The sequence below is a fragment of the Pseudoxanthomonas sp. 3HH-4 genome, assembly GCF_006716465.1.
Taxonomy (GTDB): Bacteria; Pseudomonadota; Gammaproteobacteria; order Xanthomonadales; family Xanthomonadaceae; genus Pseudoxanthomonas_A.
Genome location: NZ_VFPB01000006.1, coordinates 1 through 229569, shown reverse-complemented (window position 1 = coordinate 229569; position 229569 = coordinate 1). Strand labels below are relative to the sequence as shown.

The following is a 229569-nucleotide window of genomic DNA, read 5'->3' as shown; positions in this document are numbered from 1 at the left end:
CCACAGGATGCCGTAGTGGCGCGTGGAGACCAGGTAGGGAATCGCCTTGTCGATGTTGTGCTGGAGCAGCTCGACATCGCGCCCCTTGAGGTTCATCCAGCCCTGCTGGTGCAGGCCGGTGCCGTAGAAGGCTTCGTCATCCGGCGACTCGAAGCGCTGGCGGATGCTGTAGTAGTCCTTGCCCTCGAACGTTGCCGGAGAGAAGGTGCGCGCGCGCTCGGCGAGCAGCGGCTTGCTGGCGGCGTCGAAGAAACTGACCTGGCCCGTGCGGGCATCGACCTTCGCCGAAATGCCTTGCGTGCTGACCGTCACCTGCCCGCCGGCTTCGCCCACCTTCACCGCCGGCGGCGCACCGGTTTTCGCGCGCATCAGGCTGGGCGTGCGGGCGAAGTCGCCGTCGGGATCGGCCATCACGCGCAGGATGCCCGGCGCGACCGCTTCCACCTTCACGTCGGCGGCGGACGCGTCGGCGGGGCGCACGATCACGCCGTGGTCGATCTTCTCGACGGCCTCGTTGCCCGCGGCGTTGGCGCCCGCTGCAGCCAGGGCCAGCAGCGGCACCGTCAACGTCTTCAAGTAACCCATCGCTTGCTCCTCGTGGGCGCCCGCAGGCGTCCCGGTTCATGGACCGGCGGTACCGGCCCGTGGATCGTTCAGTAGGTCGCCAGCTTCACCCGCAGCAATTGCGGGACGCTGGAGAAATTGAGGCCGTAGTCGGTCTGGTCGCCATTCCAGCGACGGCGGAACACCCACTTGCCATCGACGTAGGTGCCCTCGTCGACGTAGTCGTAGATCTGCCGCGCGGCCAGCGCCGGATCGGCGGCGTGGATGTTGATGCGCGCATGCGCGCCGGTGACCAGGAATTCGTCCGGCCCCAGCTGCACCACCAGCGCGCGGCCGATGGGCTCCAGATTGCCGGGCGGCTCGCCCTGGAACCAGAACTGCGGCACGCCATACGTCACCACCATGTTCCAGCGGTCATCGATCTTCACCGTCTGCACCGCCTGCCCCGGCTGCTCGGCGGTACCACGCACCTTGCCCTCGAAGCTCGCCTGCGCGATGACGCGAGCCGCCGGCGTCACCATCGCGTAGTTCATCGCGAACGTGGCCAGCGTCTTCTCGTCCATGTGCTTGGCGCCGAGCGGCCAGTTGGAATAGCGCGAGTAGTCGATGCCGAACGGCGACCAGCCGATGGCCTGCTCGCCCAGTGCGGAGAAGAAGTAGCGCGCGTACTCCTCGCGGTTGCCGGTCTCGGAGACGAACAGCGGATTGTCCGCGCGCGCATAGCGGTCCAGCACCGTGGTGTAGTGCGTGTACTCCGGCATGTAGATGTCGGGCGTCAGCAGGTCGATGTGTGGCGCCGCGGCCTTGTACACATCCAGGACGTTGTCGGTCGGGCCACCACTGGCGTACTGGCCCGGCTGACCGGGATTGAATGGTCCGCGCAGCGCGGCGTTGATGTACATCGGCAGCGGATAGACCGCCTTGCCCGCCTCGGCCACCTGGTCGATGTAGTGCGCGATATGCCAAGCATGGAAGACCTCGTCCGCATCCGTGCCGAACACCTCGCGCCACGTGCCCGGCGCCTTGCCCAGTTTCTTCAGCAGGGCGTCGGGCACCGGTCCCTCGAACACCTTCTGCGCCAGCGGCGAGAAGTCGCGCACGCTGCCATAGGTGCCGGGCTCGTTCTGCGGCTGCACCAGGATGACGGTGCGCTGCGGATCCGCGGCCTTCAGGTGCGTCATCAGCGCGACGAAGGCTTTGCGGTCGGCGTCCAGCGTGGCCTGTGCGTGCGGCGACAGCGAGTTGAGCGTGCGCCCATCCGCCGTGATCACGCGCGGGAAGCGCGCATTGTCCAGCTTCACCCACGCCGGCGCGTAGTTAGGCCCGTTGTTCTTCCACGTCGCGAACCACAGCAGCACCAGCCGCACGTTCTTTTCGCGCGCCTGCTTGAGCAGCACGTCGACGAAGGAGAAGTCGAACGTCCCCTCCTTCGCTTCGACCTGTTCCCACGCCACCGGCACCATCACCGTGTTCGGCTTGACCACGTCGATCGCCGGCCACACATCGTCCAGTGCCTGCGGCCAGTTGCTGGAGTTGTTGACCTGCGCGCCCAGGATCAGGAACGGGGCGCCGTCGACCATCAGCGCATGGCGTCCGTCCTTGCTGACGATCTGCGGGATGGGGGCCTCGCCACCGTTGTGCGCATCCCCGGCCGGAGTGTCGCCGGTCCGCTTTGCCGCATCACCGGCACGCTCGCAGCCAGCGAGCAGCACACTGGCGACCAGCAGGCCGGCAAGCGCGGAAGAACGAAGCAGACGAGGCATCATCAACAAGACTCCAGGTTCACCAGGTGTCGCTGCGGAACGGCGAGGCCGGCAGCTGCTCGGTATTGATCAGGTCGGCGTCGACGGGGTTGTCAGACCACGCATAGCGCACGGCGACGGGGCGCGGGACCGCCGCACTGCGCACCACTACGCGTCCCTCCGCAAGCGAAGCCTCCGCCGGATGGAAGACCTGGTCCGTGCCGGCGAGCGCGAAGCCGTGCACGCGCGTGCCGCCACCGCGCACCGCCAGCCTGCCGCCCGCGCTGCCGAACTCGACATGTGCAGCACCGCCCTCGAAGCGGGTGTGCTGGGGCGTCGGGCCATGGAAGTCCACGGCTTCGCCGTACGCCACATGCCGTGCGGCCAGCGCCAGGCGCTTGCCGACGTCCTGCTTGTTGAGCGGATGGATGTCGTCGGGATTGCCGATATCGATCGCCACCGCCTGCGCGGTGCCCGGCATCCACAAGGTCATCGACTGCGACTCGCGCAACACAGCCCAGGGACTCTCGTCGCCCTTGTCGGTGCCGGAGGAGAAGTTGGCCAGCTGCACCCACAGGAACGGCAGGCTGGGCGCATCCCACTGCATGCGCCACTGCGCCCGCCACTGTTCGATCATCGCGGGGAACTGCCGGCGGTAGTGCAGTGCGTCCGCCACGGTGTTCGCGTTCGATTCGCCCTGGTACCAGATCACGCCGCGCAGCGCGTAGGGCTGCAGCGGATGGATCATCGCGTTGTACAGCAGGGTGGGATGCTGGTTCTTGTCGTCGACCAGGGCGACGCTGACGCGGGACGGCCGGAACGACCAGTCCGCCAACGTGCGCGGCGCAGCGCCCTGCGGCTGCACGAAGACCTCGGCCGCGTCGCCGTGGATGCCGCCCCCGCCGCCGAAGTCGGATACGCGCACGGCCACGTGATTGACGCCCGCATGCAGGGCCGATGCCGGCACAGTGTAACGGCGCGGCAGGTTGTACTGCATGTGCGTCTGGCCGACCTGGGTGCCATTGACCCAGGTGGTGTCGGAATCGTCGATGCGGCCCACGCCCACCGTCACGCCGGCGGCGGCCTCTTCGGCGGTCAGCGTGAACGTGGTGCGGTACCACGCTACGCCGTCCATGCCGTTCCAGCCTGCCGCTTCCCACAGCGCAGGCACCTTGATCGTGGTCCATGCGGACGCGTCGGTCCCGGCGGACTGCCAGCCTGCATCATCGGCGGGAAGATCCGGCCAGCGCGCGAGATTGCGGTGTGTCCGTGCCAGCGCCTGCTCGTCCTGCGCGCGCAGCGTGCTGGCCTGCTGGGCGAGCGCCTTTTCGTCCAGACCTTGCGATGGCGCGTCCATCCAGGCTTCGATGCGGCTGCCACCCCAGGTGCTGTCGATGATGCCGATCGGCACGCCGGTGACCTTGCGCAGTTCGCGCGCGAAGAAATGCGCCACCGCCGAGAACTTGCCTGCGGCCTGCGGCGACGAGGCGACCCATTCGCCACCTGCGAGCTGCGCCTGCGGCGTGCCGGCCCAGGACTTGGGGATCTTGAAATGGCGGATCTGCGGATCGGTCGCGCGCGCGATCTCCCCTTCCGGATCCGCCGACTGCGCGATCGGCCACTCCATGTTCGACTGCCCGCTGGCCAGCCACACGTCGCCCACCAGTACGTCCTGCAGCACGCGCGCGCCGGTGCCATCGTCGATACGCATCACGTGCGGTCCACCGGCGGGCAGCGCGGGCAGTTCCAGCGACCAGTGGCCACTGGCATCGGCCTGCGCCGCACCGTCGCGGCCGGCGAACGCCACCACGACGCGCGCGCCCGCGGCCGCCTGGCCCCAGACCTGCACCGGCTGGTCGCGCTGCACCACCATGCCATCGGCAAAAACGCGCGGCAGTTCGACGGCGTGTGCGGATGCACACACCAGCAAGCCGGCGAGCAGCATGCCGACACGGAAAGAAACAGTAACGATCACGGGGCGACTCCTTCCAGGTTGGGCATGGGCGCACGCGAGCGATAGAAATCCGCCACCACGTGCCACGCGAGTTTGCGCTCGCCGCTCTCCGATAGCAGCCCCTTGCGGTTGTACCCCTGTTGATGCGGGTGCATGCGCACCGGCGAACGGAAATCCGCCAGCACCCATGGCAAGGTCCCCTGCACGAACGGCAGCCGTTCGATCATGCGGAACTGCCTGCGGTAGAACTCGGCCTGGAATTCCTCGTTCCAGTCGCTGGCCAGGTCGGCCGCGCCATGGCGACCGTAGCGAGCTTCCGCGCCGAACTCTGAGACCAGCAGCGGCTTGCCCGGCGAGATCCATTCCACCTCTTCCGGCGCCACCGGCCACGGCACGTACCAGCCGTAGTAGATGTTGGCGCCGATCACGTCCAGCGCCGGAAACAATGGATCGCGCATTTCAAGCCGTGCGCCGTGGAAGCCGGGGCCGTAGAACGCCGCCGCGACCAGGCGGGTCGGGTCCTGCACACGCGCCTGCGCGGCAAGCGCGGACAGCGCGGCGTTGCGTGCATCGCCCGGTGCAGTCTCGTTGGCGATGCCCCACATGATCACCGCAGCGCGGTTGCGGTCGCGTCCGATCATCTCGGCCAGCATGTGCTGCATCCGCTGGCGCGTTCCGGCGTTGGCGAAGTCGATGCCCTGATAGACCGGGATCTCTTCCCACAGCAGGATGCCCATGCGGTCGGCCAGGCGCACGAACGTCTCGCCGAACGGATAATGCGCGGTGCGCACGAAGTTGGCGCCCAGCGCCTTCGCCTGCTCCAGCAGGCGCCGGTAGTCGTCCTCCGATGTCGCGCGCCGTCCGTCGATCTCCTCGTGCAGGTTGACGCCGCGCAGCTGCACGGGCTCGCCGTTGAGCAGGATCCTCTCGCCCTGCACCGCGATGCTGCGAAATCCAATCTCGTCCTCCACCGTGTCGCCGGCCCCGGACACGCGCACACGGTACAGCCTGGACCGCTCCGGCGACCACAATTGCAAGGGCGCTCGGAACGACACCGCGGCGCGACCATCGGCACCGGTGCGCGCGTCGAACGACACGCCCAGTTCCGGCACCTCGACCTTCACCGGCACGTCGGCACGCGCCGGTGCTAGCCACACCCAGCCGCTGACCTGCTGGGTGTCATCGGGCGAGAGTTGCAGGTGATAGTCGCGGATGTGGCGCGCAGGCACTTCCACCAGCCGCACGCTGCGGGTCAGGCCGCCGTAGTTGAACCAGTCGACCCCCATCGCGGGCACCGCATCGCGGCGGCGCCGGTTGTCGACATGCACCAGCAACCTGTTCCCACCCTGCTTCAGCTTGCCGGTGAGTTCGAACTGGAACGGCGTGAATCCGCCCTCGTGGCTGCCAATGGGTTCGCCGTTGAGGAACACGTCGGTGCGGTAGTTGGCGGCACCGAAATGCACGAAGACGCGGCGCCCATCGCGCCGCAACCGTTTGGCATCGAAGTCGAACTGCTTGCGGTACCAGACCGATCCCTCCAGCCAGTGCAGCGCCGGCTGCTGGGTATTGAAATCGCCGGGTACCTGCAGCGTCACCGCATCATCGAACCCGTATTCGAGGAACTCATCGCGTCGGGTTGGCGTGCGGTCGCGCCACGCGGCTTTCCAGTCGCCCATGCCCGCACCGTAGGCATCCACCATGGCCTGCCAGCGTCCATCCAGCGAGTGGGTCTGACGCCCGGCCACGTTGGCGATCAGCGACGGCATGTCGCCCTGCGCCCCCGGCTCCGCCGGCAGGGCATCCAGCACCGGCGCACCGGCGGACGGCAGGGGGCGATAGCCGTCCTGCGCCGCGGCTGCCGCGCCGATGCCCAGCCCCGCGGCCAGCAGCACGCTGGCGGACACCGCCAGCCTCACAGCGGATCTCCGTACCAGATGCCGCGTCCTTCGGTGCCGAAGTAGACGCGGCCATGCAGGCGGGGATCGCCTGTCACGTGACGGATGATGCCGCCAAACCGCAGTGCGTCGGTATCGATCCGCTGCCAGTGCCGGCCGTCGTCGCCGGAGCGATACAGGCCGCGCTGCCCCCCCACTTCGCCGAACACGAACAGCACCGGCGCATCGCCGTCCTTCGCCGGCTTGCCCAGGCCCACCGACATCACGTTGTCCACGCCCGGCACGCGTGACAGCTTGCCGGGGGAAAGATGCAGCAGCCCGCGCCAGGACGACGCGATCCACGCTTCGCCGGCACGTTGCGGATGCGGCCGGATCTCGGCCCGGTACCAGTCGCCGATTTCGCCCACCGGCGCGCGGACTTCCTCGAATGCAACGCCGCCGTTGCCGCTGACATACAGCTTGCCGCTGATCGCATCGAAGCCGTAATAGATGCCTTCATCGACGCGGTCGGCTTCCACCACCGCCGTCTTCGGCAGGCCTTTCACCTGCTGCCAGCGACCGCCCATGTCGGCGGTGATCCAGTGGTGTTCGCCGTTGCGGGGATGCCAGATGGCGCGCTTGCCGTCGGCCGCCAGCGTGATCTTCCCTGCGCCTTCGCCATCCGGCGGCTCGCTCGCGAAGGCGGTCCAGGTGCGCCCGCCGTCGTTCGACCATGCGCCACGCACCGCGCCTTCCGGCCGGTTGTGGAAATAGCCCGTGCGTACCATCACCTGCGGCATCTGTCCGGCGAAGGCCAGGCTTTCGGTGTTGGAGAAGCGAACGCCGGCAAAGCGCTGCTGCGACACATCGAGCGTGTCATGCACGAAGCCGTCCACATCGCCCAGGCCGCTGACCAGATGTGCGCCCTGCGGCGGACTGGCCAGCGCCAGCGGCACGGTTTCCTCGAAGCCCGCCTGCTCGAAGCGCCACTGCATGTCGGCGCCCTGGTCGAATGCACGCGCATTGGTCGACGCCCACACGCCGTAGCCGGTGACGAACAGGATGCGGTCGGGATCGTGCGGATCGATCTCGATGTCGGCCATCCAGTGCGGCTTCGCATCCGCGGTCCACGGCGCGGACGAATGATCGAAGCGGGAGCGCGGCAGCGTGGCCGTCCATGTGCGGCCGCCATCGACGCTGCGATAGAGGTCATCGTGCGGCTGGTAGCGTCGGAACGTGGTGGCGATGATCACGTCCGGATTGTCGGCCTGCACTGCGACCGCGCCCCAACCGAAGCCGCCCTCGCTGGCGACGCGCCGTACCGGCGTGATGTCTTCCCAGCGGTCGCCAGCGGGATCGAAACGCCACACGGCGCCATCGGCCATGTTGTTGGGGCCGGGCTCGTCACCGTAGCTGAGCAGCCAGCGCCCGCGTCCATCGCGCACCATGTGGCTGGGGCGCAGCCCCACCGGCTGCCCGGGCACGGGGTGCCATGTGGCACCGCCGTCGCGTGAGCGGTAGAGGCTGGTCTCGTTCGTCGAAACGCCCGCATAGATCGTTCTGGTCGGTGTGCCTATCGCACCATCGGCCGGATCGAACACGACGAAGGCGATGCCCACCGGGCGCAACTCGCGCCAGCCCATCGCCCAGGCCGACTGCGCCTTGGCGATGGCGGGAAAACCTGCGGCCTCGCGCCATGTCGCGCCGGCATCGTCGCTCCGCCACAAGCCGTTGGCACGTGTGCCGAACAGCAGCACGCGCCCATCGTTCGGATCCACCGCGAGCCGCTCGCCGTTGCCGCGACCCTGTTCGTTGCCGCCGAACTTGAATGGTAGCGTCGTCCGCCGGAACGTCGCCCCGCGATCAGTCGAGCGCAGGATCGCGCCGTCCTGTCCACGCTCATGCAGATAAGTGCCGACCGCCAGGTACAGGCGATCGGGATCGGACGGGTCCAGCGCCATGCTCTCCACGCCGAAGCGGCCGCTGTCCTCGTGCCCCATCCAGTCCATCAACGGCTGCCAGCGTTGTTCGCGCGGCTGCCAGCGGTACGCGCCGCCGATATCGGTACGGGCGTACAGCAGCCCCTTCTCATGCGGATGGAAGACCAGGCCGCTGACGAAGCCGCCGCCGCCGATGGCGACGTTGCGCCAGCGGTAGCTGGTCACGTCATCCTTCGCCGCCGCGCCGGGCACCAGCAGGAAAACGAACAGCGCGAGGGTCAGGCGAAGCGTGTGCACGGAATCTCCTGTCGGGGAACAGCGGTGCGCCGGCAGGAAGCACACCTCGGGCGCGGCACGAAGCGTGCGCCGGTCCATCGAAGGAACGGCCGGCGTACCGGCCGTTCCAAGGGGCTGTATCAGAACGTGAAGCGGAGTGTCGCGGCGTAGCGGCGGTCGTTGACGTACCAGGACGTGATGCGCTTGCCGGCACCGTTCTGGTCCATCAGCGTGCGCTGCTCGGCGTTGTTGAGGTTGTTCATCTCGAGGCCGAACTGCACATTGTCGGAGAAACGATAGAAAATCGATCCGTCGAGCTGGCCGAAGCTGTCGCTGTACACCGGCAGCTTCCACGGGATGCCGCCGTCGCCGCCGTTGTAACCGTTCGGGCCGATCGACAGCAGGTACTCGCTGCGCCAGTTGTAGGCCAGGCGGATCTGCCACGGGCCCTTCTCGTAGAACGCCGCGACGTTGTACGAATTCTTCGACAGTCCATCGGCCGGCAGGTCGCCGAACAGCGATCCGTCGGTGTCGACGGGTACCGCGTTGGAGGCGGCCGGGATGCTCGTCGAGCTGTCGATGTAGGTGTAGTTCGCCGACATGCCCAGACCATCGAACGGCGCCGGCAGGAAGTCGAAGAACTGGTTCCAGCCGATCTCGGCGCCCTGGATCTTCGCCTTGCCGACGTTCACCAGGCGGGACACGCGATAGTCGTAGTCGTTGCCGTCGATGCCCGGGTAGGCGACCAGCTCCGTCTGTTGGCGGAAATAGTCCTTGATGTCCTTGTAGAAGAAGTTCACCCAGGCCATGCCGCCGCTATCCGGTGCAAAGTACCACTCCAGCGACAGATCGAACTGGTTGGCCTCCATCGGCTTCAAGTACGGGTTGTCGGTGGAGCTGCCGGTGAGCTCCAGGTCCTCCGGGCCGAGTTGGTCGCCCGGCTCCGGATTGACGCCGTCGCGGACGGCCACGCTGAGCACCTGGTAGGCCTGCATGTCGCTGAAGGCCGGACGCGCGATGGCCTTGGACGCGGCGAAGCGGACGAGCCAGTTCTCCTTCGGCTCCCACTTCACGTTCGCGCTGGGCAGCACGTCGGTGTACGAGTTCTCCGCGGAAATCGGCTCCGACTGACCCGTGCCGAGGTACGGCGCGAACGCGTTGTTCGGATACACCAGGTAGCCCTCGGCGCTGTTTTCGGTGCGCACCACGCGCACGCCGACGTTGCCGTCGATGCGCGCTTCGTCCATCGCGAAGTTCAGCATCGCATAGGCCGCGTAGGTCTTCTCGTTCTGTACGTTGCCCCACTGCGGATCGGACAGGTTGCGTGGTGTGATCTGGCCGTAGCAGCAGGTGTAGTACGGAGTGGCTGCGCCGTGGATGTCGAGGTAGCTGTTCGGGAAGCCCAGCGCGGTGGCCAGCACCGGCGAGTAGAACGATCCCGGCGTGGACGCGCCGCCGCGATAGAAATTGTCGAAGGTGATCAGGTTGGTCAGGCTGGAATTGACCGTGCCATTGAGGTCGAGCCCCGGCAACGCGCCGCCGGGCAACGCCCATCCCTGCATCCACGGCTGGAACACCGGCTGCCAGTCGTAGCCGGTGTCGATGCTGTGCGCATCGCGGTCGGTGACGCGTACGCCGAATTTCACCGAATCGAAAACATTGCTGTCGAAGCTGTGCTTCAGGTCTGCGCGCCAGGCGACTTCGTCGGCGGTGTTGTCGTCCTGGTGGTCCATCGTGAACCCCCAGTAGTAGTTCGCGGGGTTGGCGGTGAACTGGTTGTCGACGCCGATCCGAGGCACGCCATGGCCCAGGTCGATGTCGATGTACGGCACGTTGAGGCCCAGCGATACGGTGGAATCCAGCGCCTCGGTGTTCGCCTTGATGTACTGCAGGTCGGTGGAGAACTCGGTGCGGTCGCTGAACAGCCACTTCAGGCCGAACGAGTAGTCGGTGGTGTCGGACTTGCGGTGCGAGGCGCGGATGTCCGTGCCCATCGGGATGTCGCCGTTCGAACGCAGCCGGCCCGAAACGAACACGTTGCCGTCGAATTCGTAGGGCTCGCTGGCATCGACGCGCACCTGTAGCGGATCGTTGGAAACGAAGATCGCGTCTTCGTACCACAGCTCGTCGTATCGGCTCTGGAAGGCAGTGGCGAACAGCTCCAGGGTGTCGCTGGGGCGCCACTGCAGGGCGACGTAGGCGCCCTGGCGCTCGCGCTCGTACTCCAGCGTGCGCCAGTCGGCGCCGCGGGGCAGCCACAGGTTCTCGTTGGTGCCGTCGTTGTCGAGGTCCGAGTTGGCCGTGTTGAAGAATGGCCGCACGAACATGCCATCGGTGCGTGTCGCCAGCTCGGAATGGGCCAGGTTGACCAGGATGCCGAACTCGCCCGCGTCGGTGTCCCAGCGGTTGCTGAAGAGGACGGAACCCGCGGGCTTGACCTGCTCGGCGAAATCACCGCGGTTGGCGCTGAACGACATGCCGAAGCGGCTGCCTTCGATGTCGAACGGCATGAACGTGCGCAGGTCGACGCTGCCGCCGAGACCACCCTCGATCATGTCGGCCTTCTGGTTCTTGTAGACGTCGACGCCGGCCATCAGCTCGGCGGGCACGTCCTGGAAACTCAGCGCGCGGCCGCCGGACGCGGAGAAGCTGTCGCGACCGTTCAACTCGGAACGGACCTGGGTCAGTCCGCGCACCTGCACGCCGCCGCCTTCGGCGGAGAAATGCTCCGGATCGCCGACCGTCAGGAAGCGGTCGATGGTCACGCCAGGAATGCGCGACAGCGTTTCCGTCACGCTGCGGTCGGGCAAGGCGCCGATGTCGAGCGCGGTGACCGAGTCGACGAAGGTGTCGGCGTCGCGCTTGATGTCCTGCGCGCGGTAGACGGAGCCGCGGATGCCGGTGACGACGACGGCATCGAGTTCGGTAGCGGCCTCTTCCTGCTGCGTGGCGGGCGCGGTGTCCTGCGCATACGCAGGCGCGGCCAGCATCATGGCGATGCCCAGCGCGAGGACGGTGGGTTGCAGCTTGCGGCCATCGGAGCGGACGGCACGGAAGGCCGCCGCAGGGCGGCGCTGGAGCGTTGACATGGATGTTCCCTCCCAGGACACATGACAAGCGATTGAGTTGTGGTCCCGATCCGCGGACGTCTTCGCGTCTTTCGGCCGGATGAAGCATGTGGCGGCTGCGGCTGCGGCCGTCGGTGGTGCGGATCCATCCGTGGCGGATGTCAGGGCGGTGAAAACCAGCTGGCCCGACCCGGACAATCAACCGGCGGCCGTGGGACCGCTCTTTGTGACTGCGGCGCGAGCATAGGCGGCGCTGACATGCCGTACCAATGAAATATTGATCGCCAGCTATATCAAACCCGAATAGCTGGCCCGGCTCAGCCCGGGGAACCCTCACCCGGCGGCGGTGCACCCGCAGGACGCGGCGGTTCCGGTTCGGCATACAGCCGGCGGGCGGTTGCCCGCAGCGCCTCCAGTACGCGTTCGGCGCCTGGCGACAGCAACTGGTCGCGGCGGCGCACGATGCCGAAGAACTCCATGCGCACCCCCAGCTCGATCGGCAGCACGCACATCTGACCGGTCTGCAGGTACGGGCCCACGGATTCGGCCGGCAGCGCGGTGAGCATGTCGCTGTGGCGCAGCAGGTGGATGATCACCGGCAGCGAGGCGGTTTCCACGATGTTCTGCGGCGGCGGCTGGCCGTGCTCCAGGAACACCGCATCCAGCCGCGAGCGCAGCACGCTGGCGGCCGGCGGCATGATCCAGCCGTAGTCGACCAGGTCGGCATGGGTGATGCGCGGGCGCCGGGTGAGCGGATGCCCGGCGCGCACGATGACGGCGTGCGGCTCGTCCGCCAGCGGCTCGAAGTCCAGCTCGCCCGCGCCTTCCGGGCCCATGATGCGACCGATGACGATGTCCAGCTGCCCATCCAGCAGCTTGGCGACCAGGGGCCGGCTGTAGTCCATCTCGACCTTGACGAGGATGTCGGGGAAGTCGCGCTTCACCGCCGCAACCGCCTGGGGAACCAGGGTGGTCCCCGGGTTCACCACCGTGCCGATGGACGCCTGGCCCATCCGCCCGCTGCGCAACGCGGCGATCTCGTCGTGGGCGCGCCCGATCTCCGACAGCGCGGAGCGCGCCCGGCGGATCAGCACCTGCCCGTACCAGGTCGGCTCCACCCCGCGTGCGTGACGGTCGAACAACGGCACGCCCAGCAGGTTTTCCATTTCCGCCAGCAGCTTGGACGCGGCGGGCTGGGTCATGTTGGCGGCCTCGGCGGCGCGCAGGACCGACCGCTGCTCGTACAGGTGCAGCAGCAGGGTGAGATGTCGGGTCTTGAGCCGGGTGGCGCCGAACCAGCCGGTGGTGGGTTGGACCATGGGAACCTCCGGGCGAATGACCTATTCGCACTGGGAATAGCCTATGACAAAAATTTCATTTGTCGTACATAGATGCCCACGCGAGGCTATGCCACGCTTCAAGGGCGGGCTGGCCGGGACATCGGGCCGCCCGCAACGGGGGCACCCACGGACGGCCGGCACAGGCACGCCGCACGGTGATCCCGCATCCGATCAACGCCGGGAGGAGGGCCCCATGGCGACATCGCAGTCCGACGGCACCTCGCGTGCCGGCGCCATCGTCGCGTCCACGCCACCCGCCGGTGCGCGCCCGTGAGCGCCCGACTGTCCGGCAAGATCGCCATCGTCACCGGCGCCGCCAGCGGCATCGGCGCGGCGACCGCGCGCCTGTTCGCCCGCGAGGGCGCCACCGTCATCGGGCTCGATCGGCAACCGGCGACCTCCACCGACGCGGGCGTCACCCACCTCCTCGCCGACATCACTGATGCCGCCGCCGTCGATGCCGTCGTGCAGTCCGTGCGCGATCGGCATGGCCGCATCGATGCGCTGGTGAACAACGCCGGCGCCGACGTGTTCTCCGAACCGCTGTCGCTGTCGGACGAAGACTGGGAACGCTGCCTGGCGCTGAACCTCAAGGGCGCATGGCACCTGTGCCGTGCGGTGCTGCCGGCCATGCTGGCGCAGGGCGCCGGCTCCATCGTCAACATCGCCTCGGTACACGGGCACAAGATCATCGCCGGCTGCTTCCCGTATCCGGTGGCCAAGCACGGCCTGATCGGCCTGACCCGTTCACTCGGCATCGAGTACGCCGCGCGCGGCATCCGGGTGAATTCGATCTCGCCCGGCCTGATCCTGGTGCCGCGCATCGAAGCCTGGTTCGAACGCGAGCCCGGCACGCGCGAGAAACAGACCGCGCTGCTGCCTCCGCAACGCATCGGCACGCCGGAGGAAGTGGCCTATACCGCGTTGTTCCTCGCCAGCGATGAAGCCCGCTTCATCAACGCCACCGACATTGCCATCGATGGCGGCCGTTCGCAGGTCTACCACGACTGAGCGCATGGACCGCCCCCCCTTCCCCTTCGCCCTGCCGCTGATCGCGATCCTGCGTGGCATCACGCCCGCCGAGGTGGCCGCACATGTCGGCGCGCTGGTGGAGGAAGGCTATGACGCGATCGAGATACCGACCAATTCGCCGGACTGGGAACACAGCGTACGCATCGCCGTGGACGCCTTCGGCCAGCGCGCGATGATCGGCGCCGGCACCGTGCTGACCACGGCGTCTGCCGATGCGCTGGTGGCGGCCGGCGGCCGCTTGATGGTGACGCCGAACACGCGTCCGGCGGTCATCCGCCACGCGGTGGAACACGGCCTGCAGGTGGCGGCCGGCTTCGCCACCGCGAGCGAAGCCTTCGACGCACTCGATGCCGGCGCGCAGATGCTCAAGCTTTTCCCGGCTTCCGTACACGGACCGGCGCTGGTGCGCGCACTGCGCAGCGTGCTGCCGCCCGTCCCCCTATTCGCCGTCGGTGGCGTCACGCCCGACACCCTCTCCGGCTACCTCTCAGCCGGCTGTCAGGGCGCCGGCATCGGCGGCGAACTTTACAAGCCCGGCCAACCGGTCGAGCGCACGCGCGAACACGCGCGGCGCTTCCGACAGGCCTACCTGGACCACGCCGCATGAAGATCGTCCGCCTCAGCACCTACCATGCCGCACCCCGCTGGCTGTTCCTCAAGGTGGAGACCGACGAGGGCGTGACCGGCTGGGGCGAGCCGGTCATCGAAGGTCGCGCGCACGCGGTGGAAGCAGCGGTGCACGAACTGTCCGACTATCTGGTTGGCCAGGATCCGGCGCGCATCAACGACCTGTGGCAGGTGCTGTATCGCGGTGGCTTCTACCGGGGCGGCGCGATCCTGATGAGCGCCATCGCGGGCATCGACCAGGCGTTGTGGGACATCAAGGGCAAGGCGCTTGGCGTGCCGGTGTACCAGTTGCTCGGTGGCCTGGTGCGTGACCGCATGAAGACCTACCGCTGGGTCGGTGGCGACCGTCCTTCCGACATCGTCGCGCAGATGCGGCAGTACCAGTCGCTGGGGTTCGACACGTTCAAGTTCAACGGCACCGAAGAACTGAAGCTGATCGACAGCCCGCGCGCGATCGACGCCGCGGTGGCCAAGGTCGCGGCGATCCGCGAAGCGATGGGCGACCGCGTGGACTTCGGCATCGACTTCCACGGCCGCGTCAGCGCACCGATGGCGCGCGTGCTGCTGCGCGAACTGGCGCCGTTCAAACCGTTGTTCGTCGAAGAGCCCGTGCTGCCCGAACAGTGGGAATACTACCGGCCGCTGTCGGATGCCACCTCGATTCCGCTGGCCGCGGGCGAGCGCATGTACTCGCGCGCCGAGTTCAAGCCGGTGCTCGCGGCCGGCGGCCTGGCGATCCTGCAGCCCGACCTGTCGCACGCCGGCGGCATTACCGAATGCGTGAAGATCGCGGCAATGGCCGAAGCACACGACGTGGCGCTGGCGCCGCACTGCCCGCTGGGCCCGGTGGCGCTGGCCGCGTGCCTGCAGGTGGATTTCGTCAGCCACAACGCGATGCTGCAGGAGCAGAGCATCGGCATCCACTACAACACGGGCGCGGACCTGCTGGACTACGTGCTCAACAAGGAGGATTTCCGCTGCGACGACACCGGCAGCATCGTCGCGTTGCCGAAACCGGGCCTGGGCGTGGAGATCGACGAAGCCCGCCTGGTCGAAGCGAGCCGGCAACCGCCGCGCTGGCGCAATCCGCTGTGGCGGCACGCCGATGGCAGCGTGGCCGAGTGGTGACGCCGTGACGACGGCGCTGGCGACCCTGGCCGTCGACAGCCGCTGCACGCTGGGCGAAGGCATCCTGTGGTGCGATCGCCGGCGCGTCCTGTACTGGACCGACATCCTCGCCGCCGAACTGTGGCGGCACGACCCCGACAGCGGGCACACGCATACCTGGTCGCTGCCCGCCCCGCTCGGCTGCCTGGCACTGGGCGAAGACGGACGCCTGCTGCTGGGCCTGGCCAAGGGCCTGTACGCGAGCGATGTCGAAGCGCAGCTGTCCAGCCGCGAGCTCTCCCTCGAGAAGCTGGCCGACGTCGAAGCCGACGACCCGATGACCCGCATCAATGACGGCCGCGCGGATCGCCACCGGGGCTTCGTGTTCGGCACGAAGAGCGGACACGCCGACCTGCGTCCGACCGGCCGCTTCCACCAGTACACGGCCGCGCATGGACTGCGTGAACTCGCGCTGCCGCGCGCCGCCATCCCGAATTCGATCTGCTTCGATGCCAGCGGCACGCGGATGTACTTCTGCGACTCGGTGACGCCGCGGATCCTGCATTGCCGGTACGACGCGGCCACCGCAAGCGTGTCCGACATCGCGGTGTTCGTCGACCTCGACCTGGCGGGCGCGGAGCCGGATGGCTCCATCGTCGATGCCGAAGGCGCGGTGTGGAATGCACAGTGGGGAGCGGGCCGCGTGGTGCGCTACCTGCCGGATGGCCGGATCGACCGCATCGTCCGGGTGCCGGCATCGCAACCGTCCTGCTGCACGCTGCGCGACGACCTGCTGTATGTCACCAGCGCGCGCGTAGGACTGGACGCTGCTGCGCTGGCGACGCATCCGTTGTCGGGAGGCGTGTTCGCCCATCGCAACGAACGTCGTCTCGCCCGCGATATCGACCGGGTGCGGCTGCCATGATCGCCGTCGACTGGGGCACGAGCACGCTGCGCCTGTACCGCATGGCCGAAGATGGCCAGGTCCGCGAGCGCCGTCGCAGCGATCACGGCGTGATGGCCTGCGGCGGACGCTTCGGCGACGTGCTGGCGCAGGAGATCGCAGGCTGGGACGACACCGATGTCCTGCTGTGCGGGATGGTCGGCGGTCGCGGCGGCTGGCACGAAATGCCTTACTTGCCCTGCCCTGCCGGCAACCATGCGCTGGCGCTGGGCATGCAGCGCTTCCAGCCTCCGGGCTTCGACGACCGGGCGCTGTGGCTGGTGCCGGGATTGCGCGACAACGATTCCGACACCGTGCCCGACGTGATGCGCGGCGAAGAGACGCAACTGGCGGCATTACTGGACGTGCTGCCCGGCGGCACGCACCTGGTCTGCCTGCCCGGGACGCACAGCAAGTGGGTCACGGTGCGCGATGGCAGGGTGCAGCGGATCGCGACCGCGATGACCGGCGAGCTTTATGCGGTCCTGCGCCAGCACAGCATCCTGGGGCGACTGATGCCGGTCGGCGACGTGCGCTTCGACGGCTATGCGTTCGATGCCGGCCTCAAGCGCAGCGCGGATGCGGGCGGCCTGCTGCACCATCTGTTCGGCGTACGCACCACCGGTCTGTTCCAGCAGCTCGCCGAGCCGGCGCTGCCGTCGTATCTGTCCGGCCTGCTGATCGGCCATGAGCTGCGCGCGTCGGGCCTGTTCTCGCATGCGCCGCGTCCTGCACAGGTGCATCTGGTCGGCAACGACCGCCTGCTGGCGTCGTACGCGCACGCGCTCACTACGCTGGGCATCGGCGTGCAGCGACACCCCGAAGACCTGGCCGCACGCGGCCTGCATGCGCTGTGGTCACGGCGCACGAGCGCCGCCACCACCACTTGAGGAAGCAGACCATGTTGACGCGTTGCGCACTGGCGGTGATGGGCATTCTTTCGATGGCGTCCGCATGGGCGGGGGACGCCGTCTTCCGCGAGGTCCGCTATGCCGGCGACGACGGTGGCCCCTCCGTCGATGCCACGCAGTTCCGCAACCCGGTGGTCGCCGGCTTCTATCCGGACCCGTCCGCCATCCGCGTCGGCGACGACTTCTATCTCGTCACCTCGACCTTCGGTTATTTCCCCGGCCTGCCGGTCTTCCACAGCACCGACCTGGTGTCGTGGACGCAGATCGGCAATGCGATCCATCGCCCGGACCAGATCCACTACGGCGACAAGGAGGAACTGACGCGCGGCCTGTTCGCCGCCACCCTCGCCCACCACGACGGCACCTTCTACATCGCCAACACCTGCTTCTACTGCGACCGCGGCAACTTCGTGGTGACGGCAGAAAATCCAGCCGGCCCGTGGTCCGACCCGATCTGGCTCGGCGTCAGCGGCATCGATCCCTCGCTGTTCTTCGATGACGATGGCAGCGCGTGGGTGGTTCACAACGACGTGCCCGATGGAAAGCTGCGCTATGACGGCCATCGCGCGGTCTGGCTGCAGCGCTTCGACTTCGACAAGCGCGAGCGCGTGGGCGGACGCATCCTGCTGGTGGATGGCGGGGCGGATCCGTCGACGAATCCCGAGCATATCGAAGGGCCGCACATCTTCAAGCACGACGGCTGGTATTACCTGACCGCCGCCGAGGGCGGCACCGGCGAGCAGCATGCGCAGATGGCCTGGCGCAGCCGCAAGCTGACGGGGCCGTACGAAGCGTTCCCCGGCAACCCGTCGTTGACCCAGCGTGATCTCGACCCGAAACGTCCCGATCCGGTGACGTCCACAGGCCACGCGCAGTTCGTGCAGCTGAAGGACGGCTCCTGGTGGGCGGTCTTCCTTGCCACGCGGCCGTACCGTGGCAACCAGTACAACCTGGGCCGCGAGACCTTCCTGCTGCCGGTCACGTGGAAGGACGGCTGGCCGGTGATCCTGCCGCGTGGCGAGCGCGTGCCGATGGTCGTGAAGCGCCCGGACCTGCCGCGCAATGCGCAGCCGCTACCGACCAGTGGGCCGATCGAATGGACGGAGCGCTTCGATGCGCCGGCGCTGCCGCTGTCGTGGATGACGCTGCATCCGCCGAAGACGAGGTGGTACACCCTCGGCGCACAGGGTCTGGCACTCTCGCCCGGCACGATGCCGCTCGGTGGATTCGGCGCCACCCCCGGCCAGCCGTCCTACGTCGCGCACCGCCTGCAACACCACAACGCCACACTGGAGACGACGATCACCTCGTTCGATCCCGCGCCCGGGGAGCTGGCCGGACTCGCGCTGATCCAGAACGAGTACGGCCACTACGTGCTCGGTGTCGAACGCGACGCGCGCGGCATGTCGGTGTCGCTGTACCGGCGCAGCAGCCGCGATGGCGCGACGGAAGGCGAACGGCTGGCACGCATGCCGCTGGATGCGAAAGCCATGCCGATCACGCTGCGCTTCCGCCTCGACGGCCCGCGCCTGGATGCCGACTACGCGCTGGCATCAGGCGAGTGGATATCCGTCGCGACCGACCTGGACGCAAGCCTGCTGAGTGCGGACAAGGCCGGCGGCTTCATCGGCAACACGTTCGGACCCTACGCCGTCCGTCGCTGACCGCGCCATCACGGGAGTTCGCATGTCGGGTACCTCGCGTCGCGGATTGTTCAAGGCCGGGTTCGCGGGACTGGTCGCCTGGCCGCTGTCCTCGCGTGTCAGTGTGGCGAGCGCATGCGGGGCAACGCTGCCACCGCACGCCACCGGCATCGAAGGCCAGCGCAAGGCCGATCTCGGCGACGGCACCTATCTCAATCCCATCGTCGCGGGCGACCGTCCGGATCCCACGATCCTCAAGGATGGCGACGACTACTACATGACGTTCTCGTCGTTCGATGCCTATCCCGGCCTGGTGATCTGGCATTCGACCGACCTGGTCAACTGGACACCGCTCGGGCCCGCATTGCACAAGCATGTCGGCACGGTCTGGGCCGTCGATCTCTGCAAGCACGGCGATCGCTATTTCATTTACCTGCCTTCCCTGGCGAAAGGCGGGGCCTGGAAGATCCACGTCACCTGGGCCAAGGACATCCGTGGCCCCTGGAGCGAACCGGTCGACCTGCATATCGATGGCTGCATCGATCCCGGCCACGCAGTCGGCGAAGACGGTCGGCGCTATCTTTTCGTCAACGGCATCCGCAAGGTGCGGCTCACCGACGATGGCCTGGCGACCGACGGGGCGCTGGAGCATGCGTACAGCCCGTGGCGTTACCCGGACGACTGGATCACCGAAAACTTCGCACCGGAAGGCCCCAAGCTGACGCGCCGCGGCGACTGGTTCTATCTCGTTACCGCCGTCGGCGGCACCGCCGGCCCGGTGACCGGCCACATGGTGATCGCCGCACGTTCGCGTTCGATCCACGGCCCATGGGAACACTGCCCGCACAACCCGCTGGTGCGCACGCAGGACGATGCCGAACCCTGGTGGTCGCGCGGACACGCGACGCTGGTCGACGGTCCTGCCGGCGACAGCTGGATGGTCTACCACGGGTACGAGAATGGGTACCGCACGCTCGGGCGGCAGACGCTGCTGGAGCCGATCGAGTGGACGGAAGACGGCTGGTTCCATGCGCGTGGCGGCGATCTGTCGAAACCGTTGCTTGCTCCAGGGGTTGGCAAAGTCGGCATTGCCGGTGTCGCGCTGTCCGATGATTTCTCGATCGACCGGCTCGGCACGCAATGGGCCTTCCACGCGCCTCGGCCTGAGGAGATGCAGCGCATCCGCTATGGGACGCAATCGCTCCGCCTCGCCGGCGCCGGCACTTCGCCTGCCGATGGCAGCCCGTTGGCCTGCATCGTCGGCGATCGCGCCTACCAGGCCGAGGTCACGGCGACGCTGATCGATGGCGGCGAAGGCGGCCTGCTGCTGTTCTACAACCCGAAGGCCTTCGTCGGGCTCGGCTTCACACCGACGGGATTGCGCGTGTTCCAGTACGCCGAAGAACAGACCTGGGCGCGACAATCGATGCCGACCCGGCGCGTACGCATCCGCTTGACGAGCGACGACCACGTGGTGACCTGGCACCACTCGCACGACGATGGCCGCACATGGACGCGACTGGACACGCGGATGGAAGTCTCCGGCCTGCACCACAACGTGTTCGGCGGTTTCCTCAGTCTCCGGCTGGCGCTCTACAGCGCCGGCAAGGGCGCGGTCGAGTTCAGCGACTTCCGCTACCGCGCGCTCGCCTGAGGCGCGTCACGTCGCGCCGCCGCCTTCGTTGGCGCGGTCGTTCTCGCGCATCTCGTACCACATGCCATTTAGGATGGCGAAGCTGGCCGCGAGGCTGACGCCGAGTATCCAGGAGAAGTACCACATGGTGCGTTCCTCAGTAGGCGTTGTGGTTCTGTTCCAGGCTTTCCGGGCTCACCTTGCCGCGCAGCACGCGGTAAACCCAGGCGGTGTACAGCAGCACCAGCGGCAGGAACACGACGGTAGCCACCAGCATCACGAACAGCGTCAGGTGGCTGGAAGACGCATCCCACAGCGTCAGGCTCGAGGCGGGATGGGAGGAGGACGGCAGCAGGAACGGGAACACCGCCAAGCCTTCGGTCAGGATGATGCCGGTGATGGCGAGCGCGGAGGCGAGGAACGCCGCCATGCCGCGCCCGGCGCGCAACAGCGCCGCCGCAGCCAATGACCCCGCCACGCCCAGTACCGGGAGGAGCCAGGTCCAGGGCATGGCCTGGTAGTTGGCCATCCAGCCGCCGCGCGCACTGGTTACCTGCTTGAACAACGGATTGGATGCGGCGTCGGTCACGGCGGCCCCGACCACGGCATAACCGTCCACGCCCTTCGCCACCCACACGCCAGCCAGCACGAACAACACCGCCGTCGCCACCGCCGACACCGCGCCGAAGCGGCGCGCACGCAGCGCCACCGGTCCGTCCGTCTTGATCACCAGCATGCTGGCGCCATGGGCCACCAGCATGGCGACGCTGACCAGGCCGCACAGCACCGCGAACGGCGACAGCAGACCGAAGAAGCCGCCGGAATAATGGATGCGCAGCGTGTCGTCGAAATGGAACGGCACGCCCAGCAACACGTTGCCCATCGCCACGCCGAACACCAGCGCCGGCACGAAGCCGCCGACGAACAATGCCCAGTCCCACACCGCCCGCCAGCGCCGGTCTTCGACCTTGCTGCGGAACTTGAAGCCGACCGGCCGCAGGATCAGTGCGAACAGGATCAGGAACATCGCCAGGTAGAAGCCCGAGAAGCTGACCGCGTACAACGCCGGGAACGCCGCGAAGATCGCGCCACCGCCCAGGATCAGCCACACCTGGTTGCCTTCCCATACCGGGCCCACCACGTTCAACACCAGCCGTCGCTCGGCATCGGTGCGCGCCACGGCCGGCAGCAACGTGCCGACGCCCAGGTCGAAACCGTCCATCACGGCGAAGCCGATCAGCAGGATGCCCAGCAGCAGCCACCAGATCAGGCGCAGGGTGGGGTAGTCGAGGGGAATCGTGTCCATGTCGTCCTCCTGTCAGGCCATGGTCGTGGACGCGGGTGCCAGCGGCGTACCGGCCTGGTCGGGTCGTCGTTCGCCACCGGGCACGTCATCCGGGCCTTTCAGGATCACTTTGCGCAGCAGGTATACGTCGATGACCGCCAGCGTGGTGTAGACCAGCACGAAACCGCTGAGCGAGATGACGACCTGGTGCAGTTGCAGTCCCGAGGCGGCCATGAAGGTCGGCAGCACGCCATCGATGGCCCAGGGCTGCCGTCCGTACTCGGCGATCAGCCAGCCGGCTTCGATCGCCAGCCACGGCAGCGGCAGGCTATAGAGCGCCAGCTTCAGGAACCACGGGTACCTGTCGAGCTTCTGCACCGTCGCCAGCCAGAACGCCAGCGCGAAGAACGCGATGAAGTAGAAGCCGATGCCCGCCATCAGGCGGAAACTCCAGAACAGCGGCGCCACGCGCGGGATGGTGTCGGCGGCGGCGCGCGTGATCTCCGCGTCGGTGGCGCTGCCGATATCCTCGCGGTAGCGCTTCAGCAGCAGCGCATAGCCCATGTCGCGCCAGTGCTGGTCGAACACCGCCTTCGCCTGCACATCCTCGCGGTTGGCGCGCAGCTGCTGCAGCGCCGCGTAGGCCAGTTGTCCGTTGCGGATGCGGCCCTCGGCGCGTTCTACCAGCTCCCCGATGCCGGGGATCTCGGTGTTGAACGAGCGCGTGCCGATCAGGCCCATCACCCACGGGATGTGCACGGCGTACCGGTTGGCGCGTGCTTCCTGGTCGGGAATCGCAAAGGCGGTGAATCCCGCCGGCGCCGGCTCGGTCTCCCACATCGCCTCGATGGCGGCCAGCTTCATCTTCTGGTTCTCGCCGGCCACGTAGCCGCTCTCGTCGCCCAGCACCACCACCGACAGCGCCGCAGCCAGGCCGAAGCTGGCCGCCACCGCCATCGAGCGTTTGGCGAGGTCCGCGTGGCGTCCACGCAGCAGGTAGAACGCGCTGATCGACATCACGAACACCGCGCCCAGCACGTAACCCGCGCTGACGGTGTGCACGAACTTGGCCTGCGCCACCGGATTGAACAGCACGGCCGCGAAGTCGGTGACTTCCATCCGCATGGTGACGGGATTGAATTCGGCGCCGACCGGGTACTGCATCCAGCCGTTGGCGATCAGGATCCACAGGGCCGAGAAGTTGGTGCCCAGCGCCACCAGCCAGGTCACCATCAGGTGCTTCACGCGCGACAGCTTGTCCCAGCCGAAGAAGAACAGGCCGATGAAGGTCGCTTCCAGGAAGAACGCCATCAGCCCTTCGATGGCCAGCGGTGCGCCGAAGATGTCGCCGACGTAGTGGCTGTAGTAGGACCAGTTCATGCCGAACTGGAACTCCATGACGATGCCGGTGGCCACGCCCATGGCGAAGTTGATGCCGAACAGCGTGCCCCAGAACATCGTCATCCGTCGCCAGATGTCGCGCCCGGTCATCACGTACACGCTCTCCATGATCGCGATCATGAAGGACAGCCCCAGCGTCAGCGGCACGAAAAGGAAGTGATACATCGCCGTCAGCGCGAATTGCAGACGGGACAGTTCGACAACGGTCATGTCCGGCATGGCGTAGCGGCTCCCGGGTGTCCGTGGTGGATTCTAGACCCCGCCCATCGGAAAGGGGGGTGACCTTCTGTCGCACCCCTCTTCACGCGGCCCTGCGGCATCCTGCGCGCCCCGCCACCTACCGGCTGTCGGGAAAGGGTTGATCCTGATCAATGCGGCCCCCCTGAATGGGCCCGAGAATCCACCGTACCAGAATAGGAGAGGCCGCATGCAAGGCGTCCAGGGGACTTACAACGACAAGGTGGTGCGGCAGTTCACGGTGATGACCGTGGTCTGGGGCATCGTGGGGATGCTGGTGGGGGTGCTGATCGCGGCCCAGCTGTACTGGCCGGCGCTGAACTTCGACCTGCCGTGGCTGAGCTACGGCAGGCTGCGCCCGCTGCACACCAACGCGGTGATCTTCGCATTCGGTGGCTGCGCCCTGTTCGCCACCAGCCTGCATGTGGTGCAGCGGACCAGCCACGTGCGGCTGCTCTCCGACAAGCTGGCGGCCTTCGTGTTCTGGGGCTGGCAGCTGGTGATCGTGTCGGCCGCCGTCTCGCTGCCACTGGGCCTGACCCAAGGCAAGGAATACGCCGAGCTGATCTGGCCGATCGACGTGCTGATCGCGGTGGTCTGGGTGTCGTACGCGGTGCTGTTCTTCGGCACCATCGCCAAGCGCGCGGTCAAGCACATCTACGTGGCCAACTGGTTCTTCGGCGCCTACATCATCGCGGTGGCGCTGCTGCACATCGTCAACAGCCTGGCACTGCCCAGCGGCCTGCTGCACTCCTACCCGGTCTACAGCGGCGCGGTCGATGCGATGGTGCAATGGTGGTACGGCCACAACGCGGTGGGCTTCTTCCTGACCGCCGGCTTCCTGGGGATGATGTACTACTTCGTGCCGAAGCAGGCCGGCCGCCCTGTCTACTCGTACCGCCTGTCGATCGTGCACTTCTGGGCGCTGATCGCCATCTACATGTGGGCCGGCCCGCACCACCTGCACTACACCGCGCTGCCGGACTGGGCGCAGAGCCTGGGCATGGTGTTCTCGCTGATCCTGCTGGCGCCCAGCTGGGGTGGCGCCATCAACGGCGTGATGACGCTGTCGGGCGTGTGGCACAAGCTGCGCACCGACCCGATCCTGAAGTTCCTGATCGTCTCGCTGTCGTTCTACATGATGTCGACCTTCGAAGGTCCGATGATGTCGATCAAGACGGTCAACTCGCTGAGCCACTACACCGACTGGACCATCGGCCACGTGCACGCCGGTGCGCTGGGCTGGGTGGCGATGATCACCATCGGCTCGGTCTACGCGATGCTGCCCAAGCTGCTGGGCCGCGAACAGATGTTCTCGATCAAGGCCATCGACACGCACTTCTGGCTGCACACGCTGGGCGTGGTGTTCTACATCGCCTCGATGTGGATCGCCGGCGTGATGCAGGGCCTGATGTGGCGCGCCACCAACGCCGACGGCACGCTGACCTACAGCTTTGTCGAAGCATTGAACGCCACCTATCCCTACTACCTGGTCCGCCTGGGCGGCGGCCTGCTGGTGTTCAGCGGCATGCTGCTGATGGCCTGGAACACCTGGAAGACCTTCCAGGCGGCCCGGTCCACCGCACCGCAGCCGATCCTGCCGCCCGATGCCAGCCAAGCGCGCGCCTGAGGAACCGACATGAGCAACGGAAATTCACACGAGAAAGTCGAGAAGAACGTCGGCCTGATGGCGGTGCTGATCGCGGTGGCGGTGTCCTTCGGCGGCCTGGCCGAGATCGTCCCGCTGATGTTCCAGGCCGAGGCCATCAAACCGCTGGAAGGCGTGAAGCCCTACCCGGCCCTGCAACTGGCCGGCCGCGACATCTACATCCGCGAGGGCTGCTACAACTGCCACTCGCAGATGGTGCGCACGCTGCGCTTCGAATCCGAGCGCTACGGCCATTATTCGCTGGCCGGCGAATCGGTCTACGACCGCCCGTTCCAGTGGGGCAGCAAGCGCACCGGGCCGGACCTGGCCCGGGTGGGCGGGCGTTACTCCGACGATTGGCATCGCGTGCACCTGATCAATCCGCGCGACGTGGTGCCGGAATCGAACATGCCGTCCTTCCCCTGGCTGGAAACCGCCAAGGTCGACGGCGCCGAAGTCGCCCAGCGCATGAAGACGCTGCAGCGCATCGGCGACCCGTACACCGACGAGGAAATCAACAGTGCCGCCACCGACGTGGAAGGCAGGACGGAACTGGACGCCGTGGTCGCCTACCTGCAAGGGCTGGGCAAGGCCGCGCCGAGGGGAGGCTGAGCCATGGTATCGGGGATCGTGACCGGGGCACTGATCGTGCTGTTCATCGCCGGCTGGGTGTGGGCGTGGAGCCCGCGCCGCAAGGCGGATTTCGAGGATGCGGCACGCATGCCGCTGGGTGAGGAAGGGGAGAACAACCCATGAGCGCAGGCTGGATCGGATTCATCGTCGCGTTGGTCGTACTGAACATCCTGGGCTGCGTGTGGCTGCTGTGGTGGACCGGCCGCCGCCGGCCCGGCGACCCCGCACCGGAAGACACCTCGCACGTGTGGGACGGCGACCTGACCGAGTACAACAAGCCGCTGCCCAAGTGGTGGATCAACCTGTTCTACATCACCATTTTCTTCAGCATCGGCTACATCGCCTGGTACGGCGGCCTGGGCATCATTCCGGGCTATGCCAAGTGGTCGTCCACCGGCGAACACGACCAGGTCAAGGCCGTGCAGGACAAGAAGCTGGAAGCGACCTTCGCGCCGTTCGCCAACCAGCCCATCGACCAGCTGGCCAAGGACCCGAAGGCACTGGCACTGGGCCGTTCGATCTTCAACAACACCTGCGCCACCTGCCACGGCTCCACCGGACAGGGCGCGATCGGCTATCCCAACCTGACCGATGGCATCTGGCATTGGGGTGGCACGCCCGATCTCGTGCTGCAGACCGTGCTGGATGGCCGCGAGGGCGTGATGCCGGAATGGGGTACGGCACTGACCAGCATGGGCGGCGACAACGCAGTCGACTACGTCATCGCCTACGTCAACGTCCTGAACGATCCGCGGGAAGGCATGAGCAACAACTTCATGGCCGCCCAGGGCAAGCCGCTGTACGATGGCCTTTGCGTCGCCTGCCACGGCGTGGACGGCAAGGGCAACCAGGAACTGGGCGCTCCCGACCTGACCGACGACTACTGGCTGTACGGCAACAGCAAGGACAGCATGCGCACGACGATCAACAAGGGCCGTCACGGCGTGATGCCGGCCCACCGCGAACTGCTGGGCGACACGCGGGCGCGCCTGGTGGCGTCCTATGTCTGGTCGCTCTCGCACAAGCAGGACCAGGCGACCGCCGGCGCGAAATGACCAATTTCACCGAGCCCCGCTTCGACCATCCGCCCCGGCCGCTCGCGCAGCGCGTCGGGGCAGTGCTCTGGCCGAGTTTCTTCGCCGCCGGCGTGGCCACGATGGTGTTCTTCGCCTTCGTCGACCCGCTGACGCTGCGCGACATGACCTTCCCCGACCTGGCGATAAGCCGCGAACTCGGCTACACGCTGGGCTTCTTCATGTTCTGGCTGGCGACATCGGCCAGCAGCCTGTTCACCTGGATCCTGCTGCGTCCGGCCAGCCGCTTCAATCGCGCGCTGCCGCCGGACTGAGCGTGGCCTGCGACAAACCGTCGCTCCCTCGCGTGCCGATGCGGCGCGAGCATGACGCCAGCCAAGACAGAGTCGCCCATGTCCACGCCAGCACCACCTCCCTCTCCCGCCCCTGACACCGCCAAGCGGCGCATTCCGCTGGACGTGGTGGATGCGCAGGGCAACTCCTTCTACGTCAGCGAACGCAAGGTGTATCCGCGCGACGTGGCCGGTGCGCTCAACCGCCTGCGCGTGGCCGCGGTTTGGTGGCTGCTGGGCATGTACTACGTGTTCCCGTGGCTGAAGTGGGACGACCGCCAGGCGGTGCTGTTCGACCTGCCCGCGCGCAAGTTCTACGTGTTCGGGCTGGTGTTCTGGCCGCAGGATTTCCTGCTGCTGGCGGTGCTGCTGATCATCGCGGCACTGTCGCTGTTCTTCTTCACCGCGCTGGCAGGCCGCCTGTGGTGCGGCTATGCGTGTCCGCAGACGGTGTGGACGGAAGTATTCCTGTGGATGGAGCGCTGGACCGAAGGCGACCGCAGCGCGCGCATCAAGCTGGATGCCGCGCCATGGAGCGCCAACAAGCTGATGCGCAAGGGCGGCAAGCATGTGCTGTGGGCGCTGTTCGCGCTGTGGACGGGCTTCACCTTCGTCGGCTTCTTCACGCCCATCCTCGATCTGGGCGCCCGCCTGTGGCCCTTCGCCTGGGGCGGCTGGGAAACGTTCTGGGTGTTCTTCTACGCACTGGCCACGTGGGGCTTTGCCGGCTTCCTGCGCGAGCAGGTCTGCAAGTACATGTGCCCGTACGCGCGTTTCCAGAGCGCCATGTTCGACCGCAACACCCTGATCATCGCCTACGACCCGATGCGCGGCGAGCCGCGCGGTCCGCGCAAGCGCGGCCTGGGCAGCGTGCTGGAGCGCGCGCGCGGCCTGCTCGACCAGATCACCGCCTACGACTACGTGGTGCGTGCCAACGCGCATCCCAGCGCCGCCGACCAGCGCCTCGGCGCGCATGGCACGATCACCTTCGCCGGTGCCGGCACCGTGATCGAACCGCTGCCGAAATTCGTCCCGGACCAGTTGGGCGACTGCATCGACTGCACGATCTGCGTGCAGGTCTGCCCGACCGGCATCGATATCCGCAACGGCCTGCAGTACGAGTGCATCGCCTGCGGCGCGTGCATCGACGCCTGTGACGACGTGATGGACAAGATGGGCTACCCGAAGGGGTTGATCCGCTACACCACCCAGAATGCCATCGACGGCAAACCGTCGAAGGTGCCGCGGCCGCGCATCTTCGTCTACGGCACCATCCTGCTGGCGCTGGTGGTCGCGTGGGCCTGGGGCGTGTTCAACCGCGACGTGTTGATCGCGGAAGTGCTGCGCGACCGCAATGCGCTGTACCGTGACGTGGCCGGTGGGCGGGTCGAGAACGACTACACGCTCAAGCTGGTCAACAAGGACCAGCAATCGCATCGCTACCTCGTGACGCTGACATCCGGCTCGGCTGGCATCGGCCTGCGCGACGGCGACCTGACGGTGCGCGCCGAACCCGAGGAAGTCCTGTCGCTGGCCGTCACCGCCACCGCACCCGCCACCCTCCGCGGCCGCCATGCCGTGACGTTCACCGTCCGCGACGTCGACACCGGCACCGAGAAGACCGTGGACAGCAGTTACTTCGGACCGATCCAATGACCACTAAACCCGATGTCTCCGCCGCCAACGCCCGCCCGTTCTGGAAAGAGCCGATGGTGTGGCTGGTGTGGGGCCTGCCATTGGCCTCGGTCGTTGCCGGTATCTGGCTGGTGGTAACCGCGGTGCGTGCCGGTGGCGCCGATCCTGTCATCGACGATGTGCAGCGGGTGTCGCAGATCCAGACCACCGACCTGGGACCCGACGAACGCGCCGCACAGCGCAAGCTGAGCGCCATCCTGCAGATCCGCCCGGACCATGTGGAACTGACCGCCGTGACCGGCGAGTTCGAACGCGAGACCTCGCTCGTTCTCATGCTGACCCATCCCACCGAGGCCGCGCAGGACCTGCGCCTGCCGCTGGCGCGCACGACCACCGGCTGGACCGCGCCCGCCGAGATCGACACGCGACACGACTGGAACCTGCAGCTCACGCCCGCGAACAGCGCATGGCGCATTCGCGGCCGCCTGCAGAAGGACACGCAGGCCTCACGCCTGGCCCCCTCGCTTGGAGGCGGCTGAGCCGCGCCATGGACGCGACCGCGGCGTCCTGCCATCACTGCGGCGAGCCGGTCGCCGGCGGGCAACCGGTCACTGCGGGTGACCATGCGTTCTGCTGCGAAGGCTGTGCTGCGGCCGCGACGTGGATCCAGGATGCCGACCTTGGCAGTTACTACCGCCTGCGCAGCGCGAACGCCAATCGCGTGCAGGCCGACCGGCTGGACCTGGAAAGCTGGGACCGCAGCGAGCTGCTGGACGAACACAGCCGCGCCGTCGACGGCGGCCGCGAGATCGTGCTGCTCACCGACGGCATGCGCTGCGCGGCCTGCGCCTGGCTGATCGATCGCGCCCTCGCCCGCGAAGCCGGCGTGCTCGACACCACGGCGAACGCGGTCACTGGCCGCATCCGCATCGCGTGGGATCCGGCACGCACGAAGCTCTCCGCGCTGCTGCACCGCCTGGCGATGCTCGGCTACCGGCCCTACCTGGCCACCGGCGATGCGCGCGAACAGGCGCGCATGTCCGAACGCCGCCGCTGGCTGCTGCGGCTCGGCGTGGCCGGCCTCGGTTCACTGCAGGCGATGATGCTGGCCGAGGCGTTGTATCTCGACGTCAACGCCACCATGCCGCTGCCGACACGGGACCTGTTCCGCTGGCTCACCTTCCTGGTCAGCACGCCGGTGGTGTTCTACAGCGGCTGGCCGTTCCTCGCCGGCATGGCGCGCGAACTGCGGGCGCGCCACGTGGGCATGGACACACTGATCGCCAGCTCCACCCTGCTCGCCTACTTCGCCAGCCTGGTCGAGACGATCCGCGGCGGCACGCATGTCTGGTACGACGCGGCGGTGATGTTCGTGTTCCTGCTGCTGGCGGCGCGCATGCTGGAACAGCGCGCGCGCAACGTCGCCACCGCGCAGGTGGATGCCTTGGCACGCGCACAGCCGGTGTTCGCGATCCGCGAGCGCGACGACGGCGAGCGCGAATCGGTGCCGCCATCGGCGCTGCGGGTCGCCGACGTGGTCTGCGTGTCTGCTGGCGACGGAGTGCCCGCCGATGGCGTGCTGCTGGATGCGGCCGCCGATTTCGAGGAAGCGCTGCTGACCGGCGAATCGCGACCGGTGCGCCGGCATGCAGGCGAAACCGTGTATGCCGGCACCACCTGCCGCGAGCGCCCGGCACGGCTGCGCGTCACCGCCACCGGCGCCGCTACGCGCCTGTCGCAGCTGGCCGAACTGGTTGACCGCGCTCAGGGACATCGCCCGCCGATGGCGCAACTCGCCGATCGCGTCGGCCGCCATTTCGTGGTCTCGCTGCTGGTGCTTGCCGTCTGCGTCTACGCGGGCTGGCGGATGTACCAACCCGACCGTGCCTTCGAAGTGACTCTCGCCCTGCTCGTCATCAGTTGCCCCTGCGCACTGTCGCTATCGGTGCCGGCGGTGCTGGCCGCCGCGCATGGCGCACTGGCGCGCTGCGGCGTGCTGGCCACGCGGCCCGAGGCGCTGGACACGCTGGCGCGCGCCACCGACGTGGTGTTCGACAAGACCGGCACGCTCAGCGACGGCCGTCCCTCACGCGTGGCCGTGGAGGTGTTCGACGGCCTGGACGCGGACGCCGCCACGCGCCTCGTGGCTGCGCTGGAAAAGGACAGCGGCCACCCGATCGCGACCGCGTTCGCGGATGTCGATGCACGTGCATTGGCGCGGGCCGTGGTCGCGCGTCCTGGCCAGGGCGTGGAAGGCGATGTCGACGGTCGCCATTGGCGGTTCGGGCGCGGGGAATGGGCCGCACGTCGGACGGATGACGGCGGCTTGTGGCTGGGCGATGGCAGGCATGGCGTCGCCCGCTTCACCTTGAACGAGCGTCCGCGCGAGGATGCCGCAGTCGCCATCCGGGCGTTGCGCGCGCAAGGACTGGACATCCACCTGGCCAGCGGGGACAGCGAAGGCGCGGTGCAGCGCCTGGCGCACTTTCTTGGCATCGTGTCGCCGCACGCCCGCCAGTCGCCGGAAGACAAGCTGGCACGCGTGCGCCAACTGCAATCGGAAGGTCGCATTGTGGCGATGGTCGGCGATGGCCTGAACGATGCGCCCGTGCTGGCCGGCGCGGACGTCTCGATCGCGATGGGCGAAGGCGCACCGCTGGCGCAGCAGGCCGCGGACCTCGTCGTCACCGGCCCGTCGCTGCTGCGCATCGCCGACGCCGTGCGCGTGGCGCGGTTGTCGCGGCGGCTGGTGAAGCAGAACCTGGCCTGGTCGGCCGGCTACAACCTGCTCGCCGTGCCACTGGCCGCCGCCGGCCTGGTCACGCCATGGATCGCGGCGCTGGGCATGGCGGTATCCTCGCTGGTGGTCACCCTCAATGCGCTGCGGCTGGCGCGCACCTCCACGGAGATGGCGGCATGAACATCCTGCTGATGCTGTTGCCGATCAGCCTGGTCCTGCTGGGCCTGGCCATCGCCGCGTTCGCGTGGGCCGTGCGCAAGGGCCAGTTCGACGATCTCGATACGCCGGCGCTGGACATCCTCGACGACGCACCGCCGAAACCGCGTCAGGACGCGCGCATGCGCGAAGGCGACGATGGCGCCTGACGTTCCGGTCCTGCTCGCCGCGCTGCTGGCCGGCCTGGTGGGCAGTACCCACTGCGCGGTGATGTGCGGCGGCATCGCCACCGGCTTTTCCGCGATCTCGTCCCGACAGGGCTGGGGGAGCGCGTTGCAGCTCAATCTGGGGCGCGTCGGCGGCTACGCGCTGGCGGGTGCGCTGGTCGGCGCGTTCGGCGGTGGTCTGTTGTCGCTGGCACGGCATGAGACCGCCGTACTTGCGATGCGCGTCGGCGTGGGGCTCGCGCTGGTGGTGCTGGCGCTGCGCCTGCTCGACCAGCGCGGCCGACTGGATTTCCTCGCACGCCCCGGCGCGATGGTATGGCAGGCGCTGCGCCCACTGCATGCCCGCGTGCTGCCGGCGGACACGTTACCGCGCCGCCTGGTGGCCGGCGCACTATGGGGATGGTTGCCATGCGGGCTCAGCGTCAGCCTGCTCACCGTCGCATGGCTGCAGGCCAATGCGCGCGATGCCGCCTTGACCATGGCCGCGTTCGGGCTCGGCACGCTGCCGATGATGGTCACCCTGACCTGGTCCGGCGCACGCCTGGGGCGTCGCTGGCAGCAACCGGCAGTGCGGCGCGTGGCCGCGACCTTCGTACTCGCGGCTGGCCTGCTGACCATCGCCTCGCCCTGGTTGATGCGACACCCGGCGCTGCACGGCGTGCTTGCGGCACTGGGCTGCCAGCCGCTGCCACCATGAGGGCGGATGCGACGCCGGAATCCGGAGCCGCGGACGCGAAGATGCGCCTGCAGACGCTGGGGCGCGTGGCGCGCGATCCCTTGCGAGCCGCCAGCGCGCTCGCCCTGCTCGCTGGCTGGCTGCTCGTGCCGCAGGCCGCGCTCATCGCGCTGTGCATGCAGCGCGCATTCGTCGCCCACGATCCGCCCATCGTCCTGCTGCCACTGCTTGGCGGCCTGTTGATCCTGTTGCTGCTGCGTGCAGGACTGGGCTGGGCGAGCCGGCGATGCGCCGACCATGCGGTCGAGCGCATCCGCGTTGACCTGCGCGGCAGCATCGCGCGCGCGCTGGTCGCGCGCGGTCCCGCCTGGGTACGCACCTGGCAGAGCGGCGCACTGGCCGAGCGCATGGGCGCGCACGTGGATGCGCTCGAAGGGTACTACGGCGGCTTCGTGCCCTTGCGTGTCGAAGTGGTGGGCGTACCGCTGGCGATCCTGCTGGCGGCGTTCTTCGTGGACCGCACGGTCGGCCTGATCCTGTTGCTGACGATGCCACTGGTACCGATGTTCATGATGCTGGTCGGCTGGAGCGCGCAGGCGGCCAGCCAACGGCAACTGCAGGCACTCGCGCGCATGGGCGGGCACTTCGCCGACCGCTTGCGCGGACTCGGCATGATCCGCTTGTACGGCCGCGGCCAGGCGGAACTGGAAGGCATCCGTTCCTCCGCCGAAGAACTTCGCGTGCGCAGCCTGCGCGTGCTGCGCATCGCGTTCCTGTCGTCGGCAGTACTGGAGTTCTTTGCCTCGCTGAGCGTGGCGATGATCGCGCTGTACCTCGGCCTGAGTTACCTCGGCATGATCGATCTGCGCGCGCAGCCGCTGACGCTGGGAACTGGCGTGTTCTGCCTGCTGCTGGCGCCGGAATTCTATGCACCACTGCGACGGTTGGCCACGCACTACCACGACCGCGCCGCGGCGCTGGCGGCGATGGACGAGCTCGCGCTGGTGCTGGACGATGCGCGCGCCGCCACGACCGCCCTTCCTCCAATCGCATCGCCAGCAGCCGCGCTTGTCAGCATGCGTGGCATCACGTTGCGTCATGCGGGCAGCTCGCGCGACGTGTTGCGGGACGCCGATGTGGACCTGTATCGCGACCAGCGCATCGCCCTCGTTGGGGCCAGCGGCGAGGGCAAGAGCGCACTGCTGGAAGCCCTGGCCGGCTGGATCCCGGCCACGACCGGGACGGTGGAGCGCGCGCCCGGCCTGCGCATCGGCTATGCGCCGCAGCGTCCGTTCCTGTTCGCCGGCAGCCTGCTCGACAACCTGCGCCTCGCAAAACCGGAGGCCAGCAACGACGAACTGCGGCGAGCGGCCGAAGCGGCACAGGTGTTGCGTTTCGCGGACCGCCTGCCTGACGGACTGGATACGGTGATCGGCGAACGCGGCTTCGGCCTGTCCGGCGGCGAAGCGCGACGCATCGCGCTGGCACGCGTGTTCCTGCGCGACCCCGACCTGCTCCTGCTCGACGAGCCTACCGCCTTCCTCGATCCGGACACGGAAGCCGCGGTGTTGCGGGCGATCCTGCACTTCGCGCGCGGACGCGGGCTGGTGATGGCCACGCACAGCGCCACCGTGCAGGCGGCGATGGCGCAGACCTGGCGTGTGCGTGGCGGGAAGCTGCACGCAGCCGCGGTAGCGCCTCGATGACCGACCGCAACGACACGCTGCCGGTGCGCCTGCGCGAGGTGGTTCTGCGCCACCGCAGGAGGATCGTGCTCGCCATCGCGCTGCTGTTGCTGACGCTGCTCGCAGGCACGGCACTGCTGGGCCTGTCCGGACACTTCCTCACCGCCGCGGCGCTGGCGGGCAGTACTGCGCTCGGCTTCAACTTTTTCGGCCCGTCGGCCGGCATCCGTGCGCTGACCTTCGTACGCATCCTGTCGCGCTACGCGGAGAAGCTGCTCGGCCACGACGCGACGCTGCGGCTGGCACGCGACCTGCGGGTGTGGTTCTTCCGCCGCGCGCTGCCGCTGGCGCCGCTGGGCCTGGGCCGCTTCCGCATCGGCGAACTGATGGCGCGGTTGATGGCGGACATCGAGGCGGTCGACGGCGTACTGGTCCGCGCGCTGGGCCCGCTGCTGGCAGTGCTGTCACTGTGCGCGCTGGCGACGCTGGTCGCGACACTCGCGGTGCCGGCAGCCGGCGCCCTGCTGCTCATCGCGCTAATGCTGATCGGTGCACTGGCGCCGTGGCTGGCCGCGCGCAGCGTGGCGGCGCTGGAAGGCGAGCGCGCCGAGGCCCGCATGCGCCTGCGCGCGTCGGTGCAGGAAGGCATCGAAGGCCAGCAGGACCTCGTCGCGATGGATGCCGCATCGGCCTGGCTGGCAGCGCTGGACGCCCGCAGCCGCGAGGTGGCGCATTGGGAAGACCTGCGCAAGCGCCGGCTTGCGCTTGCCAGTTTGGCGCACGCCCTGGCCACTGCGGCCACGCTGCCGGCGATGCTGTGGGTCCTGCTGTCAGCGGTGCACGCCGAACGCATCGGCGCCGCGGCCGCAGGCGGCCTGTTCTTCATGACGGTCGCCGTACTGGAAGCCTGCAGCGCCATCGCCCCGGCCTGGCAGGCGTGGCGCGCCGCCGCCACTGCAGCCGGACGGCTTGAAGAGGTGGTGGAGCCGAAGCACGAAGCGCCAAGCCGCGGGCGCATGGGTGCGCAACCGCCTGCGCCACGCGGTGCGCTGTGGTTCCGCGAGGTGGTGTTCGCCTGGCCCGGCAGCGCGCGACGCGTGCTTGATGGCGCCAGCCTGCGCATCGAAGCGGGCGAGCGCGTGTTGGTCTCGGGCGACAGCGGCGAAGGCAAATCCTCCTTGTTGGCGTTGGCGTTGGGACTGTGTACGCCGCAGGCAGGGGAAGTACGCTTCGCCGACGACGACCTGCGCACGCTGGACCCTGCGCTCTGGCACACCCGCATCGCCTGGCTGCCGCAGGACGCGCCGGTCTTTTCGGGCAGCGTGCGCGAGAACCTGCACCTCGGCGATCCCGATGCGGACGACGCGCGCCTGTGGCGGGCACTGGCGCAGGTGAAGCTGGACGCCCGGTTCCACGATGCGGGCGACGGCCTGGATACCTGGGTGGGCGAGAACGGCGCGACGTTGTCAGCAGGCCAGGCGCGCCGTCTGGCGCTGGCACGCGCCCTGCTGCGCGATGCGCCGTTGCTGCTGCTGGACGAGCCAACCGAAGGCCTGGACCAGGACACCGCCGATGCCCTGATGCGCGACATCGCGACCGCCAGCGAAGGACGCAGTGTGCTGATCATCAGCCATGCGACGTTGCCCGATGGCGTGGTGGATACGCGCTACCGGCTGCGCGATGGAAAGCTGATGCACGAAGACGGACCTGGCTCCCTGTAGGAGCGACGTGAGTCGCGACCGCACGAATGATCGACCGTTGCATCGTCGGGTGGAACAGCGCGGCGGAAACATCGACATGCACTGTCGCGCACCCACTGTTTCCGGGGCTCGCGGTCGCGACTCACGTCGCTCCTACAGAAAGCAGAGCCTCAGGCCCGCGCTTCAGCCAATGCGTCCAGGCGCTTGCGATCGAGCAGCCGCACGTGGTGCGGGTCGTCGGTGGCGATGCTGCCTTCCTGGCGCAGACGGGTGAAGCTGCGGCTGACGGTTTCCACGGTCAGGCCCAGGTAGTCGGCGATATCCGTGCGCGTCATCGGCAGGATCACCTCGGTGTCGTCCTGGCCTTGGCGACGGCGACGCTGCGCCATGTCGACGAGGAAACCCGCCAGCCGCTCCATCGGATTGAGCCGCGCAAGCGCCATCAGGTTGCCGCGGGTGGCGTCCAGCTCCACGCAGGCGCGCTCCAGCAGCTCGCGTTCAAGTTCCGGATGGTCATGGCACAGGCTACGCATGTCGGCCATGGAGAACTCGCACAGCGTGCTGTCGGTGATCGCTTCGATCGTGTGTTTGTAGTGCGAAGTGCCTGAAAAGCCGATGAAATCACCCGGCATCAGGAAACCGGCCACCAGCCGGCGACCATCCGGGAGCAGCCGGATGCGGCGCAGGGCGCCCTTGGTCACGGTGAACACGCCGCGCCTCGGCTCGCCCTCGCGAACCAGCGCCTCGCCCGCCTTCAGCCGCGCATCGTCCGCCAGCGCTTCCATGGCGTGTGCCTTCTCCACCGGCAAGGCCGCGCAGAAGGCCAAGTGACGGACCAGGCAGCCGCTGCAACCACGCGCGGCCTGGCACAGCACGCTCTCGACGAGCGCGCCAGCGACCGGGGCGTCGTTCTGGCGGAGGATGCGAAGGCTCATGGCGATGGCTGCGAGGGGCTTCCGGGCCATGATACGCCCGTAAGTCACTGATTTCCGGACTGCGACAATTGGTCGCAGACCGGGGTTTCAGCGCCCGTTCCCCCATTCAGGCCCGGATTCGGTTACAGTGCGCGCCGCTTGCCTGCGGCCGTTCGTTTCCCCGATGGTCCGCCGGCGCAGGGAATTCCCCGCGAGTTCCCGCGCCCGCCCCGCTCCGACTTCTTTCGTTGCGCAAGCTCGGTAGTGCCGCTTTGGCGCCTCCGCACCCCTTCTCGCAGCGCGGTTTCAGGGAACGCTTCGAGTCACGGTCTTGCCGCATTCCGCGCGTCTTACGTTGCCGCACATCGCTGTGCCGGTGTTGCGCGCGTGTCCGGCCGGCCGGCTTTGGAGCTTTGACAATGACGTTTGAAACCTTGGGCCTTGCGCCCGCCCTGCTGCGCGCCCTCGACGAACAGGGCTACACCCAGCCCACCCCCATCCAGGAACAGGCCATCCCGCTGGCCCTGGCTGGCCATGACCTGCTGGCCGGCGCCCAGACCGGTACCGGCAAGACGGCCGCGTTCGGCCTTCCCCTGATCCAGTACCTCGCCACCACGCCGCAGGAAGTCGCCACCCGCGGCCCGCGCAAGCCGCGCGCCCTGGTGCTGACCCCCACCCGCGAGCTGGCCGTGCAGGTGCACGACAGCCTGCGTGGTTACGGCAAGTACCTGCGCATCCCCAGCACCACCATCTACGGCGGCGTCGGCATGGGCAACCAGCTGGACGCGCTGCGCCGTGGCGTGGACATGGTGATCGCCTGCCCGGGCCGCCTGATCGACCACCTCGAGCGCCGCAGCGTCGACCTGTCCGGCATCGAGGTGCTGGTGCTGGATGAGGCCGACCGCATGCTCGACATGGGCTTCCTGCCCTCGATCAAGCGCATCCTGGCCAAGCTGCCCAAGCAGAACCGCCAGACCATGCTGTTCTCCGCCACGTTCGCCGAGCCGATCCGCGAACTGGCCATGGAGTTCATGCGCGATCCGAAGCAGATCCAGGTCACGCCCAAGAACACCGTGGCCGAGACCATCACCCACCGCGTCCACCCGGTTGATGGCAGTCGCAAGCGCGACCTGCTGCTGCACCTGCTGGCCAAGGACAGCCGCCTGCAGACGCTGGTGTTCGCCCGCACCAAGCACGGCAGCGACAAGCTGGCGATGTTCCTGGACAAGAGCGGCATCAAGACCGCGGCGATCCACGGCAACAAGTCGCAGGGTGCGCGCCAGCGCGCGCTCAGCGACTTCAAGGCCGGCCGCATCAACGTGCTGGTGGCCACCGACATCGCCGCGCGCGGCATCGACATCGACCAGCTGCCGCAGGTGATCAACTTCGACCTGCCGATGGTGGCCGAGGACTACGTGCACCGTATCGGCCGCACGGGCCGCAACGGTTCGACGGGCGAAGCGATCTCGCTGGTGGCTCAGGATGAAGCCAAGTACCTGCGCGCCATCGTGCGCATGCTGGGCCGCGACGTGGACCTGCGCGACGTGCCGGGCTTCGAGCCGCAGACGCCGATCCGCTGGGGCAACAGTGCGCCGGGCAAGGCCGAACAGCCCGCCGGCGAGCGCACCCCGCGGCGCAACGGCCCGCAGAAGCACGCGCGCCGTCCGCACAGCGAGGCCCCGCGCCACGCCCATGCGGGCCCCAAGAAGCACAGCAGCGGCCCGCGCCGCGACGGCGGCCGCACCGGCGGCGCCCGCCAGGGCCAGGGCCAGGCGCGTCCCGCCCGTTGAGTTGATCCACCCGCGCGGCACCTGACCGGTGCCGCGCGTTCCACCGCTTCCGGAACCGTCGCATGGACATCTTCAAGGTCTTCACCGTCGAAGCCGCTCACCGCCTGCCGAACGTGCCGGAAGGCCACAAGTGCGCGCGGCTGCACGGCCACTCGTTCCGCATCGAGCTGCACCTCTCCGGCCCGGTCGATCCGCAGGCTGGCTGGGTGATGGACTTCGCCGACGTGAAGGCGGCCTTCAAGCCGATCTACGAGCGGCTGGACCACCACTACCTCAACGACATCCCAGGCCTGGAGAACCCGACCAGCGAGCGCATCGCCGCCTGGATCTGGGAACAGGCCAAGCCCGTGCTGCCGCTGCTGAGCGCCATCGTGGTGCATGAAACCTGCACGTCCGGGTGCCGCTATACCGGCCCGTGAGGCATGAAACCGGTTTCATACCACCGCATACAAGCGTTTGATTTTTAACGGCTCCTGACCGTTCGTCGGATTTCCATACGCCACTTATTGCACTGCAACATGGATGTGTCTATGCTGCGTCGCAACAGATGGAAATCCCCTTTCAGGAGCACGCCATGACCACGCAATTCAACGAAAGCTTCAGCCAGTTCACGCAGCAGTTCGCCGCCGCAGCCTCGCGCGCCAACCGTCTGGCCCTGGAAAGCGCCGAGACCGTGTTCGGCGTGCAGCTGAAGACCTTCGAAAAGAACATCGATGCCACCACCGCCTTCTTCGGCGAGTTGGCTGAAACCCGCGACCTCGACGGCTACAAGACCCTGTGGCCGAAGGGCATGCAGGTGGCCAAGGACAACGCCGAGCGCGTCGTCGCCGCCAGCCAGGAAGTGTTCGGCCTGAGCCTGAAGACCGGTGAGGCCTTCGGCCAGCTGGTGAAGACCCAGTTCGAGACCGCGACCGACAACGTCCAAGCCTCCGTGGCCAAGGCGACCAAGGCCGCCAAGGGCAAGTAAGACCCGCCCCCAGGACCTACGCGTCCAACGCTTATTGCGCGGCTCCCCTCCCTCCGCGCAGCCGACCCGGCAGCCCCCACGCTGCCGGGTTTTTTATTGCCCGCGCACCCAAGCTTTCTGTAGGAGGGCCTTCAGGCCCGATGCTTTTTTCCGCAACGCCTGTCGGGCCTGAAGGCTTCCTACACGGAAACAGCGATGTGCCGACTCAGCTGTCTGGCGTCGATATCCGGCGCATACGGCAACCTCCCCCAGCACGGCACCGGCATGCGCGCGGACAGCAGGGCGAAATTCTCGTCCCGGCGCTCCATCTCCGGATCGACCTCGTTCGCTATCCAGCCCACCAACCGTGCCCCGTCGTCCTGGATGGCGCGCGCGCTGAGCCGTGCATGGTTGATGCAGCCCAGCCGCATCCCCACCACCAGCACAACCGGCAGGCGCAGTTCCTCGACGAGGTGCCGCTGATCGAGCGTCGCCGTCAGCGGCGCAGCCCAGCCGCCAACGCCTTCCACCAGCACCAGATCAGCCAGCGGATGCAGGCGCTCGAACGCTGAAACCAGCACCCCCAGTTGGACGTCCACACCCGCATCGCGGGCCGCGATCTCCGGTGCCAGCGGGGCGGGCAGCGCATACGGGTTGAGGTCTTCGTACGGCGGCACGGGATCGCTCGCCGCCTGCAAGGCCAGTGCATCGTCGTTGCGCCAGCCGGCCGGCGTGGGGGTACAGCCGCTGGCAACCGGCTTCATGCCGACCGCGCGCAACCCGCGTGCGCGGAATGCATGCAACAAGGCGGCGCTGGCGACGGTCTTGCCGACGCCGGTGTCGGTACCCGTGACGAACAGCCTATCCAATGCGCGGTCCATCAGGGTCCCGCCACGACACTGCCATCGCCCAGTCCTGACGCCGGCGCTTTGGGGTGATCCTCGTTCATGCCGACGATCATATCCGGCCCTTCCTGGACCCGCAGAGTAGAATCGACCCCATGTCATTCGCCTCGCACACGCTCACCGGCAGCAAGCCGGAACAATACGCACAGCTGGCCGCACAGGCCCGTGCCCTGCTGGCCGGCGAACCGGACCGGATCGCCAATGCCGCCAACCTGTCGGCACTGCTCTACCACGCCCTGCCCCACTTCAACTGGGCCGGCTTCTACTTCTTCGATGGCCGGGAATTGGTCGTTGGCCCGTTCCAAGGCTTACCAGCCTGCGTGCGGATCCCGTTGGACAAGGGGGTCTGCGGAGCCGCCGCACGCACCCGCCAGACCCAGCGCGTGGACGATGTAGAGGCCTTCTCGGGCCACATCGCCTGCGATTCGGCTTCACGCTCGGAGTTGGTGGTACCGCTGGTGAAAGGGGACGAACTGGTCGGCGTGCTCGACCTGGACAGCCCACGCCTGGCGCGCTTCGATGCCGACGACCAGGCGGGCATGGAATGCATCGCCGCCATCTTCGTGGATTCACTGACATGACAGGCACCAAGCTGCGCAACATCGGCCCCAAGTCCGCCGCCTGGCTGCGCCAGGTCGGCCTGCGCACGCAGGAGGATCTGGAGTCGGTAGGCGCGGTGGAAGCCTTCATCCGGGTCAAGCGCGCGGGGTTTCGCCCCAGCCTCAACCTGCTCTATGCGCTGGAAGGCGCCCTGCTGGACTGCCACTGGCAGCAGCTCCCCGAAGACCGCCGCAGCGAACTGCTGGTCGCGTACGACGCTGCGGCGGCGCTTCTGCCTCCTCCGCGCGGCCGCCCTGCTGCCGGCCCGGTGACGACCACGCATACCGAGCGCGAAGAAGACACGGGCCCATCGCTGAACCTGTTCGATTCGCGCGGCGACGACTGATCCCGCGCATCGCAGCCGACCCGCACCCAACATCGGCAGGAGCGCCCCATGGGCGCGATGTGCTTCGTCCCGCGTATACTGCGCGCGCTTTCAGGTGACCCGCGGCGTCCGCGTCCGGGTTGAAACGGGAAGCCGGTGACCCGCGCAGGCGGCATTCCGGCGCTGCCCCCGCAACGGTAGGCGAATAGAACCACGGCATCGGCCACTGTGCATTGCATGGGAAGGCGCCGCGGGGAGTGCCCTGCACTCGTTCGCAAGCCCGGAGACCGGCCTGGAAGTCCACTGGTTGCGATGCGGAGGGCGTCGCGGCGTGCCGCGCCGCTGCCTGTCTGCCGCGCTGTCCGCAACGCTCCCTTCCCCGTCGCAACTCCACGCCGATGAATGCGCGCGGGGCGCGCGATGGAGTTGAATCCGATGTACAGCCGTTTCCCCCTTTCCTACCTGGCCCTCGCGGTCGCGCTGGCACTGCCGTTCGCAGTGCAGGCGCAGGACCGCGACACGACCGACCTCGACGAGGTCGTGGTATCCGGGACCCGAACCGCCGTCGCGGTCGAAGACAGCCTGGTCCCCGCGCAGGTGATCAACCGCGAAGCGATCCTGCGCAGCCAGGCCCGTTCGTTGTCCGAACTGCTGCAAGGCCGCGCCGGCGTTTCGATTGCCAACCAGGGCGGGGCCGGCAAGATCACCACGCTCAACCTGCGCGGCACCGAATCGGACCATGTGCTGGTGCTGATCGACGGCGTCCGCATGGGCTCGGCAACCGCCGGCCTGCCGGCGCTGCAGGACCTGCCGATCGACCAGATCGATCGCGTCGAGATCGTGCGCGGCCCGCGTTCCAGTCTGTACGGCTCGGAAGCCATCGGCGGCGTGATCCAGGTGTTCACCCGTCGCAACACGGGCAAGGTGCGCCCGAACTTCCGCATCGGCATGGCCAGCGACAGCACCCGCGAAGCCAGTGCCGGCATCGGCGGTGGCAATGCGCGCGGCTGGTTCGGCGCCGACGTGGCGTATACGCGGACGGATGGCTTCAACGCCTGCCGCGGGCGCGGCCCGGATCCGAGCATCCCGTTCGACTTCGGCGCCGGTTGCTTCACTGACGAACCGGACCGCGATGGCTACCGCAACACGTCAGCCAACCTGCGCGGCGGTTACGCCTTCACCGATACGCTGACGATGGAAGCCAACGCGCTGCGCGCCGAGGGCAAGAGCGAGTTCGACGGAAGCTTCACCAACCGCTCCGAAACCGTGCAGCAGGTGATCGGTACCAAGCTGCGTTATGCGCCGAGCGAGAAGATCGGCCTGCAGCTGAGCCTGGGCCGCAACGACGACAAGTCCGACGATTTCCACGACGACGTGCAGTCCGGCTATTTCGAGACGCGCCGCTACGTGGCTTCGCTGCAGGGCGATTTCACGGTAGCCGCCAACCAGCTGCTGACTGCCGGCATCGACTGGCAGGACGATGAGGTCGAGAGCGCCACCGACTTCGACGTCACCCAGCGCGACAACCTGGCCGGCTTCGTCGAGTACCAGGGCCGCTTCGGCGCACACCAACTGCAGGCCAGCGTCCGCAACGACGACAACGAGCAGTTCGGCAACCACACCACCGGCAGCCTGGGCTACGGGTTCGGCTTCGGCAACGGCCTGAAGCTGACCGCCAGCCTGGCCACGGGCTTCAAGGCGCCGAGCTTCAACGACCTGTACTACCCGTTCTTCGGCAATCCCGACTTGGCGCCGGAAGAATCGGAGAGCATCAACCTCGGCATCGCGCAGTATCGCGACACCTGGAACTGGACCTTCAATGTCTACCAGAACAAGGTGGATCAGCTGATCTCCTATGACGCGGCGATCTTCCTGCCCAACAACATCGACGAAGCGCGCATCCGCGGCGCGGAGTTCACCGTCGATTTCACGCTCGCCGGCTTCGATATCGCCACCCAGCTGAGCCACACCGATCCGCGCAACCGTTCGGCCGGGCTCAACCACGACAACCTGCTGGCGCGTCGCCCGCGCAACACCGCGCGTATCGACGTGGACCGTGCATTCGGTGCATTCCGCGCCGGCATGACGTTCAACGCCGCAGGCGAGCGTTACGACAATCTGGCCAACACCGACCGCCTGGGCGGCTACAGCACGCTGGACCTGCGCCTGGAATACGCCATCGCGCCGGCCTGGACGTTGCAGGCGAAGGTGGGCAACGTGTTCGACCGCGACTACGAAACCGTCGCCTGGTACAACCAGGCCGGCCGCACCTACGGCCTGAGCCTGCGCTACCAGCCGACCGAGTAACTCGCAACGGAATGCCACAAGACGAAGCCCGGCATCGCCGGGCTTCTTCTTGCCCACGATTCAACCGGCAGCCCGCTCCACTTCGTCGAACAAGCCCGGTTGGGTCGCCATCTCATCGCGATCCCGGAAACCCGACAGCCCCACGCCCACCAGCCGGTAGCGCGTCGCACCCGGCAGGTCGACGCGCTCGCGCAGTGCCAAGGCGATATCGATGAACTCCCGCGCGGAGGATGGCGGTGATTCCGGCGTGAAGCTGCGGGTGAGGATGCGGAACTGGGAGGTCTTCAACTTCAGGACCACCGTACGACCCACGCGCTCGGTCTTGCGGCTGGCCTGCCACGCTTTATCCGCGATACGGACGATGTGCGGCTCCAGCTCTGACAGCAGCAGATCGGTGGCGAAGGTGTCTTCCGACGAGATCGACTGCACCGGCTGGTCCGGCTCTACCGGCCGTTCGTCGATGCCGCGCGCGCGGCGATACAGGCCGCCGCCGAAGCTGCCGTATCGTACTTCCAGTTCATGCTGCGAATACGCGCGCAGGTCGCCGACGGTGTGGATGCCGGCCGCATTCAATTTGCCCTGCATCACCTTGCCCACGCCTGGAATGCGTTCGACCGGTAACGGCGTCAGGAACGCCTCCACCTGGTGCGGACGTAGTACGAACTGCCCGTCGGGCTTGCGCCAGTCCGACGCGATCTTGGCGAGGAACTTGTTCGGTGCCACGCCGGCTGACGCGGTGAGCTGCGTTTCCTCGCGGATCTGCGCGCGGATCGTCTCGGCCACGGCGGTCGCCGTCGGCAAATCGGATTTCGGCGCGGTGACGTCGAGATAGGCCTCGTCCAGCGACAGCGGCTCGACCAGATCGGTGTGGCGCAGGAAGATCTCGCGCACCTGCCGCGACACCGCCTTGTAGCGGGTGAAGTCCGGCGGCACGAACACCGCCTGCGGGCACAGCCGCTCCGCGCGCACCGCCGGCATCGCCGAGCGCACGCCGAAGACGCGGGCTTCGTACGATGCCGCGCACACCACCGAGCGCTCGCCGCGCCACGCGACGACCACGGGCCGTCCACGCAGCGATGGATCGTCGCGCTGTTCCACCGACGCGTAGAAGGCGTCCATGTCGATGTGGATGATCTTGCGCATCACGCGATGATATCGGCCGCCGTACGCGATCGCATGGACGCAGGCGGGAACGATACGGTTGCGTTTGGACATGCGGACAGGGAGTGCGAAACCCTTGCCGCAATTACGCCTTGCCGATGGTACGCCGGCGTATGGAAAAAACCCGGTTGATTTGCATCAAGACAAGCGTATGCACATGTGTGCATTATTTGCGTCTTCGTAGAACGGACCATGCAATGACCGCCCCTGCTTCCTTCTCGCGCGAACAGCTGCTGGCCAGCGCGCGCGGCGAACTGTTCGGCCCTGACAGCGGCCGCTTGCCCAATGACCCGATGCTGATGTTCGACCGCATCACCGAGATCCGCGAGGACGGTGGTGCGCACGGCAAGGGCCTCATCCGCGCGGAACTGGATATCCACCCCGACCTGTGGTTCTTCCAGTGCCACTTCCTCGGCGACCCGGTGATGCCCGGTTGCCTGGGGCTGGATGCGATGTGGCAGCTCACCGGTTTCTTCCTGACCTGGATCGGCGCGCCCGGTCGGGGCCGCGCATTGGGATCGGGCGAAGTGAAGTTCACCGGCCAGGTGTTGCCGACCGCCAAGCGCGTCAGCTACGAGATCGACATCAGCCGCGTGATCAACCGCAAGCTGGTGCTGGCGGTGGCCGATGGCCGCATGCTGGTCGACGGCCGCGAGATCTATACGGCGCGCGATCTGCGCGTGGGCCTGTTCACCTCGACGGAGAGCTTCTGATGCGCCGCGTCGTCATCACTGGCCTGGGCATCACGTCATGCCTGGGCAACGATGCGGATACCGTGTCGGCCGCGCTGCGTGAAGGCCGTTCGGGCATCCGCCACATTCCGCAGTACGCCGAACTCGGTTTCCGCAGCCAGGTAGGCGGTGCGCCGGAGATCGATCTCGATGCGCAGATCGACCGCAAGCAGAAGCGCTTCATGGGCGACGCGGCCGCGTTCGCGCACATCGCACTGCGCGATGCGATCGCCGACGCCGGCCTGGACGACGCACTGGTCAGCCAGCCGCGCACCGGGCTGATCGCCGGCTCCGGCGGCGGTTCGGCCGAATGGCAGATCGAAGCCGCGGACCTGCTGCGCGCGCGCGGCATCCGCAAGGTGGGACCGTACATGGTGCCGCGCACGATGTGCTCGACGGTATCGGCGACGCTGGCCACCTCGTTCAAGATCAAGGGCGTGAGCTATTCGATCTCCGCCGCCTGCGCGACATCCGCGCACTGCATCGGGGCCGCGGCGGACATGATCCGCGCCGGTCGACAGGACATCATGTTCGCTGGTGGCGGCGAAGAGCTGCACTGGGCGCTGACCATGATGTTCGACGCGATGGGAGCGCTGTCGAGCAAGCACAACGATGACCCCACGCATGCTTCGCGCCCGTACGACGCGGACCGCGACGGTTTCGTCATCGCCGGTGGCGGCGGCATGCTGGTGCTGGAAGACTACGACCACGCGGTGAAGCGCGGCGCGCGCATCCACGCCGAACTGCTGGGTTACGGCGTGACCTCCGATGGCGCCGACATGGTCGCGCCGTCTGGTGAAGGCGCCGTGCGTTGCATGCAGATGGCGCTGGAAGGCATCACCGCACCGCTGGACTATCTCAACACGCATGGCACCTCGACGCCGCTGGGCGATGTGATCGAACTCGAGGCGATCCGCACCGCGCTGGGCGATACGCTGCCGCCGATCTCGTCGACCAAGGCGCTGTCCGGCCACTCGCTGGGCGCCGCCAGCGTGCATGAAGCGATCTACTGCCTGCTGATGATGCGCGATGGCTTCATCGCGGGCTCGGCCAACATCGAGACGCTGGACGAAGGCGCCAAGGATTTCCCCATCGTGCAGGCAAGCCGCGACGCGACCCTGACCACGGTCATGTCCAACAGCTTCGGCTTTGGCGGCACCAACGCCAGCCTGGTGTTCGGCCGGGTGTGAGGCCGATCAGCGGGCGTCCACCGCGCGACGCCCCAGCGCCGGATCGTCGGTGAAGAAGCCGCCGATCCCCAGTGCGAGGTAGGCGCGGATCTCGGTGAGGGATCCCGCCTCGCTGCGCGTGTGCGGATCGTCGCCTTCGCGCAGCGCCGGTGGCAGGAAATCGTTCTCGGGCCGGAAGGTATACGGCCACACGTCCAGGCCCGCTGCGCGAGCCCTCGTCATCAACGGCGTCGGCGCCGCCAACGTGCCGTCGTCCGCCACCGGGATCAGCAGGCGCGTCCACGGCCCGATGATATCGGCGTAGCTCGCGATGTCCTGCAGCCCCACGGGCGTCATCAGGTCCGCATAGCGTGTCGGCTTTCCCGCCGCCAGCGCATCGCTTGGTTGCGTGTTCGCCGTGCCCAGCAACTGCAGCAAGCGGATGTTCCCGTGCGACGGCCCAAGGCGTGCGCGTAATGCACGCAGGTTCGCCTGTTCGAACGACTGGATCACCACCGGCGCCTCGCGCGTGTATGCGTGCGCCGCCAGCGTCTCCAGCAGGCGCTCCTCCATCGGCAGGCCGATGCGCTGGAAGTGACCGGGATGCTTGATCTCGGGAATCAGGCCGATGGTGCGGCCGGTATGCACGGCGTGTTCCGACGCCAGCAGGATGATCTCGTCCAGTGTCGCGATGACGTACTGGCCATCGTGCGCAGTGCCGCGCAACTCGGGCAGTCGCTCACGTGCGCGCAGCGTCTTCAACTCGGCCAGCGTGAAGTCTTCGCTGAACCAGCCCTCGAACGCCTCCCCATCGATCACCTGTCGGCGCTTGCGGGCGGCGAATTCGGGCCGCTGCGCGACATCGGTGGTCCCACTGATCTCGTTCTCGTGGCGCGCCACCAGCACGCCGTCGCGGGTGGCGACCAGGTCAGGCTCGATGTAGTCGGCACCATCGGCGATCGCGCGTGCGTACGCCGCCAGTGTGTGCTCCGGCAGCAGTGCACTGGCGCCGCGGTGGGCGATGACGAGCGGCTTGCCCGTGCACTCGCCTGCGTTTGCGGACAGCAGGGGCGAGACGGTCATCAACAGCAGGAACAGGTGACGGAAGGACAAGGCAGAACCCTCATGCGCGACAGCATGCCACGCCCGGCGCGCGGCCCGGAAAGCACGAAGCCCGGCTTCCGCCAGGCTCCGGAGCAACGCGGGAGGAGAGAGGTACCTCGTTGCAAGGCGCATTCTGCGGCCTGCCTGTTACAGGCAGGCGACAGTCGCCACGCGCCGGTCATCGGCGCAGGGATACAGGACAACACCGCCTCCCCTGCCCGCACCGCTACTTGACAACATTACATGTAAGCAATACGGTCTATTTCATGACAGCCTCCCGGCCCGCGATCAAGGCATCCACGCTGCACGTTCGCCACTATCGCGAACGCATGCGCGAGCAGGGCCTGGTCAAGAAGGACGTCTGGATCCGGCCGGAGTACGCCGAGGAACTCGCCGCCATCGAGAAGTCGATGCGCGATGCAGAACGCGAATCCGGCATTCCCTACCTGCCGACGCAGTCCACCGAGGCCGGCTGGACCATCGCCGCGATCCGGCATGCGCTGCAGCAGGCCAGCACCGTGCGCGACGGGCTGATCAGCCTGGAGACCATCGAGGGTGCGGAGCCCAGCCTGCACCTGGTGATGCACGAGTACGGGGACCTGTCGGTGTTTCTGGCGGTGGGCGGCGAGCAGATCCTGGTGGAGGCCTATCTCTGGCCGGTGGACGAGGTGGCCGATGTGGCCGCCTTCAACGCCCATGTCCTCAGCACGCACGTGCTGTTGCCGCTGTCGACCATCGGCATGCAGCGCATCGGCGGTGTCGCCGGCTACACCATGTTCGGGGCGCTCGACACGCATTCCAGCCTGGCCAACGTCATCTTCGAGATCGAGACGCTGGCCGAGAACGTCATCAGCGCCACCGAAGCCTACCGCCCCTTCCTGCGGACCAGTGCGCGGAGGAAGGCCTGATGCCCGACACCCTGAAGACCCTGTTCAAGCGGATCCAGGAGGGCATGGAAGGGCTGGCCGGCGCGGTGATGGGTGACCGCGCAGAGCGCCTGCTCGACGAAGAGATCCGCGCCGTCGATGACGCCCTGCATGGTGCGCGCGGCGAACATGCGGCGGCGAAGGCGCGTCGCATCGCCAGCGAGCAGCATCAGGTCGCGCTCGCCACGCGGATCAGTGAGCGGGAGGCCAAGGTGGAGGCTGCCCTGCGCCAGGGTCGGGCCACCCAGGCGCGCAAGGCCGCGGACGAGGTCGTCCATCTCCAGGCCGAGCGCGGCCAGCGCATGGCGGAAGGCCAGGAACTCGCGACGCAGGAACGCCAGTTCGCCCACGTCGTGGAACAACTGGAAGGCCGCCTGCGCCGGCTCAAGCACCAGCTGGACATCCTGCGTGCATCGAACAGCCTGCAGCGGGCACAAGCGACGGTGGCACGTCGGCAACCCGGCGACGCGCAGTATCCGGAACCGGCATTCGCCTCTGCCGCGCGGATGAAGCAGCGTCGCGCGCCCGCGCAAGGCAATGCCGTCGCGAGCCAGGGCAAGAACAGCAAGGTCGCCGACGATCCCGCACAGGCCGTGCTGGACCGTGCCCGCAAACGCATCACGTCGTCCGCGCGCAAGCGCTGAATCAGGGGGTCACTTGAACGAGTTCCTCACCATTATCCTGACGTTTCCCACCGTCGTGTATGGCGTGCTGCTTGCGGTGTGCGTCATCTACTGGATGCTGGCAGCCACGGGCCTGCTCGACCTCGACACCGTGGATGGCTGGCTGGGCAGCGACGGGGACAGCATCGAGCCCTCTTTCGTGGCAGGCATGCTGGCGAAAATCGGCCTCTCGGGCATCCCGTTGACGCTGGTGCTGACGATCCTCGCCCTGTTTGGGTGGATCCTCTGCTTTCTGGCGCAGCGATATCTGCTGCCCCTTGCGCCGGACGCGCTGCGCGGCATCGCTGGCGTCGGCGTCATGGTCGCCGCGCTGGTCCCCGGGGTGCTGGCGACGTCGCTAACGCTGCGGCCTTTGGCCAAGCTGATCGCGCGCCTGCGCCCGCCACTCCCACCCTCGGTCCTTGGCCGCACTGGCCGGGTCATCTCGCCGGCGGTCGACGAGAACAATGGCCGCGCGCATTTCGATGACGGCGGCGCCGGCTTGATACTCCAGGTCCGCGCCCTGCCTGACCAGAGCTTCCAGCGTGGCGATCAGATCGTCCTGATCGAGCACCTGGACGCCGCGAACGCATTCCGCGTCATCTCAAAAACCGAATTCGACCAGCAGTAAGCATCCGCCACATCCTCAAGGAGTTTCGCCATGGATACCACCAACCTGCTTTTCGTCCTCACCATCGTCGGCGTCGCGGTGGTGCTGCTGTTCGGCTTCATTGGCATCTTCAAGGCCTTCTACAAGAAGGTCGAACAGGGCACCGCCCTCATCGTCAACGACATGAGCGCGCAGCCCAAGGTGCATTTCACCGGCGCGCTCATCATCCCGGTGCTGTACAAGGCCGAGCTGATGAAGATCAGCCTGATCACCCTGCAGGTGGACCGCCGCGGCAAGGAAGGCCTGGTCTGCAAGGACAACATGCGCGCCGACATCGCGGTGGCGTTCTATCTGCGCGTTAACGAGACCCCCGCCGACGTGTTGCGCGTGGCCAAGGCGATCGGCGCCGACCGTGCGTCCGACAGGCACGCGGTGGACGAGCTGTTCAACGCCAAGTTCTCCGAGGCGCTGAAGACCGTCGGCAAGAAGTTCGACTTCACCGAACTGTTCGACAAGCGCCAGGAATTCCGCGACGAGATCGTCGCCGTCATCGGCCAGGACCTCAATGGCTACGTGCTGGAGGACGTCGCCATCGACTACCTGGAGCAGACGCCGAAGCACCTGCTCGACCCCAGCAACATCCTGGACGCCGAAGGCATCCGCAAGATCACCGAGCTGACCGCGCGCCAGAACGTGCAGACCAACGAACTGGAGCAGAACGAGAAGCTGGCCATCACCAAGAAGAACACCGAAGCCCGCGAGGCGCTGCTTGCGCTGGAGCGCCAGCAGGCCGAGGCCGAGGCGCGCCAGCACCGCGAGGTGGAAACGGTGCGCGCCCGCGAAGCCGCCGAGACCGCCAAGGTGATCGAGGAGCAGCGCCAGGTGTCCGAGCGCGCGCGCCTGGAAACCGAGGAACAGATCAAGATCCGCGAACAGGAACAGCTGCGCCAGGTCGAAGTGGCCGAGCAGAACCGCCGTCGCGCCGTCGCCATCGAACTCGAGCGCGTCGCGCGCGCTGAGCAGTTGGAGCGCGTCAACACCAACAAGGAAGTGCAGATGCAGGAAGTCGACCGCGACAAGGTGGTCGAACAGGGCCGCATGGAAGTGGCGAACGTCGTTCGCGAGCGCACGCAGATCGAACAGACGGTCGCGGTGGCGGAAGAGAAGATCAAGGAGACCCGCGAGGTCGCCGAAGCCGACCGCGCCAAGCAGGTGACCATCCTGGCCGCCGAAGCCGCCGCGCAGGAAACGCTGGTCAAGGACGTCAAGGCTGCCGAAGCCGCCGAGCAGGCGGCGCGTCACCGCGCGGTCGAGCTGACCGTGCTGGCCGATGCCGAGCTACAGGCCGCAGGCAAGCAGGCCGAAGCCAAGCGCGTGATGGCGGACGGTGTACGTGCCGAGAGCGCCGCGCCCGGCCTGGCGCAGGCCCAGGTGCAGGAAGCGAATGCCGTGGCGATGGAGAAGACCGGCCTGGCAGAAGCACGCGTGCTCGAAGCCAAGGCCGACGCGACCTACAAACAGGGCAACGCGGATGCGCGCGTGTTGAACGAACGCCTGACCGCCGAAGCAGAAGGTGCGCAGAAGCTGGGCCTGGCCAACGCCAGTGCCAGCCAGGCCATGGGCGATGCCGAGGCGAGCAATATCGCCAAAAAGATGTCCGCCGAAGCCGAAGGCCTGACCTCCAAGTTCGACGCGATGGGCAAGATGAGTCCGGATGCGCGCAGCCACGAGGAGTTCCGCATGCTGCTGGAAACGCAGCTGCGCCAGCTGCTGGCGTCGATCGACGCGGGCAAGGCAATCTCCCGCGAGAACGCCGAAGTCCTCGCCAGCGCGCTTAAGAGTGCCAACATCGAGTTGATCGGTGGGGACGGCGGCGTGTTCAACGCGTTGACCAAGGGCATCTCGCTGGGCAAGGCGCTGGAAGGCATCGTGGGCGAAAGCCCGATCGCGTCGCAGCTGCTGGGTCGCCTGGCGGGCGCCGGCCTGCCGGCGCCGGGTCGCCCAGCCGAAGCGACCGACGCCTGACGCATCCCGCCTGAGCCGGCCGGCGGCACCGTCCGCCGGCCCCGATTTCCGCATCGACCGCCCAGGACGGGCGAGGATGAGGTCCGATGTCCGATATGCCGAACGCCGAAGTTCCTTCCACCGACACGCAGATCGACCAGGCGGTCGCCCAGGGCGGCGCCTACGACGTGCTGCGCCGTCGCCTTGACGAGCAGGGCGCGCGGCTGCGTGCCGTGACGGAAGGGATCAACACGCGCCGCCTGCAGGAATTCGGCGACAGCCGGATGGAAGCCATCGGCCGCCTGCGCATCCGCACCGAGCACAATTCGGTCGGCCGCGACATCGTGCAGGTCGGTGACTTGTTGCTGTTCGGCTTCAACGTCTACATGGGATTGAAGGCGACCACGTCCGTGGGCGACGTGTTCGGCCTCTATCGCCTGGTGGAGACCGGCGACGGTTACGACGTTGCCCCCGTCGATATCGCCACGAGCTTCCTGGGCGACGGCGCGTTCCAACGCGACTTCGGCGAGCTGTACAGTTACTACAAGGACGCACGCCTGCTGCAGCTGATCGTCCGCGACGGTCGGTTGCTGATGGCGTTCCAGATCGGCCTGAAGAACACCGATGTCCGCGTGTTCCGCTGGACCCTCACCGCCGGTGGCGAGGTGAACTACCTCGATGCACGGGGCGAGCGCGACATCGTACTGCCTCCACCGTTCGACTTCGAATGGACGCGTGCCACCAAGGACATGGAAGTCAGCGGACGCCATCCGCACCTGAACATCCTAGATACGCTGTTCGTCGAGACCATCGGCGGCGATCTGACCCTCAAGGTGGAGAACAACACGGAAAGCGGCGCGGGCGTCTACAGCGAACCGGTCGAGGATCGGACGCAGTCGCTGGACGACGCACAGATCGAGTTCGCGCGCGTGGGTTCGCTGCTCCTGCTCAAGGTGCTGCCCTACCGCGAGAGCGCCTGGCGTGGCCTGGTCTACAACACCCAGACCGGCAAGGTGACGCGCCTGGACGCCATCGTGCAGGCCTGCATCCAGCTGCCCGAAGACCACGGCATCATCTTCCCCGGCGGCTACTACCTGCAGAATGGCGAACACAAGGCATTCGATGCCGCCGTGCAGGACATGCAGTACAAGCGCACGATCCGCTCGCCCAACGGCGAGGACGTGATGTACGTGTTCTATGAGCGCGAAACCGGCCAGGCCGCACTGCTGGTCTACAACCTGGTGCAGCGCCGCCTGCAGCCACCGGTACTCGCACACGGCTACGCGCGCCTGCACGATGGCCGCATGGTGCTGTTCCGCGCCGAGAACGACGACCCGACCCGCATCCACCAGATGCAGCTCTGGCAGACGCCTTTCAGTTCGGACGAATTCGCCGCGACGCGGCCGGCCGGCACCTCGTTCATGGCCCGGCTGGGCAATGCCGAACTTGTGCGCGCGGTTTCCAACCTGTTCGACCTCGCCCGCGAGATCGAGCGCCCGGACGTCTCCGCACAGCGCTACCAGTTGCTGACGCACGGGACCCGCCGGCTGTTCGACCTGCACCACTGGATCGACGACGCGCAGTGCGATGGCCTCGCTACGCTGCTGCATGAGATCGCCGGCACCGGCGAATCGGTACTTGACGAATACGAGAAGGTGCAGGAGATCCGGCGCCAGTCCGAGACGTCGATGGCGCAGGCGCAACGCGACCATCGCGCCCTGCTCGGTCGCCTGCAGCCGGAGGGATGGAATGGCGTCGGCGAATTTGTCGACGCGCTCGGCGCGATCTCGCGTCTTCGCGGCCATCTGCTGACGCTGCGCGACTATCGCTACATCGATATCCCGGCCATCGACGCGATGGTCGCCACGCTGCAGGAGGCCCACGAGCGCGTCGGCACGGCAACAGGGCAGTTCCTTGCCGGCGAGAAAGCGCTTGCGCCGTTCCAGCAACGTCTAGGCACGCTGGATGCGCAGGCACAGAAGGCCACCAGCGCACGCGAACTGGCCGAGGCCATCGAGGCCATGCAGGGCATGGCCGGCGAGCTCGACATGCTGTCCGAGCTCATGGCGACGCTGAAGGTCGACGACGCCACCCAGCGCACGCGCGTGGTCGATGCACTTTCCGCGATCTACGCCCGCCTCAACCAAGTGCGTGCGCGCACCACCCAGCGCCGTCGCGAACTGGGCTCGGCTGAAGCGGTGGCGCAGTTCGGCGCGCAATTCACCCTGTTCGGCCAGGCCGTCAGCAACGCGCTGGCGATGGCGACCACACCGGAACGGGCGGACGAACAGCTGTCGCGCCTGATGGTGCAGTTGGAAGAGCTGGAGAGCCAGTTCGGCGAGCACGAGCAGTTCCTCGGCGACATCCTATCCAAGCGCGAGGAGATGCTGGAAGCCTTCGAGGCTCACAAGCAGGCCCTGCTGGACGAGCGCCAGCGCAAGGCGCAGTCGGTGCAGGAAGCCGCCAACCGCATCCTGGAAGGCCTTGGCCGGCGCACCGAACGCTTCACCACGCCGGACGAACTCAATGCCTTCTTCGCCGGCGACGCACTCATCCTCAAGCTGCGCGAACTGGCCGGCCGCCTGCGCGAGCTGAAAGACTCGGTGAAGGCCGACGACATCGAGGCGCGCATCAAGGGCGCGCGCGACCAGGCCGTGCGCGGGCTGCGCGACCGCAGCGACCTGTTCGAAGACGCCGGCAACGTCATCCGCCTGGGACCGCGCCATCGCTTCAGCGTCAACACGCAGCCACTGGACCTTACCCTGATCCCGCGCGGCGACACGCTGGCCGTGCACCTGACCGGCACCGACTACCTGGAGCCGCTGCAGGAGCCGGCGCTGGACGCGCTGCGCCCGTACTGGGATGTCGCACTGGCGTCGGAATCGCCTTCGCTGTACCGCGGCGAGTATCTCGCCTGTCGCCTCCTGGACGACGCGCAAGCCGGCGAAGGCGGGCTCGATCTCGCGCGGCTCGACCACGCCCTGGCCGATCCGGAAGCGCTGGACCGGATCGTGCGCGAGTACGCCGCGCCGCGCTACCGCGAAGGCTACGAGAAGGGCATCCACGACCACGATGCCGCGGCGATCCTGCGCGCCTTCCTGCCGCTGCGGAACGCCGCCGGTGCACTGCGACATGCGCCCACCGCGCGCGCGCTGGCGGTGGCGTGGTGGTGCCGCGACGACGCCGCGCCGCAGGAAACGATCGACCGGATACGCGCTGCACGCGCGATCGACGCGATATCGCCCGCCGGCCGCGCCGTGCAGACGCTGCGCGACGAGCTGGCATCCACGATCGTTGCCTGGGTGGAGCACGACGCACTGTCCTTCCCTGCAACCGACGCGGCGGCAGCCGCCGTCTTCCTGATCGACACCGTCACAGGTGCGGCGCCGACGTTCCGCTTCACCCATTACGCGGACGCACTGGTGACCACTTTCCGCGCGCGCCTGGCTGACGATGCGGCAGGCAGCGTGCTGGCCAGTGCCCTGCAGCGCCTGGAAGGCCGGCCCGCTGCGGCCTGGGCCTTGCTGCGGCAGGCGCTGGACGCACTGGCCACATTGCCGGAGCAGGCGCACCTGGCGCCGTACGTGCCCGAGGCGATCGCCCTGTTCCGGCATGGTGCGCAGCTGACGCATGTCGTCGAGCACGTGACATTGATCGGCCATGTCGAGGGATTGCTCGGCGAGCATCCGCGCATCCGCGAGGGACGCCTGGCGCTGGCGGTGGACGACCTGCCGGCGCGCTTCGCCGCACACCGCGACCACTTCGTCCCGGCCTGGCAGCGCTACCAGGCGCTGCGCAGCGAGGTGGCGCAGCGCGAACGCGCCGCGATGCGGCTGTCGGAGTTCAAGGCGCGCCCACTCACTTCGTTCGTGCGCAACAAGCTGATCAACGACGTCTACCTGCCGGTGATCGGCGACAACCTCGCCAAGCAGATGGGCACCGTCGGCGAGAACAAGCGCAGCGACCTGATGGGCCTGCTGATGATGATTTCGCCTCCCGGCTACGGCAAGACCACGCTGATGGAATACGTGGGGCACAGGCTGGGCCTGGTCTTCATGAAAATCAACGGCCCGGCGCTCGGCCACGAGGTGCGTTCGCTGGACCCGGCTCAGGCGCCGGATGCCACGTCGCGACAGGAACTTGAGAAACTCAACCTCGCGCTGGAGATGGGTAACAACGTGATGTTGTACCTGGATGACATCCAGCATACGCATCCGGAGTTCCTGCAGAAGTTCATCTCGCTGTGCGATGGCACGCGCCGCATCGAAGGCGTCTGGCGCGGCAAGACCAAGACCTACGACATGCGCGGACGCAAGTTCGCGGTGGTGATGGCGGGCAATCCGTACACAGAGTCCGGCGAAGTCTTCAAGATCCCCGACATGCTGGCCAACCGCGCGGACATCTACAACCTGGGCGACGTGCTTGGCGGCATGGAGGACGCGTTCCTGCTGAGCTATGTGGAGAACTGCCTGACCTCCAACCCGGTGCTGGCGCCGCTCGCCACCCGCGACATGGCCGACCTGTACCTGCTGGTCGACAAGGCACGCGGCAAGGAGGTCAGCACCAACCAGCTTTCGCATGCGTACAGCGGTGCTGAGATCGGCGAGATCGTGGCCGTGCTGCAGCGCCTGCTGACCGTGCGCGACGTGGTCTACTGCGTCAACCAGCAATACATCGCCAGTGCCGCGCAGGCGGACAAGTACCGGGTGGAGCCGCCCTTCCGCCTGCAAGGCAGCTACCGCAACATGAACAAGCTGGCGGAGAAGATCTCGCCGGTGATGAACGCGACCGAGCTGCAGCAGTTGATCGCCGACCACTACCTGGGCGAAGCGCAACTGCTGACCACCGGCGCGGAGGAGAACCTGCTGAAGCTGGGCGAGTTGCGCGGCACGCTGACCGACGACGAACAGGCACGCTGGCAGCAGATCAAGGCGGACTTCCTGCGCAACAAGGCGATGGGTGCGGACGACGCCGATGTCGGTGGCCGTGTCGTCGCGCAGCTGGCCGACATCGCGGTCGGCCTGCAGCGACTGGGCGAGCCCGCTCCGGTCCAGGCCCCTCAGCCGGCTCCTTGGGAAGCCCTTTTGTCGGCGCTGCACTCATTGCGCATGCCACAACCGGTCGCAGCTGCCCCGCCCACGCCCGGCGTCGACACCGCCCCGGTGTTGCAGGCCCTGCAGCATACGATGGCGCGGCAGGATCAGCTCAATGGAGCGCTGGTGGCGCTGGCCCAAGCGCTCCGCAACGGTGTATCCCCCGCCGCAGCCGCCGGCACGCGCAAGCCCAAGCCACGCTCACCACGTGAAGCGGAATTCGACCAGGTCATCGCCAGTCTGGAATTCAGGGAGGAACGGCCGACGCCCACCCTGGATGTATCGCCGGCGCGCGTGCGCGACGACGGGAATGATGCGCAATGAATCAGAATGCCATCGGCGGGACCCGTGCCGCGGGCCTGGCCGCGCATGCCGCCGCCATCCAGGCGCTGGCACAATCCGGCGCCGATGACCTGCAGGCGACACTGCGCGATCTGCGCACCGTATTGTTGTCGGCTGATCCTCGTGCGCTGCGGCGCAGCGTGGGTTTCTGGGGACGACTGATCGGCCGCGACATCCGTCTTGCCGCCGAAGCGCGCTCATTGCGGGAACGCAGCGGCATCCTGCTGCGGCAGGCTGGTTTCGAGGCATCTCGGCTGCGCAACCAGCACGCGATGCTCGCCACGCATGCGCGGCAGCTGCGCGAGGCCTGTGCGCAGCTGCAACAGGAGATCGACGGACTCGCGCGCCAGCAGGCGATGGCGGAAGGCGACACGCCTGCAGGGTCGTTGCGTCTCGCGCATCTCATCACGTTGCGCAGCGCGTACGAGATCACGGCCAGCCAGCTGGACCTCGTCGCTGCCAATGCGCTCGCCATCGCCGAGCGCCACGCGCAGCAACTGCCCCGGCTCACCGTGCTATTGGACCAGCAGCTCGGCGTCGCCGCCGGTGCCGATCACGGAATGCAGCTATCCTCCGCCATGCGGACGATAGAGGCACTGGAAGCCCATATCGAACACCTGCCCGCGCCGTCCGTCGTATCCGCGACGCCAGCGCGTGCCACCCCAGCCCAGGAGGCCCCATGACGACGACGAACCCCGAACAGACGCTGGTGCCCGCGACGCTGTCGCCGCAGTTGCTGACCGACCTGGGCCTGGAGAATGCCGACATCCCGCGCATCCAGGAGGCAACGAAGGCGCTGCAGGACATCGCACCCGGCAACCTGCATACCTATGGCAGCGAAGCGACCACCAAGACCAGCGCCTTCAGCACGCAACTGCTGGACAAGGTCCGCAATGCCGATCTGGACAGCAGCGGCGACAAGCTGGGCGAAGTGGTGCGCATCGCGCGTTCGCTGAACCTCGAGTCCTTCCATGGCCGCTCCAAGTTGCCGATCCTCGGCCCGCTGATCGACAAGATGCGCGCGACCAAGGACGACCTGGTCCAGCGCTACAGCTCGACCAACCGCCAGATCGACCAGCTGATGGCCGATGTCGGCAAGACCCAGCAGATCCAGCAGCAACGCGTGCGCGAGTACGACCAGATGCACGACATCGTGCTGGACGAGCGTCGCGAGCTGGGCGTGCACGTGGCGGCCGGCCGCGTTCGCATTGCCGAACTGGAAGCGGAGCTGGCGTCGCTGTCGGGCCAGGAGGATCCGGAATCGCGCACCCGCCGTGCCGCGCTCGACACGGCGCTTCGCCTGATCGACAAGCGCGTGTCCGACCTGCAGGTGCTGCAGCATGCGGCGGACCAGACGCTGCCGATGATCCGCCTGATCCAGGCCAACGCGATCCAGCTGATCGAAAAGTTCAGCGCCGTGCGCGACATCACCATCCCGATGTGGCGCAATCAGTTCGCGATCCAGCTGTCGCTGGCCGACCAGCGCAACGCGGTCGAGCTGGCCAACGCGATCGACGACGCCAGCAACGAACTGATGCGCAAGAATGCCGAACTCGTGCACTCCACCGCCGTCGGCACCGCGCGCGCCAACCAGCGCTCGGTGATCGACATCGAGACCCTGCGCACCGTCAACGAGACGCTGATCCGCACTGTGGAGGAAGTCCGCGAGATCCACCGCGAAGGCATGGCCAAGCGCAAGCAGCTGTCCACCGAACTGGTCGACATGCGCGAGGACCTGGAGAAGCGGCTGGCGCTGCCGACGGCGGGCAACGGCACGCAGTAGCGCGCGTACGACGCGCCCGCTGCCGGCGAGGTCCACGCGTCGCCACGTTGGCAGCGCGCGTGGACTGCGAAGATCGGCGTGCGCGCCTTTCAGGGTTCGATGCTGGCGCCGGGGGACTGCGGCATGGCGGAGCCTGTCGACGCCACCGCGTCACGTCACATTGCGTTATCGACGATTTCTTCGGTCCCGACGCTGCGCTTCCTTCGCTCGGCGCGGCCAGCGCGCTCCCGCCCGGTTAAACTGGCCCGCCGCGCGGACGACCGTGTCGGGACAGCAGCGGATCGAAGAGAAGATGAGCGACGACGCCAACGTCATCACCGACCGGGCCAGAGGATTGAAGGCTTGCGCATGCCACCGTGACACGCGGTGGCTGGCGGGACGCATGGACGGGACGGTCGACGGCTGATGACCACCACCCTGATCCGAAACGCGGAGGTATATGCGCCCGAAGCGCTGGGACATTGCGACCTGCTGCTCGGCGGCGGCAAGGTGTTGTGGATCGGGACCGATGCACCCGACCTTCCCGCCGCCTTCGGCACGCAGGTACTGGACCTCAATGGCCGCCGACTGCTGCCGGGCCTGATCGACGGCCACGTCCATGTCACCGGCGGCGGTGGCGAGGCCGGCTTCGCCAGCCGGGTGCCGGCGCCGACGCTGTCGCGCTATACCCGCAGCGGCGTGACCACGGTGGTCGGCCTGCTGGGCACCGACGACGTCGCCCGCGGCACGCGCGAACTGGTGGCCCAGGTCAACGCACTGCGCGAGGAAGGACTGTCGGCCTGGGGATATGCCGGCGGCTACCATCTGCCGCCGGCCACCTTGACCGGCAGCGTGCGCGCGGACCTGGTCTTCATCGACTGCCTGGTCGGCGTGGGTGAGCTGGCGATCAGCGACCACCGTTCCAGCCAGCCGACCCTGGAAGAATTGCTGCGGATCGCGTCCGAAGCGCACGTGGCCGGGCTGATGACCGGCAAGGCCGGCATCGTCCACCTGCACCTGGGCGACGGCCCGCGCGGCCTGGACCTGGTGCGGCGCGCGCTCGACCAGAGCGAACTGCCGCCGCGGGTGTTCAACCCGACCCACGTCAATCGGCGCAAGGCGCTGTTCGAGGAAGCCATCGCGCTGGCGCGGCGCGGCTGCAGCATCGACATCACTGCCTTTCCGGTGGACGAAGGCGAGGACGCGTGGAGCGCGGCCGATGCGCTGGTCCGCTACCTCGACAGCGGCGCCCCGCGCGACCGCGTCACCATCAGTTCCGACGCCGGGGGCTGCCTGCCCTGCTTCGATGCGCAGGGCCGCGTGTGCAGCATGGACGTCGGCCATTCCGGCGCCTTGGTCGAAACGCTGCGCGCATTGCTGGCCCGCGGCATCGCCCTGCAGGACGTGCTGCCGGCCTTCACGTCCAACGTCGCCGGGCTGCTGCGGCTGCCGGGCAAGGGCCGCATCGCGGTGGGTGCCGACGCGGACCTGGTGGCGCTGGACGCCACCGGCGCGGTGACCGACGTATTCGTCGGCGGCCGCCCGCACCTGCGCGATGGCGCGGTGCTGCGGCGTGGTACGTTCGAATCGCAAGACACCTGAAGCACCGGAGCACTCGATGCCAAGCAAGCCCGTCAACGGGGAACACCGCGGCTGGATCATCCCGATCGGCGGCGCAGAGGACAAGGAAACCAACCCGCGCATCCTGGCGCGTTTCGTCGAACTGAGCGGCGGCGCCGACGCCGACATCGTCGTCATCCCGACCGCGAGCCGACTGAAGGATTCCGGCACCCGCTACGAGACGCTGTTCCAGGGCATGGGGGCGGCGCGGGTCGAGGTGCTGGACTTCGACACCCGCCGCGATTGCCAGGAGGAAGGCCGGCTGGCGCGGCTGGCGGAAGCCAGCGGCATCTTCTTCACCGGCGGCAACCAGTTGCGCCTGTCCACCATCCTCGGCGGCACCCAGGTGGCGCGCTGCATCCGCCTGCGCAACGCCCAGGGGGTGACGGTGGCCGGCACCAGCGCCGGTGCCGGATTCCTGAGCGAGCACATGATCGCCTTCGGTGCCGAGGGCTCGTCGCCGCGCGCCAGCAGCGTGCGCCTGGCGCCGGGGCTGGGCCTGACCAACCGCTTCGTGATCGACCAGCATTTCCGCCAGCGCGATCGCCTGGGCCGCCTGACCGCGGCGCTCGGCTACAACCCGTTCGCGATCGGCATCGGCCTGGACGAGGACACCGCCGCCTTCATCTCCCCCGACGATACGCTCGAAGTCGAAGGCAGCGGTGCGGTCACCGTGGTCGACGCCCACGACCTGCAGTTCTCCTCGATGGCCCAGGCCGACGAGGACGATCCCGTGTGCCTGCTGGGGCTGGGCGTCCACATCCTGATCGCCGGCGCCACCTTCAACCTGCATACGCGGCGGGCTTCGGCCGGCCGACTGGCGACCCGCAAGACCTGATCCGACAAGGGGACATCCTGCATGCGCATTCTCGAACGCTCCGTCTACGTTGGCCCCTCGCAGCATGCGCACTTCCCGGTGATCCGGCTGCTGCTGGACCTGGGCGAACTGGAACAGTGGCCCACCGCGCGCCTGGGCCCCGGTTTCATCGACGGCCTGGTGGCCGCCGTGCCAAGCCTGGCCGAGCACGGCTGTTCCTACCGCGAGCCTGGCGGCTTCCTGCGCCGCATGCGCGAGGGCGAAGGCACTTGGCTGGGCCACGTGCTGGAACACGTGGCGATCGAACTCCAGAACATCGCCGGCGAGGACGTCACCTTCGGCAAGACCCGCAGCGTCGACGGCCGCCCGGGCGTCTACACCGTGGTCTACGAATACGCCCAGCGCGAGGAAGGCATCGCCGCGGGCGAGTTGGCGCTGCGCCTGCTGTGCTCGCTGCTGCCCGAAGGGGTCCGCCCCGCCGGCAGCGTGCCCGAGGACTGGGACTGGGAACCGGCGCGCGACGATTTCATCCGCTACGCCCAGCGACGCGCGCTGGGGCCGTCCACCGCCTCGCTGGTGCGCGCGGCCGAAGAGCGCGGCATCCCCTGGCTGCGGCTCAACAACCAGTCGCTGGTGCAGTTCGGCCACGGCAAGTACCAGCAGCGCATCCAGGCCACCATCACCGGCAAGACGCCCCACATCTCGGTCGAACTGGCCAGCGACAAGGAAGAGACCAACAAGATCCTCGGCTCGCTCGGCCTGCCGGTACCGCGACAGCACCTGGTCACCAGCCAGACCGAAGCGATCAAGGCTGCGCAACGGCTCGGCGGGCCGGTGGTGCTCAAGCCCTACAACGGCAACCATGGCCGCGGCATCACCATCAACATCACCGGCGACGACGAGATTCGCGCCGCGTTCGACGCCGCACGCGAGCATTCGCGCTCGGTGATCGTGGAAACCTTCCAGGTCGGCGATGACCACCGCTTGCTGGTGATCAACGACGTGCTGGTCGCAGCCACGCGGCGTACGCCCGGCCACGTGGTCGGCGACGGCGAACGGAGCGTCGCCGAGCTGGTCGAGATCGTGAACCAGGATCCGCGCCGCGGCGTCGGCCACGAGAAGGTGCTGACCCGGCTCGAGCTCGACCGCGAAGCCAGCCTGATGCTGGAACGCGTCGGTTACACCGCCGACAGCGTGCCTGCGTCCGGCGAGCGGGTGTTCCTGCGCTCCACCGCCAACCTGTCCACCGGCGGCACCGCCACCGACGTCACCGATGTCATCCACCCCGACAACCGCGACATGGCGGTGCGCGCGGTGCGTGCGATCGGGCTGGACGTGGGCGGCGTGGACTTCATCAGCCCCAACATCGCCGAGAGCTACAAGAACATCGGCGGCGCGATCTGCGAAGTGAACGCCGCGCCGGGCTTCCGCATGCACGTCGCGCCCAGCGAGGGCACCCCGCGCGACGCCGCCGGCCCGGTGATCGACATGCTGTTCCCGCCGGGAACGCCGTCGCGGGTACCGATCGCGGCCATCACCGGCACCAACGGCAAGACCACCACCGCACGCATGCTCGCGCACATCACCAAGATGGCCGGCTACACGCCGGGCCTCACCACCACCGACGGCGTGTACATCGACGGCCAGCGCACGGTGGAAGGCGACATGACCGGCCCGGTGTCGGCGCGGATGGTGCTGTCCGATCCACACATCGACCTGGCGGTGCTGGAAACCGCGCGCGGCGGCCTGCTGCGCGCCGGCATGGGCGTACCGGAAGTGGACGTGGGCGCGGTGCTCAACATCGCCGCCGACCATCTGGGCCTCAAGGGCATCGACACGCTGGAACAGCTGGCGGAGATCAAGCGCATCGTGGTCGAGGTGGCCAAGGACTGCGCGGTGCTCAATGCCGACGATCCCAACGTGCTGAAGATGTCGGGCTATACCGATGCGAAGACCATCTGCTACGTAACGATGAACCCGTCGCATGCGCTGGTGCGCGAGCACATCCGAGCCGGTGGCCGCGCCTGCGCCCTCGAGGCCGGCGTCAACGGCCACATGATCACGCTGTACGACAAGGGCAGCCACATCCCGTTGATGTGGACGCACCTCGTCCCGGCCACGCTCGAAGGCCGTGCGCTGCACAACGTGCAGAACGCGATGTTCGCCGCGGCGCTGGCGTTCTCGCTGGGGATCAAGCTCGACGCGATCCGCCATGGCCTGCGCACGTTCGACACCACCTTCTTCCAGGCACCCGGCCGGATGAACGTATACGACGAGCATCCGTTCAAGGTAGTGATGGATTACGCGCACAACGCGCACGCGGTGGGGATGATGGCCGATCTGGCCCAGCGCCTGGAGGTGGCCGGGCGCCGGATCGTGGTGGTGGCCGCACCCGGCGACCGCCGCGACGAGGACATCCAGGACATCGCCCGTGCGGTGGCCGGTCGCTTCGACCACTACGTGGTCAAGCGCGACGACAGCCTGCGCGGCCGCGACGGCGACGAAGTGCCGCGGATCATCGCCCGCGCGCTGCAGGCGGCGGGCGTGGCCGAGACGGCGATCGAGCAGATCCCCGACGAACAGCAGGCCATCGACGCCGCGCTGCGCATGGGCAGGCCCGGCGACCTGTTGCTGGTGTTCGCCGATGCCCTGGCCCGCTCGTGGAAGCAGATCACCAAGTTCACGCCCGAAGGCGCCGAGCCGCGCAGCGCCCGCAAGGTCGAGTTGCCTTCGCTGCAGCCGGCGCCCAGCGCAGACGAGGCGGCGGTGGCGGCGATGGAGGGCGTGATCCGCGAGGAACGCGGGCTGGTGTTCGCGCGCCACGACGAAGGCAGCGACTGAACGGTGGCGATCCGCACCCGCCGGATCGCGCCGTCCACGGACGACCTGCCGCATGAGTGAACCCGCCCCCATGCCGTTCGATGACCTGCGCCGCCTGACCGGGCCCAACCTGTACTTCGCCGGACCGGGCGCGGTGCTGGAAACGAGGGTCGGAGCACCGGTGCCACCCGCACTGATCGAGGACTGGAAACGGCGCATCGACCGCGCGCGTGCCGCCTTGGGCTGGCCCGATGGCCCGGTGACTGTGCGGGAGCACGCGACCGGCGCCAGCCTCGCCTTCGCCGCACCCGGCGACATGCTGTACGCCGCCGCCGACGTGAACGAATGGGCCTGGCTGTCCGCGCTGGCTGCCGCTGGGATGACCACGGGCGACCCTGCGCTGCAGCCGGGCCATCCCTCGCTCGTCGACGAAGATGCGGACCTGCGCCTGCTGCGCGCCGTCGCCGCGGCCGAATGCCTGCCGCGACTGCCCGCCCTGCGCGAGGCCGCGCGTGCACACGGCCTGCCGCTGCTGCTCGACGACGAGCACCTGTCCATCGGCATGGGCAGCGACAGCCGCACCTGGGACAACCCCGCCTTGCCGACGCCCGATGAAGTGCCGTGGCAGGACCTGCACGCGATCCCGGTGGCCTTGGTCACCGGCTCCAACGGCAAGACCACCACCGTGCGCCTGCTCACCGCGATCGCCATCGCCCACGGCTGGCACACCGCCAACAGCTGCACCGACGGCATCTACCTCGATGGCGGCCTGATCGAGGGTGGCGACTATTCTGGCCCCGGTGGCGCGCGCAGCCTGCTGCGCGATCGCCGGACCCAGGCCGCGATCCTGGAGACCGCGCGCGGCGGCCTGCTGCGCCGTGGCCTGGCGATCGAACGCGCCGACGTGGCCGTGGTCACCAACGTCAGCCCCGACCACTTCGGCGAATACGGCATCCACGACCTCGACGGCCTGGCCGACGTGAAGCTGACCGTGGCCCGCGCCATCGACGCCGACGGCATGCTCGTGCTCAACGCCGACAACGAACTGCTGCGCCGCCATGCCGCCCGTCTCGATGTACCGCTGGCCTGGTTCTCGACCGACGACGACCATCCGCTGTTGCGGCAGGCGCGCGCCGAGGGTCGCCGCAGCTGCGGCGTGCGTGACGGCCACCTGTGGCTGTTCGACGGTACCCGCACCCACGATCTCGGCGCGGTCGCCGGCATGCCGCTGACCCTCGGCGGCCTGGCCGCGCACAACGTGCAGAACTGCGCCGCCGCCGCCCTCGCCGCCAGCGGGCTGGGCATCGCGTCGGCGACGATCGCGGCCGTGCTCGCCCGCTTCGGCCGCGACAACCGCGACAACCCCGGCCGCCTGCAGCGCTGGGTGCTCGGCGGCGGCGTGCAGGTCTACGTGGACTATGCGCACAACCCCGATGGCCTGGCGCAGTTTCTCGATCTGGTCCGCCAGGCGCACCGCGACGGCGGCCGTCTGCACCTGCTGCTCGGCCAGGCCGGCGACCGCAGCGACGAGGCCATCGCCGACCTCGCCGCCACTGCCGCGTCGTTCCATCCCGACCACGTGGTGCTCAAGGACATGGAAGGCTATATGCGCGGACGCGAAAGCGGCGAGGTGGGCCGATTGCTGCGCGCAGCGCTGGTGCGCCACGGCGTGGTAGACGGCGCCATCGACGAATGCCGTGACGAAACCGAGGCCGTGCGCTCGATCCTGTCCGCCGCCCGGCCCGGCGACAGCCTCGCCCTGCCGGTGCATGGCGTCGCCGCGCGGGAACGGGTCACCGCCCTGCTCGACCACCTGCAGGCGCAGGCATGGTCGGCCGGCGATCCCGTCGCCGGCGACTGATTACTCCACCGTCACCGACTTGGCCAGGTTGCGCGGCTTGTCCACATCGGTGCCGCGGGCCAGGGCGGTGTGGTAGGCCAGCAGCTGCACGGGGATGGTGTGCACGATGGGGCTGAGCACGCCGACGTGGCGCGGGGTGCGGATGACGTGCACGCCTTCGGATTCGCTGAAGTGGCTGTCCTGGTCGGTGAACACGAACAGCTCGCCGCCGCGCGCGCGCACTTCCTGCATGTTGGACTTCACCTTCTCCAGCAGCACATCGTTGGGCGCGATCACCACCACCGGCATGTCGGCGTCCACCAGCGCCAGCGGTCCGTGCTTCAACTCACCCGCCGGATAGGCCTCGGCGTGGATGTAGGAGATTTCCTTCAGCTTGAGCGCGCCTTCCAGCGCGATCGGATAATGCAGGCCGCGACCGAGGAACAGCGCATCCGACTTCGGTGCGAAGCGTTCGGCCCACGCCGCAATCTGCGGTTCCAGGTTCAGCGCGTGCTGCACGCTGCCCGGCAGATGGCGCAGCTGCTCCAGGTAATCGGCTTCCTGCTCCGGCGTGACCTTGCCGCGCAGCTTGCCCAGCACGACGGTCAACTGGAACAGCGCCGCCAGCTGGGTGGTGAAGGCCTTGGTGGAGGCCACGCCGATCTCGGCGCCGGCGCGGGTGTAGCAGACCAGCTCGCTGGCGCGCGGGATGGCGCTCTCCGGCACGTTGCAGATCGACAGCGTGTGCTCGTGGCCCAGCGACTTGGCGTACTTCAGCGCCTCCATCGTGTCCAGGGTTTCGCCGGACTGCGAGATGGTGACGATCAGGTGCTTGGGGTTCGCGTACGCGGCGCGGTAGCGGTATTCGCTGGCGATCTCGACGTTGCACGGCACGCCGGCGATGGCTTCCAGCCAGTAGCGCGCGGTCATGCCGGCGTAGTAGCTGGTGCCGCAGGCGAGGATCTGCACGCCCTCGATGTCCTTCAGCGCCGCTTCGGCGTTGGCGCCGAACAGCGCGGACGTGAAGCCGCCATCGACCACCGCCTCGATGGTGTCGGCGATGGCGCGCGGCTGCTCGTGGATTTCCTTCTGCATGAAGTGGCGGTACGGGCCCAGCTCCAGCGACGCCAGCGACACATCCGACACATGAACGTCGCGCTGCACCGGCTGGTCCTTGCCGTCGAACACATTGACGGCCTCGCGGGTCACCTCGGCGGTATCGCCCTCCTCCAGGAAGATCACCCGGCGCGTGGCCTGGATGATCGCCGATACGTCGGAGGCGATGAAGTTCTCGCCTTCGCCCAGGCCGATCAGCAGCGGGCAGCCCATGCGCGCGCAGACCATGCGGTCCGGTTCCTGGCGGCTGACCACGGCCAGCGCGTAGGCGCCGGTGAGTTCCTTCACCGTGCGCTGCAGCGCGGCCAGCAGGTCGTCGCCGCCCTTCAGGTGGTGATGCATCAGGTGCGCGATGACCTCGGTGTCGGTCTGCGACTCGAACACGTAGCCCAACGCGCGCAGCTTCTCGCGCTGTTCCTCGTGGTTCTCGATGATGCCGTTGTGCACCAGCGCCACGCCGTGGCTGATATGAGGATGTGCGTTGGCTTCGGTGACGCCGCCATGTGTAGCCCAGCGCGTGTGCCCGATGCCCAGGCTGGCATTGAGGCCTTCGGCAGCGGCGGCGCCCTCCATCTCGGCCACGCGGCCGGTGCGGCGCACGCGGTGCACGTCCTGTTGCCTGACCACGGCGATGCCGGCGGAATCGTAACCCCGGTATTCCAGCCGCTTCAGTCCTTCGATCAGTACCGGCACCACGTCGCGATCGGCGATCGCACCCACAATTCCGCACATAGGCCTGTGTCTTCCATCTGAGTCAAACGAACGGACATTCTACGTGTCCGGCACTGGACAGGCCCTGTCCGTCGAGTGTCCGCGGACACCCGGACAGTCATCCGCACCGGACAACCTCCTTTTAAATCAATCGCTTGCGTTTGGCACGCATCCTGCTGATACATGCAGGTCATTCCACAGAACGCATGCCGCCGATGATTCGGGACACCTCCGCCCAAGACCGAGTGCTCAGTTCCACCCAGGCCCGACCGGCATGGCGCCGTTGGGTGTGGCCTGCCGTTGGCAGCGCGCTGCTGCTGACAGGCATCGTGTTCGCCGCCCGTGGCTGGTTGGCGGGGTCCACCTCTATCGACGGCGCGCGCCTGCGCATCGCCGAAGTCACCCGCGGCGACCTGGTGCGCGACATCGCCGCCGATGGCCGTGTGATCGCCGCCAACAGCCCCACCCTGTACGCGGTGGCCGGGGGCGTGGTGACGCTGAAAGTAGTCGCGGGCGACCAGGTGAAGCAGGGCCAGCCGCTGGCCGAGATCGACAGCCCCGAACTGCGCAGCAAGCTGGCGCAGGAGCAGACCACCCTGGCCGGTCTTGAAGCCGAATCCAGCCGCGCGACACTGGATGCCAGCGTCACCCGTGCCAATGCGCAGAAGGCACTGGACCAGGCGGAGATCGAGCGTCAGGCGGCCGAGCGCACCCTGCAGCGCTACCAGCGCGGCTTCGAAGGTGGTGCGGTGCCGCAGGTCGACGTGCTGGAGGCGCAAGACAACCTGCGCAAAGCCGAGATCGCACTGTCCCACGCGCGCAAGGACGCAGGACTGCAGGGCCAGGGCGCGGGCCTGGATGCGCGCAACAAGCAGTTGCTGGCCCAACGCCAGCGCGCGGTAGTGACCGAAGTGCAACGCCAGGTGGATGCACTGACCCTGCGCGCGCCATTCGATGGCCAGGTTGGCCAGATCCAGGCGGTGCAGCGCTCCAACGTGGCGATCAACGCGCCGGTGCTGAGCGTGGTGGACCTGTCGGTGTTCGAAGTCGAGATCAAGGTGCCGGAGAGCTTCGCCCGTGACCTCGCCATCGGCATGCCAGCCACGCTGACCAGTGCCGGCCAGCCCTATCCCGGCGAGATTTCTGCGGTGTCGCCGGAAGTGGTGAACGGCGAAGTCGTCACCCGCCTGCGCTTCTCCGACAAGCAGCCGCCCGGCCTGCGCCAGAACCAGCGACTGTCCGCACGCATCCTGATGGAGACGCGCCGCAACGTGCTGATGGTCGAACGCGGCCCGTTCCTCGAGCAGGACGGGGGCCGCCAGGCCTATGTCATGGACGGCAGCTCCGCCGTGCGTCGCCCGGTGCAGCTGGGCGTCAGCAGCCTGAGCAATGTCGAAGTGCTCAGCGGCCTGCAGCCCGGCGACAAGGTCGTCGTCTCCGGCAGCGACCTGTTCGGCGATGCCGAGCGTGTCTCAGTCAACTGATCATCAAAGCCAGCCCTCCCCCACGTCTCCCACTCCACTCCCGAACCCGAAGAAGAAGGAACCCGCCATGCTTGAGATGCGCCAAGTCGCCAAGGTCTACCGCACCGAACAGGTGGAAACGCACGCGCTGCGTTCGCTCGACCTGCATGTCCGCGAGGGCGAGTTCGTCGCGGTCACCGGCCCGTCGGGCTCGGGCAAGACCACCTTCCTCAACATCGCGGGCCTGCTGGAAACCTTCACCGGCGGGCAGTTCCTGCTCGACGGGCAGGACGTCAGCCACCTGGGCGACGACGCGCGTTCGCGCCTGCGCAACCAGAAGATCGGCTTCATCTTCCAGGGCTTCAACCTGATCCCCGATCTCAACCTGTTCGACAACGTCGATGTCCCGCTGCGCTATCGCGGCATGCCGGCCGCCGAACGCAAGCAGCGCATCGAGGATGCACTGGCCCGCGTGGGCCTTGGCTCGCGCATGAAGCACTTCCCGGCCGAGCTGTCGGGCGGACAGCAGCAGCGCACCGCGATCGCACGCGCGCTCGCAGGCAGCCCGCGCCTGCTGCTGGCGGACGAACCGACCGGCAACCTCGACTCGCAGATGGCTCGCGGCGTGATGGAGTTGATGGAGGAGATCAACCGCCAGGGCACGACCATCATCATGGTCACGCACGATCCGGAATTGGCGGCGCGCGCGCAGCGCAACGTGCACATCGTGGACGGCATGGCCACCGACCTGTCGGTGGAGCCCGCGCTGATCCGCGCGGCGCACGCCGCCGAAGCCAACGCCTCCGCGTAAGGAACCCGCCATGTTCGGCTACTACTTTTCCCTCGCGCTGCGCAGCTTCAAGCGCAACAAGGCGCTGACCTCCCTGATGGTGCTGGCCATCGCGCTCGGTATCGGCGCCAGCATGACCACGTTGACCGTCTTCTACGTACTGTCCGGCGACCCGATCCCGCAGAAGAGCGACAAACTGTTCTATCCCCGCATCGAGCCGCGCTCGATGAACGGCTTCACGCCGGGCGACGAGCCGGAGGACCAGTTCACCCGCTACGACGCCGAGCGCCTGCTGAAGGACAAGAAGGGCGATCGCCAGGCGCTGATGACCGGCGGCGCATCGTCGGTGGAATCGGAAGACGGCAAGATCGAGCCCTTCCGCGTCGATTCGCGCTACACCACGGCGGACTTCTTCCCGATGTTCGACGTGCCGTTCCGCTACGGCAATGGCTGGTCGGCTGCGGACGACGAATCACGCGCCCGCGTCGTGGTCATCTCCAAGGCGCTCAACGACAAGCTGTTCGGTGGCGCCAACAGTGTGGGCCGCGACCTGAAGGCCTCCGGCAGCACGTTCCGCATCGTCGGCGTGCTGGACGAGTGGCGGCCCGCACCGAAGTTCTACGACATGACACAGGACCGTTTCACCGAAGTGGAACAACTGTTCGTGCCGTTCTGGACCGCGCTCAGCCTGAAGATGGGCACCCAGGGCAACATGAACTGCTGGGGTGACTCCAGTGGCGATGAAGAAGGCTCGCGCGGACCCAATGCCCCGTGTTCGTGGCTGCAGTACTGGGTGGAGCTGGGATCAGCGGAGAAGGTGAGCGCGTACAAGCAATACCTGGCCAACTATTCCGATCAGCAGCGTGCGGCGGGCCGTTTCGAGCGCCCGAACAACGTGGACCTGCACAACGTGATGCAGTGGCTGGACAAGCAGGGTGCGGTGCCCGGCGATGTACGCCTGCAGGTGTGGCTGGCGTTCGGCTTCCTGGCCGTCTGCCTGCTCAACACCGTCGGCCTGCTGCTGGCCAAGTTCCTGGGCCGGGCCTCGCAGATCGGTGTGCGCCGCGCGCTGGGCGCCACGCGCAAGGCGATCTTCGCGCAGTGCCTGGTGGAAGCCGGCACCGTCGGCCTGGTCGGCGGCGTACTCGGCCTGGTGCTGGCGTGGCTTGGCCTGCTAGCGGTCCGCCAGCAGCCGGCGGGTTACGCCGATCTCGCGCACATGGACCTGAAGATGCTGCTGGCCACCTTCGCCCTGGCGATCATCGCCAGCCTGCTCGCCGGCATGTTGCCCGCCTGGCGCGCCATGCAAGTGACGCCCGCCATCCAGTTGAAGTCGCAATGATGCGCTCCCTCCCCCGCTGGCGGGGGAGGGTTGGTGTGGGTGCCGTCGCAGGTCGACGGCACCGCCACTCCGCACCGCCCCCATCCCGCCCTTCCCCCGCACGCGGGGGAAGGGGCTGAAACCTCAGAGGCCCACCATGGACATCCGCCCCATCCTTTCCACCCTGTCCCGCCACAAGACGGCCGCCGCGCTGATCGTGCTGGAAGTGGCGCTGTCGTGCGCCATCATCTGCAACGCCGTCTTCCTCATCACCCAGCGGCTGGAGCGCATCGACCGCCCCACCGGCCTGGCGAACGAAGAGATCGTGCGCATCAGCATGGGCAACATCGGCGACAACCCCGAGGCCGACGCGCTGGTGAAGCAGGACGTCGCCAGCCTGCGGGCGCTGCCCGGCGTCAAGGCCGCCAGCAGCATCAACCACGTGCCATTCGACAACTCCTCCTGGAACAGTTCCATCCAGCTCGCGCCCGAGCAGGAGCGCCCGACCGCGCTGGCCAACGTCTACCTCGGCGAGTCCGTCATCGACACGCTGGGCCTGAGACTGGCCGAGGGCCGCGACTTCAATGCTGACGAGTATTCCAACTGGACCGAGATGAACAAGCAGAACGCCAAGGTCGTCATGCCGGCAGTGATCCTGAGCCGCGAGTTGGCGAACAAGCTGTTCCCCGGCGAAAGCGCAGTTGGCAAGAACATCTACGCCTGGAATGCCGACAATGTGCCGCACCGCGTGGTCGGCGTGGTCGAGCGCCTGATCCGCACCAACGACAACGGCGGACCGGCGGAAGCGGGTTACACGATGATCTTCCCGGCGAAGGACCTGACCATGGGCACCTTCGTGCTGCGCACCACGCCCGAGCGCCGGGCGGAAGTGCAGAAGGCGGCGATCGCCACGCTGGAGAAGAACAGCGCGCGCCGGCTGATCCTGCGCGAGGGCACGTTCACCGACATCATGAGCGACTACTACCGCGGCGACCGCGCGATGGCCTGGCTGCTGATCACCGTGATCATCTCGCTGCTGGTGGTGACCGCGTTGGGCATCGTCGGCCTGGCCAGCTTCTGGGTGCAGCAGCGCACCAAGCAGATCGGCATCCGCCGGGCGCTGGGGGCGACGAAAGGGCAGATCCTGCGCTACTTCCAGACCGAGAACTTCCTGCTGGCGACCATCGGCATCGTGATCGGCATGATGCTCGCCTACGGCATCAACCAGTTGCTGATGGGCAAGTACGAACTGCCACGCCTGCCGTTGCTGTACCTGCCTGTCGGTGCGGTGCTGCTGTGGCTGCTGGGCCAGATCGCCGTGTACGGGCCTGCGCGCAAGGCCGCCTCGGTGCCGCCGGCGGTGGCGACGCGTACCGCCTGAGGCAGCGCGGGCCCGAAGACCCGCCATGGGCCGCTCACGTCTGCTGATGCTCGGTCGGCATCCCTGGTTGAGCGCCCTGCTGGTGTCGGAGGTCGTGGCCCTGGTCGTGCTGGGAACCTTGGCATGGTCCGCGTGGCGGACCATGCCTTCGCTGCCCTCGCTGCTGCCGGAGGACGAGATCACGATATTCCCCCGCCTGGACACCGCCGACAACACGCCGCTTCCTTCGGCCGAGTTGCTGCGACGGGTCAAGGCCGTCCCGGGTGTGCGCCATGCGGCGGTCGGAAACCAGTCGCCCTACTCGCTCGACGTGTCGTGGGCGGCCCGGGCCTGGACGGACAATGGGCACGGCGACGACGCGTTGGTCGCGACGTACTTCGGATCGGAGGCGATGCTGCAGACCTTGGGACTCCGAGTAATCGAAGGTCGGAGCTTCATGCCCACCGATTTCACGCCCTATACCGGCGACCAGACCCGGATGCACGCGACCGGTGCCCCGGCCATCATCAGCGCGAGCCTGGCCAAGCGCCTGTTCCCCACGACACCGGCCATCGGTCGGCGTCTTTACATCCATGGCGACGCTCCGCTGACCGTCGTAGGCGTCGTCTCCGTGCTGCCTGCGGCAACAAGCGGATTCGCACAGAATCCAGAAGGCTTTTCCATCCTGCTGCCAACGGTGCCGACCGACGCACGGCTGGGGCCGCTGCTGGTCCGCAGCGGGATCGAGAACCGCGTCCGCGTTGCCAGCAGCGTCGAGCAGGCATTGAGGGCTTCCTTTCCGCGCGGGATCCTGGGCACGTCGCGGTCCCTCGCCGCAGACCGAACCTCATCGCTGGAATCCCTGCATCCCGTGCGGCAGCGAGCGCTGTGGACAGCTGCCGGCCTCGGCGCGCTGTGCCTGCTCGCGACCCTGCTGCTTGCGACCGACTGGATGGCACGACACCACCGGCTGGAACTCAGCTTGCGCCTGGCGTTCGGCGCGCGCCGTAACCAGCTGGTACGGGAGTGGAGCCTGGAACTTGCGGCGGTGACCGGTTTGGGTGCAACCCTCGGCTGGCTGCTGTTGTGCTCACCCGTGGCCGCACGGCTTGCCAGCGGCGCGCTCGCCGTACACCCATTCGAAACCGCGTCGCTGGCGCTTGCTTGTGCGATCGTGCTTACGATCGTCGCGACATGGGCGGCGTCGCACGCGTTCAGCATCCCGCCGCACCTCGTCAGCCGCAGTCCTTCGGTTAGGCTATAGCGCATGCCTACCATCCTCGTCATCGACGACAACCTGGCCGTCAGCACGGCCTTGAACGTACTGTTCTCGCTGCACGACATCGACATGCTGCATGCCGAATCACCCGAGGCGGGCCTGACCCTGCTGCGCGAGCAGGCGGTCGACCTGGTCATCCAGGACATGAACTTCACCGAGGACACCACGTCCGGCGTGGAAGGCGAGCAGTTGTTCACCGCCATCCGCGCGCAGTGGCCCGACCTGCCCGTGATCCTGCTGACGGCGTGGACGCACCTGGAGGCGGCGGTGAACCTGGTCAAGGCCGGCGCAACGGACTATCTGGCCAAACCCTGGGACGACCGCAAGCTGCTGGCCACCGTCAACACGCTGCTGGAACTCGCTGAAACACGCAATGAGCTCGATCGCCGCCGCAGCCGCGAACGCCGTAGCCGCGCCCAGTTGTCGAGCAAGTACGACCTGCGCAGCCTCGTGTTCGAGGATCCTGCGAGCGAACGCGTCGTCGCACTCGCCTGCCAGGTGGCGCGTTCGGACTTGCCGGTGCTGATCACCGGCCCGAATGGCGCGGGCAAGGAGAAGATCGCCGAGATCATCCAGGCCAATTCCAGCGTGAAGTCGGGCGCCTTCGTGACGCTCAACTGCGGCGCCTTGCCCTCCGAATTGATCGAAGCCGAATTGTTCGGTGCCGATGCCGGCGCCTACACCGGTGCCAACAAGGCCCGCGAGGGCAAGTTCGAGGCGGCCGACGGCGGCACGCTGTTCCTCGATGAGATCGGGAACCTGCCGCTGACGGGTCAGATGAAACTGCTGCGCGTGCTGGAGACTGGGCGCTTCGAGCGCCTCGGCTCCAATCGCGAACGCCAGGTCACGGTGCGCGTGATCAGCGCCACCAACGCCGACCTGTCCACGATGATCCGCGAGGGTTCCTTTCGCGAAGATCTGTATTACCGCCTCAACGCGATCGAACTCGCGCTGCCGCCGCTGGCCGAACGTCCCGGCGACATCCTGCCGCTGGCCGAGCGCTTCCGTCCCGCCGACAAGCCGCTGGCTGAAAGCGCACGTGCTGCGCTGCTGCGGCACGCATGGCCCGGCAACGTGCGTGAACTGCGCAACGTCATCCAGCGCGCCGGACTGTTGGCAATGGGTGACCGCATCGAGGCAGCCGACCTCAACCTGCCCCGGCCCGCACCGGTGCGCAACACGGTCGTGGCGGAACCGGAGCGGGCCGACATCGAAACCGCGCTCGCGCGCGCGGGCGGCATCATCGCCCAGGCCGCCGCCGATCTCGGCATGAGCCGGCAGGCGCTGTACCGGCGCATGGAACGCTTCGGCATCAAGACGCCATGATCCGTCGCTCGCTCGCCGGCCGCGTGCTGTCCTGGCTGTTGCCGTTGCTGGCACTGGCGCTGGTGCTGCCGGTCGCGCTGTCGCACTGGTTCGGCGACGACATCATCGCGGTGCTGGTCTCGGCCATCGTGGTGTTGCCGCTGGCGATGTGGGCGATCCATCGCGGGCTGCGCAGCACGTACTCGCTGTTCCGCGCGCTGGCCGGCAGCGTCAACAGCTATCGCGATGGCGAATACAACTTCGGCATCCACTGGCGCGGGAACGACGAACTCGCCGAACTCGTGCAGTCGCATGCCGCGCTGGGCGAGGTGTTGCGCGAACAGCGCCTGAGCCTGGTCCAGCGCGAACTTCTGCTCGACACCATGGTGCAGAACACGCCGGTAGCCATGCTGTTGATCGCGCCCGGCGGCGACGGCATCCGGCGGGTGATCTTCGCCAACGTGGCCGCGCGCAAGCTGCTGCACAGTGGCTGGAAACTCGAGGGCCAGGACTACGACGCGCTGATCGCGTCCGCACCGGTCGAGATGCGCGAAGCCCTCGCACGGGGTGGCGACAGTCTGTTCGCCATCGGCAGTGAGGAAGAGGATGGCGAGGAGCAGGTCTATCACCTGGCGCGCCGGAACTTCCGCCTCAACGGACGCCCGCATGAACTGCTGCTGCTGCGCCTGCTGACCAGCGAACTTCGGCGACAGGAGGTGATGACATGGAAGAAGGTCATCCGTGTGATCAGCCATGAGCTCAACAACTCGCTCGCACCCGTGGCCTCGCTCGCGCACTCCGGCGCGGAGCTCGTTCGCCGCGGACGCCACGACCGGTTGGAGGAAGTCTTCGGCACCATCGAGGAGCGTGCCCGCCACCTGGAAGGCTTCATCCGCGGCTACGCACGCTTCGCCAAGTTGCCGCAGCCGCAACTGCAGACGGTGCATTGGCGCGCCTTCTTCGAAGGGCTGCAGCGACAGATCGCCTTCGAGCTCACGATGCCGGAGGCCGACATCGATGGCCGCATCGATGTGGCGCAGCTCGAACAGGCACTGCTCAACCTGCTGAAAAACGCACACGAATCCGGCACGTCCGCCGACGGCGTGTCGGTGCGGCTGACCCGCCTGCCCGGCTGGCTGCGCATCGAGGTGATGGACCGCGGCAGCGGCATGAACGACGCGGTGCTGCAGAACGCTCTGGTGCCGTTCTATTCCACCAAGCGCAATGGCACTGGCCTGGGCCTGGCGCTGACGCGCGAGATCGTCGAGGCGCATGGCGGACGGCTCTCGCTGCACAATCGCGACGGGGGCGGTCTGTGCGTGGCGATCCAGTTGCCCGAAAATTGATCTTTCCGACGAGAGGACTTCGGAGCCCTCCACCTGCATCCGAAGCCGAACCCGCATGGCATCGACTCCCCCTCTCCCTCCGGGAGAGGGCAAGAGGTGAGGGCGGGCCGCCGCGATCCCGCTCAATGTACTTCCGCAAATGGCGGGCTTGAGCCCGCCTTAGGCTACTTCGGCTTTTTCACCGGCCGCTGCCAGCCTTCGATCGTGACCTGCCGCGCGCGGGCAACCGTCAGCTGATCAGCGGGAGCGTTCTTCGAGATGACAGAGCCTGCACCGATCGTCGCGCCATCGGCCAACGTCACCGGGGCGACCAGCGACGTGTTGGAACCGACGAACACGCGGTCGCCGATCGTCGTCGTCGACTTGTTCACGCCGTCGTAGTTGCAGGTGATGGTGCCAGCGCCGATGTTGGTGCCGGTGCCGATCACGGCATCGCCCAGATAGGTCAGGTGGTTGGCCTTGCTGCCCACGCCGATGCGCGCGTTCTTGGTCTCGACGAAATTGCCGACATGCACGCCGTCGGCCAGTTGCGTACCGGGACGCAGGCGTGCATACGGGCCGATCAGCGCGGCGCCTTCGCTGACCACGCCTTCCAGGTCGCAATGCGCACGCACTTGCGTGCCGGCGCCGAGCTTCACGTCCTTCAGGCGCGTGAACGGGCCGATGACGACGCCATCGCCCAGCTCCACCGTGCCTTCCAGGATCACGTCCACGTCGATCTGCACGTCGCGCCCCACCGACACCGTGCCGCGCTGGTCGAAGCGCGCCGGGTCGACCAGGCGCGCGCCCTGCACGCACAGCGCGCGCGCGGCACGCAGCTGGTAGGCGCGTTCGAGCTGTGACAGCTGCCAGGGATCGTTGGCGCCCTCGGCCTCGATGGGCTCGCCGACAAGGACCATTTCCGCCGGCGTGAATTCCTCTGCCGCCATCGCGAACACGTCGGTCAGGTAGTACTCGCCTTGAGCGTTCTCGTTCGACAGTCGTGCCAGCCAGCCCTTCAGCGCGCTGCCATCGGCGGCGATGATGCCGGTATTGATGGTGCGGATGCGACGCTGTTCGTCGTCCGCATCCTTGTGTTCGACGATCGCGGCCACGCGCCCTTCCTGGTCGCGCACGATGCGGCCGTAGCCGGCGGGATCGACCGGCTCGGCGACCAGCACGGCAAGGCGGCCTGGCGCGTCCAGCAGGCGTTGCAGCGTCTCGCTGCGGGTCAGCGGCACGTCGCCATACAGCACCAGCACACGCGCGCTGTCCGGCACGTCCGGAATGGCCTGCGCCACCGCATGGCCCGTACCGAGCTGCTGCGCCTGGTGTGCCCAATGCAGATCGGACTGGTCGGCGAAGGCGGCCTGCACCTGGTCGCCGCCGTGGCCATGGACCACGTGCACCCCGGCCGGCGACAGCGCGCGTGCCGCGTCGATCACATGCGCGAGCATCGGCTTTCCCGCGATCGGCTGCAGCACCTTGGGCAGCGCGGACTTCATGCGCTTGCCTTCACCAGCGGCGAGGATGACGACGTGGAGTGGATTCATGCGTGCAATTCCCTTGGCGTGGACAAGCGCGTTCAGCGCGACATGGTAGCAATTACCCCGTCAACGCAGTCCGCACCCCACACGTGCCATCCGCCGCCACGACGACGGGTAACATACGGCAATGCTTCGGCGCCTCACTCAACATGCGATGTTCAGGCAAGGCGGCAGCTTCATCGCCGTCGGCATGGCGCAGTTGCTGCTGGACTGGCTGGTCTTCGTCGCGCTCACCGCCCTCGGTGTACCCGCCGCACCCGGCAACTTGGCCGGACGCGCGTGCGGCGCGCTGCTGGGCTTCTGGTTGAATGGCCGGGTGACGTTTGCGCAGGCCGGTGCCGCGCGGCTGGGCTGGTGGCGCTTCACCAAGTTCCTGCTGGTGTGGGTGCCGCTGACGGCAATCAGCACACTGACGGTCACGTGGGTGGCGTCTTCACTGGGACTGGCGCACGCCTGGCTGGCCAAGCCACTGGTGGAAGGCGTGCTGGCGGTGGTCGCGTTCTTCCTGTGGCGGCACATCGTCTACCGCTAGGTCCGGAAACGGAAACGCCGGCGCAAGACCGGCGTTCCCATGACGCGATGGCGATGGACCTCAGTGCTTGAGGTTCTTGCGCAGGCGCTCCAGCGCGCTGAGCTGGGCGATGCTCATGGCCAGCTGGGCCTGGGCTTCTTCCACGCTCATCTTCGGGTCCTTGTGGGACAGCACGCGTTCCGCTTCTTCCTTGGCCTTGCGGACCTGCGCTTCGTCGATGTCGGTCGCGCGCACGGCGGTGTCCGCCAGCACGGTGACGACCTGCGGCTGCACCTCGAGGATGCCGCCGGAGATGGCGAAGTCCAGATGCTCGCCGCTCGGCAGCGTCACCACCACCTTGCCCGGCTTCAGGCGGGTGATAAGCGGCGCGTGCTTCGGCGCGATGCCCAGCTCGCCCAGTTCGCCGGTGGCGACGACCAGGGTGGCTTCACCGTGGAAGATTTCCTGCTCGGCACTGACGATGTCGCAACGGATGGTGCTCATGGAACTCTCTTTGCCGTTTGGGGCGGACCGAGGCCCGCCACCGGTTGCCACGAAGGTGGGCCGGGGCCCACCCTACGCGCTTACGCCTTCTCGGCGAGCTTCTTGGCCTTCTCGACGGCCTCTTCGATGCCGCCGACCATGTAGAACGCCTGTTCCGGCAGGTGGTCGTACTCGCCGTCGACGATCGCCTTGAAGCCGCGGATCGTGTCCTTCAGCGAGACGTACTTGCCCGGCGAACCGGTGAACACTTCCGCCACGTGGAACGGCTGGCTGAAGAAGCGCTCGATCTTGCGCGCGCGCGACACGGCCTGCTTGTCTTCTTCGGACAGCTCATCCATGCCAAGGATGGCGATGATGTCCTTCAGTTCCTTGTACTTCTGCAGCGTCGACTGCACGCGGCGAGCGGTGTCGTAGTGCTCGTGGCCGATGACGTTCGGGTCCAGCTGGCGGCTGGTCGAGTCGAGCGGATCCACGGCCGGGTAGATACCCAGCGAAGCGATGTTGCGGCTCAGCACGACGGTCGCGTCCAAGTGGGCGAACGTGGTGGCCGGCGACGGGTCGGTCAGGTCGTCCGCGGGCACGTACACGGCCTGGATCGAGGTGATCGAACCGGTCTTGGTCGAGGTGATGCGCTCCTGCAGGACGCCCATTTCCTCGGCCAGCGTCGGCTGGTAGCCCACGGCCGACGGCATGCGGCCGAGCAGCGCGGACACTTCGGTACCGGCCAGCGTGTAGCGGTAGATGTTGTCGACGAACAGCAGCACGTCCTTGCCCTTGCCCGACGCGTCCTTCTCGTCGCGGAAGTACTCGGCCATGGTCAGGCCGGTCAGCGCGACGCGCAGGCGGTTGCCCGGCGGCTCGTTCATCTGGCCGTACACCATCGCGACCTTGTCGAGGACGTTGGAGTCCTTCATCTCGTGGTAGAAGTCGTTGCCCTCGCGGGTACGCTCGCCCACGCCGGCGAACACGGACAGACCCGAGTGCGCCTTGGCGATGTTGTTGATCAGTTCCATCATGTTGACGGTCTTGCCGACGCCGGCGCCGCCGAACAGGCCGACCTTGCCGCCCTTGGCGAACGGACACATCAGGTCGATGACCTTGATGCCGGTTTCCAGCAGGTCGTTGGCCGAGGACTGGTCCTCGTACGACGGGGCCGAGCGGTGGATTTCCCAATGGTCGGTCGCCTGCACCGGGCCGGCTTCGTCGATCGGGTTGCCCAGCACGTCCATGATGCGGCCCAGCGTGCCGGCACCGACGGGCACCGAAATGGCCTTGTCGGTGTTCACGGCGATCAGGTTGCGCTTCAGGCCGTCGGTGGAGCCGAGGGCGATGGTGCGGACGACGCCGTCGCCGAGCTGCTGCTGCACTTCGAGCGTGATGGCGGTGTTTTCCACCTTCAGCGCGTCGTACACCTTCGGCACTTCGTGGCGCGCGAATTCGACGTCAACCACCGCGCCGATGATCTGAACGATCTTGCCCTGACTCATTGCTGCATTCCTCTAGATGAATTCTTGTGACTACGCGCGTCAGACTGCCGCCGCGCCGCCGACGATTTCGGAAATTTCCTGGGTGATCGCCGCCTGGCGGGCCTTGTTGTAGACCAGCTGCAGGGTACCGATGAGCTTGTTGGCGTTGTCGCTGGCGGCCTTCATGGCCACCATGCGCGCCGCGTGTTCCGACGCGATGTTCTCCAGCACCGCCTGGTACACCAGCGACTCGATGTAGCGCGTGATCACGTGATCGAGCACGGTCGCGGCATCGGGTTCGTAGATGTAGTCCCAGTCGTGGTGCGCCACCTGCGTCTCCGCCGCCGGCAGCGGCAGCAGCTGGTCGAACGCCGCACGCTGGGTCATCGTGTTGACGAAGTCGTTGTAGACGACGAACACGCGATCTAGCTTGCCTTCGGTGTACGCGTCCAGCATCACCTTGATCACGCCGATCAGCTGGTCGAGCTTGGGCGAATCGCCCAGGTGCGACACGCTGGCCAGCATGTCGACCTTTACCCGGCGGAAGTACACCGAGGCCTTCTGGCCGATGGTGACCACGTCGACCTCGACGCCCTTCTCGTTCCACTGGCGGATCTCGCCGAGCATCTTGCGGAACAGGTTGTTGTTCAGGCCGCCGGCCAGGCCGCGGTCGGACGACACGATGATGAAGCCGACGCGCTTGACTTCCTTGCGCTCCACCATGAAGGGATGCTGGTAATCGGTGTTGGCCTGCGCCAGGTGGCCGATCACCTGCTTCATCGCGCGTGCGTACGGGCGCGAGGTCTTCATGCGCTCCTGCGCCTTGCGGATCTTGGAGGCCGAGACCATCTCGAGCGCGCGCGTCACCTTGCGGGTGTTCTGCACGCTCTTGATCTTGGTTTTGATTTCGCGTCCGCCTGCCATGTCTACTCGCTTCGCTCGCGGTGATTCGTGATTAGTGATGGGTGATTCGTGGGCCCCGTGATCCGCCGTTGCTCCTGCGAATCACGAATCACGAATCACATACCACGGCTTCGTTACCAGGTACCGGTCTGCTTGAACTCGGCGATGCCCTTCTTGAAAGCGCCTTCGATCTCGTCGTTCCAGTTGCCGGTGCTGTTGATCGTGTCGACCAGCGCGCCCTGGGTGTTGGTGAAGTGCGCGTGCAGCGCTTCTTCGAACGCCAGGATCTTGCCGACCGGCACGTCGTCCAGGTAGCCCTCGTTGACGGCGTAGATGGACAGCGCCTGCAGGGCGATGGACATCGGCGCGTACTGCTTCTGCTTCATCAGCTCGGTGACGCGCTGGCCGCGCTCCAGCTGCTTGCGGGTGGCTTCGTCCAGGTCCGAGGCGAACTGCGCGAACGCCGCCAGCTCACGGTACTGGGCGAGCGAGATGCGGATGCCACCCGACAGCTTCTTGATGATCTTGGTCTGGGCAGCGCCACCGACGCGCGACACGGAGATGCCGGCGTTCACGGCCGGGCGGATGCCGGCGTTGAACAGGTCGGTTTCCAGGAAGATCTGGCCGTCGGTGATCGAGATCACGTTGGTCGGCACGAACGCGGACACGTCGCCGGCCTGCGTTTCGATGATCGGCAGCGCGGTCAGCGAACCGGTCTTGCCGGTGACCTTGCCTTCGGTGAACTTCTCGACGTACTCCTCGGATACGCGGGCGGCGCGCTCGAGCAGGCGGGAGTGCAGGTAGAACACGTCGCCCGGGTAGGCTTCGCGGCCCGGCGGACGCTTCAGCAGCAGCGAGATCTGGCGGTAGGCCACGGCCTGCTTGGACAGATCGTCGTACACGATCAGGGCGTCCTGGCCGCGGTCCATGAAGTACTCGCCCATGGTGCAGCCGGAGTAGGCGCTGATGTACTGCATCGCGGCCGACTCGGAGGCGGTGGCGGCGACGACCACGGTGTGGGCCAGCGCGCCGTTCTCTTCCAGCTTGCGCACGATGTTGGCCACGGTCGAGGCCTTCTGGCCGATCGCGACGTACACGCACTTGATGCCGGTGCCCTTCTGGTTGATCACGGCGTCGATCGCCATCGCGGTCTTACCGGTCTGGCGGTCGCCGATGATCAGCTCGCGCTGGCCGCGGCCGATCGGGATCATCGCATCGACGGACTTGTAACCGGTCTGCACCGGCTGGTCGACCGACTTGCGCCAGATCACGCCCGGGGCCACGCGCTCCACCGGCGCGGTCAGCGAGGTGCCCAGCGGGCCCTTGCCGTCGATCGGCTCGCCCAGCGCGTTCACCACGCGGCCGAGCATTTCCGGACCGACCGGCACTTCCAGGATGCGGCCGGTGGTCTTGGCCACGTCGCCTTCGCGCAGGTGCTCGTAGTCGCCCAGGACAACCGCGCCCACCGAGTCGCGCTCCAGGTTCAGCGCCAGTGCGTAGGTGCTGTTGGGCAGCTCGATCATTTCGCCCTGCATGACGTCGGCCAGGCCGAAGATGCGCACGATGCCGTCGGACACGGAGGTGACCGTGCCTTCATTGCGCGACTCCGCGGCCAGCTTGACCTTCTCGATACGGGTCTTGATCAGGTCGCTGATTTCAGAGGGGTTGAGCGTGGTAGCCATGGGTAAGTCCTGTGTGCCGGCTCGCGCGCGGCGGTTCAATGGGAATTCAGTGCGTCAGCGCTGACTGCAGGCGCGCCAGCTTGCCTTTCAGCGAGCCGTCGATCACCACGCTGCCGGCATCGATAACGGCGCCGCCGATCAGCGATGCGTCGACGGCCGTCTCGATTTCGACCTCGCAGCCGAAGCGCTTCTTCAACGCGGCCTTGATCACGTCCAGCTCGCCGGCCGGCAGTGTCGTGGCGGAGGTCACCTTCGCCTTGACGATGTGCTCGGCCTCGGCGCGCAGTTCCTCGAACAGGCCGGCGATCTCCGGCAGCTGGGGCAGGCGGCGCGCGTCGGCGAGGATGCCCAGGAAGCGGACGAACGTCTCACTCGCGCCCTCGGGCGCGAGCAGGGTCACCGCATCGGCGTGCAGCAGCTGCGGATTGGGCAGCAGCGCGGCCACGCGCGGGTCCGCCGCGACATGCGCGGCGAAACCCAGCGCCTGCGACCAGGCGGCGAAGTTGCCTTCGTCGCGCGCCGTCGCAAAGGCGGCGCGGGCGTAGGGGCGGGCGACGGTAAGGGCCTGGCTCATCGATCAGCTCGTCCGGATCAGATTTCGGCGGCGAGTTCGTCGAGCAGCGCCTTGTGGGCGTTGGCATCGATCTCGCGCTTCAACAGCTTCTCGGCACCGCTGACGGCCAGCGCGGACACCTGCTTGCGCAGGTCCTCGCGGGCACGCGTGGCGGCGGCGTCGATCTCGGCTTCGGCCAGCGCCTTCTGGCGGTTGGCTTCGGCGATCGCATCATTCTTGGCCGCATCGACGATCTGGTTGGCGCGCGCATGGGCCTGGTCGATGATCTCGTTGGCCTTGACGCGGGCTTCCTTCAACGCCTCGTTGACCTTTTCCTGGGCCTGCGCCAGATCCTTCTGGCTGCGGTCGGCCGCGGCCAGGCCTTCAGCGATCTTCTGCTGGCGTTCTTCGATGGCAGCCAGCAGCGGCGGCCAGATTTTGGTCGCAATGATCCAGATCAGGCCGGCGAAGGCCAGCGCCTGGGCGAACAGAGTGAGATTGATATTCATCGTAAACCTGCCGGTGATGAAGGGCCCGCGCACATCGCGCCGGCCCAGCTACGCCTGGTGACTGACCGCGGACGAAAGCCCGTGGTCAGGCGTGCACGCGACGGATCAGCCCGCCAGCTTGGCCAGCTGTTCGGTGAAGATCGTGATGAACGGGCTGGCGAAGGCGAACAGCAGGCCCACGGCGACCGAGATGATGAACGCGGCGTCGATCAGGCCGGCGGTGATGAACATGCGCACCTGCAGGACCGGGATCAGTTCCGGCTGGCGGGCAGCCGATTCCAGGAACTTGCCGGCCATGATGGCCAGACCCAGACCCGCGCCCAGCGCGGCCAGGCCGATCATGATGCCGATGGCGAGGGCGGTCGAAGCCTGGACCTGGGCGAGGTTGGTGAGGATGCTTTCCATGGTGATCTCCGGAACTTAAGTGCTTGAAAGGTGATGGTACGAAGGAAACGGTGAAGCGGAAACGTTAGTGGCTGTCTTCCGACAAGCTGAGGTAGACGATCGACAGCATCATGAAGATGAAGGCCTGCAGCGGAATGACCAGCAGGTGGAACAGCATCCAGCCCAAGCCGAATGTCGCGCCGCCGAGCATGCCGAGGATGCCCGCGCCGCCCAGCACCCAGATCAGCAGGAAGACGATTTCGCCGCCGAACATGTTGCCGAACAGTCGCATCGCCAGCGAAATGGGCTTGCTGACCCATTCGACAATGTTGAGGATCAGGTTGAACGGCATCATCCACTTGCCGAACGGCGCCGTCAGGAACTCCTTGGCGAAACCGCCCAGGCCCTTGGAACGGAGCGCGAAGATCAGCATCAGGAAGAACACGCTGATCGACATGCCCAGGGTGGCATTGACGTCGGCGGTGGGCACCGGCTTCCAGTAATGCACGCCCATCAGCTCGAGCGGCTTGGCGATGAAGTCCGCCGGGATCATCTTCAGCAGGTTCATCATCAGGATCCAGAAGAAGATGGTGATCGCGATCGGCGTCACCAGCTTGCTGGTCCCGTGGTAGGTGTCGCGGGCCTGCTTGTCGACGAACTCCAGCATGATCTCGACGAAAGCCTGCCACTTGCCCGGCACGCCAGCCGTGGCCTTGCGCGTGGCCATCCAGAAGGCGAACACGATCAGCAGACCCATCAACACGGCGGTCACGAAGGTGTCGACGTTGATCGTCCAGAACGGACCTTCACCGCCCACCTGGGCCGTGAGGTTCTTCAGGTGGTGCTGGATGTAACTGGTGGGAGTAAGAGCCTCGCCCGCCATGAGTCGGAAACCTTTCTAGTTGGGTTATCGCTGCTTGCCGGTCGCGACCAGCACCTGTGCCACCAGTCCGGTGATCACGCCTGCCAGCAAGGGCAGCGGGGGCAGCTTGTAAAGCCCCGCGCCCATCACCAGCACGCCAATCACCACGACCCACTTCACCACCATTCCCGCCACCAGCCTCAGGACCGCCGAAACGGCGCCGAGTACGCCACCGCCGAAGGCCATCCAGGCCGCCAGCAGCGCGCCGGCCACGATTGCTGTCCCACCCACCGCCGCCGCCAGTGCCTGGGGCAGGCCCCAGAGCAGGAAAAGTGCCGCGACCAGCAGCACGGCCAGCCCTTGCCAAGCGGCGGCGCGCAATACCAGCCGCCGGCCCGCAGCGACGGAATTCAGCACACGAAAGCCCTACGGAATTGGCGGGATACAAGGCGGTAAAGCGCCTCGCCGAGCCGTAAAAGTATAGCAGCGGGACAATTTCCGGGACAACCGCCAAAGGTCGAAACCGCGAGTTCGGCGCCGGATTCCGCCAAAGCCAACGGGGACAAGGCTGTAACCGTTTCCCCTGTTCAGAATTTTCCGCAGGATTTCCCGGAACTTTGACGAAAACCGTCTGTCAGTCCCTCTGAGACCTGCCGCTCAACTTCCTCGTCCGATGCTCCGTCGCAGGTTCTCCAGAAGCCCCGGTTGCCCCCGGGGCTTCCTTTTTTCCGGGGGGAAACGCTGCGGAGAGGGCCACTCGTTCAGTCAATTCACTCCCTGTCGACCCGGGGATGGCGAACGTTGGGCTCTCCACACCCAACCGCATGGAACCCATGAGTCGCCACATCCCCCGCCGCACCGCCGCATCGGTGTTCTGCTGCCTGTCCCTCGCCATCATCACCTCCATCGCGTCCGCACAGGAGGTTTCCGACGACGCCCGCTTCGAACTGAGACTCTCCGCATTCAATCCCGAGGCAAACATCCGCTTCACCGGCGATGCCGTGGCCACCAATGGCGAGCGAACGGAGGAGTTGGGTGCGGCCGGGGAGATCAATGCCGACGGCCGCTGGCGCCCGCGCGGCGAGCTCACCTTCAAGATGACGCCCCGCCAGTCGCTCCGCCTCGACTATTACGACTATCGACGTGATCAATCGTGGGGCTTCGATGGCGATTGGGTCGATCCCGGCACGATCTTCGACGAGGTCGAGATCCCGGGCGAGCCGGTTGAGGTGCCTGCCGTCGACGTGTCGGGCCGCATCAGCTTCGAACTTGCCAGCCTCAACTACGAGTTCGCGACGGTCGATACGCCACGCTTCCAGTGGGGTCTCGGTGCCGGCATCACCCATGCGACGCTGGCGGCGCGCGGTACCGCCACCAGCGCGGGTACCGGCGACATCGACCCGCAGTGGGAAGAACTGGACTGGAAGCGCGACGGCACCTCGCCGAACCTGCACACCCGGGTGGCATGGTCGCCGACGCCGCGCCTGCGCATCGAAGCGCAGGGACAGTATCTGGATACGCGCTGGGGCAACTTCATCAATGAGCGCGGGCATTTCGAGCGCGGCGGCTTGCTGGTCGAGTACCGGGTAACCGAGCGGATCGGGGTGCATGTGGGCTACGACTGGTTCCGCCTGAAGCTCAGCGACAACTATCGCGGTTCGTTCGAGGCGCCGGTGGAGTCGGGTATCGGCACGGTGGATGTCGCGGGCAGGGTCACGGGCGAGTTCAAGGTGCATGGCCCGATGGCGGGCGTGTCGGTCCGGTTCTGACCCGGTCGCACAAGGCGCGCCCGGCGCCGAACACACCTGGGCCGCCTTGGCCAGCCATCCAGGTATCCCACCCCGACCGATAGGCAATATTTATCGGTAGCAGCGGATCATTCCATTGGACAGCGGCAGCTTGGCCCCCATAATGAGATCAATTCTCATCTGGAGCCCGTCGTGAACAAGACCCTGAGCTTCGCGATCCTGCATTTCTCGGTGGCCTTCACCCTGGGCTACCTGTTCACCGGCAGCCTGCTGGTGGGCGGCATGCTGGCGTTGATCGAACCGGCGACCAACACGGTGGTATTCCACTTCCACGAAAAGGTCTGGAAGCGGATCGAGGCCCGCCGGGCGGCGAAGGTGATGCCCTTGCCGGCCTGACCTGGATCACCCGAAGAAAAAGGCCACGCATCCGCGTGGCCTTTTCGTTTCCATCCCGCCGACGCTTACTTCTTCTTCGGGATATACAAGTCGGTGATCGTGCCTTCGTAGACCTCGGCCGCCATCGCCACCGATTCGCTGAGCGTGGGGTGCGGATGGATGGTCGCGCCGATGTCGCCGGCTTCCGCGCCCATCTCGATCGCTAGCGCGAGTTCGCTGATCAGGTCGCCCGCATGCACGCCCACGATGCCGGCACCGATGATGCGGTGGGTGTGCTCGTCGAAGATCAGCTTGGTCGAACCTTCGCCGCGACCGATGCCGACCGCGCGCGCGGACGCCACCCAAGGGAACTTGCCGATGCCGATCTTCAGACCCTTGGCCTTGGCTTCGGTTTCGGTCACGCCCACCCACGCAATCTCCGGATCGGTGTAAGCCACCGACGGAATCACCCGCGCCACCCACTCCTTCTTCTCGCCGGCCGCCACTTCCGCAGCGAGCTTGCCTTCGTGCGTGGCCTTGTGCGCCAGCATCGGCTGACCCACCAGGTCGCCGATGGCGAAGATGTGCGGCACGTTGGTGCGCATCTGCGCGTCGACCGGGATGAAACCGCGGTCGGTAACCGTGACGCCGGCCTTGTCGGCATCCAGCTTGCCGCCGTTGGGCGAACGACCGACGGCGACCAGCACACGGTCCCAGGTGCCTGATTCGAGTTCCAGCTTCTGGCCTTCGGTGGCGCTCTCGAAGTGCACGGTGATGCCCTTCTTGGACGCCTCAACCTTGGCGGCCTTGGTCTTGAGGTGGACGATGACGCCCTGCTTCTTCAGACGGTCGGCCAGCGGCTTCACCAAGTCCTTGTCGGCGCCCGGCATCAGCTGGTCCATGAACTCGACCACGGTCACCTCGGCGCCCAGCGCGCGGTACACCGTCGCCATTTCCAGGCCGATGATGCCGCCGCCGACGACGAGCAGCTTCTTCGGTACCTCGGCCAGCTGCAACGCGTCAGTGGAATCCATCACGCGCGGGTCGTCCCAGGGGAAGTTCGGCAGCTTCACCGCCTGCGAACCGGCGGCGATGATGCACTGTTCAAAGCGCAGCAGCTGCGTCTTGCCATCGCTGCCGGTGATCTCCAGTTCGTTCGGCGACACGAACTTCGCCACGCCCGTCACCGTGCGCACCTTGCGCTGCTTGGCCATGCCGGCCAGGCCCTTGGTGAACTGGCCGACCACCTTGTCCTGCTTGAAGCCGCGCAACTTGTCGAGGTCGATCTTCGGCTTGCCGAAGCTGATGCCGATGTCGTCGGAATGCGATGCCTCGTCGATCAAGGCCGCTGCATGCAGCAGTGCCTTCGACGGGATGCAGCCCACGTTGAGGCAGACGCCGCCGAGCGCTTCGTAGCGTTCGATGAGGACCGTATCCAGACCGAGGTCGGCGGCGCGGAAGGCCGCCGTGTAGCCACCCGGGCCGGAACCGATCACGACGATGCGGCACTCGATGTCGGCCGGCTTGCCGGTGCCCAGCGCCGGCTTCGGCGCCGACGTGGCGGGCGCAGCAGGCGCGACTGGCGAGGGCGTGACCGGTGCGGGCTTGACGGGGGCCACCGCGGCGCCCTCGCCTTCGATGATCGCCACCAGGCTACCCTCGGCGAGTTCGTCGCCGAGCTTGACCTTGATCTCCTTGATCACGCCGGCGGCGGGCGACGGGACTTCCATCGTTGCCTTGTCCGATTCCAGCGTGACCAGGCCCTGGTCCTTCTTCACCGTGTCGCCGACCGCGACCAGGATCTCGATGACCGGCACGCCGTCGTAGTCGCCGATGTCGGGCACCTTGGCCTCGATCAGGCCAGCACCGCCGGATGGCGCGGGTGCCGCAGGAGCGGGCGCCGACACGGCAGGCGCTGCCGGTGCGGGAGCAGGCTTGGCGGGAGCTGCCGGGGCAGGCGCAGACGCCGCGGCGCCTTCGGCTTCCAACACGGCCACCACGCTGCCCTCGGACAGCGTGTCGCCCAGCTTCACCTTGAGTTCCTTTACCACGCCGGCGGCCGAGGACGGCACTTCCAGCGTGGCCTTGTCCGATTCCAGCGTGACCAGGCCCTGGTCCTTCTTCACCGTGTCGCCGACGGCGACGAGGATCTCGATGACCGGCACATCGCTGTAATCGCCGATGTCGGGGACTTTGACTTCGATCGTGTTCGCCATACCACTCTCTTTCGTAGGGTGGGCCTTGGCCCACCGTGGTTTGTTCGGGTCGGTGGGCCGGGGCCCACCCTACGGACTTACAGCAGCACGCGGCGCATGTCGGCCAGCAGCTGGGCGAGATAGGCGGTGAAGCGCGCGGCGGCGGCGCCGTCGATCACGCGGTGGTCGTAGCTCAGCGACAGCGGCAGCATCAGGCGCGGCTGGAACTGCTTGCCGTCCCAGACCGGCTGGATCGACGATTTGGACACGCCGAGGATGGCGACTTCCGGCGCATTGACGATGGGCGTGAACGCCACGCCGCCGATGCCGCCGAGCGAGGAGATCGAGAAGCAGCCGCCGGACATCTCGGCCGGGCCGAGCTTGCCATCGCGGGCCTTCTTCGCCAGTTCGCCGCTTTCCTGGGCGATCTCGTTGACGCCCTTCTTGTCGACGTCGCGGATCACCGGCACGACCAGGCCGTTCGGCGTGTCGGCGGCGAAGCCGACATGGAAGTACTTCTTCAGGGTGAGGTTTTCGCCGCTGGCATCGAGCGAGGCGTTGAAATCGGGGAATTTCTTCAGCGCGGAGACACTGGCCTTCATCAGGAAGGCGAGCATGGTCAGCTTGATGCCGGCCTTTTCGTTTTCCTTGTTCAACGCCACGCGAAGCGCTTCCAGGTCGGTGATGTCGGCATGGTCGTGCTGGGTGACGTGCGGGATCATCGCCCAGTTGCGCGCCAGGTTGGCGCCGGAAATCTTCTTGATGCGCGACAGCGCGACGACTTCGGTTTCGCCGAACTTGCTGAAGTCGACCTTCGGCCACGGCAGCAGGTTGAGGCCACCACCGGCCGCGGCCGGTGCGCCCGCAGCAGCAGGCGTCGACACGCCACCGGCCAGCGCGCCCTTGACGTACTTCTGCACGTCTTCCTTGCTGATGCGGCCACCACGCTCGCTGCCGCTGACCTGGTTGAGGTCGACACCGAGCTCACGCGCGAACAGGCGCACGGCCGGGCTGGCGTAAGCGACCTTCTCGGGGAGCACGCGGTCGGCGTTGAACTCGACCGGCGGCGTGCGCGGCGGCGAGGCTTCCGGGTCGATGCCCGGCTTGTCGTCCAGCACGCGCGAGGCAGTGGGGGCGAAGGCCGGCGCGGCGCGCTCCTGCGCGATCTCGCGCTGAGTGATCTTGTCGGGGGTCGGCGATACCGCGACCGGCTCGACCTTCGCGCCGGTTTCAGCGGTGGCGGTCGGTGCGGGTGCGGCGACGGGCTTCGCCTCGGCGGCGCCTTCGCTCACTTCGATCAGCGCCACGATCGCGCCTTCGGCGATCTCGTCGCCCAGCTTGACCTTGATCTCCTTCACCACGCCGGAGAAGGCGGACGGTACCTCCATCGTGGCCTTGTCCGATTCCAGCGTGACCAGGCCCTGGTCTTTCTTCACCGTGTCGCCGACGGCCACCAGGATCTCGATCACCGGTACGCCGTCGTAGTCACCGATGTCGGGGACTTTGGCTTCCTTGATGTCGGACATGGCGTTACTCCGGTGTGGGCGTGAAGAGGGGAACCCCTATTGTGTCCGCAGCGGCGCGATGCGCCAACCATTCCTTGGTGTTAATTGCTGTCCATGGCGGGACATTCCGGCCTGCGCGGCACGTACTGGTATCGCTTTGGTCGGACTGCCGCATGAGCCTGCCGTCGCAATACGCAACCGCATTGTTCATCCGCCACGCCTCGTCGTGCGTATCTGGATGCGGTGTTCACAGGCCCATGCCTAGCATCGCCGCCTATCCAACCAAGGAGATTCCCATGCGCTGGCTCGTCCTGCTGCTGTCGCTCGCCATGCCCGTCGTGTCCTGGTTGTCCCAGCAAGGGATGTTCGGCCCCACCAACGGCGCCATCTCGGACCGTTATCCGACGCTCATCGTCGCGGCTGGCTATGCATTCGCGATCTGGGGCCTGATCTTCCTGTGGGACGTCGCGTTCAGCGCCTGGCAGGCGTTCTCGCGCCGCGCCGTTGCGACACCGCTGGCGGGGATCCGGCCTTGGGCGGCGGCCGGGTTCGCACTGACGGCGGTCTGGATGCCGGTGTTCTCGCTGAAACTGTTCTGGCTTGCGCTGCCGATCATCTGGGGTGCGCTGGCTTGCCTGCTGGTCTGCGCGCTGACGCTGTCGGCGGCGCGCACCGAGACGCCGGGTTCGACGGTCTGGGCGTGGGCACCGTTGTCGCTGCATGCGGGCTGGCTGTCGATGGCCGCCTTCCTCAACACCGCGCAGGTGATCGTGGCGTACCGACTGTTGCCCACCGGCGCCATGCTGCCGTGGACGCTGGTGCTGTTCGTCGCCGCGGCCGCATTGCTGCTGTGGGCCAACCACCGCATGCGCGGCAACCTGCCGTTCGCGGCGGCGGCGCTGTGGGCGTTGGCGGCGGTGTACGTGAAGCAGTCGGACTGGACGTTACGCGGCAGCGACACCGCCGCCATGGTGGCGATTGTCGTCGCCATCGTGCTGGCCGCGCAGACCGCGTGGCTACGCCTGCGTCCGCAGCCCCGTGCCTCCTTGGGCTGAGCCGGCCAGCCACGGCGTCAGTACGCTCCAGGCCTCGCGCAGCGCCTCCAACCCCATCGCCGCATGCGCCGGACTGGTCGATGGCAGGGCGACGCACTGCACGTGCACTCGCAATGCCTCCGGCCATTGTGGTTGCACATGCCGACGGAACAGCGACGATGCCGTCGCGCCATTGAACGCGATGGCGCGCAGTCGCGGCAGCGAAGCGATCAACGGCACGAGTGCGTTGGGGCGCTCGCTGCTGCGCACGATCGCGCTGTCCAGGCTGCCGGCACGGCGGCATTCGCCGATCACGTCCCACAGGCCGATCCCGGCCCCCTGCACCCCAGCAAGCCGTTCCTCATAGGACGCGTCTGGCGAGATGCCGGCCAAGGTCGTCATGACCGGCCAGAAGCGGTTGCGCGGATGGGCGTAGTAGCGCGCGACCTGCAGCGATGCCGCACCCGGCATCGATCCCAGCACGAGCACGCGGCAGTCGGGCGCCACCATCGGCGGCAGTCCGGTCAGCAGGTCGTCCACGCCTCACCCGCCTGCGGTCTGCCAGGGCTTCACCACCAGCAGGGCGCCCGCCACCACGAGTAGCAGGCCGAACACGCGCAGCGCGTCCACCGGTTGCCGCGCATGCAGCACACCGAAGTGGTCGAGCACCACCGACCCCACCAGTTGCCCCGCCACCACCAGGCAGATCAACGACGCTGCTCCCAGGCGGGGCACCAACAGGGTGGCCGAGGCGACGAACACCGCCCCGATCACGCCCCCGGTCCATGCCCACCAAGGCACCTTGCCCAGCGCGGCGGGCACGAACACCGGCCGGCTGAGCCACCACCACGCCAATAGCACCCCGGTTCCGACCATGAAGGACGCCAGCGCGGCGAACACGGGACCGAAGGTCTGTTTGCCGAGCGACGCGTTGATCAATGCCTGCAGCGGCAACAGCATGCCGATGAAGAGGGCCAGGGCCACGCCGGTCGCGTTCATGCGTCATCTCGTCCAGTACAGAAGGACGAACGATACGCCACGTGGCGTCAATGCATGCGCGTCATGCGACCTGCTTAACGCTGCCCTGCCGCTTCGACACTGCGCGTTGCAGCAACACCATCGACACCAACAGCATCGCCATCGGTGCCAGCAGCAGGTAGAAGGCACGCGATCCGTCGAAATGCGCGAACAGCTGACCCGTCACGTACGAACCGGTGGTTCCCCCCAGCGCGGAAAACACCACGATCAGCCCGGTCATCGCCGCATGCCGCGACTTCGGCAGCGCGCTGAGCACCACCGAATTGATCGCCGGATAGATCGGCGCCATCAGCAGGCCGATCATCGGGAATACGTAGGCGGCCGCAGGTGCATTCCACCAGGTCATGCCCTCGCGCGCCTGCACGTTCGCCGCCAGCGGCAGCGCCAGCAGCACCAGCACCGCCATCGCCACCACACAGGCCGACAGCAGCCAGAACCAGGGGATCCGCCGAAGCAGCACACCGCCTCCCAGCCGCCCCAACGCCAGCGAGCCGGCGAAGATGCTCGCCGCCTGCACGCTGAGCGTGGTGGGCAGGTGCAGGATCTCGCGATTGAACGTGGGTAGCCACGTATTGATGGCTTGCTCCATCAGCACGTAGAGGAACGCCGACACCAGGAACACCGCCACCAGCGGCAATGCCAGCAGGCGGAACATGTCGATGAAGGATTCACCCGCCGCATGGCCATCCTGCGCCGCGCGCTCGTCCAGCGTGCAGGTCGCCAGCAACACGATCACCGCAATGCACAGCGCCGCCAGCACCCAGTAGACGTCCAGCCAGACCGGATCGCCCGGCGCGTCGGCATTGATGAAGGCGGCGAACAACCACGCGCTGCCGAGGATGCCGACCATGAACCAGCCTTCCACCGTGCTGGTCAGCGCGGCATGTGCCTTCGCATCGTCGGTCAGCAGGCCGATGCTGGAATACACCGACACCTTCACCAGCGCGAACGCCACGCCGACCGTGGCGAACAACAGCTTGGTCGCCCAGAACGCCTGCAGCAGCGGCATCGCGACGCAGGCGGCGGCGACGAGCAACAGGCCGAGCATCATCGCCCGGCGGTAGCCCAGCCGCGGCAGGAACGACGCCACCAGGAACGAGGTGATCGCGATCGGCAGGTCCTTGAACGCCTCCAGCAGGCTCGCATCAGCCTTGCTGATGCCGAAGCCCTGGATGGACTGCAGGATCACCGTGCCCACGGAGTTCAACAGCATGGCGAAGATCATGTAGGTCAGGATCATCGCCAGGATCATGCGGGTGCGCGTCATGGGCGGTACCGGTCGGGTCGGACGCATCCTAGCCGCATCGGCCGGCGTGCGCGGGAACGGCCACACCTTGCGGCGCAGCGCGTTGGAAAGGGATCCGCCGCCGCGCCGGGGAGAGACGACGCGACGACGGAAGACGGCCCGCGCGAGCGCGGGCCGCGGTACGTCACCAGCGGTAGGCGACGGAAGCCTGGTAGGACGTGCCTTCCAACGGACGGCCCATGAACACGCCACCGCTGGTCGCATTGCCCAGCACACGGGCATTGCCCTCGGTCAGCGCGATCTCGTCGGTCACGTTGCGGCCCGAGAAGGTGAACTCCCAGTTCTCGCCTACATGCGCGCTGGCTCCGATGTCCCATGTGTCGTATTCGGGAAGCACTTGGCCGTTGGCCGGATCGGAGTAACGGTCGCCGACATGCGTATAGGTGGTGAACACCTTCAGGTCGCCCCATGGCATGGACCAGTAGTAGCTCGGTGTCAGCCGTGTGCGGAACTTCGGCTGGCGCACCACCTGGTTGCCGTCGAACGTGGAGAAGTCGCCGTACTTCGCGCGAAGCCAGGTCGCGTTCCAGGCCAGCTCGAAACCGCCGATGGGCCGCCACGCACCCTCGAACTCCAGGCCACGCGCCTTCGAGTCGCCGATGATCACGACGTTGTTGCCGTTGTTGTCGAACGCCTGGTACCGCAGGCCGGTGAAGTCGTTGTAGAACGCGGTGAGGTACATCTCGTACGTCTCGCCGCCAGCCTTCAGGCCCAGCTCGTACTGGTCGATCTCGGTCTTGTTGTTGGCGCCGTCGCGCAGGTTGTCGAACTGCGGGAAGGTGAAGCCCGAGTTGACGCGCCCGAACAGGCTGACGCTGTCGTTGAGCGTGTAGTTCAGGCCGGCCGTCCACGACACGTCGCTGTCGTTCTGGTCGATGCTCCGCGGCGTGGTCGAGACCGAGGTGGTGTTGTCGTACAGTGTGTTCGGGTCGCCATCCAGGTCGACCGTGACCGGATCCCACACCGTTCCGTTCACTTCCTGCCTCTCGTAGCGCACGCCGGCATCCAGGCGGATGCGCTCGTTGACGGTCCATTCGTCGGCGATGAAGAAGGCGGTGTTCTGGCCGTCGTAGTCGCCGCGGATGTTGTAGAACGCCGTACCGACGAAGCCGTCACGCGTGGCGACCTGGCCATTCGACAACGCCAGGTTCACGCGGCGCGCGTTGTCCTGTGCGGTGAGCAGCATGTTGTTGCCCAGCCACCAGCGGTCCTTCGACGAATAGTCGGCGTAGTACATGCCGAAGGTCAGGGAGTTGCTGTCGGTCAGGTCGATACTGAAGCGAAGATCGTTGGTGAACGAGCTGATCTCCTTGTCCACCACCCAGAAGCCGGCGGTCAGCACCTGCTGGTTGGGGTCGACCGTGCCCCCGCCGTTGACGAATGTGCCGGTGCCGGTGACGCCCGCGCCGTACGTATCGGTGATGTACGACGACAACGTCTGCGGGTTGGCGCCGGTAAACAACGCGTAGGTCGGCGCATCGCCCTTGAGGTAGTTGAACTTGTCGCTGATGGTCCAGTTGCCCACATACCAGTCCAGCGAACCGCCGAACACGTCGATGTCCACGCCGCGGCCGTCGGCCAGGTCGCGCGTCATCGTCTGGTTGCCGACGCCGGTCGGCAGGGTCACGCGACGGAAGTCGTCGCCGACCAGCGTACCCGTGGTGGCGTCCAAGCCCGGGAAGCTGGAAATGTCCTTGCCGTTGTTGCGCGAAACCAGCGGCACCGCCGTATAGAAAGTGTTCTGGTCGTCGGTGTGACGCGCATACAGGTTGAACTCGCCTTCGGCCCAGCGCTTGGTCAGCGTGGCGCTCAACTGGCCACCCTTCTCCACCGGGAACCCGGTCTGGCGCACGCCATCGGTCTCGCGGTAGAAGCCGCCCACGCTGTAGTACCAGCCACTGTCCGTACCCAGCGGGCCTCCGCTGTAGAAATCGACCCGGCGCAGACTGTCGGTGCCCAGCGTCAGGCGCACCAGGCCTTCGGGCGTGTCCTCGCCCTTCTTCTGGATGAAGTTGACCGTCACGCCGGGCTGCCCGTTCGAGTAGATCGGGCTGGGACCGCCGCGCAGGCCTTCGACGCGCGCGATGGTGTCGTCGATGCGGAACAGCGTGGTGTTCTCGAGGAACGACAGCGTCGGCGGTGGGAAGATCGGCGAGCCGTCCAGCTGCAGGGTGAAGAACGGCGCGTCGCCCTCGGATGGCATGCCGCGCACGAAGACGTTGGCGCCGGTGCCGCCACCGCTGGCCTCGGCCCAGACGCCCGGCACGATCTTCAGCAGGTCGGCCGTGCTGGTGGGCGCGGTTTCCCGGATCTGCTCCGGCGTTGCCGTGCTGATCGAGAAACTGGCGTCGCGTTTGCGCAGGCCCTTGAACTTGGCCGTACCGCTGACGACGACGGCGTCGAGTGTCGTCGCCTCGTCGTTCGCGGGCGCCGGGGCGGATTCCTGGGCGCTCGCCAGTACCGGCGCGAGCGCCAGCGCGATGGCGGCCGACAGGGCGTAGCGCATCGGGTGCTTGGTGTGTTGCATGGTCTCTCCCTCCACGTAGTGCGTTTGTTGTTGTAGTGACAGGCTGCCGCCGTGGCTTCTGTGGCCGCGTGCGGTCAAGGCGAAACGAACGTCCTCAGGTTGAAATCGGCGATGCGGGGAACCACGGCGTCGGCATGCCGCAGCGCGCGGGCATCACCGATGCCCACGGCCGCCATGCCCGCGGCATGGATGGCCTCGATGCCGGCCGCGGCATCCTCCACGCCGATGCAGCGATGCGCCGGCACGCCCAGCGCGGCCGCGACATCGAGGAAGATGGCCGGGTCGGGCTTGGCGCGGACGATGCGGCCGGCGTCGGCGATGTAGTCAAAGCGACCGGCGATGCCGAGCTTCTGCAGCAGCGCAGGTGCATTGCGGCTGGCGGATGCCAGGCCCAGTTTCAGTCCGGCGGCACGCGCGGCATCCAGCACCTCGCACACGCCATCGAACAGGTCCTGCGGCCCGACGTTGGCGATCTCCTGCACGTAGTAGCCGTTCTTGGTGTCGGCCAGCGCGCGCTTCTCGTCTGCGGAGTACGAGCGCGCGGCGCGCTCGAGGATGATCTCCAGCGATGCCATCCGGTCCACGCCCTTCAGGCGCTCGTTGACTTGCAGGTCGAACGGCACGCCGATCTCGTCGGCCAATCGCTTCCACGCCCGGTAGTGCGTGTGCGCGGTGTCGGTCAGCACCCCATCGAGGTCGAAGATCAGCGCATCGCAAGCGCGTGGCAGCGACATCTTCGGTGGCGACGGCACTGCAAGCGGCAGCGCGACCTCGCGCCCCGCCTTCAACATCACCTCGCTGCCGGCGTGACCGAACGCCAGCGCGTCGCCTTCATCGAGGCGATAGCGGGCTCCGCGCGCGTCCACGTCCACCCGCAGCGCGCAACCGCGCCAGCGTAGGTTGAAACCATAGCCCTTCCAGGCAGTCGGCAGCGTCGGCGCGAACTGCAGGCGACCGCCCACGATGCGCAACCCGCCGAAGCCCTGCACCAGCCCCAGCCAGCTGCCCGCCATCGCCGCCATGTGCACGCCGTGGTCGGTGTTGCCATGCAGGTCGTCGAGATCGACACGCAGGCTGGCGTCGAAATAGCGCCATGCCTTTTCTTCGTGTCCGACTTCGCTGGCCAGGATGCCGTACACCGGTGCCGACAGCGTGGAATCGTGGGTGGTTACGGCCTCGTAGTAGTCGAAGTCGCGCCGCTTCGTCCCCAGCGGGATGCCGTCACCCGCCAGCACCATCGCCATCGCCACGTCGGCCTGCTTGCAGACCTGGTGGCGGTACAGCGTCAGCGGATGGTAGTCGAGCAGCAGCGGACGATGCGGCCCTTCGCGCTTCGGGAATGGCCAGCGCGGCTTGGCGAGGAAATCGTCGTCCTGCGGATGGATGCCCAATGCGTCGTCCACCGGCAGGTACATGGCATCGGCCGCGCGCTGCCACAGCGCGACCTCGTCAGCATCGAGTCCGATACGGGCCGCCAGCATGTGCAGCACCTCCGGGCGATCGGCCGACAGCCGGTTCCATGCCTCGACCGCACGCTGCAGGTGCCGCTGCGCCATGCGGTTGGTGTACCAGTTGTTGTTGACCAGCGTGGTGTACTCGTCGGGCCCGGTCACTTCATGGATACAGAACGCGCCGTCGAGGCGCGGATTGAAGTGCCCTGCCTGCGGCCAGATACGCGCGGTCTCGAAAAGAATCTCGGCGCCAGCCTCGCTGAGGAAGTCGAGATCATCGCTGGCGTCGAGATAAAGCCCGATCCCATAAGCGATGGCGGCGTTGATGTGGTACGCCGCCGAGCCGCTGGGATAGTGCGCGGAACATTCACGACCGGCGATGGTGCGCCACGGGTACAGCGCGCCGCGCGGATGGTTCATCGCACGCGCGGTGTCGCGTGCGCCATCCAGCGTGCGATAGCGGTACATCAGCATCGCGCGCGCCACGTCCGGCGCGGTCAACGCCATGACGGGCAGCACGAAGGCTTCGGTATCCCAGAAGCAGTGGCCTTCGTAGCCTTCGCCGGTGATGCCCTTGGCCGCCGTCCCGGTGATGCCATCGCGGCCGGCCGACTGCAGCAGGTGGAACAGGTTGAAGCGCAGCGCCAGCTCCGCGGCCGGATCGCCGTCCACCGACAGGCCTGCGCGCAGCCAGAAGGCCTGCATCGCGTCGGCCTGCGCGCCGGCGATGCCGTCGAACCCTTCGCGCAGCGCCCGCGCCAGCACGGCGTCCACGCCGTCCTGCGTATGGCCATTGCCGTCGTCGTAGGCCACGAATTTCTCGACCACCACCGATGCGCCAGGCATCAGCGTCGCCGTGTAGCGCTGTTCGACACGGCCCGCAGTGGTGGCGGCGCCCTCGAAGACGAGACCGGGCGACAGCCGATGGTGCTGCGCGCATACCAGCACCACGCCACTGTGATGGGTGCGCTGGGTGAGTCGCGCGCCATCGGCATCGGCGTGTTCGTCCGACACCTGCAGATCCGTGCCGCCATGCACGCCGATGCGGGGATCGTCGCCCTGCTCCACCGCCTGGCGCCCGGTCTCGATCGACGAGCACAGCGTCAGCGGACCGGCGTAGTCGATGGAGGCGACTTCGAAGTGGATCGCCAGCAGCGCCCGCTCGGCCAGGGGCACCACGCGACGCGCGCGGATTTCCAGGGTGTTACCCTGCGTGGTCTTCAGGCGCAGGCGACGGTCCAGTGCGCCGGCAGCGAGATCGAGCGTGCGCTCGAAGTCCAGCCACTCGACCTCCTGCAGGCGCAGGGGCGCGTCGCCGAGCTGCAGGCGGATGTGCTTGCCTTCGGCCACCGGCACGCGGGTATCGGTGCTGCGGGTGAAGCCGGGAAAGCGCTCGTGGTAGTGGATCGGGTTCTGTTCGAACACGCTGGACAGGAACGTGCCGTCGCTGGCGCTGTCGCCTTCCTCCAGCGCGCCACGCACACCCAGCGTGCCGTTGGCCAAGGCGAACAGGGTTTCATCGCGCGCGGCACGCGCGGTGTCGACCCCGCGGTGCGTGAGCCGCCACGGATCCTGCCGATCCTGGCCGATATCGCCGACGGTGCCTGCTGCTTCTTTCCTGCCCTGTTCCACCGACATTCCCACGCTGGCCTCTGGTCCTTGCCGGGCTGGCAGCCCGGGCGGAGGCACGCTAGGAGTCGTTGTTATCGATGTCAAGTTATCGATGTCAATTCAGATGGATGACATGCTCCGACACGCGGCGAGGTGCCACGTTCGCACCTCGAAATCTTGCAAATTCAGCAGGTTACATCCCACAGCCGCTTCAGCGGCAGCAAGGAATGTCTACCGGGTAGCCGCTGCGATGCAGCAGCGTCCTGCGCTCAGGTCGTACGGACCACCAGGTGGGTCGGCAGAGTCTCGGATCCGGCCGCTTCGCCCTCGATCAGGGCACGGACCTTGCGCGCCAGCAGCACGCCGGCGTCGATGAAGTTCTGGTGCACCGACGTCAGCGGCGGCACATAGGTGGCGCCCAGGGGTGTGTCGTCGTACCCGATCACCGACACATCCTCCGGTACGCGGCGGCCACGCTCGATCAGCGCGCGGATTGCACCAATGGCCAGCAGGTCGCTGGCGGCGAACAGCGCATCGACCTGGGCATGCGTGTCCAGCAGCGCATGCACGGCTTCCGCCCCCGCTCCGACGGTGAAACTGGCAACGGTGGGGGTCAAGGGCGTGATGCCATGCTCGGCCAGTGTGGCGATGAAGCCTTCGAGGCGCTCGGCGAACTCGCCGTGCGCGGGATCGCCGAGGAACGCCGGCCGGCGGCGACCGAGTGCGATGAAGCGCTCCGCTGCCAGCGCTCCGCCGCGACGGTTGTCACTGCCGACGACGACCTGCGACTCATGCCGGCTGACCGCACCCCAGACCACCATCGGCCGGCCCCAGCGCTGCACCGTGTGCATCGCATCCTCATGCGCGCCCTGCCCCAGCAGGATCACACCGTCGGCGGCCTGCACGTTCGGCAACGCGCCGCCCTGCAGGGAAGTCAGCAGTACGCTGTATCCGGTCGTCGTGAGTTCCTGGGTGATGCCGCCGAGCAGGTCGAGGGGATAGGGACCGGACATCTGGCGCTCGACAGTGGGCTTCATCTCCACCACCACGGCCACGGTCATGCTGCGGCGGAGCTTGAGGTTGCGTGCGCTCACGTTGAACGCATAGCCATACTGCTGCGCGACCTGGCGCACGCGTTCGCGTGTTTCGATGTTAACGAGCGGGCTGTCGCGCAACGCGCGGGAGACGGTGATGGCCGAGACACCGGCCACCTTCGCCAGGTCCGCCATCGTCAGGTGGCCGCCGGGTTCCGGAAGGTCTGTCACGGCACGTGCGATGCGCGGCTTGCGTTTGGCGGGGGGCATGCGGGTCACTTCCGTGCGCGGCTGGCTTCGTAGTGTGCAATATGCACGTCCACCGGCGTGGATGCGATCACCGCGCCGAGGGCGTCGGGCAGCAGCTCGTCCCAGGTCTTGAAGCGCAGACAGGACTTGCCCATGTCCAGCTTCCGGCCAGCGTCGACGTACGCGCCACGCAGAACCGCGTCCTGGCTGGAGTCCGCGTAGCAGCCCATCAGGTACAGCGCGTAGTGCTGCTTCTGCGCTGCCAGCGCGACGTATGACAGCGGTTGCCTGTTGTAGGTCGTCGGATAGCGCGAGAGCGGTATCTCCCAGCTGATCATCCCCCAACGCATCGTCTCCGCGTAGCCTTCGGGCAGATGGCGATTGACCAGCTCGCGCACTCTCGCCACCACTTGCCGCCGCGCCTCGGGCAGTTCCGTAAGATAGCCGTCGACCGTCTCCGCCTTGCTGCTGACCATGGGCATCGCTCCTCCTCCCTGCGACAGTAGCGCGGCCAAGCGCGCACGTCATTCGGAGTCTGCCCAGATCGCGCGCGACAGACCCGGGACAGGTGACGAAAGACCTTCGGCGCTGGACCGGGTGCATGCGCGAGCTGATGGTCAGCGACATGCACGCACGGTGAAGAATCGCCTTCGATTCCACCCGGTTCGTTGTTCGTTCACGTCGCGACGTGGCAGACGTTCATGCGCTGGTGGTTACGGTGCGCTCGCCCTGATCGCGGCGACGCAAAAGATGCGCCGTCCCGCCGCGGGGACATAAGAAAACAACAGGAGACACCCGCATGACTTCGATTCGTACCCTCACGATTGCCCTTGCTTCCCTCATCGCCGCCCCCGCGGCTTTCGCACAGGATGCGACCACGGATACCGCATCTTCTTCCGCCTACGGCAAGCGGTTCGCCGTCGTCGGCGGCGCCGCCATCCTCAAGCCCGACCGTGACCCGGCGCCCGGCTTGAAGATCGATGGTGACGTGGCCCCTGTGATCAGCGCCAGCTGGTACGCCACCGACAACATCGCGGTGGAGCTGTGGGGCGCAGCCGACAAGTTCAACCATCGGGTCAAGGCCGACGGCCCCGGCAAGATCGGCACCGTCGACCAGCAGCCGATCGCGCTGAGCGGCCAGTACCACTTCGGTACACCCGACAAGGTGATGCGTCCGTTCGTGGGACTGGGCTACTACGAGTCCAACTTCAGTGACGAGACCATCGGCGGCGACGGCGCGCACGTGGGCCTGGAAACCGCCAAGGGCGCCATCGCGACGGCCGGCATGGACTTCAACATCAACGAGCGCTGGTTCGCGCGTGCGGATGCCCGCTACATGAAGGGCGATGCCGGCGTGCGTGTCGCAGGCCAGGGCACCGGTGAAGAACTGACGATCGACCCCTGGGTCGTGGGCGTGGGTATCGGCGCGCGCTTCTGATCCATTGCTCCAACGCGTCGATGCGGCGGCGGGCCTTCGGGCCCGCCGCCTTTTCATTGGGCGGGACGGATCACCGTATGACGTGGCCGCGCAGGCGTTGCAAGCGCGTAACGCGCCACTTCACGCCCCAGGCATAAACCAGGTAGTAGCCGAGCAGCAGGCCGGCCACTGCCAGCAAGCTGCCGTGGCCACTCAGCAGCGCGTGGGTCGCCGGCACGCCGCCGCTCCGCCAGTACTGCACCATCTGCACGAATCCCAGCACGATGCGCCCGGCCACGATGGCGACCAGCAGCAACGCCAGCCAGGCATTGGGCTGATAGAACACGCCCTGCGGTGCGACGTCCCAACGCGTGAGCCATACGCCCAGCAGGCCGAGCAAGCTGCCGGCAGCCAGTCCCACGCCGGCACCGACCAGGCTGTCCGGCCACCAGAACAGGCCGAACGCGCTGACCGCGACGAAGATCGCGACCGATAGCAACAGGCCCCATGCGTTGAGCGTCAGCAGCCAGCTGCGTGCCATGCGACGCGCACGGCCGTAGCGGTATCGCTGCCACAAGGAGACGGGCAACAGCACCGCCCACAAGGCAAGCAGCAGGAAGACGAAAAGCAGGACGAGGACGATAGGCATGCGTGCATCATGCCCGAAGGCGGACGAACGGCTTCATGGCGGACAGTACGCCGGACGCTCGGGTCGGCCACGCAGGCGCTGCGGCAGGTAGTAACCCTGCAACAACTGCCGTGCATGGGCGCGCTGGGCCGTGGGTACCAGGTCGCCGACATCGGCGAGCCAGGCATCGGTGCAGGCGGCATCACTGCCGGGACCAGCTGCGCACGCCAGCAAGCCCCGGAAGGCGGCGCGATACCGCTGGAAGCCAGCCCGGCCCATTGGCTCGCCGTGGCCGGGCACCAGCACCTCGAACGGAACACCCTCGAGCGACGCCAGCCCTTCCGCCCACGTCCCGGGACAGGCGGTGTCCAGCAGCGGCACGGGCAAGGTCACCAGGTCGCCGGCGACCAGCACACGCGTACCCGGATCGAACACCCACACATCGCCGCCGCTGACCGCCTCGCGCTGAAGTCCGAGACGTAGCGGCCGTCCATCCAGGGTCCGCATGCCACCCGTGTCCACCGGATGGGTCGGCTCGAAGGCACGGGCACCGTCGATGCGTGCGATTTCATTGCGCCATGCCGGCACCTGCGGATCGTCCACCCGCTCGTGCAGCAGCGTCTCAAGTTGGGTCCGGTAGCGCGCGAGGAATCCATTCCGCTCGGCGACCACCTGCGTGCTCGCATGCACCTCGGCCCGCGGATGCGTCGCTCGCAGCGGAAGGTTGCCACTCACGTGATCGAGGTGCCAATGCGTGTTGACCAGCGCGACGAGCGGCGCGCCGCTGCCCTCCACGAAGGCCTCTATGGTCTCCGCATGGCCGGCATGGCGGCCGGTGTCGATGACGATCCAGCCCGTCCTGCCGCGCAGCAGCACACTGGTGCCATCAGGCTGCTCCCCTGCGACGAAGCGTCCGGGAATGAAGTACACGTCCTTGGCGATGCGCCTGGCACTCTTGTCCGTCGCCGCCGGCACATCCTTCGGCAGCGGCACGCACGCGCAGAGTAGGGACAGCACGGCGGCGAGACAGCGCCCTCGCAAGCTCATCGCGGATCCTCCTGGCGGGACAGCACGTCCAGTGTCGTGGCTTCCGACGTGCGTCCCCCGGGCCAAAGGTCACGGATGCTCGGCTTCCACGTGCACCTTCTCCCGCCGCAGCAGGTACATCCCGCTCGCCACGATGATGCCCGCGCCGATCCAGGTGACGCCGTCCGGCAACACCGACCACAGGGCGACGTCAAGGATCACGCCCCATACCAGCGCGGTGTACTCCAGTGGCGCGATCAGCGAGGCCTCGCCACGGCGGAAGGCCTCGGTCAACGCCACCTGCGCCAGCGAACCGGAGACCCCGACGCTCGCGATAATCCAGCCATGCTCGGGCTGAAGCGGCTTCCATGCGGGAAGCGCAAGCAGCCACGCGCCCAATGACAGCAGCACGACGAACCAGAACACCATCGCCTGCGTGCTGTCGCGCTGCGCCAGCATGCGCACGGTGACCGCACCCAGCGCGTAGCAGATCGCGGCCAGCAGGATCGCGAGCCCACCCTGGGTCAGCATGCCCTCGCCGGTGGGGCGCAGGATCACCAGCACGCCCACCAGGCCGATGAAGATCGCCACCCAGCGCGCCGCTCCCACGCGCTCCTTGAGCAACGGGCCCGCCATCGCCGTGACCAGTAGCGGCGCGACGAAAGTGATCGCGTACGCCGTGGACAACGGCATCGTCCGCAAGCCGTAGACGAACCCACCCATCATCGCGATGCCCAGCACCCCGCGCAGCAAGTGCAGCGGCCAGTACACGCGCAGCAGCGACCGCGCAGGCACGGTCGCCAACACCCAGAGCGTCACCAGCGGCAGCGAGGAGAGCCCGCGCAGCGCGGCGACCTGCAAGGGCGGATAGTGCTCAGAGAGGAGCTTCAGCCCTGCATCCATCAACGCGAACATCAGGACGGCCGACAGCATCAGCAGGACGGCGGAAGCGAGGGAGGGGCGGGGCGCGGACATGCGCCATTATCACCGGCCGGCGCTCGGCGGCGAGGGCGGCACGCTAGAATGGCGACGCATCAGACAGGAAGACCCCCCATGCCCTCTTTCGACGTCGTTTCCGAAGTCAACGCCCACGAACTGACCAACGCCGTGGACCAGGCCAACCGCGAACTCTCCACCCGCTTCGACTTCAAGGGCGTGGAAGCGAAGTTCGAGCTGGAAGACAAACTCATCACCCAGTCCGCGCCGAGCGACTTCCAGCTCAAGCAGATGACCGACATCCTGCGCGCCCGCCTGATCGCCCGCCAGATCGACGTACGCTGCCTCGAGTTCGGCGACGTGGACACCAATCTGGCCGGTGCGCGCCAGAAGATCACCGTCAAGCAGGGCATCGAACAGAAGCTGGCCAAGAAGATCGTCTCCACCATCAAGGACGCCAAGCTCAAGGTGGAAGCGCAGATCAACGGCGAGAAGCTGCGCGTGACCGGCAAGAAGCGCGACGACCTGCAGGATGTCATCGCCCTGCTGAAGAAGACCGAGTTCGAACTGCCGCTGCAGTTCGACAATTTCCGTGACTGACGTTCCGCACATCGCCGAGGGCATGGCCGACCCCATCGCCACCACCCGCCAATGGGTGGAGCGCGCGGTGATCGGCCTGAACCTGTGCCCGTTCGCGAAAGCGGTGTACGTGAAGCAGCAGGTCCGCTTCGTGCTCAGCGATGCGAGCACCCCGGAAGCACTGCTGGAGGAACTGGCGGAAGAATTGGTGCTGCTCCGCGATGCGGACCCCGAACAGGTCGACACCACGCTGATCATCCATCCCGACGTGCTGACCGACTTCCTCGACTACAACGATTTCCTCGACAACGCCGACGCCGCGGTCGAGGCACTGGACCTGCAAGGCATCATCCAGGTGGCCAGCTTCCACCCGGACTACCAGTTCGCCGGCACCGCCCCGGACGACATCAGCAACTACACCAATCGCTCGCCCTACCCCACCCTGCACCTGCTGCGCGAAGCCAGCATCGACCGTGCGGTGGAGGCCTTCCCCGATGCCGACGTCATCGTCGAGCGCAACGTGAAGACGCTGGATTCGCTGGGGCATGCGGGATGGGCGAAGCTGTTCGCGGAGTGAGAGAGGTCTGGCTCTTCTGTAGGAGCGACGTAAGTCGCGACCGCCGACCGTCCGCCCCATAGCTTCGTCATCGCTCTTCTAGGCCTGGAGCCACACCGCATCCCAGTACGGATAGCTCCCGATCCTGTCGACCAATCCAGCGCGCAATGGATTGGCGACAAGATGGCGCGCGGCGGCCCGCAGGCCGTCATCCGAACGGATCGCGCGATCATGGAAGCCAGGCGCCCACACACGTCGCGGCCCTTCGGGCCTGGCTGCCGCGCGTGACGTATTGGTCTTCAGGCGCTGCACGCAGACGGACAGGGATTCCATGGCCCCCAACTCGATCAGCCCATGCCAGTGATCCGGCATGAGTACCCACGCCAACAGCCGGGAGCGATACCAAAGCCGGCGGTCGGTGGCCGCCCGCGCGGCATCATGGGCCATGGCGGTATCGGAGAACAGCGGTCGGCGGTCATGCGTGACGAAGGTGACCAGGTAGACCTGTCCTTCCGCTGACATGCGTCCATGACGCAACGCGGCGTGACCTCCAGTTCGTCGCAGGCAGTCGGCGGTATCCATGCCGGTGAGCATGGAATCACACCAGGGGCCGCCAAATCAGGAGACCTCGCGCATTCGAGTGGGAATTTGCCGTGCGGTCGCGACTCACGTCGCTCCTACAATAGCTCTCCAAGCAAACTTTGCTCCAGCAACATGCGCGCATCGTCAAGCGACTGCAGGATGGTGTGCCCCAGCGCACGCACGGTGTCGTCCGGCTCCAGCAGGTCGGGGATCTGGATCGGATGCATGCCGGCGGCGAGGGCGGCGCGCACGCCGGTGGGCGAATCCTCCAGCACCAGGCACCGCACCGGCTCGATGCCCAGCGAGCGCGCCGCCAGCAGATAGACATCGGGCGCAGGTTTGGGGTGTTCGACATCGCTGCTGGTGCAGATGGCATCGAACCGGAGCAACAGGCCGGCGGCGTCGAGCTTGCGCAGCGCCAGCGGACGACGCGTCGACGTGGCGACGGCGCGCGGAATCCTGTGGATATCGAGGAAATCCAGCATCTCGATGATGCCGGGACGGTGTGGTACGCCCGCAGCGACCACCGCCTCGTAAAGCACGTGCGAACGCTGCAGCACGCGCTCACGCTGCGCTTCGCCGATGGCTTCGTCCAGCAGGTGGCGGCAGACGGCCTCGCTGTGGCCGACCATCGACAGCCACAGCACCTCGGGCAGATCGTGGCCAAGCTCGCGCGCGGCTTCCGCCAGGCAACCGATGATCGCGCGCTCGCTGTCCAGCATCAGGCCGTCCATGTCGAAGATCACCGCCTCAGGCACGAACGGCAGGTGTGCAGGACTCACGCGTTTCCCTCGAACAGCTGGCGGAGGTCATCCTCGCCCAGGAGGCGCCACTGCCCAGGCTCCAGGTCGCCCAGCGTCAGTCCACCGGTGCGACTGCGATGCAGCGCCTCCACATGATTGCCGACGGCGGCGAACATGCGACGCACCTGGTGGTAACGACCTTCGGTGAGCGTGACCTGCGCATGGCGCGGGTCGATCACGTGCAAGCCGGCCGGTGCCAGCGGCGTCTGCTCCGATTCCAGCATCAACGTGCCACTAGCGAAGACCGTGCCTTCGTCGCCGCGCAGGTCCTGCGCCAGCGTGACGTCGTAGACCTTGGGCAGGCTGGCCTTCGGCGAGATGATCCGGTGCAGCAGTCCGCCGTCGTCGGTGAGCAGCAGCAGGCCGCTGGTCTCGCGATCGAGCCGTCCCACCGTGGAAAGCACCGGCGAGCGATCGCGGAAGCGCGACGGGAACAGATCGTAGACGATGCGGCCGGTGTCCTTGGTCGAGCAGGTGTAGCCGACCGGCTTGTGCAGCAGGATGGCCAGCCCCGGCGCGGGATCGAGCGGCTCGCCGTCCACGCGGATATTGTCGTGGTCGACCGGATCGTCGGCGTACAGCACCTCGCCCGCGGCATCGGTGATGCGTCCCTCGCGGAACATCCATTGCACCTGCTTGCGGCTGCCATAACCCAGGTTGGCGATGTGCTTCACGATCTTCATGCGCTTATCGCCTCGCCTTCACGGCGGCGATGACCTTGAAGCCATCGCGCTCGCCCGCCACGCGCACATCGCCGAAGCGCTCGTTCAAGGTCTGCTCGTACGGCAGGTGGCGGTTGGCGACCAGCCACAGGCGGCCACCCGGCTTCAGTGCCTCCGCCGCCACGCTGATGAAGCGCTGGCCGATGTCGGGACGATCGGCGCGGCTCTGCGTATGGAACGGCGGATTGCTGACGATGAAGTCGTAGCGCTGGGGCAATCCCGCAGTGACGTCGTGCCAGTGGAAATCGAGCGCTGCGCTCGCGCCGGCATCCGCGAGGTTCGCCTTCGCCAGCGACAGTGCGCGCGCCTCGGCCTCGTACAGGTCCAGCGCGGTGATGCCGGGATTGCGCGCCAGCAGCGACAGCGACAGGAACCCCCATCCCGCGCCCAGGTCGGCGCCATGTCCGGCGATATCCGTCAGCAGGCATTCGACCAGCAGCGCGGACGCCGGATCGATGCGGTTCCAGGCGAACACGCCGGGGCGGCTGACATAGCGGCCGTTCTCGATGCGGCGTGGCGCATCCAGCGAGGACCACTGCGCAAGCAGCGCGTCATTGACGCTGTCCGCGCGCTTGCGTGTCCAGAAGGTGCGGCAGTGGAACTTGGTCAGCGTGCCGGTGACGCCAGCCAGCTGCTTCAGGTCGGCTTCGCCCGACTTGGCGCCCTCGTTGTTGGTCATCGCGGCGACGACGATGCCGTCGGGTCCCGCCAGCTGCACTGCACGCGCGAGCAATGCGCGCGCTTCGTCGCGCTGGCGCGGCGGCAATACCAGCACCAGCGCGTAGCGCGCCTCTTCGGCCGCCGCATCAGCGACGACGCGCAGGCCGGCGCGCTCCAGCAGTTCGGCATCGGGACGGAAACTCTGCTCGCATACCAGCTGCGACAGCGGGAACTGGCGCAACGCGGCGCCATCGCGCGCGCGCAGGAACAGCACCGGCCCGGAGGGCCAGGCGAGCACGCCCTGCGCGAAGGGCAGCATCAGGGCATCGAGAGCGGGATCGGAAAAAGGAGAGGCCACAATGCGACGCGCAGACGGGGAATGAGGCGCCATTCTAACGGCAGCCACTCGCCACCGATTTCGTCGCCGCTGGTCGGCCATCGAAAATAAAATGAAAAAAGTGTTGCGCATCGCAAACAAGCGGCGTATCGTCCGCGCCCGTCGGCCACATGGCCGTTTTTTCATCAATCAGATTCTTCCCATGAAGCCCGCCTATTCCTTCGACAGCAAGCCCGCCCTGCAGCCATCGCGCTGCGGCCTGGCGCTGCGTGCGAATGGCTGCGACCTGCGCGATATCGAACGCGCACGGCACCTGGACTTCTGACATCCGGCTGACTCCCTGGGAGATCGGCCACCCCGATCTCCCGAGGAAACGCGAACGCCCTCGGGTCGCAAGTCCCGGGGGCGTTTTGTTTTCAGCGTTCGCGGAGGATGCGCATGCATCGACCAGGTTCCATCCATTCCACCACGGAAATTTCTTTCCGCCCTGAAGCATCCGGGTAACGCATCCACGCGTCCCGAGGCAGGGGCGCGGCTGCAACCGGCGCATGTGCGCTGCGTTGTGATGCTTCGACGCGAGCGGCGCGGGGAGTGGACACCACAAGGGCGCATGGCGCCCGAACGAATTGCCGGTTGGCGACAGCCGGCAATGGGGAGCATCGATCGAACACGCTACAGCGGTACGGGCTTGTATCCCGTCCGGTGCGCGCGGCACTGCCGTGGCGTATGCCGAAGCGTGGGAGACGGTGTTCCCCGAGCGGACGATAGCTCAGCTTGGGAGAGCAGCGGCACATGCCGTTGGCCACCGGTTCAAATCCGGTTCGTCCACCACTGGATAGCTCAGATGGTTAGAGCATCGGACTGTTAATCCGACTGTCGCGGGTTCGATTCCCGCTCCAACGCCTGCAAGGGCACATGACCTTTCACGTCATGACACCGGGACGCAAGTCCCACCCAGGAAACGCCCCGTGCGGCGCGACGTTCTCCCGCGATGGATTGCAGGAAGACGGCATGTCGCAGCCGGGACGGTACCGGCACCGCGCCCTCGACGCGGATGCGCGCGGCCTTTGATGCGATCTGCGGATCGCCTCAGCGCCACGATGCTTCCGCCAACAGCGCCGGCCGCCCGCACCGTCTCCGTCCAGGGGCGTTTCCACCCTTCTCCGCCATCCGCATGTCGCGGACGGCACGTCATCGTCGCGGGACTCGATCCGCCGCGACGGTGTTGCAACCCGGATCGAACCACCAGAGCCAACAAGGAGAACAACGCCATGTTCTGGACCAAGAGGGTCGTGATCGGTGACGGCGAGCGCGGCCTGGTGTATCGCAACCGTCGGTTCGAGCAGTTGCTCGTGCCGGGCGTGTACCGCTGGTTCGACCCGATGGGTCGCATCGAGGTGCGCACCTTCAACATCGCATCGCCGGAGTACGCCGGCCACGACGTCGACGCGCTGATCGCGCGCCTGGGCGAGCGGCTGGGCGACACCTTCGTCCTCGCCGACATCGGCGTGGACCAGGTGGGACTGGTGCTGAAGAACGGCAAGCTGGAAGACGTGCTGCAGCCCGGCACGCGGCGCCTGTACTGGATCGGCCTGGTGAAGGTCGAGGTGCGCGCGGTGTCGCTCGCCACGCCGGACGTGGAGGTCGCCGTGGCGCGACGCCTGCGCCAGCTGGGCGCGCTGTCGAAGCTGGCGGTGGTGGCCGATGTGCCTGCGGAATCCGCCGGCCTAGTCTTCATCGACGGCAAGCTCGAGCGCACGCTGGCGCCTGGCAGCTACGCCTTCTGGAACTTCCAGAAGAACGTGGTCGTGGACATCGTCGACCTGCGCGTGCAGTCGATCGAAGTGTCGGGTCAGGAACTGTTGACCCGTGACAAGGTCAGCCTGCGCGTGAACCTGGCCGCCAGCACCCGCGTCACCGACGTGGTGGCTGCGCGCACCAAAGTCGCGAAGGTCGGCGACTTCGTCTACCGCGAGCTGCAGTACGGCCTGCGCAAGGCGGTGTCCGCCAAGACGCTGGACGAGCTGCTGGGCGACAAGGCCTCGCTGGACGCCGACATCTTCGCTTACGTGCGCGGCCAGTTGACCGGCTTCGGCGTGGAAGTGCTGGGCGTGGGCGTGAAGGACGTGATCCTGCCGGGCGAGATGAAGGAGATCCTCAACGGGGTGGTGCAGGCGGAGAAGACGGCGCAAGCCAACGTGATCCGTCGCCGCGAGGAGGCGAACGCCACGCGTTCCCTGCTCAACACCGCGAAGCTGATCGACGAGTCGCCGGTGCTGATGCGCCTGAAGGAGCTCGAAGCCCTGGAAAAGGTCACCGAGAAGATCGACAAGCTCACCGTGTTCGGCGGCCTGGATGGCGTGCTGAAGCAGCTGGTGACGTTGAAGTAACGGAACCCGCCCCCTCCCCCGTTCACGGGGGAGGGCTGAGGTGGGGGCACGCCGGAGCACGGCACGCGTCGGCGCAAGGAGCGCGCGAGGATGCGGTACGGCCTTCGGCGGAGGACGGCACTACGGCGTAGTCCGCCCCCGTCCCAACCTTCCCCCGCATGCGGGGGAAGGGGCTTTATCCTTCAATGGAGTGAACACATGAACACACAAACGCAATTCGAACTGCTGCACATCGAGGGCAGCACCACGCCGATCAAGGGCTGGGTGCGCGGCGTGCCCCTGGACCAGGGCGCCCACGAGCAGCTGCGGAACATCGCGGCGATCCCGTTCGTCGGCCCGTGGGTCGCGGTGATGCCCGACGTGCACCTGGGCAAGGGCGCGACCGTGGGCTCGGTGATCCCGACGCGAGGGGCCATCATCCCGGCGGCGGTCGGCGTGGACATCGGCTGCGGCATGGCCGCGGTGCGGACCACGCTGCGCGCGAAGGACTTGCCGGACAGCCTGGCGCAACTGCGCTCGAGCATCGAGCGTAGCGTGCCGGTGGGCAACGGACGCGGCGGCGAGCACTGGAAGCTGCCGGACAGCATCCGCACGCGCATCGCGCAGTCAGAGCTGGAGCCGCGCCTGGAGGCGATCAAGCAGAAGCACAGCAAGATCCGCACCGACAAGCTGGACCGCCAGATCGGCACGCTGGGCGGCGGCAACCACTTCATCGAGATCTGCCTGGATGAGGCCGACGCGGTGTGGGTGATGCTGCACAGCGGTTCGCGCGGCACCGGCAACCTGATCGGCAACTACTTCATCGAGCGGGCGCGCGAGCAACTGGCGCACCGTGTGCTGGGCTTCCATCTGCCGGACAAGGACCTGGCCTTCTTCATGGAAGGCGAGCCCTTGTTCGACGACTACGTGGAAGCGGTGTCGTGGGCACAGGACTACGCCCGCGAGAACCGCGAAGCGATGATGTCGCGCGTGCTGGCGGAGATGGGTCACCGCCTGCCGAAGTTCCAGCTGGAGAAGATGGCGGTGAACTGCCACCACAACTACGTGCAGAAGGAAACGCACGGTGGCGTGGACCTGCTGGTAACCCGCAAGGGCGCGGTGAGCGCGCGTGCAGGCGAGCTGGGGATCATCCCCGGCAGCATGGGCGCGAAGAGCTTCATCGTGCGTGGCAAGGGCAACGCGGACAGCTTCCACAGCTGCAGCCACGGGGCCGGCCGCGTGATGAGCCGTACTGCCGCGCGCCAGCAGATCACGCTGTCGCAGCACCGTGAGGCCACGGCGCACGTCGAATGCCGCAAGGATGCCGGCGTGATCGACGAATCGCCGGCGGCCTACAAGGACATCGACGCGGTGATGTCGGCGCAGTCCGACCTGGTGGAAGTCGTCCACACGCTGCGCCAGGTGGTCTGCATCAAGGGGTGAGCTTCGGCTCGCCCCTTTTTTTGGGCTGCCTATGCTGTTGTGGGAGTGGTGCCGGCATTGCTGGCGCCGGTAAGTCGCGATGAGGCGTTACCGATAACCCATCGCGACTGACGTCGCTCCCACACCAGCCAGAAGCATCAGCCCTGCAATTCCCGCAGCGTCACCGACGGCGGCGCATCCAGCACCTTGCGCGTGGCGAACAGGCCGGCACCGAGGGCTGCCAGCATGCCCAGCCCGCCGCCGATGGCGGCCAGCTGCCAGTTCGCCTTCCACGGCAGGTCGAACACCTGCGTGGCAACGACGCCCGACAACACGGATGCGGCGATCGCCGCGACCAGTCCCGCCAGCAGACCGATGGCCGCGAACTCCGAGGCCTGCGCAAGCCGCAACTGCCGCCGGCTGCCGCCCAGCACGCGCATCACGCCACCCTCGAGCAGTCGCTCGTCCTGGCTGGCGCTCACCGCCGCCATCAACACCAGCAGGCCCGCCGCCAGCGAGAACCAGAACACCACCTGCACCACCTGCGAGACCTGCTCCGCCGTGCTGCGCACCTGGTTCAGCACCGCCTCCACGTCGATCACCGACAGGTTGGGGAACTGGTTGACCAGTTCGCGGGTGAAGGCGGCATCGCCCGATGGCACGCTGACGGCGGTGATGTAGCTGGCCGAATAGCCATCCAGCGCACCCGGCGAGGCGACGACGAAGAAGTTCGGCCGGAAGCTTTCCCAGTCCACGCTGCGCAGGCTGGTGATGCGGCCCTCGAAGCGCTGGCCGGCGATGTCGAAGGCAACCTGGTCGCCGAGCTTCCAGCCCAGGTCTTCGGCAAAGCCCTCCTCTACCGACAGCTCCGGCGACGAAGGCGTGCGTCCGCTCCAGAACTCGCCCGCGGTGACCTTGTTGTCGTCGCGCAACGTCGCCGACATCGACAGGTTGAACTCACGCTCGGCGCGTCGCTGTGCGCGCTCGTCGGTGCCCTCATAGTCGGCGCCGCTGGCGGGCTTGCCGTTGAGTTCGACCAGGCGGCCGCGGATCATCGGGTACAGATCGACCGCAGACAGACCGCGCGCCTGCATGAAGCTCTTCACCGGGTCGACCTGGTACGGCTGCACGTTGACGATGAAGCGGTTCGGCGCATTGGCCGACAGCGCCAGCTGCCAGCGGTCCAGCAGGTCGGTGCGTACGAAGGTCAGCAACAGCAGCGCCATCAATCCGAGGCCAAGGGCCGAGACCTGCGCGATCGACGTACCGGCGCGCCGGCTGACGTTCGCCAACCCGTAGCGCAGGCTGCCCCGCAAGCGCGAGCGCACGCGACGCACCAACAGGATCAGCAGCCACGCCAGCAACGCCAGCACCGCGAGCGTGCCGACGATGCCGACCAGCATCGCCGTGCCCAGCGCGGGCGAACCCGCCTTCCACCACAACAGCGCACCCAGGCCGACGAAGCCGGTCAATGCGACCAGCCACGCGCTCGGTTCGGTACGGTCCAGGTCACGCCTCAACACGCGCAATGCCGGTACGCGCCGGAGCGCCAGCACCGGCGGTGCGCCGAACGCGAGCAGTACGATCATGCCCACGCCATAACCTTGCAGCGCCGGCATCAGGCCTGCTGGCGGGATGTCGATCTTCAGCGACTGCTGCAGCCAGCTGCCGATTCCCCACTGCAGCCCAAAGGCGATCAGCACGCCGACGGTGCACGCAGCCAGGCCCAGCAGTACCAGTTCGCCGACGTGGATACCCACCAGCGTGCGCTGCTGCGCACCGAGGCAGCGCATCACCGCCGTGCCCGACAGGTGACGCTCGCTGTGGCGACGCGCGGCCATCGCGACGGCGACGGCGGCCAGCACCACCGAGACCAAGGCAGCCAATCCCAGGAAGCGGCTGGCGCGGTCCAATGCGGAGCGCACTTCCGGGCGCGCGTCCTGGATAGTCTCCATGCGCTGGCCGCGCGCGAGTTGCGGCTTCACTGCTGCGGTGAATGTCTCGACCGCGGCCGCGTCGCCGGCGACCACCAGGCGATAGCGCAAACGACTGCCCTCCTGCACCAGGCCGGTGGACGGCAGGTCGGCGAGATTGAGGAAGACCTTCGGGGCGACGTTGAAATAGTCCAGCGCCGCGTCCGGTTCCTGGGTCACCAGTGCCGTGAGCTTGAGCGTGCGCGTGCCGATGCCGATCTCGTCGCCTGGCTTGGCGCCCAGCGTTTCCGCACCGGCCTGGCTGATCCACAGCGTGCCCGGCGCCGGGATGCCATCGGCGTCGCGCTCGGCGCCGCCGATACCATCGACCACACGGAAATTGCCCCGCAACGGGAAGCCTTCACCCAGCGCACGCAGATCGCCCAGCGACAGCGACTCGCCGGCGCGGATCATGCTCTGCAGTTCCTGCGTTTCGGTCACCCGCAGGCCCGGCGCCGTCGCCAGCGCGCGCAAGGCGTCGGTCGGCGCCGAGTCGCCACGCACCACCACGTCGCCGCCCAGCAGGCGGTTCGCTTCGATCGCCAGCGCGCGTTCGGCGCGATCGGTGACGAAGCCGACGGCGGTGACGGCCACCACGGCGAGGACCAGCGCGGCGAACAGGATGCGGACATCGCCCGCTGCCAGATCGCGACGCAGCTGGCGCCATGCCAACGCCAGCGTCCTCATGCGGTGTCGCCCTGCAGGCGGCCCGCATCCAGGCGCAGCAGACGCTGGCAGCGTGCCGCCAGATGGTCGTCATGCGTCACCAGCACCAGCGTGGTGCCGGCATCCGCATTCAGTGCGAACAGCAGTTCGATGATCGCCTGGCCGGTGTGGGTGTCGAGGTTGCCGGTGGGCTCGTCGGCGAACAACAGCGACGGGCGGGTGACGAACGCCCGCGCCAGGGCGACGCGCTGCTGCTCGCCACCGGACAACTGGCGCGGATAGTGGCCCAACCGCTGACCGAGGCCGACTTTCTCCAGGATCTGTCGGGCCGGGCCTTCCACATCCGCATCACCGCGCAGTTCCAGCGGCAGCATGACGTTCTCCAGCGCCGTCAACGACGGCAGCAGCTGGAAACTCTGGAACACGAAGCCGACCTTCTCGCCACGCACGCGGGCACGGCCGTCTTCGTCCATGTCGGACAGGCGCTCGCCGTCCAGCACCACCGTGCCCGCACTGGGCACGTCGAGGCCGGCCAGCAGCGACAGCAGCGTGCTCTTGCCAGAGCCCGACGCACCCACGATCGCCACCGTGTCGCCGTGGTCGATGCGAAAGCCGATGTCGTCGAGTATCGTCAGGGCACCGTCGGGCAGCGGCACATGCTTGCCCAAGCCCTGCACGTCGAGCACGGCGTGGCGCGCAACGGAGGGGGCTTCAGTGGGGAGTCTGCTGGCGTCGGCCATGATCGTCTCGTCGGTCATTTCGTGGATCATCGGGAGCAGGGATTAAATGTTTCTTAATTTGAACAGGTATGGGGCCAGCGGCGGACGCATGCAATGGGCCATGGGCTTGGCGCTGCTTCTGCTCGTCGCATTATTCGCACGTCCCGCCGCTGCGCAGAGTGCGCAGGCCGCGCCCGCGAAGGGCACGCGCACCGTCCTGGTGATGGGCGACTCGCTCTCGGCGGCGTACGGCCTGGCGCCGTCGCAGGGATGGGTGTCGCTGACCGCGGACCGGATCGGCAAGACGAAGCCGGGCTGGCGCGTCGTCAACGCCAGCATCAGTGGCGAGACCACTGCGGGCGGGGCGGCGCGCATCGCGGCGGAACTGCAACGCCACAAGCCCGCCGTCGTGGTCATCGCGCTGGGCGCGAACGACGGGCTGCGGGGCCTGCCCCTGGCGCAGACGCGCGTCAATCTGGAAAAGATGATCAAGGCCGCGCAGGCGAGCAAGGCGAAGGTGCTGCTGGTCGGCATGCGGATGCCGCCGAATTACGGCCCCGACTACACACGCGGCTTTGAACAGAACTTCAGCGTGCTGTCCAAGCAGTACCGCACCGCGCTGCTGCCATTCCTGCTGCAACCCATCGCACTGGACCGCAACGCCTACCAGGCCGACAACCTGCACCCTGTCGCCAGCGCCCAGCTGAAACTGCGCGACCATGTCTGGACCGCGCTGGAGCCGCTGCTGCGCTGAGGACCGGCGCTGCACCTACACGGCGGTAGGAATTTTCCTACGCCGATACGGGCAGTCCGCCGAATGTGATAACTGGCACATTCGCGCACAGTCCCCATGCCGGTTCCCTGCCCGGCATGTTGACTGGAGTACGCAATGCCCCGCCTGCTTTTCACCATCGCCGCCGATGCCAGCGGCTGGCAGCTGTACGAAGGCCAGTTCGGCCGCGACTGGTTCGACAACCTCGGCGACGCGCGCGAGAACGCCAAGTTGCTCGCGGCCACCCTGCACCAGCATCACGGCATCCCGACCGCTGTGGTGGTAGAGATGCCCAGCAACGAATCCGTGTTGTTGGCACGCCACGGCTGAAACGCCACTGCGAGCGCCGGAAACCCAGTGCCGCCGTGCGTCCTCCGTCGGCGGATGGCATGATCCGCGGCACACACTTGGAGACCCCGCCATGGGCAAGCACGCGTTCGAAGAGTCGCTGGCGCAAGGCCGGCACCTGCAACTGGCGCAGATGGCCGGTGAGTGGGAAGGCCGCTTCCGCCTGTGGTTCACGCCGGACGAACTGGCCTGCGAGGCACCGCAGCGGGGACGCATCCGCAGCGTGCTGGGCGGACGCTTCCTGATGCACGAGTACGAGAGCCGCTTCAACGATGAGCCCATCGAAGGCATCGTGTTGTACGGCTACCACCTGGACGATGGCCACTGGGAATCCGCCTGGGCGGAGAGTTTCGGGACGGGCACCAACATCATGTTCTCGACCGGCGCCGGCAACGCGCCGAGCCCCAACGTCCTCGGCAGCTACGGCGACGGACAGGGTGGTCCGCGCTGGGGCTGGCGCACGACGCTGGAGCAACCCGACCCTGACACGCTACTGATCACCATGTTCAACATCACCCCGCAGGGCGAAGAGATGCGCGCGGTGGAGACGCATTACACCCGCGTCGGATAGGCGGCAGCTGCAGGGCGGGAGCAATCAGGTCGCGATACCCGACAACTGGCGCAGCGCCTGTTCGAACACCTCCACCGGTTGCCCGCCCTGCACCAGGTGGCGGTCGTTGAAGATCACCGACGGCACCGCGCGGATGCCCTGCCGCTGGTAGAAGTGTTCGCGTTCGCGGACCTGTGCAGCGAAGGCATCCGTGTCGAGGATATGCCGCGCCGCCGCGCCATCCAGTCCGGCGGATCCGGCGACGGCGGCCAGCGTGTCACGGTCTGACACGTTTCTTCCTTCTCCGTGATACGCGTCCAGTAGCGCACGCTTGAGGGCAAGCTGCTGCGGGGCGCCGAGTTCGCCCGCCCAGTGCAGCAGGCGATGCGCGTCGAAGGTGTTGTAGATGCGGTCGCGCTTCTGCAGGTCGAAACGGAAGCCCAGGGCTTCTCCACGCTGGCGCAGCGCTTCGCCGTTCTGCGCCAGCTGCTCCGCGCTGAGGCCGTACTTGCGGCCGAGGTGCTCCGCGATGGATTCGCCTTCCGGTGCCATGTCGGGATTCAGTTCGAACGGTTGGAAATGCAGGTCCACCTGCAGGTCGCTGCCGATGTTCGCCATGGCGCGTTCAAGTGCGGACAGGCCGATGGCGCACCAGGGGCAGGCCACGTCGGACACGAAATCGATCTTCACGGGCGTGGACATGCGCTGCGCCTCATTCGCTCGCGGTGTTCTTGTAGACACGTCCTTGCTTCATCACGAAGCCGACATTCTCGAGCACCGCCACGTCCTGCAGCGGATCGCCGTCCACCGCGATCAGGTCCGCGTAGTAGCCCGGCTTCAGCACGCCCGCATCCTTGTCGACGCCGAACAGCCGCGCATTCACCACCGTAGCCGAGCGGATCGCCTGCAGCGGCGTCATGCCGAACTGCACCATGCGGGAGAACTGGCGCGCATTGAGGCCATGCGGGTAGACGCCACCATCCGTACCGAATCCCATGACGACGCCCGCCTGGTGCGCCTTGCGGAAGTTCGCGCGCTGGGTGGCACCCACGCGGCGCTCCTTCTCCAGCGATTCGGGCAGGAAGCCGGCCTTTTCGCCTTCGCCGAGGATGTATTCGGTGTTGTAGATGTCCATCACCAGCACGGTGCCGTTCTTCTTCGCCAGCGCGATGCCCTCGTCGTCGATGAAGCTGGCGTGCTCGATGGAATCCACGCCGGCCAGCAGCGCATTGCGGATGCCGGTGGCGCCATGCGCGTGCGAGGCGACCTTGCGGCCGAGCGCATGGGCTTCGTCAACGAGGGCCTTCAGTTCTTCCAGCGAGTACTGCGGCGCACCGACTTCGGTGCCCTTGGACAGCACGCCGCCGGTGGAACAGGTCTTGATGAAGTCGGCACCGAACTTGACGTTCTGCCGCACCTTCTGGCGTGCGGCCCACGGACCATCGGCCACGCCTTCGCCCACGGCCTTGTACTCGGCCGGCAACAGGTTGTTGTCGCTGCAATGGCCGCCGGTGATGCCGATCGATACGCCACCGGCGAGGATGCGCGGGCCGTCGACTTCGCCCGTGGCGATGGCATCGCGCAGCGCCACGTCGGCATACCCGGGCGAACCGGGAACACGCACGGTGGTGAAGCCGGCGAGCAGCGTGGTGCGCGCGTTCTTCGCGCCCTTGATCGCAGCGGCGGGCAGCGAGATGGCCAGGCGGCGATAGCCCTGCAGGTCGGCATCGCCATGCAGGTGCACATGCGCATCCATCAGGCCGGGCAGCACGGTCTTGCCGGACAGGTCGTGCACGGTTGCGCCGGCCGGTATCGGTGTCGTTGCGGCGGGACCGATGACGGTGATGCGCGCATCCTCGATGACGATGGCCTGGTCGGCCAGCATCCGTCCGGATTCGACATCGAGCAGGCGCCCGGCCTTCACGTAAGTGGTCGCCGCGAACGCGGGCGCGCAGGCGAAGGAAAGGGCAGCGGCGAGGACACTCACCATTCGAGCGTGCAGGCGCATCGGAACTCCGGGCAGGAAAGGGGCCGCGCGACTCTAGCAGCCGCACGCATTCGATGACGAAGCAGGACGGGCGATCCCGCCCTGCGCGCGGACATCAGACCGGCGTCGGATTGCGATAGACGAAGCCGGCCTGGTGCCAGTACGGGTACGGCTTCGGCCGCCGGCTTGCCGCATCCAGCTTCGCCACCTGCTCGGTCGTGAGGTTCCAGCCGACCGCGCCGAGGTTCTGCTTCAATTGCTCTTCGTTGCGCGCGCCGATCACCACCGTACTGACCGTGGGACGCTGCAACAGCCAGTTCAACGCGACCTGCGGAATTGACTTGCCGGTTTCCTGCGCGACTTCGTCCAGCGCGTCGACCACGTCGTACAGGTACTCCAGGTCGACCTGCGGGCCGGCATCGTTCGCGGTCTGCGACTGCAGGCGGCTGTTCTCGGGCAACGGCTGGCCGCGACGGATCTTGCCGGTCAGGCGGCCCCAGCCGAGCGGGCTCCACACCACGGCGCCGACGCCCTGGTCGGCGGCCAGCGGCATCAGTTCCCATTCGTAGTCGCGGCCGACCAGCGAGTAGTACGCCTGGTGCGCCACGTAGCGCGTCCAGCCATGGCGGTCGGCAGCGGCGAGTGACTTCATCAGATGCCAGCCGGAGAAGTTCGACACGCCCAGGTAACGGATCTTGCCGGCCTTCACCAGCGTGTCGAGGGTGGACAGCACCTCCTCCACCGGCGGACGCGCATCGAAGCCGTGCAGTTGGAACAGGTCGATGTAGTCCGTGCCCAGCCGCTTCAACGCGGCATCGACCGCATTGATCAGATGATGACGCGAGGAACCGACCTGGTTCTCACCGTCGCCGAAGCGGAAGGTGGCCTTGGTGGAAATGATCAGGGAATCGCGCGGCTTGCCCTTGATCGCCTCGCCGAGAATCTCCTCGGCCGCACCCTTCGAATAGATGTCGGCGCTGTCGAACATGTTCAGGCCCGCATCGAGGCAGACATCGACCAGTCGGCGCGCCTCGGCCACATCGGTACTGCCCCAAGCACTGAACAACGCACCCTGGCCACCAAAGGTGCCGGTGCCGAAGGAGAGGACGGGAACGCGGAAGCCGGACGCGCCGAGGTAACGGTATTCCATGAGCGGATGCTCCAGAAGCGGGGGAGTGCGCCATTGCACTCCCCCGCCACGACAGCGGCAACCCCTGACGGTGGAAAACTCCGTTGCCCGCCGGCGAAAACTCAGTTGGGGCTGGCCGCCGGGCGCACGATGATCTCGCTGACGTCCACGTCGTCGGGCTGCTCCACCGCGTAGGCGATGGCGCGTGCGATGGCCTCGGCGGGAATCGCGACCTGGCGGAAGTCTTCCAGCCACGCCCTGATACCGGCATCGCTGGTAGTTTCGGCCAGTTCGCTGGTGGTCACGCCCGGCGACACCACCGTGACGCGCAGGTTGTCGTGCTCCTGCCGCAGGCCTTCGGAGATGGCCAGCACCGCGTGCTTGGTGGCGCAGTAGACCGACGCACTGGGCCACACGCGGTGGCCCGCGGTGGAGGCGATGTTGATGATCTGTCCGCCACCCTGCATCTGCATGACCGGCAACGCCGCCGCGATGCCGTGCAGCACGCCGCGGATGTTGACGTCGATCATCTGGTTCCATTCATCGATCTTCAGCGCGGCCAGCGGCGACAGCGGCATGACGCCGGCATTGTTGACGATCACGTCGAGGCGGCCGAATTCCGCCGTGGCGAATTCGACGAACGCCTGCATGTCGTCCAGGCGGGTGACGTCGAGCGCTCGCTGACGGGCTGTGCCGCCTGCCGCTTCGATGCCGGCGACCAGCTGTTGGAGCCGGTCGGTACGGCGGGCGCCGAGGACGACGCGGGCGCCACGGCGCGCGAGTTCACGCGCGGCGTCTTCGCCGATGCCACTGCTGGCGCCGGTGATGGCGATGACTTTTCCTTCGATTCCGGACATGGGACACCTCGTTGGGGTAGCACGGCGCGGGCTGCGCCGGGACGGAGCGCAGTCTGGTCGCGACGACCGCGGCGTCGATATCCGGTTCCTACGCGATCCTTGCCTGATCCTGCGACTACCGTCCTCCCCCCATTCCATCCCCCCGCACGCTGCGTAGACTCCTTCCATCCCCCATGCCCGTCCCGCAGGCGTTCCCATGCCCGACACCCCCCTTCCCCTCGATGAGCGCGTCCGCGCATTGGCGGAGCTGATTGAACGATCCACCGGCGCGGACGGTTTCCACACCACCGCGATCCCGGCGCTGAACTTTTCGCGGCTCAGTGCCCCGATGGCGCTGCCATCGCGCGGCGTGCAGGAAGCCGCCCTGTGCCTGATCGTGCAGGGCGCCAAGCGCGCGATCCTCGCCGACGAGGTTTACGAGTACGACGCCAGCCGCTTCGTGGTGGCGTCGGTCGACCTGCCGGTGACCGGCCAGGTGACGGAAGCCTCCGCCGAGGCTCCCTATCTGTGCCTGGTGCTGAAACTCTCCGTCGCCACCATCGCCGAGATGGTTACTGAAGCCGAATCGGCGAAAGCGCCGCTGCCACCGCCCTCGCGCGGCCTGTTCCTGCAGCCCAGCAGCGTGGAGATGCTGGACGCCGCGATCCGGCTGGTGAAGCTGCTCGATGCGCCGCACGACATTCCACTGCTGGCGCCGTTGATCGAACGCGAGATCCTCTACCGCGTGCTGTGCAGTCCGCAGGGCGCGATGCTGCGCCACATCGGCATCGCCGACAGCCAGGGCCAGCGCGTGGCAAAGGCCATCCATTGGCTGCGCGAGCACTATGCCAAGCCGCTGCGTATCGACCATATCGCCCGCGAGGTGCACATGAGCGCCTCGGCGCTGCACCACCACTTCAAGGCGGTCACCGCAATGAGCCCGCTGCAGTACCAGAAGCAGTTGCGGTTGCAGGAAGCCCGGCGGCTGATGCTCAGCGAAGTGCTGGACGCCGCCAGCGCCGGCCATCGCGTGGGCTACGAAAGCCCTTCGCAGTTCAGCCGCGAGTACAGCCGCATGTTCGGCGCGCCGCCGGTCCGCGACGTGGAGCGCCTGCGCAACCTCTGACGGGTGCGGAAACAGGGGCTGAACGCCGCCTTTGCAGACCCGGTCTCGACGTTGCCGCGCCCGCGGAGCAGGCGCACACTCAAATGTGACACCTACCGAGGAACGGCCATGAAGACGCCTGCCCTGTTGCTCACCGCCATCGTCGCGCTGGCGACCGCCTTGCCCGGCATGGCACGCCAGAAGAACGTCACCGACCCCGACATTCCGCGCAGCCTGCCGGCCGAAGGCGGTGCAGTCAGCGTGAGCTGGACCGATCCCGCACAGTTCAGCGAAATCAAATACAGCGGCAGCCGCTGGGAATCGGAGCGCGGCACCTGGGTCACCGACCTGGCAAAGTACCTCCGCGATGAAGCCGGCCAGCAGCTCGCCCGTGGCCAGACCCTGGACATCGTGATCACCGACATCGACCGTGCGGGCCGCTACGAGCCATCCGCGCGATCCGCCATGAACGATATCCGCATCGTCAAGGACATCTACCCGCCACGTATCGCGCTGAACTTCAGCGTCAAGGGGCCGGATGGCCAGGTGATCGCCGAAGGCGAGCGCAAGCTGGTTGATCACGGGTTCCTGATGGGGCCCAACCTCAGCAACAACGACACCCTGCGTTACGAAAAGCGGCTGATCGACGACTGGTTGCGCAAGGAGTTCCGGAACGGCCAGGCCGTCACGTCCACGCCCTGATCCCTGCCCACCCCTCGACCGCCGAAGCGGCACGGCGAGAGTTCCCCTTGGAGCGGATCGGAGGGCGGCCCAGGCTTGCAGCGCGCCGATGGCGGCACCATATCGTGGCCATCTTCCCGCGGAGTTCCGATCATGACGACCTTCGACCTGTCGCCCCCTACCGACGTGCAACGCGAGCGCCTGATGGCCAACCTGAGCGATGAGGAACGCCGCGTGCTGCTGAACCATGGGACCGAGGCGCCGTTCTGCGGCGTCTTCCTCGACAACAAGCAGGACGGCGTCTACACCTGCCGGCTTTGCGGGCTGCCGTTGTTCCGCTCCAGCGCGAAGTTCGACTCCGGCACCGGCTGGCCGAGCTTCTTCCAGCCCGTGGACGAAGCGCATGTCGGCCGTATCCGCGACAGCAGCTACGGCATGGTCCGTACCGAGATCGTCTGCGCGCGCTGCCACAGCCACCTGGGCCATGTGTTTCCCGATGGCCCGCCGCCGACCGGCGAGCGCCACTGCCTGAATTCGGCGTCGCTGGCGTTCACGCCCAATGGCGAGGTGTTCCCGGACTTGCTGCAGCGTGGCGGCGCGGAAGCGCTGCCCGCCGGATAGCCGCCTGCTGCCTGTCACGAGACCGGCACATGACGGCGGTAGCCTGACCGTCACCCAACCGTCTCCCGGCTGCCGCACGGGTGCAACACATGCCGCTGTCCGCCGATCCCGAAGCGCCTGCATCGCCATTTGCCGGACTGCCCGCCGCGCTCTGGCTCTATCGTTTCGATGCCGAAGGCCGGGCACGGATACTGGATGCGGCGAAGTGCGGGCCATCCGCGCTGGATGCCTTCGCGGATGGCTGGCACTGGCTGCACCTGGACCTGAGCGATGCTCGCAGCGCGCAGGTGGTCGCGATGCTGCCGATCCCGGACGACGCGCGCACCGCATTGGTGTCGCCCGACACCCATGTCAACCTGCAACTGGAAGACGATGCCGCGCACGGCGTATTCGTCGACTGGGTGCACCAGCGTGGCGTCGACCTCGCGGCCGAAGGCCAGCTGCGTGGCGATGACGGCATCGGTTGGCTGCACTTCGCCGCGACGCCCGGCCTGCTGGTCACCGCACGGCGGCAGGCACTGCGCTCGGTCGAGGCGGCACGCCGCGGCATGGCGGGCGACATGCGCGCCGGTTCCCCGGTGCGGTTGCTGGAAGTGATCGCCGACCATTTCGCCGACACGGTGGAGCGCAGCAGCGACAGCCTTTCCGTGCGACTGGACCGGATCGAGGACCGCGTGCTGGCCGACAGCATCGGCGAAGAACGCCGTGACCTGGCGCAGCTGCGCCACCAGACAGTCCGCCTGCACCGCCCGCTCACCGCCATGCGGCGCGTGCTCAAGCAGTTCGAGCAGCGCCATCCCGCCGATGCCGAGCACGAACTTCTTTCCGCCGTCTCGCGCCTCAACCAGCGCTTCGATGACCTCGATGGCGATGTAGGCACGCTGCAGGAACGCGCGCGCCTGTTGCAGGACGAAGTGGCCGCGAAGCTGGCGGAACGCACCAACCGCCATCTCTACGTGCTCTCGATGATCACGGCCTTGCTGCTGCCGCCCAGCCTGGTGGCCGGCATCTTCGGCATGAACCTGCCGGGCCTGCCGTTCGCGCACGGGACGCATGGCCTTGTGTTCGCGCTGTTGCTCGGCGCGGCCTCCAGCGTGGCGGTCTATCTGATGCTGCGGCGCATGGGCGTGGCGCGTTCGACCTGAGCACGCGCGGGAGGACCCCAAGCCCCGACACGCACGCCACCCGACACGATGAAGCATGTCCGGCGCAATGTCCGGCACGCGCTGCATCGATGGGCAGAGTTCCACGGAGCCCGGGTTTCTGCGGTCGGGGCCGAAGCCCCTCCCACACGGGTATCCTAGCGGCGTGATGACGCTGCCCCTCCGTACCGCCACCCGTTATGTCACCCCGCTGCGCGAAGGCGGCTCGATGCCGGCCGTGGTCGAGGCCGACGACGACGGCCTTTACGTGCTCAAGTTCCGCGGTGCCGGCCAGGGACCCAAGGCGCTGGTCGCCGAACTGATCGCCGGCAGCCTGGCGAAAGCGCTGCATTTGCCGATGCCGGACCTGGCACTGATGGAACTGGATGCCGACCTGGCGCGCACCGAAGGCGACCCGGAGATACAGGACCTGATCAAGGCCAGCGCCGGACTCAACCTGGCCATGGACTACCTGCCCGGCGCGGTGAATTTCGATCCCGTGGCCGAACAACCGGATGCGGACCTCGCCTCGCGGATCGTGTGGTTCGATGCCTTCATCAGCAACGTCGACCGCACGGCACGCAACACCAACCTGCTGATGTGGCATCGGCGGCTGTACCTGATCGACCACGGGGCATCGCTGTACTTCCACCACGGCTGGGACGGCGACGTGTCCGGCGCCGGCAAGCCGTTCCCGCTGATCCGCGATCACGTGCTGCTGCGCTGGGCCTCGCGCCTGGAGGACATCGATGCGGCCATGGCGGCGCACCTGCCGGATGCCGTGATGGCGGGGATCGTTGCCGAGATCCCCGACGCCTGGCTGCAGGGACCGGACAGCTTCGGCGATCCGCCAGCACAGCGCGCGGCCTACACCGACTACCTGATCCGACGTCTGGCACAGCGTGACGCGTTCGTGCAGGGGGCGATCCATGCGCGCGCATGACACTTACGACTATGCGGTGATCCGCGTGGTACCGCGCGTCGAGCGCGAAGAGTTCGTCAACGTCGGCGTCATCCTGTCGTGCGAACGCGCGGGATTCCTGGAAGCGCGCATCGAAGTGGACGAAGCCCGCCTGCAGGCCCTCGACCCCACGCTGGACATCGAATCGCTGCGCCGCCACCTGGACACCATCCCCGCCATCTGCCGCGGTGGCGAAGCGGCCGCGCCGATCGGACTGCTGCCGGCGCGCGCCCGCTTCCACTGGCTCACGGCGAAACGGAGTTCGATCATCCAGACCTCATCGGTGCATATGGGTCGTTGCGGTGATCTTCCTGCAACGCTGGAGCATCTGATGGATCGCATGGTGCGGCCGCCGAAGGCGACCGCGCCGCGATGAGCGTCTACGTGGATGACGCCGTCACCCTGTGGCGCGGTCGTCGTTGGGCACACATGATGGCCGACACGCTGGACGAACTCCACGCCATGGCGGCACGGCTGGGCATTCCGCGCCGCGCCTTCCAGGACAAGCGCAGCGGGGCGCACTACGACCTGACCGAGGAGTTGCGCGCACAGGCGCTGGAACAAGGTGCCGTGGCAATTTCACGGCACCGCGACCGCGATCAGGTCCGCGCGATCATCCGTCTCGCGCGTTCGCAATGGAGCGGCGCGGCAGACGGCGAACGCTCCCTGTAGGAGGGGCTTCAGCCCCGACCGCACCTCTGCTGGAGCCCACCCCAAGCAGGCGCCGGGCAGAAGCCCGGCCCCACGATCTGCGTCAAAGCTGTTGCGCCTTGCCGCTGCGGATCGCATCGTCCAACAGGCGCGCGACATCGCGCTGCAGCTTGTCGCTCGCGGCCATCTGCTTGCGGCTCAGCGCCTCCTGCTGGCGCGCGAGCGGCTCCTGCTGACGGGCCAGGGCTTCCTGCTGGCGCGCCAGCTGCTCCTGTTGGTCCGCCAGCGCATCCATGCGGCGATCAATCGCCGCTTGCCGCGCATCGGCGCCCTGCATCGCGGCGGCGGCTTGTTCGCTGGCGATGGCGGCCATCTTCACGCCCAGTTCGCCCTGCTTGGCGCCCAGATTGCCCTGACGCTCGCCCAGCGCACCCTGTTGTTCGCCCAGCTTGCCCTGCTGCTCGCCCAGTTGCTGGACCGGGAGGTGCGCCGCCTTCACGCGCTGCAGCGTCGCGGCATCGCGTACGACGTACTGCTTGCCGTCCTGGCGCACCCACAGCACAGGCGCACCGCTCTGCTTCAGGCGTTGGGCCGTGCGGATGTCGTCGCTGTGGCCGGCCATCGTCACGTCGTCGCCATCGATCAGTACGTAGGCGTCGCCGCCGCGCGAATCGCCGATGCTCCACGTGCCGGTGACACGGCGCGGCGATGCCGGCGGCGGGGGGGGCGACGGTGCTGTGACCTTCGGCTTCGGCGGGAGTGCAGGCGGCGTGGGCGGCGAAGGGGGTGCAACCTTGGGCTGCGCGGGAGGTGCGGGCGGTGCAGGCATGTCAGCCGCGGAAGCAACGAGGACCGGCTGCGGCGTCGCCACCGGCGTGGGCGCGACGACCGGATCGGCCTGCGGCGCAGCGGCGGGTGCAGCCACCGGTGCAGGTGCGATGGGCGCCCGCGGGGCGACCGGCGCGCTGCTGGCGATCACGCGATAAGGCACCACGCCCAGCAGCACCAGGCCGAGGGTCAGGGTCAGCGCGCTGGCGCGCAGGGGCGAAGCGGTGTGCTGCAACATCAGCAGTCTCCTCTTGAGGATGCGGAAGGTGGGGGAGGCACCCGCCAACGCGGGCGATGGAGCGGTGGAGACGCCGAGCTTCACCAGCAGGCGTCCGTAGTCGTGTGCGGCATGGTGTTCGTCCGCGAGCACGGCGGCATCGCACGCCACTTCACGTGCGAACGCGTATTCGCGCGCGGCCAGATGCGCGACCGGGTGGAAGAAGAACAGGTGCTGCGCAAGCGCCGGCATCCAGGCCAACCAGAGATCACGCCGCTGCAGGTGCGCCAGTTCGTGGTGCAGGGCCATGTGCAGATCGTCGTCGCTCATGGCGGCGACGCTGGCCGCGGGCAGCATCAACACGGGACGCCATGGCCGGGCCAGCAGCGGCGAGTCGATCTCGGCGCTCACGCGCAGTGCGGGAGCGGGTGCGATGTCGAGCCGGCGCACCAGCGCGTCGTACACCGCCCGGACACGGCGGTCCTGGCACGGGTGCGCGCGTGCGATCTGCCCACGCAGGCGCCACGCATGGCGCAATGTGTTCGCCACCATCACCGCGACGCCCGCGAGCCAGGCGGCGAGCAGCAACACGCCCGTGTCGATCCTGGATGCCTGCGTCGTCGCCATCGGCGCGATCGTCATCGCAGGGGCAGAGGACGCCGATGCCTCCGCGGCCATCGCCAGCACGACGGGTGCCGCGACCGGTTCGGCCGGCAGCAGCGGTAGCGCCACCGGCGCATGCCAGACCAGGCCGACCACCATCTGCGTGGCGACCAGCCACCACAACCAGGCGCGCGTCCGTGCGTCGAGTCGCGGCAGGTAGCGGCACAGGGCCCAGACCAGGGCAGCGAGGAGCAGGGATTGCAGCCCGACGGCAAGAAGTCGGGACATCAGGCCATCGGCCAGCGCGACGAGATCCATCTCAGCCCTCCTTCCGCTTCGATTGCAGGGTGGCCACCAGCGCTTCCAGCTCGGCCAGTTCGTCGTCGCTGACCTCGGTGCGCTGCGACATCCACGCCATGAACGGCGACAACGAGCCCTGCAGCGTCTTCTCGACGAAGCTGCCGACCGCATGGCGCATCACGTCGGTGGACTGCGCCACCGGCGCGTAGCGGTAGACACCGTCTATCTGCCGGCGTCGCAGGTACGCCTTGGCGCGCAGGCGCTCCATCATGGTCAGCACGGTGGAACGCGCCAGGCCGCGGGCTTCGCCGAAGGCGGCGGCCACTTCGCCGACGCTGGCTTCGCCGTGTTCGGACAGATGCTGGAGCAGCGCCAGTTCCTGGTCGCCGATGGACTTGCGGGCCTTGCCGGGCATGGGATCGCCTCATGACTACAGTTGTCGTCAACATGCCCTTGACGACAACTGTAGTCAACCCTGCCGAAGGTCATTCCCGTGCACCGGCCGACAGGCGGTCGCGACTCAAGAAACCGGTGGCCAGGCCGATCCTTGGACAACCCCACCGTGTGCCCGCCTCGCCATGCTCATCATCGTCGGCTTCATCATCGTCACCCTGAGCGTGATCGGCGGCTACCTTGGCTCGCACGGCAAGCTGGGCGCCCTGTGGCAGCCGTTCGAGCTGGTCATCATCGGCGGCGCGGCACTGGGCGCTTTCATGGCCAGCAACCCGACCAAAGTGGTCAAGGGCACGATTGCCGCCTCGCTGTCGGTGTTCAAGGGCGCCAAGTACAAGTCGGCCGACTACCTGGATGTGCTGACGCTGATCCACGAGATGCTCAACAAGGCGCGCCGCGATGGCTTCATGTCGCTGGAAGAGCACATCGAGAACCCGACCAACAGCCCGCTGTTCCAGAAGTACCCCAAGATCCTCGCCGACCACCACCTGCTCGACTTCCTGACCGAATGCCTGCGCCTGATGGTGGGCAGCAACATCGAACCGCACGAACTGGAACCGCTGCTGGAGCTGGAGCTGGAGAAGCACCACCACGAAGCGATGGCGCCGGCGCATGCGTTGCAGAAAGTCTCCGACGGCCTGCCCGGCTTCGGCATCGTGGCGGCGGTGCTGGGCATCATCGTGACGATGGGTTCGATCGGCGGTGACATCGCCGCGGTCGGCGCGCACGTCGCCGCCGCGCTGGTCGGTACCTTCCTCGGCATCCTGCTGGCCTACGGCTTCGTCTCGCCGCTGGCCGCCGCCATCGAGGCGCAGGTCGAGCAGGACAGCCGCATGTACGAATCGGTGAAGACCGCGCTGCTGGCCTGCCTGCGCGGCTACAACCCGGCCGTGGCGCTGGAATTCGCCCGCAAGACGCTGCCGTCCGACGTGCGCCCGCCGTTCGTCGCGTTCGAAGCGCACCTCAAGGCCAACAAGTAAGCCACGGCGATGAGCGAGCAGCGCCCCACCATCATCGTCCGCCGGGTCAAGAAGGTCGCCGGCGGCGGCCACCACGGCGGCTCATGGAAAGTCGCCTACGCGGACTTCGTGACCGCGATGATGGCGTTCTTCCTGGTGATGTGGTTGATGGGCGCCACCACCAACAAGGAGCGCGCGGCGATTTCGGAATATTTCCGCAACCCGAGCCCGCTGAGCGGCAAGAGCTTCTCGCCCGCGCCCGGTCCTGCAGGTCCCGGTGGCGCCAGCAATTCGATGATCAAGCTGGGCGGCACGATGGACATACCGCGTGGCGACGCCAACGATCCTTTCAGCAAGCCTTCGGCCGATGCGCAGAAAGCGGAGGTCGAGGCACAGCAGAAGGCACAGGAACAGAAGCGCCTGGAGACGCTGATGCAGGCGCTGGAGGAAGCCATCGGCAAGAGCCAGGCGCTGGAGCCGTTCAAGGACCAGTTGCTGCTCGACCTGACGCCGGAAGGACTGCGCATCCAGATCGTCGACCAGCAGAACCGGCCGATGTTCGACCTCGGCGGCACCACGCTGAAGTCCTACACGCAGACGATCCTGGGCGAACTGGCGGGCTTCATCAATCAGGTTCCCAACCGGGTCAGCATCACCGGCCACACCGACACCACGCAGTACGCGTCCAATCGCGGCTACACCAACTGGGAGCTAAGCGCCGAGCGTGCCAATGCCGCGCGGCGCGCGCTGGTGGCCGGTGGCATGCACGAGGACAAGGTCTCGCGCGTGGTCGGCCTGTCGTCCTCGGTGCTGTTCGACAAGCAGAATCCGCAGAACCCGGTCAACCGCCGCATCAGCATCGTGGTGATGACGAAGGCGGCGGAAGAGGCGCAGCAAGGCGAAGGCCAGCTACTCGCCCCCGGCGCGCCCACGCCCGATGCCGATATCGCCATGCCCGACGCGCCGGTGCAGGCGAGTGCAGCGTCAACACCTGTAGCCGGTGTGCCCTGATCCGAAGCGGGTGCGATGTTCTTTCTGACGCCGGCACTCTGCTCCCGCGGCCCAAAGCGTCGGTGCACCCCCTCATGTAAATGCGAATACTTCTCATTAGTGTTGACTTGCTGCAATCATGGAGCTATACCGTGCCCGCGGGGAGCGCAAACAAGCGCCCCCGCAATCTCCCCATTCCAAGGAGTAAGGATGAAGACGCTGGTGCTCCCCTTTGCAATCGCAGGATTGGTCACTCTGTTGCCCATCACGTCGTCTGGGCAAGAGAGCGACCCGTTCTACAATCATCTTCAGTACGACATCAATTCTGACATCGCGCACAAGTGCTATGCGGACTCAGTGCTGTCCGTGCGCTTGGAGAATTTCTTCCAGGACGTCACTAGCGCATGCTTGCCAGACCATGACGGTTACAGCGCCCACATCGAGCTGCAGACCGCGTCCGAGAAGAACGAGGCACTCGATGTCGTGGCGGATTCGCCGGCGAACGAATACTTCCTCTGTGATGAACTTGTTGGCGGTTGTTTCGGTGCCCACTACCAATAAGAGGAAGACGTCATTGACCGTTGCCGCCATCTTGGCGGCATCTTTTTGCCTGTACTCCTGCATAGGCGCGGACGGGATCCTAACGAGGTCGGCAGTGGAAGAGCCCGAAGGAGAGGCAGAGCGCGGCGCCATCCGCTCGCCGGAACCGGGGGCGCTGCCGAGCAGTCACCACGCCAAGGCAACGTCCTTGGCCGTCGCTCTCCCTTGTGCGCAGAAATCCCAGGATGGTTTGGGTTCTGCCTGGACTGAACTGGCCACCATCGAGTTTCCGAAGCCGGCGGAGTGCTGCGACTACGACAGACAAGAGCTCGACGCGCTTCTCGACGCATGCAGCGCATACCACGATTCCATCAACGAACACATACGCACACAATCCACGTGGCCCGATCAGAAGAACTACCTGCTCATCTCCAACACATTCAACACCTGCAGGAAAGCGAGGAACACCCTTCGGGCGACAATCGGCAATTCCAAGGAGGTGGCTCGTCATCGTTCCCTGTACATGCAGGTGGTCGACGACTTCAAAGAGTCAAGGTGGAGTGCGCTCCTGGCGAAGATGCAGGACGGATACCCACTGGAACTCAACGACGGAAGGGAGGAGCCGGGGTACCCTAAGAACATCATGCAACTGGCAGCGCTCTACAGTGCACCTCCGGAGGTCATGAAGAGGATCATGGCGACCGGAGTCGCGATACCCGACTATACGATTCCGTTGGCCCTGAAGCATGGCAACGTGGCCGTGTATGAAGCATTCAACAAGAAGAACAAGAACATCAATTCCATATCGTTCCACGGCGCGCCCTATTGGGCCCCATCCTTCTTCTCGGGAAAGAACGACGCTTACGGCGTAATGCTGCTCGAACGGGGCGCGGACTACTCGGTGAAGTACATGGACAACGGAGAGTATGGAGACATCCTTCACCACTTCCTGAGAAGTAGGACGCTGGCCAGCAACCCAGCATATGGGAGAGCCGCCGTGCTCTCCATGATCGCCGGCGGCGCAAGAGTGGAGAGGAGCATGCTAGACATGGACGTGCCGATCGAAGTGCGCGATCTCCTCGTCACGCACTTTGCAAAGTGTGGGGATCAATAGCGTACCGGTGTGGGGTGAGGCGCCGAACGACAACCATCGACGTACAGTGTCTTGGCGCTGGGCCGGCGTCACAGCGGCTTGGACGTAGAGCGGATTCGATAGCGCCCGTGCCCGTCCTAGACGCAGGCGCGTTGCATGAACTGCCACAGCGGCCCTGCACTGACGGACAACCGTTTCCACAATCTCGGACTGCACTTCCGTGGTCGTCCGAAAGAGGACCTGGGGCGCTACCGAGTGACCGGTGATCCCGCCGACAGCGGCAAGTTCCGCACGCCGACATTGCGGGGCGTGGGAAAGACCGGGCCTTACATGCACAGCGGCGGCTTCATGGAGCTGCGCGGCGTGGTGAACATGTACAATGTCGGTATGCCACGGCCCGCACGGAAGCCGGACCAGCAGGACGATCCGTTGTTCCCACAGACCGATCCGCTGCTCAAGCCCCTGGACCTGCACAAGACGGAACTGGAAGCGATCACCGAGTTCCTGCAAACGCTCTGACGGCAGTCAGCGCGCGTCGTGATCGCCCTGTTCCGGGCCGCGGCCGGGACGCCCCAGGGACTGCAGCACGTCCTCCGCCACCGTACGCAGGTGCAGGTCCTGTTGCGGGAAAGGAATCTCGATGCCGGCCACATCCAGCGCCGCATGCAACCGGGTCATCAACTCGCTGCGGAGGGTCGACCAGTTGTCGAAGTCGTGCGTCCATGCCCGGATCGCGAAGTCCAGCGAACTGGCACCGAACCCGGTGAACAGCACGGCGGGTGCGGGGTCGTCCGCGATGCCCTGCGTCGCGCGCGTGGTTTCCTGCAACAGCTGCATCACCCGCGTGACATCCGTTCCATAGGCGACGCCCAGGTCGATGTCGATCCGGCGGGTGGGGTCGTTCAATGTCCAGTTGGTCAGCTTGTCGGACAGCAGCATGCCGTTGGGCACCACCACGTCGGCCCCATCGAAGGTGCGCACCGTGGTCGCGCGCATGCCGATGTTGCGCACGCGGCCCGCCGTGCCGCTGATGTCCACCACGTCGCCCGGCTGTACCGGGCGCTCGAACATGAGGATCAGGCCGGAGACGAAGTTCTTCACCACGTCCTGCAGGCCCAGGCCGATACCCACGCCGAGCGCGCCGAACAGGAACGCCAGCTGGCCCATCTTGAAACCGGCCGCCGAAAGCGCCGCCAGCAAGCCGAGCAGCAGCAGCGCGTAGTAGCTCAGCGAAGCCACGCTGTTGTCCACACCGCGCGGCAACGACATGCGCGGCAGCACTTCTTCCCGCAGCAGGGCGCGCAGCGTCCTCGCGGTCCAGACCGCCAGCACCACGCCGATGCAGAACACCAGTATGTGGCCGAGGCTGATCGACAGCTCGCCGTATTCGAACCGATGCGTCACCACGGCCTTCGTCACGTCGTATACCGGCCGGAAGAGGCGGAAGCGGTTCATCGTGTAGATGATCCAGCCGATCACCGCCGCCACCCGCGCCCACCGTGCCAGCGATTCCAGCACGTTGCCGCCATGCCGGCGCATCAGCCACAGCCGCCTGACCTCGCGGCGCGTGCCCAGCCGGCGCAGCAACGTCTCGAACACCGTGACCGCCGCGTACAGAACCAGGGCGAAGTAGCCGCTCTCGATGATTCCCGAGGCCAGCATTTCCGCCAGCGACACATTGCCCAGGACGTTGGCGCCGATCGACACCACCAGCACCCCCACGCCTATCCAGGCCAGCGCATGCACCAGTCTGCCCGCCGGTCCCGCCACCCCCGCGAACTGCTGCCTGCGGGAACGCCACAGCAACCACCCCGTCGCTACCAGCGCCAATGCCGCCAGCGCCAGGTAGTACATGCGGTAGAGATAGTCGCTGGCCATCAGCAGTACGGACAGCCGCTGCAACAGATAGAAGCCGGTAGCCAGGTATGGCCACGGACCGAGCAGGCGCCGTCCCTGCTGCGGCATCAGGCGCAGCACCGGCACCAGGGCGACGAGCATGGCGAGCTGGTGCAGGAACAGCGGGGCGTTCGGCTCCAGCAGCAGCGTGCCGATCATCGAGAGCAGCAGCCAGGTGGAGAAAGGCCGGCCGATCACGCGCGACTCGGCATCGGTCGCCAGGACCGATGTGGGGTCCAGACCATCGCGCCGGTGACGCCACGCCACCCACAGCAGTACGACCAGCAACAGCACCTGCAGGATGTGCAGCAGCCGCTGGTTGCCCACGTCCGCCGCCGCGTACTGGGCAACGAAGCTGTTTTCCGACTGGATGTCGCGGCTCAGCTTGTCCGTCACATCCTGGCGCAGCGTCGTCGAGCCCTGCACGCGCCAGAGCGGCGGTGCATCCAGACGCAACAGCCGACGGTCCGCGTACGCGATGGCTTCTTCGACCGACCGCTGGCCGGACTGGATGCGCGCGGCAAGCAGATTGGCGCGACGACCGAGTCCGATCTGTTCGGCGAGCGGCGATGAAAGCGACTGTTCGGCCTGCTGCAGGCGGTCGGCGACCGCGTCGACGCGCAGGCGCAGGGCCTCCGGCGTGCTCCCGGGGGCCATCGCCTCGCGCGTGAGGTCCCAGTCCGCGCGGCGCAGGGCGAGGTCCGCGGCATCCTGCGCGTAAGGCCCGACCAGCGCCTGCATGTCGGCGCGCCAGCGCGCGTATTGCCGCGCATCGAATTTCCAGTGGCGCTCCATGCTTTCCAGCCGCACCACCGGCAGGGTGCGCAGCTCGCCGTAACGGAACAGGCGGGTCTTCTGGTCCACGGACTGCTCGATCGTCGCCAGCCGCGGCACCAGCCGGCCCAGCGGGTCCACGTTGGCTGCGCGCAGCGTCACTTCTTCTGCGTAACGTTCGTCCGCGTCGGCGCGCCCCGGAATGTCGGCCAGTGCGATAGCCTCCGGTGCCTTGGGCTTGGCGGGTGTCAGCAGCGTGGTTGCATCCTGCGCAAGGACGAGTGCCGGCAGCAGGCAAAACAGACAGGCCAGCAACAGGCGCATCACGGGCATGATCGCTCCAGCCAACATGGCATTCGCTTCAAGGGGAACCGGTCCGACAGCCGGCAAGCACGCAGTCTAACCCGGGCACCGTCGGAACCATGGTCAACGATGGCTCAGAACGCGTCGCTGCCCGGGCGGATCTCGACCCCCATCACCGCCGCCAGCTGCTGCATGCCTTCGTCGTCGCGGCGCAATGCCATCCAACCCGCATACGCATCTCCGCCGGTGTTCCAGTTCCACAAGGTGTAGCCGTGCTCGCGCAGGCGGTCGTGGGCGGTGGCCATCAGCGCGGGCACGTCGGTATCGTCCAGGAAGTCCTCATCGCTGGTGTCGCCGCCCCAGTCGATCTCGATGGCGTAGCGCGCCGCGAGCTGGTTGACGCAGTCGATGAAGGACTCCGCATCCTTCCAGTCCACGTAGAAACCGGAGGTCCAGTCGATGGCATCCTTCAGCGTCCACAACACCTGGTCGGGTTCGACGCCGTCGTCGCCGCCCGCTTCGCGGTAGGCCGCGAACTGCCGCAATGCGGTTTCCTCGTCGCCGGGGTTGATCAGGACCAGCAGGTTCCACACCAGTGCTTCGGTGTCGTCCAGGTCCATGTCGTCCTCGTCATCGAAGGCGTGGCGGAAGTTGTCGTCGGGGTCGAATTCGTGGTCGGGCGATGACATCGGCGTCGGATGAGGGAAGTTGGTGAACAGCATGCCGCGCCGGCCGCGTCCGGGGAAGCCGTGCCGCACCGTGCAGGACATTAAGACCGCGTGATGCATCCAGTCGGGTGAGCGCGTCGTAAGGAACTGCGTGTCCGCAACGCAGGACACCTCTTCCCACTCCTGGAGCACATCATGAAGTACACCTTCCTGTCCGTCGCCCTGACGGCCGCCCTCGCCGCCACGGCCTGTTCGCCGAAGACCGCCGATGCCGAGGCAGGTGCCGCGCCGATGCCGGTACCCGAAGCCGCCGCGGACGTGACGGCCGATGCAGCCATGCCCGCCGAACAGAACGACGTGGTGGATCTCGCCATCGGTTCGCCCGACCACACCACGCTGGTGAGCGCGGTGCAGGCGGCGGGCCTGGTCGATACGCTGAAGGGCGCGGGACCGTTCACGGTCTTCGCCCCCGTCAATGCCGCCTTCGACGCGCTGCCCGCAGGCACCGTCGACACCCTGCTGAAGCCCGAAAGCAAGGGTGACCTCACCACCGTGCTGACCTACCACGTGGTAGCCGGCAATGTGGATGCGGCCGCGCTGACACAGCAGATCGAAGCGGGCGGCGGCACCGCCACGCTGAAGACCGTGCAGGGCGGCGAACTGAAGGCGCAGTTGGCCGACGGCGGCGTCACCCTCACCGATGCGAGGGGCAACACGGCCAAGGTCACGACCGCCGATCTGAAGGCCACCAACGGCGTGATCCACGTGGTCGACAAGGTGCTGATGCCGTAATTCCTCGACGGCAGCACCGCCGGGACGGTCGTGGTGGGCCGCCCCGGCGTTTTTGTCACCGGCGCGCCCAGGGTCTATCTTGGCGGGGCCGGTCCGCACGCCGGCCTGCCGGGGAGGCCGCGCCATGTTCAACCCCCGTCCCGTGGTGCAGCAGCTGGCCATCGGCCACGGCCATGCCTGCGTGGTCATCGACGATGCATTGCTCGCGCCGGATCGCCTGCCCGCCTACGCGGAGGCCTACCGCGAGGATTTCCAGCCGGCACCGGCATCGGTGTTTCCTGGTGCGCAGCTGCGCATGCCGGAGGAATTCATCCACCTGCTGCACGACGTGTTCCGCGAGCACGCGCGCCGCGCGCTCGGCGCACGCCGCGTGCTGTTCAGCGCGGGCCGGCTGTCATTGCTGACGTCGCCGCCGGCCACGCTTTCCCCCGCGCACCGGATGCCCCGGCGCGTGCGCACGTTCGAGGCGGACCAATGCGCCGCCATGGCCGAACTGTTCCTCTTTCAAGACCCCGCGCTGGGGGGCCTGCAGTTCTTCCTGCCACGCATCTCGCCGCCGCAGGTGGAACTGATGGAACACGACGCCGATGCGCTGCCACCGGAAGAATTCTCGCAGCGTTACATACTGCCGGCGAGCTACCCGGACGGTTCGAATGCGTGGTTCACCCATGTGCTCACCGTGCCGGCAAAATGGAACCGGCTGGTCTTCCACGACGGTGCCGCGTTCCATGCCCCAGCCGTCCCCCATCCCGGGCAGCTGCGTGCTGACCCGCGATCCGGAAGGCTGACCCTGCAGGCCACGCTCATCTGCAGCCGCAACCGCGTGGCATGGTAGCCGGCGCGCTTCGGTTATCCTTCCGCCTCCCATCCGCACGACGCACTCCCATGTCCGACACGCCTCCCGACCACCTGGCCTCCGACCCGCGCAGCCCGTTCTACAACGCCGAGGCGATGGATCGCGGCGTCGGCATCCGCTTCAACGGCGTGGAGCGCGACAACGTGGAGGAGTACTGCATCAGCGAAGGCTGGGTGCGCGTCCCCGTGGGCAAATCGAAGGACCGCCGCGGCAATCCGATGACGATGAAGGTCAAGGGCACGGTGGAGGCATGGTTCCGTTCGCCCGCCGGCGAATGAACGTGGCGACGCCGCCGTGCGCGGCTTGAACGTCGCCGGTCGGCGCACCGTGGCACAATCCCGGCCTGCATGGCACGCCGGGAGGGCGCATGAAGTTCCTGTTGATGGTCTACACGGATGACCAGTTGCTCGATGCGCTGCCTGCCGGCGCTTTCGACCAGATGATGCATGGCTGCATCACTCACGCCGACGAGCTGAAGGCGCAGGGCACGCTGGTGGAATCGCAACAGCTGGAACATGGCAGCACCGCGCGCACGGTGCGCGTGCGCAACGGCAAGACCAGCGTCGTCGACGGCCCCTTCGCCGAGACGAAGGAGATCCTGGGCGGCTACAACCTCATCGAGGCCGACAGCATCGATGAAGCGGTGAAGATCGCGCAGGAGTTCCCGTGGATCGGCACCGGCAGCATCGAGGTGCGGCCGGTGCGCGACTTCGACGCGGTACGCCGGCGCGTGGGCGCCTGACCCGCGCCTACTTCGCTTTCGCGCCGCCCAGGTGGCGCGAAAGGAAATCCAGCAGCCTCGTGTAGTAGGTGCGCTGGTTGGCTTCGGCGTAGAAGCCGTGGCCTTCAGTGCGCACGTACAGGGCTTCTACCGGCACGCCCGCCAACTTCAGCGCTTTCTCCATGCGTTCGCTATGGGCCTGCGGTGCGATTTCATCCTTGCCGCCCGCGGCCAGGAAGACGGGCACCTGGATGCGCGATGCCAGCGCGGTGGGTGATACGTCCACCAGACGCGCACGGTCGTCACCCACCCAGTCGTCCATGTAGGTACCCATCCAGCGTGCGCTGCGCGACTTCTGCTTGTGCATCAGTTCCAGGTCGTAGACGCCGACATAGCCGGCGGCACAGCGGTAGAGCTCCGGCTCTTTCGCCACGCCCATCAGGGCCGCGTAACCGCCATAGCTGGCGCCATACAGGCAGATGCGCTGCGGGTCGGCGATCTTCTGTTCGATCGCCCAACGCGTGGCGTCGGTGACGTCGTCCTGCATGGTGCGCCCCCACTGCCGCGCACCGGCCTGCTGGAATGCACTGCCGTAGTTGCCGGAGCCGCGGTAGTTCAGCCGCAGCACCGTGTAGCCCGCACGCGCCAGCATCTCCGCCTCGTCGTTGAACTCCCAGCCATCGAAGACGCCGAACGGACCACCATGCGGCATCACCACCATCGGCAACGGCGCGGCGTGGTGCCCATGCGGCCGGGTGAGGTAGCCATGCAGGGCGAGTCCGTCACGCGCCCGCAGCGTCACCAGTTCGCTGGGTGCCACCTTGGCGGGGTCCAGCCAGCTGCGCCGGCTGAAGACCAGGTCCGCCGAGTTGTTCGTCGTATCGAACAGGAAGAAATCGCCCGGACTGGTATCGCTCCACGCATGGACGATCTTCAGCCGGCCGTCGCGCGTGCCCGATGTGATCTCGATCGACGAGCCGGGGAACGAACGCTCCAGCTTGCGATACAGCCGCGCGGTGGTGGATTCCTCATCGAAGAACGCGGTGCGCAGCTTCTCGTGCATGAAGAAACTGCCGACGGGCGTGCGGCCATCGTCCGCATAGATGATGTCGTGCGGATCGACCACCGGGTCGCGCATCACCTGGGTGCGCCCACCGTTGGTGGTGTCCAGCGCCACGATGGCATCGGGCCCCTGCGCCTGTTGCACCTGCAGGTAAGCGGTGCGTCCGTCGGTGGAGAGACCGAGCGGCCACTCCACGTGCCCGCTCTTGCCTTCATCGTTCACCAGCGTCCACGGTGAATCATCGTCCGCCCGATGGTAGAGCTTGCTGATGTTGTCGTCGCCGGACCCGATCGCGTAGCGCACCCGGCGGGCAGGGTCGACGACGAAGCGCGCATTCCGCACCGGCGCGGTCGCCACCGTGTCGAGATCGCCACTGAAGACATCGAGCATCTCCACCCGCGTGCTCGGGGACGAGGTATCCAGCGCGTACATGCCCACCAGCACCTTGCGCGACTGACCCGGCAAGGTGTCGATCAGATAAGCGGCACGCGGCTGCAGCTCCGTGCCCTCCAGCCCGTAGCGGGCGAAGATCTGGCGCCGCGCGCTGCCATCGGCGTTGGTCGCGTAGAGCTCTCCGGTCGCATAGGGCTGGTCGCGCGAGCCGTACTTCTTCGCCACCGAGACGACGACGCGCTCGTCGCTGACCCACCACACGCCATTGATCACGCTGTCACGGCCGGCACTGACCTTGGAGGTGACCTGCTTGTCGCTGCGCCGGATGACGGCCAGGATGGTCTGGTCCTCCAGCGGCACCGTCATCGCGTAGTACTCGCCCGTCGGCGAGATCTTCAGGGTTTCCAGCACATCCCTTTTCAGGAACGGCTCAAGCTCGACCTGCGCATGCGCCAACGGCGCCAGCAGGCACCCCAGCAGGATACCCGCACTGCGTATTCCCCACTCCATGGACGCCTCCCGTGGCATCACGTATCCCCGCGCGGATTAAAGCGCAGCAGCACGGCGGGGGACAAGCGCACGCGGTCACGGCATCGCGAAGCGGACCTCAACGCGCCAGCGCCGGCTCCTGCGGCCGCTCGATCGCGGGCGTCTGCACGAGGGAGGCGGCCTCCAGCCGCTGCTGGCCGACCTGCAACCAAGCCTGTCCGGCCGCACCCTGCAGTCCATCGCGCGAGATGCGTTCGATCGCCGCGCCATCCCCGCGCTTCGCCGCATCCAGCAACGACTCGACCATGTCGCCTGCACGGGCCGGCGCTGCGGTGTCCGAACGGGTCTCCGGCACCGGGCCGATCTCGACTGGCCGCCAGGCCAGTTCACGCGCCAGCGCTTGGTTGCGTGGCTGCGCATCCAGGCAGTCGATCCTGCACAGTGTTCCGGGCGCGAGCTCCTCCTGCATCCCGCGCGCGCCAGCCTTGTCGTACACCGAGGTGCGATAGAAGAACTGGTGCTCTTCGGAGCGATGGATGACGTTGCGCGCCGAATCGATCGGCTCCTCGCGCTTCTCCAGATAGGGCGTGTCGCTGAGTGCGTTGAGGTAATCGATCATCAGGTTGCCGCTGCGGATCCCGATGCCATCCTGGGAGTAGCCGCCGCCGATGTCGCTATGCGCACCTGCCACGGTGACGTTGAGGAATCGCCCGCCATCGGTCACCCCGGGATCCATCACGCGCGTGGACTGGAACAGGTTACGCCGCTCGTCGTCGGCCGTGATCTGGAAGCCCGACACCACGGACGGCGGCAGGCGGCGATCATGGTCGCGCGGCTCACCCGTGCCGACCGGATCGAACAAGCCGACAGCCTGGATGACGGTGCCGGGTTCGCGCAACGGTGGGCCGATGTAATTGACGCGTAGGACGCGACCGTCTCCGTCACGGGTCACCTGCGCGCCCTCGGGATTCTTGATGCCACGCTCTTCGACCAACCGGGTGAAACCGGCCGCCTGTTCCGCGCCACGACTGAATCCGATGGCGGCGAGGCGGATGTCCGCGCCGGGATTCTCCTTCAACCAGGCGGCCGACTGCTTCACGAACTGAAGATACATATCCTCCATGCGTGCTTCGTATGTGTACCCGCTGGCGAGATCGTAAGTGCCGCTCAGCCCTCCCTGCGTCCCCGGCCCTTCCACGTAGCCCTGGGCGATGGTGGGATCCCTCAGCGACTCGATCTGCTTGGCGATCCGCGCGACGTTGGTATGATTCTCCGGCGCATCCCTCATCATGCTATTGCCGGTGCCGTCGAACGCGGCGATGAACAGACGGTCGTCCGACCTGCCACTGTCGTGGAGAACGGGCGCGGAGAACCCCGCGAGCTGCTCGCTGGCGTGTGGAAAACTCGCCAGGTCCGATGCCGTCGCCGTTATCGTGCTGACGCCGTCAGGGTGCCGTTCTCCGCCCATGTCCTTCTCCTTGGACTACTGCCTCAGTAGGTCCTGCTCCACACGCGCACCAGATCGTTGCGATGACCGCTATAGGGATTGCCGGCCACCTGCAGCGCTTTGGTGGGAATGAACGCACGCATGTATACCGTGATCGTGCGGTCCTCGACTTCCAGCACGATGTCGGGATCGGTGATCGAAACGTCCTCGCGTATCTCTTCGCGCGGCACCTGATGGACGATCTTCTTGTCGCTGAAGATTGCGGCGATATCGACGTCGGCTTCATGCGCCACCCCATCCTTCGACCGCCAACTCACGTGGGCGGGCGGCGGAAAATTCCGCCGCGCAATGTGCCCTGCGCTCAAGATCTGTTCTCGCGTCCCCCGATAGGACGCCAACGGCGGGCTGACCTCATCGTCTGCGTCGACCCCGTGGGTGAAGCCCGAATAAGTGATCCTGCAGCCGATGGTGTCGAAACAGTGCGCACCGAAATTGTGTTGCACGAACGTCAATGGCCAGTCGGCGACCGTATTGTCGATCCTACCCACGGCCTTTCCGTTGCCCGATTCCTGCGTCATCGCCATGCCCTGGCATCCTGCTGTTGAGATGATCATCGCCGATATCAGCGCCAGCGATGGCGCATGGCCCGAAGAACGTCGATGGCGTGTTGGCTTCCTGCCCTGCATTCGTGCACCTCCCGCGTCACGCGTCGGCTCTTCTGTACTTCAGATGTGTCGCCTGCGCAAGCTTTCACATTCAAGTCAGTGCACCTCGCCACCTACATTCATGTACATCAAGACTCGGGCATTGCTCCTTCGTCCATGTGCACCACTTCCCACAGGTGGCCATCGAGGTCCTGGAAGCTGCGCTGGTACATGAAGCCGTAATCCTTGGCTTCCATCGGTTCGCTGCCACCGGCGGCGAGCGCCTTGTCCGCCATGCTGTCGACGGCAGCGCGGCTGTCGGCCGACAGGCAGAGGATAACTTCGGTATGCGTGCGCGAGTCGCAGATCGCCTTGCGCGTGAAGCCCTGGAAGAACGGCTCGACCAGCAGCATGACGTAGATGCTGTCGCTGATGACGATGCAGGCGGCGTTCTCGTCGGTGAACTGCGGGTTGCCTGCGTAGCCCAGCGCCGTGAAGAACGCCTTTGAGGCGTCCAGGTCGCGGACGGGCAGGTTGACGAAGATCTGGTGGCTCATGGCGATGACCTCAACGTTGGTTCTGCGACGAGATCTGTGCGGCGAGCCGCGCTTCCTGCTCGCGCAGTTCCGGCGTCAGCGCATCCCCGAAGTCGTCGGCCTCGAACACCGGTCGCAACTCGATCTCCGTGCCGCCATCGAACGGTGCGCGCTTGATCCACTCGATCGCCTCGTCGAGGTTGCGCACCTGCCAGAGCCAGAAGCCGGCGACCAGTTCCTTCGTCTCACCGAAGGGCCCATCGATGACGCTGCGCTGCTTGCCCTCGAAGCGCACCCGCACGCCCCGCGAGGACGGATGCAACCCTTCACCCGCCAGCATGATGCCGGCCTTCACCAGCGCTTCGTTGAACTTGCCCATCTCGGCCAGCAGTTCGGTTTCGGGCATTTCACCGGCTTCGGACGCGGGGCTGGCCTTCACGATGACCATGACTTTCATTGAGAATCTCCTGTCACGCGGCCGGGACCTTCCGCCGCTTTCAAGGAGACGACGAACGGGGACGGCGCGGATCGACACGACCCAGCGCGACGGACGGCGGCGGGTCGGGACGCGCCCTACTGGAGACGCAGCTTCAGGTCTCGACGGCCCTGCGCCTCGTTGCCACTGTAATCGCGCGCGGTGATGCGCAGCAGGTAGTCGCCCGGCGGCAATGCGCCTGCCTGCCACGCACCTTCGCCCCAGGCGCCATCGCGCACAGTGTTGGTCACGCTGTACTTGAAACGTGTCACGGCGCTGCCATGCACGGTGATGCCGCTGCCCGGCGCGTAGGCGACCTGCACCGCGTCATCGGACGGCAGGCGTTGGAAATCGAGCGTCATGCGCGGCGCCTCGAAGCCGACCACCGGCGTGCCGTCGTCATGCAGCACCTGGTAGCCCAACGCATACAGGCCCAGGCGGCGACGCGGCAGGTTGCGATCCACCTGGTCCCACGCGTCCACGACGATACGCACGCCCTGCAGCTCGCGCGGCACCAGCACGCGGCCGTCCTGATGCTGGTCGATGGGTTGGTCGAGCGTGTCGAACAGTGCGACGTCGTCGATGCGCGGCGGGTAGACATCGGTGAAGCCGGTGAACCCCAGCGCGATGGCATTGCGCTCGTAGCCCGATGGCCCGATCGACAGGTGCACGTGCGCCATGCGGTTGATCGTTCCCAGCGCGTCGCCGGCAGCAAAACGGGTACCGCGACGTACCCGGATGCGGTCGGGATCGCCATTGAGGTCACGCAGCAACTGGAAGCGCGAGGGATCGAGCAGGTCGCCGCGTGGCGTGCGGCCGACGCGCATATGGATGTAGTCCAGCGGGCCCACGCCGAATCCTTCGCCCAGGCCATCGAAACCCCACGCCGCGGACGGACTGCTGACCTTGCCGTCGGCGATGGCCAATACGGTGGCGCCCACGTCGCCGCGGATGTCGAGTCCGCCATGCAGATGATGGCGGCTCTCGCCTTCGTAGTCGCCCCGGACTTCACCCAGCGTGCCCACCACTTCGTGCCACGCGTCCTGCGGCTGCAGCGGCCAGCGGCCCGCCGTCTCCGGCAATGGATCGTCCATCGAAGGCCCCACGGTCGCCGGCATCGATACTGCACCCGCTGCGAGTGGCGCGATGCGGTGCACGCGGTGGCTTCCCGCGTCGGTGAAGTGCACGTCGCCGGCGGCATCCACGGCCAGGCCGGCCGTGCGCGACAGGCGCTGGTCCGTCACATGCCCCGCCAGCGCATGCCAGCGACCGTCGCGCATCACCTGCATGACGCGCCCGCTATACATCTCGCCGACGTACAACTGGCCGTCGTGCGTCAACGCGAGGCTCAAGGGCCGACGCGGGCCGGCCAACGTCGGTAGGTCCTGCTCCATCGGCAACGTGCTGACGCCACCCCGCGGCCCGATGCGGCGGATGGCATTGTTGCGAAGATCGGCGACCCAGGCCACGCCGGTCGCATCGACCGCGATACCGGTCGGCGTGTCGAACCGCGCCTCCGTTCCCGAACCGTCGAGGAATCCGGGATGTTCTCCGCCCGCCAGCGTGGTGACATCGCCTTCGCGCGAGATCAGCCGGATGCGGTCGTTGTAGGTATCGGCCACATAGATGCGACCGCTGCCATCCACCGCCACGCCGATGGGGCCATTGAACTGCGCCTGCCTCGCAGGCCCATCGCGGTAGCCGGCTTCGCCCGTTCCGGCGACCGTGGTCACCACGCCCTGTGGCGTGACCTTGCGGATGGCATGGTTGCCGGTGTCGGCCACATAGAGGTTGCCGTCACCGTCACGCGCCAACGCCGACGGTGTGTGGAAGGCGGCGGCCGGACCGGTGCCGTCGGCGAACCCCTCGCGCCCGCCCGCCAGTGTGGTGACGGTGCCGTCGGCGGCAATGCGGCGGATGCGGTTGTTGTCGCCCGCATCGGCGACATAGCGCGTGCCGTCCTCCATCACCACGATGCCCCAGGGGTCGTCGAAGCGGGCCTGCGGCCCCGCGCCATCCCGCAGGCCACGCACGCCATCGCCCGCCGTCAGCGACAGCTGTCCCGACCAGCCGAACGGGGTGGCCGGCGGGCCGGCGTCATGCACGGGGACCGGGAAGCGGGGGGTGAACAGGAAGGTGGCGGCGAGGGCGGCGGTGGTGAGCACCACCACTGCCCATAGCCAGGCAGCACGACTCATTGCATCAGAAGACGGGAGAAGGACGCCGCATGATGGAGATTCGACGCACGCTTTGGAAGCGCGCCGCCGGAGCCTACAGCCCCGTCGCCGTCACCTGGCAAGGCACGATGAAGGTCACCAGCCCCCCGGCAGGCAGCACAGGTACGGCCACGCCGCCGCTTACCAGGCTGGGGAGCGCCGCGGCGCCCGGACACGCGGCGCCGCCACTGGCGCTGCAGGTGATGGGATTGCCGGCAGCCGGGCAGCTCAGGCCGCCGCCGGGCGTATCGCTCACCAGCGCACCATCCGCCGCACTGGGGCCTGCGTTCGACACGGTCACGGTGAAGTTCCGCAGCGCCCCGCTGAGGGAGGGGCCTGAAGCGGTGGATTTCACCACCGACAGATCGGCCACGCGCGCGGTGTTGATGATCGTGCAGATGATGGCCTGGCCCGCATGCGCGCTGGTCAGGGTCAGCGTGTTGCCGCTGAGACTGCCTCCGGTGCAACTCCACGCGCCCGCGGTGTAGGTGCGCGCATTGCCCGCACCCAGGGTTTCGCCCAGGGTGATGACGTTGCCCGGCACCACCTGCACGGCGGATCCGGTATCGGTTTCCGATGCACTGTTGGCGGTGGACGACAGCGTGGCGTTGGTGGCGCCCCCGGTCGCCGACAGCGCGGCGGTATCGTTGATCGCCGCGTTGACCCACGTCTTCGCAAGGGCCAGCGTGGCCTGCGCACTGTTGGTCAGGGTGCAGGTGATGGTCTGGTTGGCGCGGTAGTTCGCGGTGGGAATGGTGATCTGCCGGGTCGCCGTGTCGACGATGACGCTCACGGCGGCACCGCTCTGGTCCGTACAGGCGCCGGACGTCAGCACATAGCCGGTGGGGACGCTGGACTCGGTCAGCGTGATCGCGGCCGCGTGGTTGGTGACCGGATAGATGGCCGACGCCACCGGCGAATTCTGCGCCGTCGTGGTCAGGTTGAACGCCTGCGACAGCGCATTGCTGGCGGTGATGCCGAAGGTGCCGGTGCCGCCCGCGGACTGCTTGCGCACGATCACGCTGGAACCTTCGAAGCTCCAGCGCACTTCCAGCTGATCGCCTCCGGTCGGCCCCTGCAACCCCGCGTTGAAGGTCAGGCTGGTGATGCCGGTGCCGTTGAAGCGGACCGAGCCGCAGGCCGTGCCACGGGCGATCGATCCCGTGTTGCCCGTCCGGCATTCCGCATCGGCTTCGCCAGAGAAGCCGTTACTGGTGTCGCGCACGAAGGTACTGCCGTTCACCAGGAACTGCGGATTGCCGCTGAGCCGCGTCAGCGAGACGGTCCCGCCCTGGGAGACCGAACTGTTCAACGTCCATCGCGAGCTGTTGGGATCGGAGCCGATCGCGCCGCCCAGGCGATCGATGTGCAGCACCGGGTTGTCCACCGGCTTGCTGAAGGTGACTGTGTAGTTCCGGCTGCCGACTTCGTGCAGCAACGTCAGCGAAGCTCCACCATTCACCGTACCGCCATAGGGGTCGGTCCACCGGCCGCCGTTGGTCCCGTTGAAGCTGCCGTTGGAGTACGCACTGTCGGCCATGCCAGTCCACGTCACGGTGATGCCATTGACCGTGGTGGTGGCCGATGCGGACCCATTGGTGGTCCAGGTACCGGTGATCAGCGCCAGCGCCGAACCGGCCGCCACAAGGCCCGCGAGCAGCAGGCCGGCCTGCCCGGTGCCACGCCGCCAGCGGCGGGTCTTCGTGGTGACCAAGGCGACGGTGGAAGACGACGGACGTGCAGAAAACGCGCCGCTCGGGCGCAGACCATCAATAGCGTGGTACGACATCGACGAACGGATCCCCTGACACGATCTGTTGGAGAGGCGCTCCCCGGGCCTGTGGATTCAACGGCCTTACGCTTGCCCCCGTTTGACGCGGTGACCCAAGACGCCTTCCAGGCTATGGAGGGGTCACTCACAACTGTGATCCGTATCTTAGCTTACATTTCACATTTTTGAGCAATACGTCACGCTATCGCCGCTCCAAGAGTCCTGCGGAAGAAAAATTGTTCAGCCGGCCGCACCCTTCCCCTCGTCAGATGAGGATGGCCCCCCGACACAGCGGGCCACTAGGCACGGCAGACAGGGCACGGCGCGACCGTGCGGACCCGTCCGTCTCGATGGGCTGTCGTCCCCGATCCGGCACCTCGGAGTCCAGCCGCCGACTCAGCGCACAGGCAGCGGGTCTTCCTTGTAGATCGCCACGTGCGGCACGCCGTCGGCGCCGATCCAGCCGCGGTACATGCCTTCGGTATTGAACGGAAACGCGATGCTGCCGTCGGCGCCGAGGGCGATCGCACCGCCGTCGCCGCCGGCCTTCGGGATGTCGCGGTTGATCACGCCATCAGCCGCGCGGGCAATGCCCTGCCCGGACAGGCGCACACGCGCGCAGATCTCGTGCGCAGCCGCCGCACGGATGTAGTACTCGCCCCAGCCGGTACCGGAGACCGCGCAACGGTCGTCGGCCCAGGTGCCCGCGCCGATGATGGGCGCGTCGCCCACGCGACCGTAGCGCTTGTTGGTCATGCCGCCGGTGGACGTGCCCGCAGCCAATTGTCCCTTCACGTCCAGTGCCAGGGCGCCGACCGTGCCGAAGTACGCCTTGCCCGGCAACGCCAGCGGCATATTGCTCGCCTGCGCCTGCGCTTCTTCCTGCAGCGCCTTCTGCAACTGCTGCCAGCGCTTTTCGGTCCGGAAGTACGATGGGTCGACGAGCGTGATGCCCTGCTCCTTCGCGAAGGCTTCCGCGCCGCCGCCGACCATCATCACGTGGCGCGACTTGTCCATCACCGCGCGTGCCAGCGTGATCGGATTCTTGACCCGGTGCACCCCGGCCACGGCGCCCGCTTTGCCGGTGGCGCCGTCCATGATCGAAGAGTCGAGTTCGTTCTTGCCGTCGTGGGTGAATACAGCACCACGGCCTGCGTTGAACTGCGGCGCATCCTCCAGCACGGTGATCGCGGCGGTCACCGCGTCCAGCGCCGGCTTGCCTGCGGTGAGTTGTGCATGCCCCGCGCGCAGCGCCGCTTCCAGTGCCTTGCGCGCGGCATCCTCGTCGGCCGGCGTCATGCCCGCGCGTTCGACGCCAGCACCGCCGTGGATCACCAGCACCGGCGAATCCAGCGCCACCAGCACGCCGTCACGCACGGCGTACTGGCGTTCGGCGGCGGGCTTCTCGACGCGCCCACTCGGCAGGTGCAGCACGGAGTCGACGCCGGCGATGACGGTATCGACGCGATCGAGATTCATCGCCTCGTCTTCGACCTGCTTCTGTGCGAAGCCACCCTTCACCACCGTTGCGCCGGCACCGGGCGTGGTCGCATAGACGCGCGCGCTGCCATCGCCTTCCACGGCGACCGCGGCGTCTTCATCCACGCCCAGACCGATAAGCGGACGCTGCGCCATCGCTTCGGCCTTGGCGACGAACGTGATCAGGCGGCCGAGGCGGTTGCGTTCACTGAAGTGCGTGTCGGTGATGACACCCTTCAGCAACGCCAAGTGCAGGAAATCCGTCTCGATGGTGTTGTCCGGACCGAGCGGATCGGCCAGCGCGCGCGGGCTGATCTGGCTGCCGCCATCCATCGCGCCATAGAGGTATTCGCCCTGCATGGCGAGTCCGGCGCTGGTGCCGCCCAGCGGCTTGCCGGCGCGCACGTGCGCGTCCAGCGCGGCGCCAACCGGCGTGCCACGCCAGTAGCGCACGTAACGCGACTGATCGCCGCCCGCCAGGAAGATGCCATCGGCGCGCTTCAGGCTGCGCAGCATGGCGGGATCCGTCGCCGCGTCCCGGTCGCTGAAGACGAACGTTTCCACCGACGCGATGCCGCCTACTTCGTTGAAGAATTCCTCGCCGATCTCGCCGGCCTGCGATGCGCGCAGCACCACGATGTGCCCGTTGCCCGCCTTCTGCATGAACCAGCGCATCGCATCGAAGTTGCGGTCGCCGCCGCCCATCAGCAGCAGGCCCGGCTGCACCTTCCCCGGGGTCTTCGCGCCGGTGTCACCCAGTACGTAATGCGCCGGCTTGCCCGCCAGCGCAGGCAACGACAAGGCCAGCGCCAGCACGCACACCACGCCACGCCGCACTGCACCAAAGACAGACACCATGCCGCCACTCCCATGTCGAAGGTGGTGGCAGGATGCCACGCACCGATGCCAAGGAGAGACGAACCGGCGCGCACTTCCCCCCATCCGGATGGACCGCGCGTACGACGGGCGTGATCGGCTAGAGTGCGGCCATGCCCACCGAATTGGACGACTGGTTCATCCGCGAGGTGCTCGTCCACGAACGGGCACTGGTGCTGTTCCTGCAACGCGCGTGGCCACATCGCGACGAGTGGCATGACCTGCGGCAGGAGGCCTACGCGCGCGTCTACGAAGCGGCGGCGCGCGCGCGGCCGGACGCGCCGAAGGCCTTCCTGTTCGCCACCGCCCGCCACCTGATGACCGACCGCCTGCGCCGCAGCCGGGTGGTGTCGATCGAGTCGGTGGGTGATTTCGAGTCCTCGAACGTCTACCTGATCGACGAGGTGTCGCCCGAGCGGTGGACCGGGACCCGACAGGCGCTCAAGCGCATGGTCGAGGCCCTGGACCGGCTTCCCGACCGTTGCCGCGAGGTGGTGTGGCTGCGGCGGGTAGAGGAACTGCCGCAGAAGGACGTCGCCCGGCAACTGGGCATCAGCGAGAAGACCGTGGAAAAACATCTGGCCAAAGGGATGCGCCTGCTCGCCGACCACCTGTACGGCGGCGACGCCGTGCGTGGACCGGTCGCGCGACCGGCTGCCCGGCCCGTCATGGACGAGGACGACGGACATGACCGACAGCAGACGGATTGAAGAAGCTGCGGCCGACTGGCTGGTCCGTCGCGATGGCGATGACTGGTGCGCGCAGGACCAGCGTGCGCTGGATGCCTGGCTGACCGCGTCCGCGCAGCACAAGGTGGCATGGCTGAGGCTGGAATCCGCATGGCGTGAAGCCGGTCGCCTGCAGGCGCTGGCGGCGGGGCTTCCTGCGGGTTCGCCGCCGCCCCGTGCCCGGTCTGGCACGCGCATGGCGGAAGGAACGCCGGACCGCCTGCCCGATCTTCAGGGCGTCGCCTTCTCGCCACGCCATCGGGATGATCGTGGCCAGCGCGGCGGATGGCGGCATGGCATGGCGGCCGCGCTGGCGATCGTGGCACTGGGCTCGGCCGCCTGGGGCGGCTGGCAGATGACCGGTCGCGAGCAGGGCACCTACGCCAGTACCGTCGGCCAGATACAGACCGTGACGCTGCCCGACGGCTCCACCGCCACACTGAGCAGCGACAGCCGGCTGGAACTGCGCATCAGTCGCAGCGAACGGCACGTCTCCCTGGTGCAGGGCGAAGCCTTCTTCGACGTGGCCCGCGATACGCGGCGCCCGTTCGTGGTGGAAACGGAAGGCCGCCGCGTGGCGGCCGTGGGCACGCGCTTCTCCGTACGACGCGATACCGACGCTGTGCGCGTGGTGGTGACGGAAGGCAAGGTGCGGCTGGAAAGCCGCGCCGGCCGCGATGGCCGCGCGCAGCCGGTGGCCCTGCTGCCGGCCGGCAGCGTGGCAACTGCCGGCCGCAACGGGGTGCTGGTGCGCTCGCTGCCGGTGGCCGATGCGGAACGCTACCTGGAGTGGCGCGAGGGTTTCCTGACCTTCGACGACACCTCGCTGGCGGAGGCCGCGGCCGAGTTCAACCGCTTCAACACCCGCAAGTTGGAAGTGGCCGACGCCACCGTCGCCGAGCTGCGCGTGGGCGGCAACTTCCGCTGGTCCAACGCCGACGGCTTCACGCATCTGCTGGAACAGGGATTCCCGGTGCGTGCCGAACGGCACCCGGACCGCATCGTGCTGCACACGCGCTAGGGCCACGCACGCCACGACGAAGGTCATGGGGGGATTTGCGCGGCTCGTTCGTCCTGATAGCGAGAGGTGCCATTCCGAGCACCACGGGGAGAGTCGTCGATGCAGTACCCAGTGCGAGTCCTGCTGTTGAGCATGGCCTGTAGCGCGGCACTCGCCGCGCAGGCCCAGGCGGCCCCGGGCCGCATCGACCTGCCTGCGGGCGAACTGACGGCAGCGCTCAACACGCTGGCCAAGCAGTCCGGCACGCAGCTGGTCTATCGCGCCGATCAGCTGAAGGGCCGGCGCACCACCGGGGTGCAGGGCGCCACGTCGACCGACCAGGCGCTGGATCGCCTGCTGCAGGGCAGCGGCTTCCAGGCCAAGCGCGACGCGTCCGGCGCGGTGTTGATCGTGCAGGCCGACGCCACTCCGCGCCGCGCACCGCCCCCGCGTCCTGCACCGCAGGAAACACCTCCCGGTGGAGGCGCCGCGCAGGTCGAAGAGCCCGTGACCCAGCTGGAAACGCTGCAGGTCACCGGCTCGCGCATCCCGCGTGCACAGATCGAGGGACCGGCACCGATCACCGTGGTGACGGCGGAGGACATCAAGGCAGGCGGCTTCACCAGTGTTCCCGATGTACTGCAGTCGTTGACCCAGAACGGCGGCGAGACCCAGAGCCAGCAATCGGCCGGCGGTGCGGACTTTTCCCCCGGCGCACAGCAGGTCGACTTGCGTGGCCTGGGCCCGAACCACACCCTGGTGCTGGTCAACGGTCGTCGCATCGCGGACTTCCCACTGCCTTTCGGAGGCCGCAGCAACTTCACCGACATCTCCAGCCTGCCGCTGGGCATGATCGAACGCATCGAGGTACTGACCGGCAGCGCGTCGGCGATCTACGGCTCGGACGCGATCTCCGGCGTGGTCAACTTCATCCTCAAGAAGGAAGCGGACGGCATCACCATCGACTATCGCTACGGACAGACCGAACGCGGCGACGCGGAATCGATGCGCGTCAACATCTCCGGCGGCTTTTCGCGCGGCAACTTCGATGCCGTGCTGGGCATGGAGTATCGCGACCAGACTCCACTGTGGGGCTACGAGCGGCCGCAGCAGGACTCCAGCTACGACGCGCCGAACCCGGCTCGCTACGGCTATCCGCCGCGCAACTTCCTGATTACCGACTGGTGGGACGATTACATCGATCCGGGCGAGGAGACCTGCGACAGCCTGTCGAACCTCAACGAAGGCACGATGCACTACGCCAACCGCCGCAACTACGGCTACTACTGCGGCAGCGACCGTGCGGTGGCCTACCGCACCATGATCAGCAAGCGCGAAGGCGTGAACACCTACGCCACGTTCAACTACGAGTTCGGCAATGGCACGCGCTGGTTCGCCGACGTGCAGGCCGGCCGCCACGAACTGTCGCTGTTCCGGGCGCCGCGCAGCTGGGCGCTGATGACGGAAGACGGCACAGAATGGGACTACTTCTACAACCAGAACACCGAGCAGCTCGAGTACTGGCAGCGCCAGTTCACCGTGGAAGAAATGGGCGGCCTGCGCAACGGCATGGTCAATACCGTCCAGAAGACCTTCGGCGTCACCACCGGCTTTTCCGGCAGCTTCGGCAGCAACTGGGACTACGAAGCCGCGCTGAGCCATTCGCAGTACCGGGCCGAGATCAGCTGGCCGCAGATCGTCGCCGCGCGCGCCAACGACCTGTTCCTCGGACCGCAGCTCGGCTATGACGAAGACGGCTATCCGATCTACGACGCGCCCCACGAACGCATGTACACGCCGCTGACGCGTGCCGAGTACGACAGCATCTTCGCCCGTACCACCTACAAGCCCGAATCCGAGACGCAGTCGCTGTCGTTCACGCTGACGAACGCCTCGCTGTTCTCGTTGCCCGGCGGCGATGCAGGATTCGCGGCCACCGCCGAACTCGGTCGCCAGTCCTACGACCTGAAGCCCGACCCGCTGGCGACGCAGTACTACTACTACAGTTGGAAGGATTCGGACGGAAAGGGCAGCCGCAACCGCTGGGCAGTGGCAGGCGAACTTCGCATGCCACTGCTCGACAGCCTGAACCTGAGCGTCGCCGGCCGCTTCGACCAGTACCGCTTCGCCGGCCGCGATCCGAACAAGTTCACCTGGAGCGCCGGCCTGGAGTGGCGCCCGATCGACAGCCTGCTCGTACGCGGCTCCTACGGCACCGCGTTCCGTGCGCCCGACCTGCACTACGTGTTCACGGGCCCGGGCAACGATGAAACCTCGGTCACCGACTTCTACCGCTGCGACACGGAAGAGCCGGATGCCGAGAGCTACGACGACTGCAGCTACGGCGGCGAAGGTATCATCCGCAGTCGCGTCGGCAACAAGGACCTGGAGCCGGAGACCAGCGATTCCTGGACCGCCGGCCTGGTCTGGTCACCCGCGCCGTGGCTGGACCTGTCGCTGGACTACTTCAACATCGACATGCGCAACCAGGTGCAGGACCTTCGCGCGAACGAAGTCATGCGCTGGGAGCGGGATTGCCGGCTGGGCCTGAATGGCGCGGTCGCGACGTCCGATACGTGCGTCGACATGCTGGCCCGCGTCACGCGCACGCAGACCGGCGCCATCTACGGCGTACACGTCAACCCGATCAACATCGCGCAGGAGAAGACCAGCGGCATCGACGCCACGGCCAACCTCAAGCTGGACACCGGTATCGGCCTGTTCCGCCTGACCGGCAGCTACACCTGGGTGGAGAAGCACGACATCCAGGAGTATCCGGATGAAGCGGTCGTGGACATGTTCGCCATCAACAGTGGCTACGACATCCCGCGCACCAAGGCCAGCCTGCGCCTGTCGTGGGAGAAGAACGCATGGAGCGCCGCCATCCAGGGCCGTCGCCTGGGAAGCCTGCCCAACGGCTGGTCCTACGATGAGGTGTGGGAGGAAGGCGATCCGGGCCCGAAGATCGGCGCAACCTACCGTTACAACGCGAATGTGCAGTTCCGCTTCAACGACCACTCGCAGATCTCGTTGTCCGTGGTCAACCTGTTCGACAAGGCGCCGCCGGTCGATCCGACCTACACCTCGTATCCTTACTACGACATCTCGTGGTTCGACACCGAGGGCCGCAGCTTCTACCTTCAGTACACCCACAAGTTCGGTGGCAGCGCGCTGTAAGCTCTTCCAGTACGGCAACAACAAGAAGCCCGCCTTCCGGCGGGCTTCTTGTTTTCGAGTACGGCCCGGTCACACCGTCCCGCGATTCTTCCCCTGCCACGGCCGGTACCAGTCGCGGATCGCGGCCATGTCGATGTCCATGTTGCCGGTGGGGTAGTACACGTCGCCGATGCCGATGGTCTTTTCCGGATAGTGGAAGTACGCCATCAGGATCGGCACCTGCGCCTGGTGGGCGATCTTCAGAAAGCCGCCCTTCCACTTGTCCACGCGCTTGCGCGTGCCTTCCGGCGTCAGAGCGAACCACATCTTCTCGGATTGCCGCAGCATGCGCACGGCCTGCTCCACCGTGCCCTGCGGCGAGCTGCGATCCACCGGGACCACGCCCAGCTTGCGTAGCAGTGGCGACAGCGGCCACCAGAACAGTTGCGCCTTGCCGAGCACCCGCACCTGGAAGCCCATGGCGATCTTCGCCGCCATCCCCCAGATGCCGTCCCAATTGGACGAATGCGGCGCCACGATCATCACCAGCCGCGGAATGTCCGGCAGCGTGCCAGTCACCTTCCAACCGAAGGTGCGCAGGAACGTGCGGCCCAGCCAGCGGGTGAACCGGTTCGGCGGCACCTGCGGCATGTTGGGTGGAATGCGCGGAATGATGTCATCGCTCAAACAATTACTCCCATTGGTTCTTCTGCGAGCGGCCGCGCTTGATATGGCTGCGCTCGCGCTTGGCATCCAGCCGACGCGCCTTGGCGGCGCGCGAGGGCTTGGTGGCTACGCGCTTCTTCGGCACCACCAGCGCAGCGGCGATGATGTCGGCCAGCCGTTCGCGTGCGTCCTGGCGGTTGCGATCCTGGGTGCGGAAGCGTTGCGCGTCGATGACCAGCACGCCCTCGTCCGTCAGCCGGCGGTCACGCTTGGCCAGCAGGCGCTCACGCAGCGCCTCGGGCAGCGAAGGCGAGCCGGCCACGTCGAAGCGCAGCTCCACGGCAGTGGATACCTTGTTGACGTTCTGGCCGCCGGCGCCACTGGCGCGCACGAAGCGCTCGACCAGCTCGTCGTCCGGAATCGCCAGCGTCGGCGTGATCTCGAGTGCAGTGCTCCCCATGTGCGGATTGTAGTCAGGATGCGTGTCCGTTCGCAGTGCAAGCGCGTGGATTGGCCGACGATTAACACCAGATTTACTCCCGGGCAGGCACCCTGTGGCCCCGCTCCACGCCGCCCATACCGCATGACCCGATCCTCGCTGAACACGGCGCCCCCGTTCCTTCGTGCGCTGCTGGTCCTCGCACTGGCCCTGGCCGGACCAGTCTTCGCCGCCGAGCCTTCCGACGCCGACATCGACCGCCTGCTGAAGGCATCACGTGCCGAAAGCCTGTTGGCGGGGATGATCCCCCAGATGGAAGCGGTGCAGCAGCAGGAGTTCGACAAGCACTTCGCCGGCAAGGAGATGACCGAGGAACAGAAAGGCGAAGTCGCCCGGATCCAGGCCAAGACGCAGGAAATCGTCCGCAGGGCGCTGTCGTGGGAAGAGATGCGGCCGGTATACCTGGATGTCTACAAGAAGACTTACACGCGCGAAGACGTGCGCGCGATCACCAAGTTCTACGAAAGCGCGACCGGCCAGCGCATGCTCGACAAGAACCCGGCGCTGATGCAGAACATCATGTCGGCCGTGCAGCAGAAGATGGTGCCGATGCTGGAAGAGCTGCAGAGCGAGATCAAGAACATTCCGGTCGCCCCGCCCCCGCCGGTCTCACCGCCGCAGAAGCGCCGCCGCACGCGCTGAGCGCACGCTCCCCTGACTGAAGGGAGCCCCCGGCTATCGCGGACGCCCCCCTTGCATCAAGGCTTCGCGACGGACGCATCCCCGGGCACCAGCGTGCGCTGCTCCAGGTCCGCTGCGCTCTTCTTGTTCCAGACGGCCAGATAGTCCGCCTGTTTCCTGGCGATGGACGCCTGGTTCGCCTTGAACCACGCCTCGCCTTCCGGCGTGTTCTGCACGTGCTTCGCATTGGCGATCCACTTCGCCACGTCCGCGTTGCGCCAGTTGAATTCGTTGTCCGAGGCCGTCTTGATCGGCCACAGCGAGAAGCGCGCCTTCCACGCGCCCATGCGCGGCGTCACCACGGCGTAGTACGTCTGCCCGGGCGCCAGGTCGGCTTCCATGAAATCCGCAGCCTCGGACACCACCATGAACCAATGGCGGCCCGGCGCGACGTCATGTACGACCTGCGTTCCGGTCGAACTCACTCCGATGAAGCGGGTCTCATCGCCCGTGATGTCGAACAGGGACGCCTGGATCGCGCCGCCGAACGAGGACGGGCGCAGGAACACCACGCGGCTGCTCTCCCCTGGCGGCGCCACCAGCGCACTGCCATCCGCAGGCTTCATCAACGCCGATGCACATCCCTGCAGGAACAGGAACGACAACACCACCACCATCTTCAGTACTTTCATGCACCCCTCCCCTTTGGTGCGCACGGCATCGCGCCGCACGCGGAAACCGAGCCCGACAGACCCGGGACGAATCAGACCTCCAACGCATCCTTCAACGGCAATCGCCAGTCGATCGGCCGCAGCCCCCGCTGCGCCAGGTACTGATTGGTCGCCGAAAAATGCCCGCAGCCCAGGAAGCCACGATGCGCCGACAACGGCGAAGGATGCGGCGCGCGCAGCACGCGGTGGCGACGCGTGTCGATCACCTTGCCCTTGGCCTGCGCATAGCTGCCCCACAGCAGGAACACCAGGCCTTCGCGCTCGCGTGCCAGCGTCTCGATGGCGTGGTCGGTGAAGCCTTCCCAGCCTTTGCCCTGGTGGGCGCCGGCCCGGCCTTCTTCCACCGTCAGCACGGCATTGAGCAGCAGCACGCCTTGGCGTGCCCACGGCAGCAGGCAGCCGTGATCCGGTGGTGGAATGCCGAGATCGGCGTTGATTTCCTTGTAGATGTTCACCAGCGACGGCGGGACCGGCACGCCCGGCAGCACCGAGAAGCACAAGCCGTGCGCCTGACCGGGCCCGTGGTACGGATCCTGCCCGAGGATCACCACCTTCACCGCATCGAACGGCGTGGCGTCGAACGCCGCGAAGATCTGCGGCCCCGGCGGATAGATGCGCGCGCCGGCCGCCTTGCGCTGGCGCAGGAAGGCCGACAGATCGCGCATGTCCGGCCGCTGCAGCCAGTCGCCGATGTGCGCCTTCCACGAAGGCTCCAGCTTGATGCGGTCGTCGTCGGTCATGCGTGTCGCGTGCGGCTCAGACCAGGCTGCGCGATTCGTCCATGCGCGCCAGGCGCAGCTGGAACAGGACCTTGGTCACCAGCAGGCGTTCGGCGATGGGCTTCAGCACCAGGTCGTTGGCGCCGGCCTGCAGCAGTTCGGCCTGGTTGTCGCGGTTGCTGTCGCCGGTCATCACCAGGATGGGCAGTCGCCGCTTGCCGTAGGCGAAGTCCACGCGGATGCGCTGCACGATGTCGCGACCGCTCAGCTCGCCCTTCAGGATCACGTCGGTGAGCACCAGGTCGAACTTGTGGGTGGACAGGCCCAATGATTCCGCCGTGAGCAGAGCGAACGCGTCTTCCGCCTTCAGCACGTGCACCACGTTGAGCGACTGGCGCTCCAGCATCCGCCGCGTGGTCTCGGCGACGACGCGGCTGTCCTCGATGTACAGGATGGTGGCGCCGATGATCGGTTCGGGCTGCACGTAGCCTCGGATGAAGGTGGCCAGCGCCTCGTGCCCGAGTGACTTGTCGAAATAATCGGTGACGAATTCGGTGAAGCGACGCTCTTCGAGATGTTGCTGGGCATCGCCGGAGACCACGATCACCGGTACGTAGGCCTGCCCTGCGGCCTCGCGGACGCTGCGTGCGATCTCCAGTCCGTCACCATCGGGCAGTGCGAGCGCCGTCGTCACCAGATGCACTTCACCGCCCGCCAGTGCGTTACGGGCCTCGGCGACGCTGGAGCAGCCGATCACCTGCACCCCCGGCAACTCGCGCTGCAGCACGTCGGCAATCAGCTTGCGGACCAGCTTGGACCCGTCCACCACCATCACGCGGGGTGCGTCGCTGATCAGGTGCCGGAGCTCTTGGGCCATGAAGGTGAGGAATCTCAGGTTTCAGTCGGTCGAGTCTGACGCAAGAAGTGGCCCGTCACCAGCCATGCCCCCACCCAGCCGATGACCGTAGCGGCCACCACGACGGCCGTCGCGCCGACCGGGTCCAGCCCCACCAGTACGAACGGACTGCCATAACTGCGTGCCAGCGCCGCGAGCGGATCACGCAACGCCAGCGCCGCCAGCGTCAGCAGGCCCAGCGCCAGCGCACCGGCGGCCAGGCCGTACCAGGCGCCCAGGTACACGAAAGGCCGGCGGATGAACCCATCGCTGGCGCCCAGCAATTGCAGCACGCCGATTTCCTCGCGCCGCGACTGGATGTCCAGGCGCACGGTATTGCCGACCACCAGCAGGGCACCCAGTCCGAACAGCGCGGCGAGTACCCAGACCAGCCGCTTGCCGAAGCCCATCCATCCGGTGAGCCGCTCGCGCCAGGCGGCATCGTGCTGCAGCAGGTCGGTTTCCGGCAGCGCCTCCAGCGCGGCGATCAGTCGCGCCTCGTCGCCCTCGGGCACCACCACCAGCAGGCTGGGCAGGGGATTGCCGTCCAGCAGGTCCAGTGAACCCGCCAGTCCACTGCGTTCGCGGAATTCCGCCAGGCCCTGCTCGGGCGTGCGCAACTCGACGCGGGCGACATCGTCGCGCCCACGCAGCGATTCGGCGAGCGCCTGCGCGCGCGCCACCGGCGTGTCCGGGGTCAGGAACAGGTCGATCTCGCGCGACTGCTGCACTTCGCCGGCGAAGTGGCCCACGTTCTGCAACGCCAGCCACAGGCCCAGCGGCAGCACGAACGCCACCCCCATCACACCGATCGTGAGCAACGTCGCCCACGGGCGACGCACGGTGCGACCCAGACTGGAGACGAAACTGTAGAGATGCTGGTCCAGCCAGATGCCGAACCCGGAGCGCGCATGCGCGCGGCTGTTCTTCGCGTCGCTCATTCGGCCAGGTCCGCCGGCGAGATGTCGTCGACCAGCTTGCCGTGATCGAGGATCAGCACGCGTTTCTTCATCCGCTTGAGCAGCGATAGATCATGGCTGACCACCAGCACGCTGGTGCCGCGTTCGGGCATGGAGGCGAACAGCGACATGATCTCCGCCGCCAGCGTGGGATCGAGGTTGCCTGTCGGTTCGTCCGCCACCAGCAGGCGCGGCTCGGCGACGATGGCGCGCGCGATGCCGACGCGCTGCTGTTCGCCCGCGGACAGCTGGGTGGGCAACGCCTTCTCGCGATGGCCCAACCCCAGTCGCGCCAGCACTTCGCGCACGCGCTTGCCGATGTCGCCACGGCGATCGCCGCGCAGGATCAGCGGCAACGAGACGTTCTCCATTACCGTGCGGTCGGTGAGCAGCCGGTGGTCCTGGTAGACCGCGCCGACCTCGCGACGATGCAGCGGAATGCGGCCGCCACGCACCTTCAACAGGTTCTTGCCGGCGAACAGGACGGCACCGCGGCTGGGCCGCTCGCTCAGGTGGATCAGCTTCAGCAGGGTGCTCTTGCCAGCGCCGGAATGGCCAGTGACGAAGAGCATCTCGCCTTCGGCCACCTCGAAGCTGACGTCCTCCAGCGCCGCATGGCCGCCGGGGTATTGCTTGCTGACGTTTTCGAATCGAAGGACGCTCATGTGCGTCGATTATGCCGGACCGATCAAGACACTGGCGATGCCGGCGCGCAAAGAAAAAGCCGGGACAGGCCCGGCTTCTCCATGACGCGTGCGAGCGGACGGATCAGCCGCCGGACACCAGCGAGCGGATCTTGCGTCCGAGGCGCGTCAGGAAGCCCGCGTTCTCGTCGGCAGGCTTCGGTGCGACTGCGGGCTTCGGTGCGGCCGGCGCGACATTCGCCACGGCGCCTTCGGCCCCGTCGAGCGGACGGCCATGGCGACGACGACGACGCTTGCGCGGCTTGCGGTCGCCTTCCGGCAGCGCGGCAGCCTCGGGACGCGGCATTTCCGCAACATGCGCCGCCGGTGCGGCCGCGGCGGCAGCCTCGCCTTCGGGGCGCGGCGGACGCGGTGCGCGCGGCGGACGCGGCTTGCCATCGGCCGAACGCGGACCGTCGCGGCGAGCACCGTCGCGACGACCGGCGCCACCGGAGCCACCGGGCTTGCGGCCTCCACCACGGCGCTCTTCGTCGGCCGCCTTCTGTTCGCGCGCCTCGCGGAAGATCTGGCTGACGCTTTCTTCTTCGTCATCGCCCGCTGCCGGCTTCGGACGCTCCGGGCGCGGCAGCGCCGTCAGCAGCTCGGCGGTGACCGGCTCGGACGGGATCTTCTGCTCGATGTAGGCCTCGATGTCGGGCAGCGACATCGCGTATCGCTCGCAAGCGAAGCTGATCGCATCGCCCTCGGCGCCGAGGCGCGCGGTGCGGCCGATGCGGTGCACGTAGTCCTCGGCGTCGAACGGCAGGTCGTAGTTGAACACGTGCGACACGCCGTCGATATGCAGACCCCGCGCGGCCACATCGGTGGCCACCAGCAGTTCCAGCTGGCCGGCCTGGAACTTCTTCAGCAACGATTCGCGCTTCTTCTGCGGCACGTCGCCGGACAGCACGCCGACGCGGTAGCCGGCCCGTTCCAGCGCGCGGGCAACACGCTCGACAAATGCCTTGGTGTTGACGAACACCATGGTGCGCGCACCTTCGCTGCGCGACAGCAGGCCGATCAGCAGCGGGATCTTTTCTTCATCGGCCGGGTAGTACAGCTTCTGCCGCACCTTGGCCGCGGTGATGAACTCGGTCTCGACGACGAGCTTCTCGGGCTCGTTCATGTGCTCGTAGGCGAGCTCCAGCACGCGGTGCGACAGCGTGGCCGAGAACAGCAGCGTCTGCCGCGTGGTGCGCTCGGGCATGCGGCGCAGCAGGAAGCGGATGTCCTTGATGAAGCCCAGGTCGAACATGCGGTCGGCTTCGTCCAGCACGCACATCTCGCAGGCGTGCAGGCTGACCACCTTGTGCTGCTTGACGTAGTCGATCAGGCGGCCCGGGGTGGCGATGATGACGTCCACGCCCTGCTGCAGGATCTCGCGCTGCTTGTCGTAGTCCACGCCGCCGTAAACCAGCGCGAAGCGCAGGCCGAGGTCGGCGCCGAACTTCACCGCATCCTTGTGGATCTGGATGGCCAGCTCGCGGGTGGGCGCCAGGATCAGCGCACGCGGGTCCTCGGGCTTGCGCTCGGCCAGCGCCGGACGCGTCAGCAGACGGTTCATCACCGCCACCAGGAACGCCAGCGTCTTGCCGGTGCCGGTCTGCGCTTGGCCGGCAACGTCGCGGCCCGCGAGGGCAACCGGAAGCGTCATCGCCTGGATGGGCGTGCAGCGAGAGAAACCTGCGGCTTCCAGCCCGGCCAGAAGCGCCGGATGCAGGTCGAACGAGGAGAAAGTGATATCGGTTAACGGTTTGTCGCTCATGCCTTCTTCTTTGCGTCGCTGTGTTCCGCGCGCGTCTCTTATGAATGCGGTGGGTGTGCTTGCATCGGCCGTACCGGCGTCGCACACTGCGCCCCCTGTGCCGGGTTGCGCGACCACTTGGGTAACCTTGAAAAGGTCGCGGAACGCCCCAGTTTACCCCAATCGTGGTGGCCGTCCCGGCCCGAACCCGTCCGCGCCCGGCCGCGGACCCCGCAGGAGATCCCCGTGAGCGACAAAGTGACCCACGTCGGCGATGCCGATTTCGATGCTGCCGTGCTGCAGTCAGGCGAACCCGTACTGGTGGATTTCTGGGCCGAATGGTGCGGCCCGTGCAAGATGATCTCGCCCGTGCTCGACGAACTGGCCGAGACCTACGGCGGCAAGCTGAAGGTCGCCAAGGTGAACGTGGACGAGAACCGCGCCACCGCCATCAAGTACCACGTGCGCTCCATCCCGATGCTGCTGCTGTTCAAGGACGGCCAGATCCAGGCCACCCAGATCGGTGCCGTCGGCAAGGGCCAGCTGACCCAGATGATCGACAAGGCCCTCGGCTCCCAAGCTGCCTGACCCTCCGCCCAGCCCTCGTCACCACGGGGGCTGAGGCTGAATCCGCTTGAACCCTCCGCCCCTGCGCGGCTTGCCGCCACCCCGGGGCGGTGGTAGTGTCGAACCAGAAATCCGGCGCAGGGGATGCGCCGCACCCATCTGATCTGAACACCCACTCTTCACTTCACCCCGCCGCCGCAACGCCGGCGCTCGCCACCTAGCGAGGAATCGCACCTTGTCCGACAGCAGCAACGAAACCGGCGCTCCCGCCGAAAAGCGCGTGCGCAAAGCCCGTGCCCCGAAGACCCCGTCCGCCGACACGTCCGCCGCACCGGCAGAGCGCGTGTCCGACCCGGCACCGCAGCTCCCGCTGCCGCCGGTGACCGCCGACCGGGCCCCCGCCCCCGCGCCGTCTGTCCCGTCCCATGACGGCGGCGACGACGCCCACGCTCCGCAGACCCAGGCCGGGGGCCAGCAGCAGGACGGCGGCGACCAGCGCGACGGCAACCGGTTCAACAACAACAATCGCCGCGACCGTTTCCGCAACCGCCGCGAACGCAACCGCGAGCGTCAGGGCAACGACGGCCTGCCGCAGGACGGCAACGGTCAGGACAACACCTTCGTCCCCCGCGCCATGCCGAACGTGCCGGAGGGTTTCCCGCAGTACTCGCTGGGCGACCTCAAGCGCATGCCCGCGCCCAAGCTGCTGGACATCGCCGAGCAGCTGAACATCCAGGAAGGCGTCGCCCGCGCCCGCAAGCAAGACGTGATCTTCGCCCTGCTGAAGGTGCTGACCCGCCACGGTGAAGGCGTCGCTGCCGACGGCGTGCTGGAAATCCTGCCGGACGGCTTCGGCTTCCTGCGCGCCGCCGAAGCCAGCTACCTGGCCGGCCCGGACGACGTCTACATCAGCCCCAGCCAGATCCGCCGCTTCAACCTGCGCACCGGCGACCACCTGGCCGGTCGCATCCGCTGGCCGAAGGACGGCGAACGCTACTTCGCGCTGTCGACGATCGACACGATCAACGGCGAACCGCTGGAAGCGTCGAAGAACAAGGTTCTGTTCGAGAACCTGACGCCGTTGTTCCCCCGTCGCCGCTTCACGCTGGAGCGCGGCAACGGCTCGTCGGAAGACATCGCCGGCCGCATCCTCGACCTGATGGCGCCGCAAGGCAAGGGCCAGCGCGCGCTGATCGTGTCGCCGCCCAAGGCGGGCAAGACGATCATGATGCAGCAGATCGCCACCGCCATCACGACCAACCACCCGGACGTGCACCTGATCGTGCTGCTGGTGGACGAGCGTCCGGAAGAAGTCACCGAGATGCAGCGCACCGTGCGCGGCGAAGTGGTGTCTTCGACCTTTGACGAACCGGCCGCCCGCCACGTGCAGGTTGCCGAAATGGTGATCGAACGCGCCAAGCGCCTGGTCGAGCACAAGAAGGACGTGGTGATCATGCTGGACTCGATCACCCGCCTGGCCCGCGCCTACAACAACGTCGTGCCCAGCTCCGGCAAGGTGCTGACCGGCGGCGTGGACGCCAACGCCCTGCACCGCCCGAAGCGATTCTTCGGCGCCGCGCGTAACGTCGAGGAAGGCGGCTCGCTGACCATCATCGCTACGGCGCTGGTCGAGACCGGCAGCAAGATGGACGAAGTGATCTACGAAGAGTTCAAGGGCACCGGCAACAGCGAAGTGCACCTGAACCGCCGCATCACCGAGAAGCGCGTCTATCCGGCCATCGACATCAACCGTTCGGGCACGCGCCGCGAGGACCTGCTGATCGAACCGGAACTGCTGCAGAAGATCTGGATCCTGCGCAAGCTGCTGCACCCCATGGACGAGATCGCGGCGATGGAGTTCCTGCTGGACAAGATGAAGAACACCAAGTCCAACGACGAGTTCTTCAGTTCGATGAAGCGCTGACCGGTTGCTCTTCAAGTCGATACGGAACGCCCCGCCCTGCGGGGCGTTCCTGTTTGGATTGCCGGCGTGATCCGTGAACGGGTTGCGCCGGCCGGCGAGCCTGATCAATAGGGATGGGGCAGTGCGGATAGACGTCGCGCATGACGATACATGTCCGCCAGCAGCCGCCGATCCTCGGCATTCAACAGACTGAATTCACGGTGCAAGGTGCCTCCGGCGTCCCTCAACCGGCGGGGCTCGCCGAGATCCAGGATCTCCGGTTTGCCGGACGCAAACGCCAGCACCTCGGGCTGGGCGCCGTCTTCGTTGACGTCGACCGCCAGCACGCGCCCCTCGAAGAGCCGGGTCACACGGGGCACCGGCGTATGCGCGACCACGATCGCGGAAGCGCCATAGGCTTTCAAGGCATCGTCCACCTGAGCCTGGGTCGCGATGGGGTACCTGTCCTCCAGCGGCATCAGATACCCGCGATATTGGGTCACCCCGGCCATGCCGAAAACGGCATCCAGTGCCGCGTCGGTCCATACGTGGCCGGGCGTGCTGGCCAAGTAGTCGGCACTCGCCGCGTTCAAGGCTGGAACATCAAGTCCGGAACGAACGACCTCGGGACTGATTCCGCCATGCACGAACAGGACGTCGCCAAGTTTCAGCGCAACCGGCTGACGACGCAGCCAACCACCGATCACCGTATCCTCCGCGAACGCCGCCGCGTATCCACCCATCGCGTTCAAGGCATACAGGTGTTCGGGATGCGCGCGCGAGATGTTGCTGCGCAAGACGTACTGCTCGTGGTTCCCGAGGACCACGTGCACGGCGCCGCCAGCTGCGCTCGCCTGTGCCGACAGGTCGTGCAGACGCCACAGCACGGCGAAGACATCGCGGCCACGGTCCACGGAATCCCCCAGTACTACCAGGTGTCCGCGGCCCAGGGCCCATTCGCCTGTCGTGTCGACGACACCCGACTTGCGCAGCGCTGCCTCCAGGAAACGCGCGTTCCCCTCTATGTCGCTGATCGCCAGCACCCGCTCGGGCATGGGCGCGACCGCGGGAGGGACCGCGACATCGTCAAGCGAGAATGCGTAGGCGCGCCCCCCGCACTCAAGACGCAACGTCGCCCCGCGACCGGTAAGCGTTTCGGCACGGTCGATACAGAACCAGCGCGCCGTCCACCCTCCGGCCCCGTCGCGGCGTACGACAGGACCGTCCAAGAACCCGGGCATGGCGACGCGATCGCCAGTGCCGGAATAGATCGGAAGCGCGATGCTGGTGGTGCCGATAGTCGGGACGACAAGCCGGCGGTGTACGCCATGCTCGGTCAACTCGATCCCCGCCCGGGAAAGCAGCACGACGAAGGCAACCAGAACGATCACCAGTGCGCCAACCAACGTATAGGCCCCGCGCTTGAGCCAGCGCCGCACCATCACGGGACGCGCTCGACAAGGCGGCAGTCCAGCATGGACTGGGCGAAGATCAGCCGGCTTTCATGCTCCAGGCCAGGCAGCGACTCCGGCGTGAAGCTGTCCTCGCGCCGGATGTGTTCCAGCGCCGCCTCGACACCCCCAGGCAGCGTGACCACCGCACCATCGACGGCGACGCTGATCGTTCCCTCGGCCTTGAAGAAATTGAACAGCGCTTGCCGACGCAGGCGCAGGCCGGTTCCATGATCCAATGGCCGATGTTCGATCAGTCCTAGCAGGGAGTTGCGGGCAGGCGGTTGGCGACTCTGGATGAACGATTTGTAGACATCGTTGGCCGCGTTCTCGATATCCATGCTTTCGATTACCCGACGCATGGCTTCGCGCGCAGCTTCGATCGCCTCCTCGCTGCGGTAGTCGTCGAACATCGCGGCCTTGCGCATGTCCAGGTCCTGCAGCGACGCGCGCTTGAACTCGCCTAGAACTATGTCCATGACGGTGGAACTTCGCAAGCCGCTCCACGCGCTCAGCGCTGAGCGCGCCGTAAGCTCATGACTCATCTCGCCGCCTTCATCGTCAAGGTGAACATCCACACTTGGAATGGCTCGCAGGTGTCGAGACCTGCGGCTTTTGCCGGCACTTCAGTGGCGATGCGGAGATCCAGCTCTTTGCTCTTATCGTTGATCATGAACTATTCCTTAGTTTGATCAATTGTGCTGCTGCTTCAGTGCATGCAGCGAGCCGATCCTAGCAGTACGTTTTGTCACGCGTCCATCAACATTCTGCAACATTTGCAGGTTGATACGTGTACCTGATGGACGGCTTCACGACCGTTCCTTCCCGATGAATGTGAGACGTGTCGCCGATTCATTCGCTACAGGTGCATTCGCGAGCGGGAGGCTCGCTCATCCAGCATTCCGAGGCTGTCTTCGGTACAGCACGGAGAAGCGCGTCCATCCGGCCATCGACATCAGCCGCTCCGGCACGCGCCGCGAGGACCTGCTGATCGAACCGGAGTTGCTGCGGAAGATCCGGATGGATCTTGCGCAAGCTGTTGCACCCGATGGACGGGATCGCGGCGATGGAGGTCCTGCTGGACAAGATGAGGAACACCAAGTTCAACGACGAGCTCTCCAGTTCGCAGAAGCGTTGAGTCGCTCCGACAGGAGAAAAAAAAGCCCCGCGATGCGGGGCTTCTTCGTTGGCTTCCTTGACGCGCGTATCGGCCGCGAAGAGCATTCACGCCGCCCTAAGCGCCATCCAGCGGGGTCAGTAACCTGGGGCTGTTCTTGTTGCGGGCAAGGTGCACACCTCCCTCGGCCAGCGCGCCAGGAGCGAACCCGGGCTGGTCTTCACCCGGAGCCCAGGTCGGGCGTGATCGCGGACCTGGCACATAGACCTCCCACTTGCCCTGCCGCTGCTGGCCGCTGAAGGTAAAGTCCACGGGCACACGCACCACCCAGTACGGTTGCGTTGCCTCCTCGCCTGCGGTCGGCGGGGTGAACGTCCATGTCCGGGCCGCCGCCATCGCGGCGGTGGCGAAACGTTCGCGATACTGGTTCATCTGCGCCTCGTTGGTGACGATACGCAGATTGACCTGCTCGGTCGCCACTTCGCCAACGCTGCCGTCACGCTCGACCTTGACCAGCAGGTAGGCCGTTCCCTGCGCACCACCCCGGGCCGGGCCGGCGGGGTAGCTCGGCGGCTTGAGCTTGAGCGCAACAACGCGCTCGGCCGCGGGAGTCGCGGTGTGGTCGCCAAAATCCGCGCCACGAATGGACACCTGCATCTGGCCATCGCCTATCGGCTTGCCCACCACCAACGCACTCATCTTGGTCAACGCACGGCGCGGCTTGCCATCCACCAGCACAGGTTCGAAGTGCCATGCCGCGACATGATTGCCGACGAGCGCCGCGATGCCCTTCGGCAATGCTTCCGGCGCATCCAGCTCCACGCGCTCGACGCTGCCATCGGTGGCGATGGTGATCGATCCGGTCACCCGCAGGCTGGCCTCCACCTGCTTGCGCACGGCCGCCGCGCCCTGGGCCAAGACTGGCTGTGCCAGCATCAGGGCGGCAACCAAGATCGCGGCACGCCACATGATTCCTTGCTTCATCATCCTCTCCCTCATCCGTGGAAATGCGGCCCGGTGGGCCCTTCCGCCGCATACTATCGCCACGAGACAACGCATGCACGGTCGAGGTCGGGAACCGGCTTCGAGGTTCCCGGTGCACAAGACGAGGGGCGGGAAGCGCCATGACGACCGCCTCCTCCCGTGAGACGTCGACCCGGCAGAAAAGTGCAAGCGCCAACGCGTGGCGAAGCAGAAGGGCGGCGGTCATCGACACTGGAAATCGTCAGCTCCCACCGGACCACAACCGTCGCCCCACCGGCCAGTCCGCCGCCAGTAGTCGAACACGCCCGCTTTCACGAGCAACGCCTTGAAGTCGGGATGCGCGCGTGCACCGGAGTACGGCACGTTCCAGAAGGCGACGTAGGCGTGTTGCGCCATGGTGCCGTCCTCGAATCCGGGCTGGGCTTCCAGTTCCCTGCGCAACGACCTCACCGCCAAGCCCGCATCTCCCAGTGCGTCAGCCACGCTGGTGCGTACGTACGCGACCTCGACTCCGCCGGCGTAAGCATCGTCCGCCAGCGCACGCCGCATGAGCACAAGCATCGCTTCCCGGTCGTCCAGCACTTCGCCCAGATCGCGAAAAAATGGCGTATCGAGACCGTCGTACCGCAGCAAACGGCGATGCAGGGCTTGCAGCTCAGGCGTCCCTCCGGGCCGCCGGCCCGCGAGCTGGCGAAAAAATGCCACGTAATCCGGCTCGCGCTGGCTGCCTTCCAACCGAAGACCGCGCTGGTATTCGGCCTCCGCGTCCGGGTAACGACGCGCGGCGGTGTAGTCGTACTGCAGGTCGCGCGACAGGAACAGCGCCTTGGGTTCGGTGGCACGCACCTGCTCCACCAACGCGATGGTGTCTTCCAGATGGCCCATCGCATAGAGCATGTAGGCGTAGTCCCACGTGCGCTCCTTGGTCAACGGTCCAGCATCGGTGATCTGCCTGGCCAGTGCGATGGCCTCGGCCCGCCTGCCTTCGCGCCACAGCGCATTGGACCGGTCGCGCCTGGCCACCCAGCTCTCAGGCGCGATGCGGGCGATATGGTCCCGGATCTGCAACGCCTCTGCACGCAATCGATCGGCCTGCATATCGTCGAGTTCCTCTGCCATGGCATTCAGCGAGACCGCGAGCGCATCCCAGCACAGCACGCATTGCGCATCGAGTGCCACCATCTCGCGTGCAAGCTGCAGGCGCAGGCGGTCGTGTTCGAAGTCGAACTGCTCGCGCATCACGATGCTGCGCCAGCGCAGGAATCGTTCGTAAGCGTCGACATGCGTGGTGCCGCCCTGCTCACGGTTGAACCTGGCCACATCCAGCTTCACGCTGAGCGCTCGCGCCACATCGCGCGAAACCTCGTCCTGCACGGCGAATACGTCGCGCAGTTCGCGCGCGTAGGTTTTCGACCACACGTGGGAGCCATCATCGGCACGGATCAACTGCGCGGTGACACGCAGATGGCTCCCCTCGCGGCGCACGCTGCCCTCCAGCAGATAGGCCACACCAAGCGCATGGCCGACAGCGCGCGCGTCATCGCGCTTGCGGTTGACCGCAGCACTGGAGGTACGGCCCACCACGCGCAACGCGGGAGACTGCGCCAACTGGTTGCGGATTTCCTCGGCAAGGCCGTCGGCCATGTAAGCCTGATCGCGCGCCTGCGACAGGTCGGCGAACGGCAGGACGGCCAGCGAAGGCCGTGCTTGCGCCCCAGCCGCCACGCTGGACGTGTCGCGAACCGCGCTGAGCGGCATCCATGCGGTCGCCGCCACGATCAGCATCACCAGGGCCGCCGTGGCCACGATCCACACCCAGCGCAAACGCGGTGCGGCCGTCGACGCTTCTTGCGCTGCGACGCCATCGACCGGCGGTGCATCGAAGCGGTAGCCGATCCCATACACGGTATGCAGCAGGCGCGGGTGTTGGGCATCCTCGCCCAGCGCCTGGCGCAGCAGGCTCATGATCCGGTTAAGCACGCTCTGGGTGACGTGCCGGTGGCCCCACACCGCATCCAGAATCTCGTCGCGCGTGAAGACCCTCCCGGGCGATCCCGCGAGCACTGCCAGCACCGCGAACGCCTTCGGCTCCAGCGCCTGTTCCCGGCCCGCGCGCGTCAGCCGCCGTCCGGCGAAGTCGATCACCACGTCGTCCAGGACCCATCGGCTGGGATTGGGATCAGGCGGCGGCATGCGGTCCCCCACGGGGCGACGCCCGCTCGTTCAAGTATAGGCACGACCCGAGTCGCGACGCCGGCGTCGGACAGGCGCGCCCTCACGACTTCCTGCGATTCTCCTAACGACATTCCCGTGCTCCATCCGGACGCTGCCAGCTGTGGAAGCGATCCGCTGCCAGGCCGGGAGAGAAGCACACATGAATACACCGCGCACGCGCTTGGGCCCCGCATTGCCCGGGGCGACCGGACAGCGTCTGATCCACGGGATGGGCTGCGTCATCCAGGCCACCGCCGTCGCCGGCCTGCTGGCGTTCGGCGCTTACATCGTCCTTCGCGCCGTCGGTGCCACGCACAGGAATTTCGATCAGTGGCGCGCGCTGGTCGCGGGTCTGGCGATGCCGACGGCTCAGGACTGGATCGCCAACTTCGGCATCGGGCTGCATTTCGTCATGGGTGCGGTGCTGGTGCTGGCGTGGCCGATCCTGTTGTCGGCCCGCATCCGCGCCCGCCATCGCGCCGTGCATCGCTGGACGGGGCGGACCTATGTGACCGCCGGCATCCTGGCGGGCGCCGGGGGCATGTCATTCATCCTCACCCATGGCGCGTATACCCCATCGGCATCCGTCGCGTTCGCGATCTGGGGCGCGGTGATGATGCTGAGTGCGGTCATGGCCTATGTGCACGCGCGCGCGAAACGTTTCGATCTGCACCGCGCATGGGCGATCAGGCTGTTCGCGATGGTGCTGGGCTCATGGGTGTTCGACCTCGAGATCCGCGCATGGAAGGACCTGACCGGCGGGCTCGGCATGGGCGCAGGCAACGCCAGCGGTCCGTTCGACTACGCGATCCTGTACCTGTTCTTCGTTCCCAACCTGCTGGTCGCGGAATGCTTCATCCGCAACCAGCACAGGCACATCGCTGCGCATCGCGTCCTGAGATGGCTGGCTCTTGGCGGACTCGCGGTCGTCGGCCTGATCTTCGCCTATGCGGCCATCATGGTCAGCGCGACTCCCAGCGGGAAGTACGGGAGCCACTTGCTGCAGCTGTTCAGCAACTGACGACGGGCAGTGAAGTCTAGAGAAAATTGCCCACGGCGCTGGTCTTCAGTTGCAGCGTGGATTCCAGCGGAATCACGCGCGGATCCACCCGCACCGTACCAGGGGAAAGCGTGGTCTTGTTGTGAATGGCCCACGGCGATGTCTCCAAGGGCCAACCGATATGGCGATAGGACGTGTTGCCCTTGGTTTCGTGCGGCCAGAACGTCACCAACACCAGCACCTGTTCCGGATAGACATCGATGGCACCTTGGGTTGATCCCGGGACGAAGGTCCAAAAGCGGGCAGCATCCAGGCTGGACTGCTCAAACCGCTCACGCCACTTGCCTATGATCGCCTCGTTCTTGATGTGAGTGAGTACGGCAGTGTCCTTGACGGCCGCTTCGGCAACATGCCCGCTGGCGTCTATCCGGAGCTGCAGCAACACACGCGCGCCGGCTCTCGCTTCCAGGAGCACGCGCGGATAGTCGGGCACGGGCGCATCCGATACGAGCGCAGGCGCACCGAACCACGCATCCATCACCCGCAGGCGATAGCCCCCTTGCAACAGCACAGCCTCAAGTGCGAGGCGGACATTGGTGTCGCCATCAATCGCACGCTCTTTATGCAATGGAGAAGTGAAATTCCACTGCGCCACACCCCGTGCGACCAGCCCCGCCAGCGCAGCCGGGACCTGCGGATCGGCCTTGAACCCACTGACCGCACCCAGCCCATCGACCTGCAGCGTGCCAGTGACTTCCAGATGCAAGGACGCGACTTCCTGCTGGGCACTCGCGGGATTGACGAGACAGCTCAATACAAGGGCCAGCCATCCCCCCAACGTACCCTTCGTCATGTCTTTACCCCTATCAAGCAGCCCCCCCCCGAATACCCGCACTGTTAAAGATTCCGCGAACTGCGCCGGGCGGGCCCGGAAACATGCGCCAGCACTGCATGGCGCAGCATACCGATATTGAAAGCAGCCGATCCGGGCCTGTCCGCCGCATACTATCCGCACGAGGTGACGCATGCACGGTAGTGGTCTGGAGTTGACGCTGGTGTTCCTGCTGGCCGCGGTGATCGCGGTGCCGGTGTTCAAGCGCTTTGGCCTGGGGGCCGTGCTGGCGTACCTGGTGGCCGGCGTGGTGCTGGGTCCGGACGGGCTTGCGCTGGTGCGGGATGCCGACCGCATCCTGGATGCCGCCGAGATCGGCGTGGTGATGATGCTGTTCGTCATCGGCCTGGAGCTGTCGCCGGCGCGCCTGCGGGTGATGCGCAAGCCGGTGTTCGGCGCGGGCGGCCTGCAGGTGATGCTGAGTGCACTGGTGCTGGGCGGGGTCGCGCTGCTCTTCGAACATCACTGGAAAACGGCGCTGGTGATAGGGCTGGGGCTCGCGCTGTCGTCCACGGCCGTCAGCCTGCAGCTGCTATCCGAACACAAGGAACTCACCACCGAACACGGCCGGCTCGGCTTCGCGATCCTGCTGTTCCAGGATCTGGTCGCCATTCCCCTGCTCGCCGCTATTCCACTACTGGGCGGCGCCAAGAACGAAACGCTGACCTGGACCATGGTGCTGCATGCCATCGGCGCCGTCACCATCGTGATCATTGGCGGACGGCTGCTGTTGCGGCACCTGTTCCGCATCGTGGCGCGTACCCGCATGCCCGAGGTGTTCACCGCCACCGCACTACTGGTGGTGCTGGGCATCGCGTGGTTCATGCAACTGGCCGACCTCAGCGCCGGCCTTGGCGCGTTCCTTGCCGGCGTACTGTTGTCCGATTCGGAGTTCCGCCACGAACTGGAATCGCAGATCGATCCGTTCAAGGGGCTGCTGCTGGGCCTGTTCTTCATCGCCGTCGGCATGGACATCGACCTGGACGCGGTGGTGAAGCAGCCGGAACTTATCACCGCCGGCGTGCTGATCCTGCTGACGGTGAAGTTCACGCTGCTGTTCTGCGTCGGGCGCTGGCCGGGCCGGCTGGATCCGCGCGGCGCGCTGATGCTGGCCGGCACCCTGTGGCTGGGCGGCGAGTTCGCCTTCGTCGTGTTCAGCGAAGCCGCGCGCGTGCGCCTGATGGACCCAGAACTGCGCAACCAGCTGACCGCCATCGTGGGCATCTCGATGGCGCTGACCCCGGTGCTGCTGCTCGGGCTGCATCGCCTGCCGGCGCGCGTGCGGCGATCCGGGCCGGCGACGCGTGCGTTCGATGACATTCCGGACGAGCAGCCGAAAGTGCTGATCGCCGGCATGGGCCGGTTCGGCCAGATCGTCGCGCGCCTGCTCACGGCGCAGCGCATTCCGTTCGTCGCGCTGGAGAACAGTTCCGAGACGGTGGACACGCTGCGGCGGTTCGGCAACATCCGGCTGTACTACGGCGACCCGACGCGTCCCGATCTGCTCCGGTCGGCCGGCGCGCAGCATGTGAAGGTCTTCGTGGTGGCGATGGACGATCCGGATACCAACATCAAGGCAACGCGGCTGATCCGACGCATGTTCCCCGAGGCGCGCGTGCTCGCGCGGGCGCGCAACCGGCAGCACGCGTGGCGCCTGATGGACCTGAGCGCGGAGGCCTATCGCGAAACCCTGGGATCGAGCCTGGAGATGGCGCAGCAGGTGCTGGTGGAACTGGGCATGCCGCCAGAGACCGCTGCCGAGCACACCCGCCGCTTCCGCCAGCACGACGAAAGCCTGATGCGCGCGCAGTACCTGGTGTACGACGACGACGTGGCGGTGATCCAGACCGCGCGCGATGCGATCAGCGACCTGGAGAAACTCTTCGAAGCCGACGCGATCGGCGAAGACGTTCCGCCGCCGGCGCGTTAACCGCGATCGCGCAGGAAGCGGGCCATCGATGCGCCCGCGCCCGGCGTGGCGGGAACGAATTCCGCCGCCACGTCGATGAAGCCGCGCATCACCGCGATCTCTCGCGGCGTGCGGTTCAAGGCATCGCGCAACTCCGGATCGGCGCCGGCCCGGAGCAGGCGACTGACCACGCGCAACAGGCCATGCAGCGACGCCAGGTGCAGCGGCCCGAAGCCGCGCGGATCCTGCACGTCGAGAGAAACGTCTTCGTCCAGCAGGCGTTCCAGGCCGGCCAGCACGACTTCCTCGTCGCAGGCGGTGCCGGGCTCCGCCCGGGAACCGAGCAGCAACAGGAGCGGCGTCACCGATCCCGCCGCGACCTGTTCGGATTCCGCACCGGATAGCAGCAGGGTGTCGAGCAACGCTACCAGACGCGGCTTCTCGCGCGCGGTGAATCCATACAGTGCGGCGCAATGCAGCGGCGTCAGTCCCTGCGCATCGCCGGCATGCACGTTGGCGCCAGCGGTGATCAGGCGAGCGACGATTTCGGGCAAGCCCAGCGCCGCCGCCAGCATCAGCACGGTCACCCCACCGGGCAGCCGGTATTCGATGTCGGCGCCTGCGCCAAGCAATGCACTGACGATGTCGGCCTGACGCATGCTCACTGCGGCCGACAGCGGCGTCGCGCCGGTATTGGCGGCACGCTGCGCATCGGCTCCGCGCGCGAGCAACAGTTCCACCGTGGGCGTGAATCCGCCGCCCGCGGCACGCAGCAACGCCGTGCAGCCCTGGGCGTCGGGCGAGTCCACGTCGAAGCCGAGATCGAGCAATCGCCGCACGGCATCGCGATCACCCGCCATGGCCGCCGCCGGCAGGTCGGCGGGACGCAGCGCGCGGCGCGGCAGCGACCAGATGCGCCAGTCCAGCCAGTCCGCCAGGTCACGCCGTCCACAGGCCAGCGCGACGCCCAGCGGGGTCTGGCCATCGGCCGCGCGCGACTCGGGCGACGCACCCTTGGCGATGAGGTGCTTCAGTGCAGTCTCGCGGCCGAGCACCGCCGCCAGGTGCAACGCGGTCATGCCGTGGCTGTCGCGCGCCTCACGGTCCACGCCGATATCCAGCAGCCGGTCGAGCACCCGTTGCCAACCCAGGCGAACCGCCAGCGACAGCGCAGGATCGCCCTGCGGGGAGGGGGCGAACGGATCCGCCCCACGCTCGAGCAGGTCCAGTGCGCAGGACTCCAGCGTCCGCGCCGCCTGGTCGTCCGCCGCGCAGGCGGCCATGAAGCGCGCCAGGCCCCCGGCACCGGCCGGCGAAACCGCACGCGCCAGCAATGTCGCCAACGCGGGCATGCCCGCAGGCCCCTGGGACAGCAGGGCGAATGCAAGGGTGGCGCCCTGCGCGTTGCGATGGTCGGCATCGGCACCCTGCCGCAGCAACCATGCCAGACGCGCCGGACGCTGCATCTCCGGGTCGTGCAGCAGGGCACCGAGCTCATCGCGCGAACTCAGTCGCGCCAGCGCCTCCATGCCCTCCACTTGGCCGCTCGCCAGGCCCTCGCGTAGCAGTGCCGCCGGTGCACGGTCGGGGGGCGTTTCGTCATCCGCAGTCGCCACGGCGGTGGGCAGCGCATAGCCAGGGTCCAGGGCCGAGACCAGCGCCCAGCGCCCCGCTTCGGCGGCGAGATCGACCGCGCGCCGGCCCTGGGCGTCGGTGGCTTCGGGATCGATGTTCCATTCCCGCAGCCGGCGCACCAATGCCGGCGACGCGTGCTCGGCAGTGCACGCGAGCATCAGCGCGTTCCTGCGATCTGCGTCGACCGCCTGCCGGTCGGCTCCCGCCTCGGCGAGCTTTTCGAGCACGCCCAGGTGCCCTCCGCGCGCGGCTTCCAGCCAAGGCGTGCGCTGCTGCGCATCGCGCGCATGCACATCGGCGCCGGCGGCCAGCAGTGATGCCGCGATTTCCGCATGGCCTGCATACGCGCCTTCATGCAGTGCACTGCGGCGCTGGGCATCGCGTGCATCCACCTTCGCCTTGTGCTTGAGGAGCAGTTGCACGCCGGCAGGGTCGTCTTCTTCGGTCGAGGCCGCCGCCAGCAGGACGGGTTGCCCGCCCTGCGGATCCGGACGCGCCCCCCGCTCCAGCAGGAATTTCGCCAGCCGCCAGTTGCCGGCCACACAGGCAACACCCAACGGGGTGAGGCCGTCATGGTTCAAGGCATCCAGTTCCGCAGCAGCGTCTCGCAGCAACGCGACCACGCCGGGATCGGAGCTGCGGGCGGCGTGATGCAGCGGCGTGTTGCCATCCGCATCAGCGATGCGCGGATCGGCGCCATTGGCCAGCAGCGTGGTGACCGCGTCCGGGCGGCCGTGCCAGCTGTCGCGCGTCGCGGCCAGCAGCGGCGTCACGCCGGCATGCGCATGGTTGAGGTCCACCCCGTGCGCGATCAGGGTGCGCAGCAAGCGCAGGTCGGGCAGCACGGCCGCCAGAGCGCCGAGACTGCGCTGGTCGCGCGAGCCTTCCGCCGGCTCGGCATGCGGATCCGCGCCGGCCTCGATCAGTTCCAACGCACGGTCCACGCGTCCGGCGCGGGCGGCATCGAACAACGCCTGCTCCAGATCCAGGGCATGCCCGGGCGCTTCCTCCTCGGCCGTTGCGTGGAAGGCATCGGCCTCGCTTCCGGGCATTTCCACGACGGGCAGCACGCCGGCCCCGTCCAGCCGTTGCACGCCCCAATGCACGAGCGGCAACAGCAGTGCATACACCACGGCGGCTCCGGTACGCGCTGCATCCGGCACCAGGTCCGTCCACGCCAAGGAAAGGCCACCGGCCACGGCAAGCGTCAACAGCGTCGCCACGGCTAGGCCGCGCCACGCATGGAAGTCGCGTTCGACCAGCCCACGCCAATGCGCGGACAGGGCGCCGCCATCGCGCTCCAGGCCGTGCCAGAGAGGCCACGTCCGCCACAGCGCTACGATCACCGCCCCCACCACCGCGCTGACGCCCAGCGCGGCCGGCAGGCTGCCACTGTCGCGCAACGAGGCCAGCGGCCACGCCAGAAGCAGTGCCGTGCCCGCGAACGCGACCGCCCACGCCAGCACCAAGGCCGGCACGTCCTCGCGCCAGGCGCGCGAGGGCGCCAGCACGCGGGTGCCCCGCAGCCACGACACGCCCAGCGCCACGGCCGGTTGCGCCAGCCATGCCGCCACAGCAGCGAAAATCCCACCCACCCATCCGCCAATGCCGGCCAGCAGCAGGCCCGCCAGCAAGGCGACCAGGGCGACAGGACGGGGCTGCAGCCGGAAATCAGGCATCGGGGCGAACGGTGGGATCGGCTTGGGGCGGAAACTGGATGTGGAAGCCGCGCGCGGTCAGGTTCTCGCGGACCACGTTGGCGTCTTCGCGCGCCAGCTTGCGGTCCGGGGTCAACGCCACTTCCAGCACGAACGAAAGGGGGCCCAGTTGGGTACGCAGCGGCTCGGGCACGAGGGTGAAGTCGTCGCGCTTCGCCAGGTAGACGAAGGTGTCGGCCTTGCGCTCGGTCTTGTAGACGTAGGCTTGCATTCGCGCGTATCGCGCCCCGCGATTGGACAAGCGGGGATTGTGCGGGAAATGCCTTATGCGCGAAACCCGCACGGCGTTCACGCGATGCATGACCATCGGCGGCAGGAGGGCGGCGGAGGGGCTGGTAATCTTGCCCCTTCACCTCGCACTAACGGATGCCTGATGCGCCCCGCCCTGCTTGCCCTGCTGCTGCCGTTCGCCCTCGTCCCCGCGGCACACGCCCAGACCTCCACACCGCTCACGATCGAACAGGCGATGGCCGAGCCGGACTGGATCGGCCCCCCTGTCGAGCGCGCGTGGTGGGCATGGGACGGCAAGCAGGTGCAGTACGAACTCAAGCGCGATGCCAGCGTGGTACGCGACACCTTCGAGCAGGCACTGGACGGCAGCGCCGCGCGGCGCATCGCCGATGACCAGCGCGCAGAACTCGACGCCGGCAATCCCGTCTACGACGCGGCCCGCCAGCGCATGCTGCTGACGCGCAACGGCGACCTGTTCGTGCGCGACCTGCGCAGCGGCACGCTTACGCAGGTCACGCGCACCAACGAAGCCGAGCAGCAGGCACGCTTCACCCATGACGGCGCTGTGATCTGGCGCACCGGCGCCACCTGGTACCGCTGGACCGCGGGCACCGGCCCGACCACCGTCGCCGAGCTGAAGACAGAGCGCGACCCGCTGGCCCCGCCGAAGGCCGACGCCATGCGCGAACAGCAACTGCGCACGATCCGCACGCTCGCCGACGACCGCGCCCAGCGCGAGGCGGCGCAGAAACAGGCCGAAGCCTGGCGCAAGGCCGACCCCACCCGCGCACCGGCGCCGGTGTACCTGGGCACCGAGGTCGAGATCGAATCAAGTTCGCTGTCGCCGAATGGCCGCTGGCTGCTGGTGGTGACGCGCAAGAAGGGCGCCGATGCCGGACAGGGCGGCAAGATGCCCAAGTACGTCACCGAATCCGGCTACGAGGAATTCCAGGACGTGCGCACGCGCGTCGGCCGCAACGCGCCGCTGCCGCACGCACTATGGCGCGTGGACCTGGCCGACGGCAGCGTCAAACCGCTCGCATTCGACGCCCTGCCCGGCATCGACAAGGACCCGCTGGCGGCGCTGCGCAAGGCGGCCGGCAAGGACCCATTGAAGGGCAACCGCGACGTGCGCGTGGAGAACGACAGCGACGGTAGCGCCGTGGCGTGGACGAACGACGGCACGCAGGCCGCCGTGCAGATCCATTCAGTGGACAACAAGGACCGCTGGATCGCCACTGTCGACCTGCCCGGCGCCACGCTGCAGCCGCGCCACCGCCTGACCGACACCGCATGGGTCAACTGGGGTTTCAACCAGTTCGGCTGGCTGCCCGACAACCGCACGCTGTGGCTGCTGTCGGAGGAGTCCGGCTACGCACACCTGTACACGGCGACCGGCAACGAGAAGCCACGCGCACGCACTTCCGGCAAATGGGAAGTATCGGAACCGGAGATCACGCCCGACGGCAACGGGTTCCTCTTCCTGTGCAACCGCGACTGGCCGGGCGACTACGAAGTCTGCAAGCTCGACCTTGCCAGCAACGCTCTTCGCGAAATCACCGCGCTGGACGGCGTGGAGAGTTTCAGCGCATCGCCGGACGGACGCCAGCTGCTGGTCCGCCACTCCCGCAGCTACACGCCGGCCCAACTGTCCGTCGTGGGCGTGGACGGTGGCACGCCGAAGCCGCTCACCGACACCCGCAGCGCGGCGTTCAAGGCGCGCGAATGGATCGAGCCGCAGTACGTGCAGGTGCCGTCGAAGCATGGCGCCGGCGTGGTCTGGGGCAAGTACTACGGCCCGAAGACGATGGAACCCGGCAAGCGCTATCCCATCGTGATGTTCGTGCATGGTGCGGGTTATCTGCAGAACGTCACCGCGCGCTATCCCAGCTATTTCCGCGAACAGATGTTCCACCACCTGCTGGTGGAGCGCGGCTACATCGTGCTCGACCTGGACTACCGGGCCAGCGAAGGCTACGGCCGCGACTGGCGCACCGCGATCTACCGCAACATGGGCCATCCGGAACTCGAGGATTATCTCGACGGACTTGACTGGCTGGTCGAGCAGAAGCAGGGAGACCGCGACCGCGCCGGCATCTACGGCGGCAGCTACGGCGGCTTCATGACGTTCATGGCGCTCTTCCGCGAGCCCGGCAAATTCAAGGCCGGCGCCGCGCTGCGCCCGGTGGTGGACTGGACCCAGTACAACCACGAGTACACCAGCAACATCCTCAACACGCCCGAGCTGGACCCCGAGGCCTACCGCGCCTCGTCCCCGATCGAATACGCCGCCGGACTGCAGGACCACCTGCTTATCGCGCACGGCATGATCGACGACAACGTGTTCTTCAAGGACTCCGTCGTGCTGACGCAGAAGCTGATCGAACTGCGCAAGGACAACTGGGAACTGGCGGCGTATCCGCTCGAACGCCATGGTTTCACGCGCTCGGACTCGTGGCTGGACGAGTACAAGCGCGTGCTCAAGCTGTTCGAGCAGAACCTGAAGTAAGGCGATGGCATCCACCGCACCGGCCAGTGCAGCAGGGTCGGCCTTCGTCACCGTCACGGCGAAGGTGTCCATCGCGATTGGCGTCGTTGCCACGCTGTACGCCGCGGTGCAGGTCATCGCGGCATGGGTCCTGCTGGGGCAGCTGGATACCGATGCGGTGCTGGGCTTCCTCGCGATGCAACCGATCCCCTGGCCTGTGCTGTGGGTGCTGACGCATCTGACAACAATCACTGTGGCCTTCCTGGCCATCTGCATCGCCTTCCTCATGGTGTCGGTGGGACTGCTGTGTCGCCGGACATGGGGCTGGTGGGGCTTCGTACTGTTCATGGTGGCCGGCGCGGCCGTCAACTTCGCCGGCATCGCGGCCATCGACGCCACGTTCTCCTGGGTGCAAGCCTTGCCTTCCCAGCCGGAGCTCGATCAGGCTAAGGCGGAGCTTGCGACGCTGCACATGCTGACGCTGGCAACGCTGTGGGTAAGCGCGCTCGTGTTCGCCTTCCTGCACGGACTGGTGGTCTGGCAGTTGTGCAGGCGCGACGTGCGGGCGGAATTCGGGATGATCCGGACGTCCCGGTAGAATGCGCGGCATGAACGACATCACGCCCGTCCGCGATTATCTGACCGAACTGCAGGACCGCATCTGTGCCGCCATCGAAGCCGCCGACGGCAGCGCACGCTTCCGGGAGGATGCATGGGCACGGCCACCCGGGGATGCGTCGCCGATCCGAGGTGGCGGACGCACCCGCGTGCTGCGCGACGGGGCGGTGTTCGAGCAGGCAGGCATCGGTTTCTCCGATGTCTCCGGCGACCGGCTGCCGCCCTCGGCCTCGGCACACCGACCTGAACTCGCAGGCGCCTCCTGGCGCGCGGTTGGGGTGTCGCTGGTGTTCCACCCGCGCAATCCCCACCTGCCCACCACGCATGCGAACGTTCGCCACTTCCGCGCCGAACGCGATGGCGAAACCGTCGCATGGTGGTTCGGCGGCGGCTTCGACCTGACCCCGTTCTATCCGGTCGACGAGGATGTGCATCACTGGCACCAGACCGCACGCGACCTTTGCGAGCCGTTCGGCGGCCAGCCGCGATACGACGCGCACAAGCGGTGGTGCGACGAGTATTTCTTCCTCAAGCACCGCAATGAGACGCGCGGTGTCGGCGGTCTGTTCTTCGACGACTTGAGCGAGGATTTCGAGGGCGACTTCGGCTACCTGCGCGCCGTCGGCGACGGTTTCCTCGATGCCTACCTGCCGATCGTCGCGTGCCGCAAGGACACGCCCTACGGCGAACGCGAGAGGCAATTCCAGCTGTATAGGCGCGGCCGCTACGTCGAATTCAACCTGGTCTACGATCGCGGCACGCTGTTCGGCCTGCAGAGCGGTGGGCGCGCCGAGTCCATCCTGATGAGCCTCCCCCCGCTGGTCCGCTGGGAATACGGCTACGCACCGGAGGACGGCAGCGACGAGCAGAAGCTTGCAGACTACCTGCGCCCGCGCGACTGGCTGACCGAGTTCGCCTGAGCCTGCTCTTCTGTAGGAGCGACGTGAGTCGCGACCGCACGCCATCCAATGTGCGGGGTTCGGCCGGCGCACGCGGGCCAAGAATTCCCTTTTTCCCGCGCGGTTCGGGTGAGACAAACGTCAACGACGTTTCATTTCCACGGTCGCGACTCACGTCGCTCCTACAGGGAGCTACGCTTGCCTGCCCACCACCGTGATGTGCCCGTTGTTCTCCAGTACCGCCAGCCGGATGTCGGCCATGTCCAGGCAACCGGCTTCGCGCATCGCCTTCTCGAAATCCTCGCGGCTGATCAGTTCGCGGCGCAGCACGTCGCGGTAGACCTGCCCGTCGCGCGCCAGCAATACCGGCGCGCCCTCCACCCAACGCTCCACCTTCGGCGAACGCGCCGATACCAGGCCCACGATCCAGTTCAACGCGATCAGCGTGGCCGCGAGCAACAGCCCCCCGCCCACCGACGTGTCCGCGCCGAGCAGCGCGTTCTGCACCGCATTGCCCAGCAGGACGACCAGCAGGATGTCGAACGGCGTGAACTGGCCCATCGACCGCTTTCCAGACGCACGGAGCATCGCCAGCAGGATGAAGTACACCGCGCACGCCCGCAGCACGAACGCCCACCAGGGCATGGCCAGCTGGAACATCTCGGCGAACGTTGCGCTCATGCGTCACCCGGTGGCGAAGGACTGCGCGAACGTTAGCGCACGCGGCGAGGGCAAACGACAGGCAATAAAAAGCCCCGCAGACCAGGGGGAGATCGGCGGGGCCAGGGAGCGGGACCTGGGGAGGGGTCGTCGCTCCGGGGGAGATCGCTCCAGGGGATGGGAGAGATCAGTGACAGACGTTGCATCTGTCACGGGCTATATGACCACTCCGGACATGGATGGTTCGTGAAGATTCCGGTTAAAAAACCGTAAGATTCAGGAGGAATTCAGTTTATTGAACTCGTCGGTATACAAATATACCTGACAGGGTTTTCCTGAACCTTTTGCAAGTCCATGTTCCGGAAGGAAAACCGTTTCCAGACCCGCTCAGTGGGCTTCTTCCCAGTTGTCACCGACCCCGCTGTCGACCACCAGCGGAACGCTCAGTTGCGCTGCGGCCGTCATCTGCGCTGTCGCCTCTTTCAGCAAAGTCGGCACGAAGCCGGCGTCGGCTTCGAACACCAGTTCGTCGTGCACCTGCAGGATCATCAGCGCCTGGTCGCGGTGATCCGCAAGCCACGCATCCACACCGATCATCGCGCGCTTGATGATGTCCGCCGCTGTGCCCTGCATCGGCGCGTTGATCGCCGCGCGCTCGGCACCGGCACGCTGGCCCTGCGTGCCTTTGTTGATGTACTCCAGGTACAGGCGCCGACCGAACACGGTTTCGACGTAGCCATGTTCGCGCGCCTGCTGGCGCGTGCGCTCCATGTAGTCGCGCACACCGGGATAGCGGCTGAAGTACAGCGCGATGTAGTCCTGTGCCTCGCCACGACCGATGCCCAGCTGACGCGCCAAGCCGAAGGCGCTCATGCCGTACATCAAACCGAAGTTGATCGCCTTGGCGGCGCGGCGCTCGTTGCCGGTCACCTCCTCAAGCTTGCGCCCGAACACTTCCGCCGCCGTTGCCTTGTGGATGTCGGCGCCGGATTCGAAGGCGCGCACCAGGCCGGGATCCTGCGACAGGTGCGCCATGATGCGCAATTCGATCTGCGAGTAGTCGCAGGCCACCAGCTTGCGGCCCGGCGGGGCGACGAAGGCCTTGCGGATGCGGCGGCCGTCCTCGGTGCGGATCGGGATGTTCTGCAGGTTGGGATCGGTGGACGACAACCGTCCCGTCGCCGCACCGGCCTGGTGGTAGCTGGTGTGCACGCGACCGGTGTCGGGATTGACCATCTCCGGCAGCTTGTCGGTGTAGGTGCTGCGCAGCTTGGCCAAGCCACGGTATTCCAGGATCACCCGCGGCAGTTCGTGCTGGTCGGCGATGGCTTCGAGCGCTTCTTCGTTGGTGCTGGGCTGGCCGGTGGGCGTCTTCACCAGCACCGGCAGCTTGAGCTCGTCGAACAGCAGCGCCTGCAGTTGCTTGGGCGAATCGAGGTTGAAGGTGCGGCCCGCCAGCTCGGTTGCCTTCTGTTGCGCAGCCAGCATGCGCTTGGACAGGTCGGCGCTCTGCCGGCGCAGTTCGTCGCCGTCGATCATCACGCCGTTCGCCTCGATGCGCGCCAGCACGGGGACCAGCGGCATCTCGATGTGGCGGTAGACGCTTTCCAGTCCGGCTTCCGCTGCCAGCTTCGGCGCCAGCGCGCGATGCAGGCGCAGGGTGATGTCGGCGTCCTCGGCGGCGTAGCGGGTGGCGTCGTCGATGGCCACCTGCGAGAACAGGATCTGCTTGGCGCCCTTGCCGGCGACGTCTTCATACTTGATCGTGTCGTAGCCCAGCCAGCGCTTGGCAAGCGTGTCCATGTCGTGCCGGTTGCTGCCGGCATTCAACACGAAGCTCTCCAGCATCGTGTCGTCGGCATAGCCCTGCACGTCGACACCATGGCGACGCAGGATGTGCAGGTCGTACTTGCCGTGCTGGCCCAGCTTGCGCCTGCCTGCATCGGCGAACACCGGTGCGAGCGCCGCAAGCACCGCTTCGCGGCCAAGTTGTGGCGGCGCGCCGGGATAGTCGTGTCCCACGGGCACGTAGACCGCCTTGCCGGGTTCGGTGGCGAAACTCAGGCCGACCAGGTTCGCGCGCATCGGGTCGAGGCTGTCCGTTTCGGTATCGAACGCGAATTCGTCCGCCTGCTGCAGCTGCGCCACCAGCGCCTCCAGCTGCGCTGGCTCCGTCACGGCCGTGTATTCTCCCGCAACCCCCAGCGACGCATCGATGACCGCATCGTCCGCGGACGTCGCGGCCACGCGACCGGTGCCACGCGCGCGACCCGGCTCTTTCTCGGCCACGGCGGAGGTGTCGACCGCCCCGCCCTCAAGCTCCTTCAGCGCCTGGTTGAAGCCATAGCGCGCGTACAGCTCGCGCAGCTCGTCCACATGCCGCTCGCGCAACGGCAGTGTCTCCGGTCCCCCATCCAGCGCCACATCGGTCTTGATGGTGACCAGCTCGCGATTCAGCGGCAGGCGAGGCAGGGCCGCGCGCAGGTTGTCGCCGATCTTGCCCTTGATCTCGCCGGCCCGGTCGATGATCGCAGACAGCGTGCCGTACTCGGCCAGCCACTTGGCGGCGGTCTTCGGACCGCACTTCTCCACGCCCGGCACGTTGTCCACGGTGTCGCCCATCAAGGCAAGGAAGTCGACGATCTGCTCCGGCCGCACGCCGAACTTCTCCACCACGGCCTCGGTGGAATCCAGCCGGCTGCCGCTCATGGTGTTGACCAGCGCCACGCCAGGGCGCACCAACTGGGCGAAATCCTTGTCGCTGGTGGAAATGGTCACGTCCATTCCCTGCGCCGCGCCCTGCAGCGCAAGCGTGCCGATCACATCGTCCGCCTCCACGCCCTCGACACGCAGCAGCGGGAAACCGAGCGCCTGCACGATGCGGATCATCGGCTCCACCTGCGCGCGCAGCTCTTCCGGCATGGGCGGGCGGTTGGCCTTGTAGTCCGGATACAGTTCGTCGCGGAAGGTCGGCCCGCTGGCATCGAGCACGAAGGCCACGAAGTCGGGCTTTTCCTTCAGCGTGGCGCGCAGCATGTTCACGACACCGAACAGCGCGCCGGTGGGCTCGCCCTCGGCGTTGGTCAGCGGAGGCAGCGCGTGGAATGCGCGGAACAGGTAGCTGGAGCCGTCGATCAGTACGAGTCGTGTCATGCGGGCATTCTACGCCCCGCCCTTGCGCACGGCGTCACGCGCGCATCCTCGCGTTGGGCGCATAATCGGGCCGTCATTCCCCCGACCGGACGCCACGATGAACCGCATGACGACCTTTGCCCTGCCGTTGTCCTGCCTGTTGGCAATGGCCGGCTGTGCCTCGACCACCAGCGATCCCGCCAACATGGCGGACCTGGCCAACGCGCAGGTCGCGGTGCGCACGGAGAAGAACGGCGACGTGATCGAGGAATACCGCGTCGCCGGCAACCTGCGCATGGTCAAGGTGACGCCGTCGCGTGGCGCGGCGTACTACCTGTACGACTCCGACGGTGACGGCCGCCTGGACAAGAGCAAGGACAACAGCGACATCTCGCCGGTGTACTGGAAGCTCTACGGCTGGTGAGGCTCCGCGCTCAGCGGATCACCAGCACCGGTACACCGCAGCGAGCCAGCACTTCGTTGGTCTGGCTGCCCAGCAACAGGCGCCCCAGCGCGCGCCGGCCATGCGAGGCCATGACAATCAGGTCGCAGCCTTGGCGCTCGGTGGTTTCGACGATGGCTTCCGCCGCGTACCGATCGGCCACATGCAGGCACTGCGCCTCCACGCCATGCGCGGCCGCCTGCGCAGCCGCCGCATCCAGCACCTTGCGTGCCGCCTCCGCGCGGGCCGCCTGGAATTCGGGGAGCGAGGTCCCCACCGCACTCCAGCCCAGGCCGTCGTCGAAGCCGGTATTGATGGGTTCACTGACGGTCAGCACGGTCGCCCTGGCCTGCAGGCGCGTCGCCAGTGCAAGACCATGTTCCACGCCCTTGCCTGCCAGCTCGGAGCCGTCGGTCGCAATCAGGATATGCCGGTACATGCCGCACCTCATGATGATGGGGTGCGGCCATTACACGCCCGACGGGCTTAGTGCGCCGTGATCTGGATCAATCGGACGGGCTACACGGCCTGCAGGTTCGCATAGGCCATCACCAGCCACTTGCTGCCTTCGCTGTCGAAATTGACCTGCACGCGCGCGTGCGCGCCGCTGCCCTCGTAGTCGGTCACCACACCTTGGCCGAACTTGGCGTGGGTGACGGTCTGGCCCAGCTTGAGGCCTGGAGCTTCCAGGCTGGCATGGCCGGGCGTCACCCGGGTGGCGAAACCCGAGGCCGGCCGGCTGACCTGCACGCGAGGACGCACTTCGTTGAGCAGGTGGGCGGGAATCTCGCGCAGGAAGCGCGACGGAATGCCGTACATGTCCTGGCCGTGCAGGCGACGCGCCTCGGCATAGCTCAATACCAGCTTCTGCCGCGCGCGGGTGATGCCCACGTAGGCGAGGCGGCGCTCTTCTTCCAGTCGCCCGCTCTCGTCCAGCGAACGGTTGCTGGGGAACAGCCCCTCCTCCAGCCCGGCCAGGAACACCAGCGGGAATTCCAGGCCCTTGGCGGAGTGCAGCGTCATAAGCTGTACGCCGTCCTCGCCCGCCTCGACCTGGCCTTCGCCCGCTTCCAGTGCGGCGTAGGACAGGAAGGCGACCAGCTCGCTCATGCCCTCCTGACCGTCTTCCTCGGCTGCGATGTCTTCGCGGCGCACGAAACGCGAGGCAACCGACACCAGTTCGTCGAGGTTCTCGGTGCGGGATTCGGAATCGAGGCCGCCACGGCTTTCGCGCGCCCAGTGCTCGCGCAGACCCGAACGCGCCAGCACATGGTCGACGCGCTCGGCCAGCGTCATCTCGGCGGTTTCCTCGGCGAGCTGGTCCACCAGCGCCGCGAACGCCGCCAGCGCATTGCGCGCGCGGCCCGCCAGGTCGCTGCCCTGAGCCGCCAGCATCGCCGCGCCCCACAGCGACACGCGCGCACCGCGCGCAAGCCGGCGCACTTCGTCCAGCGTGCGCTCGCCGATGCCACGTGTCGGCGTGTTGACCACGCGCTCGAACGCGGCGTCGTCGGCGCGGTTGGCCATCAACCGCAGATAAGCGAGCGCGTCCTTGATTTCCGCGCGCTCGAAGAAGCGCATGCCGCCGTAGACGCGGTACGGCACCTGCTCGGACAGCAGTGCTTCTTCGAACGCACGCGACTGCGCATTGCTGCGGTACAGGATGGCGGCATCGCCCAGGCTGCCACCGTCGCGCACCCACTGGCGGATACGCTCGACAACGAAGCGCGCCTCGTCCATTTCGTTGTAGGCCGCGTACAGGTCAATCGGTTCGCCGTCACCGGTATCGGTCCACAGCTGCTTGCCGATGCGCCCGGGGTTGTGCGCGATCAAGGCGTTGGCCGCGCCCAGGATGTTCGCGCTGGACCGGTAGTTCTGCTCCAGCCGGATGGTCCGCGCGGACGGATAGTCGCGCAGGAACTGCTGCATGTTCTCGACCTTGGCGCCGCGCCAGCCGTAGATGCTCTGGTCGTCGTCGCCCACCACGAAGACGTGGCCGGTGTCGCCGGCCAGCACGCGCACGAAGGCGTACTGGATGGCATTGGTGTCCTGGAATTCGTCCACCAGGATCTCACGGAAACGCGTGCGGTAATGCGCCAGCAGCGCCGGAGTGTCGCGCAGCACCTCATGCGCGCGCAGCAGCAGTTCGGCGAAGTCGACCAGGCCCGCGCGGTCGCAGCGTTCCTGATAGCCGGCATAGACCTGCCGGCGCACGTCCAGCCAGTCGTCGTTGGGCGCCGGCTGGATGTGCTCGGGCCGGCGACCTTCGTCCTTCTGCTCGTTGATCCACCACGTGAGCTGCTTCGGGGGATACTTGCCCTCGTCCAGCTCCATCGCCTGCACCACGCGCTTGACCAGTCGCTGCTGGTCGTCGCTGTCCAGCACCTGGAAGGTCTCGGGCAGCTTCGCCTCCTGCCAGTGCAGCCGCAGCAGGCGATGGGCGAGGCCGTGGAAGGTGCCGATCCACATGCCGCGGCTGCCGTTGCGCAGCTGCACGTCGGCGCGGGCGCGCATCTCGCCGGCCGCCTTGTTGGTGAAGGTCACCGCGAGGATCCCATGCGTGGGGACGCCATGGACTTCGTTGAGCCAGGCGATGCGGTGGGTCAGCACACGGGTCTTGCCGGAGCCCGCACCGGCCAGGACGAGGTAGTGCCCGGGTTCGGCGGAAACGGCGTCGCGCTGGGCGGGATTCAGATCATCGAGCAGGTGGGAGACATCCATCCGCGCATTTTACGGCCTGCGGCGACCCAAACCCTGAGACTCAGTCGTTCAGGCGAGCTCGGCGACCTGCATCGAGACCTGCTTGTGGCCGTCGTCCAGCCACTGCCGGCCCGCTTCGACGAAGCCATGCCGCGCATGGAACAGACGCGAGGGCTCGTTCGGCGGCACCACGTTGAACTCGCAGGTGATGCACGGTATGCCGCGTTCGCGGGCGAAGGCGAACAGGTCGCCGTAGAGCGCGGACCCGAGGCGATGGCCCTGCACCGAGGCATCCACGACGATGCGGTCCACGTAAAGGAAGTCAGGGTAGCGCGCAGCGAACCAGTCGAAATTGTCGTTGCGATAGTCCGCACCCGCACGCATCGCCAGCAGGAGCGCAACAACGCGACCGTCGAGCGTCGCCACGCGCAGGTAAGCCGACAGGGTCGCCAACTGGCGCGCCCTGTCTTCGTCCATCGGGCTGGTGTGGCGCACCTCGGCGGCATTCAGGGCGACGATGGCGGGGATGTCGGCATCGTTAGCGTCGCGGATAGGGGGCGTACCTGCCTGCATCCTGGAATCAGTGCGCTGCGTGCTTGGTCTGCGCGCCGTTGTTCATCAGCCTGTCGGTGTAGGCGATACCGATGGCGGACAGGATGAAGATGGCGTGGATGATGGTCTGCCACATCACGCCGGTGGACGTGAAGTCGCTGCAGGTCTTGGCCAGCCAGCCGGCTGCCTTCGCGGCTTCTGCGGCGGCGAAGGCTTCGGGCGTGCCGCACAGCGGCAGGCCGCCCAGCGTGCTGGCGCCGATAAAGGTCTTCAGCAGATGGATGGACGAGATGCCGATGATCGCCATGGCCAGCTTCACCTTCAACACGCTGGCGTTGACGTGGCTCAGCCACTCCGGCTGGTCGGGGTGCTTCTCCAGCCCCATGCGCGACACGAAAGTTTCGTAACCGCCGACGATGACCATCATCAGCAGGTTCGAGATCATCACCACGTCGATCAGGCCCAGCACCAGCAGCATGATGTCCTGCTCGCTGAGGCTGGTGGCGCCATGCACGAGGTGCCACAGCTCCTTCAGGAACAGGACGACGTAGACGCCTTGCGCCACGATCAGCCCCAGGTACAGCGGCAGCTGCAGCCAGCGCGAGCTGAAGATCAGGGCAGGCAGCGGGCCCAGGCGCGCGGATTTGGGGTCGGTCATGTCGGGAACGGTCTTTTCCAAGGATGGCGCAGGGTAGCGGCCGGATTTGACGCTGCCAAGTCCGCTGCGGCCGCTAGACTGCGGCTCTCCCCCGCGAGGAACCGCCATGATCGACCTGTACTACTGGCCCACGCCCAACGGCCACAAGATCACGCTGATGCTGGAAGAACTGGTCGAGGCGGGCGCAAAACTCGACTACCGCATCGTGCCGGTCGACATCGGCAAGGGCGACCAGTTCAAGCCGGAGTACCTGGCGTTTTCGCCCAACAACAAGATGCCGGCGATCATTGATCACGCACCGGCCGACGGCGGCGCTCCGATCAGCGTGTTCGAATCCGGCGCCATCCTGCTTTACTTGGCCAACAAGACCGGCCGCTTCTTCGGCGCCGACACCCGCCAGAAGGTGGCCGTGAACCAGTGGCTGATGTGGCAGATGGGTGGCCTGGGGCCGATGACCGGGCAATACGGACACTTCACCGTCTACGCGCCGGAGAAGATCCCCTACGCCATCGACCGCTACACGCGCGAGGTGCAACGCCTGCTCGGCGTGCTGGACACACAGCTTGCGAAACATGCCCACATCGCCGGCGAGGACTACAGCATCGCCGACATGGCCACGCATCCGTGGATCAACGCCTACGACAAGGCGCCGCTGGACCTGGCGCCCTATCCCGCCCTGCAGCGCTGGCACGCCAAGATCGCTGCGCGACCGGCCGTGCAGCGTGCGTATGCGCTGCAGTCGCAGGTCAATCCGAACGCGGGCCAGCCGCTCAGCGACGAGGAGCGCAAGCACCTGTTCGGCCAATCCTCCCGGTAGAGCCGTGCTTGCTCGGCTGCGCCGCATCAGGGTGCGTCCAGCCCGCGAGCAGCGGAGCAAGCTCCGCTCTACGGCGCGCGCGCGGCGGCCAGTGCAATAATCCCGGACTGACCGGCCCTGCCGCCCGAGACGTCCCATGCGCCTTGCCCTGTTCGCCCTGATGACCTTCGCCACCGCCCTGCCCGCCCACGCCGAGAAGCTCACCCTGGAAGCCATCACCGGCAGCGCACCGCTGACCGGACCAACGCTGACCAAGCCACAGGTCGCGCCGGACGGATCGCGGGTGACCTTCCTGCGCGGCAAGGACAGCGACCGCAACCGGCTGGACCTGTGGGAATACGACATCGCCAGCGCACAGACGCGGCTGCTGGTGGACTCGTCGGTGGTGCTGCCCGGCGAGGAAGTGCTGAGCGACGAGGAAAAGGCACGCCGCGAGCGCCAGCGCATCGCTGCGCTTTCCGGCATCGTCGACTACCAGTGGTCCCCGGATGGCAAGGCCCTGCTGTTCCCGCTCGGCGGCGAACTGTATTTGTATGACCTGGCGAAGTCCGGCAAGGACGCGGTACGCAAGCTGACGGATGGCGGCGGTTTTGCGACCGATCCGAAGATTTCTCCGAAAGGCGGCTTCGTCAGCTTCATCCGCGACCGCAACCTGTGGGTTATCGACCTGGCCGACGGCAAGGAAGTACAGCTGACCCGCGACGGCAGCGACGTGATCGGCAACGGCGTGGCGGAGTTCGTCGCCGACGAGGAAATGGATCGGCACACCGGCTACTGGTGGGCACCGGATGACTCGGCCATCGCGTTCGCCCGTATCGACGAAACCCCGGTGCCGGTGCAGAAGCGCTACGAGGTCTATCCCGACCGCACCGAGGTGATCGAGCAGCGGTATCCGGCCGCGGGCGATGACAACGTGCTGGTGCAACTGGGTGTGATCGCACCGAAGACCGGCGCAAAGCCGCGCTGGATCGACCTGGGCCCGGACAAGGATATTTATCTGGCCCGCGTCGATTGGCGCGATCCGCAACGCCTGACGTTCCAGCGCCAGTCGCGTGACCAGAAGAAGCTCGAGCTGATCGAGACCACGCTGGTGACGGGGGTGCAGCGCACGCTGGTGACCGAGACCTCGAAGACCTGGGTACCGCTGCACAGCGACCTGCGTTTCCTGAAGGACGGGCGCTTCCTGTGGGCGTCGGGGCGCAGCGGGTTCGAACATCTGTACATGGCGTCGGAAGATGGGTCCGAGCTGACCGCGTTGACGCAGGGCGAGTGGGTGGTCGACGGGCTACTGGCCATCGACGAAGCCGCCGGCCTGGCCTACGCAAGCGGCACGCGTGATGGCGCCACCGAGACGCACGTGTATGCCGTGCCGTTGTCTGGCGGCGAACCGCGTCGTTTGACGCGGGCGCCCGGCATGCATGCCGCCGCCTTCGCCCGCAATGCCAGCGTCTTCGTCGACAGCTGGTCCAGCGACACCATGCTGCCGCAGATCGAGCTGTTCAAGGCTGACGGCACAAAGCTGGCGACCCTGCTCACCAACGATGCGACCGAGGCGGCGCATCCCTACGCGAAGTACCTCGGCGCCCACCAGCCCACCACCTACGGCACGCTGACGGCCGCTGACGGCCGCACGCCACTGCACTACAGCCTGATCAAACCAGCCGGCTTCGACCCGAAGAAGAAGTACCCAGTGGTCGTCTTCGTCTACGGCGGCCCGGCGGCGCAGACCGTCACCCGCGCCTGGCCCGGCCGCAGCGACGCCTTCTTCAACCAGTACCTGGCCCAGCAGGGCTACGTGGTGTTCTCGCTGGACAACCGCGGCACGCCGCGACGCGGCGCGGCCTTCGGTGGCTCGCTGTACGGCAGGCAGGGCACGGTGGAAGTGGACGACCAGTTGCGCGGCGTGGAATGGCTGAAGTCGCAGGCGTTCGTCGATCCCGCGCGCATCGGCGTATACGGCTGGTCCAATGGCGGCTACATGACGCTCATGCTGCTGGCCAAGCACGACGAGGCGTATGCCTGCGGCGTCGCGGGCGCGCCGGTCACCGACTGGGCGCTGTACGACACCCACTACACCGAGCGCTACATGGACCTGCCGAAGGCGAACGAGGCGGGCTATCGCGAGGCCAGCGTGTTCACCCACCTTGACGGCATGGGCGCCGGCAAGCTGCTGCTGATCCACGGCATGGCCGACGACAACGTGCTGTTTTCCAACTCGACGAAGCTGATGAGTGACCTGCAGAAGCGGGGCACGCCGTTCGAACTGATGACCTACCCCGGCGCCAAGCACGGCCTGCGCGGCAGCGACCTGCTGCACCGGTACCGCCTGACCGAAGATTTCTTCGGCCGTTGCCTGAAGCCCTGAGACGAAGGAGACGCCGATGTCCGCTTTCCCGCCGCCGATGCCCGCCGCCGCGAAAGCGGGCTGGTGGAGCCGCAACTGGAAATGGTGCGTGCCCGTGCTGGCGGTGGTGGTGCTGGCCTCGTTCCTGGCCTTCATCGCCGGGCTGATGACGCTGATCTTCGGCGCGATGAAATCCTCGGAACCCTATCGGCATGCGATGGCGCGGGCACAGGCCGATGCAGCCGTGGTCGCCGCATTGGGCACCCCCATCAAGCCGGGCTGGTTCGTGCAGGGCAGCCTCAACAGCAGTGGACCGAGCGGCGAGGCAGAGCTGGCAATCCCGCTTGATGGCGGCAAGACCGATGGCACCCTGTTCGTGGTGGCGGAGAAGCGCGCCGGTGAATGGCACTACGAAACACTGGCGGTCAATGTGGACGATGGCGAGCGGATCGTGCTGGAAGCCGACAACGACGGTCCGGCATCTCCCTGAACCCACGAACGACGAAGGCGGCCATGGGCCGCCTTCGTATCGCATCCGGCAGGTGGCCGGCTCAGTTCTTCGGTGCCGGGTCCGGCACGACCAGGCCCGGATCCACCGCCGTCCCCGGCGGCACGTAGATCGCCACGCCCGCCGCCTGTTTCTGCGTGGTGGGGATGCCCATGCTGAGGCCACCACCGGAGTGGCGGCCGTAACTGCCGGCACCCACCGACATGCCGACCGGGGATCCACTGGATCCCACGCCGACCAGCACCACACCGTTCGCACCGAGGGCGGCGGCTTCGCGCTTGAGTCGTGCAACGGCGGCGTCGGTCTGGCCCTGCGTGCCGAAGCCGACGGCACTCTTGGATTCAAGCTGCGCGATTTCCAGCGCCCCCGCGGGCGCGGTGCGGTAGACCTGGACCTGCGCAGGATCGATGGCGGGGCGTGCCTGGCCCAGCATGACCTTGGAGCTGCTGGCGCAGCCGGCACTGAGCGCGGCGACGAGCACGATGGCAGCGATACGGAACGACATGGCGGCTTCTCCCGGTGACCTGCGGCGATCTTCCGCCGATGCCGCTGAATACTGGCACAGCCAGCAGGCGTCCGGCGTGACGGGATGGGCGGGTTATCATTTCGCCCCGACATGCCCCCCGTTTCCCGCACGATGAGCTCCACCCCCGACCATCCACCCGCGCCGCAGCGGCTGGCCGTCGACTACATCCATGCCCCCACGCCACTGGCGTTGCTGGGCCTGCCGGAGACGCTGGCCGTGTTCGGCTTCGGCGCGCTGGCGCCCGCCACCTCGACCATCGACGACCCGCGCTACCTGCGCGTGCCGCTGTCGCCGTTGCGCGAAGCCGCGGCCCCGTACGAAGTCTGGCGTGCGGCGGGCCCCGTGACCACCGGCCGCGAAGGCTCGGTGCGCTACAGCCACGACGGAGCGCTGATGTTCGGCGTGGTGGAGTGGGAAGAACCCGAAGGCGGCATCCTGCACGCGAGTGCGCACGCATATGCCGCGATGGCCGCCTTCTGGCGCGACAGCGGATACCCGCACCTGCTGCGTATCTGGAACTACTTCGATGCCATCACGCAGGGCGAAGGCGACGGCGAACGCTACCGGCAATTCTGCATCGGCCGCGTGCAGGGCCTGGGCGATGTCGATACGCGCACACTGCCCGCCGCCACGGCGATAGGCAGCCGCGATGGCCGCCGCGTGCTGCAGGTCTACTGGCTTGCCGCGCGTGAACCGGGTACGCCGCTCGAGAATCCGCGTCAGGTCAGCGCCTACCGCTATCCGCGCGAATACGGCCCGCAATCCCCGAGCTTCGCGCGCGCGTTGCTGCCTCCGTCGCACCAGGTGCCCCTGTTGCTGTCCGGCACCGCCAGCATCGTCGGCCACGCGTCGCAACACGCGGACTCGCTGCGCGCGCAACTGGACGAGACCCTCACCAACCTCGACAGCCTGCTGGGCGCCGCGCGCACGCACGCGGCGACGTTACCGGCGCACCTGGATGCGAGCTCGCGCCTGAAGGTCTACGTGAGCGATGCCGCCGACGCAGACGCCGTGGCCGCGCAACTCGAGGCCCGCCTGGGCACGCGCGTGCCATGGTTGATGCTGCATGCCGACGTCTGCCGGCGCGAGCTGCTGGTCGAGATCGAGGGTATGCACGGCGTGGGTGCTTGAAGCGCCCGGCGACCGTCCGCATAGTGGAAACACGGGGCGACCTTCCGCACGCCCACATGGGAATCCGCGACATGGGACTGATCAGCTTGCTGTGGGGCATCGTGGCGATGCTGTGGATGGTGCTGGCCCTGATCCCGCTGCTGGGCTGGGGCAACTGGTTCCTGATCCCGTTCGCGGCGGTCGGCGCGATCATCGCCGCCATCGGCATCCTGTTCACCCGTACCGAAAACCGCGGTCGCGCCAAGGCGGGCCTGGTGCTCAACGGCATCGTCATCGTGGTCGGCATCTTCCGCCTGTCGCTGGGCGGCGGGATCATCTGACGCCACCGAATGCAGCGTTCCGCGCTGCGACCGCCTGTCGCAGGCCGACCTGCGGGACACCGGCGTATCATTCGCCGCTCTGCCAGGAGCCCGTGATGGCCTACCCCTACACCCGCCCGCGGCGCATGCGTCGCGACGAGTTCTCCCGCCGCCTGATGCGCGAGAACGTGTTGACCACCAACGACCTGATCTACCCCGTGTTCGTGCACGAGGAGAAGGGACGCGTGCCGGTGGCGTCGATGCCGGGCGTCGAGCGGCTGTCTATCGATGAACTGCTGCGCGTGGGCGAGCAGGCGCTGGAACTGGGCGTTCCGGTGCTGGATCTGTTCGGTGTGCCAGACCCGGGCGCGAAGACCGCCGATGGCCGCATCGCATGGGACGAGGACGGCATCATCCCGCGCGCCATCCGTGCACTGAAATCCCGTTTCCCCGAACTGGGCGTGATGACCGACCAGGCCCTGGACCCGTACACCACGCACGGCCAGGACGGATTGATCGACGACACCGGCTACATCCTCAACGACGAGACGATCGAGGCGCTGGTGAAGCAGTCGCTGGCGCATGCCGCTGCCGGCGTGGACATCCTGTCGCCCAGCGACATGATGGACGGCCGCATCGGCGCGATCCGCGAGGCGCTGGAGAACGCCGGCCATATCAACACCCGCATCATGTCGTACGCGGCCAAGTACGCGTCCGCGTTCTACGGCCCGTTCCGAAGCGCGGTGGGCAGCGCCGGCAACCTCGGCAAGGGCAACAAGTTCACCTACCAGATGGACCCGGCCAATTCGAACGAAGCCCTGCACGAGATCGCGCTGGATCTGGACGAAGGCGCCGACATGGTGATGGTGAAGCCGGGCCTGCCGTACCTGGACGTGATCCGCCGGGTGAAGGACGAGTTTGGCGTGCCGACGTTCGCGTACCAGGTCAGCGGCGAGTACGCGATGATCAAGGCCGCGGCGGCGAACGGATGGCTCGACGAGAAGGCTTGCGCACTGGAAGCGCTCACCGCGTTCAAGCGTGCGGGCGCCGACGGTGTGTTGACCTACTTCGCGCTGGATGCGGCACGCTGGCTGCGGAGCAGCTGAGTGACGTCCATCGTCATCCGCGATGCGCGGCATGACGATGCGGGCGAACTGGCGCGCCTGTGCACGCTGCTTGCCTATCCCGTCGAGAGCGCCGCGATGGCCATGCGACTGGCCATCCTGCTGGCATCGCCCGCGCATGCCGTGATGGTCGCCGCCTCAGCGGACGACGACAGCGGCCTGATGGGAATGGTGGCCGCGGAGTGGCGGCTGATGATCGAGTTCGGCGGGCGCGCCGAGATCACGGCATTGATCGTCGACCCGCGGGCGCGACGCCTCGGTCTGGCGCGGCGCCTGGTGGATACGGCCTGCGACTGGATACGGGACCGGGGCGGCACGGACGTCTTCGTGCGCTCCAACATCCTGCGTCCGGAATCGCATGCATTCTATCCGGCAGCCGGCTTCACGCTCGCCAAGACCCAGCATGTCTACGTGCGACGGCTGGCACAGCCGGCAGGCGATTGAGCGGATACTTCGCGGCATCGACGGCGCAGGAAAGAACGGGAGCCGTCCGGCTCCCGTTTTCGTTCAACGCTCAGAAGCGCGCTTCGACGCCCAGCATCACGGTGTCGGCACGGTTGAAATCGCAGTCGAGGTCGTCGTCGCAGTCGTCGTAGGTGTAATCGTCGGCGTAGACGAACGCGGTATAGCCGAGGCTGATGTTGAAATGACGATTGATGTCCACGCCGATCGCCACGCCCGCATACCCGCCGTCGGCGGAAAATTCCTCGTCGGCGCCGTCAACCTCGGCGTCGAAGTAGCCGCCGCGCACGGTGGCGAACCACGGGCTGTCGCCGAAGTTCATGCGTGCATTCGCGCCGATGGCCTTGTAGGTCGCCTTCGCGAACCGCCAGTCGCCATCGGTGGTCTCGTCCAGGCGCCCGCCCGACAGCTCCACGCCCACCTGCGCCCACGGACCCGCCTGCCAGCGGTAGCCCGCGCTCACGGCGACGGCATCCTGTTCGACGTCTTCGTAGATCCAGCCCTGGCCGGCCTGCACGCCGACGAAAAAGCCGCCGTCTTCCTGCTCTTCCCGCGCAGGCGTGGGAGCAACATGAGCCGGTGCCGGGTATGTCGGCGTGGGGGCCGGCGGTGCGGGCTCGGAGGCGGCTGCCTGCGTTGCCGGCGTCACGGGCTGGGCGGCGGCGGGCTGGGGCGCCTCCTTCTTGCGGAAGGCTTCATAGGCTGGCGAGATGGACTGCGCCTGTGCGTGCACAGCGAACGCGGCCAGCATGAGGGGCAGGCAACGGAACAACGGCGTCATGGTGTTTTCCCTTTCGGTAGTGGTGGAATCCCCGCGTCCTTGCGGTACCGGCGGGGTGGATGGTGTGTCGCGGCTATCAGTACCGATGGGCACGCTTGTGCGGGCCTGTCTGCCGATCCGTTCCGGTCGGCAGCAGCGACGGCGGAGCAGAGTGCAAGGTAGACGGCGGTCGGACTCCCCAGCCCGGCCTGCCGGTTGCCCCGTTCCCTGGCGCGCCCCCTTCGGCGGCGGCACAGTGAGGCGCGTGGCGCCGTCTGTCAAGCCGGCACCGGCGCGCGTAGACTGCTGACAACGACTGGAGACGGGGATCCACCATGACCAACCACCGCTACGCCGTCTTCGGCCATCCCGTCGCCCACTCGCTGTCGCCCCGCATCCATGCGGCGTTCGCGCGACAGGCGGGCATCACGCTGGAGTACACCGCCATTGACGTGGCGGCGCACGATTTCGTCGCCACGCTCGATCGCTTCGCGGGCGACGGGGGTGCGGGCGCCAATGTCACGCTGCCACTGAAAGAAGCCGCCTTCGCGATCTGCGCGCAGACTACCGAGCGCGCGCGACGCGCCGGCGCGGTGAACACGCTGACCCGCAACGACGGCCAATGGCATGGCGACAACACCGACGGCACGGGGCTGGTGCGGGACCTGACCGGCCGGCACGGGCTGGACCTGCGCGCACGCCGCGCGTTGCTGCTGGGTGCCGGTGGCGCCGCGCGCGGCGTAGCGCCGGCATTGCTCGATGCAGGCATCAGCGAGTTGATCATCGTCAACCGCACTCCTGACCGCGCGGATGCGCTGGCGGACGCGCTGGGCGAACCGGAGCGCGCGCACTCGCGCTACTGGGACGATCTGCGCGACCTCGGCGACTTCTCGCTGATCGTCAACGCCACGTCCGCCTCGCGGCAGGACCACGGCGAGTTCAGCCTGCCTTTCCACCTGGCCACGCCGCGCACGCTGGCGGTGGATCTCAACTACGGCGAAGCCGCGATTCCCTTCCTCGCATGGGCGCGCGCCGCCGGCTGCCACGATGCCGTGGATGGATTGGGCATGCTGGTGGAACAGGCGGCCGAGGCATTCGAACTGTGGCACGGCGTGCGCCCGGAAACCGATGCGGTCTACGCCACGCTGCGCGACAGGGACAAGGTGCTGGTGACGGCGGATTGACCAGCCGCGCATCGGCGTGGCGGATACGGAAGGAGCGGCAAGGATGCAACCGGACTTTTCAGACGTCAGTTTCAACAAGGATCGCCAGCGCAACGGGGCGGCACTGCAGGCGGCACAGGGGTTGCGGTTGCTGCCGGTCGCCGTCGTGTTCAACATGGCCGCTCTCGTCCTCGGTTTCGGCGCGGACGCTTCACCCATGATAGGCATCGCGGCAACCGTACTGACGGTCGCCGGCTTCGCGTTCGGCGCTTACGGCACCTATCTGTGCATGGATGGCTTTGGTTGGGCGGGCTACATCAACGTCCTGATCGTGGCATCACTGCTGATACCCTACGTCAAGATCATCACCCTCGTGGTCGTGTTCGCAAAGACGGTGGACATGATGCGGACCGCGGGCTATCGATTCACCCTGACCGGAAAAATCGTCAGGCAGGAACGTTGAGTCCCGCGATCATCGATCCGGAACTCGCCCTACGGATCGAAACGCTCCCTCGCCCCTGATACAGGAAAACATGCATGGACGGATTCCTCACCCAACTGCTGACCATGCTCGGTTACCAGCTGCCCGAGCTGCTGGCCTGCGTGGCGGGCATCGCCATGCTGACGATGTGGGTGCCGGCAGCGCCCGGCCGCAAGCTGGCGCTGGCCGGCGTCGCACTGATGCTGGTCACCACGCTGCTGCGCGTGGCGATGAGCGTGTGGCAGGCATGGCTGATCAACAACACCGCTGACGGCTACGCCTCACTGAGCGGGATGATGTCCCTGTTCGGCGCGTTCGGCATGCTGCTGAGCGTGGTGTCCGCCGTCGGGCTGGTGCTGCTGGTCTGGGGCGCCTGCAAGGCCATGCAGGCAACGCGGGCGGCCTAGGCGATATCCGCATAGGCGTCGCCGAAATCGGAATAGCGGAAAGGCACCCGGCCAGCACCGGCCGGGCTAGCATCGCGGAATGAAATACCTGCTGCTGCTCACCCTGTTGTGTATCGCCGGACTCGCCACGCCCGCCTTCGCGCAGGGCCAGTTCAAGGTGCTGGTCGTCGCGATTCCCAACCGCTATCACCACGACTACGCCGTGGTCGCCAAGCCGCAGTTCGAACGCATGGCGCAGCGGCATGCATTCGACCTCACATGGTCATGGAACAGCACACCGTTCGATGGCGATCTTTCGGCCTATGCCGCCATCGTGCTGCTCAACACGCCCGGCGATGAACTGAAAGGCCCGCAGCGCGAAAGGCTGGCATCCTACGTGCGCGCTGGCGGCGGCGTGGTGGCGGTGCACCGCGCGCTGATCTTCAACCCGCCCGGCGAGTGGCCCTGGTTCGAACGGTTGATCGGACGCACGTTCCGCATCCACCCGATGGTGCAGACCGCCGCCGTGCGCGTGGAAGACCCCGCGTTTCCCGCCACCTTCGGCTTGCCGGCGCAGTGGATCTGGACGGACGAATGGTACGAGTTCAATGCCCCGGTCACGCACGGCCTGCGGACGGTGCTGAGCGTGGATGAATCCACTTACGATCCTTCCCGCATCTGGCCGGGCCAGACCGCGCGCGGCATGGGGAAAGAACATCCCGTCGCGTGGTACCACGCCTACGACGGTGGCCGCGTATTCGTCACCGCACTCGGCCATACCCCCGCGCTCTACGACGATCCGCTCTACCTCGCGCACCTGTACGGTGGCATCTGGTGGGCCGCGACCGGCCAGGGCATCGACGAGCCGCGCTGATCCGCGTCAGCGCACGGCGGGTCCGGCGCAGAGCTGCAGCCGTGAACACAGGAACGCCACCTGCGCGTCCCGCGTCTCCGGGCCTTCGTAAGGCAACACCGTCCAGCGCTCGCGGGCCTGCATCGCCTCGCCGGGTGCAAGCGTGCGAAAGGGGGCGTGCACCTCCATCTCCAGCAAGCCGGCCTGCACGTCGGCGGCGTGGTCGAGATAGAGCTCGACCTGCCCATGCTCCGGATGGATCGCGGCACGTGGCAGGTGATCGAAGCGGATCACGAACACCTGCCCCTGCGCGAAGCCGGCCATCCAGCCTGCGGATGGCTGAAGGAACACCTTGCCTCGGCGCATCTCCATCTCCTGCGGCATGGGCAGGAACGAGAACACGCCCCCTTCGATCGTCCAGGCAGGTGTGGCTCCCTCCGCGGCCTCCACCCGCACGTCACGCACGTCGGCAACGGGTACGTACACGCGCGTGGCCGCCGAGGTGCGGGTGTTGAACCACAGGTCGCGCGCGACCGGGCGGTCGCGGATGTTGCGCGCGGTCGCCGTCACGATGACGGTGGAGGGATCCGTCGGATCGAACGCGAACGCTTTCAGCAGCCGCACGCCGGTGACCGGGCTGTCGATGCCCTCCAACACCAGCCGTTCGGGCGAACGCGCGACCACGCGGGTCTCGGCGAAAGCCAGGTAAGGGTCCGGCGGCCACACCGCCTTCGAAGCGCGACGCGCAGGATTCACGTACTGGTCGGACCACCAGCCGCTCTGCGGCCCCAGCCATACGTCGTGGCCGAGATAGCCGATGTCATCCGCATCGGGCGATACGACCGGCGCAGGTTGCGAGGCGACGGGATCGCCGACCTTGATCAGGTTGGGCCGATCGGCCAGCCCGAATCGCAACACACGCCCACCCAGGGCGGGCGTGACGTCGAGCACCACGTCGCCGGACTGCAGGCGGACGCGCTCCATCTCCGTCGACTGCTGCGCCGTCGCGCCCTGCGGACACAGAGCCGTCATGAGCAACAGGCAGACAGAGGCAGAGACCGAGCGCATGCGCGGCACTAGAGCACGCCATCCCGCTTCACCGCCAGATAGCGCTCCACCAACGCACCGGGCAGTTCGTCGCTGGAAACATCCAGCACCATCACCCGGTGGCTGCGCAATGCATCGTGCGCGGCCGTGCGCTGCTCCAGATAGCGTGCAACCGCGCCGGCATGGATGGCACCGTGCAGGTCGCGGATTTCACCGTCGAGCGCCTCATCCAGCGATGTCTCGCGCAGGCTGGCGACGCAGACAAGGTGACGGCGCTGCAACAGGCGCACGGCGGCCAGCAGGTCCTCGATGTCCTCGTCACGGACGTTGGTGACCAGCATCACCAGCGAACGCCGGCGCTGCCGCAGGCTCAGCTCGGTGGCTGCCGCCAGGTAGTCCGTGGCCACCGCGCGCGGCTGCAGGTCGTAGCTGGCGCGCAGCAGCGTATCGATGGCGGCCATCCCGCGCTGCGGCGCCACCCAGCGGCTGTCGCCACCCGCCGCCAGCAGGCCCACGCCATCGCCCTGGCGCAATGCCAGGTACGACACCACCAGCGCGGCATTGAGCACGTGGTCGAAATGTCCCAGCGCATCCTCGCGCGCCATCATCCGGCGACCGGTATCGATCAGCATGACCAGTTGCTGGTTCTTCTCGTCCTGGTACTCGCGGGAGATCAGCTTGCGCGAGCGCGCCGTGGCCTTCCAGTCGACCTGGCGCAGGCTGTCGCCCACGCGGTACTCGCGCATCTGGTTGAAGTCGGTGCCTTCGCCGCGCCGCCGCTTGAGGTGCGCGCCCACCAGGCGCGACGCCTGTTCGGCACTGAACAGCGCGAAACGCGTCAGCGGTGCGAAGTTGGGATACACGCGCACGCGTTGCGGCGCGCCCGCCACCCGCGACTGCCGCCACAGTCCCAGCGCGGAACGCAGGCGCAGCTGCACGCCCTCGAATGCAGCATCGCCGCGCGCACTGGGCCGCAACCGGTAGGTGATGCGGGTCGCCGACATCGGGGCGAGCGCGAGCCGCCGCGGCATGCCGGACGACGGCCAGCCGCCCGGATACAGGTCGAACACATCCAGCCGTTGCCGCACCCGTGATTCAAAGCACAGGGCGACGTCGCGCTCGATGCCCAATGGCAGGGCCTCGGGCACCTCGCGCACCACCTCAGGGAGCGGTCGCGCGCGCAGCCGCCATGCATCCAGCGCTGCGAGCACCAGCAGCCCCGCGCCGACCGCCTGCCACTGCCACAACGGCCAGCCGAGGAACGGCACTGCCAGGCCGGCAAGGCCCCAGCAGGCAATCAACAGGATCAGCAGCGGCGCCGGCCTCATTGTGGCGCTCCTTCCCCCGCCTGCGGGGGAAGGCTGGGATGGGGGCAATCGGAGACCGGATACGTCGTCAAACGATCAGGTTGATCGCTCTCCCCCACCCCGACCCTCCCCCGCAAGCGGGGGAGGGAGCTGATCGCGAGATAGGTCGGGGCCACGCAGACGATCATTTCCGCGGCGCGTCCACTTTCGCCAGCAGGGCGCGCAACGCATCGTCAGGCGACTGCCCTTCGATCTGCAGTTCCGGCGCCAGGGTGATGCGGTGGCGCAGCGCCGGGCGGGCGATGTCGCGCACGTCGTCGGGGGTGACGAAATCACGCCCCTGCAGGACGGCCTGCGCGCGTGCGGCGCGCACCAGCGCGATGCTGCCGCGCGGGCCCGCGCCCAGTGCGATGCCGGGCCACTTGCGAGTGGCGGCGACGATACGCACGGCGTAGTCGATGACTTCCGGATCCACGCGCACGGCGGCGGTTTCGCGCTGCATGGCGATGATGTCGTCCGCACCCAGCACGCGCGCCACCTGCGACAGATCGAAATCGGACGCCGCCCGACCCGTGGTGATGGCATCGACCATGCGCTTCTCGTCGTCCAGCGCTGGATAGTCGATCAGCACCTTCAGCAGGAAGCGGTCGAGCTGCGCTTCCGGCAACGGATAGGTGCCTTCCTGTTCGACCGGGTTCTGGGTGGCGAGCGTGATGAACGGCGGCGACAGCTCGAAGGATTTGCCTTCGATGGTCACCTGGCCTTCCTGCATGACCTCCAGCAATGCGGACTGGGTCTTGGCGGGGGCGCGATTGATCTCGTCGGCGAGCAGGATGTTGGTGAACACCGGGCCGCGCCGGATCTTGAAGCTCTCCGTCTTCGGGTCATAGACGGCGTGGCCGCTGACATCGCTGGGCATCAGGTCGGGGGTGAACTGCACGCGTCCGTAGGTCAGTTCCAGTGCCTGCGCCAGCGCCCGCACCAGCAGCGTCTTCCCGAGCCCCGGCACGCCTTCGATCAGGACGTGGCCGCCCGCCAGCAGGGCGATCAGGATCTGGTCGAGGACATCCGGCTGGCCGATGAACGCCTTGGACACTTCCTCGCGTACGGCATCGACGCGCTGGGACAGCGCATTTTCCGGCATCGGCGGAAGCGCGGGCGGCGCGGCGGCGGTCTCGTCGTTCATAGGCGGTTTCTCAGTTGGATCAGCAAGGAAATGCGGTCTCGGAATGCCTGCCTGTCATGCGAGGCAGGCGCATTGAGGGCCACGCGGATGCGCTCGGCAGGGAGGCCGGTGCGCTCGGCGATGGCGGCCACCTGGGGATCGCCGGACAACGCGGCGGCGACAGGGTCGCGGCGGCGCAGCCGGGCGAGGAATGCCTGCCGGACCGCCGCGTACAGCATCACCCCGCGACCGTAGCGGTAGAGATGTTCGCCGCTCGCGCGCACGTGCTCCAGCAGCGAGCGGCGCTCGCCGGCCGGTGACGGCACCGATGGGCCGAACCGCTGCATGCGCATCCATAACCAGGCGGCGAGCGCGAGCAACAGCGGCGCCCACACCATCCAGCCGCGGACGAACAGGATGCGCCACAGCGACGGCATCTCGGCGGCATAGACCAGGTGCATGGTGCCGCGGCCGTAGTTGGGCGCCAGCACCTGCCGCGCCAGCACGCGATGCGGACCGTCGCGCAGGCCGCCCTTCGGCGGCTCGTCCAGCGTGCCGCGCGCGAGCGCCCGCATTTCGGTATTGGCCATGAAATCGAAGTCGGCCAGCACATCCACGTGGCCCCGCCCCTGCGACAGCCGCGCGTAGACATAGCCGTCCTGCAGATTGCCCCAAGCAAGTTCGGGCTCCACGTCATCGAAAGCGAAACGCCGCCCGGCGCAGAACTCGACATGATGGTCTTCGCCTTCCACCTGGAAGGCTTCGCACTCGGGCTCCCCGTCCACCAGCCAGACCGACAGCAGGTCCAGCATGGCCGTCTGCGGCGCATCCGGCCCGGCCAGGTCTTCGCCCGGCGAGTAGAGCGGCGTGCGGACCAGAAGATGCCCGCCGGCCTCGACCCATGCCAGCAGGCGATCGGCCTCGGGGGGCGACAGCGCGCGCGGATCGTTGAACAGCAACAACGTGTCCTCGCGCGCCAGCGCGTTGTCATCCAGCAGCAGGCGCTGGCGCGCGTTGACCTTCACGCCGTCGGCTTGCAGCGTCTTCGCCAGCGCGTACAGCGGGTTGTAGGCCGCTTCGCCATCCGGTGGAAGATAGAACGTCTTTTCGACACGGTGGAAGGTATGGCGGAACCACACGGCCAGCAGTGCCGCCACCACGAACACGACCAGCAGACCCACGCCCACCAGGCGACCATTGCGGCGCGCGGACGTCATGACGCCCATCCGTAACGGTGCTGCAGCTCAGTCACCAGCGCATCGAACTCGTCTTCGCCGGGCAGCCGCTCCGCATAGGCCGCGTACTGCCAGGTCCTGACGATGCGCGCGAAAGCATGCCGGTCTTCCGCCTGCGGCATGCGTCGCGATGCGCGCAGGCACTCGGCTTCCGTCGCGCCCGGCGGCAGCGCGATGTCCGCGCGCAGGCTCATGGTTTCCACGCTCGCCCGGTAAAGCAATGCCAGTGCATGCCGCGGACGTCCCTCGCGCCACAGCGCGCGCGCCGCGGTAGCGATGTCGTCCGGCAGCGCCTCGGGCAGTACCAGCGCATCCGACTGCGGCGCGTCCGGCGGCAGCGCGCGCGTACCGGAGATGCCGCGCATCCACGGCCACCAGTAGCGCGCCGTCGCCAGCAAGGCGAGCACCAGCACACCCGCCACCAGCCAGAGGCCCCATTCGCCAATGAAGGCGAGCACGTTGCCGAAGCCGGACAGCCAGGCCTTGTCGCCGTCGAGCGGATCTTCGATATCTTCTTCTTCCGCCGTGTCGCGACGCTCCCACGACGCCTGCGTGCGCGTGCGATCCAGCAAGGGATCGCGGTAGGCCTCATCGGCGGCCTTGCGGAATGCACGGTCGTCGACACGCTGGTCGCCGAACACGATGGGCAGCGTCGGCGGCGTTGGCTTGGCGGGAGCTTCGGCTTGCGGCGTGGTCGTGGCCGGCGGTGCGCCGTGGCGCTCCTGGGCTTCGGCAATGCCGCCTGCACCGGCCCACAGCACCGCGGCCAACAGCATCGGCGCGACGGCCGCCAGTCGTGCGCGCAGTTTGCGGAACACGATCTCCAGGTCCCAGGCTTCGATCTGCGTGCGGCGGTTGAGGTACAGGCCGAGCCCCGCACCAACGTAGAAGGGCTCCACCACGCTGATGGCCGCCCATGCCAGTGCATTCCACGCCAGCTTGAGCCACGCCGGCCATTCGATGGCCACCATGCGGAACGCCGTCTGCATGCTGTCGGGCAGCAGGTCCTGCGGCAGGTACATGACGACGGCGACGACGCCCCCCATCACCAGCACGGCCTGGAACAGCAGGCAGATCCAGGTCAGCAGGATCGCGGTGCCGTACGCCTGCCCACCAAGGACGCCACGACGCTGGCGCAGGCGATCGCCCTGGACGCCTTCCAGCAGGTCGATGGGCATGTACAGGGAGCGCACGGGACTGAAACGCCGCCAAGTGAGTAGGTGCGGCAGCGTGCGCAGGCCCCATTGCCGTTGCGCCTGCAATGTCTCGCGCGTACCGGGGGCGCTGCCGAACACGGCGCGCGAGATGACGTACAGCGGGATGCGGTCGAAGGCCGGTTTCAGCCACCACATCAGCAGCAAGGCCAGCCAGAACTGGTCGATCCACCACGCGCCGAGGTTGAGCAGCGCGAACACGGGCAGGGTCAGCCAGAGCCAGGGCTTCCAGACCGCACCGGCATGCTGGCGCACCAGCGCCATGCCCAGCTCGACGGCCTCCCAGTCCGAACGCGCCCGCAGGCGGACGGTCAGCTGCTCAATCCTCATCGGCCATCCCGCGTCCACCGACGCCCAGCCACAGCGCCACCAGGGTCCACAGCACACCGGAGACGCTGTACTTCACCGCAGCCGGGATGGATTGCGTCGATGACCAGAAGGCTTCGATGAACGCCGCCACCAGCAGCATGAAAGCCACGCCCAGGCACAGCCGCGCGCCCTTCGCACCCGCGCTGGCAAGCGCATCGACGCGCCGCTGGCGTCCCGGTGCCACCAGGCTCAGGCCCAACCGCAGGCCCGCGCCGCCGGCCAGCACGATGGCGGTCAGTTCGAACGGTGCGTGCCCGCAGACGAAGCGCCACAGCGGATCGCCGTAACCGATCTGCTGCAGATGGCCGAACACCGTGCCGATGCCGATGCCGTTGAAAATCAGCACGAACAGCGCGCCCACGCCCGCCAGCAGCCCACCTGCGAAGGTCCTCAGGCCGATGCTGATGTTGTTCCAGATGTAGTGGCCGAACATCTGCCAGTCGCTGCCGCTCTCGCGCCCCAGCGCATGGCGCGTGTCGCTCGGGTCGTACATGCGCTCGTACATCGCCACCTGTTCGGGCGACACGATGCTGTACACCAGCTCCGGGCGGACCTGCAGCAGCACGAACATCAGCACCAGCGGCACCACGAACACGGCGGCGGCCACCCACATGCACCCGGCCTCGCTGCGCACCAGGCGCGGGAACTCCGCCAGCAGGAAGCGCACCGCGCGCTGCCAGCGCGGCGGCGCCGTCCTGTACATGACGCCGTGGCCCTGCTGCATCAGTGCCTGCAGACGGTCCACTACCACGGGGCTGTAGCCGCGCTTGCGCGCCAGCGCCAACTGCTGGCAGATGCGACGGTAGCGTGCCGGCACGTCTTCGTCGGTGAGCACACCGTTGTTTTGTTCGCGGCGCGCACTCCGGGCGCTGCCACCACGTGCCTGCAACCAGGATTCGAAGGCCAGCCATTCGGGCTGGTGGCGGGCGACGAACTGTTCCTGCCTCATCGCCGCCCCAGCAGCCAGTTGGCCATGCCGTACAGGCGCTGCACGCCGACCTCTCCACGCGCACCGGTGACCGGCTCGGCGAGGTTGGCCAGCTCTTCCTGGCGCGAGGGCGTCAGTTGTGGCGCGCGCTCGCCGAAGGCCACGATCGCGCCCTGCTCTTCCGGCAGCAGGCGCGCCGGGGGCACGAACACCGTGTTGACGGGTGCCGGCACGTGTTCGCGCTCGTTGCCGGCATGCACCACCAGCGTACCGGCCACCATGTCGCCCAAACGACGCGCGTGCGGGTCCGCCAGGCAGGCAACCAGTCCTGCCGCATAGCCGAAGGGCAGCATGTCGACGGTGCGCAGCAGGTTGCGCGTGATCGCCGCCAGCCAGCCCACCGGCGCGCCATCGGCTGATACCACGCGCAGTCCGAGCGCCTTCTTGCCGGGCGTCTGCCCCTGCCATACGGATTCCAGCACGATGGGATAGGCCCAGAACACGAGGAACAGGCCGATCAGGTACAACCCTTCACCCACCTTGCCCAGCATGGCCAGCACCATGCCCATGATCATCAGCACGCCGAGCCGGATGGCCAGGTCGATGCCCCACGCCAGCGCGCGCGGCACCGGGCCTGCCGCAGGCAGGTGCAGGCCCACGCCCTCGGGCGTGATGACTTCGCGGTAGGTGTCCAGCATCAGCCGTTCACCATGGGCGCTGCGCCCTTGGCGGGGTGGTGGCCGCGACCGGTCCGATGTGATTGAAGTGGCGTGTTCCGCTGTCCATGCGCCTTCCCCGTGCCTTGCGACTTTAGCCGGCCGCGTCGCGCTTGCCCAGCCGCACTACACTGCGCGCCACCATGGACACGTCCTTTTCCTGTCGCCCGGGCTGCGCGGCCTGCTGCACCGCGCCGTCGATCACCTCGCCCATCCCCGGCATGCCGCACAGCAAGCCGGCGGGCGTGGCGTGCGTGCAACTGGACGATGCATTGCGCTGCCGGTTGTTCGGCAGGCCGGAACGCCCCGCGTTCTGCGGCACCCTGAAACCGGGGCCCGACATGTGCGGTGCCAGCCGCTCCGAAGCACTGGCACTGCTCGCCGCGCTCGAGCACGCGACAACGCCCTGAGGCCGGCAAGAGATCACGCCACCTGCGTGGAAATCCACCACGTGGTGCCGCCGGCATCGCGGAAGCCGCCGCGACGGTCGCCGTCGCCCTTTTCCTCCGGCGTCTGCACCGGGTCGGCGCCCGCCGCCAGCGCACGCGCCCACGTGGCATCGACGTCCGGCACATACAGATGCACGTGGCTGGCGATCGCGGGCCAGCCATCGGCGGCGTCGGCCAGCATCAGCACGGTGTCATCGATCCGGACTTCCGCATGCCCCAGCCTCCCTTCGCCGACCGGATGCATGCGCAGCGGTTCGGCGTCGAACACAGTGAGGAGGAACTCGACCGTACGTTGCGCGCCGTCGACGACCAGATAGGGCGCGACCGATGTATAGCCTTCCGGTTTCCAGGCCATGCGGCCCTCCTGCGATGCCGGCGCCGGATGCGCCACGCGGCATCATGCCGCAGGCGGCGTTGATTGCAGGTAATGATCCTTGAGCCGCACGTAGTGCGCGGCGGAATAGTGCAGGCTCTCGATCTCCTTGTCGGTGAGCGTGCGCGCGAAACGGGCGGGATTGCCCAGCCACAGTTCGGCCTCGCCGACCACCTTGCCGGGGCCAAGCACGGCGCCGGCGCCCAGGAAGCCGTACTTCTTCACCGTGGCGCCGTCCAGGATGCAGGCGCCCATGCCGATCAGGCACAGGTCCTCGATGGTGCAGGCGTGGATGATGGTGCCGTGACCGATGGTGACGTCCGCGCCGATCAGCGTCGGGTACCCGGCCTTGTTGTACGGGCTGTGATGGCTGACGTGGACGATGGTGCCATCCTGCACGTTGGTGCGGGCCCCGATGCGGATGAAATTGACGTCGCCGCGCAGGATGCTGCCCGGCCAGACGGACACGTCTTCGGCCAGTTCGACATCGCCGATCACGGTGGCCGCGGGGTCCACGTAGACACGCGGGCCGAGGACGGGAAAACGGTCAAGATAGGGGCGCAGGGAGGTCATTCGCGCATTGTAGCGAGCAGGCCCGATGCCGCCGGACTACACTCCGGCGTATGGACATGACCGCCACGCCCGACCTGAGCGCCACCCTGCAACGCCTGCGCGAAGCATGGCAGGCGAAGAAGCCCGACCTGGCCCAGCGCCGCGACGACCTGCAGCGGCTGCGCGAGGCGCTGAAGCGGCGGTTGCCGGAGATGGCGGACACCATCGCCGCCGACTTCGGCCATCGCTCGCGCCACGAATCGCTGATCGCCGACGGCATGACCGTGCTCAACGAGATCGACCACCTGGCATCGCACCTGCGCAGATGGATGAAGCCGCGCCGCGTGGGCGTGGGCTGGCGGTTCTGGCCGGCGCGCGCGGAAATCCGCCTCGAGCCGGTCGGCGTGGTGGGCGTGATCTCGCCGTGGAACTACCCGGTCAACCTGGCGCTGATCCCGCTGGCCACCGCCATCGCCGCCGGCAACCACGTCTACCTCAAGCCATCCGAGCACACGCCGCATACCACCGCATTCCTGCGCTCGCTGCTGGCGGAGGTGTTCCCGCTGGAGCGCGTTGCGGTCGCCACGGGTGGCGCCGACGTGGCGAGCGCCTTCGCCGCGCTGCCGTTCGACCACCTGGTGTTCACCGGCTCCACCGCCGTGGGCCGCAAGGTGATGGCGGCAGCGGCGGCGAACCTGACCCCGCTGACGCTGGAGCTGGGCGGCAAGTCGCCGGCCATCGTCTGCGACGACTTCCCGGTGGAACAGGCCGCCGCGCGACTGGCAACCGGCAAGTGGTTCAACGGCGGCCAGACCTGCATCGCGCCGGACTATGTGCTGCTGGTGGGTCGAAGCCGCCGCGGTGCACTGGTGCAGGCGCTGCGCGAACAGGTCGCCGCGCGCTACGGCGACCTGTCCGATGCCGGCGACTTCACCCGCATCATCAACGACGGGCAGTTCGCGCGGCTGGAAGGCTATCTGGACGATGCCCGTGCACGCGGCCACGAGGTCGTCGCGCTGGCACCGGCGCACGACCGCGCGGAGAGGCTGTTCGCGCCTTCCCTGGTGATCGAACCCGGCGACGATGCGAAGGTGATGCAGGACGAGATCTTCGGCCCGATCCTGCCGATCCGCACGGTCGGCTCGCTGGACGAGGCCATCGCCTATGTCAACGCGCACGACAGGCCGCTGGCGCTGTATCCCTTCAGCCACGACCGCGCGCGGGTGGAGAAGATCCTGCGCAGCACGCTGGCTGGCGGCGTCACCGTCAACGACACCGTGCTGCACTTCGGCATCAATGCGCTGCCGTTCGGCGGCATCGGCCCCAGCGGCATGGGCGCCTACCACGGGCGCGCGGGCTTCGACGCGATGAGCAAGGCGCTGCCGGTGCTGTGGCAACCGCGGTGGGCTGGCAGCGACCTGCTGAAGCCGCCCTACTCCAAAGTAGCGCGGTTCATCGACTTCATCATTCGCTGAGCCGGTCCGTTGCATTGCGGGCGGCGTTGGTCCGCGTCCTCGTCGAGAATCGTCGCTCCCGTTCGTCGAACGGGATGACCCCCTGCTGACGGACCGCCATGTCGACCACCGCCGTACCCGCCAAAGCCACCCGCCGCGAATGGATCGGGCTGGCCATCATCGCGCTGCCCTGCATGGTCTATGCGATGGACCTGACCGTGCTGAACCTGGCCCTGCCTGCCATCAGTGCCGAACTCGACCCCACGGCCAGCCAGTTGCTGTGGATCGTCGACGTGTACGGCTTCCTGGTGGCCGGCTTCCTGATCACGATGGGCACGCTGGGCGACCGCATCGGCCGGCGCAAGCTGCTGCTGATCGGCGCTGCGGCGTTCGCCGCAGCGTCGGTGATGGCGGCGTTCTCGCGCAGTGCCGAGATGCTGATCGCGATGCGAGCGCTGCTGGGCGTGGCCGGCGCCACGCTGGCGCCTTCGACGATGTCGCTGATCCGCAACATGTTCCATGACGAACACGAACGCCAGTTCGCCATCGGCGTATGGATCGCGGCGTTCTCGGTCGGCGGCGCCATCGGGCCACTGGTCGGCGGCGTGCTGCTGCAATGGTGGTGGTGGGGCGCGGCCTTCCTGGCGGCGGTGCCGGTGATGGTGTTGCTGCTGGTGCTCGGCCCGAAGCTGTTGCCGGAGTACCGCGATCCCGATGCCGGCAAGCTCGACCCGGCCAGCATGGTGCAGTCGCTGTTCGCGGTGCTCGCCGTGGTCTACGGCCTCAAGCGCATCGCGGAATACGGCATGGATATCCGCGGCATCGCGGTGCTTCTGCTCGGCCTGGGGCTGGGGGTGCTGTTCGTGCGTCGCCAGCAGCATCTGGCGTATCCGTTCCTGGATGTGACGCTGTTCCGGCGGCCGGCGTTCTCCGCCGCCATCGTCGCCTACGCGCTGGCCGGCCTGTCGATGATGGGCGTGTACATCTTCATGACCCAGTACCTGCAGCTGGTGCTCGGGCTGACGCCGTTGCAGGCGGGCATCGCGACCGTCCCGTGGTCGTTGTGCTTCACCGTCGGCTCGCTGCTCGCGCCGCGACTGGCCCGCCATTGGGGTGCGCGACGGGTGATGGTGCGGGGCCTGCTGTTCGCCGCCCTGGGTTTCGGTATCACCGCACTGGTGGTGCCGCCATACGGGCTGTGGATCCTGATCGCCGGCATGCTGGCGATGAGCCTGGGCATGGCACCGGTGTTCACGGTGGGCAACGAACTGATCATCACCACCGCGCCGCCGGAACGGGCAGGCGCAGCCTCGGCGCTGGCGGAAACCAGCGCGGAGCTGAGCGGCGCGCTGGGCATCGCCGTGCTCGGCAGCGCCGGCATGCTCGCCTACCGGCTGTGGCTCGACCCCGCCCTGCCCGCGACGCTGGGTGACGCCGACGCGACACGCGCACTGTCCACGCTGGGCGGCGCGGTCGCGGTGGCCGGCGAACTGGGAGGCCAGGCCGGGACGCTGGTCGGCGACACCGCACGTACCGCGTTCACCGGCGCCATGCGCGCCATCGCATTGTTCGGCATGGCGATGATGCTGCTGGCCGCCTGGATGTCGGCGCGGCTGATGCGCGACGGCGAGGGTGCGGCGCATGCCGCCGTGGCCGACGAGGGAGCCGGCGCCTGACCGGCATGCCTGGCTTAGAATCGCCGCCATGAAGATCGCCAGCTGGAACGTCAATTCGCTCAACGTGCGCCTGCCGCACCTCACGCAATGGTTGGGCGCGTTCGCCCCGGACATCGTCGGCCTGCAGGAAACCAAGCTGGAGGACCACCGTTTCCCGGACACCGCGCTGGCTGAGCTCGGCTACCGCAGCGTGTTCGCCGGGCAGAAGACCTACAACGGTGTGGCGCTGCTTTCGCGCGAACCCGTCAGCGATGTGCAGGTCGGCATACCGGGCTTCGAGGACGAGCAGAAGCGCGTGATCGCCGCGACCGTGGGCGAGGTCCGCATCGTGAACCTGTACGTGGTCAACGGCCAGGACGTGGGTACGGACAAGTACGCCTACAAGCTGCGCTGGCTGGACGCGGTGCACGACTGGATCGCGGCGGAGTTGCAAACGCATCCGAAGCTGGTGGTGATGGGCGACTTCAACATCGCGCCGGACGACCGCGACGTGTTCGACCCCAAGATCTGGAACGACGACCACATCCTTACCTCCACCGCCGAGCGCGCCGCCCTGCATCGGCTCTACGCGCTGGGCCTGCACGATGCCTTCCGCCTGCACAGCGACGAAGCCAACGTCTATAGCTGGTGGGATTACCGGATGGGCGGCCTGCGCCGCAACCTGGGCCTGCGCATCGACCTGACCCTGGTATCCGACGCCCTGCGTGGGCATGCGGTGGAATCGGGCATCGACCGCGAACCTCGCACCTGGGAACGCCCGAGCGACCACGCACCGGCCTGGGTGCGGCTGGGCGGTTGAACGACGGAAATGAAGAAGGCCCGGCGGATGCCGGGCCTTCTCCTTGCCACGGGCCTTGGGTGCGTCTCAAGCGCGCACGCGGCCGCAGCGAAACCGTTACCTCGCCCTGCCCCGGGTGAACAGGTTCACGATGAGCAGCAACACCACCGCACCGATGAAGGCGGTGATCAGGAAGCCTACCCAGCCACCGCCCAGGCCGAGGCCCAGCGTCGGCAGCAGCCAACCGCCCAGGAAGCCGCCGATGATGCCGACCACGACGTTCAGGATGATGCCCTGCGACCCGTCACGCTTCATCACCAGGCTCGCCAGCCAACCGGCGACGCCACCCACGATCAGATAGATGAGAAAATTCATTTCGTTGCTTCCTCCCTTGAATGGACAGAACCCCATGGCGCGGGGCACGCTTGAATCTTCAACGCGCGGCGTGAAACCGGCGTTAACTCACATGGGGGAAGCGTCCGTGCCAGCGCTTCATAACGCCATCGCCGCGGATGTGCACGCTGTACTGCACCACCCGGACGCGTCAGCGTGAGTTGGCGCGACGCACCGGCGGACTGGCGGCTGGACGGCATCGCGCTATGGCTGCTACCGCATGCTCCACGGCAGCGCGGCGAACCTGCGGCGCGCGAGCAACTTGCCCGCGTACTGGATCTTGCGCCCCACACGCTGCCGATCACCCGCGACACGCAGGGGCGGCCACATTTCATCGCGCCCTTGCACCATCTGGAATCCGGCTGGAGCCACAGCGGAGAAGCACTGCTGCTGGCGTTGGGCGAAGATATCGAACTGGGCGTTGACCTGGAACGCATGCGCCCACGCGCGCGTGCAATGGAACTCGCGCAGCGCTTCTATCACCCGGAAGAAGCCGCCTGGCTGCACTCTCTCGACCAGGACGCCCGCCTGCCGGCCTTCGTACGCTTGTGGTGCGCCAAGGAGGCGGTACTGAAGGCGCACGGCCAGGGCATTTCCTTCGGCCTGCATCGTTTCCACGTCCACCTCGATGAAGGTGCCGCGCGCTTGGTCGCGTGCGATCCCGCGCTCGGCCGCCCCGACGATTGGCGGCTGCACGAATGGGCGCCACGACCGGACTATCGCGCCGCGCTCGCCTGGCATCCGCGGGGCCGGCGCGAAGGCCTGCGATAATGCGGCGATGAACGACACCGCTTTTCCCGCCGACCTGCGCGATACCCTCCACCACGGGCTCGTCGCGCTCGGCCTCGACGCCGATGCGCTGGCACCGCGCCTGCTGGAGTATCTGGCCCTGCTCGATCGCTGGAACAAGACCTACAACCTCACCGCCATCCGCGACCCGCGCGAGATGGTCACGCGCCACCTGCTGGATTCGCTGGCAATGCACCCGTTCGTGGACGGACTCGCCGCGAACGGTGGCGCACTCGCGGACCTCGGCACGGGTCCGGGCCTGCCCGGGATTCCGCTGGCGATCGCCAAGCCGGGACTGCGCGTGACCCTGGTGGAGAGCAACGGCAAGAAAGCGCGCTTCCTGCGTGAGGCAGTGAGGACCTTGAAACTGGACAACGCCCGCGTGGCCGAATCCCGTGCCGAAGCGCTGGACGAACCGGAGGCCTACGACGCCCTCACCGCCCGTGCACTGGATGTGCTGCCCGGCATCGTCGAGGTGGGTGGCCACCTGCTGAAACCGGGCGGGGTATTGCTGGCGATGAAGGGCGTACGGCCTGACGAGGAGATCGCGGCATTACCGGCCGGGTGGTCGCTGCAGGCCCTGCACCCGCTGACCGTCCCGGGCCTGGTCGGCGAACGCCACATGGTCATCGTGCGCCGTGACTGAGCGACGCAACGCGGCCACGCCGAACCTGTAACTCCTTGAAAAGACTGGTCACGCCCGAATGCCCGCGCGGGGTTGTCCCTCGGGCTGACCGGGAGCGGGCGCCTTGTGCGTACCCTTCATTTCGCACGGCCCCGCCCGAGCCCGCATAATCCCCCCTCACCCCGTATTCGATAAGGCGCCCCTCGCATGGCCCGCATCATCGCCGTCGCCAACCAGAAAGGCGGAGTCGGCAAGACCACCACCGCCGTGAATTTGGCCGCCGCGCTCGCGCGCGCGCCGCAGCGGGTGCTACTGGTCGATCTGGATGCGCAGGGCAACGCCACGATGGGCAGCGGTGTGGACAAGCGCGAGGTGGAAGCGTCCACCTGCGACGTGCTGCTCGGCGAGGTGGAGGCGAAGGCTGCCGTGGTGACCACCCCGGAAGGTTTCGACCTGATGCCGGGCAACATCGACCTGACGGCGGCCGAGATCCAACTGATGGATGCGGACGGCCGCGAACAGCGCCTCAAGAGCGCGCTGCAGCCGCTGCGTGGCGACTACGACTTCATCATCGTCGACTGCCCGCCCGCGCTGTCGCTGCTCACGCTCAACGCGTTGACCGCCGCCGACTCGGTGCTGGTGCCGATGCAGTGCGAGTACTACGCGCTGGAAGGCCTGTCCGCACTGATGGAAACCATCGAAGCGCTGCGCGCACGACTGAACCCCACCCTGGAAATCGAAGGCGTGCTGCGCACGATGTTCGACATCCGCAACAACCTGGCCAACGCCGTATCGGGCGAGCTGACCACGCATTTCGGCGACAAGGTATTCCGCACCATCGTGCCGCGCAACGTGCGCGTGGCCGAAGCGCCCAGCCATGGCCAGAGCATCGTGGGCTATGACCGCACCTCGCGCGGCGGCGTGGCCTACCTGGGCCTGGCCGGCGAGATCCTGCGCCGCCAGGCCGACCGCAAGAAGCAACAGCAGCACATGGAGCACGCGTGATGAGCGCCCCGAAGAAGCGCGGCCTGGGTCGCGGACTGGAAGCCCTGCTCGGCCCGAAAGCCGCCGAGACGCCACCACCGGAAGCCCAGCCGGGCGAAGCGCTGCGTACGCTTCCCGTGCAGCAGCTGCAGCCGGGCAAGTACCAGCCGCGCACGGCGATGGACCCCGGCAAACTGACCGAGCTGGCCGAGTCGATCAAGGCGCAAGGCGTGATCCAGCCGATCGTCGTGCGGGAACTTTCGCCCGGCAAGTTCGAGATCGTCGCCGGCGAACGTCGCTGGCGCGCCTCGCAGGAAGCCGGCCTGGCCGAAGTACCGGTGGTCGTGCGCGACCTGGACGATCGTACCGTCATCGCGATGGCGCTGATCGAGAACATCCAGCGCGAGGATCTCAACCCACTGGAAGAAGCGCAGTCGCTGCAGCGCCTGATCAACGAATTCGCACTGACGCACGCCGAGGCTGCCGAAGCGGTCGGTCGCTCGCGCGCAGCGGTATCCAACCTGCTGCGCCTGCTGGAATTGCCACCCGCGATCCGCGCCCTGCTGGAAGCGCGTCGCCTTGAAATGGGGCACGCCCGCGCCCTGCTGACGCTGTCACCGGACCTGGCCAGCAAGCTGGCCTCCGATGCCGCCGAACAGGGCTGGTCAGTGCGCGAAGTGGAACACCGCGCGCAGCAGTTCGCCGCCGGCAAGGTGCCGGTCAACGGCAAGAAGGCCAAGCCCGCCAAGGCGGCGCCGCAGCCGGACATCGCCTCGCTGGAAACCGAACTGTCCGAAAGCCTGGGCACCCGCGTCACCATCGCCCATGGCCGCGGCGGCAAGGGCAAGCTGATCATCCAGTACACCGACCTGGACACGCTGGACGGCGTGCTGGAGCGGTTGCGCCCGCGGGCGTGATGCTTGTGCTTGCTGTAGGAGCGACGTAAGTCGCGACCGCACGCCATCACGCCACCGCGCCTCACTCCCGAAGCGGGCGCTGACGTCAGAAACCAGTCTCGTGCCGCAGCCCACGGCACGACGCGGGTATCGCGGCATGTCGGCGCCATGGTCGCGATTTACGTCGCTCCTACGCAAAGCACCGATGCCGACGCTGCATTACCATCCGGTTTCCGCTTCCACCGGATGCCCGCCTTGAATCTCCGCGTCGCCGCCCTCCTGCTTGCCTGCGTGCCCTTGCACGCGTTCGCCTTCGCCCCTTCCGATGCCGACCAGCGCTTTCAGGCGCTCTACGAGAAGGAATGGAAATGGCGGCAGGAACAGACCGGCCAGGCTGATGAGGACACCGACACCAGCGGCGACAAGCGCCGCCTGCCGGACGTGGGCGCCGAGGCGCACCAGGCGCGACTGAAGGTCTGGGAGCAGGTGTTGAAGGACCTGGATGGCATCGACGCAGCGGCCCTGTCGCCGGAGAACCGCATCAACCTGGCCATCTACCGGCCGCAGGTCGAGAACCTCGCCGCCGAAGTGCGCCTGCACGCCTACGAGATGCCGTTCAATTCCGACTCGTCGTTCTGGTCCAACCTGTCGTTCATGGCGCGCCGGCCGATGAAGACCGCCGAGGACTATCGCGCCTATGCCGCGCGCCTGCGCGATGTACCGCGCTACTTCGATCAGCACATCGTCAACATGCGCGCAGGCCTGAAGCGTGGCTTCAGCGTGCCGCGTGCGGTGCTGGACGGGCGCGACGTCTCCATCGCCACGGTGGCGGAGCTGAAGGATCCGGAGCAGTCCACGTTCTATGCCCCGTACAGGAAGATGCCCGCCAGCATCCCGGCCGCCGAACAGGAAGCCCTGCGCAAGGAAGTGCGCGACGCGATCGGCCAGCAGGTGGTGCCCGCGTTCGGCAAGCTGCTGACCTTCTTCCGCACCGAGTACGTGCCGCACGCGCGCACCACGCTGGCCGCGGAAGCCATGCCGGGCGGCAAAGATTTCTACGCCCAGCAGATCCGCGAATACACCACGCTGGAGCTCAGCGCCGAGCAGATCCACCAGATCGGCCTGGAAGAAGTCGCGCGCATCCGGGCCGAGATGCAGGAGGTCATCAAGCAGACCGGCTTCAAGGGGACCTTTGCCGAGTTTCTGACCTTCCTGCGCACCGACCCGCAGTTCTACGCCAAGACGCCACAACAGCTGCTCGACCGCGCGGCGTGGATTTCCAAGCGCGTGGATGGCGAGGTCGGCAAGTACATCGGCACGCTGCCGCGCGGGCGCTTCACCATCGTCGAGGTGCCGGCCGACATCGCGCCTTTCTGGACCGCCGGCCGCGGCGGGCTGGGCACGTACTGGCTGAACACCTACGACCTGCCGTCGCGCCCGCTGTACAACCTGCCCGCGCTGACGCTGCATGAGTCCTCGCCCGGCCATTCGCTGCAGGCCGCGCTGGCACAGGAACAGGGCGAGCAGCCCGCGTTCCGTCGCGACAACTACATCTCCGCCTATGGCGAGGGCTGGGCGCTCTACACCGAAAAGCTGGGCAAGGAGATGGGCATCTACGAGACGCCCTACGAAGATTTTGGTCGCTTGACCTACGAAATGTGGCGCGCCGCCCGCCTGGTCATCGACACCGGCGTGCACCACAAGAACTGGACCCGCGACCAGGCGCTGGCCTACCTGCGCAACCATACCGCGCTGTCCGAACACGAGGTCACCACCGAGGTGGACCGCTACATCTCCTGGCCGGCGCAGGCGCTGAGCTACAAGCTGGGCGAGATCGCCATCGTCCGCCTGCGCGGCGAGGCGGAGCGCGAGCTGGGGCCGAAGTTCGACATCAAGGCCTTCCACGACGCCGTGCTCAAGCAGGGCTCGGTGACCCTGCCGGTGCTGGAAGGCCAGATCCGCGCCTTCATCGCCGCCAGCAAGGCCGGCCCGGCCAAGGCGGCTGCGGCTGCGCCGTGATCGTAGGGTGGGCCCCGGCCCACCTTGCCCGATCCGGTCCTCCAGCATCGAACGCCACGATGCCGGGCCCGGGCCCGGCCTACGCCCGGCGGCAGTCCCGCAGGGCGGACCCCGGCCCGCCTCCGCCATCGCCCCCGCGACACCCCACCTAAGTGCTTGCGGGGCAAGGGAAACATCGGCATAATGCGCGGCTCGCTGCGTCCGGAATGCCCGGATCTGCGGCCGGAAGCGCGATTCCGGCTTGGGTCAGCAGCGGTTTTCCTGCCGTATCGCGTGGTGTCCGTCCTGCCCTGCAGGCCGTCCACTGGGCCGCCGTCTCCCGGGCTACGGGCGACACAATTACTCATCGAGGTGCGTATGTCCCGCGTATGCCAAGTGTCCGGCAAGCGTGTGATGACGGGTAACAACGTCAGCCACGCCAACAACAAGACCCGTCGTCGTTTCCTGCCCAACCTGCACGAGCGCCGCTTCTGGGTTGCCAGCGAAAACCGCTGGGTCAAGCTGAAAGTCTCCGCGCATGCACTGCGCACCATCGACAAGAACGGCATCGACTCCGTCCTGGCCGAGCTGCGCGCGCGCGGCGAGAAGATCTGAGGAGTAATCGAACATGGCATCCAAGCGCGACAAGATCCGTCTGATCTCCTCGGCCAACACCGGCCACTTCTACACGACGGACAAGAACAAGAAGAACACCCCGGGCAAGATGGAAATCAAGAAGTACGACCCGGTCGTGCGCAAGCACGTGATCTACAAGGAAGGCAAGATCAAGTGAAATAGCGGCGCGCGTGCTCTGCATGCGCCTGTGCCGCTATTTCACCCCGGCGAAGGCCGGGGTCCAGCGCCTCCCAGAAAGCCCCGCTTCGGCGGGGCTTTCTGCTTTTCAGCTTCGGAGAGTCAAAAGCTGCCCCTCATCCGCCCGCTGGGCGCCTTCTCCCCGCCCTGCGGGAAGAAGGAACTGCTTTCGGGTTTTCTTTACCCGCGAGCACCAGCAGAATCGATCCATCCCCCTCGGACGGATCCACCGCATGGACTGGTCCCTCGGCACCGCCCTGCTGATCGTCGACTGGCTGATCCGTCTGGCAGCGCTGTGGTGGATCCCCAGCCGCACCACGCCGGCCGCCGCGCGCAGCTGGTTGCTGCTGGTCGGTTTCGTGCCGCTGCTGGGCTTGCCGCTCTATCTGCTGCTCGGCCATCCCTGGCTGTCGCGGGAGCGCATTGACCGGCAGTCGCGGGCCACGGACGTGATACGTGAGGAACAGCGCCCGCTCAGTGCGTTGCGCTGGTCCCCGCGCGATGGCGCTGCCATCGAAATGGCGCCCCTGATCGAACGCCAGGGCGCCTTCATGCCCACCCATGGCAATGCCGTGGACCTGCTGGACGACTACGACGCTTCGCTGCGCGTGCTGCTCGACGACATCGACGCCGCGACCCAGCAGGTCCACCTGCTGTATTACCTGATGTTCGACGACGCTGTGGGCGAAGCGATCACTGCCGCACTCTGCCGGGCCGCAGCACGCGGCGTGGCCTGCCGCATGTTGCTGGACGCCGTCGGGGCGAAGCGCGGCTTGCGCGCCTATGCAACGCGCCTGCGCGCCGCGGGCGTCGATGTACACGACATGCTGCCGGGCGGCCTGCGCTGGCGACGCAGCGGACGCATGGATCTACGCAACCACCGCAAGGTCGCGGTGATCGACAACCGCATCGGTTACGTGGGCTCGCAGAACCTGGCCGCCGCGACATTCGTCCCGGGTCATCCGAACCGCGAACTGGTGGCGCGCGTGCAGGGCCCGGTGGTGGCGCACCTGGAGGGCGTGTTCGCCAGCGACTGGTACATCGAAACCGGCCAGCGGCTCCAGGTGCACCCCGACCTGACGGTGCAGGCGCAGGATGTCGCCGCGCAACTGCTGCCCAGCGGACCGGCGTATCCGTTCGAGAACGCGCGCGACGCGGTGAACGCACTCATCCACCTGGCGCGACGCAAGGTGGTGCTGACCACCCCGTACTTCGTCCCGGACGACGCCACGCTCAGCGCGTTGCGCATCGCGGCACTGTCTGGCGTGGATGTGCAACTGGTGCTTTCGGCCACCAACAACCAGACGCTGACCGCGTGGGCGCAGCAGTCGTACTACGATGAGCTGCTGGCCTGCGGGGTGAAGATCGCGCTGTACAGGCCGCATTTCCTGCATGCGAAACACCTGACCGTGGACGACGGCATCGCCTTGGTCGGCTCGATCAACCTGGACATCCGCTCGTTCGCGCTCAATGCCGAAATCGGCCTGGTCTGCTACGACACCGGGGTGGTCGCGCACATCCGCGCGATCGAGGCCGGCTACCTGGCGCACGCGGACCACGTCGAACGCGATGCCTGGCGGCGACGCCCCGGCTGGCAGCGCAGCCGGGAAGGCATCGCACGGCTGGCCGACTCGCTGATGTAGCGTCGGCACGCCCTCATGCAGCCTGCGCATGAGGGCCGGCAGGCCATTCGCCTACAATGGCGCCATGAGCGCTGCCACGACACCCCGCCTGCCGCCCTGCGACCTCGCGATCATCGGCGGCGGTGCCGGTGGCGTGCTGGCGGCGATGCAGGCACTGCGCCAGGCCACCACGCCGCTGCGCATCGTGATGATCGAGCCTCGCGACGTGCTGGCGCAGGGCGCCGCATATGCGACGTCGCATGGCGAGCACGTGCTGAATGTCCCCGCGGGCCGCATGAGTGCCTTCGACGACCGGCCTGCCGACTTCCTCGACCATGTCGTGGCCACCACGCCCGCCGGCGGTCCCGACCGCGAGACGCTGGCGCACGCCTTCATCGAACGTCGCCGCTACGGCGACTACCTGCGCACGCGACTGCAGGAAGCCATCGCCGCCAGTCACGCCTCGCTGCAGATCGTGCACGACAGCGTGCTTGAACTCGATGCGCGTGACGATGGCGCGACGCTGCGACTGGCCGGGCATGGCGCGCTGGAGGCACGTGGTGTGGTCCTGGCCGTCGGCAATACGCCCAAGCCGCTACCGGCACGGGGTGCACCGCAACTGCCGGAAGGCCATTCGATCGCTGCGTGGGATTTCGATGCGGTGAAGGCGATTCCCGTCGATGCCGACCTCTGCATCGTCGGCTCCGGCCTGAGCATGGTGGACACCGTGCTCAGCCTCGCCGACAACGGCCACGCCGGCACGATTCACGTGCTGTCGCGGCACGCGCTGCTGCCGCTGCCGCATTGCCACGGACCGGCTGCGACCTACGATCCGGCCCCCCTGCAGACGATGGACCTGCGCGCACGCATGCGCTTCCTGCGTGCGGCAGCAAAGCAGGCGGTCGCCGACGGTCTGCCGTGGCAGGCGGCCATGGAACGCATCCGCCCGCACGGCCAAGCCCTGTGGCAATCGATGTCGATCGCCGACCAGCGCCGGTTCCTGCGCCACGTGGTACGCCAGTGGGATGTGCACCGGCATCGCATCGCGCCGGAGGTGCACGCGAAACTGCAGGCCCTGCTCGATCGCGGCCAGTTGCGCCTGCATCGCGGCCGCCTGGACACGGTGATGGCCGAGGGACGCTGCCTGCGCGTGACCACGCACACCCGCGATGGCCGCACCGACGAGTTCGACGTCGACTACGTGGTCAACGCCACGGGTGTGGAGATGCGCGCACAGACCATGCGCAATCCGCTGCTGCACGACCTGCTGGGCAAGGGCCATGCGCAGGCGGGTCCGCACGGCATCGGCCTGAAGGCGGCGCGCGACGGACGCATGGTGGATGCGGAGGGCAACCCGCAACCGCGCGTGTTCATCCTCGGCAGCCTGCGCATCGGCTGCGTGTGGGAAAGCATCGCCATTCCCGAACTGCGCGGCCAGGCCGAGACCGCCGTACGCGAACTGTTCGCTGCCGTGCCCGCCTGATCGCCCGCCGCGGCACGCACCAGGCAGTACACTCGGCGACGGGTTGAGCGCCGGGAGAGGGTGTTGGTTTCCAGCTGGATCCTGCTGTTGGTGTCCGTCGGCTACGCCGCGCTGTTGTTCGGCGTGGCGTGGTGGGGCGACCGTCGCCCGATGTACCCCGACCGGCCCTGGCTGCGTCCGGTCGTCTATAGCCTGGCGCTGGCGGTGTACTGCTCGTCGTGGACGTTCTATGGCGCGGTCGGCAGTGCGGTGCGCAATGGCCTGGGCTACCTGCCCATCTATCTCGGCCCGGTCCTGCTGCTGCTGTTCGGCTGGCGCATCATCGAACGGCTGGCGTTGATCGCACGCAGCGAGAACACGGTCTCGATCGCCGACTTCATCTCGTCCCGCTATGGCCGCTCGCGCCGGCTCGCCGCACTCGTTACGGTGATCGCCCTGATCGGCGTGGTGCCGTACCTGGCGCTGCAGTACAAGGCCGTCGCGATGAGCCTGAGCGTGCTCAGCGGCGAAGGTGGCGACAGTTCGCACGGCTTCTTCACGGATCCCGCCTTGTATGTCGCGTTGTTGATGGCGCTGTTCGCCGCGTTGTTCGGCACCCGACAGGTGGACGCCACCGAGCACCACCACGGCATGATGCTGGCGATCTCGCTGGAATCGGTGGTGAAGCTGGTCGCGATGATCGCGGTGGGCGTGTTCGCCTATCTGTGGCTGGGCGAGAACAACATCCACGTCGCGGATTCGGCGCGCACGCTGTTCGAGAACGCGCCTCCGGTCGGCTTCATTGCGCAGACACTGCTCGGGTTCCTCGCCATCGTGTGCCTGCCACGGCAATTCCACGTGGCGGTGGTGGAATGCAGCGACGTGGGCGATATCCGCAAGGCGCGCTGGCTGTTCGGCGGCTATCTGGTGCTGTTCTCGCTGATGGTGATTCCGGTCGCCGCCGCCGGCATCGCCCTGTTTGGCGGCACCAATGTGGCGGACGACAGCTATGTGCTGGCGCTGCCGCTGGCGGAAGGTCGCACGGCGCTGGCGATCATCGCCTATGTCGGTGGCTTCTCCGCGGCGACCGGCATGGTGATCGTGGCCAGCATCGCGTTGGCCACCATGGTGAGTAACGACCTGGTCATGCCGGTGCTGCTGCGCCGCGGCTGGGCCGAGCATCATGCGGAAGCCGACGTGGCCTCGCGCGTGCTGTGGATCCGCCGCGTCGCGATTCTGCTGCTCGCACTGACGGCCTACTCGTACTACCGCAGCAGCAGCAACGACAGCACGCTGGCGTCGTACGGCCTGATGGCGTTCGCCGCAGTGGCGCAGTTCGCCCCGGGCCTCATCGGAGGCCTGTACTGGCGTGGCGCCAGCCGGCGCGGCGTGGAAGTGGGCATGGTGCTGGGCTTCGCCACGTGGATATACACGCTGCTGCTGCCCACGATGACCCAGGCCGGCTGGTTCGATCCGCACTGGCTGCATGCCGGTCCCTTCGGCATCACCTGGCTGCGGCCGCAGCAGGTGTTCGGCCTGAGCGGCTGGGACACGCTGACGCACGGAACGTTCTGGTCGCTGCTGGTCAACACCGGCGCGATGATGATCGTCTCCGCGCGCTCGCGCCCCGGCGTTGACGAACGCCTGCGGGCCGCGCCCTTCCTCGACCCCTACGCACAACGCCCCGCGCTGGTGGCCGGCGAATGGCCCGGCAGCGTGCGCGTGGGCGACCTGTGCACGCTGGCGGAACGCGTGGTCGGCGAGCGCCATGCGCGGCGCGCCTTCGCCGAGCAGGCGCAGCTGCTGGAGCGCGAACTGCAACCGAACGTTCCCGCCGACCGCGTCTGGGTACAGTTCACCGAACGCCTGCTCGCGGCCGCCATCGGCGCCGCGTCCGCGCGCATCGTGCTGACCAGCGTGCTGCGCGGCTCGGGCATGGAGCTGGGCGAAGTGGTCGCGGTACTCGACCAGGCCGGCCAGGAGCTTCGCTTCAACCGCGAAATCCTGTCCACCACGCTGGAAAACATCAGCGCCGGTGTCAGCGTGGTCGATCCCGACATGCGGCTGGTGGCATGGAACCGCCGCTACCAGCAGATGTTCGGCTATCCCGACGGCATGCTCTACGTCGGCCGTCCGGTGGCCGACCTGATCCGCTACAACGCGGAACGCGGCGAACTGGGCGATGGCGACATCGACGAACAGATCAACAAGCGCATCCGCTACATGCGCGCGGGCTCGCCGCATATTTTCGAGCGCGTGCGCGCCGATGGCCAGGTCATCGAGATGCGCGGGCAACCCTTGCCCGGCGGTGGCTACGTCACCAGCTACAACGACATCACCGACTTCAAGCATGCCGAAGCACAGCTGCTGGAAACCAATGAAACACTGGAACAGCGCGTGGCCGAACGCAGCCAGGCCGCCGAGCATGCGCAGCAGTCGCGCACGCGCTTCCTCGCCGCCATCAGCCACGATGTGCTGCAGCCACTGAACGCGGCGCGCCTGTTCGTCAGCGCGCTGCGCGACAGCGAGCAGGGTGCGGATGCACAGGCCCAGGAACGCCAGCACCTGGCCGAGCGTGTCGACGCTTCGCTGCGCGCCGCCGAGGAACTGCTGGATGGTCTGCTGGATGTCTCCCGCCTGGATGCCGGCGGGCTGCAGACGCAGATCAGCGATTTCGATGCGGGCGAACTGTTGCGCGAACTCGCGGCACAGTACGCACCGGTCGCCGCAGGCCGCGGGATCAGGCTGCGCGTGCACGCGCGCCCCATCCCCGTGCGCAGCGACCGCCGCCTGTTGCGCCGTGTGCTGCAGAACTTCCTCGCCAACGCGCTGCGCTACACGCGCGACGGCCGCATCGTGATCGGCATGCGCGCGCAGGCCGACAAGGTGGTCTTGCAGGTCTGGGATACCGGCCCCGGCATTCCCGAGAACCACATGCGGCAGATCTACGACGAGTTCCATCGCTACCAGCAACCGTTCGACTGGGGCGAACGCGGCCTCGGCCTGGGACTGTCGATCTGCCAGCGCATCTCCCGCCTTCTGCAGCACGAACTGGATGCACGCAGCAAGGTCGACCACGGCAGCATGTTTTCCATCGTCGTGCCGCGCGGCAACCCCACGAGCGAACGGCGCACATCGCCACGACGCACCGCGCTTGCAAACGATTCGCTTGCAGGGCTGCGCGTGCTGTGCGTGGACAACGACCGCGAAATCATCGACGGCATGCAGGCCTTGCTGGGCCGCTGGCAGGTGGAAGTGATCACCGCCACCACGGTGGACGAAGCACTGGAGAAGATCGCACAAGCACCCACCGTGATGTTGGTGGATTACCACCTGCACGACCGCCTCGACGGCCTTGCCACGCTCGACGCCCTGCGCGCCGCCAGCCCCGGCCCGATTGCCGGCGCCCTGCTCACCGCCGACGGCCGCGACGAACTGAAACGCGAAGCCCGCGAACGCGGATACCGCCTGCTTACCAAGCCGGTGAAACCCGCCTCGCTACGCGCATTCCTCGCCGCCCATCATGTCCCCGTGTCGTTACCCGTGACGGATTGAAGGTGCCCCGCGGCCATTCACCCACCTTCCTAGCCCAAAGCCTGCCGTCCCAGCGCCTTTTGCGCAACGCGCTGCACGACCCGAAAAGGCACCCGCCTGCAATCAGCACCGCCGCCCCTCCACGCAAGAGGCGCGCACGCCAAGTCCGTTACCGCCCCGCGTTCGCCCTGCTATCTGACGACCACCCTACCTGCCGCAAATATCACCAACGGCTCACTCCCCCTTTCCCAATCGTCACGTCTCGTAATGCATTGAATGGAAAGGCGATCCCCTTGTTGACGCCCAATCCCTCCACCTGAATACTCCGCGTTATCACCCCGAAATGGGGTCTACTAGGTGTTAGGCCTCATATGATTAGTCGCGACGAGTACGAGCGAGTCATCTCCACCTTCATTGTTGAGCTGAATCACATACTCCTGCACACACGGG

The 229569-nt window shown here is 67.3% G+C and carries 201 protein-coding genes, 2 tRNA genes, 5 pseudogenes and 1 riboswitch (1 of these 209 only partly in view); of the genes and pseudogenes, 114 read left to right on the top strand and 94 right to left on the bottom strand.

All coding sequences use genetic code 11. The features are described 5' to 3' along the window. From FB548_RS17640 to FB548_RS17610, 7 genes are all read right to left on the bottom strand, one after another. A protein-coding gene (locus FB548_RS17640; RefSeq protein ID WP_142126105.1) for a TIM-barrel domain-containing protein crosses the window boundary here: on the bottom strand, nt 1–585 show its 5' end (the start). Its footprint begins 2262 nt before the window's first position; only the first 585 of its 2847 coding nucleotides appear in the window; the start codon lies at nt 583–585; its stop codon lies beyond the left edge, outside the window. 68 nt (nt 586–653) lie between these two features. After that, on the bottom strand, nt 654–2330 hold the full coding sequence (locus FB548_RS17635; RefSeq protein WP_142126104.1) for a DUF5597 domain-containing protein: 1677 nt from the start codon (nt 2328–2330) through the stop codon (nt 654–656). A gap of 16 nt (nt 2331–2346) precedes the next feature. Continuing rightward, a complete protein-coding gene (locus tag FB548_RS17630) occupies nt 2347–4251 on the bottom strand; it encodes a sialate O-acetylesterase (protein WP_142126125.1) in 1905 nt (634 codons plus the stop codon). Nucleotides 4252–4277: 26 nt separating this feature from the next. After that, nucleotides 4278–6176, bottom strand: coding sequence for a glycoside hydrolase family 2 TIM barrel-domain containing protein (locus FB548_RS17625; RefSeq protein WP_142126103.1), 1899 nt, complete (start codon nt 6174–6176; stop codon nt 4278–4280). Then, a complete protein-coding gene (locus FB548_RS17620; protein ID WP_185742160.1) occupies nt 6173–8371 on the bottom strand; it encodes a sialidase family protein in 2199 nt (732 codons plus the stop codon). The genes FB548_RS17625 and FB548_RS17620 overlap by 4 nt, the downstream gene beginning before the upstream one ends. Nucleotides 8372–8490: 119 nt before the next feature. Then, nucleotides 8491–11439: a TonB-dependent receptor gene (locus FB548_RS17615; RefSeq protein ID WP_255470614.1), complete on the bottom strand. Its 2949-nt coding sequence runs from the start codon at nt 11437–11439 to the stop codon at nt 8491–8493. 296 nt (nt 11440–11735) lie between these two features. Beyond that, on the bottom strand, nt 11736–12737 hold the full coding sequence (locus tag FB548_RS17610; RefSeq protein ID WP_142126102.1) for a LysR family transcriptional regulator: 1002 nt from the start codon (nt 12735–12737) through the stop codon (nt 11736–11738). 291 nt (nt 12738–13028) lie between these two features. Between FB548_RS17610 and FB548_RS17605 the strand changes: the two genes are divergently transcribed. The 7 genes from FB548_RS17605 to FB548_RS17575 are packed head-to-tail and all read left to right on the top strand — an operon-like array spanning nt 13029 to nt 20675. Continuing rightward, nucleotides 13029–13769: an SDR family oxidoreductase gene (locus FB548_RS17605; RefSeq protein WP_142126101.1), complete on the top strand. Its 741-nt coding sequence runs from the start codon at nt 13029–13031 to the stop codon at nt 13767–13769. A 4-nt stretch (nt 13770–13773) separates the two neighbouring features. Continuing rightward, complete coding sequence (locus tag FB548_RS17600) at nt 13774–14397, top strand: 2-dehydro-3-deoxy-6-phosphogalactonate aldolase (RefSeq protein ID WP_142126100.1); 624 nt, start codon at nt 13774–13776, stop codon at nt 14395–14397. Then, on the top strand, nt 14394–15545 hold the full coding sequence (dgoD, locus tag FB548_RS17595) for a galactonate dehydratase (protein WP_142126099.1): 1152 nt from the start codon (nt 14394–14396) through the stop codon (nt 15543–15545). Before FB548_RS17600 ends, dgoD begins: the two co-directional genes overlap by 4 nt. Further along, entirely contained in the window at nt 15523–16449 is a 927-nt protein-coding gene (locus tag FB548_RS17590) for an SMP-30/gluconolactonase/LRE family protein (protein ID WP_142126098.1), read from the top strand. The genes dgoD and FB548_RS17590 overlap by 23 nt, the downstream gene beginning before the upstream one ends. After that, complete coding sequence (locus FB548_RS17585) at nt 16446–17357, top strand: 2-dehydro-3-deoxygalactonokinase (RefSeq protein WP_142126097.1); 912 nt, start codon at nt 16446–16448, stop codon at nt 17355–17357. Before FB548_RS17590 ends, FB548_RS17585 begins: the two co-directional genes overlap by 4 nt. Before the next feature lie 11 nt (nt 17358–17368). Then, nucleotides 17369–19042, top strand: a complete 1674-nt coding sequence (locus FB548_RS17580) for a glycoside hydrolase family 43 protein (RefSeq protein WP_142126096.1) — start codon at nt 17369–17371, stop codon at nt 19040–19042. A 22-nt stretch (nt 19043–19064) separates the two neighbouring features. Then, nucleotides 19065–20675 carry a family 43 glycosylhydrolase gene (locus FB548_RS17575; RefSeq protein ID WP_142126095.1) on the top strand — a complete coding sequence of 537 codons (1611 nt, stop codon included), beginning with the start codon at nt 19065–19067 and terminating at the stop codon, nt 20673–20675. Between the two features lie 6 nt (nt 20676–20681). Here FB548_RS17575 and cydX read toward each other — a convergent pair whose 3' ends face one another. The 3 genes from cydX to FB548_RS17560 are packed head-to-tail and all read right to left on the bottom strand — an operon-like array spanning nt 20682 to nt 23559. Next, entirely contained in the window at nt 20682–20801 is a 120-nt protein-coding gene (cydX, locus tag FB548_RS17570) for a cytochrome bd-I oxidase subunit CydX (RefSeq protein ID WP_142126094.1), read from the bottom strand. A 10-nt stretch (nt 20802–20811) separates the two neighbouring features. Continuing rightward, a complete protein-coding gene (gene cydB, locus FB548_RS17565) occupies nt 20812–21960 on the bottom strand; it encodes a cytochrome d ubiquinol oxidase subunit II (RefSeq protein WP_142126093.1) in 1149 nt (382 codons plus the stop codon). A 12-nt stretch (nt 21961–21972) separates the two neighbouring features. After that, nucleotides 21973–23559 carry a cytochrome ubiquinol oxidase subunit I gene (locus tag FB548_RS17560; RefSeq protein WP_142126092.1) on the bottom strand — a complete coding sequence of 529 codons (1587 nt, stop codon included), beginning with the start codon at nt 23557–23559 and terminating at the stop codon, nt 21973–21975. 208 nt (nt 23560–23767) lie between these two features. Between FB548_RS17560 and ccoN the strand changes: the two genes are divergently transcribed. From ccoN to cydC, 12 genes are all read left to right on the top strand, one after another. Further along, on the top strand, nt 23768–25207 hold the full coding sequence (gene ccoN, locus FB548_RS17555) for a cytochrome-c oxidase, cbb3-type subunit I (RefSeq protein ID WP_142126091.1): 1440 nt from the start codon (nt 23768–23770) through the stop codon (nt 25205–25207). A 9-nt stretch (nt 25208–25216) separates the two neighbouring features. Beyond that, a complete protein-coding gene (gene ccoO / locus FB548_RS17550; RefSeq protein WP_142126090.1) occupies nt 25217–25837 on the top strand; it encodes a cytochrome-c oxidase, cbb3-type subunit II in 621 nt (206 codons plus the stop codon). 3 nt (nt 25838–25840) lie between these two features. Then, nucleotides 25841–25981: a cbb3-type cytochrome c oxidase subunit 3 gene (locus tag FB548_RS17545; protein WP_142126089.1), complete on the top strand. Its 141-nt coding sequence runs from the start codon at nt 25841–25843 to the stop codon at nt 25979–25981. After that, nucleotides 25978–26913: a cytochrome-c oxidase, cbb3-type subunit III gene (ccoP, locus tag FB548_RS17540; protein ID WP_142126088.1), complete on the top strand. Its 936-nt coding sequence runs from the start codon at nt 25978–25980 to the stop codon at nt 26911–26913. The genes FB548_RS17545 and ccoP overlap by 4 nt, the downstream gene beginning before the upstream one ends. Further along, nucleotides 26910–27206: a hypothetical protein gene (locus FB548_RS17535; protein WP_142126087.1), complete on the top strand. Its 297-nt coding sequence runs from the start codon at nt 26910–26912 to the stop codon at nt 27204–27206. The genes ccoP and FB548_RS17535 overlap by 4 nt, the downstream gene beginning before the upstream one ends. Nucleotides 27207–27284: 78 nt before the next feature. After that, complete coding sequence (locus FB548_RS17530; RefSeq protein WP_142126086.1) at nt 27285–28880, top strand: 4Fe-4S dicluster domain-containing protein; 1596 nt, start codon at nt 27285–27287, stop codon at nt 28878–28880. Next, complete coding sequence (locus FB548_RS17525) at nt 28877–29398, top strand: FixH family protein (RefSeq protein ID WP_142126085.1); 522 nt, start codon at nt 28877–28879, stop codon at nt 29396–29398. Before FB548_RS17530 ends, FB548_RS17525 begins: the two co-directional genes overlap by 4 nt. An 8-nt stretch (nt 29399–29406) precedes the next feature. Beyond that, a complete protein-coding gene (locus FB548_RS17520; RefSeq protein WP_142126084.1) occupies nt 29407–31779 on the top strand; it encodes a heavy metal translocating P-type ATPase in 2373 nt (790 codons plus the stop codon). Further along, nucleotides 31776–31964 carry a cbb3-type cytochrome oxidase assembly protein CcoS gene (ccoS, locus tag FB548_RS17515; protein ID WP_142126083.1) on the top strand — a complete coding sequence of 63 codons (189 nt, stop codon included), beginning with the start codon at nt 31776–31778 and terminating at the stop codon, nt 31962–31964. Before FB548_RS17520 ends, ccoS begins: the two co-directional genes overlap by 4 nt. Beyond that, nucleotides 31954–32679 carry a sulfite exporter TauE/SafE family protein gene (locus FB548_RS17510; RefSeq protein WP_142126082.1) on the top strand — a complete coding sequence of 242 codons (726 nt, stop codon included), beginning with the start codon at nt 31954–31956 and terminating at the stop codon, nt 32677–32679. Before ccoS ends, FB548_RS17510 begins: the two co-directional genes overlap by 11 nt. Before the next feature lie 41 nt (nt 32680–32720). Beyond that, the gene (cydD, locus tag FB548_RS17505; RefSeq protein ID WP_255470613.1) at nt 32721–34364 is read left to right on the top strand and encodes a thiol reductant ABC exporter subunit CydD; all 1644 of its coding nucleotides are present in this window, start codon (nt 32721–32723) and stop codon (nt 34362–34364) included. Continuing rightward, complete coding sequence (cydC, locus tag FB548_RS17500; protein WP_142126080.1) at nt 34361–36064, top strand: thiol reductant ABC exporter subunit CydC; 1704 nt, start codon at nt 34361–34363, stop codon at nt 36062–36064. The genes cydD and cydC overlap by 4 nt, the downstream gene beginning before the upstream one ends. Before the next feature lie 149 nt (nt 36065–36213). On the opposite strand, the gene FB548_RS17495 is transcribed toward cydC, so the two are convergent. Next, nucleotides 36214–36978: a Crp/Fnr family transcriptional regulator gene (locus tag FB548_RS17495; protein ID WP_142126079.1), complete on the bottom strand. Its 765-nt coding sequence runs from the start codon at nt 36976–36978 to the stop codon at nt 36214–36216. A gap of 398 nt (nt 36979–37376) precedes the next feature. On the opposite strand from FB548_RS17495, the pseudogene FB548_RS17490 reads away from it, so the two are divergent. The 3 genes and pseudogenes from FB548_RS17490 to FB548_RS17480 all read left to right on the top strand — a co-directional run. Beyond that, nucleotides 37377–38666: pseudogene (locus tag FB548_RS17490) on the top strand (DEAD/DEAH box helicase); the annotation flags it as partial. A gap of 143 nt (nt 38667–38809) precedes the next feature. Continuing rightward, nucleotides 38810–39166, top strand: a complete 357-nt coding sequence (gene queD / locus FB548_RS17485) for a 6-carboxytetrahydropterin synthase QueD (RefSeq protein ID WP_142126077.1) — start codon at nt 38810–38812, stop codon at nt 39164–39166. Nucleotides 39167–39321: 155 nt separating this feature from the next. Continuing rightward, nucleotides 39322–39714, top strand: coding sequence for a phasin family protein (locus tag FB548_RS17480; RefSeq protein WP_142126076.1), 393 nt, complete (start codon nt 39322–39324; stop codon nt 39712–39714). 179 nt (nt 39715–39893) lie between these two features. Here the strand turns inward: FB548_RS17480 and bioD are convergent, their stop codons facing one another. Beyond that, the gene (gene bioD / locus FB548_RS17475; RefSeq protein ID WP_142126075.1) at nt 39894–40574 is read right to left on the bottom strand and encodes a dethiobiotin synthase; all 681 of its coding nucleotides are present in this window, start codon (nt 40572–40574) and stop codon (nt 39894–39896) included. Nucleotides 40575–40693: 119 nt separating this feature from the next. Here bioD and FB548_RS17470 point away from each other — a divergent pair, with 119 nt between their 5' ends. The 3 genes from FB548_RS17470 to btuB all read left to right on the top strand — a co-directional run bounded on the left by FB548_RS17470 (nt 40694) and on the right by btuB (nt 43830). Then, complete coding sequence (locus FB548_RS17470) at nt 40694–41179, top strand: GAF domain-containing protein (RefSeq protein WP_142126074.1); 486 nt, start codon at nt 40694–40696, stop codon at nt 41177–41179. Continuing rightward, nucleotides 41176–41544 (top strand): TfoX/Sxy family protein, encoded by a 369-nt coding sequence (locus FB548_RS17465; RefSeq protein ID WP_142126073.1) that lies wholly within the window; start codon nt 41176–41178, stop codon nt 41542–41544. The genes FB548_RS17470 and FB548_RS17465 overlap by 4 nt, the downstream gene beginning before the upstream one ends. A 75-nt stretch (nt 41545–41619) precedes the next feature. Further along, nucleotides 41620–41834, top strand: a riboswitch (cobalamin riboswitch). Nucleotides 41835–41958: 124 nt separating this feature from the next. Next, nucleotides 41959–43830, top strand: a complete 1872-nt coding sequence (gene btuB / locus FB548_RS17460) for a TonB-dependent vitamin B12 receptor (RefSeq protein ID WP_142126072.1) — start codon at nt 41959–41961, stop codon at nt 43828–43830. 60 nt (nt 43831–43890) lie between these two features. Here btuB and dinB read toward each other — a convergent pair whose 3' ends face one another. After that, entirely contained in the window at nt 43891–44973 is a 1083-nt protein-coding gene (gene dinB, locus FB548_RS17455; RefSeq protein WP_142126071.1) for a DNA polymerase IV, read from the bottom strand. A gap of 215 nt (nt 44974–45188) precedes the next feature. On the opposite strand from dinB, the gene fabA reads away from it, so the two are divergent. After that, nucleotides 45189–45704 (top strand): 3-hydroxyacyl-[acyl-carrier-protein] dehydratase FabA, encoded by a 516-nt coding sequence (gene fabA / locus FB548_RS17450; RefSeq protein ID WP_142126070.1) that lies wholly within the window; start codon nt 45189–45191, stop codon nt 45702–45704. Further along, nucleotides 45704–46912 (top strand): beta-ketoacyl-ACP synthase I, encoded by a 1209-nt coding sequence (fabB, locus tag FB548_RS17445; RefSeq protein WP_142126069.1) that lies wholly within the window; start codon nt 45704–45706, stop codon nt 46910–46912. The genes fabA and fabB overlap by 1 nt, the downstream gene beginning before the upstream one ends. 6 nt (nt 46913–46918) lie before the next feature. Here the strand turns inward: fabB and FB548_RS17440 are convergent, their stop codons facing one another. Next, a complete protein-coding gene (locus tag FB548_RS17440) occupies nt 46919–47974 on the bottom strand; it encodes a glycerophosphodiester phosphodiesterase (protein WP_142126122.1) in 1056 nt (351 codons plus the stop codon). A gap of 287 nt (nt 47975–48261) precedes the next feature. On the opposite strand from FB548_RS17440, the gene FB548_RS17435 reads away from it, so the two are divergent. The 11 genes from FB548_RS17435 (at nt 48262) to FB548_RS17385 (ending at nt 66512) form a co-directional block, all read left to right on the top strand. Continuing rightward, nucleotides 48262–48903, top strand: coding sequence for a DUF2170 family protein (locus FB548_RS17435; protein WP_142126068.1), 642 nt, complete (start codon nt 48262–48264; stop codon nt 48901–48903). Beyond that, nucleotides 48903–49565 carry a PspA/IM30 family protein gene (locus FB548_RS17430; RefSeq protein WP_142126067.1) on the top strand — a complete coding sequence of 221 codons (663 nt, stop codon included), beginning with the start codon at nt 48903–48905 and terminating at the stop codon, nt 49563–49565. Before FB548_RS17435 ends, FB548_RS17430 begins: the two co-directional genes overlap by 1 nt. A 13-nt stretch (nt 49566–49578) precedes the next feature. Next, nucleotides 49579–50214 carry a hypothetical protein gene (locus tag FB548_RS17425; protein ID WP_142126066.1) on the top strand — a complete coding sequence of 212 codons (636 nt, stop codon included), beginning with the start codon at nt 49579–49581 and terminating at the stop codon, nt 50212–50214. Nucleotides 50215–50244: 30 nt separating this feature from the next. Beyond that, nucleotides 50245–52218: a hypothetical protein gene (locus tag FB548_RS17420; RefSeq protein WP_142126065.1), complete on the top strand. Its 1974-nt coding sequence runs from the start codon at nt 50245–50247 to the stop codon at nt 52216–52218. Nucleotides 52219–52304: 86 nt separating this feature from the next. Next, the gene (locus FB548_RS17415) at nt 52305–57614 is read left to right on the top strand and encodes a DNA repair ATPase (protein ID WP_142126064.1); all 5310 of its coding nucleotides are present in this window, start codon (nt 52305–52307) and stop codon (nt 57612–57614) included. Further along, complete coding sequence (locus tag FB548_RS17410) at nt 57611–58315, top strand: hypothetical protein (protein ID WP_142126063.1); 705 nt, start codon at nt 57611–57613, stop codon at nt 58313–58315. Before FB548_RS17415 ends, FB548_RS17410 begins: the two co-directional genes overlap by 4 nt. After that, a complete protein-coding gene (locus tag FB548_RS17405) occupies nt 58312–59415 on the top strand; it encodes a toxic anion resistance protein (protein ID WP_142126062.1) in 1104 nt (367 codons plus the stop codon). Before FB548_RS17410 ends, FB548_RS17405 begins: the two co-directional genes overlap by 4 nt. 405 nt (nt 59416–59820) lie before the next feature. Further along, nucleotides 59821–60996, top strand: a complete 1176-nt coding sequence (iadA, locus tag FB548_RS17400) for a beta-aspartyl-peptidase (RefSeq protein ID WP_142126061.1) — start codon at nt 59821–59823, stop codon at nt 60994–60996. 16 nt (nt 60997–61012) lie between these two features. Beyond that, nucleotides 61013–61852 carry a cyanophycinase gene (locus FB548_RS17395; RefSeq protein WP_142126060.1) on the top strand — a complete coding sequence of 280 codons (840 nt, stop codon included), beginning with the start codon at nt 61013–61015 and terminating at the stop codon, nt 61850–61852. A 21-nt stretch (nt 61853–61873) separates the two neighbouring features. Then, nucleotides 61874–64672 (top strand): cyanophycin synthetase, encoded by a 2799-nt coding sequence (gene cphA, locus FB548_RS17390; RefSeq protein WP_142126059.1) that lies wholly within the window; start codon nt 61874–61876, stop codon nt 64670–64672. A gap of 52 nt (nt 64673–64724) precedes the next feature. After that, nucleotides 64725–66512, top strand: a complete 1788-nt coding sequence (locus tag FB548_RS17385; protein ID WP_142126058.1) for a Mur ligase family protein — start codon at nt 64725–64727, stop codon at nt 66510–66512. Here the strand turns inward: FB548_RS17385 and glmS are convergent, their stop codons facing one another. Further along, nucleotides 66513–68339 (bottom strand): glutamine--fructose-6-phosphate transaminase (isomerizing), encoded by a 1827-nt coding sequence (glmS, locus tag FB548_RS17380; protein WP_142126057.1) that lies wholly within the window; start codon nt 68337–68339, stop codon nt 66513–66515. Between the two features lie 194 nt (nt 68340–68533). Here glmS and FB548_RS17375 point away from each other — a divergent pair, with 194 nt between their 5' ends. From FB548_RS17375 to FB548_RS17345, 7 genes and pseudogenes are all read left to right on the top strand, one after another. Further along, complete coding sequence (locus FB548_RS17375) at nt 68534–69802, top strand: efflux RND transporter periplasmic adaptor subunit (protein WP_142126121.1); 1269 nt, start codon at nt 68534–68536, stop codon at nt 69800–69802. A 67-nt stretch (nt 69803–69869) separates the two neighbouring features. Further along, nucleotides 69870–70592 (top strand): ABC transporter ATP-binding protein, encoded by a 723-nt coding sequence (locus tag FB548_RS17370; protein WP_062357085.1) that lies wholly within the window; start codon nt 69870–69872, stop codon nt 70590–70592. Nucleotides 70593–70602: 10 nt separating this feature from the next. Next, nucleotides 70603–71913 carry an ABC transporter permease gene (locus FB548_RS17365; RefSeq protein WP_142126056.1) on the top strand — a complete coding sequence of 437 codons (1311 nt, stop codon included), beginning with the start codon at nt 70603–70605 and terminating at the stop codon, nt 71911–71913. A gap of 136 nt (nt 71914–72049) precedes the next feature. Further along, nucleotides 72050–73273, top strand: coding sequence for an FtsX-like permease family protein (locus FB548_RS17360; protein WP_142126055.1), 1224 nt, complete (start codon nt 72050–72052; stop codon nt 73271–73273). A 67-nt stretch (nt 73274–73340) separates the two neighbouring features. Beyond that, nucleotides 73341–74516, top strand: coding sequence for an ABC transporter permease (locus FB548_RS17355; protein WP_221625989.1), 1176 nt, complete (start codon nt 73341–73343; stop codon nt 74514–74516). A 3-nt stretch (nt 74517–74519) separates the two neighbouring features. Beyond that, nucleotides 74520–75857 carry a sigma-54 dependent transcriptional regulator gene (locus FB548_RS17350; RefSeq protein ID WP_142126053.1) on the top strand — a complete coding sequence of 446 codons (1338 nt, stop codon included), beginning with the start codon at nt 74520–74522 and terminating at the stop codon, nt 75855–75857. Beyond that, a pseudogene (locus tag FB548_RS17345) lies at nt 75782–77182 on the top strand (HAMP domain-containing sensor histidine kinase); the annotation flags it as partial. The gene FB548_RS17350 and the pseudogene FB548_RS17345, both read left to right, overlap by 76 nt. A gap of 164 nt (nt 77183–77346) precedes the next feature. Here FB548_RS17345 and glmU read toward each other — a convergent pair. Further along, nucleotides 77347–78714 (bottom strand): bifunctional UDP-N-acetylglucosamine diphosphorylase/glucosamine-1-phosphate N-acetyltransferase GlmU, encoded by a 1368-nt coding sequence (gene glmU / locus FB548_RS17340; protein WP_142126051.1) that lies wholly within the window; start codon nt 78712–78714, stop codon nt 77347–77349. A 148-nt stretch (nt 78715–78862) separates the two neighbouring features. Between glmU and FB548_RS17335 the strand changes: the two genes are divergently transcribed. After that, on the top strand, nt 78863–79240 hold the full coding sequence (locus FB548_RS17335; protein WP_142126050.1) for a GtrA family protein: 378 nt from the start codon (nt 78863–78865) through the stop codon (nt 79238–79240). Nucleotides 79241–79300: 60 nt separating this feature from the next. Here the strand turns inward: FB548_RS17335 and FB548_RS17330 are convergent, their stop codons facing one another. The 9 genes from FB548_RS17330 to FB548_RS17290 form a co-directional block, all read right to left on the bottom strand. Further along, a complete protein-coding gene (locus tag FB548_RS17330) occupies nt 79301–79723 on the bottom strand; it encodes a F0F1 ATP synthase subunit epsilon (RefSeq protein ID WP_142126049.1) in 423 nt (140 codons plus the stop codon). Between the two features lie 80 nt (nt 79724–79803). Next, nucleotides 79804–81210, bottom strand: a complete 1407-nt coding sequence (atpD, locus tag FB548_RS17325; protein WP_142126048.1) for a F0F1 ATP synthase subunit beta — start codon at nt 81208–81210, stop codon at nt 79804–79806. 39 nt (nt 81211–81249) lie between these two features. Next, nucleotides 81250–82113, bottom strand: coding sequence for a F0F1 ATP synthase subunit gamma (atpG, locus tag FB548_RS17320; protein ID WP_142126047.1), 864 nt, complete (start codon nt 82111–82113; stop codon nt 81250–81252). Between the two features lie 113 nt (nt 82114–82226). Beyond that, nucleotides 82227–83774 (bottom strand): F0F1 ATP synthase subunit alpha, encoded by a 1548-nt coding sequence (gene atpA, locus FB548_RS17315; protein WP_142126046.1) that lies wholly within the window; start codon nt 83772–83774, stop codon nt 82227–82229. Between the two features lie 46 nt (nt 83775–83820). Continuing rightward, nucleotides 83821–84348, bottom strand: coding sequence for a F0F1 ATP synthase subunit delta (locus FB548_RS17310; protein WP_142126045.1), 528 nt, complete (start codon nt 84346–84348; stop codon nt 83821–83823). A 17-nt stretch (nt 84349–84365) separates the two neighbouring features. After that, the gene (locus FB548_RS17305; RefSeq protein WP_142126044.1) at nt 84366–84836 is read right to left on the bottom strand and encodes a F0F1 ATP synthase subunit B; all 471 of its coding nucleotides are present in this window, start codon (nt 84834–84836) and stop codon (nt 84366–84368) included. Nucleotides 84837–84941: 105 nt separating this feature from the next. Beyond that, a complete protein-coding gene (gene atpE / locus FB548_RS17300) occupies nt 84942–85241 on the bottom strand; it encodes a F0F1 ATP synthase subunit C (protein WP_055939490.1) in 300 nt (99 codons plus the stop codon). A 64-nt stretch (nt 85242–85305) separates the two neighbouring features. Next, on the bottom strand, nt 85306–86103 hold the full coding sequence (gene atpB / locus FB548_RS17295; RefSeq protein ID WP_142126043.1) for a F0F1 ATP synthase subunit A: 798 nt from the start codon (nt 86101–86103) through the stop codon (nt 85306–85308). 24 nt (nt 86104–86127) lie between these two features. Then, complete coding sequence (locus FB548_RS17290) at nt 86128–86499, bottom strand: hypothetical protein (protein WP_142126042.1); 372 nt, start codon at nt 86497–86499, stop codon at nt 86128–86130. 416 nt (nt 86500–86915) lie between these two features. On the opposite strand from FB548_RS17290, the gene FB548_RS17285 reads away from it, so the two are divergent. Then, complete coding sequence (locus tag FB548_RS17285) at nt 86916–87851, top strand: hypothetical protein (RefSeq protein ID WP_142126041.1); 936 nt, start codon at nt 86916–86918, stop codon at nt 87849–87851. 171 nt (nt 87852–88022) lie between these two features. After that, nucleotides 88023–88226 carry a DUF2061 domain-containing protein gene (locus FB548_RS17280; RefSeq protein ID WP_142126040.1) on the top strand — a complete coding sequence of 68 codons (204 nt, stop codon included), beginning with the start codon at nt 88023–88025 and terminating at the stop codon, nt 88224–88226. A gap of 65 nt (nt 88227–88291) precedes the next feature. On the opposite strand, the gene lpdA is transcribed toward FB548_RS17280, so the two are convergent. Next, nucleotides 88292–90421, bottom strand: coding sequence for a dihydrolipoyl dehydrogenase (gene lpdA, locus FB548_RS17275; protein ID WP_142126039.1), 2130 nt, complete (start codon nt 90419–90421; stop codon nt 88292–88294). Between the two features lie 77 nt (nt 90422–90498). Beyond that, entirely contained in the window at nt 90499–91926 is a 1428-nt protein-coding gene (locus FB548_RS17270; RefSeq protein WP_142126038.1) for a dihydrolipoyllysine-residue acetyltransferase, read from the bottom strand. Between the two features lie 275 nt (nt 91927–92201). On the opposite strand from FB548_RS17270, the gene FB548_RS17265 reads away from it, so the two are divergent. Beyond that, complete coding sequence (locus FB548_RS17265; protein WP_142126037.1) at nt 92202–92960, top strand: hypothetical protein; 759 nt, start codon at nt 92202–92204, stop codon at nt 92958–92960. Here the strand turns inward: FB548_RS17265 and FB548_RS17260 are convergent. The 7 genes from FB548_RS17260 to FB548_RS17230 all read right to left on the bottom strand — a co-directional run bounded on the left by FB548_RS17260 (nt 92922) and on the right by FB548_RS17230 (nt 102631). Beyond that, nucleotides 92922–93449: a DNA-deoxyinosine glycosylase gene (locus tag FB548_RS17260; RefSeq protein ID WP_142126120.1), complete on the bottom strand. Its 528-nt coding sequence runs from the start codon at nt 93447–93449 to the stop codon at nt 92922–92924. The genes FB548_RS17265 and FB548_RS17260 overlap by 39 nt on opposite strands. A 33-nt stretch (nt 93450–93482) precedes the next feature. Beyond that, entirely contained in the window at nt 93483–93938 is a 456-nt protein-coding gene (locus FB548_RS17255; protein ID WP_142126036.1) for a DMT family transporter, read from the bottom strand. A gap of 61 nt (nt 93939–93999) precedes the next feature. After that, entirely contained in the window at nt 94000–95244 is a 1245-nt protein-coding gene (locus FB548_RS17250; protein ID WP_185742159.1) for an MFS transporter, read from the bottom strand. A gap of 163 nt (nt 95245–95407) precedes the next feature. Then, nucleotides 95408–97810: a TonB-dependent receptor gene (locus tag FB548_RS17245; protein WP_142126035.1), complete on the bottom strand. Its 2403-nt coding sequence runs from the start codon at nt 97808–97810 to the stop codon at nt 95408–95410. Between the two features lie 74 nt (nt 97811–97884). After that, nucleotides 97885–100899 (bottom strand): beta-phosphoglucomutase, encoded by a 3015-nt coding sequence (pgmB, locus tag FB548_RS17240; protein WP_142126034.1) that lies wholly within the window; start codon nt 100897–100899, stop codon nt 97885–97887. A 242-nt stretch (nt 100900–101141) separates the two neighbouring features. After that, nucleotides 101142–102176: a LacI family DNA-binding transcriptional regulator gene (locus FB548_RS17235; RefSeq protein ID WP_221625988.1), complete on the bottom strand. Its 1035-nt coding sequence runs from the start codon at nt 102174–102176 to the stop codon at nt 101142–101144. A gap of 5 nt (nt 102177–102181) precedes the next feature. Beyond that, nucleotides 102182–102631, bottom strand: a complete 450-nt coding sequence (locus tag FB548_RS17230; protein WP_142126033.1) for a DUF1801 domain-containing protein — start codon at nt 102629–102631, stop codon at nt 102182–102184. A gap of 323 nt (nt 102632–102954) precedes the next feature. Here FB548_RS17230 and FB548_RS17225 point away from each other — a divergent pair, with 323 nt between their 5' ends. After that, complete coding sequence (locus tag FB548_RS17225; RefSeq protein WP_142126032.1) at nt 102955–103593, top strand: OmpW family outer membrane protein; 639 nt, start codon at nt 102955–102957, stop codon at nt 103591–103593. Between the two features lie 70 nt (nt 103594–103663). Here the strand turns inward: FB548_RS17225 and FB548_RS17220 are convergent, their stop codons facing one another. From FB548_RS17220 to FB548_RS17210, 3 genes are all read right to left on the bottom strand, one after another. Further along, on the bottom strand, nt 103664–104221 hold the full coding sequence (locus FB548_RS17220; protein ID WP_142126031.1) for a DUF1453 domain-containing protein: 558 nt from the start codon (nt 104219–104221) through the stop codon (nt 103664–103666). 33 nt (nt 104222–104254) lie between these two features. Next, nucleotides 104255–105247 carry an MBL fold metallo-hydrolase gene (locus tag FB548_RS17215; protein WP_142126030.1) on the bottom strand — a complete coding sequence of 331 codons (993 nt, stop codon included), beginning with the start codon at nt 105245–105247 and terminating at the stop codon, nt 104255–104257. 69 nt (nt 105248–105316) lie between these two features. Continuing rightward, nucleotides 105317–106201 (bottom strand): DMT family transporter, encoded by an 885-nt coding sequence (locus FB548_RS17210; protein ID WP_255470611.1) that lies wholly within the window; start codon nt 106199–106201, stop codon nt 105317–105319. A 78-nt stretch (nt 106202–106279) separates the two neighbouring features. On the opposite strand from FB548_RS17210, the gene FB548_RS17205 reads away from it, so the two are divergent. Both FB548_RS17205 and FB548_RS17200 read left to right on the top strand, forming a co-directional pair. Continuing rightward, a complete protein-coding gene (locus tag FB548_RS17205) occupies nt 106280–106762 on the top strand; it encodes a YajQ family cyclic di-GMP-binding protein (protein WP_142126029.1) in 483 nt (160 codons plus the stop codon). A 22-nt stretch (nt 106763–106784) separates the two neighbouring features. Then, on the top strand, nt 106785–107318 hold the full coding sequence (locus FB548_RS17200; protein WP_142126116.1) for a DUF1415 domain-containing protein: 534 nt from the start codon (nt 106785–106787) through the stop codon (nt 107316–107318). A 78-nt stretch (nt 107319–107396) separates the two neighbouring features. Here FB548_RS17200 and FB548_RS17195 read toward each other — a convergent pair whose 3' ends face one another. From FB548_RS17195 to FB548_RS17180, 4 genes are all read right to left on the bottom strand, one after another. After that, nucleotides 107397–107819, bottom strand: coding sequence for a transposase (locus FB548_RS17195; RefSeq protein WP_142126028.1), 423 nt, complete (start codon nt 107817–107819; stop codon nt 107397–107399). A 155-nt stretch (nt 107820–107974) separates the two neighbouring features. After that, nucleotides 107975–108661 carry an HAD family phosphatase gene (locus tag FB548_RS17190; protein WP_255470610.1) on the bottom strand — a complete coding sequence of 229 codons (687 nt, stop codon included), beginning with the start codon at nt 108659–108661 and terminating at the stop codon, nt 107975–107977. Beyond that, complete coding sequence (locus FB548_RS17185) at nt 108658–109365, bottom strand: pseudouridine synthase (protein ID WP_142126027.1); 708 nt, start codon at nt 109363–109365, stop codon at nt 108658–108660. Before FB548_RS17185 ends, FB548_RS17190 begins: the two co-directional genes overlap by 4 nt. A 4-nt stretch (nt 109366–109369) precedes the next feature. Beyond that, complete coding sequence (locus tag FB548_RS17180) at nt 109370–110383, bottom strand: class I SAM-dependent methyltransferase (RefSeq protein ID WP_255470609.1); 1014 nt, start codon at nt 110381–110383, stop codon at nt 109370–109372. Nucleotides 110384–110603: 220 nt separating this feature from the next. Between FB548_RS17180 and FB548_RS19080 the strand changes: the two genes are divergently transcribed. The 5 genes from FB548_RS19080 to FB548_RS17160 all read left to right on the top strand — a co-directional run bounded on the left by FB548_RS19080 (nt 110604) and on the right by FB548_RS17160 (nt 114213). Then, nucleotides 110604–110726, top strand: a complete 123-nt coding sequence (locus tag FB548_RS19080) for a hypothetical protein (protein WP_255357658.1) — start codon at nt 110604–110606, stop codon at nt 110724–110726. 434 nt (nt 110727–111160) lie between these two features. Continuing rightward, nucleotides 111161–111232: transfer RNA gene (locus tag FB548_RS17175), tRNA-OTHER, on the top strand. A gap of 2 nt (nt 111233–111234) precedes the next feature. After that, a tRNA-Asn gene (locus FB548_RS17170) sits at nt 111235–111300 on the top strand. Nucleotides 111301–111672: 372 nt separating this feature from the next. Then, nucleotides 111673–112791: a slipin family protein gene (locus tag FB548_RS17165; RefSeq protein ID WP_142126025.1), complete on the top strand. Its 1119-nt coding sequence runs from the start codon at nt 111673–111675 to the stop codon at nt 112789–112791. A 198-nt stretch (nt 112792–112989) separates the two neighbouring features. After that, a complete protein-coding gene (locus FB548_RS17160; RefSeq protein ID WP_142126024.1) occupies nt 112990–114213 on the top strand; it encodes an RtcB family protein in 1224 nt (407 codons plus the stop codon). Nucleotides 114214–114350: 137 nt separating this feature from the next. Here FB548_RS17160 and FB548_RS17155 read toward each other — a convergent pair whose 3' ends face one another. Together FB548_RS17155 and FB548_RS17150 are read right to left on the bottom strand one after the other, a co-directional pair. Then, the gene (locus FB548_RS17155; protein WP_142126023.1) at nt 114351–116852 is read right to left on the bottom strand and encodes an FtsX-like permease family protein; all 2502 of its coding nucleotides are present in this window, start codon (nt 116850–116852) and stop codon (nt 114351–114353) included. Next, nucleotides 116849–117571, bottom strand: a complete 723-nt coding sequence (locus FB548_RS17150) for an ABC transporter ATP-binding protein (protein WP_142126114.1) — start codon at nt 117569–117571, stop codon at nt 116849–116851. The genes FB548_RS17155 and FB548_RS17150 overlap by 4 nt, the downstream gene beginning before the upstream one ends. An 88-nt stretch (nt 117572–117659) precedes the next feature. Between FB548_RS17150 and FB548_RS17145 the strand changes: the two genes are divergently transcribed. The 3 genes from FB548_RS17145 to FB548_RS17135 all read left to right on the top strand — a co-directional run bounded on the left by FB548_RS17145 (nt 117660) and on the right by FB548_RS17135 (nt 119241). Beyond that, entirely contained in the window at nt 117660–118304 is a 645-nt protein-coding gene (locus tag FB548_RS17145; RefSeq protein WP_142126022.1) for an arylesterase, read from the top strand. 135 nt (nt 118305–118439) lie between these two features. Further along, complete coding sequence (locus tag FB548_RS17140) at nt 118440–118652, top strand: hypothetical protein (RefSeq protein WP_142126021.1); 213 nt, start codon at nt 118440–118442, stop codon at nt 118650–118652. 91 nt (nt 118653–118743) lie between these two features. Further along, nucleotides 118744–119241, top strand: a complete 498-nt coding sequence (locus FB548_RS17135; protein WP_142126020.1) for a DUF1579 domain-containing protein — start codon at nt 118744–118746, stop codon at nt 119239–119241. Between the two features lie 24 nt (nt 119242–119265). On the opposite strand, the gene FB548_RS17130 is transcribed toward FB548_RS17135, so the two are convergent. From FB548_RS17130 to FB548_RS17115, 4 genes are all read right to left on the bottom strand, one after another. After that, nucleotides 119266–119922, bottom strand: a complete 657-nt coding sequence (locus tag FB548_RS17130; protein WP_142126019.1) for a DsbA family oxidoreductase — start codon at nt 119920–119922, stop codon at nt 119266–119268. Nucleotides 119923–119932: 10 nt separating this feature from the next. After that, entirely contained in the window at nt 119933–121228 is a 1296-nt protein-coding gene (locus FB548_RS17125; protein ID WP_142126018.1) for an amidohydrolase family protein, read from the bottom strand. Nucleotides 121229–121322: 94 nt separating this feature from the next. Then, complete coding sequence (locus FB548_RS17120) at nt 121323–122357, bottom strand: aldo/keto reductase (protein ID WP_142126017.1); 1035 nt, start codon at nt 122355–122357, stop codon at nt 121323–121325. 101 nt (nt 122358–122458) lie between these two features. Next, a complete protein-coding gene (locus FB548_RS17115) occupies nt 122459–123193 on the bottom strand; it encodes an SDR family oxidoreductase (RefSeq protein ID WP_142126016.1) in 735 nt (244 codons plus the stop codon). A gap of 196 nt (nt 123194–123389) precedes the next feature. Between FB548_RS17115 and FB548_RS17110 the strand changes: the two genes are divergently transcribed. The 7 genes from FB548_RS17110 to FB548_RS17080 all read left to right on the top strand — a co-directional run bounded on the left by FB548_RS17110 (nt 123390) and on the right by FB548_RS17080 (nt 128354). After that, nucleotides 123390–124298 carry an AraC family transcriptional regulator gene (locus tag FB548_RS17110; protein ID WP_185742158.1) on the top strand — a complete coding sequence of 303 codons (909 nt, stop codon included), beginning with the start codon at nt 123390–123392 and terminating at the stop codon, nt 124296–124298. A 108-nt stretch (nt 124299–124406) separates the two neighbouring features. After that, nucleotides 124407–124979, top strand: a complete 573-nt coding sequence (locus tag FB548_RS17105; RefSeq protein ID WP_142126015.1) for a DUF3016 domain-containing protein — start codon at nt 124407–124409, stop codon at nt 124977–124979. Nucleotides 124980–125111: 132 nt separating this feature from the next. Beyond that, nucleotides 125112–125579, top strand: a complete 468-nt coding sequence (gene msrB, locus FB548_RS17100) for a peptide-methionine (R)-S-oxide reductase MsrB (protein WP_142126014.1) — start codon at nt 125112–125114, stop codon at nt 125577–125579. A gap of 89 nt (nt 125580–125668) precedes the next feature. Beyond that, nucleotides 125669–126724, top strand: a complete 1056-nt coding sequence (locus tag FB548_RS17095) for a CorA family divalent cation transporter (RefSeq protein ID WP_142126013.1) — start codon at nt 125669–125671, stop codon at nt 126722–126724. Between the two features lie 166 nt (nt 126725–126890). Then, a complete protein-coding gene (locus FB548_RS17090; protein WP_142126012.1) occupies nt 126891–127664 on the top strand; it encodes a HipA family kinase in 774 nt (257 codons plus the stop codon). Next, nucleotides 127651–128058: a DUF3037 domain-containing protein gene (locus FB548_RS17085; RefSeq protein WP_142126011.1), complete on the top strand. Its 408-nt coding sequence runs from the start codon at nt 127651–127653 to the stop codon at nt 128056–128058. The genes FB548_RS17090 and FB548_RS17085 overlap by 14 nt, the downstream gene beginning before the upstream one ends. Beyond that, nucleotides 128055–128354 carry a DUF4031 domain-containing protein gene (locus FB548_RS17080; RefSeq protein ID WP_142126010.1) on the top strand — a complete coding sequence of 100 codons (300 nt, stop codon included), beginning with the start codon at nt 128055–128057 and terminating at the stop codon, nt 128352–128354. Before FB548_RS17085 ends, FB548_RS17080 begins: the two co-directional genes overlap by 4 nt. 82 nt (nt 128355–128436) lie before the next feature. Here FB548_RS17080 and FB548_RS19105 read toward each other — a convergent pair whose 3' ends face one another. Together FB548_RS19105 and FB548_RS17070 are read right to left on the bottom strand one after the other, a co-directional pair. Next, on the bottom strand, nt 128437–130299 hold the full coding sequence (locus FB548_RS19105) for a M56 family metallopeptidase (RefSeq protein WP_142126009.1): 1863 nt from the start codon (nt 130297–130299) through the stop codon (nt 128437–128439). A gap of 1 nt (nt 130300) precedes the next feature. Further along, nucleotides 130301–130696, bottom strand: coding sequence for a BlaI/MecI/CopY family transcriptional regulator (locus FB548_RS17070; RefSeq protein WP_142126008.1), 396 nt, complete (start codon nt 130694–130696; stop codon nt 130301–130303). Between the two features lie 163 nt (nt 130697–130859). On the opposite strand from FB548_RS17070, the gene motA reads away from it, so the two are divergent. The 5 genes and pseudogenes from motA to FB548_RS17045 all read left to right on the top strand — a co-directional run bounded on the left by motA (nt 130860) and on the right by FB548_RS17045 (nt 134835). After that, nucleotides 130860–131714, top strand: coding sequence for a flagellar motor stator protein MotA (gene motA / locus FB548_RS17065; RefSeq protein WP_142126007.1), 855 nt, complete (start codon nt 130860–130862; stop codon nt 131712–131714). A 9-nt stretch (nt 131715–131723) separates the two neighbouring features. Continuing rightward, nucleotides 131724–132653 (top strand): annotated as a pseudogene (gene motB / locus FB548_RS17060) (flagellar motor protein MotB); the annotation flags it as partial. A gap of 240 nt (nt 132654–132893) precedes the next feature. Beyond that, nucleotides 132894–133244 (top strand): hypothetical protein, encoded by a 351-nt coding sequence (locus FB548_RS17055; protein ID WP_142126005.1) that lies wholly within the window; start codon nt 132894–132896, stop codon nt 133242–133244. A 13-nt stretch (nt 133245–133257) separates the two neighbouring features. Further along, a complete protein-coding gene (locus tag FB548_RS17050) occupies nt 133258–134337 on the top strand; it encodes a hypothetical protein (protein ID WP_142126004.1) in 1080 nt (359 codons plus the stop codon). Nucleotides 134338–134472: 135 nt separating this feature from the next. Next, nucleotides 134473–134835: a hypothetical protein gene (locus tag FB548_RS17045; protein WP_142126003.1), complete on the top strand. Its 363-nt coding sequence runs from the start codon at nt 134473–134475 to the stop codon at nt 134833–134835. A gap of 6 nt (nt 134836–134841) precedes the next feature. Here the strand turns inward: FB548_RS17045 and FB548_RS17040 are convergent, their stop codons facing one another. Together FB548_RS17040 and FB548_RS17035 are read right to left on the bottom strand one after the other, a co-directional pair. Continuing rightward, a complete protein-coding gene (locus FB548_RS17040) occupies nt 134842–137319 on the bottom strand; it encodes a mechanosensitive ion channel domain-containing protein (RefSeq protein WP_142126002.1) in 2478 nt (825 codons plus the stop codon). Nucleotides 137320–137423: 104 nt separating this feature from the next. Next, the gene (locus FB548_RS17035; protein ID WP_142126112.1) at nt 137424–137978 is read right to left on the bottom strand and encodes a hypothetical protein; all 555 of its coding nucleotides are present in this window, start codon (nt 137976–137978) and stop codon (nt 137424–137426) included. A gap of 174 nt (nt 137979–138152) precedes the next feature. On the opposite strand from FB548_RS17035, the gene FB548_RS17030 reads away from it, so the two are divergent. The 4 genes from FB548_RS17030 (at nt 138153) to FB548_RS17015 (ending at nt 140347) form a co-directional block, all read left to right on the top strand. Continuing rightward, a complete protein-coding gene (locus FB548_RS17030) occupies nt 138153–138749 on the top strand; it encodes a fasciclin domain-containing protein (protein ID WP_142126001.1) in 597 nt (198 codons plus the stop codon). 124 nt (nt 138750–138873) lie between these two features. Further along, the gene (locus tag FB548_RS17025) at nt 138874–139584 is read left to right on the top strand and encodes a DUF6445 family protein (protein ID WP_142126000.1); all 711 of its coding nucleotides are present in this window, start codon (nt 138874–138876) and stop codon (nt 139582–139584) included. Nucleotides 139585–139634: 50 nt separating this feature from the next. Next, entirely contained in the window at nt 139635–139883 is a 249-nt protein-coding gene (locus FB548_RS17020) for a DUF3297 family protein (protein ID WP_142125999.1), read from the top strand. A gap of 89 nt (nt 139884–139972) precedes the next feature. After that, complete coding sequence (locus FB548_RS17015) at nt 139973–140347, top strand: YciI family protein (protein WP_142125998.1); 375 nt, start codon at nt 139973–139975, stop codon at nt 140345–140347. Between the two features lie 7 nt (nt 140348–140354). On the opposite strand, the gene FB548_RS17010 is transcribed toward FB548_RS17015, so the two are convergent. The 9 genes and pseudogenes from FB548_RS17010 to FB548_RS19065 form a co-directional block, all read right to left on the bottom strand. After that, nucleotides 140355–142292, bottom strand: a complete 1938-nt coding sequence (locus FB548_RS17010) for a S9 family peptidase (protein WP_142125997.1) — start codon at nt 142290–142292, stop codon at nt 140355–140357. A gap of 97 nt (nt 142293–142389) precedes the next feature. Further along, nucleotides 142390–143739, bottom strand: coding sequence for a DUF2235 domain-containing protein (locus tag FB548_RS17005; RefSeq protein ID WP_142125996.1), 1350 nt, complete (start codon nt 143737–143739; stop codon nt 142390–142392). Nucleotides 143740–143762: 23 nt separating this feature from the next. Further along, nucleotides 143763–144302: a hypothetical protein gene (locus FB548_RS17000; protein ID WP_142125995.1), complete on the bottom strand. Its 540-nt coding sequence runs from the start codon at nt 144300–144302 to the stop codon at nt 143763–143765. A gap of 209 nt (nt 144303–144511) precedes the next feature. Continuing rightward, nucleotides 144512–144919, bottom strand: a complete 408-nt coding sequence (locus tag FB548_RS16995; protein ID WP_142125994.1) for a VOC family protein — start codon at nt 144917–144919, stop codon at nt 144512–144514. Nucleotides 144920–144929: 10 nt separating this feature from the next. After that, nucleotides 144930–145355, bottom strand: a complete 426-nt coding sequence (locus FB548_RS16990; protein ID WP_142125993.1) for a YciI family protein — start codon at nt 145353–145355, stop codon at nt 144930–144932. Nucleotides 145356–145471: 116 nt separating this feature from the next. After that, entirely contained in the window at nt 145472–147571 is a 2100-nt protein-coding gene (locus FB548_RS16985) for a gluconolaconase (protein WP_142125992.1), read from the bottom strand. Nucleotides 147572–147644: 73 nt separating this feature from the next. Beyond that, a complete protein-coding gene (locus tag FB548_RS16980) occupies nt 147645–149378 on the bottom strand; it encodes a DUF11 domain-containing protein (protein WP_221625987.1) in 1734 nt (577 codons plus the stop codon). A 378-nt stretch (nt 149379–149756) separates the two neighbouring features. Further along, a complete protein-coding gene (locus FB548_RS19070) occupies nt 149757–150737 on the bottom strand; it encodes an isoaspartyl peptidase/L-asparaginase (protein ID WP_255470617.1) in 981 nt (326 codons plus the stop codon). A gap of 201 nt (nt 150738–150938) precedes the next feature. Then, a pseudogene (locus tag FB548_RS19065) lies at nt 150939–151355 on the bottom strand (cyanophycinase); the annotation flags it as partial. Nucleotides 151356–151828: 473 nt separating this feature from the next. On the opposite strand from FB548_RS19065, the gene FB548_RS16970 reads away from it, so the two are divergent. The 3 genes from FB548_RS16970 to FB548_RS16960 all read left to right on the top strand — a co-directional run bounded on the left by FB548_RS16970 (nt 151829) and on the right by FB548_RS16960 (nt 156620). Further along, entirely contained in the window at nt 151829–152425 is a 597-nt protein-coding gene (locus FB548_RS16970; RefSeq protein WP_142125989.1) for a sigma-70 family RNA polymerase sigma factor, read from the top strand. Beyond that, nucleotides 152403–153464 carry a FecR domain-containing protein gene (locus FB548_RS16965; protein WP_142125988.1) on the top strand — a complete coding sequence of 354 codons (1062 nt, stop codon included), beginning with the start codon at nt 152403–152405 and terminating at the stop codon, nt 153462–153464. Before FB548_RS16970 ends, FB548_RS16965 begins: the two co-directional genes overlap by 23 nt. Before the next feature lie 132 nt (nt 153465–153596). After that, nucleotides 153597–156620, top strand: coding sequence for a TonB-dependent receptor (locus tag FB548_RS16960; RefSeq protein WP_255470616.1), 3024 nt, complete (start codon nt 153597–153599; stop codon nt 156618–156620). Nucleotides 156621–156689: 69 nt separating this feature from the next. On the opposite strand, the gene FB548_RS16955 is transcribed toward FB548_RS16960, so the two are convergent. Both FB548_RS16955 and arfB read right to left on the bottom strand, forming a co-directional pair. Continuing rightward, nucleotides 156690–157286, bottom strand: coding sequence for a lysophospholipid acyltransferase family protein (locus tag FB548_RS16955; protein WP_304654064.1), 597 nt, complete (start codon nt 157284–157286; stop codon nt 156690–156692). Between the two features lie 4 nt (nt 157287–157290). Continuing rightward, entirely contained in the window at nt 157291–157725 is a 435-nt protein-coding gene (gene arfB, locus FB548_RS16950; RefSeq protein ID WP_142125986.1) for an alternative ribosome rescue aminoacyl-tRNA hydrolase ArfB, read from the bottom strand. 123 nt (nt 157726–157848) lie between these two features. On the opposite strand from arfB, the gene FB548_RS16945 reads away from it, so the two are divergent. Next, the gene (locus tag FB548_RS16945) at nt 157849–158406 is read left to right on the top strand and encodes a DUF2059 domain-containing protein (RefSeq protein ID WP_142125985.1); all 558 of its coding nucleotides are present in this window, start codon (nt 157849–157851) and stop codon (nt 158404–158406) included. A 56-nt stretch (nt 158407–158462) separates the two neighbouring features. Here the strand turns inward: FB548_RS16945 and FB548_RS16940 are convergent, their stop codons facing one another. From FB548_RS16940 to rhlB, 6 genes are all read right to left on the bottom strand, one after another. Continuing rightward, nucleotides 158463–159077 carry a hypothetical protein gene (locus FB548_RS16940; protein WP_142125984.1) on the bottom strand — a complete coding sequence of 205 codons (615 nt, stop codon included), beginning with the start codon at nt 159075–159077 and terminating at the stop codon, nt 158463–158465. A 71-nt stretch (nt 159078–159148) separates the two neighbouring features. Beyond that, nucleotides 159149–159856, bottom strand: coding sequence for a uracil-DNA glycosylase (gene ung / locus FB548_RS16935; protein ID WP_142125983.1), 708 nt, complete (start codon nt 159854–159856; stop codon nt 159149–159151). A gap of 16 nt (nt 159857–159872) precedes the next feature. Beyond that, the gene (locus tag FB548_RS16930) at nt 159873–160712 is read right to left on the bottom strand and encodes a response regulator (protein ID WP_142125982.1); all 840 of its coding nucleotides are present in this window, start codon (nt 160710–160712) and stop codon (nt 159873–159875) included. Between the two features lie 14 nt (nt 160713–160726). Further along, nucleotides 160727–161671 carry a permease-like cell division protein FtsX gene (ftsX, locus tag FB548_RS16925; protein ID WP_142125981.1) on the bottom strand — a complete coding sequence of 315 codons (945 nt, stop codon included), beginning with the start codon at nt 161669–161671 and terminating at the stop codon, nt 160727–160729. Then, nucleotides 161668–162354 (bottom strand): cell division ATP-binding protein FtsE, encoded by a 687-nt coding sequence (ftsE, locus tag FB548_RS16920; protein WP_142125980.1) that lies wholly within the window; start codon nt 162352–162354, stop codon nt 161668–161670. The genes ftsX and ftsE overlap by 4 nt, the downstream gene beginning before the upstream one ends. A 103-nt stretch (nt 162355–162457) precedes the next feature. Then, a complete protein-coding gene (gene rhlB, locus FB548_RS16915; protein ID WP_142125979.1) occupies nt 162458–164137 on the bottom strand; it encodes an ATP-dependent RNA helicase RhlB in 1680 nt (559 codons plus the stop codon). Between the two features lie 225 nt (nt 164138–164362). Here rhlB and trxA point away from each other — a divergent pair, with 225 nt between their 5' ends. Then, nucleotides 164363–164704: a thioredoxin TrxA gene (trxA, locus tag FB548_RS16910; RefSeq protein ID WP_062350453.1), complete on the top strand. Its 342-nt coding sequence runs from the start codon at nt 164363–164365 to the stop codon at nt 164702–164704. A gap of 214 nt (nt 164705–164918) precedes the next feature. Then, complete coding sequence (gene rho / locus FB548_RS16905) at nt 164919–166607, top strand: transcription termination factor Rho (RefSeq protein WP_142125978.1); 1689 nt, start codon at nt 164919–164921, stop codon at nt 166605–166607. Nucleotides 166608–166711: 104 nt separating this feature from the next. Here the strand turns inward: rho and FB548_RS16900 are convergent, their stop codons facing one another. The 3 genes from FB548_RS16900 to FB548_RS19060 form a co-directional block, all read right to left on the bottom strand. Then, nucleotides 166712–168028 (bottom strand): metallophosphoesterase, encoded by a 1317-nt coding sequence (locus FB548_RS16900; protein WP_142125977.1) that lies wholly within the window; start codon nt 168026–168028, stop codon nt 166712–166714. Continuing rightward, nucleotides 168028–168516 carry a hypothetical protein gene (locus FB548_RS16895; protein ID WP_142125976.1) on the bottom strand — a complete coding sequence of 163 codons (489 nt, stop codon included), beginning with the start codon at nt 168514–168516 and terminating at the stop codon, nt 168028–168030. Before FB548_RS16895 ends, FB548_RS16900 begins: the two co-directional genes overlap by 1 nt. Nucleotides 168517–168578: 62 nt before the next feature. Beyond that, the gene (locus tag FB548_RS19060) at nt 168579–168710 is read right to left on the bottom strand and encodes a hypothetical protein (RefSeq protein ID WP_255470608.1); all 132 of its coding nucleotides are present in this window, start codon (nt 168708–168710) and stop codon (nt 168579–168581) included. A 251-nt stretch (nt 168711–168961) separates the two neighbouring features. Here FB548_RS19060 and FB548_RS16890 point away from each other — a divergent pair. Then, a pseudogene (locus FB548_RS16890) lies at nt 168962–169175 on the top strand (transcription termination factor Rho); the annotation flags it as partial. Nucleotides 169176–169271: 96 nt separating this feature from the next. Here FB548_RS16890 and FB548_RS16885 read toward each other — a convergent pair. Both FB548_RS16885 and FB548_RS16880 read right to left on the bottom strand, forming a co-directional pair. Further along, nucleotides 169272–170138, bottom strand: coding sequence for a protein tonB (locus FB548_RS16885; RefSeq protein WP_142125975.1), 867 nt, complete (start codon nt 170136–170138; stop codon nt 169272–169274). Between the two features lie 222 nt (nt 170139–170360). Then, the gene (locus FB548_RS16880; protein ID WP_142125974.1) at nt 170361–172331 is read right to left on the bottom strand and encodes a winged helix-turn-helix domain-containing protein; all 1971 of its coding nucleotides are present in this window, start codon (nt 172329–172331) and stop codon (nt 170361–170363) included. 181 nt (nt 172332–172512) lie between these two features. Between FB548_RS16880 and FB548_RS16875 the strand changes: the two genes are divergently transcribed. Next, entirely contained in the window at nt 172513–173373 is an 861-nt protein-coding gene (locus FB548_RS16875) for a DUF2306 domain-containing protein (protein WP_142125973.1), read from the top strand. Nucleotides 173374–173389: 16 nt separating this feature from the next. Here the strand turns inward: FB548_RS16875 and FB548_RS16870 are convergent, their stop codons facing one another. Continuing rightward, entirely contained in the window at nt 173390–174118 is a 729-nt protein-coding gene (locus FB548_RS16870) for a hypothetical protein (protein WP_142125972.1), read from the bottom strand. Between the two features lie 259 nt (nt 174119–174377). On the opposite strand from FB548_RS16870, the gene FB548_RS16865 reads away from it, so the two are divergent. Continuing rightward, nucleotides 174378–176174: a monovalent cation:proton antiporter-2 (CPA2) family protein gene (locus tag FB548_RS16865; protein ID WP_142125971.1), complete on the top strand. Its 1797-nt coding sequence runs from the start codon at nt 174378–174380 to the stop codon at nt 176172–176174. Here the strand turns inward: FB548_RS16865 and FB548_RS16860 are convergent. Both FB548_RS16860 and FB548_RS16855 read right to left on the bottom strand, forming a co-directional pair. Then, complete coding sequence (locus tag FB548_RS16860; RefSeq protein ID WP_142125970.1) at nt 176171–179467, bottom strand: ankyrin repeat domain-containing protein; 3297 nt, start codon at nt 179465–179467, stop codon at nt 176171–176173. The genes FB548_RS16865 and FB548_RS16860 overlap by 4 nt on opposite strands. Then, a complete protein-coding gene (locus FB548_RS16855; RefSeq protein WP_142125969.1) occupies nt 179460–179717 on the bottom strand; it encodes a YcgL domain-containing protein in 258 nt (85 codons plus the stop codon). Before FB548_RS16855 ends, FB548_RS16860 begins: the two co-directional genes overlap by 8 nt. A gap of 162 nt (nt 179718–179879) precedes the next feature. On the opposite strand from FB548_RS16855, the gene FB548_RS16850 reads away from it, so the two are divergent. Genes FB548_RS16850 through hemF form a run of 3 tightly spaced genes read left to right on the top strand, consistent with a single transcriptional unit; the run spans nt 179880 to nt 183763 of the window. Beyond that, on the top strand, nt 179880–182246 hold the full coding sequence (locus FB548_RS16850) for a S9 family peptidase (protein ID WP_142125968.1): 2367 nt from the start codon (nt 179880–179882) through the stop codon (nt 182244–182246). Nucleotides 182247–182250: 4 nt separating this feature from the next. Then, a complete protein-coding gene (locus FB548_RS16845; protein ID WP_142125967.1) occupies nt 182251–182823 on the top strand; it encodes a hypothetical protein in 573 nt (190 codons plus the stop codon). A 10-nt stretch (nt 182824–182833) separates the two neighbouring features. Continuing rightward, nucleotides 182834–183763 (top strand): oxygen-dependent coproporphyrinogen oxidase, encoded by a 930-nt coding sequence (gene hemF / locus FB548_RS16840; RefSeq protein WP_142125966.1) that lies wholly within the window; start codon nt 182834–182836, stop codon nt 183761–183763. Nucleotides 183764–183934: 171 nt separating this feature from the next. Here the strand turns inward: hemF and FB548_RS16835 are convergent, their stop codons facing one another. Together FB548_RS16835 and polA are read right to left on the bottom strand one after the other, a co-directional pair. Then, nucleotides 183935–184423, bottom strand: a complete 489-nt coding sequence (locus tag FB548_RS16835; protein WP_142125965.1) for a YetF domain-containing protein — start codon at nt 184421–184423, stop codon at nt 183935–183937. A 366-nt stretch (nt 184424–184789) separates the two neighbouring features. Then, nucleotides 184790–187555, bottom strand: coding sequence for a DNA polymerase I (polA, locus tag FB548_RS16830; protein WP_142125964.1), 2766 nt, complete (start codon nt 187553–187555; stop codon nt 184790–184792). Between the two features lie 106 nt (nt 187556–187661). Between polA and FB548_RS16825 the strand changes: the two genes are divergently transcribed. Then, on the top strand, nt 187662–187958 hold the full coding sequence (locus tag FB548_RS16825; protein ID WP_142125963.1) for a DUF2782 domain-containing protein: 297 nt from the start codon (nt 187662–187664) through the stop codon (nt 187956–187958). A 10-nt stretch (nt 187959–187968) separates the two neighbouring features. Here the strand turns inward: FB548_RS16825 and FB548_RS16820 are convergent, their stop codons facing one another. The 4 genes from FB548_RS16820 to FB548_RS16805 all read right to left on the bottom strand — a co-directional run bounded on the left by FB548_RS16820 (nt 187969) and on the right by FB548_RS16805 (nt 191886). After that, a complete protein-coding gene (locus FB548_RS16820) occupies nt 187969–188415 on the bottom strand; it encodes a universal stress protein (protein WP_142125962.1) in 447 nt (148 codons plus the stop codon). A gap of 80 nt (nt 188416–188495) precedes the next feature. After that, entirely contained in the window at nt 188496–190697 is a 2202-nt protein-coding gene (gene uvrD / locus FB548_RS16815) for a DNA helicase II (protein ID WP_142125961.1), read from the bottom strand. A 48-nt stretch (nt 190698–190745) separates the two neighbouring features. Further along, nucleotides 190746–191249 carry a GNAT family N-acetyltransferase gene (locus FB548_RS16810; protein ID WP_142125960.1) on the bottom strand — a complete coding sequence of 168 codons (504 nt, stop codon included), beginning with the start codon at nt 191247–191249 and terminating at the stop codon, nt 190746–190748. 7 nt (nt 191250–191256) lie between these two features. Further along, nucleotides 191257–191886, bottom strand: a complete 630-nt coding sequence (locus FB548_RS16805) for a TIGR00645 family protein (RefSeq protein WP_142125959.1) — start codon at nt 191884–191886, stop codon at nt 191257–191259. A gap of 106 nt (nt 191887–191992) precedes the next feature. Between FB548_RS16805 and FB548_RS16800 the strand changes: the two genes are divergently transcribed. From FB548_RS16800 to FB548_RS16790, 3 genes are all read left to right on the top strand, one after another. Next, on the top strand, nt 191993–192703 hold the full coding sequence (locus FB548_RS16800) for a glutathione binding-like protein (protein ID WP_142125958.1): 711 nt from the start codon (nt 191993–191995) through the stop codon (nt 192701–192703). 136 nt (nt 192704–192839) lie between these two features. Further along, nucleotides 192840–195068 carry a S9 family peptidase gene (locus FB548_RS16795; protein WP_142125957.1) on the top strand — a complete coding sequence of 743 codons (2229 nt, stop codon included), beginning with the start codon at nt 192840–192842 and terminating at the stop codon, nt 195066–195068. Nucleotides 195069–195084: 16 nt separating this feature from the next. After that, nucleotides 195085–195537, top strand: a complete 453-nt coding sequence (locus tag FB548_RS16790) for a cytochrome c oxidase assembly factor Coa1 family protein (protein WP_142125956.1) — start codon at nt 195085–195087, stop codon at nt 195535–195537. Between the two features lie 61 nt (nt 195538–195598). Here the strand turns inward: FB548_RS16790 and FB548_RS16785 are convergent, their stop codons facing one another. After that, a complete protein-coding gene (locus tag FB548_RS16785) occupies nt 195599–196060 on the bottom strand; it encodes a hypothetical protein (RefSeq protein WP_142125955.1) in 462 nt (153 codons plus the stop codon). Between the two features lie 132 nt (nt 196061–196192). Between FB548_RS16785 and FB548_RS16780 the strand changes: the two genes are divergently transcribed. The 4 genes from FB548_RS16780 to FB548_RS16765 all read left to right on the top strand — a co-directional run bounded on the left by FB548_RS16780 (nt 196193) and on the right by FB548_RS16765 (nt 199079). Next, on the top strand, nt 196193–197212 hold the full coding sequence (locus FB548_RS16780; protein WP_255470606.1) for a pteridine-dependent deoxygenase: 1020 nt from the start codon (nt 196193–196195) through the stop codon (nt 197210–197212). Nucleotides 197213–197283: 71 nt separating this feature from the next. Next, nucleotides 197284–197532 carry a hypothetical protein gene (locus FB548_RS16775; protein ID WP_142125954.1) on the top strand — a complete coding sequence of 83 codons (249 nt, stop codon included), beginning with the start codon at nt 197284–197286 and terminating at the stop codon, nt 197530–197532. Nucleotides 197533–197627: 95 nt separating this feature from the next. Further along, nucleotides 197628–198617 carry a porphobilinogen synthase gene (gene hemB / locus FB548_RS16770; RefSeq protein WP_142125953.1) on the top strand — a complete coding sequence of 330 codons (990 nt, stop codon included), beginning with the start codon at nt 197628–197630 and terminating at the stop codon, nt 198615–198617. Then, nucleotides 198618–199079, top strand: coding sequence for a GNAT family N-acetyltransferase (locus FB548_RS16765; protein ID WP_142125952.1), 462 nt, complete (start codon nt 198618–198620; stop codon nt 199077–199079). A 70-nt stretch (nt 199080–199149) separates the two neighbouring features. Here FB548_RS16765 and FB548_RS16760 read toward each other — a convergent pair whose 3' ends face one another. Continuing rightward, nucleotides 199150–199878, bottom strand: a complete 729-nt coding sequence (locus FB548_RS16760) for a porin family protein (protein ID WP_142125951.1) — start codon at nt 199876–199878, stop codon at nt 199150–199152. A 314-nt stretch (nt 199879–200192) separates the two neighbouring features. On the opposite strand from FB548_RS16760, the gene aroE reads away from it, so the two are divergent. The 4 genes from aroE to FB548_RS16740 all read left to right on the top strand — a co-directional run bounded on the left by aroE (nt 200193) and on the right by FB548_RS16740 (nt 202761). Then, nucleotides 200193–201041: a shikimate dehydrogenase gene (gene aroE / locus FB548_RS16755; RefSeq protein WP_142125950.1), complete on the top strand. Its 849-nt coding sequence runs from the start codon at nt 200193–200195 to the stop codon at nt 201039–201041. A gap of 43 nt (nt 201042–201084) precedes the next feature. After that, nucleotides 201085–201483 (top strand): hypothetical protein, encoded by a 399-nt coding sequence (locus tag FB548_RS16750; RefSeq protein WP_142125949.1) that lies wholly within the window; start codon nt 201085–201087, stop codon nt 201481–201483. Nucleotides 201484–201557: 74 nt separating this feature from the next. After that, nucleotides 201558–201908, top strand: a complete 351-nt coding sequence (locus tag FB548_RS16745; RefSeq protein WP_255470605.1) for a hypothetical protein — start codon at nt 201558–201560, stop codon at nt 201906–201908. Between the two features lie 79 nt (nt 201909–201987). Next, complete coding sequence (locus FB548_RS16740) at nt 201988–202761, top strand: ThuA domain-containing protein (RefSeq protein WP_142125948.1); 774 nt, start codon at nt 201988–201990, stop codon at nt 202759–202761. A 6-nt stretch (nt 202762–202767) separates the two neighbouring features. Here FB548_RS16740 and FB548_RS16735 read toward each other — a convergent pair whose 3' ends face one another. The 7 genes from FB548_RS16735 to FB548_RS16705 all read right to left on the bottom strand — a co-directional run bounded on the left by FB548_RS16735 (nt 202768) and on the right by FB548_RS16705 (nt 210703). Beyond that, nucleotides 202768–203772, bottom strand: coding sequence for a DUF4380 domain-containing protein (locus FB548_RS16735; protein ID WP_142125947.1), 1005 nt, complete (start codon nt 203770–203772; stop codon nt 202768–202770). Between the two features lie 44 nt (nt 203773–203816). After that, nucleotides 203817–205115 carry a DUF58 domain-containing protein gene (locus FB548_RS16730; protein ID WP_142125946.1) on the bottom strand — a complete coding sequence of 433 codons (1299 nt, stop codon included), beginning with the start codon at nt 205113–205115 and terminating at the stop codon, nt 203817–203819. Between the two features lie 163 nt (nt 205116–205278). Then, nucleotides 205279–206238, bottom strand: coding sequence for a MoxR family ATPase (locus FB548_RS16725; RefSeq protein WP_142126108.1), 960 nt, complete (start codon nt 206236–206238; stop codon nt 205279–205281). A gap of 38 nt (nt 206239–206276) precedes the next feature. Next, nucleotides 206277–207476 carry a DUF4350 domain-containing protein gene (locus FB548_RS16720; protein WP_142125945.1) on the bottom strand — a complete coding sequence of 400 codons (1200 nt, stop codon included), beginning with the start codon at nt 207474–207476 and terminating at the stop codon, nt 206277–206279. Next, nucleotides 207473–209038 carry a DUF4129 domain-containing protein gene (locus FB548_RS16715; RefSeq protein WP_142125944.1) on the bottom strand — a complete coding sequence of 522 codons (1566 nt, stop codon included), beginning with the start codon at nt 209036–209038 and terminating at the stop codon, nt 207473–207475. Before FB548_RS16715 ends, FB548_RS16720 begins: the two co-directional genes overlap by 4 nt. Next, the gene (locus FB548_RS16710; RefSeq protein ID WP_142125943.1) at nt 209028–210026 is read right to left on the bottom strand and encodes a stage II sporulation protein M; all 999 of its coding nucleotides are present in this window, start codon (nt 210024–210026) and stop codon (nt 209028–209030) included. Before FB548_RS16710 ends, FB548_RS16715 begins: the two co-directional genes overlap by 11 nt. Further along, the gene (locus tag FB548_RS16705) at nt 210023–210703 is read right to left on the bottom strand and encodes an RDD family protein (RefSeq protein WP_142125942.1); all 681 of its coding nucleotides are present in this window, start codon (nt 210701–210703) and stop codon (nt 210023–210025) included. The genes FB548_RS16710 and FB548_RS16705 overlap by 4 nt, the downstream gene beginning before the upstream one ends. A gap of 161 nt (nt 210704–210864) precedes the next feature. Here FB548_RS16705 and FB548_RS19055 point away from each other — a divergent pair, with 161 nt between their 5' ends. After that, on the top strand, nt 210865–211131 hold the full coding sequence (locus FB548_RS19055; protein ID WP_142125941.1) for a YkgJ family cysteine cluster protein: 267 nt from the start codon (nt 210865–210867) through the stop codon (nt 211129–211131). 13 nt (nt 211132–211144) lie between these two features. Here FB548_RS19055 and FB548_RS16695 read toward each other — a convergent pair whose 3' ends face one another. Together FB548_RS16695 and FB548_RS16690 are read right to left on the bottom strand one after the other, a co-directional pair. After that, entirely contained in the window at nt 211145–211525 is a 381-nt protein-coding gene (locus tag FB548_RS16695) for a VOC family protein (RefSeq protein ID WP_142125940.1), read from the bottom strand. Between the two features lie 42 nt (nt 211526–211567). Further along, nucleotides 211568–212116 (bottom strand): gamma carbonic anhydrase family protein, encoded by a 549-nt coding sequence (locus FB548_RS16690; protein ID WP_142125939.1) that lies wholly within the window; start codon nt 212114–212116, stop codon nt 211568–211570. Between the two features lie 56 nt (nt 212117–212172). Between FB548_RS16690 and FB548_RS16685 the strand changes: the two genes are divergently transcribed. From FB548_RS16685 to xth, 3 genes are all read left to right on the top strand, one after another. Then, the gene (locus FB548_RS16685) at nt 212173–213570 is read left to right on the top strand and encodes a coniferyl aldehyde dehydrogenase (RefSeq protein ID WP_255470604.1); all 1398 of its coding nucleotides are present in this window, start codon (nt 212173–212175) and stop codon (nt 213568–213570) included. A gap of 98 nt (nt 213571–213668) precedes the next feature. Continuing rightward, a complete protein-coding gene (locus tag FB548_RS16680) occupies nt 213669–215225 on the top strand; it encodes an MFS transporter (RefSeq protein ID WP_142125937.1) in 1557 nt (518 codons plus the stop codon). A 28-nt stretch (nt 215226–215253) separates the two neighbouring features. After that, nucleotides 215254–216024 (top strand): exodeoxyribonuclease III, encoded by a 771-nt coding sequence (gene xth, locus FB548_RS16675; protein WP_142125936.1) that lies wholly within the window; start codon nt 215254–215256, stop codon nt 216022–216024. Between the two features lie 96 nt (nt 216025–216120). On the opposite strand, the gene FB548_RS16670 is transcribed toward xth, so the two are convergent. Further along, nucleotides 216121–216378, bottom strand: a complete 258-nt coding sequence (locus FB548_RS16670) for a GlsB/YeaQ/YmgE family stress response membrane protein (RefSeq protein WP_142125935.1) — start codon at nt 216376–216378, stop codon at nt 216121–216123. 174 nt (nt 216379–216552) lie between these two features. On the opposite strand from FB548_RS16670, the gene FB548_RS16665 reads away from it, so the two are divergent. The 10 genes from FB548_RS16665 to FB548_RS16620 all read left to right on the top strand — a co-directional run bounded on the left by FB548_RS16665 (nt 216553) and on the right by FB548_RS16620 (nt 229140). Beyond that, nucleotides 216553–217167: a 4'-phosphopantetheinyl transferase superfamily protein gene (locus FB548_RS16665; RefSeq protein ID WP_142125934.1), complete on the top strand. Its 615-nt coding sequence runs from the start codon at nt 216553–216555 to the stop codon at nt 217165–217167. 7 nt (nt 217168–217174) lie between these two features. Then, on the top strand, nt 217175–217831 hold the full coding sequence (rsmG, locus tag FB548_RS16660) for a 16S rRNA (guanine(527)-N(7))-methyltransferase RsmG (protein WP_142125933.1): 657 nt from the start codon (nt 217175–217177) through the stop codon (nt 217829–217831). 186 nt (nt 217832–218017) lie between these two features. Continuing rightward, nucleotides 218018–218815 (top strand): AAA family ATPase, encoded by a 798-nt coding sequence (locus FB548_RS16655; protein WP_142125932.1) that lies wholly within the window; start codon nt 218018–218020, stop codon nt 218813–218815. Continuing rightward, nucleotides 218815–219711, top strand: a complete 897-nt coding sequence (locus FB548_RS16650; protein ID WP_142125931.1) for a ParB/RepB/Spo0J family partition protein — start codon at nt 218815–218817, stop codon at nt 219709–219711. The genes FB548_RS16655 and FB548_RS16650 overlap by 1 nt, the downstream gene beginning before the upstream one ends. Nucleotides 219712–219936: 225 nt before the next feature. Next, entirely contained in the window at nt 219937–221709 is a 1773-nt protein-coding gene (locus FB548_RS16645; RefSeq protein WP_142126107.1) for a DUF885 family protein, read from the top strand. Between the two features lie 357 nt (nt 221710–222066). Continuing rightward, nucleotides 222067–222303: a 50S ribosomal protein L28 gene (gene rpmB, locus FB548_RS16640; protein ID WP_142125930.1), complete on the top strand. Its 237-nt coding sequence runs from the start codon at nt 222067–222069 to the stop codon at nt 222301–222303. Between the two features lie 13 nt (nt 222304–222316). Further along, nucleotides 222317–222481, top strand: coding sequence for a 50S ribosomal protein L33 (gene rpmG, locus FB548_RS16635; RefSeq protein WP_027070918.1), 165 nt, complete (start codon nt 222317–222319; stop codon nt 222479–222481). 253 nt (nt 222482–222734) lie between these two features. Next, nucleotides 222735–224144 (top strand): cardiolipin synthase, encoded by a 1410-nt coding sequence (gene cls, locus FB548_RS16630; RefSeq protein WP_142125929.1) that lies wholly within the window; start codon nt 222735–222737, stop codon nt 224142–224144. A 64-nt stretch (nt 224145–224208) separates the two neighbouring features. After that, nucleotides 224209–225606, top strand: a complete 1398-nt coding sequence (locus tag FB548_RS16625; protein ID WP_142125928.1) for an FAD/NAD(P)-binding protein — start codon at nt 224209–224211, stop codon at nt 225604–225606. 63 nt (nt 225607–225669) lie between these two features. Next, on the top strand, nt 225670–229140 hold the full coding sequence (locus FB548_RS16620; RefSeq protein WP_142125927.1) for a PAS domain-containing hybrid sensor histidine kinase/response regulator: 3471 nt from the start codon (nt 225670–225672) through the stop codon (nt 229138–229140). Nucleotides 229141–229569 lie beyond the last annotated feature (429 nt).

What these genes read in the sequence shown, in the direction of transcription:
- FB548_RS17635 (WP_142126104.1), bottom strand. Translation starts at nt 2,330, where the DNA reads ATGATGCCTCGTCTGCTTCGTTCTTCCGCGCTTGCCGGCCTGCTGGTC.
- FB548_RS17630 (WP_142126125.1), bottom strand. Translation starts at nt 4,251, where the DNA reads ATGCTGCTCGCCGGCTTGCTGGTGTGTGCATCCGCACACGCCGTCGAA.
- FB548_RS17615 (WP_255470614.1), bottom strand. Translation starts at nt 11,439, where the DNA reads ATGTCAACGCTCCAGCGCCGCCCTGCGGCGGCCTTCCGTGCCGTCCGC.
- FB548_RS17610 (WP_142126102.1), bottom strand. Translation starts at nt 12,737, where the DNA reads ATGGTCCAACCCACCACCGGCTGGTTCGGCGCCACCCGGCTCAAGACC.
- FB548_RS17600 (WP_142126100.1), top strand. Translation starts at nt 13,774, where the DNA reads ATGGACCGCCCCCCCTTCCCCTTCGCCCTGCCGCTGATCGCGATCCTG.
- dgoD (WP_142126099.1), top strand. Translation starts at nt 14,394, where the DNA reads ATGAAGATCGTCCGCCTCAGCACCTACCATGCCGCACCCCGCTGGCTG.
- FB548_RS17590 (WP_142126098.1), top strand. Translation starts at nt 15,523, where the DNA reads ATGGCAGCGTGGCCGAGTGGTGACGCCGTGACGACGGCGCTGGCGACC.
- FB548_RS17585 (WP_142126097.1), top strand. Translation starts at nt 16,446, where the DNA reads ATGATCGCCGTCGACTGGGGCACGAGCACGCTGCGCCTGTACCGCATG.
- FB548_RS17580 (WP_142126096.1), top strand. Translation starts at nt 17,369, where the DNA reads ATGTTGACGCGTTGCGCACTGGCGGTGATGGGCATTCTTTCGATGGCG.
- FB548_RS17575 (WP_142126095.1), top strand. Translation starts at nt 19,065, where the DNA reads ATGTCGGGTACCTCGCGTCGCGGATTGTTCAAGGCCGGGTTCGCGGGA.
- cydX (WP_142126094.1), bottom strand. Translation starts at nt 20,801, where the DNA reads ATGTGGTACTTCTCCTGGATACTCGGCGTCAGCCTCGCGGCCAGCTTC.
- cydB (WP_142126093.1), bottom strand. Translation starts at nt 21,960, where the DNA reads ATGGACACGATTCCCCTCGACTACCCCACCCTGCGCCTGATCTGGTGG.
- FB548_RS17560 (WP_142126092.1), bottom strand. Translation starts at nt 23,559, where the DNA reads ATGCCGGACATGACCGTTGTCGAACTGTCCCGTCTGCAATTCGCGCTG.
- ccoN (WP_142126091.1), top strand. Translation starts at nt 23,768, where the DNA reads ATGCAAGGCGTCCAGGGGACTTACAACGACAAGGTGGTGCGGCAGTTC.
- ccoO (WP_142126090.1), top strand. Translation starts at nt 25,217, where the DNA reads ATGAGCAACGGAAATTCACACGAGAAAGTCGAGAAGAACGTCGGCCTG.
- FB548_RS17545 (WP_142126089.1), top strand. Translation starts at nt 25,841, where the DNA reads ATGGTATCGGGGATCGTGACCGGGGCACTGATCGTGCTGTTCATCGCC.
- ccoP (WP_142126088.1), top strand. Translation starts at nt 25,978, where the DNA reads ATGAGCGCAGGCTGGATCGGATTCATCGTCGCGTTGGTCGTACTGAAC.
- FB548_RS17535 (WP_142126087.1), top strand. Translation starts at nt 26,910, where the DNA reads ATGACCAATTTCACCGAGCCCCGCTTCGACCATCCGCCCCGGCCGCTC.
- FB548_RS17530 (WP_142126086.1), top strand. Translation starts at nt 27,285, where the DNA reads ATGTCCACGCCAGCACCACCTCCCTCTCCCGCCCCTGACACCGCCAAG.
- FB548_RS17525 (WP_142126085.1), top strand. Translation starts at nt 28,877, where the DNA reads ATGACCACTAAACCCGATGTCTCCGCCGCCAACGCCCGCCCGTTCTGG.
- FB548_RS17520 (WP_142126084.1), top strand. Translation starts at nt 29,407, where the DNA reads ATGGACGCGACCGCGGCGTCCTGCCATCACTGCGGCGAGCCGGTCGCC.
- ccoS (WP_142126083.1), top strand. Translation starts at nt 31,776, where the DNA reads ATGAACATCCTGCTGATGCTGTTGCCGATCAGCCTGGTCCTGCTGGGC.
- FB548_RS17510 (WP_142126082.1), top strand. Translation starts at nt 31,954, where the DNA reads ATGGCGCCTGACGTTCCGGTCCTGCTCGCCGCGCTGCTGGCCGGCCTG.
- cydD (WP_255470613.1), top strand. Translation starts at nt 32,721, where the DNA reads ATGCGCCTGCAGACGCTGGGGCGCGTGGCGCGCGATCCCTTGCGAGCC.
- cydC (WP_142126080.1), top strand. Translation starts at nt 34,361, where the DNA reads ATGACCGACCGCAACGACACGCTGCCGGTGCGCCTGCGCGAGGTGGTT.
- FB548_RS17495 (WP_142126079.1), bottom strand. Translation starts at nt 36,978, where the DNA reads ATGAGCCTTCGCATCCTCCGCCAGAACGACGCCCCGGTCGCTGGCGCG.
- queD (WP_142126077.1), top strand. Translation starts at nt 38,810, where the DNA reads ATGGACATCTTCAAGGTCTTCACCGTCGAAGCCGCTCACCGCCTGCCG.
- FB548_RS17480 (WP_142126076.1), top strand. Translation starts at nt 39,322, where the DNA reads ATGACCACGCAATTCAACGAAAGCTTCAGCCAGTTCACGCAGCAGTTC.
- bioD (WP_142126075.1), bottom strand. Translation starts at nt 40,574, where the DNA reads ATGGACCGCGCATTGGATAGGCTGTTCGTCACGGGTACCGACACCGGC.
- FB548_RS17470 (WP_142126074.1), top strand. Translation starts at nt 40,694, where the DNA reads ATGTCATTCGCCTCGCACACGCTCACCGGCAGCAAGCCGGAACAATAC.
- FB548_RS17465 (WP_142126073.1), top strand. Translation starts at nt 41,176, where the DNA reads ATGACAGGCACCAAGCTGCGCAACATCGGCCCCAAGTCCGCCGCCTGG.
- btuB (WP_142126072.1), top strand. Translation starts at nt 41,959, where the DNA reads ATGTACAGCCGTTTCCCCCTTTCCTACCTGGCCCTCGCGGTCGCGCTG.
- dinB (WP_142126071.1), bottom strand. Translation starts at nt 44,973, where the DNA reads ATGCGCAAGATCATCCACATCGACATGGACGCCTTCTACGCGTCGGTG.
- fabA (WP_142126070.1), top strand. Translation starts at nt 45,189, where the DNA reads ATGACCGCCCCTGCTTCCTTCTCGCGCGAACAGCTGCTGGCCAGCGCG.
- fabB (WP_142126069.1), top strand. Translation starts at nt 45,704, where the DNA reads ATGCGCCGCGTCGTCATCACTGGCCTGGGCATCACGTCATGCCTGGGC.
- FB548_RS17440 (WP_142126122.1), bottom strand. Translation starts at nt 47,974, where the DNA reads ATGACCGTCTCGCCCCTGCTGTCCGCAAACGCAGGCGAGTGCACGGGC.
- FB548_RS17435 (WP_142126068.1), top strand. Translation starts at nt 48,262, where the DNA reads ATGACAGCCTCCCGGCCCGCGATCAAGGCATCCACGCTGCACGTTCGC.
- FB548_RS17430 (WP_142126067.1), top strand. Translation starts at nt 48,903, where the DNA reads ATGCCCGACACCCTGAAGACCCTGTTCAAGCGGATCCAGGAGGGCATG.
- FB548_RS17420 (WP_142126065.1), top strand. Translation starts at nt 50,245, where the DNA reads ATGGATACCACCAACCTGCTTTTCGTCCTCACCATCGTCGGCGTCGCG.
- FB548_RS17415 (WP_142126064.1), top strand. Translation starts at nt 52,305, where the DNA reads ATGTCCGATATGCCGAACGCCGAAGTTCCTTCCACCGACACGCAGATC.
- FB548_RS17410 (WP_142126063.1), top strand. Translation starts at nt 57,611, where the DNA reads ATGAATCAGAATGCCATCGGCGGGACCCGTGCCGCGGGCCTGGCCGCG.
- FB548_RS17405 (WP_142126062.1), top strand. Translation starts at nt 58,312, where the DNA reads ATGACGACGACGAACCCCGAACAGACGCTGGTGCCCGCGACGCTGTCG.
- iadA (WP_142126061.1), top strand. Translation starts at nt 59,821, where the DNA reads ATGACCACCACCCTGATCCGAAACGCGGAGGTATATGCGCCCGAAGCG.
- FB548_RS17395 (WP_142126060.1), top strand. Translation starts at nt 61,013, where the DNA reads ATGCCAAGCAAGCCCGTCAACGGGGAACACCGCGGCTGGATCATCCCG.
- cphA (WP_142126059.1), top strand. Translation starts at nt 61,874, where the DNA reads ATGCGCATTCTCGAACGCTCCGTCTACGTTGGCCCCTCGCAGCATGCG.
- FB548_RS17385 (WP_142126058.1), top strand. Translation starts at nt 64,725, where the DNA reads ATGAGTGAACCCGCCCCCATGCCGTTCGATGACCTGCGCCGCCTGACC.
- glmS (WP_142126057.1), bottom strand. Translation starts at nt 68,339, where the DNA reads ATGTGCGGAATTGTGGGTGCGATCGCCGATCGCGACGTGGTGCCGGTA.
- FB548_RS17375 (WP_142126121.1), top strand. Translation starts at nt 68,534, where the DNA reads ATGATTCGGGACACCTCCGCCCAAGACCGAGTGCTCAGTTCCACCCAG.
- FB548_RS17370 (WP_062357085.1), top strand. Translation starts at nt 69,870, where the DNA reads ATGCTTGAGATGCGCCAAGTCGCCAAGGTCTACCGCACCGAACAGGTG.
- FB548_RS17365 (WP_142126056.1), top strand. Translation starts at nt 70,603, where the DNA reads ATGTTCGGCTACTACTTTTCCCTCGCGCTGCGCAGCTTCAAGCGCAAC.
- FB548_RS17360 (WP_142126055.1), top strand. Translation starts at nt 72,050, where the DNA reads ATGGACATCCGCCCCATCCTTTCCACCCTGTCCCGCCACAAGACGGCC.
- FB548_RS17350 (WP_142126053.1), top strand. Translation starts at nt 74,520, where the DNA reads ATGCCTACCATCCTCGTCATCGACGACAACCTGGCCGTCAGCACGGCC.
- glmU (WP_142126051.1), bottom strand. Translation starts at nt 78,714, where the DNA reads ATGAATCCACTCCACGTCGTCATCCTCGCCGCTGGTGAAGGCAAGCGC.
- FB548_RS17335 (WP_142126050.1), top strand. Translation starts at nt 78,863, where the DNA reads ATGTTCAGGCAAGGCGGCAGCTTCATCGCCGTCGGCATGGCGCAGTTG.
- FB548_RS17330 (WP_142126049.1), bottom strand. Translation starts at nt 79,723, where the DNA reads ATGAGCACCATCCGTTGCGACATCGTCAGTGCCGAGCAGGAAATCTTC.
- atpD (WP_142126048.1), bottom strand. Translation starts at nt 81,210, where the DNA reads ATGAGTCAGGGCAAGATCGTTCAGATCATCGGCGCGGTGGTTGACGTC.
- atpG (WP_142126047.1), bottom strand. Translation starts at nt 82,113, where the DNA reads ATGGCAGGCGGACGCGAAATCAAAACCAAGATCAAGAGCGTGCAGAAC.
- atpA (WP_142126046.1), bottom strand. Translation starts at nt 83,774, where the DNA reads ATGGCTACCACGCTCAACCCCTCTGAAATCAGCGACCTGATCAAGACC.
- FB548_RS17310 (WP_142126045.1), bottom strand. Translation starts at nt 84,348, where the DNA reads ATGAGCCAGGCCCTTACCGTCGCCCGCCCCTACGCCCGCGCCGCCTTT.
- FB548_RS17305 (WP_142126044.1), bottom strand. Translation starts at nt 84,836, where the DNA reads ATGAATATCAATCTCACTCTGTTCGCCCAGGCGCTGGCCTTCGCCGGC.
- atpE (WP_055939490.1), bottom strand. Translation starts at nt 85,241, where the DNA reads ATGGAAAGCATCCTCACCAACCTCGCCCAGGTCCAGGCTTCGACCGCC.
- atpB (WP_142126043.1), bottom strand. Translation starts at nt 86,103, where the DNA reads ATGGCGGGCGAGGCTCTTACTCCCACCAGTTACATCCAGCACCACCTG.
- FB548_RS17285 (WP_142126041.1), top strand. Translation starts at nt 86,916, where the DNA reads ATGAGTCGCCACATCCCCCGCCGCACCGCCGCATCGGTGTTCTGCTGC.
- lpdA (WP_142126039.1), bottom strand. Translation starts at nt 90,421, where the DNA reads ATGGCGAACACGATCGAAGTCAAAGTCCCCGACATCGGCGATTACAGC.
- FB548_RS17270 (WP_142126038.1), bottom strand. Translation starts at nt 91,926, where the DNA reads ATGTCCGACATCAAGGAAGCCAAAGTCCCCGACATCGGTGACTACGAC.
- FB548_RS17265 (WP_142126037.1), top strand. Translation starts at nt 92,202, where the DNA reads ATGCGCTGGCTCGTCCTGCTGCTGTCGCTCGCCATGCCCGTCGTGTCC.
- FB548_RS17260 (WP_142126120.1), bottom strand. Translation starts at nt 93,449, where the DNA reads ATGGTGGCGCCCGACTGCCGCGTGCTCGTGCTGGGATCGATGCCGGGT.
- FB548_RS17255 (WP_142126036.1), bottom strand. Translation starts at nt 93,938, where the DNA reads ATGAACGCGACCGGCGTGGCCCTGGCCCTCTTCATCGGCATGCTGTTG.
- FB548_RS17250 (WP_185742159.1), bottom strand. Translation starts at nt 95,244, where the DNA reads ATGACGCGCACCCGCATGATCCTGGCGATGATCCTGACCTACATGATC.
- FB548_RS17245 (WP_142126035.1), bottom strand. Translation starts at nt 97,810, where the DNA reads ATGCAACACACCAAGCACCCGATGCGCTACGCCCTGTCGGCCGCCATC.
- pgmB (WP_142126034.1), bottom strand. Translation starts at nt 100,899, where the DNA reads ATGTCGGTGGAACAGGGCAGGAAAGAAGCAGCAGGCACCGTCGGCGAT.
- FB548_RS17235 (WP_221625988.1), bottom strand. Translation starts at nt 102,176, where the DNA reads ATGCCCCCCGCCAAACGCAAGCCGCGCATCGCACGTGCCGTGACAGAC.
- FB548_RS17230 (WP_142126033.1), bottom strand. Translation starts at nt 102,631, where the DNA reads ATGGTCAGCAGCAAGGCGGAGACGGTCGACGGCTATCTTACGGAACTG.
- FB548_RS17225 (WP_142126032.1), top strand. Translation starts at nt 102,955, where the DNA reads ATGACTTCGATTCGTACCCTCACGATTGCCCTTGCTTCCCTCATCGCC.
- FB548_RS17220 (WP_142126031.1), bottom strand. Translation starts at nt 104,221, where the DNA reads ATGCCTATCGTCCTCGTCCTGCTTTTCGTCTTCCTGCTGCTTGCCTTG.
- FB548_RS17215 (WP_142126030.1), bottom strand. Translation starts at nt 105,247, where the DNA reads ATGAGCTTGCGAGGGCGCTGTCTCGCCGCCGTGCTGTCCCTACTCTGC.
- FB548_RS17210 (WP_255470611.1), bottom strand. Translation starts at nt 106,201, where the DNA reads ATGTCCGCGCCCCGCCCCTCCCTCGCTTCCGCCGTCCTGCTGATGCTG.
- FB548_RS17205 (WP_142126029.1), top strand. Translation starts at nt 106,280, where the DNA reads ATGCCCTCTTTCGACGTCGTTTCCGAAGTCAACGCCCACGAACTGACC.
- FB548_RS17200 (WP_142126116.1), top strand. Translation starts at nt 106,785, where the DNA reads ATGGCCGACCCCATCGCCACCACCCGCCAATGGGTGGAGCGCGCGGTG.
- FB548_RS17195 (WP_142126028.1), bottom strand. Translation starts at nt 107,819, where the DNA reads ATGTCAGCGGAAGGACAGGTCTACCTGGTCACCTTCGTCACGCATGAC.
- FB548_RS17185 (WP_142126027.1), bottom strand. Translation starts at nt 109,365, where the DNA reads ATGAAGATCGTGAAGCACATCGCCAACCTGGGTTATGGCAGCCGCAAG.
- FB548_RS17180 (WP_255470609.1), bottom strand. Translation starts at nt 110,383, where the DNA reads ATGCTGCCCTTCGCGCAGGGCGTGCTCGCCTGGCCCTCCGGGCCGGTG.
- FB548_RS19080 (WP_255357658.1), top strand. Translation starts at nt 110,604, where the DNA reads ATGAAGCCCGCCTATTCCTTCGACAGCAAGCCCGCCCTGCAGCCATCG.
- FB548_RS17165 (WP_142126025.1), top strand. Translation starts at nt 111,673, where the DNA reads ATGTTCTGGACCAAGAGGGTCGTGATCGGTGACGGCGAGCGCGGCCTG.
- FB548_RS17160 (WP_142126024.1), top strand. Translation starts at nt 112,990, where the DNA reads ATGAACACACAAACGCAATTCGAACTGCTGCACATCGAGGGCAGCACC.
- FB548_RS17155 (WP_142126023.1), bottom strand. Translation starts at nt 116,852, where the DNA reads ATGAGGACGCTGGCGTTGGCATGGCGCCAGCTGCGTCGCGATCTGGCA.
- FB548_RS17150 (WP_142126114.1), bottom strand. Translation starts at nt 117,571, where the DNA reads ATGGCCGACGCCAGCAGACTCCCCACTGAAGCCCCCTCCGTTGCGCGC.
- FB548_RS17145 (WP_142126022.1), top strand. Translation starts at nt 117,660, where the DNA reads ATGCAATGGGCCATGGGCTTGGCGCTGCTTCTGCTCGTCGCATTATTC.
- FB548_RS17140 (WP_142126021.1), top strand. Translation starts at nt 118,440, where the DNA reads ATGCCCCGCCTGCTTTTCACCATCGCCGCCGATGCCAGCGGCTGGCAG.
- FB548_RS17135 (WP_142126020.1), top strand. Translation starts at nt 118,744, where the DNA reads ATGGGCAAGCACGCGTTCGAAGAGTCGCTGGCGCAAGGCCGGCACCTG.
- FB548_RS17130 (WP_142126019.1), bottom strand. Translation starts at nt 119,922, where the DNA reads ATGTCCACGCCCGTGAAGATCGATTTCGTGTCCGACGTGGCCTGCCCC.
- FB548_RS17125 (WP_142126018.1), bottom strand. Translation starts at nt 121,228, where the DNA reads ATGCGCCTGCACGCTCGAATGGTGAGTGTCCTCGCCGCTGCCCTTTCC.
- FB548_RS17120 (WP_142126017.1), bottom strand. Translation starts at nt 122,357, where the DNA reads ATGGAATACCGTTACCTCGGCGCGTCCGGCTTCCGCGTTCCCGTCCTC.
- FB548_RS17115 (WP_142126016.1), bottom strand. Translation starts at nt 123,193, where the DNA reads ATGTCCGGAATCGAAGGAAAAGTCATCGCCATCACCGGCGCCAGCAGT.
- FB548_RS17110 (WP_185742158.1), top strand. Translation starts at nt 123,390, where the DNA reads ATGCCCGACACCCCCCTTCCCCTCGATGAGCGCGTCCGCGCATTGGCG.
- FB548_RS17105 (WP_142126015.1), top strand. Translation starts at nt 124,407, where the DNA reads ATGAAGACGCCTGCCCTGTTGCTCACCGCCATCGTCGCGCTGGCGACC.
- msrB (WP_142126014.1), top strand. Translation starts at nt 125,112, where the DNA reads ATGACGACCTTCGACCTGTCGCCCCCTACCGACGTGCAACGCGAGCGC.
- FB548_RS17095 (WP_142126013.1), top strand. Translation starts at nt 125,669, where the DNA reads ATGCCGCTGTCCGCCGATCCCGAAGCGCCTGCATCGCCATTTGCCGGA.
- FB548_RS17090 (WP_142126012.1), top strand. Translation starts at nt 126,891, where the DNA reads ATGACGCTGCCCCTCCGTACCGCCACCCGTTATGTCACCCCGCTGCGC.
- FB548_RS17085 (WP_142126011.1), top strand. Translation starts at nt 127,651, where the DNA reads ATGCGCGCGCATGACACTTACGACTATGCGGTGATCCGCGTGGTACCG.
- FB548_RS17080 (WP_142126010.1), top strand. Translation starts at nt 128,055, where the DNA reads ATGAGCGTCTACGTGGATGACGCCGTCACCCTGTGGCGCGGTCGTCGT.
- FB548_RS19105 (WP_142126009.1), bottom strand. Translation starts at nt 130,299, where the DNA reads ATGGATCTCGTCGCGCTGGCCGATGGCCTGATGTCCCGACTTCTTGCC.
- FB548_RS17070 (WP_142126008.1), bottom strand. Translation starts at nt 130,696, where the DNA reads ATGCCCGGCAAGGCCCGCAAGTCCATCGGCGACCAGGAACTGGCGCTG.
- motA (WP_142126007.1), top strand. Translation starts at nt 130,860, where the DNA reads ATGCTCATCATCGTCGGCTTCATCATCGTCACCCTGAGCGTGATCGGC.
- FB548_RS17055 (WP_142126005.1), top strand. Translation starts at nt 132,894, where the DNA reads ATGAAGACGCTGGTGCTCCCCTTTGCAATCGCAGGATTGGTCACTCTG.
- FB548_RS17045 (WP_142126003.1), top strand. Translation starts at nt 134,473, where the DNA reads ATGAACTGCCACAGCGGCCCTGCACTGACGGACAACCGTTTCCACAAT.
- FB548_RS17040 (WP_142126002.1), bottom strand. Translation starts at nt 137,319, where the DNA reads ATGCCCGTGATGCGCCTGTTGCTGGCCTGTCTGTTTTGCCTGCTGCCG.
- FB548_RS17035 (WP_142126112.1), bottom strand. Translation starts at nt 137,978, where the DNA reads ATGTCATCGCCCGACCACGAATTCGACCCCGACGACAACTTCCGCCAC.
- FB548_RS17030 (WP_142126001.1), top strand. Translation starts at nt 138,153, where the DNA reads ATGAAGTACACCTTCCTGTCCGTCGCCCTGACGGCCGCCCTCGCCGCC.
- FB548_RS17025 (WP_142126000.1), top strand. Translation starts at nt 138,874, where the DNA reads ATGTTCAACCCCCGTCCCGTGGTGCAGCAGCTGGCCATCGGCCACGGC.
- FB548_RS17020 (WP_142125999.1), top strand. Translation starts at nt 139,635, where the DNA reads ATGTCCGACACGCCTCCCGACCACCTGGCCTCCGACCCGCGCAGCCCG.
- FB548_RS17015 (WP_142125998.1), top strand. Translation starts at nt 139,973, where the DNA reads ATGAAGTTCCTGTTGATGGTCTACACGGATGACCAGTTGCTCGATGCG.
- FB548_RS17010 (WP_142125997.1), bottom strand. Translation starts at nt 142,292, where the DNA reads ATGGAGTGGGGAATACGCAGTGCGGGTATCCTGCTGGGGTGCCTGCTG.
- FB548_RS17005 (WP_142125996.1), bottom strand. Translation starts at nt 143,739, where the DNA reads ATGGGCGGAGAACGGCACCCTGACGGCGTCAGCACGATAACGGCGACG.
- FB548_RS17000 (WP_142125995.1), bottom strand. Translation starts at nt 144,302, where the DNA reads ATGGCGATGACGCAGGAATCGGGCAACGGAAAGGCCGTGGGTAGGATC.
- FB548_RS16995 (WP_142125994.1), bottom strand. Translation starts at nt 144,919, where the DNA reads ATGAGCCACCAGATCTTCGTCAACCTGCCCGTCCGCGACCTGGACGCC.
- FB548_RS16990 (WP_142125993.1), bottom strand. Translation starts at nt 145,355, where the DNA reads ATGAAAGTCATGGTCATCGTGAAGGCCAGCCCCGCGTCCGAAGCCGGT.
- FB548_RS16985 (WP_142125992.1), bottom strand. Translation starts at nt 147,571, where the DNA reads ATGAGTCGTGCTGCCTGGCTATGGGCAGTGGTGGTGCTCACCACCGCC.
- FB548_RS16980 (WP_221625987.1), bottom strand. Translation starts at nt 149,378, where the DNA reads ATGTCGTACCACGCTATTGATGGTCTGCGCCCGAGCGGCGCGTTTTCT.
- FB548_RS16970 (WP_142125989.1), top strand. Translation starts at nt 151,829, where the DNA reads ATGCCCACCGAATTGGACGACTGGTTCATCCGCGAGGTGCTCGTCCAC.
- FB548_RS16965 (WP_142125988.1), top strand. Translation starts at nt 152,403, where the DNA reads ATGACCGACAGCAGACGGATTGAAGAAGCTGCGGCCGACTGGCTGGTC.
- FB548_RS16960 (WP_255470616.1), top strand. Translation starts at nt 153,597, where the DNA reads ATGGCCTGTAGCGCGGCACTCGCCGCGCAGGCCCAGGCGGCCCCGGGC.
- arfB (WP_142125986.1), bottom strand. Translation starts at nt 157,725, where the DNA reads ATGGGGAGCACTGCACTCGAGATCACGCCGACGCTGGCGATTCCGGAC.
- FB548_RS16945 (WP_142125985.1), top strand. Translation starts at nt 157,849, where the DNA reads ATGACCCGATCCTCGCTGAACACGGCGCCCCCGTTCCTTCGTGCGCTG.
- FB548_RS16940 (WP_142125984.1), bottom strand. Translation starts at nt 159,077, where the DNA reads ATGAAAGTACTGAAGATGGTGGTGGTGTTGTCGTTCCTGTTCCTGCAG.
- ung (WP_142125983.1), bottom strand. Translation starts at nt 159,856, where the DNA reads ATGACCGACGACGACCGCATCAAGCTGGAGCCTTCGTGGAAGGCGCAC.
- FB548_RS16930 (WP_142125982.1), bottom strand. Translation starts at nt 160,712, where the DNA reads ATGGCCCAAGAGCTCCGGCACCTGATCAGCGACGCACCCCGCGTGATG.
- ftsX (WP_142125981.1), bottom strand. Translation starts at nt 161,671, where the DNA reads ATGAGCGACGCGAAGAACAGCCGCGCGCATGCGCGCTCCGGGTTCGGC.
- ftsE (WP_142125980.1), bottom strand. Translation starts at nt 162,354, where the DNA reads ATGAGCGTCCTTCGATTCGAAAACGTCAGCAAGCAATACCCCGGCGGC.
- rhlB (WP_142125979.1), bottom strand. Translation starts at nt 164,137, where the DNA reads ATGAGCGACAAACCGTTAACCGATATCACTTTCTCCTCGTTCGACCTG.
- FB548_RS16900 (WP_142125977.1), bottom strand. Translation starts at nt 168,028, where the DNA reads ATGGTGCGGCGCTGGCTCAAGCGCGGGGCCTATACGTTGGTTGGCGCA.
- FB548_RS16895 (WP_142125976.1), bottom strand. Translation starts at nt 168,516, where the DNA reads ATGGACATAGTTCTAGGCGAGTTCAAGCGCGCGTCGCTGCAGGACCTG.
- FB548_RS19060 (WP_255470608.1), bottom strand. Translation starts at nt 168,710, where the DNA reads ATGATCAACGATAAGAGCAAAGAGCTGGATCTCCGCATCGCCACTGAA.
- FB548_RS16885 (WP_142125975.1), bottom strand. Translation starts at nt 170,138, where the DNA reads ATGAAGCAAGGAATCATGTGGCGTGCCGCGATCTTGGTTGCCGCCCTG.
- FB548_RS16880 (WP_142125974.1), bottom strand. Translation starts at nt 172,331, where the DNA reads ATGCCGCCGCCTGATCCCAATCCCAGCCGATGGGTCCTGGACGACGTG.
- FB548_RS16875 (WP_142125973.1), top strand. Translation starts at nt 172,513, where the DNA reads ATGAATACACCGCGCACGCGCTTGGGCCCCGCATTGCCCGGGGCGACC.
- FB548_RS16865 (WP_142125971.1), top strand. Translation starts at nt 174,378, where the DNA reads ATGCACGGTAGTGGTCTGGAGTTGACGCTGGTGTTCCTGCTGGCCGCG.
- FB548_RS16860 (WP_142125970.1), bottom strand. Translation starts at nt 179,467, where the DNA reads ATGCCTGATTTCCGGCTGCAGCCCCGTCCTGTCGCCCTGGTCGCCTTG.
- FB548_RS16855 (WP_142125969.1), bottom strand. Translation starts at nt 179,717, where the DNA reads ATGCAAGCCTACGTCTACAAGACCGAGCGCAAGGCCGACACCTTCGTC.
- FB548_RS16850 (WP_142125968.1), top strand. Translation starts at nt 179,880, where the DNA reads ATGCGCCCCGCCCTGCTTGCCCTGCTGCTGCCGTTCGCCCTCGTCCCC.
- FB548_RS16845 (WP_142125967.1), top strand. Translation starts at nt 182,251, where the DNA reads ATGGCATCCACCGCACCGGCCAGTGCAGCAGGGTCGGCCTTCGTCACC.
- hemF (WP_142125966.1), top strand. Translation starts at nt 182,834, where the DNA reads ATGAACGACATCACGCCCGTCCGCGATTATCTGACCGAACTGCAGGAC.
- FB548_RS16835 (WP_142125965.1), bottom strand. Translation starts at nt 184,423, where the DNA reads ATGAGCGCAACGTTCGCCGAGATGTTCCAGCTGGCCATGCCCTGGTGG.
- polA (WP_142125964.1), bottom strand. Translation starts at nt 187,555, where the DNA reads ATGACACGACTCGTACTGATCGACGGCTCCAGCTACCTGTTCCGCGCA.
- FB548_RS16825 (WP_142125963.1), top strand. Translation starts at nt 187,662, where the DNA reads ATGACGACCTTTGCCCTGCCGTTGTCCTGCCTGTTGGCAATGGCCGGC.
- FB548_RS16820 (WP_142125962.1), bottom strand. Translation starts at nt 188,415, where the DNA reads ATGTACCGGCATATCCTGATTGCGACCGACGGCTCCGAGCTGGCAGGC.
- uvrD (WP_142125961.1), bottom strand. Translation starts at nt 190,697, where the DNA reads ATGGATGTCTCCCACCTGCTCGATGATCTGAATCCCGCCCAGCGCGAC.
- FB548_RS16810 (WP_142125960.1), bottom strand. Translation starts at nt 191,249, where the DNA reads ATGCAGGCAGGTACGCCCCCTATCCGCGACGCTAACGATGCCGACATC.
- FB548_RS16805 (WP_142125959.1), bottom strand. Translation starts at nt 191,886, where the DNA reads ATGACCGACCCCAAATCCGCGCGCCTGGGCCCGCTGCCTGCCCTGATC.
- FB548_RS16800 (WP_142125958.1), top strand. Translation starts at nt 191,993, where the DNA reads ATGATCGACCTGTACTACTGGCCCACGCCCAACGGCCACAAGATCACG.
- FB548_RS16795 (WP_142125957.1), top strand. Translation starts at nt 192,840, where the DNA reads ATGCGCCTTGCCCTGTTCGCCCTGATGACCTTCGCCACCGCCCTGCCC.
- FB548_RS16790 (WP_142125956.1), top strand. Translation starts at nt 195,085, where the DNA reads ATGTCCGCTTTCCCGCCGCCGATGCCCGCCGCCGCGAAAGCGGGCTGG.
- FB548_RS16785 (WP_142125955.1), bottom strand. Translation starts at nt 196,060, where the DNA reads ATGTCGTTCCGTATCGCTGCCATCGTGCTCGTCGCCGCGCTCAGTGCC.
- FB548_RS16780 (WP_255470606.1), top strand. Translation starts at nt 196,193, where the DNA reads ATGAGCTCCACCCCCGACCATCCACCCGCGCCGCAGCGGCTGGCCGTC.
- FB548_RS16775 (WP_142125954.1), top strand. Translation starts at nt 197,284, where the DNA reads ATGGGACTGATCAGCTTGCTGTGGGGCATCGTGGCGATGCTGTGGATG.
- hemB (WP_142125953.1), top strand. Translation starts at nt 197,628, where the DNA reads ATGGCCTACCCCTACACCCGCCCGCGGCGCATGCGTCGCGACGAGTTC.
- FB548_RS16760 (WP_142125951.1), bottom strand. Translation starts at nt 199,878, where the DNA reads ATGACGCCGTTGTTCCGTTGCCTGCCCCTCATGCTGGCCGCGTTCGCT.
- aroE (WP_142125950.1), top strand. Translation starts at nt 200,193, where the DNA reads ATGACCAACCACCGCTACGCCGTCTTCGGCCATCCCGTCGCCCACTCG.
- FB548_RS16750 (WP_142125949.1), top strand. Translation starts at nt 201,085, where the DNA reads ATGCAACCGGACTTTTCAGACGTCAGTTTCAACAAGGATCGCCAGCGC.
- FB548_RS16745 (WP_255470605.1), top strand. Translation starts at nt 201,558, where the DNA reads ATGGACGGATTCCTCACCCAACTGCTGACCATGCTCGGTTACCAGCTG.
- FB548_RS16740 (WP_142125948.1), top strand. Translation starts at nt 201,988, where the DNA reads ATGAAATACCTGCTGCTGCTCACCCTGTTGTGTATCGCCGGACTCGCC.
- FB548_RS16735 (WP_142125947.1), bottom strand. Translation starts at nt 203,772, where the DNA reads ATGACGGCTCTGTGTCCGCAGGGCGCGACGGCGCAGCAGTCGACGGAG.
- FB548_RS16730 (WP_142125946.1), bottom strand. Translation starts at nt 205,115, where the DNA reads ATGAGGCCGGCGCCGCTGCTGATCCTGTTGATTGCCTGCTGGGGCCTT.
- FB548_RS16725 (WP_142126108.1), bottom strand. Translation starts at nt 206,238, where the DNA reads ATGCCGGAAAATGCGCTGTCCCAGCGCGTCGATGCCGTACGCGAGGAA.
- FB548_RS16720 (WP_142125945.1), bottom strand. Translation starts at nt 207,476, where the DNA reads ATGACGTCCGCGCGCCGCAATGGTCGCCTGGTGGGCGTGGGTCTGCTG.
- FB548_RS16715 (WP_142125944.1), bottom strand. Translation starts at nt 209,038, where the DNA reads ATGAGGATTGAGCAGCTGACCGTCCGCCTGCGGGCGCGTTCGGACTGG.
- FB548_RS16710 (WP_142125943.1), bottom strand. Translation starts at nt 210,026, where the DNA reads ATGAGGCAGGAACAGTTCGTCGCCCGCCACCAGCCCGAATGGCTGGCC.
- FB548_RS16705 (WP_142125942.1), bottom strand. Translation starts at nt 210,703, where the DNA reads ATGCTGGACACCTACCGCGAAGTCATCACGCCCGAGGGCGTGGGCCTG.
- FB548_RS19055 (WP_142125941.1), top strand. Translation starts at nt 210,865, where the DNA reads ATGGACACGTCCTTTTCCTGTCGCCCGGGCTGCGCGGCCTGCTGCACC.
- FB548_RS16695 (WP_142125940.1), bottom strand. Translation starts at nt 211,525, where the DNA reads ATGGCCTGGAAACCGGAAGGCTATACATCGGTCGCGCCCTATCTGGTC.
- FB548_RS16690 (WP_142125939.1), bottom strand. Translation starts at nt 212,116, where the DNA reads ATGACCTCCCTGCGCCCCTATCTTGACCGTTTTCCCGTCCTCGGCCCG.
- FB548_RS16685 (WP_255470604.1), top strand. Translation starts at nt 212,173, where the DNA reads ATGACCGCCACGCCCGACCTGAGCGCCACCCTGCAACGCCTGCGCGAA.
- FB548_RS16680 (WP_142125937.1), top strand. Translation starts at nt 213,669, where the DNA reads ATGTCGACCACCGCCGTACCCGCCAAAGCCACCCGCCGCGAATGGATC.
- xth (WP_142125936.1), top strand. Translation starts at nt 215,254, where the DNA reads ATGAAGATCGCCAGCTGGAACGTCAATTCGCTCAACGTGCGCCTGCCG.
- FB548_RS16670 (WP_142125935.1), bottom strand. Translation starts at nt 216,378, where the DNA reads ATGAATTTTCTCATCTATCTGATCGTGGGTGGCGTCGCCGGTTGGCTG.
- rsmG (WP_142125933.1), top strand. Translation starts at nt 217,175, where the DNA reads ATGAACGACACCGCTTTTCCCGCCGACCTGCGCGATACCCTCCACCAC.
- FB548_RS16655 (WP_142125932.1), top strand. Translation starts at nt 218,018, where the DNA reads ATGGCCCGCATCATCGCCGTCGCCAACCAGAAAGGCGGAGTCGGCAAG.
- FB548_RS16650 (WP_142125931.1), top strand. Translation starts at nt 218,815, where the DNA reads ATGAGCGCCCCGAAGAAGCGCGGCCTGGGTCGCGGACTGGAAGCCCTG.
- FB548_RS16645 (WP_142126107.1), top strand. Translation starts at nt 219,937, where the DNA reads ATGCCCGCCTTGAATCTCCGCGTCGCCGCCCTCCTGCTTGCCTGCGTG.
- rpmB (WP_142125930.1), top strand. Translation starts at nt 222,067, where the DNA reads ATGTCCCGCGTATGCCAAGTGTCCGGCAAGCGTGTGATGACGGGTAAC.
- rpmG (WP_027070918.1), top strand. Translation starts at nt 222,317, where the DNA reads ATGGCATCCAAGCGCGACAAGATCCGTCTGATCTCCTCGGCCAACACC.
- cls (WP_142125929.1), top strand. Translation starts at nt 222,735, where the DNA reads ATGGACTGGTCCCTCGGCACCGCCCTGCTGATCGTCGACTGGCTGATC.
- FB548_RS16625 (WP_142125928.1), top strand. Translation starts at nt 224,209, where the DNA reads ATGAGCGCTGCCACGACACCCCGCCTGCCGCCCTGCGACCTCGCGATC.